Genomic DNA, 230,686 nt, shown 5'->3' on the forward strand with positions numbered 1-230,686 from the left:
TAAAAACGTCATCCCATTTGAGTACAATGAGTGGTCAACACAACCAAACAAGCTAGACATTGCTTATAACTCTTCTAAATAAGTGTAGCCATCAAGGCCGCTTTGCAACTCGTCTAAAACGCTTTGCTGTTCATCTGCTGCAATTTTTGCGCTGACTAACTGCGCATATGACTGCTGAAAACCTTCAACATCTAAATGCACATAACGCATCATGTCAGCCACAGTATCACCATGATTAATCTCTGTAATGCTAGCAATACCTTGCTCATCCATATTGACAATAGCACTGTGCGTATCACCAAATAAGTTATGCATATCGCCTAAAATCTCTTGATAGGCACCTACTAAGAAAAAACCCATTAAATAAGGTTTATCTGCTGTAAACTCTGGTACTGGCAACGTACTTTCAATACCTTGACCATCAACATAATGCTCTAATGCGCCATCTGAATCACAGGTGATATCTAGTAACACAGCCCGTTTTTGTGGAGCTTGCGTTAAACCACTTAAAGGCAACACCGGAAACACTTGGTCAATACCCCACGCGTCTGGCAATGACTGAAACAATGAGAAATTGACAAAAAACTTATCGGCTAAACGCGCATTCAGATCATCAATAATCGGTCGATGAAAACGATTTTTGTTATCCATTAATTTATTAAGCTCATAACACACACGCAAATTAATTTGCTCGGCCCATGCGCGCTGAGTTAAATCTAATAATCCCATCGCAAATTGGCTATGCGCTTCGGCTAAATCACCTTGGCTGTCGTGAAAAATTTCAATTAATGCACGGTCATCAGTAAGTACATGCAATTGTTGCCATGAAATCCACATATTTTTAAGTAATTGCGGCGCATCATCTGCTGGCGCTTCTATTTCTTCCGGTGTATACGTTTCGGTGCCAATTACATTAGAAATCAGCACCGCGTGGTGCGCCGTTAATGCTCTTCCCGACTCTGAAATAATGGTAGGAAAAGGCTGTTCATACTGCTTACAAATATCACCTATGGTGTACACAATATTATTTGCGTATTCGGCTAAACTATAGTTCATTGAGTTGTGTGATTGACTGCGCGTGCCGTCGTAATCAACCGCTAAACCGCCCCCTACATCAAGGCACTCTATGTGTGCACCCAACTTACGTAATTCACAATAAAAACGAGCAGCTTCACTTACACCTAAGCGTACATCACGAATGTTGGCCATTTGCGACCCTAAGTGAAAATGCACAAGCTGTACTAAATCAAGCTGATCAGTTTCTTTTAAACGGTTTACTACATACAGCACTTGTGAAGCAGACAACCCAAACTTCGATTTTTCACCGCCACTGGCCTGCCATTTACCCTTGCCTTGCGAGGCTAAACGCACACGAATACCAATGCGCGGTTTTACATTCAGCTCTTTAGCTTGGCTAAGCACCATGTCCAGCTCAGACAATTTCTCAAGTACGATATACACTTTATGGCCCAGCTTTTCGCCAATCAGCGCTAAGCGCACATATTCTTTATCTTTGTAGCCATTACACACAATCACCGCACTGGTTTTTTCAGCCAATGCTAATACGGTTAATAACTCTGGCTTGCTGCCTGCTTCTAAACCTAGCTGTTTTTTTTCTACTTGTGCTTGGCTGGCAACAATTTCTTCAACGACTTCGCGTTGTTGATTTACTTTAATTGGATAAACTAATAAATAGTCTTTTGGATACCCATAGCTTTCTATTGCGGTATTAAATGCGCCACATAAGCTATGCACACGATGGTGTAAAATTTGTGGAAAGCGAACGAGTGCTGGCAAACTTAAGCCTTTTTCTTCAAGCTGCTTAGCAATGTCTGTTAGTGCAATGGTTTGCTGTGGGGCATCAGCCTTTGGCGCAACATACACATCACCTTGATCATTAATACCAAAAAAACCTTGGCTCCAATGACGAACGTTGTAGCTCGTACGAGCTTGTTCAAGTGATGTTGTCTCTTTCATTTATCTTTCTCTTTTATTTATGAATGCCAAACCGGCTAGTTGCGCGCATTAAAAGAAAAATAGCGATTCATGTCCAACAAGTATTTCTACTCGTAACGAGTGAGGATTAAAATTGATAAAGAAAAACAGTAAATAGCGTATTATTAGCTGAGCGCAAGCTCCATAAATAGGCTGTTCGGGTTTTCTGTGTATTCACCAAAAGGGGCACATTGTACAAACCCTAAATTCTCGTAAAGATGGATTGATTGTCTTTGCTTTGGCCCTGTTTCTAGCTTTATGATTGGGATTTCTTCTTCGCCAGCATGGTGTAATAATATTTGCATAATACGGCGCGATAAGCCTTTTCCGCGATAACTAGGTTTGACATATAAACGGCGTATCTCACCATAGGGCTGGGTATCAAACTGCATAACAATCGCCCCACAAGCAATAATCCCCTCTTCATTTTTCAAGCCTATTGCATAGACATTGGGTTGGCCCAATTGACTAACAGACAATGACTGTGCTGTCGCTACTGGATATAAAGAATTAATAAGTCTGTCGATATCAGAAAAAACATTAATCACATCGGGATCATCAGGGGTTAAATCTATTAACTGCATAGGTTATCTCTAATTTATTTTCTTATTTGTTAGCAAACTATAACGCATTGTAACAAATGAACAATAACTATGTTTTATGTCATTACTTTTAAAAAATACCGACACAAAATTATTATTGCAAAATAAAAAACAATAGTTTGACCTACATGTACTATGACGGGCGTATAATGCAATCAATTAGAGTGTAAATTAGGAATAAATAATGTGGTTTAGCCCAAAAAAAAGAAAACAGGCGTTTGCAAAACAGCTAGTTAGTACACACGAAGCAGCTGCGATTATCGTTAACAACGACAACACTGTTATTGCAGTGAATGACGAGTTTACATCGCTAAGTAAGACACTTAACCAAACTAATGACACTAATACATTAACTTATTTAAATAAACGTTATAATCCAACAAGCAAAACCATTGCTTGTGGAAATAACTTGTTTTTAACCCAACACATTAGCCCGCTTACATTAAAAGAGCTTGATACATGCTCGCTTCATGTATTTAAACCTGAGCCTGTGAGAGTGTTAGATGAGCAAGCTTGGCAAACACTTCTGAGTTTAGGTGAAGATATCTATGCAGTCTTCGATGATAACTCAAAGCTTGTTGCGAATAATTTAGATACGTCGAACAGTGCCGACGCTGCACTACTGCCCAAAGAAAACACTAAATTGCTAAACGTTTTACAAGATGCTTTAAATAGCGAACACGGTTCACTGTGTTTATCTATAAAAGACAATATTTATTATAATGTTGCCCACACTACTTTTAACTTCAATAATACCTTGTTGTCTGCATTTGTATTATCAAAACAATCACAAGTTGAAGACTATAAGCAATTTGAACTGTTATCTAAGGTGGTCAGCAATACCAGTACTAGTGTACTTATTACCAATAAAGATGGCTTAGTAGAATATGTTAACCCTGGCTTTGAAGTACTTTCAGGTTATACACTTGCAGAAGTAAAAGGCAAAAAACCAGGCAATTTCTTGCAGGGAGAACAAACAGACAAAGAAACCGTTAAGCGGATTTCAAAAAACCTTAAAAACAAACAACCATTTTATGAAGAAATACTAAATTTTGATAAAAATGGTGTGCCATATTGGATTGTTCTGTCGGTAAACCCAACATTTGATGATAATGGCCAGCACACAGGGTTTGTGGGCGTCAGTTCAGATATTCGCGAAATTAAGCGCCAAGTACTTGAACAAATAAACCAAAAAGATGCAATAAGTAGCCACTCGGCTGTGATTGAGTTTAATGAAGATGGCCAGTTCCTATCTGCCAATGAGTATACCAAAAAGCAATTAAACATATCTGAGAGCTCAAACATAGCGAGTGTGTTTGGTAATTTAAGGGATCATTTAGATGCTTCACGTATTCAAATACTCAACCAAGGCAAGCCGACTGAAGTAATGATGTCATTGACGCATCAAAATGAAGACGTAACGCTAGATTGCATTATTTCTTCTATTACCGATTTAAACGGTAAGGTTTCTAAATACGTTGTATTTGGTAGTAATGTCTCTTCTAGAAACAAATTGGTTACTGGAACGCATCAATCAATGTCAACCGTATTAGGGAAAATTCAAACTACGGTCACCACCATCAATGCCGTGGCAGATCAAACTAATTTACTTGCTCTTAATGCGGCCATTGAAGCTGCGAGAGCTGGTGAAGCTGGACGAGGTTTTGCCGTGGTTGCTGACGAAGTACGTAACCTTGCCAAAACATCAAACGAAGCAGCGGCACAAATTGGACTTTTAATAAATGAAACTCAAACGCACGTTGACGAGCTTGCTTCATTTTTAAAATAATTAAATAGTTTGAAAAAACTTAACAAACTTGCTCAATCAACAAATTAAACTGTTTGTTAGTGAATTATTTTAATCCGGTAGAGTCTGTGTGGCCTGAAGAAATGTGGCTGTTTTTTGTTAAAATTTAAGCGATGTATAAAATAGAAAAAGGCGCTAACGAGCGCCTTTTTTATGTGCTATTAGAGCCCTTGCTCATCTGCCATTTTTTTAACTATTTGTGGTGCTGTCCACAGTGACGGTAGTAACACAAAGGAAACTGGCACCGCGGTCACCACAATAAAGGACTGTAGCGCTGAAATTCCGCCCTCGCCAATTGAGATGAGTAATGCAGCCATTACCCCCATCATAACTCCCCAAAACACACGAATTGATGTTTGCGGATGATCGGTACCGGTCATCACCATAGATACCGAGTACGTCATTGAGTCACCGGTTGTTGCCACAAAAATAGTGGTCAGCACTAAAAATAATACCGACACAACAAACCCCATGGGTAACTGCTCAGTAATGGCTAACAATGCCGCTGGTAAATTAAGCCCTGCGAAAGGTTCTGATATAACACCTGGATTATTTAACTCAAAAAATATGCCTGAGCCACCCACAATGGTAAACCAAAAGCAGGTGATCACTGGCGCAACCACAGAGATGAGTAAAATCATTTCACGGATAGTTCGGCCACGCGATATACGCGCAACAAACATCGCCATTAAAGGGCCATAACCTAAAAACCAGCCCCAAAAGAATACGGTCCACCAGTCTAACCATGGTTTATCGGCACGAAACGTAGCCATAGGAATAAAGTTATCTAAGTACAAGCCAAACGATTGGATGTAGCTATCAATAATAAACGCAGTGGGCCCCATCAGTAATATAAACAACATCAGCACTACAGCCAAAACAACATTAAAACGACTTAACAGCTGAATACCTTTAGTAACGCCACTTACCGCTGAAAGTGTGTAAATGCCAATTAAACTAAATAAAATAACTACTTGTGTGGTGTAGGTGTCAGGAATACCAAACAATTTATCTAGGCCAAAACTCACCTGTAAGCCTAAAAAACCAATTGGACCTACAGTGCCAGCAACCACAGCGAGTACACAACATGCATCAACAATTGTACCAAGCGCCCCTTTCATAACACGATCGCCAAATACGGGATAAAGCAAAGTACGAGGTTTAAGCGGTAAGCCTTTTTCGTAATGAAGATGCATATAAACAATGCCCGTTAAGCTGCCTAATATAGCCCAGGCTAAAAATCCCCAGTGCATAAAGCTTTGTGCAAGTGCGTTATAAGCGGCATCGTTAGTGCCTGTTTCACCACCAAATAGCGGTGGCGGAGAAATAAAATGTGCCATTGGCTCTGCTGCGGCCCAAAATACGCCGCCACCAGCAAGCAAAGTACACATAATAATACTTATCCACTTAAAGGTAGAAATTTCAGGGGTTTTTAAGCCACCCAGTACCACTGAGCCAGTGCGGCCGATAGCTAAGAAAATGCCAATCACAAAGGTTAATAAAAGTAGGACTTGCCAAAAGGCGCCAAATATTTTGGTTGAGAAGGCAAAGGCCGTATTTATCCAATCAGACATCAGTTTAATGTCGTAAAGGGCCAGCGCGGCAAATAAAACTAATATACCGCCACTGATTAAAAATACGGGTATATCAACCCCATCAAGAAACTTAACTCGGGAAGAATGTGTTTCACCCGACTTTAAAGTTGCTTTAGTGGTATTCATTTATCGCTCCTAATGGTTCTTTAAAGTTACCGACATAGCGACACACCATGACATCACACTAAACCCTAGTTTCAACAAACGACAAAGCAACTCAAAAGCGAGTTTTAAGTACTTGTCATGTTCACGTTTAGGTAATGTCACAACAAGTAGACTTATTGCCAATTCCTGACTAGTTTAACGCGTTAAAAACGCTAAACCAATGCCTCAGGAATGATTTGTGTAGTAGTTACACAATAATAAAAGATAAATTACATCACGGTATCAAACAAACAAAAAATATACATTTTTGCTTTAGCAAAAGCGCGGTACGTTATTAAACGTTGCTGCGCAGTGGGTACGCAAACAACGCGGCTTATCGATTAGGGCAACTAAACCTGTCGCTCTGTTAGTGATAAATACAGGGTTATTGATGCTGTTTATGCCATGTTAAATAGTTGCTGTACGTTAATGGTTTTGCAAATAAATAACCCTGCACAGCATTCACGCCCATCGACTTTAATATTGTTAGTTGCTCAGCACTTTCGACCCCTTCGGCCACAATGTTAATATTTAAGCTATGACCTAAGCCAATAATAGATTGCACAATACTTTGACCCGATGCGCTATTGAGCACTTTATCAATAAAGCTTTTATCAATTTTTAACTCATCAATAGGAAAAACGCTTAAATGTTTTAAACACGAGTAGCCCGTACCAAAGTCATCAATTGAAAACACAAATCCCTGCGATTTTAATTCTTCCATTTGCTTTACGGTCCCCATCAAGTCACCCGCCAACATTGATTCAGTGATCTCTAATTTAATTCGAGTTGGCGAGACGTCAAACGCTTCAATTGCTTTAAATAGCTCACCTTTTAAAGTGGAAGAATTAAACTGACATTGGCTAATGTTAATTGATACGCTAAAGCTGTCATCGAGTAAGTTATTATCTCGAAGTGTTTCAAGTAAAATACAAATATCTCTTAATACAATATTTTGTAACTTTTGAATTAAGCCAAATTGCTCGGCAATTGGAATAAATGCATTAGGGGGGATAAGTCCTTTGGTTGGATGATTCCATCTTATTAATGCCTCAGCACCCACAAGGGTTCCATCAATTGCTAATTGTGGCTGAAAATAAGCACAAAACTCATCGCACGCGATAGCCCTAACAATGTCAGTTTCAAGCTCAGTTTGATTTTCCAGTAAGGTTTGCAGTGCGGGGTCGTAAAAGCTACTACTATTACCGCCTTTCATTTTAGAGCGATACATAGCGGTATCTGCAAATTTTAAAATATTAGCGGTTATGGCATTGCTCGTGTTAATCAAACAAATACCAATACTACAACTGACCTGAAACGCTAAATCGCCCACTTCAAATTTTTCATAAAAGACACTTTGTACTTTTTTAGCAATCAACTCAGATTCACTATTAGCTTGCATGTGGCTATCACCGACATGCTCGATAAGAATAATAAATTCATCACCACCGACTCGTGCGAGGGTATCTGCCGGGTTCAAAATAGCTGTTAATCGTTGTGATAACTCAACCAGTATTTCATCGCCTGCATTATGACCTAGTGAGTCATTTATGCGTTTAAAATTATCTAAATCTAAAAATAAGAGTGCGCCAGAATGATCAGACTGCTTAATTCGCTCCACATACATACTGAGCCTATCATTGAGCATTCTGCGATTAGGAAGGTTAGTGAGCGGATCGAAAAATGCTAACCGTTGTACTTCTTCTTCGGCAGCTTTGCGATTAGAGATATCTCTGGCCATCCACACCACATGTCTCAGTGACGGGTTAGTAGGCTGGTAACTTTCAAGGGGAGCTGTTCGCCCTTCAAATGTAAGCTGCTTACCTTTTATATTGAGCTGATATTCAAACACTTGAACTTCATTAGTTTGCAACGTTTTGTCAATCACCGCCAGAATAGGATTTGCATCTTCAGGAGGCATAATATCTCTGACATTTTGATTAATAACGTGCTCTTGGCTTAAATATAAACTTTCATTAGCTGTGCCGTAAACATTGGTATACTCCCCCTCTTCACTCAAAATGAGGGTTAAATCAGGAAGCACTTTTGTAAAGGCTTTAAACTTTTCATTACTTTGCTGTAATTCAAAAAGCAACGCGTTTAATCTTAGTGACTCGGTGTGCTTTTCAAGAGCAATACTGGTGAAATCAACAAAAAAATCTATTAATTCTAAATCTTGTGGTGTCGGTGACTTTGCGCTGTCATGATAAATTGCAAAAGTGCCTAATATGTCTGATTTTGTTGAAATAATGGGGGTAGACCAACATGACCTTAAACCATAACTTAACGCCAATGCTCTATAATCATCCCATAATGGCGATGTTGAAATATCTGCGGCAATAATGCGTTTTTTTTCATAGGCTGCAGTACCGCATGAACCGACAGTTGGCCCTATTTTCACACCATTAATTGCTTGGCAATAACCCTGTGCAATATTAGGAGCCGCGCTATGAAATAGCTGCTCTCCTTTGAGCGTTAATATAGAGCACTTTGCAGAAGAGTCTTCAATAAGCTCCTCAATAGATAAACAAATATTTTCCAGTACCTCATCAAGTGGCGCACCGAGTGCTATTTTCGATAATATACTTTGTTGCTGAGAAAGCAGCTTTCTGACTCTCATTATTTCAATCAAATTATATTCCTCAACAATCACTAACGCTAAATGCGTCGCTCTATTTTAGGGCCTGTTTATAATAATTTATTATAGTCTTTTGACTATACATAACATTGAAATCAGCATCTATGCTATTTTCGTCTATTTCACGAGCGTTTGCCATTCAATACAAGGTGGCGATTTGAAATGTACTTATCAACAAATCATTTATTTACATACCATCTGTAAATACCCTTTATTAAATACTTTGTTACTTAAAAGTACTGTTTAAAATCATCAAGCTATTTATAATAGCTAAAACATAAATAATCGATGAGGTTAGTGTGCAAATAACACAAGGTATGGAATATTTTTTTTCAGGGTTTAAGTTAATTAGTCAAAAAGGGCTAAAACGCTTTGTACTTATACCCCTACTTATTAATATTTTATTATTTGGTAGCTCCTTATTCTTTTTATTTGGCTGGCTTAGTGATGGCTTTAATGCCGTAAACGCCATGCTCCCAGAATGGCTAAGTTGGCTCGAATGGTTAATGTGGCCAATTGCTGTGCTGGTGGTGCTGTTTAGTTACAGTATGTTATTTACCGTTATTACTAACTTTATCGCCGCACCTTTTAATGGCTTACTAAGTGAAAAGGTAGAGCTTTACTTAACTGGTCAAAAAATTAACGACGACGGATTAGCTGACTTAGTTAAAGATGTTCCGCGAATGCTGGGCCGGGAATGGACTAAGCTTTGCTACTACCTCCCACGCGCTATCGGCTTTTTTATTTTATTGTGGGTACTACCTGTAATAGGCCAAGTGCTATGGGTGCTTTTTACCTGCTGGATGTATGCGGTGCAATATAAAGATTATGCTTTTGATAATCACAAAATCAGCTTTACACAAATGAAAAATGACTTAAAAAGCAAACAAGGGTTATCTTATGGGTTTGGCTTTGCCGTGATGCTGCTAACCGCTATCCCATTTGTAAATTTAATTGTTATGCCTGTGGCGGTATGTGGTGCCACACGATTATGGGTTGAAAATTACCGACCACAATACCGTAGTTAAAATAAAAAATGGGCCACTTGGCCCATTTTTTATACTCGCTAATAGATTAACTATATAAGCTCTGTGGCACTTTAGTGACATTTAAGTGCACCGTTATTTCTTCACGATCATGGTATAAATGCTTAGCTTGAAGTTCATAGCTTATGCCGTACTTCGCCATTTCTTCTCTGATCATTTTTAAACATTCATACACACTATCAAAGCGTTTTTTCATCGGTAATTTCAGATTAAAAATAAGCTCTTTTGCATAAGCATTTACTGCCCAATCAATCATCAAGTTAGTCACTTTAGTCGGCTTTTCTACCATATCGCAAACCAACCAAGTGATGTTTCTTTTTTCTGGACGGTATTTAAAACCATCTTCTCTAAAATGCTTTACCTGACCCGTTTCCATTAAACTTTCGTTCATTGGGCCGTTATCTATCGCGCTAACAAACATACCACGGCGAACTAACTGATAAGTCCAGCCACCTGGGCATGCACCTAAATCAACGCTGCGCATCCCAGCTTGTACGCGTGACTCACGCTGTTGCTCAGGAATAAACACATTAAATGCCTCATCTAACTTAAGGGTTGAACGGCTTGGGCCATCGCTTGGCATACGTAAACGTAAGATCCCCATAAAAAAAGGAGAGTTGTTATAACTATATGAGTAACCCACATACGCAGTATTATTAGCTAAAAACAGCACATGCATTACTGGGCGATTTGCTTTTGGCTCACGCAATACAGTGTTTTGTTTCTCGAGGGCTTTTTTTAGCGGAGTTGATATTTTTTTACAAAAAGTCAGTAACTCTTTGCCCTCGTTGGTATCGGGTGTTTCGACACGCAGCTCAGAACACAAAGTAAAATCTTTTGCGGCATCTACAATAGCGCCTACTCTATCTTCTACGGGCATATTTTCAATTAGGTTACCGGCAAACCATTGGCGTGCAAACACCATATTTTTAAAATCAACTTTTTTGATTATTTCGTCGCTGTGCTGCGCTTCAAAACATTCATAAATAACATAACCGGTATTTGGTTTTGCTTTTACATACCCAGCAAATCCTTGTTCGGCAGCGTGAAACGTTATTTCAGCAGCGGCATCGTTTTCAAAACCACTACGACAGTAAATCACAACACTAGACATATTAACCCTTAAACTCTTTAAAACTTAAATCGTGCAACTTGCACTAAAATAACTATCCAACCAATAATAAAGCACAGCCCACCCAATGGGGTAATTGGGCCCAGCCACTTCAACCCTGTTAAGGCCAATAAGTATAAGCTGCCACTAAATAACAATGTACCGGCAATAAAAAAACCACCCGCCATACTGAGGTGCATACCCCACTTAATTAAAATAGCCACTGCAATTAACGCCAGCCCATGCACCATTTGATACTCAGCGGCGGTTTTAAAAATACCAATGGAGTACTCTGATAAACGACTTTTCAGACCATGAGCAGCAAATGCGCCCAGTATCACTGAAAGCATGCAAAAAAAGCTGCCTGCTAATAAAAATAGTTTAATCATGTTTATCCTCTTTTAAATTTTCAAGCGTATTCTTTATAAAGCTTGCTGCCTGTATTGCCGCAGCATTCAGGTTTTGTTGCTCAGTCACGCCACTTTTTTTACGCGGTTTTAGTGAGTGGTCACCATCCGTTAACCATACATACTTTGGCTGCTTTGGCATGGCCATTGTGGCAAGCTCTTCGCGGGTGCCAAAGGTATCCCTTTCCCCCTGTAATACTAAAAAAGGACACGGTATGTCTGCAAAATGATCTGTACGCAGTTTTTCTGGCTTGCACGGAGGATGAAACGGATAACCAAACGCAAGCACACCTAAAACAGGATGAGAGGTCGAACAGGCAAGCATCGATGCCATGCGCCCGCCCATTGATTTACCCCCTATAAATAGCGGTAAATTTGCATCAGCTTGAGTCACTATATGTTCAAAATAAGTAAGTAGTTTAGGCGCTCGCTCTGGTGGGCGACGTTTGTTAGTTTGTTTAGCAATTTGCATATATTCAAAATCAAACAAGCCAACGTCAATACCGTACTCACTGAGTTGTTTAGCCATGATTTGCATAAACTCAGAATCACTGCCAGCCCCTGCGCCATGAGCAAATATAAACTGTGCGATTGCCGGTTGCTGACTACTTCTAACCCATTCGATGCTCATCAATATTCTTGCTCCTGCTCAACTAAACTTAACATCCAGTCTTTAAACGATACAATTTTGCCTAACTCATTTTGTGACTCACGGATCACTAAGTAATAGGCATTTTTACTCTCTAAACTGTGATTGAACGGGATCACTAAACGTCCTGCATCAATATCTGGTTTTGCTAGTACGCTGTTACCAATTGCAACACCTTGGCCATGTACCGCAGCTTGTAACACCATAGAAGAATGACTAAATATAGGTCCTTGGTTAACTTGTACATTACGTACGCCGGCGGTTTTCATCCAGGTTTTCCAGTTTTTACGGGTGGTGTCATGTAGCAAGGTATGGTTTGCTAAATCACTGGGTTGGTTAAGCGCTCTGGGGCCATTTAACAGTAACGGGCTACATAACGGCACTAAATACTCAGTGTGCAGTTTATAGGCTTGCACCCCACTCCAATGACCGCGACCATAATAAATTGAGATATCAACATCGTCTGTTAACGAGTTTTCATCCTGATCTTGGGCTTTAATTCGCACATCAATTTCTGGGTGTAATTCGTTAAATAAGCTCAATCGAGGAATGAGCCATTGAATCGCAAAACTGGGGGTTAAACTTACGGTTAACGAACCTTTGGCACCACGGGCTAGTAGCTTTTCAGTTGCATCAATTAGCTGAGTAAAAATCTCTTTAATATCTAAAAAGTAACCTTGGCCTTCTTCGGTTAATAATAACGAGCGATTTTTACGTAAAAACAGCTTTAAGCCTAAATGCTCTTCAAGCGTTTTTATTTGATGACTCACCGCAGCTTGCGTGACATACAACTCTTCTGCGGCTTTAGTAAAGCTTAAATGACGTGCAGCAGCTTCAAAAGCTTTCAGCGCGTTTAATGGAGGAACTCGTCTTGACATGGCAACCAAGCTTAGAATTAGTTTTTCTTATGCGGTGAATTATATACCTATGCTAGGAAAGAGTATATTCAAGCCATAAAAAAAGCGACCTAAGTCGCTTTTAAAAGTGCTAATCAACTTTATAAATCGCTAGCACTGGTATCAAGAGGGGCAAAGCTCTTGATTAAATCATCCACCGCTTTCATTTGCGATAAGTACCCTTCTAACTTGCTCAATGCTAATGCACAGGGGCCATCACATTTTGCTTCATTTGGATTGGGGTGCGCTTCAATAAATAAGCCTGCAATACCCAATGCCATGCCGCTACGAGCAAGTTCGGCAGCTTGAGCACGACGACCATCGGCTGAGTCAGCTCGACCGCCAGGACGCTGCAATGCATGAGTTGCATCAAATATAACGGGAGCCATGGTTTTCATATCATCCATACCTAGCATATCAACCACTAGGTTATTATAGCCAAAGCTTGAACCACGTTCACATAAGGCCACATTATTATTTCCGGCTTCATTAAATTTAGTAATGATATGACGCATTTCATGCGGAGCTAAAAACTGTGGCTTTTTCACATTAATAATCGCGCCTGTTTTAGCCATTGCAACCACCAAGTCTGTTTGACGAGCCAAAAACGCCGGTAGCTGAATAACATCAACAACCTCTGCAACCGGTGCTGCTTGATGAGGTTCATGTACATCGGTGATAAGCGGAATATTAAAGGTATTTTTAATCTCTTCAAATATCTTTAAGCCTTCTTCCATGCCTGGACCACGGTAAGAATTGATGGACGAGCGATTGGCTTTATCAAATGACGCCTTGAATACATAAGGAATATTTAATTTAGTGGTCACTTCAACATAATGCTCGGCAATACGCATCGCTAAGTCGCGTGATTCAAGCACATTCATGCCACCAAATAAAACAAAAGGTTTATTATTTGCCAGTTCTATTTCATTGATATTAATAACTTGGTTATTCATTTTAATTCCTTATGGTGCAACTGCTTGCATCATTAATCCACAAATATACGCCATATATGTACCTACACCATAGCCAAGTACAGCTAATAATACGCCGACCGGTGCCAGTGACGGATGAAACGCAGCAGCCACAACAGGGGCAGACGCTGCGCCACCTACATTGGCCTGTGAGCCAACAGCCATATAAAATAACGGCGCTTTAATTAATTTAGCCACAATGAGCATTAAGCTTGCGTGAGTTAACATCCAAATTGCACCAATAACAAAATACATCGGTGAATCAAAAATCGCCATTACATTCATATGCAGGCCAATCGATGCCACTAAAATATACAAAAAGGCTGACGCCACTTTCGATGAACCAAACGCCTCAATATGGCGTACTTTGGTAAACGATAAGCAAATACCTATCGTCGTTGATATAACAATAAGCCAAAAGAACTTACTGTTTAAACTGTATTCTTTTGCCCACGCATAATTATTGGCAAAGAAGGGCCCTAAAATATCTGCACAAAAGTGCGCTAAACCGGTAATACCAAAGGCAATAGCAATAATCATCATGTAATCATTTAGCGTTGGCATACGCGCATGCTCTGCATGGTATTTTTCAACACGTTGCTTTAAGTCTTCAATCGCGGTGGTATCTGCACCGGCTTTAGCGTCAATCGCTTTATGATTAGCTGCCATTAATAATAATACTGCCATCCATAAATTAGCCACTATCACATCCACGGTGACCATGGCTGAGAAAATATCGCCACCCACTTCAAACATTTCTTTCATAGATGCTTGGTTTGCACCGCCACCAATCCAGCTACCTGCAATGGTTGTCATACCACGCCAAACAGCGTCAGGGCCATGTCCCCCTACCGCTTCTGGATAAACAGCACTCATTATTAAAATAGCTAATGGGCCGCCAATCACAATACCTGCGGTGCCGGTTAAAAACATAATTAATGCTTTAGGACCTAAATTAATAATCGCTTTTAAATCAATACTGATAGTAAGCAAAATTAAACACGCTGGCAGTAAATATCGCGAAGCGACGTAATATACGTTAGATTGAGAACCATCAACAATACCAAAGGTATTTAACAATGACGGCAAAAAATAACACAGCAATAATGCCGGTACATATTTATAAAATGCCACAAGACCTGGGCGTTGACTATTTGAGGTTTTGAAAATAAACCCTAAAATAATCGCCAATAAACCAAGTACAACGGCATCATTGGTAATTAATGCAGTTTGGGGATCAGCCATAACATTTCCTATTTTTTATTCTTAGTGGTGAGTTTTATGATTGTCTTCAAGTTCTTCAATTTGATGTAGAATGATTTCAATAGCAGGATCATCAGGACATTCATCAACAAAAAACTGTAAATCATCTCGTGCCATTTTAGGGCAGCCAAGCTGATTTAGTAAATAACCTCTGTCGCGTCGCTCATAGGGATCATCACCTAACATTTCCATTAATAAATCGACGCAAGTTAATGCATGACCAAATTTATTTTCACTAATGAAAGACCATTTTTGCTGCGCTAAAAATAATTTATACACTTCGTCTTCAAAAATAAGCTCTAAAGGCTCTTGTTCTTGAGGGTTTTCTTCATCAATATTTTCAGGAATGATGTACCAACTTTGTTGGCCACTGCTAGGGTCGACAAGATAACCCTCTTCATCACTCATTGCGACGTGAATGCCCACTTCGCCTTGAGTTATGCTTACACTGGCATCGAGTTTAGCATGCTGTAAAAAGTGGCATAACAAAATAGCTAAGGTTGTCGGTGTGCCACTGCGCATAGACAAGGTGTAGCTGATGCTATTTAACTTATACTCAGGAACTTTCAAGCTTGATGCACTAAATAGCCACTCACTATAAAAGCTATCAAGTAGTTTATCTAGGCGATCGTGTTCGTCCGGCATCTGCTGACAAATAGACTCTATTTGCTGCTCAAACGCAGTGAGTATTTCAAGACTTGGTGTTAAGTCTATTTGAGGGTCCCATTTAGCTTCCGCTTTTATACAACGATATATAGCCGGCGGCAAAAAATCATCGTAAGCATCTTCTATATAAGATTCATCGTGTTCATCAAACCCGAGGGTGGTCATTCATACTACAACATTCTAGAAAACGAGGACGTAGTTTACCTAATTTTAAAGCTAGATACCAATAATCAGAAATGAATTGAAGAGGTAAGCTTTACACCTTTGGTGTGCAAAGCTTAAATAGGCATTGTTAATTATAACAACAGCGGTGCTTTCGCTGTTGCTAAGTAACCAATAGCTAAAATAACAGCGGTGTTAAGTACTAAAAATACGACTTTTGGAACGGTTGTCGTTTGTTTAGCGCTAATAATACCCACAACAATATAAACGATAACTAGAATAATTTTTTCTAATAACCAAAGCTGCTCTAATGGGTTTATTTTAGCCATTGCCATTAAGCCGATGGCTGAGACAATTAATAAAGTGTCTATACTGTGGCTACCAATAAAAACCAATTTATTTTTGGCAAGGCTGCCACTGCCCATGCGAGAAAAAGAACGTACGTAAAATAAAATAATACTCACTAGCGCAATGGCCATGTGTGAGTGTTTTAATGCTAAATAATCCATATGTATTGTTACTTCTGTTTAGTTATGTGTTTTGTCAGGAAAGCGTAAAAGTACCGCTTCGAGGTCTTCAAGTTTATCATTAAATACATCAACAAGTTTAGGATCAAAATGCGTTCCTTTATTTGCGTTGATCTCCGCAACCGCTTCTTCAAGTGTCCACGCACCTTTATAGCAACGTTTATGGCGCAGTGCATCATACACATCAGCCAATGCCACTATTCTGGCAAAAATATCAATACGCTCCCCCTTTAATCCACTAGGGTAACCAGAACCATCCCACTTTTCGTGGTGCTGCTGTGCGATTAATGCCCCTGCGCTGACTATTTTACGCGGTGAATCTTTCAAAATAGCATAGCCTTTTCCAGCATGAGTTTTCATAACTTCCCACTCTTCGCTATTTAACTTGCCAGGCTTATTTAAAATTGCATCCGGAATACCTATTTTACCCACATCATGTAAAGGCGATGCAAAGCGAATTAAATTCGCTTGCTCTTCAGATAACCCGTAGGCTAATGCTAATTCATAGCAAATATAAGCAACCCGTTTTACATGATTACCCGTTTCGCACGAGCGCTGTTCAACGGCTTCACTTAAACGATAAACAAGCTCTTGTTGTGTGGCTTCAACTTCAGTATGTAACTGCACATTTTCAAATGCCAACTGCACATTTTGAGAAAAGATTTCAATTAGGTTTCGTTGTGTATCCGTCAACTTTGACGGCACACCTGATACAAACAACATTGAATTATGGTTAAATTTACTGCTGCAATAAGCAAACAAATAATCATCTCTGTACACAATTGCTTTGTTAGCAAGGGCCTCTTGGCACGCTTGTAATTGATCTTCTGCTAGTACGGTTTCTAGCTCTTCTCCCTCGCGCTTAGCAAAATCGCCGGTACCAGAGCAAACAATCAGTTTTTTATTCATCTCCTCTGACGGATTTTGTGCAACTAAGGTGGTGGCATACATGGCTTCATCAGCAACGTTTAGTAAAGAAGTAAGCTGCTGCATCACGCCTTCAATAAAGTTATCCATTGAATGGGTTGCAAAAATATTGCGCGAAGCGGTGATTATTTTTTCTAGCCCCTCACGCGATTGCTCAATCGAAATAATATCGCGATACGAGCGAAGACTTGCCATCATAACGGTGAATAGTTTTTGTGCGGTAAGTTCTGTTTTAGATTTATAGTCATTAATATCGTAATTTACGATTACTTGGCGCTCGGGTGCTTGGCCTGGCTGCCCGGTTCGTAGAATAATGCGAATATAATTATTTTTAACGGTATCACGAATGTATTTTGCTACTTGCAAACCCGCATCGTCTGTTTCCATAACAACATCGAGTAGGATGATGGCCGCATCAGGATGATCATCAATCAACTTTTTCGCTTCTGCGCCTGAATAAGCACTAATAAACTCCAAGCGTCTATCTTGAAACTTAAAATCACTCAACGCTAAACGCGTAACAGCATGAACCTCGGGTTCATCATCAACAATTAGAACTTTCCATGTTCCTTGCTCTTCACTTACTACTTCAGGTGGTTGTTCATTTGAAAATAAAAAATCTTCCATCACAAAGAGTTCCTTAAAACATATGCAAACAAACAACGGGGCTATTTTTAATAAGTTAAGGCCATTGTCCGAAAGTTACGCGGTCGTTATTACCAAGATCTTTCACTGTGCTTACATTTATAAACGCCATTTGGTTGAATATATGGCGAACAGCTGCACTTTGCTCAAATCCGTGTTCAATTAAAAGATAGCCATTAGAATGTAAATAGTCACGTGATTGTGTAATTATTTGTTTAATATCAGCTAATCCAGCATCATCTGCAACCAATGCAGACAAAGGCTCAAAGCGCACATCACCTTGGTGCAAGTGTTTATCGTTATATTCTATATAGGGAGGGTTGGTTACAATTAGATCAAATTTTTTATTATTTAACGCGCTAAACCAATTGCTTTGTTCAACACACACATTATTTATCGCTAATCGTTTTTGATTACGTTTGGCCAGTGCCACCGCATCATCAATACGATCAACGGCAATAATATCCCATGTAGGCATTTCACTTCCAAGCGCAAGTGCAATTGCTCCAGTGCCTGTGCCCAAATCGAGCACTTTGGCGTCATTTGGTACATTACATGCAAGCGCAAGCTCAACTAAGGTTTCTGTATCAGGGCGAGGAATGAGTGTTGTTGGATTTACTTCAAGCTGTAAACTCCAAAACTCACGATACCCTGTAATGTGCGAAACAGGCTCGCCGTTTAAACGACGCTCACATGCACGCTCAAACGCTTGTGATTGCTCATCCGTTAATTGTTTTTCTGGCCAAGTAAATAAATAACTACGTGACTTTTGTAAAATATTAAGCAGTAGTACTTGAGCATCTAACTTTGCGCTATCACTACTTGATGCTAATAAATTAGCACCGGTAGTAATAGCGTTTTCAACAGTGAGGTTCACGATTAATCGTCGCCCATCGCTGCTAATAAGTCGGCCTGATGCTCTTGCATTAGCGGCTCAACCACAGCGCCTAAATCACCAGCTACCACTTCGTTTAAACGATAAAGCGTTAAGTTAATACGGTGATCGGTAATACGCCCCTGCGGATAGTTGTATGTGCGAATACGCTCAGAACGATCGCCACTGCCCACTAAATTACGACGTTCAGACGCCTCAGCAGCATGACGTTTTTCATCTTCAGCCTGTTGCAAACGCGCTGCCAATACCGACATCGCTTTTGCACGGTTTTTATGTTGAGAACGCTCATCTTGACACTCAACCACAACACCGGTTGGTAAATGAGTAATACGAATGGCAGAGTCGGTTTTATTAACGTGCTGACCACCCGCGCCCGATGCTCTAAAGGTATCAACTTTAATATCGGCGGTATTAATTTCTATGGCTTCGGCTTCTGGCACTTCAGCCATGACAGCAACAGTACAGGCTGAGGTATGTACGCGCCCTTGTGACTCAGTTTCTGGGACGCGCTGTACACGGTGCACGCCTGATTCAAATTTTAATTGCCCATACACACCTTCACCGCTGATGTTAGCAATTACTTCTTTGTAGCCGCCATGTTCACCTTCGTTGGTCGTCACAACTTCTACTTTCCATTTTTTTGTTTCTGCGTAGCGGCTGTACATTCTAAACAAGTCGCCAGCAAAAATAGCGGCCTCGTCGCCCCCTGTTCCGGCGCGAACTTCTAAAAACACGTTGTTATTGTCTTTTGGATCTTTAGGCAACATAAGCACTTGAATGTCGTCCTCTAAAGTCGAAATTTGTGCTTTTGCTTCTTTATATTCTTCTTGTGCCATTTCGCGCATTTCAGGATCTGAATCTTTTAGCATTTCTTCAGCGCTACTCAAGTCTTCCTGTGCTTGCTGGTATGCTAAAAACGTTTTCACCACTTCTTCAAGCTCAGAGTATTCTTTTGAAAGAGTACGGAAGCGGTTTTGATCACTAATGACCGATGGGTCACTTAGTAGCGCTTGAACTTCTTCGTAACGCTCAACTAAGGTTTCTAATTTACGATAAACGGACTCTTTCATTTAACTGTTATTCCTGATCTATACCTAACATTTTTTTCAATTGGTTTAACTGAGCCACTTCACCTTTTTTCGCTGCATCTTGGATGGCACGGGTAGGCGCGTGCATTAAGCGATTGGTTAATTTATTGGCCAGCTCTAAAATTACTTTTTCTGCATCTTTACCTGTATTTAGCTGACTAAGCGCCCTATCTACAAGTTCTGCTTTTGTTGTTTGTACATCATTACGGTAGTGGCGAATTAAATCCACGGAATCAAGCGAGCGCAACCACATAAAAAACTCTTTGGTGCGCTCACTAATAATAATTTGTGCTTGCTCTGCCGCCTGCTCACGAGCAGCCATGTTTTCACTAACAATGGCTTGTAAGTCATCGACCGAGTACAAGTAGGCGTCGTCGAGTTCACCGACTTGGCTTTCAATATCGCGTGGTACAGCTATATCAATAAACAGCATCGGCTTATAGCGGCGTTGTTTCAGTGCTTGCTCAACTACACCTTTACCAATAATGGGCAAAGTGCTGGCGGTGGAGCTAATCACAATATCAGCTTGATGCAAACGTTCAGGCAATTGTGCCAACGCAATAACATCGGCTGATACTTCATCGGCTAAACTGCGCGCTCTTTCTATTGTTCTGTTGGCAACAGTAATTTTTTGCGGCTCATTTTGGTATAAATGTTTTGCTACCAGCTCTATGGTTTCACCGGCACCAATGAGTAACACCTTGGTTTTATCCAGCTTTCCATAAATATGCTTTGCTAAATTAACTGCCGCAAAGGCAACCGATACAGCACTGGCACCAATGTTGGTTTCGGTACGGACTTCTTTTGCCACCGAAAACGTTTTTTGAAACAAACGGTCAAACGTAACGCCCACCGCATCATGGGTTTTGGCACTATTATAGGCTTGTTTTATTTGCCCTAAAATTTGTGGTTCGCCTAACACCAGCGAGTCAAGCCCACAGGCTACACGCATCAAATGATTTATTGCAGCGCTGTCTTCATGACAGTAGATATTTTTACTCAGTTCATGTTCATCTAAACCATGGAAACTGGCCAACCATTGCAACAATGTTTGGGAATTTTGCTGTGCAAGGCTACAATACACCTCAGTGCGATTACAGGTAGAGACAATAACCGCTTCATTAAAGTCGGCATGGCCACTTAATTGTTGTAGCGCCTCTGAAATTTGCTCAGGCGAAAAGGCCACTTTTTCTCGTAATTCTACGGATGCGGTTTTGTGATTAATACCAAGTGCTATTATGGTCATATCTGCCAAATATTGCTGAGCCCTACTACATAGGCGGCAATTTTATCAAAAATCTCAGGAATATGGAAAGTAAGGAACAACATTTGACTCGACAATATTTGATTTTAACACTGCTATTTGTATTTTTAACCGGCTGCGCAAGTAAAAACAATTACAAAACAGAGCTTTACGAAGACTGGAAGTTACGCCTTGGCGAGCAAAAAACTTGGCAAGTAGACGGTAAACTTGCGTTTATTAGCCCAGATGAGCGCCAATCTGCCAACTTAAATTGGCAACAAACACAAAATAGTAATTATTTAGTGTTAACCACGTTTATTGGCACACGGATTTTATCGCTTAAACAAACCGCAGTCAGCGCCGAATTAATCTTTGATGACCAACCGTATTTTGATAGTAACGCCAGTGCACTTTTACAACGTTTAACAGGGTTTACTTTACCGGTTAATAACGCAGGCCCATGGTTAAAAGCTACCATTGACGATCACACCTTGGAAATTGATCAATTAGGGCGTGCTAAAAGCGTGTTATGGTTTGATGATAATGGTAAAAAGTGGCAAATAAGTTATACAAGTTACGTCCAAAAATACGGTTTTTGGTTACCGAATGCTTTAACCTTAACCCATGAAAAGATTAAAATTAAAATCAAACTCTATGACTGGCAGTTTAACTAACTATGTATACTCACTCTGAATTTTCGCTGATTGCCCCAGCTAAGCTTAATTTATTTTTACACATTAATGGCCGCCGTGATGATGGCTACCATGAATTAGAAACTCTGTTTACGTTTTTAAACTATGGTGACGAGCTCCATTTTAAGCTAAGCACGGATACTCATATTAGCATTAGCGGCGACACCAATGGCATTGCGCTAACCGACAATTTGATTTACAAAGCGGCGTTATTATTACAAACCCACTGTAAAGTGGATATGGGTGCAAAAATAAATTTAACTAAACGCTTACCCATGGGGGGAGGTGTTGGAGGCGGTTCATCCGATGCTGCATCAACGCTTTTAGCTCTTAATACGCTTTGGAATACAGCCCTATCTTTAGATGAACTGGCTGATTTAGGCCTGAAACTCGGTGCTGATGTGCCTGTGTTCATTAAAGGTAAAAGTGCCATAGCACATGGCATTGGCGAGCAATTAGAGTACCTAGAACTGCCGCCGAAGTGGTATTGTGTTGTCTTCCCAAATCAACATGTCAGCACAGCACAAATATTTACTCACCCAGATTTAAAACGTGATACACCAAAACTTTCTGGCGACTGGCAACAGCAAATTTTAACCAACGATTGTGAGCCTTTAGTGAAAAAGCTGTGCCCCGAGGTTGAAAAAACCCTGCAGTGGTTGCTAAAATACGCTCCATCAAAGATGACCGGAACAGGTTCATGTTGTTTTGTTGAATTTGCTAGCCAAGTTCAAGCACAAGATGTACTTGCTAACCTCCCCCATACTTGGCAGGGTTTTATCGCATCCAGCGTTAGTACCTCTCCTGCTCATACGGAGTTAGCCGCCATCATTGATAAATGAAGTAACGTACAAGTAATCATAAGTTAACCTACTTTGTTCACTCAATGTAAGTTAGTCCAAAAATTCAGTGCCTGAGGAACCCTACCGTGCCTGACATGAAGCTCTTCGCTGGTAACGCAACACCTGACCTAGCTCAAAAAGTTGCAAAACGTTTATATATTGAATTAGGCGATGCTGTTGTTGGCCGTTTTAGTGACGGTGAGATCAGTGTTCAAATTAATGAAAATGTTCGTGGCTCGGATGTTTTTATCTTGCAATCAACCTGTGCCCCTACTAACGATAACCTGATGGAACTTATCGTTATGGTTGATGCGTTACGCCGTGCATCTGCCGGTCGTATCACTGCTGTTATCCCTTATTTTGGTTATGCTCGTCAAGATCGTCGCGTACGTTCTGCCCGTGTACCAATTACAGCTAAAGTGGTTGCGGATTTCTTATCAAGTGTAGGTGTTGACCGCGTTCTTACGGTTGATTTACACGCTGAGCAAATCCAAGGCTTCTTTGATGTACCAGTGGATAACGTATTTGGTAGCCCTGTACTATTAGAAGATATGAAAAACCGCGACTTTGATGACGTGGTTGTTGTATCACCTGATATTGGTGGCGTGGTGCGTGCCCGTGCAATTGCAAAACTATTAAACGATACCGACTTAGCAATTATCGATAAACGTCGCCCTCAAGCTAACGTTTCTCAAGTAATGCACATTATTGGTGACGTTGAAGGCCGCGATTGTATTATTGTTGATGACATGATTGATACCGGTGGTACATTGTGTAAAGCCGCTGAAGCCCTTAAAGAGCATGGCGCTAAACGTGTATTTGCTTACGCTACTCACCCTATTCTTTCTGGTACAGCTGCAGAAAACTTACGTAACTCTGTGATTGACGAAGTGATTGTAACTGACTCAATTCCACTGTCTGACGAACTAAAAGCGCTTGATATTGTTAAAGTATTAACGCTTGCAGATATGTTAGCAGAGACTATTCGTCGCATTAGCAACGAAGAATCTATCTCGGCAATGTTTGAACACTAAAGTTAAACATTAATGAGTATAAAAGCGCCTTTTGGCGCTTTTTTTGTAAGCGATGTTTATTTTATAAACCCGCAGTGGTATGATAGCGCGCCTTTTGGCTAGGGACCTTGGTCGCAAAGGCCCTAACACTTTTAATTATTGGAGACATCATGTCTAACACAACTTATACTTATGACGCTGAACTTCGCGTAGAAACTGGTACTGGTGCGAGCCGCCGCCTACGTCGCGAAGACAAAGTGCCGGCAATCCTTTATGGAGCTGATAAAGAAGCGGTATCGCTTACTTTTGCTCATAAAGATATGATCAAAGCACAAGAAGACGAAGGCTTTTACACTCACATCCTTACATTAAATGTAGGTGGCGAGAAAGTTGAAGCAATCTTAAAAGATATCCAACGTCACCCTTTCAAGCCTAAGCTTACTCACCTTGATTTCCAACGTGTAGACGCAACTCATAAACTAGTAACTAAGGTTCCTTTACACTTCATCGGTGAAGAGAAAGTAACTAAGTTAGGTGCAACTGTTGTTCACCAGTTAACTGAAGTTGAGATTTCTTGTCTTCCTAAGTCACTTCCAGAATTCATCGAAGTAGACGTATCTGATCTTGTTGCTGGTGATTCAATCCACCTTACAGATCTTGCGTTCCCTAAAGGTGTTCAATCTGTTGAGCTTGGTAAAGGCGAAGGCCACGATCAGTCTATCGTTACTATCAAAGCTAACAAAGCAGCTCCAACTGAAGACGACGCTTCAGACGCTGCAGAATAATATTTAAGGTCTCGCACCTTGAATTCTATTCAAATGCTTGTGGGCCTGGCTAATCCAGGCCCCGAATACGCAAATACACGCCACAACGCAGGTGCTTGGTTCATTCAAGAACTCGCTGCACGCTACAACTGCACGCTAAAACACGACCCTAAATATCACGGCCTTACTGGCAAAGTGATTATTCAAGGCAAAGAATTCAAATTACTGATCCCCACCACTTACATGAACTTAAGTGGCAAAGCGGTGAGTAGTTTAGCCAATTTTTTTAAAATCCCCGTGGAAGACATACTTGTTGCCCATGATGAATTGGATTTAGACCCGGGCGTTGCTAAATTAAAAAAAGGCGGGGGACATGGCGGTCATAATGGCTTAAAAGACATTATTGCAAAAATGGCAAATCAAAAAGACTTTATGCGCTTACGCATAGGTGTAGGTCATCCAGGACATCGCGAAATGGTCACCGGTTGGGTGCTTGGTAAAGCAGCCAAGGACGATCAAGAAAAAATGGATGCCGCAGTTGATGAAGCAGTTCGTTGTATGGAAATACTTGCTAAAGACGGTGTGTTAAAAGCACAAAACAGACTACATTCGTTTAAACCCTAATTTTTGGGTATACGGTCGCACGTATTAAACGAATCTAAACAAGGTATCTTACTATGGGTTTTAAATGTGGCATCGTTGGCTTGCCTAATGTTGGTAAATCAACACTTTTCAATGCATTGACTAAAGCGGGTATTGAAGCCGCTAACTTTCCTTTTTGTACCATTGAACCTAATACAGGTGTGGTACCGGTGCCAGATCCTCGCCTAGACGAACTTGCTAAAATTGTTAACCCACAACGTATTCTTACAACCAGTATGGAATTTGTGGATATTGCAGGTTTAGTTAAAGGTGCATCGAAAGGTGAAGGCCTAGGCAATCAGTTTTTAGCAAATATCCGTGAAACAGATGCGATTGGCCATGTAGTTCGTTGTTTTGAAGATGAAAACGTTATTCACGTAGCGGGTACTATCGACCCTGCTGACGATATTGACGTGATCAACACCGAGCTAGTTCTTGCTGATATGGACAGTGCTGATAAAGCAATGTTCCGTAATGCAAAAAAAGCAAAAGGTGGCGATAAAGACGCTAAAGAGCAAAATGCGGTACTTGAAAAAGTAAAAGTGCATCTTGATGAAGGCTTAACTTTACGTTCTTTAGCGCTAACAAAAGAAGAAAAAGCAGCCATTGCACCTATTAACTTCTTAACTATTAAGCCAACTATGTATATTGCTAACGTGGCTGAAGAAGGATTTGAAAATAACCCATTGCTAGATCGTGTCCGTGAAATAGCGGCTGCTGAAGATGCGGTTGTTGTGCCTGTGTGTGCAGCTATCGAATCTGAGCTATCTGAGCTTGACGAAGAAGACAAATTAGAGTTTATGGCTGACCTTGGTCTTGAAGAGCCAGGACTTAACCTTGTTATTCGTGGTGGCTATGAGCTACTACATTTGCAAACTTACTTTACTGCGGGTGTAAAAGAAGTACGTGCATGGACTATCCCAGTGGGTGCAACAGCGCCACAAGCAGCGGGTAAAATTCATACCGACTTTGAACGTGGCTTTATCCGCGCACAAACAATTGCTTTTGATGACTTTATTGCATTTAAAGGTGAAAGCGGTGCAAAAGAAGCAGGTAAAATGCGCCAAGAAGGGAAAGAGTACATTGTTAAAGATGGCGATGTAATGAACTTCTTGTTCAACGTATAATTAAACATTGCACCACGTTAAGTGGCTCATTGTTTTTTAAAGGCTCGTTTTTACGAGCCTTTTTATTTTTCAGCCGAATAAAAGTAATAATTAGTCTACCCTTACTATAGGCTTAGAATTCTAAGGCAAAGCCAAAATTACAATACAAAGCCCACAAAGAGTGTTAAAAAAGCAACGTTTTAATTAAAAAGTAGCCGGTTAGCCTATTTTTCCTGCAAACAAACCAACTTAAGTGTTTTTTTGCAAAAAAGGTGTTGACGAATTTGGGGCATATCAGCATAATACGCCCCGCACTCAGCGATGAAGTGCTAACAAAAAAGATGGCTAAGTAGCTCAGCTGGTTAGAGCACATCACTCATAATGATGGGGTCACAGGTTCAAATCCCGTCTTAGCCACCATTTATTTTTTGTTGCTCAATGAAGAGTTTAAAATAACTACCATTTCTTTGATTAATTCAAAGTGATAATGCGGGAGTGGCGGAATTGGTAGACGCGCTGGATTTAGGTTCCAGTATCTTAGGATGTGAGAGTTCAAGTCTCTCCTTCCGCACCATATTCTTGATAAGAATTAAAACTATCAATTGTTTATTGTTGGGATATCGCCAAGCGGTAAGGCACCAGGTTTTGATCCTGGCATTCCCAGGTTCAAATCCTGGTATCCCAGCCAACAATGGCTAAGTAGCTCAGCTGGTTAGAGCACATCACTCATAATGATGGGGTCACAGGTTCAAATCCCGTCTTAGCCACCATTTCTTTTATAGAAGTGGCTCTGCAAGAGTTAAATTGCAGCTCAATGAAGAGTTTAAAATAACTACCATTTCTTTGATTAATTCAAAGTGATAATGCGGGAGTGGCGGAATTGGTAGACGCGCTGGATTTAGGTTCCAGTATCTTAGGATGTGAGAGTTCAAGTCTCTCCTTCCGCACCATATTCTTTGATAAGAATTAAAATTATCAGCAATTTCTTAGTTGGGATATCGCCAAGCGGTAAGGCACCAGGTTTTGATCCTGGCATTCCCAGGTTCAAATCCTGGTATCCCAGCCAACTTCTTCTACCAAAGAATGTTGAATTAAGAAATACTCTGTTAGGAGTATAAACATAAATTTGTATGCGGGAGTGGCGGAATTGGTAGACGCGCTGGATTTAGGTTCCAGTATCTTAGGATGTGAGAGTTCAAGTCTCTCCTTCCGCACCATATTCTTTGATAAGAATTAAAATTATCAGCAATTTCTTAGTTGGGATATCGCCAAGCGGTAAGGCACCAGGTTTTGATCCTGGCATTCCCAGGTTCAAATCCTGGTATCCCAGCCAACTTCTTCTACCAAAGAATGTTGTATAAGAATAAGAACTGCGGGAGTGGCGGAATTGGTAGACGCGCTGGATTTAGGTTCCAGTATCTTAGGATGTGAGAGTTCAAGTCTCTCCTTCCGCACCATGTTCTTAATTAGAACTAAAACTCATCCAAATTTAGAGTTGGGATATCGCCAAGCGGTAAGGCACCAGGTTTTGATCCTGGCATTCCCAGGTTCAAATCCTGGTATCCCAGCCAATTTGCACGCTTTTTTGATTGCACCCCCACACTAGCTTCAAAGCCACTAATATTTTTACTTTTATAATCCAATACCACATTTTTTACGATATAAAAAAAGACCCAAGTTTGAGCCTTTTCATCAACTAACTAAGCTCACCACTTATTGCGTATTTTAATACCCAGTTTTTTACCGGCCCTGTATTATTAGCTAACTTTAAAAATGTGCTGCGCGCCCATTTTAATGGGGCTATTTGGTTTGAGAAACCAAAGTAGCAAGCATCCATCATACTCATCATTAATAAATTAGCGTTACGACGACTACGTTCGTACTCTTTAAGCATTAGCGGGCAACCTACATCATCAGCCGTACGCAACACTTCAGCTAAGGCAGCCACATCTTGAAAACCTAAATTAACGCCCTGTCCTGCCAGAGGATTAATGGTGTGCGCCGCATCACCCACTAAAACGAGTCGCCCTTGTGAATAATTATTAGCATGCTGCCTTGCTAGAGGAAATATAGCATGGCTTTGTACTTCAAAATCACCAGCGAGCTTTGGAAACTTTTCAATAATATGAGCTTTTAATGCGCTAGGTTGTAGGGCTTTAAATGCTTTGAGGGTATTTGCATCGTCATACCAAATTAAATTTGCATAAGGTGCTTGCATAGGTAAAAACGCAACAGGCCCTGTAGGTGTAAACTGCTGCCATGTTTTAACTTGTTGTGGTGCATCGAGCTTTATTAGCACGCCCATACAATGCTGCTGATATTGCCACCCAGTTATACCAATATTGGCTTTGCTACGTAATTGTGATTGCCCACCATCGGCTGCAATGACTAAATCAGCAGTATAGCTTTGTTCGTTATAGTGCAAAGTAATGCTATCAGGGTTTTGCTCTATTGCAGTTAAAGCCGATGAAGGATTAATCATTTCAATATTATGCTGCCCAAATTGCTGCCATAAGCTTGCTTGAATTAACTTATTCTCGATTAAATGACCTAAATGCGTGGTATTGATGGCATGGCAATCAAATAATAAATGATCGTTACCACGCTCAAAGGCTTCTAATTGCTCATAGGGAGCGAGTCTATTTTCGCGCAGCAATGGCATAGCACCAAGCTGATCAAGCAGTTTTTCCGAAAAGCGGTTAATAGCTGATACTCGTATATCAACTTCATCACTGCTAAGCACTAGTAATGCATCTATTGGGTGTTTTTCAATAACACGTACGGCTTTGCCTTGTTGCGCTAATTTAATAGCCATAGCGGCACCAACCATGCCGCCGCCTACTACAATTACATTATTTTTAGCCATGTTTTTCATCATTTTACTTCTGACTTAACTCTGCTTTGATTGTATCGTAATTAGTTTGCTCTGTGTGAGCGCTTCGCTTAATTCTCTTATTAAACCCATACTATATCGATTTCAGATCACAAACATGAAATCTATACTTGGTTTTGAGCGTGTATCCAGCTAAAATACGCGTCCTTTAAGTCGAGCAAAATTTAATAATTGCGCCACTTATACCTGTTTCTAGCACATGTTTGTGCCACTATCGAATTGAACACGAGGCTATATTTCAATGAGCAAAAAGCTGCATATTAAAACCTGGGGTTGTCAGATGAACGAATACGACTCTCAGAAAATGGCTGATCTTCTAGATGCGACCAACGGCTATCAGCTAACTGAAGAAGCTGCTGATGCTGATGTTATATTACTTAACACCTGTTCAATTCGTGAAAAAGCGCAAGAAAAAGTATTCCACCAATTAGGTCGTTGGAAGTTATTAAAAGATGACAAACCAGACCTGATTATTGGTGTTGGCGGCTGTGTAGCATCGCAAGAAGGCGATTCAATTCGTCAACGCGCGCCGTTTGTCGATGTTATTTTTGGTCCACAAACTTTGCACCGTTTACCTGAAATGATCAAACAAGTGCAAGGTAACAAAGGGTCATCAGTGGTTGATATTTCATTCCCAGAGATTGAAAAATTTGACCGTCTTCCTGAGCCAAAAGCAGAAGGTCCTTCTGCGTTTGTATCAATTATGGAAGGGTGTTCTAAATACTGTACTTTCTGTGTTGTACCTTACACGCGTGGTGAAGAAGTAAGTCGCCCTGTTGATGACGTGTTATTAGAGGTTGCACAGTTAGCCGAGCAAGGCGTACGTGAAGTTAACTTACTAGGTCAAAACGTAAATGCGTACCGTGGTGATACACACGATGGTGAAATTTGCTATTTCTCAGACCTTATCCGTTTAGTAGCCGCAATTGACGGGATTGACCGTATTCGTTACACCACTTCACACCCCGTTGAGTTTACGCCTGACATTATTGATGCGTATGCCGATGTACCAGAGCTGGTTGATCACTTACACCTTCCAGTACAAAGTGGCTCAGATCGTGTTTTAAACTTAATGAAACGCGGCCATACTGCACTTGAGTACAAATCAACTATTCGTAAGCTACGTAAAATTCGCCCTAACTTAAGTATGTCGTCAGATTTCATCATAGGTTTCCCAGGTGAAAGCAAGGCCGATTTTGAAGCGACCATGAACCTTATCAACGATATTGGTTTTGATATGAGCTTTAGCTTTATTTACAGTGCACGCCCAGGTACGCCAGCGGCCGATTTGCCAGATGACGTAACCGAGCAAGAGAAAAAAGAGCGCCTGTACTTATTACAAAACCGTATTACACAAATGGCACAGCAAATTAGCCGCCAAATGTTTGATACCGAACAACGTATTTTAGTTGAAGGTCCTTCTAAGAAGAACCCAATGGAATTACGTGGCCGAACTGAAAACAACCGTGTAGTTAACTTTGTTGGCCCACACACAGTGATCGGTCAGTTTGTTGATGTACGTATTACCGAGGCACTACCAAACTCTTTACGTGGCGATTTAATTCGTACAGAATCAGAAATGAACTTACGCCGCGAAATTGCCCCTTCTGCTATTTTAACCAAAGCAGCGAGTGAGCAAAAAACCGAGACAGCTAACGAAATTGGCGTTGCTACTTTCGTACCTTAGTTGCAAAAATTCATTGCGCCAGTTAACTCTGGCGCACTGTAATAGGAAGTAATTTTGAGTAATCAGTTAAAAACATTAGAGATTTATTTAGAACCTGCCGACAACAAACGCCTTTCTTCATTATGTGGCCCGTTTGACGAAAACATCAAACAAATTGAACGCCGTCTAGGTGTTGAAATTATTCATCGTGATAACTTTTTTAAAGTAACCGGTAAACTACACAGTAGCGCTGGCGCGGTAGAGATCTTAAAAAACCTTTATATTGATACTCAGCCTGTACGTGGGGAAATTGGCGAAATTGAACCTGACAACGTCCATTTAGCCATCACTGAGTCTAAAGCGCTTGAGCAAGACACCTCAAGTAGCGCCTACGGCAAAGAAATGATGATTAAAACCCGTCGTGGCGTTATTAAACCGCGTAACGATAACCAAGGCTTGTATGTTGCTAATATTTTGCACCACGACATTACCTTTGGTATTGGCCCTGCGGGTACAGGTAAAACCTATCTTGCCGTTGCGGCGGCAGTTGATGCACTAGAGCGCCAAGAAATACGTCGTATATTGCTCACTCGCCCTGCGGTTGAAGCGGGTGAAAAACTTGGCTTTTTACCCGGTGATTTAAGCCAAAAAATAGACCCTTACTTACGCCCACTTTACGATGCCTTATTTGAAATGCTTGGCTTTGAGCGTGTTGAAAAGCTGATTGAAAAAAACATCATCGAAATTGCGCCACTGGCTTATATGCGCGGACGCACACTTAATGATGCGTTTATTATTTTAGATGAAAGCCAAAATACCACCACAGAGCAAATGAAAATGTTCTTAACCCGTATTGGCTTTAATTCTAAAGCGGTGATCACCGGTGACATAACCCAAGTTGATTTACCTCGGGGAGCGCGCTCTGGCCTTCGTCATGCTATTGAAGTGTTAGATGGCGTTGATGAAATTAGCTTTAACTTTTTCAAATCGCATGATGTAGTACGCCACCCAGTGGTAGCACGTATTGTTGAAGCCTATGAGCGCAACGATGAACGTGAGCGCCTTAAGCGATTAGAGAAACAACAAGCTAAAGAAGCGCTTGCCGCTCATGAGCAACCTGCGACTAAAGAGTAATACCGTGAAAACAGAACTTGATTTACAAATAGCGTGTGAGTTTGACAACTTACCCAGCCTTGAGCAGTTTGCAATGTGGGCCGATAAAGTACTTAGCCAATACCGCGATGAATCTGAGCTGACCATTGTCATTAGCGATGAAGCACAGTCGCAACAGCTCAATAATGACTACCGTGGTAAAAATAAGCCTACCAACGTATTATCGTTTGAATTTGAAGCGCCACCGGGTATTGATATCCCACTTGTGGGTGACTTAATTATTTGTCCAGCCATCGTTTTGGCTGAGGCGCAAGAGCAAGAAAAGTCATTTCATGACCACTTTGCCCATATGGTTATTCATGGATGCTTGCATTTACTTGGATTTGACCATATAAAGAGTGAAGATGCGTTAGAGATGGAAAGTATAGAAAAGCAATTACTTGCTGAACTAAACATAGCAGACCCATACCGGGACGATATTTAAATAAACGGAGCAATTAGACGTAATGAGCGACGATAACTCGCAATCTAGCCAGGGTTCTTCTGGCAGGACTTGGCTGGGCCGTATAACCCACATGTTGCAAGGGGAACCCCAGAATAGAGAAGAGCTGGTTGAGGTGATTGCCGATGCCCAAGAGCGGGATGTAATCGATCCTGAAACCAAAGAAATGATTGAAGGTGTGCTTGGTGTGTCTGAGCTTAAAGTGCGAGATATTATGATACCGCGCTCACAAATGGTCACTTTGGAAATTGATAGCCCGCTTGAAGAGCATATACCTATGATGGTTGACTCTACCCACTCTCGTTTTCCGGTTGTGTGTGAAGATAAAGACCATGTAGAAGGGATTTTACTCGCAAAAGACTTATTACCTCTCATTTTAAACAAAGATGAGCATTTACCATCGCTACGTGACTATTTACGTCCAGCTATGGTGGTGCCTGAAAGTAAACGGGTTGATACCCTGCTTAACGAGTTTCGTCAGCAACGCTACCATATGGCGATTGTGATTGATGAATACGGCGGCGTATCTGGTTTGGTCACCATTGAAGATATTCTTGAGATCATTGTTGGCGAAATCGAAGATGAGCACGATGAAGAAGAAGAACAACAAGATATTCGTCAACTAGCTAAACATGTTTACGTTGTGCAGGCACTAACGCCTGTAGATGACTTTAACGAGCATTTTAAATCAGGCTATAGTTCGCAAGACGCCGATACTATTGGTGGTACCGTATTACATGCCTTTGGCCATATGCCGAGTCGTGGCGAAACCATTGATATAGACGGATTTCAGTTTAAAGTAACTAATTCTGATAACCGTCGTATATTACAACTGCAAGTCACCATTCCTAAGGCTGATGATAACGACAGTGAAGAAACTGCTAACTAGCCTCACCCTACTAGCAAAAGATAAAAAAGCATGGCTCGCACTGGTTGCGGGCCTTGTTTTGACTTTTAGCTACGCGCCTTTTGGTATTTGGCCAATTGTATTTTTTAGCTTGGCCGCATTATTTTATTGTATCCCTGCAAACCTCACCGGAAAAAACCACGCTAAAACGGCGGCTAAATATGGCTTTATATTTGGTCTAGGCTGGTTTGGTGCAGGCATTAGCTGGGTGCATGTATCTATTGCCACCTTTGGTGGTATGCCACTTATCGCTTCCATTTCGTTAATGGTATTACTGTGCAGCTACCTTGCATTATTTCCTGCGTTGGCGCTGTGGGCAATCACTCGTTTTTCAAACGGCTCTATAAGTTTTGCAGCGCTACTACTCCCTTGTTTTGCGATTAGTGAGTATTTGCGAGCCAAGCTGTTAACCGGTTTTCCTTGGTTAAGCTTTGGTTATACACAAACCGACAGTCCACTGAATGCCCTTGCTCCTTTTATTGGTGAATTTGGACTCACGCTATTATGTATTGCCATTGGTTTTGCATTGTACAGCTTAACCCAAAAACAATATAAAGTGCCTGCTATTACCGCTGCTGTGGTTGTTTTAGCTTTTGCAGGTGCACATTTTACAAAGGCACCCCATTACTCCAATAAAGACCTTTCTGTGCTGCTTGTACAAGGTAATATAAAACAACACTTGCGCTTTGACCCCAGTGAGTTTTGGACCACCATGAGTAAGTATCAGGATATGACGCGCCGTCACTGGGATGCTGATTTAATTGTGTGGCCTGAAGCCGCAGTCCCTGAAATAGAAGCCCTCGCTAATTCATATTTAGCAGGCTTAGACAGTGCCGCCTCATTTAATAAAACCGCGCTAGTAACGGGTATTGTCGATTACCAACGCGATACAAGAACCATTTTTAATACGCTGATTGTGGTCGGTAACAAAGAGCAAAATGATGAACACGGCCACTACCGTTACTTAGATAGTAACCGCTATCAAAAGCATCAGTTATTGCCTATTGGAGAATTTGTTCCTTTTGAAGACATACTACGCCCCATAGCTCCGTTATTTGATTTGCCTATGTCGTCGTTCTCTCGCGGTGATAAAGTGCAAAATAACTTACGCGCGAATGGCTTTAATCTACTGCCCGCTATTTGCTATGAAATAGTCTTTGCCGATTTAGTGCGGGGTAACTACAAAAGCGACTCTGATTTACTATTTACCGTAAGCAACGATGCCTGGTTTGGTGATTCAATCGGCCCCCACCAGCATATGCAAATTGCCCGCATGCGCGCCCTTGAACTACAGCGCCCATTGGTACGTGTTACCAACAACGGCATAAGCGGTGTATATGACCCCATAAGCCAAACACGCCAAACTATGCCACAGTTTGAAGCTACTACTCTCAAAGCCAATATAAAGCTCATACAAGGGGATAGCGTGTATAGCCAATACGGCAATATGGTTGTGTGGGGAGTAATGGTGTTGTTGGGTATGATTGGATTTGGGGTTAGGTTTAAGAAGTAAATTATAGCTGATAACTATTAGTGGTCAGCTATCAGTAAGAGAAAGGTTGCTCTGGTATCTAACCAATCTTAGCAAATCTATTTTTTAATCCAGCCTATGCTTAAAATATAACGACTGCCCTTTTCTATTTTTGATACTTGGTGTTGCTCTATATCAGGCCTGAACAGCTTAACTCGGTGGTAATTTATAATTGGGTTGTCACAAATAAACTCACCGCCTTCTTCCGCATGTTTTAGCACAATGTTAAGTCTAAAGTGCTTACCAGTTCTCACTTTATCGGTATGCGGTTTTATTTCACTCCCTTGTGGGAATTTAATTAAGTAGGCATCAAACTTAAACGGAGCGAAAATACAGCAGAGTAGCATTTTGTCGTAGCCTGACTTTTGTCGCCCACGCTCCCAACTAAATAACTTATTTGGCATCTATAATTACTCTAAAAAAACTCGAATACATGCTCTAAAACCACTTAATTTTAAGCTTTGTCGAGTGAACTTTACTTGCTTGTGATCTAAATAAATTGCATTTAATGTCAACATAGCTAATTTGGTTAGGCTCTAGAAAGTTGTCTGTGCTTTTGCCTACACAGTTACCGATAAACTTGCCACTTTCGTCAAATGTAGAAGCAATAACGGTTCCCGTATAAATGCTCTCATCAGTAATATTTTTTATTTCAGCCGCTATTCTTACTTGACCATTTTCTTTGTATATTTCAGAAAGAGTAAGTTTATAGTCATTATTAAATTCATCACTGGTTTCTAATGCTTTATTAGAAACCATTGTTTTGAATCCATTGTCAACATCAGCGGCGATCGTCAGGGCGAACACACTAATGCCACCAAGCATTGCTATTACAAACCCAACTCCCCAAAAAAAGCCTTTTATGCTCTGATTAAAATTATTACTGTCCATTTAATTCCCTTTAGTTTTTACCATTGTATTTCGTTAACAAGATAGCCAAAGTAACTTTTTTCACCGACTAAATTTATTTTCTTGTTTTTAAGTGTTTGTAGCTCTTTAGTATCTAAGTACCAACGTATGGAATAGTTTTTCTTGGTTGATAAGTCTAATAAATTTAGCTTAATACATTGATTGCCGTAATCACTACGACATACTCCTATGCTTGTTAATAAATATTCTTTTGACCAAATTTCTCCCAACCTATGCACTGCCATATATTTGATAGGTACTATGCTTAAAGACCATAACGACATATAAATTAAACATGGGTACATTAGAAAAAGAAACCCTTTAACGAGTTTACTTCCTGTAAAAAATTGGCTTTTAACGTCGTTATTGTTTCTGTATTTTTTCAACAGTATATAGATAATTAACACTGTTAAAATTGGTAGTAACTTAAATTCTATAAAAGCGAAGCGCGCATTCGGTATAAATGCAGGATCATAAAATTCATCCCAATCCAAAGAGAGTCCAATTAGCATAGTAAAAACAAACACGAATAGAAGAAATAAAAAACCCCGTCGTACCTCTTTTTTATAAAACTGCATAAATCACCACTGTATTTCAGTAACAACATAGCCAAAGTAACTTTTTTCACCAACTAAGTTCACTTTTGTATTTTTAAGTTTTAAAAGCTTATGCTTATCTAAATACCACCTGATGGTGTGCTGTTTGTTTGTAGATGTATCTTCAAAGAGTAAACGAACGCAATTCGGCTCATAATCGCTATAACAAGCTTCAGACTCAACTAAGGTATATTCTTCAGACCAATAATCGCCTAAATGATAATGCGCCCATAGTTGAATCGGCGCACAAATGACAGCCCAAAGATACGCATACAGCAAAATGGGTATCATAATGATGCTTAAATACTTAAGTATAATCCCCTCTTGATCAAAGTAAGTATTAAACTCTTCTCTCGCATTTGGCGTTTTTATTAAATGAAATAGAAAGGCAAACACTAAAGAAATAGTAATAAAGCTTAAAATCCAATGACTTAAAAAGTCATAAAAACGGTTAGGAATAAACGAAGGGTCGATTGAAGAGTACCACTCATATAGGCCGACAGGCGCGATCATCATAACAATAAATGCTAGGATAATGAGAATCACACGCTTTTTAGTCATATAAATTAATATCCTTATATTTTATGACATCTTTAATTTAGCTGATATTTTAATTAAGGATTACCTTATCCCAGTATTAAAATAATTAAGTGAACAATTATTACATCAAAACGTATTATTGTTAATAATGGTTTTAAGGAATTACTCATGACCACCAAACAACTCTCATCACTTTTCGTTTTTAACTTACTGTTTGCCACAACCGAGGCAAACGCCAATGCTCGCTGGTATGTAGTGAATGATTCGGTGATGGGTGGCATTTCTAATAGTCAGGTTTTGTATGAAAACGACAATTTAGTGTTTACAGGCAATGTATCGCTTGCAAACAATGGCGGGTTTGCTTCTATTCGAACGCTATTGGATGTAAAAAACCAAAACATTACCAAAATAGTGCTGCGTGTTAAGGGCGATGGTCAAACCTACCAATTACGTTTAAGAACTAATGAGTACATGGATGGGGCGGCTTATACACGTTCGTTCAGTACCACGAAGAGTGAGTGGCTTAATATTGAGTTTTTACCTGAGGATTTTCAGCTTACTTATCGCGGCCGCTTACTTGAACAACAGCCTACAATTAGCTTTAAAGAGATAAAGCAGCTTGGCTTTATGATTGCAGGTAAACAGGCGGGGAAATTTAGGCTTGAGGTTGAAAAAATTGAGTTTAAAAACTAACTTTTCTGCGTACATTACAAGGTTAAATAACCTGAACTAATACAGTTAGACTTTGGTTAAATAGTAAAGTCGTCGCCTCGCCTTTTCATTTCGTTGATTACTAGCTCAATAATTTGTTGTTTTATTGCTGCCTGCTGAGACTTTACCTCACTAAGTTGCAGCTCCAATTTATTTATCTCTTCTTGTTGTTGCTCGGTTTTATACTTTTTAGCTCCCATATGCTCAGCATCCATAGTTAAGCGACTATCGTCTTCAGCTGGCCCATATTGGCTATTATCAATGGTTAAACTGCGTTGTACCGTACTCTGCTTAAGCTTATTTACTTGTTCTTGCAATGCAACCACTTGCTGGGTGAAATATTTATATGCCTTTTCTAAATTTTGATATTGCTCAGCAAATGTTGCGTTATCTTCGCTGTATTTTTGAACCTTAGCATCTAAAAACTCTGATAAAACATAGTCAGGTTCTTCCTCTGATTTATCATCAATGCGTTGCTGTTCTGATTCTATTAAAGGCTGGTTGTTGTAATTAGATGCTTGATATTGGATTGAGGCGGTTGAAATCTTCATTATTTTATCCCTAAAATGAATTTGTCACTATTTTAGGTATCGACTGACGATTTAAATTCTTGAGTAGGATTGGCTAATAAGAGCAAATAAAAAAGCCCGACTTGATTAAAGTAGGGCTTAAAGTGTTTTTTACTTTAAAATTACGACTCTATAGCCAGTAATTCCACCTCAAAAATAAGCAATGATGCAGGCGGGATGCTGCCTACTCGCTTTTCACCATAGGCGAGCTGATGCGGTATATAAAACTGAAATTTATCGCCCGGACTCATCAGTTGTAGGCCTTCGGTCCAACCTTTAATAACTTGGTTTAAGCCAAAGCTAATCGGCGTTTTACGCTCCACTGAGCTGTCAAATACAGTGCCGTCGATTAAAGTGCCGTGATAATGCACTTTCACCATACTCGTTGAGCTAGGTGTATTTTCGCTATCCCCTTTATGGATTATTTTATATTGCAAGCCAGACGCGGTTTCTTGAACGCCTTCTACCTTTGCATTGGCAATTAAGTAATCACTTTCAATTTGCGCATTAGCGATTGCTTGCTGCTTGGCTTTTTTACTGTTTTTAAAAATCAAAACGCAAAAAATAGCGATAGCAATCAGTAAAATAATATTGATCATAACTCCCCTTTTTCATCTTCTGAGTCGTCTTTATCGTCGCTGTTATCGCCGTTAACAATATCAGCAATATCTTTTAATCGTGCTAATGCAATGCCATTCACTGAATCTACTGGGTACTGCTCATCAAGCATGTCACCCGCGTCAATATCCATTAGTAAGTTTAGCGCTTGGTCAACTGTTTCAACGGCGAAAATATTAAATTTACCCAGTTCAACCGCATTCAGTATTTCATCATCAAGTACTAAGTTAACTTGGTTTGATTTTGGAATAATAACGCCTTGCTCGCCCGTTAAACCACGCATTTTACATAGCTTAAAGAAGCCTTCTATTTTTTCATTTACGCCACCGATTGCTTGCACATCACCATGCTGATTAATAGAGCCGGTTAGTGCAATAGATTGGCTTATTGGTAAACTGGTGATCGCCGATATTAGCGCACAAAGTTCAGCTAATGAGGCGCTATCACCATCTATGTAGCCATAGCTTTGTTCAATGGCTATATTCGCACTGAGTGTTAAGCTAAAGTGTTGCGCATATTTGTTACCTAAATAACCGGTAAGCAACATTACCCCTTTTGAGTGAATTGCTTTACCCAGCTCAGCTTCGCGTTCCACATCAATAACGCCATCAGCACCCGCATAAACAGTGGCGGTAATGCGTGCAGGTGTACCAAACGAAGTATCACCAATGTGCAGTACCGTTAAACCGTTTACTTTACCTACGGCTTGCCCGTCGGTCGCAATTAAGGTGTGGCCTTCTTTTATATCGCTGAGCATATTTTCACTAATTTGCCCTGTACGGTATTGTTTGCCTTCAATCGCTTCGTCAATATGGCGAGCATCAATCACCGTCAGCTTATCTTGCTTAGCGTAAAAACTAGCCTCAGCCACAAGCTCTAGTACATCAGCAAAACGGGCTGAGAGTTTATTATGGTGCTCAGCTTGGCGATAACTAAACTTAAGCAATCGCACCATTGCTGATTCGTTTAACGTGCACTTTAATGTTTGCTCGCAGTAATCACTGACTTTAGTAATAAACTGATACTGCAGCTTATCGCTGCTTGGTAAGTAATAATCAAAATCGGCAAGTACTCTAAATAACTCGGCAAATTCTTCGTCGTATTCACCGATGGTGTAATAGAGTTCACGTGAGCCGAGTAAAATAATTTTCACATCAAGCGGTATTAACTGCGGGCGAAGCGTAAAGCTACTGCCAACTACACTGTCTTGATAAGGTAAATCATTTTTTATTTGATGCGTTTTTAGCGACAGCTTTAGCCCATCCCACACTTGGGGTTGAGCCATTACTTTTTCAGCATCCATAATTAAATAGCCGCCATTCGCGCGGTGCAATGCACCTGGTTGAATTGATCGATAGCTGGTAATTAACGACCCTTGCGATGTTGCGTATTCAATTTTGCCAAAAATATTACCAAAAGTGGGGTTCGGCTCGTAAACAACCGGTGCCGCATCGCCTTCTTTATATTCGACCAAAATATTAGGCGCAAAAAAGTCGGTAAGCATGCCTTTACGATCAAAGTCTTCTTTGTTTTCTTCGCTTTCGCCTTCATCGTCGAGCCATTCAAGGACGGCATCAATAATTTCTACACGTATATCTTTTAAATAACGCAGTACACCAATATGGCTGGCATATTTATGTTCTAAATCTTTTAATAACGGTTTAGTGGCTTGCTCAGCAGTAGACTTTTTAAGGTTGCGGAGCTTTTCTTTCGACTCGCGTTTCCAGCGCGGTAACTCAATAAGCGCCTCAATGAGGGCATCTTCTAATTTTTCTATACGCTCAAAAAACATCTCGCGTAAGTCATCTTCAAGATCAGAAAACTCATTATCGGTAAGTTGTTTACCATCAATCAGCGGTGCAAAGCCGACTACACCTTTTTCTTCAATTAGTGCCACACTTTGTTCAAGTGCTGCTATTTCTACTGCGGTAATTGCGCCGTCGTAAGCATCGTTAAATTCACGGTCTATCGATTTTTTCTTACGCTGATAGGCTGGGTTATCAAATGCAGCAGGAAAAGTGTCGAGCACTTCATCAATAAATGAGTCAATATCATCGGCTAATTGCTTGCTTTGCCCTGCATGCATAAATAACGCAATAGGCTCACGGTGATCGTCGTAGTTATTAACATATAACCATTCATGCGGTGTAGTGCGCTCTTTAGCATGTTCTTTTAATTTATCTTTTACTAAGGTAAAACGCCCGTGTGCCGCCTCTCCCATCACGTAAACATTGTAACCGGGTAGGTCCATTCCTAAAGAAAAGTCCAATGCACTTTGCGCACGTTGTTGGCCTATAAAGGTAAGTTGCTCTGGGTATGGATTGCTCATGCAGGTGTTTACATGGCTCGATGAAATACTCGGTGCAAGATTTGATACGGGTAGTGGCAGCAATTTTTTCGTCATTCTAACTTCTTTTTTTACCAGCATATTCGCTAGGTTTTGGACGTATTGAGTGGCTATATAAGCCACTCAATATTCATATTTAAGGTTGTAAAGCCTGGCGGCTAAAATAGATGCCATCACACTGTGTACACGGAATAATTTGCGTTGCATGATAAACATCGTAACTATGGTTGCAATTCTTACATACTAATGTGCCCATGGCTATCCATTCACCTGCGTGATAAACACCATTATGCTTAAAATCTTCACTTAATGACTGCCATTCAAGCTGTGTTTTGTCTTCAATATGAGAAAGCTCAAACCACAATGACTCTTTAAGCTCCTGCCATGCAAGCGAATTATAGTAGTTGTTATTTTCTTGTAGATGAGAAATGTCACGCATTAGGTAATTACGATAAAGATAATATTTTTCTTCACCTAAATCTTTAAGTGCCTGCTCGGATTCAATAAATCGCTTTACTGCTGCTTTAACTTCATGCTCTTTTACATCTTTTAACCAATCGGTTAAATCGCTTAGCCATGCTCTGTAATCTGCCATTTTTACTCCTTCAAAATTGTGAGGGGACTGATATTTATACGGCGCTATTAGCTGTTGATAAAAACAACACCATACAGGCTTTGTTTAGGGTCTGTTGACCTTTCAAGGTTAAATTTGCAGCGGTCTGTTTGGTATTTAGGCAAGGCAGAGCCTATGTGGTGTGGTTATTCCCCATAAATAGGCGATAACGCAGCATCAATGCCAAACAGGCGCTGCCCGAAGGGTTCTGCCTAGGGGTGATTTACTCTTTGTTGCTCGGTTTTTACTTAGCCCACTAGGTTACAAACCTCGCGTCGCGATTAAATCGCCCCTAGTTTGAACAAATTGTAATCCACAAAGATCAACAGACCCTAGCTTAAACCTCAAATACTTGCGTGTAAACTTAACTAAAAAGATTAACAAACGCTAAGTTAAAACTGACTCCTAACATAGATAAGTATAGGTTAACCTGCACTGAAAACTAATTTAGCGGCAAATTTGTAAAAAGCGCCGCTTTGGCGCTGTGAATAACGCTTTATTTGGGGTATCCTATCGACAATTTTTTATTAGTATGCAAGAAGTTTGGAAACGTAAATGCAAGAGCAATATAACCCACAAGACATAGAGTCAAAAGTCCAACGCTACTGGGAAGAAAACCAAGTATTTAAAGTCACAGAAGACGAGAGCAAAGAAAAGTACTACTGCCTCTCAATGTTTCCTTACCCAAGTGGTCGACTGCATATGGGTCATGTGCGTAACTACACCATTGGTGACGTGGTTTCTCGCTTTCAGCGCTTGCAAGGCAAAAACGTAATGCAACCTATGGGTTGGGATGCGTTTGGTTTACCTGCAGAAAACGCGGCTATTAAAAATAAAACAGCCCCTGCAAAGTGGACTTACGAAAATATTGATTACATGCGTAACCAGCTTAAGCAATTAGGGTTTGGCTACGACTGGGATCGCGAAATTGCGACATGCCACCCAGAATATTATAAATGGGAACAATGGTTCTTCACTAAGCTTTACGAAAAAGGCCTAGTGTACAAAAAAATGTCAACGGTTAACTGGGATCCTGTGGATCAAACAGTATTAGCTAACGAACAAGTAATTGATGGTCGTGGTTGGCGTTCAGGTGCGGTAGTGGAACAAAAAGAAATTCCACAGTGGTTTATAAAAATTACCGACTATGCTCAAGAGCTATTAGACGACTTAGACAAACTAGAAGATTGGCCTGAGCAAGTTAAAACCATGCAGCGCAACTGGATTGGTCGCTCTGAAGGGTTAGATATCGAGTTTACGCGTACCGACAATAACGAAAAGTTTAGTGTATACACCACTCGTCCAGATACGTTTATGGGCGTGACATACCTAGCCGTTGCCGGTGGCCACCCAATCGCGCAAGAAGCAGCTAAAAACAACGACGCGATCGCGATGTTTGTTGAAGAGTGTAAAAACACTAAAGTTGCCGAAGCGGATATGGCAACCATGGAGAAAAAAGGCATTGCAACAGGCTTTTACGCCACGCATCCATTAACGGGCGAGCAAGTGCCTATTTGGGTTGCAAACTTTGTATTGATGCATTACGGCTCAGGCGCGGTAATGGCAGTACCAGCGCACGACCAACGTGACTTTGAATTTGCAACCGCATACGGCCTCGATATTAAACAAGTTATTGCCCCTGCTGAAGGTTCTGAGCTTGAAGTAAACCTAAGCAAAGAAGCATTCACCGAAAAAGGCGTACTGGTTAACTCAGGTGAATTTGATGGCCTTGATTTTGAAAACGCCTTTAACGCTGTTGCCGACAAACTAGAAGCATTAGGTGTAGGTGAGCGTAAAGTAAACTTCCGTCTTCGCGATTGGGGCGTAAGTCGCCAACGTTACTGGGGCTCTCCAATCCCAATGCTGAGCGATGAAAACGGTAACGAGCTTGCTGCTACTGAAGATATGCTCCCTGTGCGTTTACCAGAAGATGTGGTAATGAATGGTGTTACATCGCCAATTAAAGCCGATCCGAATTGGGCTAAAACAACTGTAAACGGTGTACCCGCTACTCACGAAACAGATACTTTTGACACCTTTATGGAATCATCGTGGTATTACGCTCGCTACTGTAGCCCACGTCATGACGAAGGCATGTTAGACCCTGCAGCCGCTAACTACTGGTTACCAGTAAACCAATACATCGGTGGTATTGAGCACGCTATATTGCACTTATTATATTCGCGCTTTTTCCACAAATTATTACGTGACTTTGGTTTAGTTAATTCAGATGAACCATTCGACCGCTTACTTTGTCAAGGTATGGTACTTGCTGAAACATTTTATCGTAAAGATGAAAAAGGTGGCGACATTTGGATTTCGCCAAGTGATGTAAACACCGAAACCGACGACAAAGGTCGCGTAACTAAGGCATGGCATAAAGATGATGGTGAACCGGTGTTCTCATCTGGCATGAGCAAAATGTCTAAGTCGAAAAACAACGGTATAGACCCACAAGAAGTTATTGCCCAATACGGTGCAGATACAGTGCGTTTATTTATGATGTTTACAGCACCACCAGAGCAAACACTTGAATGGTCAGATTCAGGCGTTGAAGGCGCACATCGTTTCTTAAAACGTGTCTGGAAATACGCAGTAGACGTTAAAACAGTAGGTTACCAAGCACTTGATAAATCGGCGCTTACTAACCCACAAAAAGTACTACGTCGTGAGCTACACAAAGCAATCGCAAAAGTGAGCGATGATGTAGAACGTCGTCAAACCTTTAACACCGCTATTGCCGCAATTATGGAGCTTTCAAACAAGCTATTAAAAGCGCCATTAAGTGACACACAAGATGTTGCCATTGCTAACGAGGCACTGGAAGCATTAATAATTATGCTGGCACCTATTACACCGCATTTATCGCATCAATTATGGCAAGACCTAGGTAAAGAAGGTGATATTTTAGATGCGGCATGGCCAAAAGTTGACGAATCTGCTCTTGTTGAAGATGAAAAACTAATCATCGTACAAGTAAACGGTAAGCTGCGTGCAAAACTAACAGTGGCAGCTGATGCTACGCAAGAGCAAGTAGAAGCTTTGGCATTTGCCGAGTCTAACGTGACTAAATTTACTGATGGTGCAACGATACGAAAAGTTATTTATGTACCAGGTAAATTACTTAACGTGGTAGCTAACTAATATGGCTGCTTTAAACGCCATTAAAAACGGACTAGCCTTAGTGCTAGTCTGTTTTTTGTTATCGAGCTGTGGCTTTCATCTTAAAAAAGCCTCTAGCCTACCCGATGATTTAAAACAGCTAACGCTTGTGGGGGATGATCAAAAATCTGCTTTATTTAGCTATTTGCAAAGCGAACTGGCTATGAGCGATGTCACTTTAGTGCCTGCAAGTAAACAATCAGCGCAGCTTTATTTATTTAAAGAACAACTAGAGCGTCAAACCTTATCGTTGTTCCAAAATGGACAAGTAGCTGAGTACGAACTGGCATACAGCGTAAGTTATGTAGTAAAACGCCCGAAACAAAAAGCCATCGAAAAACGCTTTGAGTTATACCGTAACTACCAAGACGATCCAGATAATGCACTAGCAAAAGCAAAAGAGCTTGAGCTGCTAATTAGCGAAATTCGCCAACAAGCGAGTCGTCGTATTGTTAGAGAGTTGTCGCAACTATAATGCGTTGTTATGCAAATCAGCTATCGAGTGAATTAAAAAAAGGCTTAAAACCTTTTTATTTGGTTTTTGGCGAAGAGCCTTTTCAAGAAGCGCAATGTGTACAGCTCATTCGCGATACGGCAAAGGCACAAGGATTTGATGAAGTAATTAAATTCACTTTAGCTCAGGGCTTTGATTGGCAAGAAATAATCGCGCAATACCAAAGTATGTCGTTGTTTAGCGCGCGCACTATTATTGAGCTTGATTTAAACCAGCAAAAACCGGGGACACCCGGCGCAAACACCTTTAAAAAAATAGTAGAGCTTGAAAACCCTGATACGATCTTAATCGTAAAAGGCGCTAAGGCCAGTCAAGATGTTCAGCGCGGCGCGTGGTTTAAAGCACTTGATAAGCATGGGTTATTTGTACCCTGTTACCCACTTAGCGGAAATCACTTAAAGCGTTGGTTTGATGAGCAGTGCCAACGTTTGTCACTAAATATTCAAAACGAGGCCAAACTCAGTTTAATTAATGCCACTGAAGGCAACTTACTTGCGTGTTACCAAGAGCTTGAAAAACTAGCATTAATACACGGTGACGCTCTGATCACGCAACAGCTGGTGATGCAAGGACTACTAAACCAAGCTAAGTTTGATATTTTTGATTTAAGTGATGCGCTTTTAAACGGCCACACCGCTCAGGCTATAAAAGTACTTAACAAACTTGCCAGTGATAACACTGAGGTTGTGAGTATCTTATGGGCCATTAATAAAGACCTTAATACATTATTGAGTGTGCAGCAGGGATTATTGCAAGGTGAGTCATTAGCAACCTTATTTAAACAAAAAGCTATTTGGAAAAATCAACAAGCGCCAGTACAAACAGCCATTAACAGGCTAAACATTCATACCCTAGAGAATATTAGCAGTGAACTGGCATTGTTTGATGCAAGTTACAAGCAAGGTGCATTGATTGCCCCTTACCAAGCATTGGCGCATATTTGCATTAAGTTCTGCCAACCGCTCGATATTCCACTTCCCTGCCATAGTAACCGTCAGTAAAGGGAAATACATGATTGCAATTTTTGGTGGTACTTTTGATCCCGTTCATTTGGGACACCTTAATATGGCGCAGCAATGCGTTGCGACCTTTAAATTACACTCACTCTATTTTATGCCCTGTGCAATACCTGCGCACAAAGCGGCACCGGGGATCAGCACCGAGCATCGTATAGCAATGCTTAAAGCCGCAATTACACCTTATGCGCCGTTCAAACTTGATTTACGAGAACTGCAACGCAGCGGCCCGTCGTATTCTTTATTAAGTTTGCAAGAGCTAAGAGCAGAAAACCCCGATACCCCTATTTTATTTTTAATTGGCATGGACTCATTCAACAATTTCGATAAATGGTATCAATGGCAAACAATAACTCGCCTTTGTCATCTGGTGGTGTATCAACGCCCTGGCCAAATTTGTGATACACAGGGTGAACTTAAATGCTATCAACATAACGCTGTTACCACTGATATTGCCTTGCTGCAAAAAACAAATGCCGGACACCTTTACTTTTTAGAGGGGGAACAGCTGGATGCCGCATCCAGCGAGATCCGTCAAGCCCTTAAAAAAAGTACTAAAAAGAGTGAACTATTACCCGACGCCGTGAGTCACTATATTAAGCAGCACCAGCTTTATCAAGAGTGATTGGTATAAACCCCTCAGCGTGTTAAAATAACCGCTATTAAATTTTAAATTGAGACAAAACCTTGGATTCGAAACAACTACTCGCTTTTGCACTAGACAAAATTGACGATATGAAAGCACGTGATGTGATTCAACTTGACGTAACTGGCAGCTCAGACGTAACCGATTACATGATTGTATGTTCAGGCACATCAAGACGTCATGTATTGTCAATTGCTGATAACTTAGCAAAAGAAGCTCGCCACGCTGGTGAAGAGCCATTAGGGTATGAAGGCCAAAGCGATGGTGAATGGGCACTCGTTGATTTAGGTGATGTGATTGTTCACGTTATGCAAGATCAAGCACGTAGCTATTACGATCTAGAAAAGCTTTGGGGCTAATTGCTCCCTATTTTAGACAACGCTTGGAAGTAACGTCGTGAAAATACAAATGATTGCTGTTGGTACAAAAATGCCAGCATGGGTAGAGACAGGTTTTGCAGAGTATCAACGCCGCTTTCCCAAAGATATGGCATTGGAACTCATTGAGATCCCTGCTGGTAAACGTGGAAAAAATGCCGATATAAAGCGTATTTTGCACATTGAAGGTGAAAAAACCTTAGCCGCCATACCTAAAGGCAATCGTATTGTCACACTAGAAGTAACCGGTAAAGCACTGGATACTCATCAACTAGCGAAAAACATGGAAAAGTGGCAACTAGATGGTCGCGATGTCAGTTTATTAATTGGCGGACCTGAAGGCTTAGCCCCAGAGTGTATTGCTGCCTCTGAGCAAAAATGGTCGTTATCAAATTTAACGCTCCCACACCCTTTAGTACGCATTATTGTTGCTGAAAGCCTCTACAGAGGCTGGAGCTTAAATAACAACCATCCTTATCATCGCGAGTAGTTTCTTGCCATGCTAAAACGAAGACCCACCATTCGCGACCACTCAGCAGAAGCTAATTTATTTGCTCGGCGTGCATTCGTGGGTTTTATTTTTATATTAGTCCTTGTAGCAATATTGCTGTCTAACTTGTATAAAATTCAGGTAGATGATCATCAAGATTATCAAACTCGTTCTAATGATAACCGTATAAAAGTTATACCTATAGCCCCCAATCGCGGTTTAATTTACGACCGCAACGGTGTTTTGCTGGCCGAAAATAAGCCCGTTTATAACCTTGAGGTGATCCCCGAAGAAGTTAATGATTTAACCGCCTCTTTGAAGTCTATCAGCAAAATCATTGAAATAACCGAGCAGCAACAAGCTGATTTTCTTGATGATATAAAACATACTCGACGTTTTAAAAGTCAAGTCCTCAAAGCCCGTTTAAATGAAAACGAAGTAGCGATGTTTTCAGTAAACCAACATAAGTTTCCAGGCTTTAGTATTGAGGCACGTCTAGCGAGATATTACCCCTTTGGCGATACTTTAACCCATGCATTAGGCTATGTCGCAAAGCTCAATAGAAAAGAGTTAAACAAGCTTGAACAACAAGATGAAGCCACAAACTACCGAGCCACGCATGATATTGGTAAGCTGGGTATCGAAAAGTACTACGAGCCGTTATTACATGGTCAAGTTGGCTCACAACGAGTTGAAGTTAATAACCGCGGCCGAATTATCCGCACTTTAAGTATGGATCCACCGCAAGCGGGTGACGACTTAGTACTTACTCTCGACATTGGTTTACAACAAATAGCCCAACATGCACTTAAAGATATGCGCGGCGCTATTGTGGTAATGGATGCAAAAGATGGCGGCGTTTTAGCGCTGTATTCAAACCCGAGTTATGATCCCAATTTATTTGTGCACGGTATTAGCAGTAAAGACTACAAAGCCTTACTCAACCCTGATCGTCCACTGATCAATCGCACGACTCAAGGTCGCTACGCACCAGCATCTACTGTTAAACCACACATGGCTATTTTGGCATTAGAAGAAAATATAGTGCAAGAAACCACCAGCATGTGGGATCCGGGCTTTTTTCAAATTCCCAACGTAGAGCATAGATGGCGTGATTGGCGACGTTGGGGCCATGGCCATGTGGATGTTTATAAAGCAATAGAAGAGTCATGCGATACCTACTTTTATGACGCAGCCTATCGAATGGGGATCACAAAAATAAGTAATTTTATGGCTCGCTTTGGCTTTGGTGAATTATCCGGTATTGATATTCATGAAGAAACAACCGCTATTTTACCCTCAAAAGAGTGGAAAGAAGCCCGTTTTAAAGAGTCTTGGTGGCCTGGAGATACTATTTCTGTAGGAATTGGCCAAGGTTATTGGACTGCCACCCCCATTCAAATAGCGAATGCCACTAATATTTTAGTTAACAGAGGGATAAATCACCCTCCGCATTTAGTGCAAGTTGCTAAAAAAGAAGATCAAATTACTCAGCTCAATAATGAAGAAAAACCGCCGGTTGTACTCAATAACGAAGATAACTGGCGCATCGCTATTGATGCCATGCATAACACCGTTAAAAAAACCACCGGAACTGCCCATCGTGCGTTTAAAGGGGCTACTTATGATCCTGCAGGTAAAACCGGTACTGCCCAAGTGGTGAGTATTGCTCAGGGCGAGCGTTACGACGCCGATGCACTCAAAGAGCGCCAACGCGACAACGCCATTTATATAGGTTTTGCCCCGTTTAATAACCCACAAATTGTTGTCTCTATTGTGGTAGAAAATACCGGTGGGGGAAGCTCAGTAGGTGCGCCCATTGCGCGCCAATTAATGGATTACTATTTTGCAGCTAACCCAATCCAACCTTCAGGGGACAAAGCACCATGACGGCTTTACATGATAAGCGCTCTATTTGGCTGCGACTGCATATTGATTTGCCACTTTTTATTGCGTTATTGCTGATGATGGCCGGTAGTATCACCATTGTATACAGCGCCTCAGGGCAAGACGCTGCCATGATGGTTCGCCATATTACGCGAATGGCTGGCGCCATTATAGGTATGTTTGTACTTGCTCAAATTCCACCAGCGACTTTAAAACGTTTAGTTATTCCCATGTATTGCCTAGGATTACTCATGCTGGTTGGGGTACTGCTATTTGGTGTAAGTTCTAAGGGAGCTCAACGCTGGTTAGATTTAGGCATTACTCGCTTTCAACCCTCAGAGCTAATGAAACTAGCGGTTCCGATGATGGTTGCTTGGTATATTGGCCGCCACCATTTGCCGCCGCGTCCGTTACATTTAGTCATTGGCTTTGCCATTGTTATGCTGCCTACCCTACTAATTAAAGAGCAACCTGATTTGGGCACCTCAATTTTGATTGCCAGTTCCGGTGTATTTGTGTTGTTTTTATCAGGCTTGAGCTGGCGTTTAATCGGCTTTTTAAGCTCGGTTGTTGCTTTGGCAGCATGGCCATTTTGGCACTACGGTATGCACGATTATCAAAAGCAAAGAGTACTGACCTTTTTAGACCCTGAGAGCGATCCGCTGGGTTCTGGCTATCATATTATTCAATCAAAAATTGCCATTGGTTCAGGCGGTATCGAAGGAAAAGGCTGGCTGCAAGGCACGCAATCGCAGCTAGAATTTTTACCTGAACGACATACTGACTTTATTTTTTCAGTACTGAGTGAAGAGTTTGGCTTATTTGGTGTGTGTGTTTTACTTAGTTTATATTTATTTATTATTGGCCGTGGACTGTATATTGCGGTTAACGCACAAGATGCGTTTGGTAAACTATTAGCCGGCTCACTCACGCTCACATTTTTTGTTTATATTTTTGTAAATATTGGCATGGTATCGGGTTTGCTGCCTGTTGTAGGTGTACCGTTACCATTAATTAGTTATGGCGGTACCTCAATGGTGACCCTGATGGCTGCATTTGGCATTATTATGTCGATTGCCACAGATAAAAGGATGCTCTTAAAATAATGCGCCTTTACAAACAGCTTATAATTATTATTCTCGTTAGCCTCTTTTTAAGTGCATGCAGCAGTTCAAATAGTCGTTACAGCATGCGCCATGATGCGGCGCCGCTTCGTGCACCGACCGAATTAGAAATGCAAGATGCCATTGTTACTCAAGTTATTAAAAGTGCGAGTACTACGCGCCCCTACGAAGTGCTTGGCAAACGTTATACCCCGATGCTCGATGAAACCGGCTATTCAGAAACGGGCATTGCTTCGTGGTATGGCCGTAAATTTCATGGGTATCACACCTCTAATGGCGAAATTTACGACATGTTCGCGATGACCGCAGCCCATAAAACGTTGCCTTTACCTAGTTTTGTGCGGGTAACAAATACGGCTAATGGCAAATCAATTATTGTTCGTGTTAATGACCGTGGCCCCTTTCATGATAATAGAATTATTGACCTTTCTTATGCCGCTGCATACAAACTTGGATACCATAAGTATGGTACAGCAGAGGTTAAGCTAGAAGCCATTACTCTAGCCGATACCCATGCACGAAAAACCTACGTTCAAGTTGCCGCGGGCAGTACCTTAGCCAACATAGAAGCGTTAGCAAGTACACTGCGAGAACAGTATAAGTTACCGACAAATATCGTTGAAAAAGACGCTATTTATAGATTGCACTTAGGGCCAATAAAAGATGCCCAACATGCGCAACAAGTACTAGAAACATTAAAACAAAATCAATTTCAAAACGCGTTCTTGCTTTACACTCAGTAAGCCCTTTAGAATGGGAATACGCATATTTTTAACTTTAACCATTAATGAGTATGATGAAATCTATTAAACATAAAATTCTTACTGGTGTTTGCGGCTTAGTCTGTTCTGCCGCCGTATTTTCAGCCACCGCCCAAATTATTCCAGCGCCTCCTCAAGTTAATGCAAAAGGTTACTTTTTGGTGGACTTCACCACAGGTAAAGTCATTGCACAAGGCGAGGCTGATACCAAACTCGCACCGGCCAGCTTAACTAAAATGATGACCAGTTATGTAATTGGTACCGAAATTAATGCTGGTAATATTGCGCCTACCGATATGGTTACTGTTAGTGAAAAAGCGTGGGCAAAAAACTTCCCTGAATCATCAAAAATGTTTATTGAAGTCGGTAAACAAGTTAGTGTCGATGATCTTAACCATGGCATTATTATTCAATCAGGAAATGATGCATGTGTTGCTATGGCAGAGCATATTGCTGGTAGCGAAAGCGCGTTTGCAGATTTAATGAATGCTCACGCCGAAAAAATAGGCATGACTAATACGCATTTTGTTAATAGCCATGGCCTTGATACTGATGCGCATTATACAACGCCACGCGACATGGCAACATTAGGGGCTGCACTTATCAGAGATGTGCCTGATGAATACGCTCTATATAAACAAAAGTCTTTTACCTTCAATGGCATAAAGCAATATAACCGCAACTCGTTGTTGTGGGATGAAAGTCTAGATGTAGATGGTATTAAAACGGGTCACACATCTGATGCCGGTTACAGCTTAGTCACCTCTGCAACAAAAAACGACATGCGTTTAATTGCCGTTGTAATGGGCACCTCAAGTGAGCGCGCGCGTAAAGTAGAAAGTAAAAAACTACTAAACTACGGTTTTCGCTTTTTTGAAACAATTACCCCGTATAAAGCCGGCGACAGCTTTGCTGAGCAACGTGTTTGGATGGGCAATAAAGAGAATGTTTCTTTAGGAATTTTAGAAGATACACCTATTACTATTCCTCGTGGTCAGCATAAAAACCTTAAAGCAAACTTTGAGCTAGACGATACCCTTGAGGCACCTTTAGCTAAAGGCACAAAAGTAGGTACTTTATTTTTACAGCTTGAAGGCGAAGATATTGCACAATATCCGCTAGTTACACTTGAAGAAATACAAGAAGGTAGCTTCTTTAGTAAAATATATGACTACTTACGCTTACAGATTATGTAATTGCGAGTAAAGTAATATGAACGCCTCCACTGTGAGGCGTTTTTTTTTGCTTGAAAAGTGCTAGAATGCGCCCCATATATACCAATCGTATTGAATGACTATCATTGGCCTGGGTCAACAATAGCATCATTTCAAGATTGCCATTAGCCTGTCAGTTTTAAGCTTCGCGTTTTAGCAAAGCCAACACTTTTTGTTTGAGGAGTTCCCGTCGTGGTTGAACCTGTTAAAGACACTAAATTTGATGAGTACTTAGAGTACCCTTGCCCATTTACATTTAAAATTATGGGTCTAGCTAATGTAAACTTAACTGATCAAATTTTAGCTAAATTACAACCTATTGCTCCAGGTGATTATGCGCCAAAAGTAAAACCAAGCAGTAAAGGTAATTACGAGTCTGTAACGCTAGTAGCTACTGTAACAAGCGGCAAACACATTGAAGAAATTTACAACGTGATCAGCAACATCGATGACGTACGCCATATGCTTTAATCCATAGTTGAGATTTGTTGTGAGCGAAAACACCCTAATCGTACGCCAACTGGGTCGTCAGCGTTACATGCCGATTTGGCAAAAAATGCAAGAGTTTACCGACACCCGTGATGAAAATACCCCAGATGAAATTTGGCTGGTAGAGCACGAAAGTGTATTTACCCAAGGCCAAGCCGGTAAAGATGAGCACTTGCTCGCCCCAGGTGACATTGAAGTGATTAAAGTGGATCGTGGCGGACAAGTAACTTACCACGGCCCAGGTCAGCAAATGATGTATGTATTATTTAACTTACGTCGTTTAAAGATTGGCGTACGAGAGCTAGTAACATGGCTTGAGGAATGTATTATTGAATCCCTTGCTGAGTACGGTATTGATGCATACGCAAAAGCCGATGCACCCGGTGTTTACGTGAACGACAGCAAAATTGCCTCTTTAGGCCTAAGAGTTCGTCGTGGCTGCTCATTTCATGGTTTAGCATTAAATGTTAACATGGACCTAAGTCCATTTTTACGCATTAACCCTTGTGGTTATGCGGGCATGAATATGGTGCAAACTAAAGAATTAAATGGCCCTCAAAACCTTGAAGCTGCAGGTCAAGGGCTGGTAAAACACATGATCAAAAAGCTTAATGCAACACAGGTTAAGCATACTGAAGGGTTTGAAAACGAATGAATAAACCAGTCAAAATGGAACCAGGTGTAAAACTACGCGACGCAGAAAAAATGGCGTTGATCCCCGTTAAAGTTTTACCAACAGAAAAAACCGAAATGCTCCGTAAGCCAGAGTGGCTTAAAATCCGCTTACCCAAGTCAACCGAGCGGATTGACGGCATAAAACAAGCAATGCGTAAGCATGGCCTTCACTCTGTATGTGAAGAAGCCTCGTGCCCCAACTTATCAGAATGTTTTAACCACGGTACGGCGACCTTTATGATTTTAGGGGCTATTTGTACACGTCGTTGCCCATTCTGTGATGTTGCACATGGCCGTCCATTAAAGCCCGATGCAGCAGAGCCTGAAAAGCTTGCACTGACCATTAAAGACATGAAGCTAAGCTACGTAGTGATCACTTCGGTAGACCGTGATGATTTACGTGACGGTGGCGCTCAGCACTTTGCCGATTGTATCCGTGAAATTCGCAAGCACAATCCAGAAATCACCATTGAGATATTAGTCCCTGATTTTCGTGGTCGTATGGACAGAGCGTTGGAAATATTAATTGAAACGCCGCCAGATGTATTTAACCACAACCTAGAAACAGCACCACGTTTGTACAAATTGGCGCGTCCAGGTGCTGATTACAAGTGGTCACTTGAATTATTACGCCGCTTTAAAGAAGCACACCCTGAGGTTAAAACTAAATCGGGGTTAATGGTTGGCCTTGGTGAAGAAATTAGCGAAATTGAAGAAGTACTGCGTGATTTACGTGAGCATAACGTTGATATGCTAACCGTAGGCCAATACCTACAACCCTCTAAGCATCACTTACCAGTAAAACGCTACGTGCCGCCTGCTGAGTTTGATGCACTAAAAGAGTATGCTGATGAAATTGGCTTTACACACGCGGCTTCTGGCCCGTTTGTACGCTCAAGCTATCACGCCGATCAACAAGCAGCGGGTAAAGAAGTAAAATAAGCCTTGCTGAACAACCGGCTGGTAAATAAGCCTGCTGATTAACAAAAAGCTGCCAACGAGCAGCTTTTTTTGTTTATGGGCGTTATTTTCAGCAAATGTAAAATAAAGTTAGGCTAAAGCGGGGTTACTTGAGATAATTACCGCTGATACCCTTAATTAGGTTCATTATGAAACTATTAGTTCGCAACTTATCTCGTGCTACCACTGAGCATGAACTTCGTACTTTATTTACAGCGCACGGTAAAGTGACCACCTGTAACTTAGTACTCGATAAAGAAACTGGCCAATCAAAAGGTTTTGCTTTTGTAGAAATGCCAAACGACATTGAAGTTAAAGGCGCTATTAAAGCCCTTAATCAAACAACCGTTGATAAAAGCAAAATCCGCGTAAAACTAGCCGATGCTTAATAACGATTGAGGGGTTGGAAGTTTATACGTATTTTCAGCGTTTAACCTCGCTTTATATTGCTCAAAGCTTAGCTTTAACACTTTGAGCAATATAACCAATTGTGCTTATATCTGAGTTAACATCGCCTTTAATACCTGCTGCTTACTTACTATATCCCTGTACAACGCAAATTGATTTTTTGCGCGATCTAAATTGTGTCTCTCATGTTTAACACTAAAGTAATTATCGCCGTCTATATAGTCGGTTAAAAAGCGTAAGCCAATCATAAAAGGCATCACTTTAGCACCTAACCAAAAGCTTTGTTTTTCCGCGGCCGTTAATACTGACTTTAATGGTTCAACGTAACCTTTAACAATCGCTGCAAAAATGTCTTCACGAACACCTACTTTTTCAAGCGCTGTTGAATCTTCTTGCTCTGCAGAGCAGAATGTTCTGACCATATCGCCAAAGTCATTAAGCCAATAACCTGGCATACAGGTGTCTAAATCAATCACCGCTTTTGCATCATTTGAATCTGAACAAAATAGCATGTTGTTTATTTTAGTATCGTTATGACACACGCGAATAGGGACTTTTCCAGCTAATGCATTGAGCTCATCAATGAGTGAGAACTGCGACAAGCAAAAATCAACCTCCTCCTGACAATGAGCTACACGTTTATGAGGATCGGCGTTAATAACTTGCTTAAAAACCTCTGCACGCATGGCTAAATTATGAAAGTTAGGGATAACTGCATGTAATTTGTTAGCGTCAAAATCCTCTAATGCTGCAGCAAATTGGCCAAATGCATTAGCCGCGGTTTGCGCTTGGCTAACAGTATTAACCACATCTTCGCTGTAACTGCCACCAATAAACTCAAGGGCTCGCCAAGTATCGTTATTATTATTTACTAAATAGTCATGCTGAGTTGTTGCTACATGCCGCACAATTGCTAAGTTGAACTCACCGACTTGCTGCTTTTTGCTTAAGTGTCGTTCTATTAATCTTGCATTATCAACAAGTAACTGTGGTTTTGGGAATACCACCGTATTGAGCTTTTGTACAACCAATGACCGCTTAGGTGTGCTCAATAACATGGTAGTATTGATATGCCCACTACCAATGGGTTTTATACTCGCATGCTTATCGTCAAGGCCAAAACTCTCAGATAAGTAAACTTCTATAGGAATTGAATTCATTTTCTACTTCACTCTTTTCGCCCAAGGCGACAATAATTTATATCAATTGCATTAAATTAGTGAACGATTACAGCGACAAGGAAATAACGCGATAGCAAGGCGAAAATTATGATACATAGTTGTTCTATATAAATAATTTTTAACGCAGGAAGCGGGTTATTTAATACGCTAGATTGATCATATTTTTAATAAAATTGGTATTAACACCTTTACGCTTGACGCAATGCGCACAAAGTAGCCGCAATGCTTGTCAGTTCTGATTTATAGGTAACACCAAACCAAGGCTCTTTTGCAGTGTATACAAATACAGGCTGTGCTTTTACATTAATCGCTTGCTGGATTTGATCAGGTAAGTAATACTCTTGCTGAGTATTAGCGTTATATTGCTGTAAAAACGTCTCAAAACCTTGTTGCAAATAATCAAAAAAGCACGGCGTGATCCCCCAAAAACTCATAGATCCTAGCGCATCTCGGCTAATTTTTTCACGCAAGCCCTGCGGATTATTTCCAACAATATGTGCAGATTCTTTTTGAATATTTAAATATTCCGTCACTGCAACAAGCTTTCCATCAGCAATGCTACATACCCCGCGATTAACCCCACCGTGCTCAGAGAGGGTATTGATAATCGGGTACCCCACCATTGCCCATTCGGGGCTATTTTTAAAATGCTCACTAAGCAATAAAAATGAAGACGCACCATAATAGTCATCTGCGGTAATAACAATTGCAGGGTTGTTAATATATGCTTTGGCACACAGTAACGCATGCCCTGTGCCCCATGGTTTTATACGTTGCTGTGATAGTGCTTTGTATGTATCAGGAACAAGCGCGTTATGTTGCTCTACTAATACCACGTCAAGGGCTTTAGGTAAGCGAGGTAAAATAGTGTGTTCTATCTCACTGCGAACGGCTTGATTGATGATCAGTACAACCTGTGTCACACCGGCGCGATACGCATCAGTAATGCTTAACTCCATAATCGTGCAATTTAGCCCAGGGATTGCTGCTATTTGTTTATTGCCACCAAAGCGACTACCTAAGCCACCCGCAAGCACAACCAAACTCAGTTTATGTTTTTTCATTTAGAGTCTGCGCATTTATGAGGGTAATTTACCAAGCCAAGCTTGCAACCAAGGCTCAGTTACCGGCCATGGCTCAAAGTCTTCACAGGCATCGATTTCTAGTCGGTTACCAACAGGTTTAGCTTGTAAATCACGTAGTAGCTCATCAAAGCTGCGCCCGGCCCCACAAAACGTATCACCGTAACTTCTATCACCCATGGCAACAATACCAAAAGGCTTGTCTGTTAGCATTGGAAAAGTACTATTTAATTGATGATAAAGATCCGCTAAATTATCAGGAATATCGCCTTGCCCAGTGGTCGAGGTAACAATTAAAATATGCGAAGCATTTTTTATATCATCTAAAGTAGGCTGCTCGAAGACACTAACCTGATGACCAGCTTGCTCTAGCGTGTCGCTAACTTGCTCACTTAATCGCTCTGCACCGCCATACACGCTGCCAACAAAAATACTAATATGTGCCATTTAATAATCCTCTTCTTGTTCTGGCCACCCCAGCTGTTTGCAAATGTTTAACATTGCATCACCCAGCGGCGCTTTAATTGTTATGGGTTCATTATTATAAGGGTGCACAAAGCTAAGCTCTGATGCAAACAACATTAGACGGCGAAGCGAAAAATGCTCCCTAAAAAACTGATTATGCTGGTTATCGCCATGATTTACATCACCAATAATAGGTAAAGACAAGTGCTTTAAATGCCGGCGTATTTGATGTTTGCGACCCGTTTTAGGAAAACACTCTACCAAAGAATAACGAACCGTTGGGTATTTTCCTATTGGGATAGGCAGCGCAGCTTGATGCAAACAATTAAATTGGGTTTGTGCTTCTTGCGCGGCTTTGTCTTGATCAGCAAACTTATCGGCTATTTTGTCGAGTTCTTCTTTTAACGGTTTATCTAAAAAAACAGATTCAGGCGCAAACCCGCGTACCAACGCTAAATAACGTTTTGTTATTGTGCCCTCAATAAATAATTGATTCATATCACGCGCCGCCTCTGAGCTTAATGCAAACAGTAATACACCCGAAGTAGGCCTATCAAGACGGTGAACAGGAAACACATGTTGCCCTATTTGATCGCGCAGCATTTGCATTGCAAATTGAGTTTCATGTTTATCTAAAAATGAGCGATGAACAAGTAGCCCAGAGGGTTTATCTATTGCTACATAATTTTCATCTTGATAAAGAATCGACAGTTCGCCGTATTCAATAGGCTCTAGGCGCTCACTCATTAGGCTCTCCTAAATATGAATCTAATTGGGTCAGTAAAGCGATAATGTCTTCGCTGCCTGATTTATCAGTGAGTGTCATTTGCGCCATCGGGGCGACTGCAAAATTGCGCGGTAACGGCTGCTTGTTGTCAATTAGCCGCTGTAACTTTTCAATAAATACAAACTGCAACCATTGTTCAAATGCCAGTGTATCGTGACAAAACGGTACGCTAGAATCTAATAAATCGGGATTCAGTGGCTCAACCTGCCACAGTTGATGCTTTTTAAGTAGCGCCGCTAATTGCTGTAAATATATGTGGGTTTGCTGGTACATAATCACCCTTTGGTCTGTGTATTATGCAATTATACCCTGTTCCCACAACAGTCGCTATGGCGTATAATTAAGGTAATTTTGTAGTAAAAACAGTTGGAAATCCATGAGTGAACATATAGCTACGTTAGGCCAGCTTTTAGATGGTGCAGGCACTCAATGGCGTGCTTTTGATATTGGCAGGCACATTACCAAGCTTGATAAACAACAATTTTTAGCCGTTGAACAAGCGCAAATTCCTTACCCTTACCCGTTAGCAGGTCATGCATGGTTAGCGATTCAGTTTTGGGATAGCAAAGCCAGTAAAGAACCCTATGTGTGGTTCTTAAAATTCCCACTTGATGAGCAAAGTAAGTTAGTAAGCGCGAGCCGTGATCACTTTGCAGATATGGTTATTCAGGCACTAGGAACAGAAATTACCGGCGAGCAAGCCGATGGCACACTCGATAACAACCCTTATGTATTTACTCCGAACGCGAATAAATTAGCGGCGTTCAATGCACAAGTTAAAGTGTTGCTAAAGCAACCAGCGTCGCAATACTACGAGCACGCCCAACTCTACTTTAGTGGCCAAATTGGCTTTGATAATTGGCAAAATGTCGCGTTACAAGGCATTGCCGATTTTGCTTATCGTCTTCATAGTGCTGATAACTTAAAGCACTTACAAGCAGCGTGGCCTAAATTACCAGTTGAAGTATTACAGCCATTAAGTGCAATGCTTGAACACATCGAAATACCGCCCTCGTTAAGTGAGTTATTGTTAAGTTATGGGCAAACCGCCCTTAGTAATAATGATGTTGTTGCGGCCTCTGCCGCGCTGCGTGCAATATCATCAGGGCAAGCAGTAGGGCTTAGCGCACAACTTGTTGACTGCGCGCTTAACTCACCTTTAGGGCAGGATTCTGATATTTTGTTGACCATTGCTGGTCGCTGCTTCAAACAGTTAGAACAGCCACAGCGTTTACATGTGTTTATGGATAACTGTGCGCATCATGAGAAAATAGCTGAATTATTTCCTAGCGTTTTTGCAGATTTAGTTGCAATTGCGACTATTCGCCCTCACTTATTAGCTTTATTACGTGAAGAAAACAGAAGCGAGACATTAGCTCGCGCAATTGGAAGGTTATTCTCTTAAATGGCTAGTTTATGGACGTTCATACTTATTGGTGCTGTAATTTATTTTTTTTGGCTAAATCGTAAAATAGCCGAAGCAGCGAACGTTCATGCCAAACGCCAAAGCGAGCAATTGCAAGTGCAACTTATGAGTGTAGCTTGTAACAAGCGTCGATTTGGCATTTTAAAAAGTGGTAAACCGGGCATGAAAAGCGAATTTATTTTTGAGTTTTCAAGTGACGGTGAAAACGCCTACCAAGGGGTATTAATCATGGAAGATGAAAAACTAAAAAGTGTGGTTGTGCCACCACATAGAATATAATTTCTTAGCACAAAAAACTAAGGCGTAACCTCAGTTACGCCCCAATTGCAAACATCCTGTAAGGTATCCTTTACCTATTCCCTGTTTATCATCCTCTGAACGAGCAAACTACCGTGTTTACTCTCCATTGCATCCTGCAATATCCACTTGCCGCCTTGGCTATCCTGCGTAAACTAACGCTCCTGCAATTTCCTATCGCATCATCCTTGGTGTCCTTTAAATAGCTCCCAGCTATTTTAGTACTCCGTGTACTTCCTGTTTAATCCCTGCATCCGTGTTAACTTGTCCTTTGTGCTTCCTGCTAGTAACTACTTAGTTGCCTGATTCCTTATCCGTGGCAGTAGCTCAATCATTGGGCTATGTCGTCTTGACAAAGTAAAGTTTAAAGCAAACGGCTTAGTATGATAGTGAGGAAAACAAAAAAAATTACGGTCATAAAATTGAAAAATAAAAATAACTATAAATAACAATAACTTGATGTTTTTAAGAAGATAAAATACGGAGTTAAACTGACAAGGCGCACGTTAATGTAAGATATATCTCACGTAAGTGCGCCTTATTTGGAACATTGGCTTACATAATGGTATCTGTCATTCGAAATAAGATTCTCAGTCACTTGATAACTAGGCTCTATATAGCACTTATTTAAAATTTAGCTTTGGTAGGATATTTCGGTAAGTTTCTCTGATACGGCTAATGTCATTTACTACATGCATGTTACCCGTCATTGTTGCCAAATGAACAGCTGATAACATTACTAATCCATTTGAATTAACTAGTATTTGTTCCAACAACTGTAACGGATAGCCTTCACCATGTCGTTTCATCGCATGAATTCCACCGTGTACGTAAGAGCTTGAAGCTTTCCAAGTAACATCTCTAAACTCAGTCAGCATTCGAGTAGCTTCAGCTGGTGCATTGCCATCAATCTGCTTAATCATTTCGACATGCGATGGTAGGCCATTATCAGCATTAGCCGTATCTATAGATAAGTCTTGCATAATCCGATCAACTTTTTTCTCAGAAGCTCCCCAGAGTAGCCATACAGATCTTGTCAAAGCATCAAATTGAAGCCGTAACAACGATATTGCTGAAGTGCAGTTACCAATCTTCATTAAGTTTTGTAGAGAGTGAGCATGTTCAATTGCAATATCACACATCACCCAACTGCCCGTCCACCTTTTAATACTCTGGTTTGGGCCAAGAGAAATTATCGGGTTTAGTTCATCAAGAAGAGCAGCTGAACCAATAAGCAACTTTTCCATAAATGTGTTACTGCCCAATTTTTTCTAGAAATACACTTCTAAGATCCTGTGCTGATTCACTATAGTGAGCTTCTCTATGGTGATTTGGGCACAAAGCAATAACGTTTCTAGGGTGATCTACACCACCTTCAGATAGAGGGGTGATATGATGGCTTTCTAGGTAAAGAGAACCAACTTTGGTTTTGAAACCTCTTACGCCGCAATACTCACAATGACCATCAGCACGAACCAACGCTTGCTCTCTAACGACCTTACTTCTAGAATAACTTGTAGTGGTTGACTCTTGCTTTTCGGGTTGAATGGGTTCTAGTTCTCGAAATGAAAACTGGTCAATAAAGGCAGGGACTAATTTCCCTCGCTGAATTAGACAGTCGCCATTATCTCCATACTTTTTTATATACCAATTAATGGGATCTAGGAATCTCCTATCAGCATTAGATTTGGCACCAGGCTTTTTAAGCTTTGGGTTTTCATCACACATGATAACCCTTATTGGAGCATTTAATCTTGCAGCATTTTGCAATGAAAAGTCCATATTAAAAGCGCGGCGTTTCTGTATCCCTTTGAGCTCTTGGGCTTCACTTCTTAAATTAAGTTGCTGAACTACACTACCATCAATAATCTCACAATTATCAAACCAAAGGTTTAATACAAAAATATTATTTTTTCGTTCTTCAAATGACCACTCATAACAATATTTAGGGTTCATTGAAGCTTTTTCTGCACCACCTTTGAAATTTGCCCAATCAGAAACATCGATACCAGCTTCTTCAATCAGCTCAATAATTTTCCTATGTGATGTTGGCCTTAACTCTTCTAGATCAATTTCTGACAAAACTCTAATTCCCTTTATCTTTATGACAAAAAAAGAAAAGATACATAAGAAAGTAACAGAGTATTGCCAACTCTGTTAAGTGGAGATTTGAACTTAAAAAAAGAGACTAATCCGTTACGGGAGCTAAGCGGCTCCTGTGCTTTCAAATATATCTTAACAACTATTATTAATCAGCGGCAAAATGTATGCCGCTAATATTTGGCTAAAAAAGTTAACCACATTGAAGCTGTGGTTGCTTGTGAGTGGTATGAGAGTTTTCTTTTGAAGCAGATTTATACTTGGTTAGCTGTATGTTTTTCTTCCATGTAGGCCAACTATCAACGACTTGTTTTGCTCTTGTAATGTTTTTCTCTGTGCTAGTCATTTTTATTTTCCTTCGCTGATTCTTTAATTTCATCAAGCTGCTCTATTAACATAACCTCTGCATCTAAATAAGACAAGGGAGTCATAGGAACTCGTAGCTCTGAGTCTCTCCGGTTCCATTCTTTTAACAGACCGTTTTCTTTGCGTTTCAACTTCCTACCACTACTTAAATTCATTGAAAATAAATCAACAAACCTTCTTGGCCCTATGCCAACAAATGGTTCAAACATCACTTTTTCTGACTCACCTGGGCTGCCTTCAGCATTGATAGAGTCATTGTGAAGTATAGTCGCAAAGCTCTTTGGATACGGTTCTATATATAAAACTCTTTTCACACCAGAAGCTACAATGTGTTTAGCACAATTATGACAAGGGTAAGTTGTGGTATATAAATTAGCATCTCTAGTCGAAATCCCATTTCTTGCTGAGGATAAAAGTGCTTCCATCTCAGCATGAACAGCTCGCCCATACTCGGTAATATCTAATAGCCCCGTATCTTTAAGCTTCTTTTTGCCTTCTTTTAATAACTCCTCGTCAGTTGTTTCTTCAGGGTTACTAAACTTTTTCATAATGTTTAATATGATTTTATTTTTTTGCTCTTCGTTTGAGTCTTTACCTAATTCATAGTCTCTATTATCTTCACCATCAACAGGCCAATATAAGCCACCTCCTGATTTGGGCACATCATTAGCACCTGTAGCTAAAATATCTGACTCTTGATTAGTTAAAACAGCTCCCACTTGTCTAGATAAATCGGCAGAGCGAAGAGATGCAGCATATGCCATAAACATCGCATATTCATCAGCAGTCGGTGGGACTACGGGTTTGGAATATAATAAGTCGAGCGTTCTGCCTATTTGGGTCGATAATGAATGTGCGTCATCTGATGTCACAAATGCATCAGCTATTTGGAATACATCTCTTGTACTTTGTCCAAATGAATCGGATTCTTTATCGTCCCTTTCAATTAACCTTTCCAGCTCTTCTTCAGGAACTCCTTTTTCATCTTTCAAGTAGCGCTTCCTGCTTTCTATACTAGAAGATATGCCTAAAAGGATAAAGCCTGGGCCGTAGACTTGCCTCAACGTTTCAACTTCATCAGGATGCTTAAGTGATCTAATAATATGAACGTGTCTTGGCAATGGTTCAGGTGTTTCACCCAAGCGCTTTTTATTAATTTCATTTATTGCTAATAGCGCAAATAAATCCCCACGTTCACTTGCTTGTCTTAGGGAGTTACCCGTATTCATGGCAGTGTCTAGACGGCTTTGCTCAGTGTAAGGGCCTGTCGCAATACCTTGAAATTCCTTTGCAACTTGAGAAAGGTGAATATAGTTAACTTCGTATCTGAATTGATTGAAATATGAAACGAAGCGGTTATGTACATCATCTAAGTTAACACCAACGGGAGCAACTAACCCGATGACTATTTCACAGTCGTTTGAAAAGTTCTCAATTTGCATCTTATATCCTTATTATTGTAATGCGGCCAATACTTGGCGAAAGCTATCTAAGCCTGCTTCCATGTTTTCAATTATCTCACCTGCTGGTTCTCCCGGTTCAGGCAGGTTTTCTAAGTCAGTTAGCGATTTATCTTTTAGCCAGAAAATATCTAAGCTAGTTTTATCGCGTGCTATTTGTTCTGCGTTTTGATTTACCAACTTTACTCTCCCTAGTTTTGTTCAAAGCTTAGCTTTATTAATTGCTTTGCTATATCCAGCTCTTCAATATTTCGGACGATAACCTCTAGATCACCAGTTCCCCAATGCCCTTTACCTCTAACATCACTGACGATACCATTTTTAAGCTCTACCGATTCAGGATTTAAGTTTAAATAAATTCTCAATGAAGGGTCTTGTAAAGGTGCCCATACTTGAACGCTCGCGAAATTTTTGATTTTCTTCAGTGCTGTGTAGAACTTTAGTTCCTTGCGTTGCACGTCGTCACCGAGTGATAAGCCAAATTCACAAATATGCTCATAAAGCTTTAAAAGGTGTTCACTAGCGGCAGCGATTCGATTCTGATGGTAATCCTTCCGTTCTTTTTTTGAAGTTTCTTGAACTGTCTTTTCCTGTAGTGCGGCAGCTGCGGGGTTAGAAAAGTAACGGTTAGATGAGTGGCTGTTTACCAACTCTAATAAAAACAAATCTTCTCCGAAATATTTGTATCTCATCAGCTCAATGTTTTTATCAATTTGTTTTATCGCGTGCTCATCATACTTGGTGAAGTCAGTAGCGATACAAATTAAACGTGCACCTTCCCATTCAAGATTGTCAGCAGCTTCACTGCTGAGCTTGTCCATTACGAGTAACTTAAATTCAGCCTTATGATCAATAAGCCAATCATAATAAAACAGTCCTTGATTAATTACATTTTCATTGGTGTGCCGTTTGTATTCTATGATAACTGGACAGCCATTTTCATCTACACCAAGTGAATCAATTCTGCCACCGTTTGAGGTAGTAAATTCTGAAGCAAGGAACTTTACATTCAGGAAGGTTTCCATTTGTGACTCAACGAGCTGCTGCAAGTCTTTTTCAAGCTTAGCTTGTGCTCGCACTAGCTCTAGTGCAGTTCCTTTTGCTTGGTCTAGTTTGAATAACTTTATATCGCTCATTTGCGTCCTGCATAAAAACTTACAGAAATTAGAGTCTTAATATAAATAAAATGGATATAAAATTCACTAATAAATTACTATTCATTTGATCTTGCTTTAAAAAACTGCCAAGTTTTTAACACACAGGTTAACGTGTAACCTCAATATTTAGATTTTGAAAAAATTGCGCCACTTGATTCCTGTTCCGAAACTCAGGTTTAATCGATTATTGCCTACGAAGTTGATTCACAACTAACTAGGAGAACATTATGACTTCAAAAGTAAATGCAAAGCCATCAACACCAATAACACCACAAGCGGCACAACGAATTCAAAGCGCTACAGCTAGAGCAAATGGCGGCAGTGTGCCTAAAGGCAGTTTTGCGGCACGAGCAACTAGTAGCGCCGCAAAAAATAGTAAATAATGGCGAGGGGCATTGCCCCTCTTTCAAAAGGAATTTTTTAGGGTTTAAATTAATGACGACTATCAATGAGTCTTATCCAAACATTGGGTATGTTTTAAATCGTCTGGCTGATATTGCCGACACCAAGTCATTGGCTACTAAAGGAAAGAGCCGTTTTCGCAAGGAAGAAGACTTAGCATCTAGAAAGTCTATAGATCCAACACTGATTGGAGAGTCAGTGCGACACTTATTTTATGAACCAATCTCCAAAGTTGTTACAGATAGTTTCGCACAGTTTTTCTCCGACAGTATTTGGATGGGGTTAAATAACTACGTCGAGATCATTAAGCGTGCGCCAATGGAAGGAGTAGCACAAGAAAAAGTTGCTTATATGCTAAATAAGCACCTAGTAGTTGAAACACTTGCCAATATCATTTGGAAAGTAGGCGTTAATCAAATGCCAACCAATACAGTGCCTAGCTTTTATTGTGATAATTACCCTATCAAAGCCCTAATCGCTTTTTATGAAAGCCAACAAACACTTCCTGAAAACGATATAAAGCGATTCTTTGAAGGCACTGACAGGACAGTTCGAAAATGGCGAAGTGGTGAAGAACTTCCTAATATAGGTAACCTAACTCTGCTGGCTCAGTGGACATCGTTATCAAATTCAGATGCAATTGATGAAGATAAGGAAACCTTGTTTTTGACAAGGTTCATAGATTCATTTCATAGAAAAACACACCATCAATTTGTAAACGATTTAAAAGATGCTGTCGTTTGGCGGTTGCAGCATAATCAAGAGCCTACATTAGATTTTGGACAAGTATTTCATCAGTTTTATATCAATGAGATAAGCTCAGCGAATCTATATAAACTATCTGCTGAAGGTAATAAGCTACACAAGTTGTTAAGACGCTCTTCAACTAAACCTCTGGGCAGCCTTGTTGATTATTCAGCACGCTTAGCTTCCTTACAAAAATCTATTGAAGAGCATAACCTGAATGATGAGTTGCAATATCATCAAGACTGGCTCAAGGGACGATTACTGTTACTAAGTGGTGAAATAGAAAAAGCACTTGAACACTATGTTAGTGCTGTAGAGTCCTCACTGTATAAATCAGGTGAAAACATTCGTAATTTATTAAAAGAAGCGCTAGCCGTTGCCGCAATCCAAAGCAAGCCTCACAAACCAACCTTAAAGAAACTAAAAAGCCGAGCATTAACGTTTTGTCCCAAAATCATAGAACCTCACCTTAGAGCGTTGCCAGTAAAGATTGGCAATGAAGATATTGAAGACTGGAAATTATGGTTTGTAATGCGCTTTCCAAAATCGGGGTGGTTTGATGAAGGAAAGTCATTACTTATGCAGCGGATGGAAGAACTTGAGCTTAAGGAAATAGCAGAAAAATGTGGATGAAACGTTTTTAACTAGCGTCGCAATATGTGGTAGCAAAAACTTCGCTAAACGTCTGAGGTTGGTGAAACTAAAACCCGCAAAGAGCGATTAATTCCCCTTACAGGGTCTCTAAATATTGTTGAGGTCATCATAAAAGGAGAAGCAATTGAAAGACACTCAACAAAACCGATTTGGCGTAAGTTATGGGCTGCACGTGATCAGTCACTGGCTCACCGAGTTAGGTCGCGTATTTATCTTTGCGACAACCGCAGCAATTATACTGTCATTTGTTAATCAAGAAGGGCTATCAACCTTCCGTATAATATTGGCACTAGTATTTGGTGGCGCAATGATGTTAGTTGGCATAGCATTGGAGCATTGGCTATTTAAACAGAAGTTTGAATCGCTAAACCTATAACGTGCACATTAAAATATTAAGCACTGCCCATGCAGTGCTTATTTTTTTGATTCTTTAAACTCTTTGCGAAAATCACCTGGCAGCATGTGCTCCTGTATCAGTATGTTTTCTCGTATAAAGCTAATTTTTTCAGTTTCAGTAAGCCTAGCTTTAAAAGAATGCTCTAGCAAAAAGAGTGGCATCAGTTCATGGCGTTTAAGCTTTTTATAAGCGGCTCTTCCTACATCAACTCTTTGAATAAAGGCTTCAAGGGCGTATTCGACAATCATTTCTTTTGAAACGCGATATTGTTTGCACCACCCACCCAAGTCATCAACTAAACTCTGCGGCATTCTAATTGAGTAGGGCTGGTTCACTCCCTCTTGGTCTAAAGTTTTCTTTTTCTGCTTAAACCATGCGGCAACCATTGGTGAGTTTGGCCTTAGCTGGTAATAGTTACGTTTAAAGAAATCAAGTTCGTGTTGCACTAAAAAGCCCCCCCAATCAGCATGTTTAATACACAATATATTGGCTATTTCTGTGTATTTGTCTGAAGTTTTTCTATTTATTTTAAATTTTCTTGAAGATTCTGACATATCGATACCAGCACTTACGTCAATTGACGTAAAAAGTTGTTATAACTATTTATTTTGAAATAGTTTTCAAACAAACGTGAAAAAACGGCACTATTTCGTAAAGCGAAGTAGGTAAGCCGTAAAAAAAGCATTTAAAACGACAAAAGAGTACCATTTAAAAAATCTTTTTAAAACATAACTAATTTTTACCCCTCTTTATTATCAATTAGTTACATAAATTTGCTGTATAAAAACAAGACTACATTCGAGTGTTTACTATACAGCTTTACAAGTAGTTCATACCTTTTTTAAAGTGCTGAAAAAGAGAGAGGTTTGATGACTATTTCATCCATTTATCAACTTGATATTTATACAAGCCCAACTTTTAATTATAGCTAAGATTGACTTTTAGCCAAAAAATCTTGGGCATTTTCAACTAAATTTTTTTGAGGCGAACATGAAGGGTAAAAAAAAATTCAACAAACACCGTTCAAAACACACCATTAACTTTTACAGTGCTAAAAATGGTTGTCATATCTGGTGTGAGTCGTTTCTCGAACGCAAATACGGGATAACGCTCGAATTTGAAGAGTCTATCCATCAATATGCTTCCCAACCAGAATCATTTAGTGTGTATGGAAGACGTTATACTCCTGACTTTTTGGTGGAATATAAATCCGGTCATGCCGAATATGTAGAAATCAAACACACCCACTATATGAATGATGAATTCTTTGAGCGCCACTTCCTCTGGAAACGAGTCATTTATATGTTAACAGGGCTTGAACTGGTGCTGAGGAGTGAGCTTGATGTTGACAGCATTGAGGTAGAAAACTACGAACTACTCATGGGCTACAAGACTCTTGACGTCAATCATTTACAGCCCGTTATCTGTAACTTACCAAAAAGAACAAAACTGTCTCGACTTGAAAAGTTAGTATCTAATTTGCCTGGTGGCTCACGAGCGCACGCTTGGTCACTCGTCGCACAACAACACTTTTATTTTGACACGTCAAAGCCTTTTAACGCAGAAACAACATTGATGAGGAAGAAGTAATGTATCAGCCACCTGTGGTCGGTGACACCTTCATCGATATTGAACAGCGTAAATTTAATCTAGCATATTATGATGAGCTGCAAGCATTACTAAACCCTGACTCGATGTTAGGTTCGGAAATTGGCTTGCACTTAACTCAAGATGACTTTCGCTCGAAAATAGACAGCGGTGAATTACGACCAGCATACGCCATAACACACGAAAATAACGAGCTGACAGCATCACAAAAAAAAGAACTGAAAAAGCGAGAGCCTTACATTACCGAGTTAGCAACATTGGTGCATGATGGCTATAAACCTACCGTTGACGAGACCATCGATAAGCTCAAACAGGTTGTTCATGACAAGTACCACATCGGCACCGAAAAACACGGCAATAGCACTATTGCACGTTGGTGGAAACAATATCGAGAAGCAGAATTTAATCTCAAAAAGTCAATTGCTCCGAGAAAAAGCCAACCCAAGCGAACCAATACGGCCACGGAAAACTTCCTCAACCGATTTTTTACTGACACCTGGGTAAAAGGCAACATTGAAAACATAGCGAGAGGCTACTCAAGTTATTCTAAAGCAGCTTTAAAAGCTCAGACGCAAAATGACGCTATTGAACAGGTTAGCGAACGAACGTTTAGCAGACGCATTGAAGGACTTAATGCATTTAATATCATTTTAAACTCTGGAAACTACAGCGAAGTTAAAAAAGCACTACGTACATTATCCAAGAAAATAAAAACCACTCATGTGCTTGAGCGAGTAGAAATGGACCGGATGTCACTTAACTTGGCTCTTATTGACGAAGAAGGTAAACCAACGGGCAACGTCAGCATCTATATTGCCATTGACTGCCACTCACGCTACCCGCTGAGTGTTACATTCGAGCTGGGCACCTCTGAGGGTACGGAAGGGGTTGTTCGATCATTTAAGCGTATTTTTGAGTCAACCAGTGACCAGCTAAACGCGTGTGGTATTCCTTTTAAAATTATTGTGGATAATGGCAGTGGCTATAAAGCTGAGCAGTTCAAACAAATAACCCAACGCTTAGGGTGTGAGTTAATCAAAGCTCCATCGAATGAACCTTGGCGAAAACCTTTTGTTGAGTCTTTCAACAATACGTTGCGGGAAGAATTCTTTAAAGGAGGCGAATTTAAATTACCTGATGGAACAATAACCATAGGTCTTCCAGGTTATAAAGACAAACGCACCCACAAAACAAGTAAGCCGTCGTCTGAAGAAACCATTAAAAAAGCCGCTTCCTTGCCTGTCGAGGAGTTTGCCTCGCTACTGCATGATTACCTCGTTCACTATGTAAACTCAAAGCACTCAAGCCTCAACAACAAAACACCACAACAAGTATGGAACGAGTCAGTTGCTCTAAAGCCTCTCATTCCTGTCAATAAAGAACTGCTCAGTGCTGCTTGCCATTATATAGAGCACAACCCTTCATTAAGCCAGCGAGGTACAGTTCAGGTCAACAAACAGGTTTTTGCGGATGACCGTATAAAGCAATGCTATCTAGATGCAAAAACTCTCGATAAAAACCAAGATATGACGGTTACTGTGAAATCTGACCCAGATGATGGCCGTTGGGTAACAGTCATCGCAGACTTCCCATGTTAGGACCACCCTAAAGTATTCGATTTTGTAGAAAACCGAAAGCTATCTGGAAGTGAATTGGAGTACCCACTGTCATTTGAAGAACTTAACACAACATCAGGGACGCCTGAACGGCGAGATATATTCAGTCGTAAAATTACAAAGTTAGTTAAGCAAAAGACAAGATCACTTGGCAGTGGCAAGCCAGTTGCTACTGCAAAAGAAAACTTATCTAAGGGACTATCTACGGCAGAGCGCATTGAGCGAAGTAACCAGAGTTATGCGTACAAACCTATCAAAAAGTCGAAGAAGTCCATAGAGGATAATACACCCTCAGATAAAGGAAATATTAAACGAAAAGTAAGCCCTAATCGCAACGAAGCTCAGCTTGGTTTATGGCAGGACTAGCCAATGTTTAGCCATCCAAGTCTGAGCAAGTGCCTTGAACTAATAGACCAAGTTCATCAGCAAAGTTTTGGTAAAAATTATGGATTACTTTTAACAGGTCTAAGTGGTGTTGGTAAAACGTGTTTAGCCAAGACATATCTAGCACGTTTTCCAACTTTATGTACTCCCGAAGTAACCTACTATCCGGTCATTTATGTAAAGTTAACGGAGACTAAAACAGCTACTGATTTTCTTATACAGGTCGTTAAAGCTCTCACTTCAGTCATAGGTAAAAATGCCAATAAAGCTCATATCGTTCAAGACAGGCTTGCCGTTTTACTTGCCGCGCATCGCGTTCAACTGATCATTATCGATGAAGTACAGGAATGTTTGACGGATATCGACGGAATCACTAGTCAGCGAATGGCTAAGCAAATAGCTGCGCTACTAGATAACAACCCAAAAGTTTCACTTATTTTAATGGGAACGCCAGTCGCCAGCCGATTGTTGAAGCTTAAATATGGCAAATCAACGCACAGATTAAAAGGTGAGGAGCAACTAAGCCGCCGTTTCCTATCTGAACAAAAGCTTTACATAATCCCTTCTCGCTGCGAGTGCTGGCTTTTGTGCTGTAATTACTTTGCCACCGAATTTCGATTTCCGCCATTTACTCTAGACGACAAACCTATACTTAATCGTTTGCATGTCGCAACCGACGGCAGAATTGGGCTGTTAACGAAGCTTTTTGCTATAGCTTCAACCAGTGAGCGTAAGAATCTGTTGGCTAAGCTTGAAGATGCTTACCTGTTGGGAGTTAATTCATCTGCTTACAATCCTTTTGACACACTTGCCCTAACTGATAATGACATCGTTGGGATTTTAGATTCGAGGGAATTTGATTAATGTTATCGGTAATGCCTAAACGAATCGCTGATGAAAGTCTAGCAAGCTACCTATTACGCTTGAGCCTTCGAAATGGGTTCACCTCACCGCTCGAATGGCTTGATAAACCAATGTGGAGTGCGGTTACAAAAAATACAATTAGCATTAAACAACGACAGCTATTAAGTGAACTCGTACCCTGTGCTATGAGCACTAGCGACTTAAGCTTAGCACCAAAGCACTCCATACTATTTCTAGATTGTCACACTGATATGCCTCGTATTTGTCCCTATTGTGTAAAGGGCAAAGGATATCTAAAAGAAAAGTGGCGAAACATTGGTAATTTATCATGTGAGCTGCACGGTTGTGTGCTCTGCGATAGCTGTCAAGAATGTGATGAACAACTCATTTGGTCACCTTTATTATTACAAGGTACTTGTACCAACGAGTTGTGTTTGTGCCCAATAAAAAGCTATCCGATATCTAGCCAAATAAACGAATTATTCATAGATGAAATCTGCGATTGCTTGCTAGCTAGCTTGTTTATTCAAAATCCTTACACAACTGTTTTACCCATTTACCATCACCCATCGGTAAGCGACTTTAACACTGCATTAGAGCAGGGCTTCAACTTCCTCAGTGGCAAAGAAGTATATGACCAATTTATAGAGCGATTAGGTGACGCCATTAGCCCTTTTTCTCAACTTCCAGAAAAATTTCAATTCTTTCCGTTAACACTACTAATACGACACCTCAATGCAGCATGGCCTATAAATAATTGCTACGTTAGCTTTCTCCAAACACCACAAGTATCCTCCAGCTCAAATCGACATATAGAATCATTTATCGTTACTTTTGATAGTGCGATTAAACTTCTTGGCATTACAAAAAAACAGATATTTCACACTTTTCCTGAACTCTCTGCTAAAAAAGTTATACCGCAAAATCAGCAAATAGATATTGCGGCAATAATTAATCGAACTACTATTTCTGTGGCCGATATGTAACTCCAAAGAGTGCCTTTTAGAATTTCAGGTGATCATCAGCATCAATGAGAAAAGCACAATTAGACAGGTCATTTATTGGGCACCCATAATAATGGAAAAAAGCACTATTAGTGACAATTTCCGACACTATAGTGTAAAAAAGCACTATTATGACTTACGTGTATTGTTGAAAAGTTGTTTGAACTGGATAAGGAAACTGCAATCTTCATGATACTGGTTTGATTTCTCTATATTTTTTCAAGATAACAAGTTGATGTGTGATTTATTTTAAATATCAGTATTTTAGGTATTTCCTTGTGAAGTCGAATGGGTTAATTAATTCAACTTGAAGGTAACCATTCTTCCGGTAGGCTGAAACCCGCCTTGGATCCTCTATTTCTATGCACGCCCCCACTATTTTTACTCTAGCTCCAGTATAGTTTGCTCATCTAGCTCATATTTGTTACTAATACAGAGGCAATGAAGTTGAACGTACAATTACGTTTGACGTTATTGCGTAGTAAACGAACCCTAACCAGTACACTGGTAGGATTACATACAGGGACTATTTTATGAGATTTTTGCAAACAATTCTTACCCGCAGCGGCAGCCAATTTTTCACTGCTCACGTACGACTAAGTAAGCTACTAGATGCCACTGACTGAGATTCTCAATCCGAAAGTCAATTACCAATAATCACAATTCTAAACACCTAGCCTTGTACAGATAGAGCAGCTTTAAAAAGTAATTCACCTTTAACTCGGTTAAATGTGAGCTGCTTAAAGTGCTCAAAGCCTTGTGATTTAAAAAATTGCGTATGTTCGTCACGAGTCACAAATACCGCTATACCAGAGGACTCAGGATTGTCATGTAATAAACCATCTAAGCCTTTAAGTAATTGGCGGCCAAACCCTTGACCATGAAAATGTGGGTCAACGGCTATAAACGCTAAAAAGTAGTAATTGCCTTGCGGCTTTAGTGCATCACGAATAGTTTTTTCTTTTTCAATTAATTGATTCGTTTGCAAATAACCGGCACTTAACATCAACTTTAATCGCCAATGCCAATAACGCTCTGCTTGAAGTTGGCTACTTGACTCAAATACACAAGCAACTGCTTTTAACTTATCGTTACGGTAAAGGCCAATTAAAGGCTGTTTTTCTTGCCAAAAGCTACTGAGCTCTTCGCGAATAAGCGCACGGAGTTTTTTTTCATAGTCCAGAGGGCTTTTTTCGTTATACCCTAGCAGAGTTTGTAAAATAGGGTCATTTTGGTAGGCCTGATATATAAGGCTTGCAGCGGTACTGATATCTTCTGGTGCAATATGTTGCACGCTAAACGTGTCTGTGGATTCTGCTGTGGCTGTCATTTTATTTCCTTTATATTTTATACCCTTTGTCATTACGCCGCGTAACTTGTTTGGGATTAATTTTGAACTACAACGATGACCAAATGCTCATATAACTATATACCTAAGTGGGACAAATAAGCGAATTTACATTTTAGTTAGTACGCTCATCCACTGCATTGAGTCAGATCATGCTTTAGCGACTTACTACTGAGTAAATAAAGCGTAAATTCAGTAAGGGTTAAACTGGCTAGATATATCATTTCCCCCTAGAGTTAATAAGTATTAAGTATTAATTCATTAAGGAGCACGATTATGGATACGACTAAGCACGACATAAATACATTGTTCGCACAATTAGGGTTACCTAATACAGAAGCAGAAATAGATGCATTTATTGCATCGCATGCCATTTCGGATACCACATTATTGCAAGATGCTCCCTTTTGGGATGAAGCCCAACAACACTTTATTGCTGAATCGCTGGCGGTTGATGGCGATTGGAGTGAGGTAATTGACGAACTCGACTCTCGCCTTCGTCAAAATAATTAAATCGCACATTTTAATGTGTCTGAGCCACTTTATTGTTACCATACCTGCTCGCAACTTCCATGTTGCGAGCTTACTTTATTAAAGAGTTATAAATCGAATGAATGCTGCTGTATTTGAAGCTATTAAAGTCCTTCTTGATGAAGGCAAAGTCCCCACTGTTGCACTAACTAAAAGCCGTTTAGTAAAACCACTTCCTATGCCGGTTATTATTGCGGCAGTGAGTCAATATAAAAATAATCCCGATTCAATTTATAATTTAATGAAAACACCCGAGCAAGCAAGTAACTCAGATCCTAAAAACACTCAGTTAGATAGAATTGAGCAAAAACTTGATCGATTACTTGCTTTGCTAGAGCAAAAATAATTTGAGACTATAAATGTTTGTTGTTGATTTAACATTTGATTGCTACCAAGACACAACCCTAGAGCAAGCCGAGCAGGCAATAAACCGCTTAGTGAATGCATTACGCTTTAATGGCCAAATCATTGGAGAGGAATTTCCAACGGTTTTAAAAGATGGCTATTTTATTACTCGTGTAATGTGCCCGACCGAAGACGCCATGCACCCACTTAATAACAGTGCGTTTGTTAAACACAGTGTTGAAAAGCTTCATGGCGCTGGTTTGCTTGCTCCCAAAGTAAAGGTCATCGGCCAAGATATTCACTCCAATGGTGCCGATGGCTGTAAAGAGCCATCAAGCTATATTTTATATACCACCTATGTGCATACATGTAGCCCACTGTATTGTGGCGATGACTTTTTACCCGTGCCGCTATTTAATATTCCTGCGATTGCTAATGGTGACTATAAAACACTAATTAAATGGCAAGAAGATTGGCAAGCGTGCGATCAAATTCAAATTAATGGTGCAACACGCTGTGAATTTCCAGCGCTTGAAGAAATAGCCAGCACCCAAAGTGATTTATACCGCCGTGGTAAAGATATAACTAAACGGATTAGTTTTTTAACTAAAAAGCCTGTTTACTATTATTTATACCGTGTAGGGGGGGTTGATAAAGCCTCTGAACTTGAGCGTAAATGCCCGAGTTGCCATGGTGAATGGAAATTACCCGAGCCTTGGTTTGGCTTGTTTGATTTTAGGTGTGAACCGTGTGGTATAGTCTCTAATATTTCGTGGGATTTTCAATAAATCCCACACTTAAGGTGCTATGTCTAAAAACATCACACCTTAAAACTACCTTATAATTATACTGTCAACGACGCTATAAATTCACTGAGGTTTTTGGCAAGTACTTGATGTGGCTTTTTACCTACATACTCTAGGCACACCTCACCTGTTTCTACTAATACGGTAACAAGCAAATCGTCTTGGTCGGTTAACCCAATAAACACACTTGGCGCTTGTTTGAGTTTACGTTTCATTAAAACATGGCCGGTGATATTTTGTTGCATTAGGTCAAAATCATCTTCATTCCATGCTTGTAATAATTCCACTTGATGTCCGTCAATATTGGCTACAACACTGCCAGCAAACATATGGCCATAAAATTGACTCAACGCCTCTGGAAACTCAAGCTCCAATGCGTTAGCGAGATCGATTAATGAACCTGTAGGCTCTCTAACTATCGCTTGCCACTGGATCATGCCATGTTCATCTGCGCTACCTATTTCACATGGGCTTGGCCATTGCTCATCGTGGACGATTAATGGGCGCTTTTGTGTATTAGTAATCGTTTGTTCGCTAAATTTTTCGTGAAGTTGAGCTAATTGCATTGCAACAGACATACTGTGAAACTCATTTAATTTATATATAATGCATCCATTGTAACTATTTAAGAGCAAACATGACAGATTACAGCAATTCTCCCGATCTTAAAGGCAGCGTACTTGGTCAATCTACTGAGTATGTCGATCAATACACGCCCAGCTTGCTTTTTCCTATTGCTCGCAAGCTTAATCGCGATTCATTAAGTATTGATGAAACTGCGCTGCCGTTTAAAGGCCAAGACATATGGACAGGTTACGAACTGTCTTGGTTAAATACTAAAGGTAAGCCTCAAGTTGCGGTGGCATTGTTTACTTTCGAATGTCAAAGTAGTCATATTATTGAATCAAAGTCGTTTAAGCTTTATTTAAACAGCTTTAATCAAAGCCGTTTTGGGAGTATTGAAATTGTTAAACAACATTTAATTGACGACTTATCCAATGCGGTAAACAGCCCTGTAAAGGTAACCTTATACAGCGCTGATGACTACAATTGTATTCCTTGCACACCGCTGCCAGGTGAGTGTATTGATGAGTTAGATATTGAGATAGATAACTACCATATTGATGCCCATTCACTTAAATCACAAAGCAATAAAATAGTCACCGAAACTTTGCATAGCCACTTGCTTAAGTCTAACTGTTTAATTACTTCACAACCGGATTGGGCGAGTATTATTATTCGCTATACCGGTGAGCAAGTTTGTCGTGAGTCATTATTACGCTATTTAATTTCATTTAGAACTCACAATGAGTTTCATGAGCAATGTGTGGAACGTATTTACAGCGACTTAACCACTCAACTCCATATTAAAGAACTTGAAGTATACGCTCGTTATACGCGCCGTGGTGGGCTTGATATAAACCCATATCGCTCAACACATTATAACGAAACCCCATTTTCGGTAAAAATAAACCGTCAATAAGTGTCGCGTTACCTTAACAAAAAAGGAGCCTGAGGCTCCTTTTTTAGTCATTAAGTTGCTTAGTTGGCACCGCCATGCCACACACATCAATATAATTATGGCTGTACGCAAACCATTCCTCGCTGCGGTTACCCCGAGCAATAATTAATTGTTTGAATGAATCAGAGTCTGTTTTCATTACTTTAAATTGGCTGCTATCGTCTGCTACATCCGCTAATACTTGTAGATCAGTAATGGGGTTAAACTCGGTATTTTCAGTTGGCGTTCGCGCTAGCTGATGAAAATGTGCCATGCCTTTAAGCACCCGACCAAACACGGTAATATTTTTGTCTAAATAACGCGGCCCTTGACCTATGGTGACAAAAAACTCACTGCTGGCACTGTTTATATTGTTATCGCGCGCCATTGCAAATATGCCATGACAATGGACTTGCCACGTTTGTGTATGCGCTTGGTTTTGTGCAACCGCAAAGCCACCTAAAAACCCCGTTACGGGTGCATAACCATCACTGCCCATCTCGGTTATTAAAAGTGGCTCAGTGGTGGTTAAATAAAATTCCGCTGGCACCGTGTTATCTTTAGTTTTGGCTAACTTTTTACCCGTACTATCGCCACCTTGAGCTACAAACCCTTCAACAAAACGGTAAATGTGAGTACCTTGATAAAAGCCTTGTCTTGCCAGTTTTTTAATATTCGCAGTGTGTTTAGGCGCAAGTTTGGGGTTAAGCTCAATATATGCGGCGCCTGTGGGCAAGGTTAACTTTAGAATATTCTCTGATTCGACCCATCGCCATTCATCATCTTTAGCCGCCGCAATAATCTCACTGCTTGTTAGTTTTTTAGCCGATGAGGCTGGTGATTGAGTACTGTACTGGGCACACCCACCTAACAAGGCCGACACTAAAAGGGTCACTACACACTTTTTCATACCTTTCCTTTTTTATTGTTATCTATTAGTCCCAATCAAACTTATACAGTATGTCTACGTTTTGGTATAAGCCACTGGTTATTTCTATGTATAGTTTAGAGAGTAACTGGTAGCGCACAGCCACTTCACTGAGTGAGTCGAACACCCCGACACTATACTTAACCTGTAAGCTTGGGGCTATATAACCCGATATCTCTACTTTTGTTTGTTCACCACTGCCTTTAGAGCTTAAACTTACATCAGATAAGCCAAAGGTTTCGCCCACCTTAGAAACCACTCCCTCACTGCGACTCACACCTTGCGAAAGTAATAACTGAGTTAACATAGCATCTGTAGAGCTGTCGCCCTCTCCTAATGGTTGCCCATTGAGTAAATAGGCTAAGGCTTGGGCTTGATCCATCGCAGGCTCAGAAAATACTTTTAACGTAGGCTGCTCAACACTGCCCGTTAAAGTCACTCCTGCAATCACACCATCAGCGGTATTATCTGGGTTACGAATCGCTTTAATATTGAGATACGGTTTGTCGATTGCGCCACTAAAACCTACTTGCCCTGTTCTAATTATCAAGTCTTGCCCGAAGGCTAAATAAGTCCCTTCTATTAAATTAAGCTCTCCGGTTGCAATAATTGGCGTACCTTGGCTCATTTTAAGCGCTAAATCACCAGCTACTTTAGACTTGAGTCCAAACGATTCGACTTTTACATCATTTTTTACTGTTACTTTTAAGTCTATATCGTAATCAAAAGGGACTTTTTTAGCCGCTTGTGTTTTTTGATCAATAACTATTTCATCATCGCTTACTTGCACTGCGCCCTCGGGCAACTCTTCAATTTCTATACGCCCATAAGGTACAACCACTTCACCAACAAGGTTAAGCGCGTTATCTGCTATGCCGATTTTTAGATCGGGTGATACTTTAAATATCACGCCCTGCTGTGCTCTAACAAAAAACTCATTGCCAACAACTGCAACATTAACCGCGGGTTGCTCACCTTGCCAATCAACATCACCGGTAAGTTTAACTTGCCCGCCTTGAGGATCACTTAAGTTACCTTTAATCGTTGCCGTGGTTTTATTAAATAAAATATGTATATTAGAGTCTTTAAGTGCAACGGGTAATTGCTCTCCCTCTAAATTAATGTCTGCTATCTTAAGCTCACCATCTAACTGAGGATCTTTGAGCGTTCCTGCTAATGTAACCTGTCCGCTGATTGCCCCTTTAAGTTGCTCAAGCGTATCTAAAAATGGCTGAATGTCTGAGAGTAAAATTTTATCTATATTAACGTTACCAGAGAGTGTTTGTGTGTTTTGAATGTCGTCAATATTTATATCGGTAGCTATTTTACCTAGCACACTGGATGCCAAGTTAGCTTCAATTTTACCAACCTGCGAATCTGAAAAAGCACGAATACTGAGTGTTTCTATTGGGAGTTTAAATCGATCCTCTTCTGAGGTTAGCACTGCATTTAATCCATTAGAATTTACATTGGCTCTGAGTGTTTTAAGTGCACCTGACTGCCAATTAGCAGCAAAATCACCTGTTAAGTCTCCGCGTGTGCGAATATTATCTGGTAATAAGTGCTTAAGCTCTGCAAGTGAGAGGTTAGCAAGCTTTGCATTAAACTGCCCTAGCGCTTTTGTTTGCGACAAGGTATCTATACACAACTTACTTTGAGCTGATTGCCAACAATGAGCGCTCACATCAAAATCCCCGTTTTGTGTATTCACCATAACGGATATTTTTTTAGTATTATTAAAACTCAGCTTTTTATCACTAAGGGTTATGTCACTTAGCTCACCATTCCAAATGGCATTTTTCATTTTGCCATTAAGCTCAAGTTCCACCGCGCCTTTTTCGGCATCAATCGACGCGCTAAGTTGATGATCTGTTTTATCACCACTGGCAGCTATGTTTATATTATTAATCTGCTGCCCAGCGACCAGTGCAGATGCAACATTAACACTGAGATCAGTTTGCCAATCAGCAGCCGTATCTAGTTGAGATTTTATAGCGAGTTTATTAATGTTTATCTCATTAAAAATAAAACGCTCTAGCATGACGGCTAAGTTAACCGAAGGGGTTAATCTGTTGCCGCGTACTTTTAAGTCCGCTTTACCGTTAGCAATAAAAGGAAGGTTAGCCTGCTCATCACTATTAAGCGTGATATCACCGTCAACTTGCCATGTATCATCTACCTGCCCATTCAAAGTTAACTTGTTAGCACCACTACTTAAATAAAAACTATCGATATCGGCTTTTAATTGATTATCTAACTTAAAGTTTGCAGCAAACTCTAAGGGAACGTTGTTCAATAAGCCGGCTAGCTTAGTATTGTTCATTCTTAGCTGCCAGGTATCGACTTGGGCGTTAAATACGCCTTTAAACGTCCCTGAAACATCACTGGTTAGGGCATCGGTTAAGTATTGCGCTTTTAAATTTGATAAAACGCCGGTAAAGTCCGCTTTAATTCCCTGTTGCCAATCAAGCTGTGCTTGAATATTCGCAGCGCTATCGTTAGCTTTTAAAGCAAGCGTTTCAAGCGTTGCCTTGTTTAGTGTGCCTTTTAGCTGAGCATTTAAATCTACACTTGGATAAGCATCTAGCTGAGTATTACCCGTTAAACTTAATTCATAGTCGTTAGCATTACCTTGGGCACTTAAATTGATGTTTTTAACCTTTAGCTCATTACTTTGTGTATTAATAAGCCATTGATTAATTTTGCCATTAACACTAAAGGGATAATTTTTCTGTTTGAGGTTGGCTGTTGCTCTCAAATTTAAAGGAAATAATCCTGTGGTATCAAGCGCAATGTTAAGCTTGGCTAGATCACCATTTATATCAAGAGTAGCTCCATGTTCATTCCCTTTTAAGCTAATGTTGCCGTTAATTGTCATTGCCCCTTCCAGTGTTGCATCAAGCTGAGTTTTTAACTGCCACTGCTGATAACCTGCCGATAGTGACTGTACCTTAATAGTGGCATCTTCTACGCTCATTTGCAGGGCAATATCATCAATTGAATAGTGTTGCTCGCCCTGATTTATTGTCACGTTGGTGATATTGAACTGCTCAACATTGATGTTAAGTGGCGAGATAAAATCGATATTGGGTAAAGCTGGTAATTCCTTAATAGCCGTTGTTGTTTGTTGATTAGCCGCTGCTTGTTGAGCTGCGGTTTGCTCTTTTAATACCACATTAATACGAGGAATGGTTAAGCGTTTAATTGTAACATCAGACCCTTCAGCCTTTGCCGACAATTGCAGAGTGATAAGTGTTACATTTACACTTGAATGATTTAAAATAAATTCATCAATAGCTAGATTTTTTAATGCAATATTAAAGGGTAAGGTTATTTTTTCTAATGCTTCGGTTGGCGTATCGTCTTTATTCTCAGCGCTTTTTGGCAAGGTTAATTTAATCGACTTAGCGCTTAAATTATCAATACAAATACCATCACATTGCCACCAAAATAAATCTATCTTTAGTTGCTGTGCATTAACGCTTAAGCCATTTTGGTCAAACTGTAAGTTAAACGCGTCATTGTATAAAAATCGGCCATTTTTTATTTCAATGGTTAATCCATCAACCAATTTATTCGCTGTATAAGCAAGCAATTGATTACCAGGGGCGGTAAACAAAACGCAAAACAGTGTAACTAACAGCGTTGCTAAAACGGCGCTAATTATCGCCGTTACTTTTTTAAATACTGACATTAAATTTCAGGCCCTATGGTAATACTTAAACGGGTACTTTTACTTTCTTTTGTGAGCCCCCACGCGTGATCAACTCTTATCGGACCAACCGGTGTTAAATAACGAAAACCAAATCCTGCACCTACTTCAAATTGTTCTGAAAAATCATTAGTTGCGGTCCCCCCATCAACAAACAGCGCAGCTCGCCAATTTTTAGCAAATTGGTAGTTGTATTCAACGGTACTCGCTAATAAATATTTACCACCAATACGCTCACCCTGCTCGTTTTGCGGAGAAATCGACTGATAAGCAAAACCCCTGACACTTTGATCGCCACCGGCATAAAATCGCAAAGAAAATGGCACGTTATTTATATCATTAACAATCATTGCGCCCACGTTTGCTTTTAAAAAGATCAGATGGCGGTCAAGGTAAGTACGTAACCAAGCATGCTGTAATTGAACTCTAACCAAATTGGTACTTGAGAGTACGCTATCGAGTCCAAACTCAGCTGAAATAGACCACTGCTCCCCCCAATAAGGTGTGGTGCCACCCTTTGATTGTTTACGCGCATAACTGATCCCAGGCATTAACATTTCAGTTGTTTTTTCTTCGTCATCCCCTATGCGGTAGGTTTCTTGCTCGCGCCTTAAAAAAGCCGTTCGTACCCATTTATGCTCAGTTAACCATTGGCGCTGTAACTGACCTGTTAGTATTTCACTGTAAGTTTGATTGGTTAATTCATCTTCCAACTTATAACCGACAGAAAAGCGCCATAAATCATCGTTCGGATCATTCACCGGCACGGTGTAAGCCATGGAAATATCTTGCTGTTTTTGAGAAACATTTAAATTGCTTTCAAGATAGTGCCCGTTATCGGTGATCCATGGTTTACTCCATTTAAAACGTACTTTCGGCCCTAAATCTGTACTAAAGCCACCACCAATTTCATAACTATTTTCTGGTTTATGTAACACATCCACTTTTATAGGAACTTGCTTGTTTTTTCTCGCTGTAATATCGGCGTAAACACGCACGCTCTTAAAATAAGGGGTACTTGATAAATCAAGATTATAATCGGCAATATAGGATGCTTTGTACGACTGACCCATTTTAAATGGCGCCAAAGAGCGGATATATTTTTCGGCTGGAGTATTTCTGGCAATTAAAATATCACCAAATTGATAACGAACTCCGCTATCAATAGTAAAAGTAATGGTTGCGCTGTGTTTTTTTAGTGATACTTCAAATTTTCTAACAGGCCATTTTGCATCGAAATATCCATACTCTAGCAACACTGACTCTATTTTTTTATGCGCGCTGCTATAAACCCCATGATTTAAAATATCACCTTGTTTTAAATTAAGATCTTCAATCGTTTTTTGAACGAACGGATCCTGTTTTGCTTCACCATTAATAGTTATATTAAGTGACTCAATACGTGTGGCTGGGCCTCGCTCTATATTTACAACAAGTTCGCGCTCGTCTTTATCAAAATCAATATTTACTACTGGACTGTAATAACCTAAGGCTTTGATACTGTTCTCAACTTGCGTTTTTGCATACCGACGAAGTGTACGGGTTGGTTTTTCACCAACAAGTTGTTTTAAATAAAGTGCAACGTTATTTTCTAAGTCGCCACTGATCCCTTTAATTTCATAATCTTCAATTATATTTTCAGAAGCAATAGAAGACAGGCTTACTAACAAGCAAAAAAAACAAAAAAACTTTAAAAGCTGATTGAACAAGTAAATATCCTTACTGTGGTATCCATAAAATAAACCGCTAGACAGAGATATACTACCATAGCCACAATGAGCCTAACATTAACTTAATCGCAATTAACACTCAAAGATGCAGTCAAAATTTAGTACGCGTTAACGGTTTATTTTGGTTACAATAGCTATAACGAGTACAAAATAAAATTAATGAGTTTTTTAATGCAATTCCCTGATGATGACAATGGCCAGCTACTTGCTGAAATTTCCGCCGCTGGTGTAGATTTAAGTAAAATGCAACAAATTGATTTTTACATTTTATTTGAACAACAGGTTGATGCCGAAAAATTTGCAACTGAGATTGTAAACGATGCATTAGTGCAAACTGCTGATGTTGAAAAATGCAAAGATACCGGCGTTTGGGAAGTAATTGCCCATGTACAAATGGTGCCTGAACATGCTCTGTTAGGCCAAGCAGAACAATACATTGAAAGCATAGCGAACAGCTTTAATGGCTATGGTGATGGTTGGGGATTAGACGCAGAAGAGGCATAATCCCTAATTTAAATGATGAATGATATCCAGCTTAGTCTATCGACTTAGCTGGTTTGCTTTTCTGAAGCTGCCTTTATAATCAAAAAGTTTATCTGCTACTTTCCAGCCATATTTTTTACTTTTTCGCGCAATCACAAAATCCGGTGGTATTAAATCAAACTGCGCTTTTATAACTTGCTCTGCACTGACAAATTCAATCGGGGATTGGCCCTGACTTATACGCTTACCAAACTGCTGATTAAAGTAATACCGAACACCTTTGTTTGATAAATCAAAAATTTCATCACAACTGGCTCCGTCTTCATCAAAATAAGTAATTTTTAACAATTGCTCTTTAAGTTTTACCACACTCAAGCCGCTACAACGTAGGACTAATGCATCTTTAAGGTTTAACGCATTGCGCAACTTATCATCAGGGTCGGCCATCACAGCATCACAATCATGGCATTTTCGAGCAGCAATATCATTTTGTGCGCCGCACTGCTCACACTCTTTAAAACGAAAACGATAATCGCATTGATCGCTTAAACCGTTATCATCTTCTAGCAAACCTTTACAACGCCTGCCGAAGTGCTCGATTACTTTGCCATCAGCATCTGTTTTTCCCCAAAATATATTGGCAAAGCCACACCCAGGACACAGTACTTGCACGGGTTCATTATCGCTATCGCCTTTTTTATCTCCCACCTCTGGGTAGAATAAATCAAAGCCATTGCCCGCATAGTCAATCACTAAACAATCATCTTTACCCTCAGCCAACCTCAAGCCTCTACCGACAATTTGCTGGTATAAACTTACCGACTCTGTGGGCCGTAAAATAGCAATAAAATCAACATGAGGGGCATCAAAACCCGTCGTCAGTACTGATATATTTACTAAATATTTTAACTGTTTAGCTTTAAACTGCTTTATTATTTTATCGCGTTCGCTATTTGGCGTATCCCCCGTGATCAGCGCACTGTGATCCTCTGGTAGATAAGTCATTATCTCTTGTGCATGCATAACCGTAGCTGCAAAAATCATCACGCCGTAACGATTTTCACTGTATTGTATAACCTGTTGTAAAATTGTTTGAGTTGCACGGGTCGATTTTTTTAACAGCGCATTCATATCCTCATTGCTATATTGCCCAAATGCATTGCTAGTTAAAGATGAAAAGTCATAATGGCTAATCGCAGCATCAACCTCTTTAGGGGGAGTTAAATAGTTATGCTTGATCATATAGCGCAAAGGTAATTCAAAAATACAGTGTTTGAATGGACTCTCTTTATTGCCTCTTACAAACCCATGGTAATGATGCTGATAAATCCAGCCTAACCCTAGTCGGTAAGGCGTCGCGGTTAAACCTAATACTTTTAATTCAGGGTTGTGAGATTTAAGTGCATTAATAACCTTACCGTATTGGCTTTTCTTTTCGCCATTCACTCTGTGGCACTCATCAATAATAAGTAGTGAGTAGTGCTCATTAAGTTTGTCTAAATTACGCGATAACGACTGCACACTCGCAAAAGTGACCTGATGGGTTAACGACTTCTCTTTTAATCCGGCTGAAAATATACTTGCCTCAAGACCAAAGCTTTTATACTTTTGAGCATTTTGCTCAACTAATTCTTTTACGTGCGCCAACACCAATATTTTTTGTTTAGCGATACGCGCAAGTTCAGCAATCACTAAACTTTTACCCGCACCTGTAGGCAGCACAATGACAGCAGGATCATTGGTTTTTCTAAAGTGTAAAACGGTGCGTTCAACCGCCTCGCTCTGGTAGGGTCTAAGGGTGTAGGTCATCAAAGGTAAGAATTCTTAATCTAATTAATGGTTATGTTTTAGGAAGACAGCTTTATTTCACATTTGTTTAAATAATTTATATTCATAAACTAATATTCAAACTGTTTATAAATTTAGAGAACTATATTATGTATAAATATAAAAAAATACCCTTAATCAAAATGATTAAGGGTATTTAATTACATACTTAACTTATCTGCAATTCTAAGAAACTCGATTAGTATAAAAATATTATATTAATAGGTAATAGCTTTAAAATTTGTAAGTAGCTTGTAGGTAGGCAAATCGACCAATATTATCGTAAATCGCTGAGCCTGCACCTGTGCCAGTCGTACTTCCTGGTAAGCCACGATTGAATAAGTTATCAACACCTAACTTAAAGCCAACACCACTGTCAAAGTTATAAGCGACTGAAGCATCAGTTATAAAATATGAACCGTAACGCATTTCATTTGACGGGTTAGGGTTTGCTTCTATTTGTGTAGGATTGTATAACTCAACACCGTTAATAAAGCGTGTGCTAAAATCTACAACCAGGTTTTCATAAGTATAATCAACAGAAATACTACCCTGCCATGTTTCATTACCTAATACACCTTCATAGTCTGTGTAATTTTCAGGCTCAGCTGAGAAAGGATAATCCTTTGCTTCAATCAAATAAGTACCAATAAAGCTAGTACCAAAACTACCACCTAGAGCATCAAAATCATAACCCACCTCAAAATCTACACCAGAATTAAGACTGCGTGCGATATTAAGTGCAAAACCTTTTAATAAGGTAATTTCACTTGTATTTGGATCACGAGTTATAAGACCACAGAATTGATTGTCAATACCAGTTGGTGAATCTACACAACGGTCTATGATAGTTTGAAACCCAATACCACTAATTGTGTCATCAATATCAATTTCCCAGTAATCGGCTGTTACACTAAAGCCTTCTAACCATTCTGGCTGGTAAACAATACCTGCCGTAATTGATCTAGATTCTTCTGGCTGTAGGTCTGGATTACCACCAACTAAAGTCTCAAGCGTTGCGCTATCATAACTTGAGTCAAAATCAGCAGGTACACCAAGCGCTGCACAGTTAGCTGCACGAATAGCTCGGCCTGCATCACTCAACTGATCAAGCTCAGATACTTTACATTTATCATCTACATTGGCAAATGACTGACTTTGTCCAGAAAAGAGTTCATCAATGTTTGGCGCACGCATCGCTTCAGATACTGTAAAACGAGCACGTAATTCAGGCGTAATAGTCCAATCTAAGCCTAATTTCCAGCTTGTAGCATCACCTATAGTTGAATAATCAGCATAACGTACAGCTGTGTCAAACACTAAAGTATCGATTAAGAATACATCTTCAATTAATGGTACTGATAGTTCAAAAAACGCTTCTGTTACATCATAACCACCATCCGTTTCACCAAGTGCATTAAAGAATGTAGCCCCTGTTTTAGCAAAAGCATCTTCAATCGTCACACTTGTTTCATCACGGTACTCAACACCACCAGCAAAACCAACCATACCCGCTGGTAGTTCATAAATTGCCGAATTACTAAATGTTGCATTGAATACAGTTTGCTTGATTTCTGATGTACCAATTGATGTTGTTGTCACATAGTCAATTGCTTCTTGGCTAATTGCGCCGTCACCCATTATATTTGCTGCAACACAACCATCTGCACGAGCAGTTTCACTACGACAAACGATATTGCCACTGTCATCAAACACAGCATCAATAGCGTTAGCATAATTAGCCAAAATAACATTTGCGCCATTAATACGTTCTATCTCTGACTTACCATGAACTAAAGAGATATCCATAGACCAATCATCAGTAATATAGCCTTGGATACCTGCTACAAACCGAGTTGTTTCACGAGTATTTTCTTCTAAACGGCGACCAACATCGTTGTACATTTTGTTTACACCGATCATTGATAGCCCTTCTTCATCCATCAATGCTGCAGTGTCAGCTGATAAAAATGCATTATCTCGCTGTATCATATTTGCGCCACTAAAGAAGCGGAAGAAAGGTTGGCCTATATTTTCACCTTCTGTTTTAGAATATTTAGCTTGAAAATATGCGTTTAATTCATCTGTTACGTCATAATTCGTTTTAAAGTTAAAATTAACGCGATCAAACTTAGGTTGTATTTCTGAATATTGGCGTAAGTTAATGAAATCACAACCAGCGCTTCCACAGAATTGGCCATCATCAATAGCACCTGTATAAACATCGTTTAATGAGCTATCACCATTAAATTTACCTAAAATACCACCTGTATTTGGATTCCAAACAGTTCCTTGATTTGAAATTAAATAATAACCAGCATTAGGGACTACTATTCTATCCGGATAAGCTTCGCTATCAATTTGACCTTCTGGGCGAGATTGACCTGTCACAACATCATATGGCATGGATGCATACGATGTTGCAGTCCAAGGGTTGTCTAAAGCATTCAATGAGTTTTGTGTATTATATTCTACAGAGAATGCAGCATTACCACGCCCTTCAGCAAAATCTTTACCGTAAGAAAAAGTATATTTTTCATTTTGATAAGAACTATTATCTGCAAAACCTTTCGTTGCAGATACATTAAAACCAGTAATATCTTTCTTTAATATGAAGTTAACTACACCCGTTACCGCATCGGCACCATATACCGCAGACGCACCACCAGTAATAATCTCAACTTTTTCAATCCAAGAGCTTGGAATGGTATTCGTATCAACAGAAGATGTTCCTGGGGCACTAGAAACATGACGTTTACCGTCAACTAGTACTAATGTACGTTCACTGCCCATACCACGTAAATCTAATAAACTGATACCAGCAGTACCGATAAAACGGCCTGAGTTTGCAAGTGAATAGGTAGTTGCTAAGGCTGGTAGTTTGTTTAGTACTTCACCGATATTCAAAGCACCAGTGCTAACTAAGTCTTCGCCCGTAATTACGGTTACCGGCGATGGTGAAATAGCGCCTTCACGTAATATACGTGAACCTGTTACTTCAATGCGTTCTACTTTTTCTGCATTTTCTTCTTCTGCAGCAAATGAACTTGCTGAGAAAGCAGCTGTAGAAGCTGCACCAAAAGCTATCGCTAAACGAACAGCTTTTGAAACTTTATTGTTCAACATTAAATTCTCCCTAAGGTGTTATTATATTTTTTATTTAACTAAACAGGCAAATATCAGCATTAAAACCTGTCTGTTATTTAACATCTTAAGCTTAATTTATGCACAAGGTCAACAACCCATTTACACATAAATTACAAGAACAAAGTTTTTAACTTTATTTTTTTACATTATCACCAAGTTCTTTCAAAAGTTAAATAAACGATTTAAATTAAAAGTATACTTTTAAAACAATTAATTATTTAATATCAAAAGCTTGGGCTAATTATAAAGTTTAAATACTAAATAACTTAAGTAATTATTTTGTATGAGGTAGTTATCACAATACTTGCTTTATTTAGAGCAAATAATAATTTTTTCATCTATCAATTTCTTAGAATTACATGGCTCCTCGTCTAAATAGAATTTTACTGATTACCTATTACTCATATTAATAAAGATGTTAATTAGTCTTAATAAAACTAACTTGGCGTCGCTTAAATAATATTATTTTAAGTTAAACCAGCCAGTAATTGAGTATCTTGCAGCACGAGCAAATGGAGTTACATAAGAAACAGAATGTGGTAATTGCACATCAAAAAGGGATAAAACATTACTTTTGGGCATAAACGTCTCTGTCAGCTTTCCATCCATTTCATAAAAATGTAACAAACCACCCCAGTCTGGGTGCCACTGTGGTGTAAAACCAAAAACAAAAGCGATTGCTCTTTGCTTTGTAGGGAGTACATCATTATGTCGTGTCAAAAAATTCCCTGGTACATAGCGTGTTAATTGCACACTTGCACTTTTTAAACCCTTTACACCTGTAACATCACTAATCAATTTTAAAACTTCTTGGCCATTAAGATAATTAAATAGATCCTTTAGTAACTCATCTTTTTCATTCTGAGTTATTTCATATCGCCCATAAAAAAAGCCAACCCCTTTACTCGCATTTTCATAAATAGTCTGCTGAAGCGCTCTCATTTTATTGGGAGACATATTTTTTAATTCATCATCTGATGATTGAATGTATTGGCCATTTAAAGAATATGCATTCAAATAAGGAATATTGTGTTTTAATTTTTCTGTAATTTTAGAAAAACCATCAAACTCTAAAACACTATCAACCATAATTCTCTTATTTTTAGAGTATTCCCTATGTAAATTAACTACATCAATATTTTTATTTAGTTGAATCATAAATATTCCAAAAATAAAAAAGCCACTAAAAAGTGGCTTTTAAATAAAGTTTAAGTTTCTAAGTTATTAGAACTTAATTGTAGCTCGTACATATACAAAGCGATCCATATTAACGTCGTACTCTGTAACAGAGAAGTTGTTAGTTGAGATTGCAAAGTCATTGTTAGTGTATTCACGAGAAGGTTCTTTCGCGAATAAGTTCTCAATACCTACACTAATTTTAGTGTTGTAAGCGTCTAGCGCATAACCTACAGATACATCATGTACAAAGTAAGAACCAATGTAATCAGCCATACCTGGGTAATTTTCTGCGCCGTAAGCTATGTCATAGTAGTTTTGCATACGGTCAACATAACGTGTTTGCCAATGCGCATCAAAGTCACCTTGAGACCAATCTAGAGCAAATGTGCCTTTATATTCAGGATAACCAGCATCACCATACTGCACGCCTACTTGATCTTCGCCATCGAACTCGTTAGTCATTACATAAGACAAATCAAGAGATGTTCTGAAGCTACCGTACTCAGTATCAAACTTGTATGCAGTATAAAAATCTATACCTTCAACATTGTAGGTACCTGAGTTTTGTAGGAAGTTACGTAAATCAACGATATTACCGTTAGCATCACGGTCAATGTAATCACAAGAAGATGCATTACTTCCTGAAGTACACTCGTTCAATATACGATTAGAACCGTAACGACCAATTGAGTTTTCAACTTCGATATCGTAGTAATCGATTGTGAATTCTAAACCATCAACATAGCTTGGGTTATAAACAATACCAAACGTTTTAGATTCTGATTCTTCTGGTTGTAAATCTGGAGAAGAAACGCGAGTTTCACGAATCTGTGTATTAGCTTGCGTGTAACCATTTGGTACGCCAGCACAACCAGGTAGGCTTGGAACAACACCTTCTACAGAGTTACACGGGTCTGTTAATGTAGGGTATGCATCTGCATTACCTGCATATAAGTCAGAGATTGAAGGAGCTCGGTAACCTTCAGCCCAAGTACCACGAAGAAGTAAATCATCCATTGGACGGTATTCAACACCAACTTTAGCTGTAGAGTTGCTACCATATGCACTGTGGTCAGAGAATCTAATTGCTGGTGCAATAGTTAAACCATCAAATACTGGAATTGAAAGCTCTACATAAGCTTCATCTAAACGGAAGCCACCTGAAGTTGCATCACGTTGGTTACCTGAAGTTTCACCACTTTGAGTTAGTGGATCAGGCGTATCGTAACCTGACTCTTCACGACGTTCAAAGCCAACGGCCATACCTACAACACCTGCAGGTAACTCAAATGCATCACCAGCAAAGTTTACTGTGTAATCTTTAAGTTCTAAACCTTCACGAGAAACACTGTCAAATGTTACAAAATCAACCATATCTTGTGTAATTGAGCCAGCACCACCAAATAGGTTAAGTGGTACACAAGAAGTAGATGCATTACAGTTGTCACCTAATGCTTGGTTTATACGAGTAAGGTTAAGTAGACCTGTTGTTAAAACGTCTTGGCTATTCTTACCATAAATGTAAGAAGCATCCCAAACCCAAGATGTATCACCAATACCGCCCTCTAAACCAACCATTGCACGGTAAGTAGTATCATTTTGTCTGTAAATACGGTTACCAGCTTCTACAAAACGACGTTGACCAGCAAATGGGATATAACCTTCTACACCTGAGCGAGAAGCATCACCATACAGTGTTTCACCAAATGGGTTGTAGATATTATTTTCGTGGATGTCTACTCGGCTAGCTGCTGCACCAAAAGATGCACCAATTGTTAATGGCATCGCTGCAAGTAGCTGTGAAGATTTACGGTTAGTCATCATGAAATCTGAAACGAAACGAACGTCATCACTTAAGTCATAAAAAGCTTGAACATAAAAACTGTTACGCTCTTGTGGCGTTGCAAGGTAGTTTTCAGGCGCGTAGTTGTAAACATCACCAGCTCGGTCACGGAATGAATCTAAACCTACAGCTGAACCTGCACCATTAGGAACTAAATCAAAACCAGCGTTTGACTTACCAGCGTTGTTTTCAGTGTAACCTTGAGCAAGTAAGCTATCTCGAAGATCAGGGCTGATTGCACTTGAAGTAAGACGTAAACGGCCTTTTTCAGTTGTAGAGCTGTTACCCATAGAAGAAATATCGCGATCACCTGCCCAAATTTCTTGTTGAGTTACATGGCTAGCATTAAACATTAAGCCACCGCGGTCTGAAGTAGTACCAACAGTGATGTCTGCAGAATACTGGCGACCATCGTTGTACTTTAAGTTTTCACCACCGTATACAGAAACCTCAACACCTTCAAAATCTTTACGAGTGATGATATTTACAACACCAGCAATAGCATCAGAACCGTAGATTGCAGAAGCGCCGTCTTTAACAACTTCAACACGTTCAATCGCTGACGATGGGATTGTGTTTAAATCAACTGTAGAACCTAAAGATGAAACCCAGCGCTTACCATTTACTAATACAAGAAGACGTTGTGCGCCTAAGTTACGTAAATCCATGTTTGTTGCGCCAGTACCACCGTTATTAAAGGCAGTATTAAGTGCAGCACCCGCAGCTGGAATTTGTTGAAGAATGTCACCGATGCTTAATTGACCACTAACATTTAAATCATCACGGCTAAGAACTAAAACCGGGCTAGCACTTTCTAAATCAGTACGCTTGATGCGTGAACCTGTAACCTGAATACGTTCAACTTTTTCTGCGCCTTCTTCTGCAGCAAATGAACTTGCTGAGAAAGCAGCAGTAGAAGCTGCACCAAAAGCGATCGCTAAGCGAACTGCTTTTGAAACTTTGTTATTTAACATTTGATTCTCCCTAGAATACTATTTGTTTTTGTATTTTTTTGATCACACCTTGTTAATTAATTTGTGATCACGCTTCAGATGATAATACTTCAAACACAAGGCGGTCAACATTAAATTAACTTTAAAAGCACTTTGCATGACTTTTCATTATCATTTTTGGCGGTATTTTATTAGTTTTTTAAATTAATTTATGGATACGATTTAGAAACAAACTTGATAATTAGAAACAACATCATGGTAAACAATTGATTTTTATGAGTTTTAATAAATGATTTTTTAAATTACGCTTTGTATTCTTTTTAGATAAAATTGTAACCAAGGCCACAATTGTTAATTTACCTTTAAATTTTTTATTCACCTTTGAAGTTTATAGGCGAATAATTAACTATAAAAGACTTTTTAAGCTCATAGTTAAGCTAAAACAACGAGGCTTGTGTAGATTCAGATGCTGTGTTTAATGCGCTTAATATCATTTGCGCAACAGGGTCGAGCTGTCTTTGAATGTACAGTGGGTAGTTCAGAGTGTTTTTACCGCTATAAAGCTCAGCGCCGGTTACTGCGTAAACATATTCAATCACTTGCCCGCGTTTTATTTCAAACTCAGGATGATTCGCTTTGTATTTTTTAACAGCTTGAACATGAGGAGGAATATTTTTGATGTAATCGTTAAGGTGCTGCCCTAACCGCTTTCTATATACTAATTTACGGTCGAACTCACCATTATAAAGTTTTTGAGTGTAGCTATTTATAATATCGTGCAGTTGCTGTATTTCGAAGTTGTCAGTAAATAACGTCTCAAATAATTGTGTTTGAAACTCTTGTGCAAACTCAGTCCAGTCACTACGTACCGTTTCCATACCTTTAAATACCAGTTTTTTTTCATTATTTTTGGTTACTTGCCCTACATATCGCTTTTTAGAGCCTGTTTTTTTACCTCGTATAGTTGGCATAAAAAACGGACTGTAATGAGTTTCAAATTCAATTTCTAAATAACTATGTAAATCATAGCGTTGTTTTAAATCAGCTTGCCACATGGTATTAATATGATGAACAAGTTGGCAGCCAATTTCGTTGCATTGCTCAGGGCTTTTATCTTCACAAAGTTTTACAAACGTAGAGTCGGTATCACCATATATCACCTCAAAGCCTTGCGCTTCTATCCATTTACGGGTTGTTTGCATTATCTCATGGCCACGTAACGTGATAGAACTCGATAAGCGCGGGTCGTAAAACCGACAACCCTTAGAGCCGAGTACGCCATATAAACTATTCATAATAATTTTAATCGCTTGTGAGAGCATAGGTTGATTAGTGTCTTTTGCCTCTTGGCGAGTTTGTGTCAGGTGTGCAATTAATTTGGGTAGATGGTGCTGCGTTCTTGAGAATAACGCCTGATTAAACCCTTCAACCGCTTGCTCTGGTGCATTTAACCCTGCGATTAAACCTAGTGGGTCAATACAAAACGTACGCATAATTGAAGGGTATAAGCTTTTAAAATCCAATACCAAAACGTTTTTATACAGCCCTGGAGTCGACTCCATCACATAGCCACCGGGGCTCTCAAATGAGAGCCCATGATCGCCTAAATTGGGTGCAACATAACCACTGCGATGCAATAACGGTAAATATAAGTTTGTAAATGCGGCAACCGAGCCCCCCATGCGTTCCAGTTCGAGCCCTGTTATTTGGGTTCTGACAATGGCAAATTCAAATAGCTTTAATTTTTCGAAAATTTGATTAACCAAAATACAATCTTGACGATTATAAGCCGCTAGAGAAAACTTATCTTCGTTAAATTGACGAACAATTTCAGTTAGTCGGTTGTCGGTTTTTATTAATTTAGATTCGTTAAGCACACGCTCTGCAACATTGGCTAATGAAAAGCTGTCAAATCGGTAAGTGGCATTTTTTAATGTATCAATGCCATCAATGACGCACCGCCCTGGGAGCGTTAATCGGGTGTAATGACCCTTATTAATATATAAAGGTTGATTATCTCGACCAAAGTTTAGAGTAAGCCCTAACGCCTCAGCGCGTTCTTGCAATAAACTAAAATCAAAATCAATAACATTCCAACCAACAATAACATCGGGGTCATTATTTATAATGTACTGCTGCAGCTTGGTGAGTAGGTTAATTTCGTCATAGCACCAGTCTATTTCAAATGTCGAGTCGCTCTGCAGCTGTTGCTCACCTATCATCAATACACAATCTAAACCATTTCCCACCAGTGCAACACTAAATAACACCCCATCGCCATTACATTCTATATCCAAAGAAACAGACGTAAGCGTTGGCGTGTAATCTTTGTTTGCTTTTAACTTTGCGTCACTAATTTCAATAAAGCCATTTTTAGTTGTGGCGTTACCCGTTACCCACACACCTCCTTTAATAAAGCGCTCCATTAAAAAGCGGTCACTGTGGCGTACATCGGCTTCGTAAATAGGCATTGCTTGCTCTAAAAGAGCGCGTGCAGTATATAAACTTTTTATATCGTTAAAGTAACAGGCAACACATTCGTTGCCACTAAAATGACACAACTCAACCTTATTAAACTGCGCTTTTATATTTGCCTGTGCGAGTAAAGTATTTGCAGTATGTTGCGCTGACAATGGGATGAAAAACACTGCCTGCTGGTTTTCAATAATAACTTTAAGTGGGCCATGTTCAGAGCTTAGCCAATAGCACAAAGTAATACCTTGCGTATTTTTAGCGCTGTATTGTTGCCTTGATAAAATAAAGCCCTGATAGATTGCTTGTGTCAATGTTCGATCCCACTTAATATATACACTGTAATTATATACATATTTTAGGTTAATCATCACATGCTATCGAGCTCACTAAAAAAAACAATTAGACAAGTACACCAGCATGTTGCAAATAACCTAACCGATTACCGCCCTCGCAGTAGTCAAAACTATTTAGTTGCTGAAATCGCCAAAACATTAGCCGGTGAATACCATAAAAAACAACGTATTTGTGTTATTGAAGCAGGCACAGGCACCGGAAAGTCATTAGCTTACTGCCTAGGCGCTCTGCCACTGGCATTAGCACAAAAAAAGAAACTGGTTATTTCTACGGCTACTGTGGCTTTGCAAGAGCAGTTAATCGCTAAAGAACTGCCGTTTTTTAAAAAGCACTCAGGACTCGATTTTAAATTTGATTTAGTCAAAGGTCGCCAACGTTATATCTGTGCGCACAAACTTCATAATGCACTAAACAGCGATAGCCAAACTCAAATGGAGTTTATGCCTACCCTTACATCGCCATTAAGCGATATGGAAACTAAGTGCTTAAAACAACTTTACGATGCCTATATCAATAAAAAATGGCAAGGTGATAGAGACAGCTGGGCCGATACCATTCCTGATAGAGTATGGGGGCTCATTGCTTGTGATAAGCATGCCTGCCAACGTCAGATGAAAGCACACCAAACATGTCCTTTTCAACTCGCCCGCCAGCAGTTAATGCAAATGGATGTATTGGTTATAAACCATTCGTTACTGTTAGCCGATTTAGACTTAGGGGGCGGAAAAATTTTACCCGAGCCCGACAACACCATTTATGTAATCGATGAAGCGCACCACCTTACACATATTACCCGCGACTTTTCATCTGCTGCAGCTACGATAAAAGGCACGATAGATTGGCTCGACAAACTTACTAAATTCAGTGGCAAAATGGCCAAAGTGTTAGTGGGTCAAAAAGGCATTGGGCAAAACTTTAAGTTATGCGATAGCGTTAACGATGCCAACAAAGATTTAAAAGTGGTGCGCGATATACTCGACAACGCCGATTTTGAATATTCAAAAGACGATACCTATCGCTTTGAACATGGTGAAATTCCTAAATCGTTACACGCAAAAGCAAAAGACATTAGCGAAGCCACGCTTGATGCATTACGGTGTTTAAATAAGATGCACGATACCCTCACCCAAGATGTAAGCGACGGTGATATTAAACCTTATGTTGCCGACCCCATTCTGGCTGAAAGTGGGCAATACATAAACCGGTTAGAACAACTTAATAAATTATGGTTTAGTTACGCTACTAAAGGCGAAGGCACACCGCATGCGCGATGGATAAAACGACTTGAATATAAAAGCCATCATGATCACTTGCTTAGCGACTGCCCTATTGAAGTCGGTTACTATTTAAAAGATAAGCTATGGAACGAATGTGCTGGAGCCGTGTTATGTTCAGCTACCTTGAGCGCACTCGGTTCATTTGATCATTTTGCCTATGAAAGCGGCCTTGCCAAAGAAAAAGGGGTGAAATTTATTAAAGTCCCCTCTCCGTTTGACTACCCAAAACAAGCCACTTTACGCATTCCGGCCTCAAGTATAGAGCCAACAGATAAAGAGTTTAGCGATCATATTGCTAAAACATTACCCGAGTATCTAAACACTAAAAAAGCCAACTTAGTGTTATTTGCCTCTTACTGGCAAATGGACCATGTAAGTAAGTTTCTTAGAACAAAAGGATTTAACTTATTAGTACAAGGTGAAATGTCACGAGAAGCTTTACTCAAATTACATACTAAAAATATTGATGAAGGCAAAGGCAGTATTTTATTTGGTACCCAAAGTCTTTCTGAAGGGCTTGATTTACCTGGGAAATATTTAGAAAACCTGATTATTACCAAAATTCCGTTTGCGGTGCCCACCTCGCCAATAGAAGAAGCACAAGCGGAGTTTGTGCAAAGTAAAGGGGGGAATCCGTTTTTATCGATAACCGTCCCAGACGCAGCAAAGAAATTGGTACAAAGCTGTGGTAGACTGCTGCGCAAAGAAAGTGATGCAGGCACAATAACTATTTTAGATAGACGCCTAGTCACCAAACGATATGGCAAAGCCATGCTTGACACCTTACCACCTTTTAAAAGACAAATAGATTACTGATGTTTGAACTTGCACTCGACCCAACAACTTGGGCTATTTTATGTGGCGTTGCACTTTTAGCTGGCTTTATTGATGCTATTGCTGGCGGCGGTGGATTACTCACTGTACCAGCACTGTTAACGGCAGGATTACCTCCTCATTTAACGCTTGGCACTAATAAATTGGCCGCCAGTTTTGGCTCGTTAACGGCCAGTATCACCTATTATAAAAAACAATTATTTAACCCACGATTTTGGTTTGCTTCTATTATGGCTACCGCCATAGGTGCTTTGTTAGGCACACTTATTGTTGATCATTTAAGTATCGAGTTTTTAAATAAGCTCTTACCCATTATTATTATTTTAGTGGCTTGCTACAGCTTGTTTGGTAATTTAAGTACCACACAAAGTGATTATCTGCCTAAATTAACCCGCACAATAAAAGTAAAACAGTGGCTACAAGGATTAAGCCTAGGTTTTTTTGATGGTTTAGCTGGGCCTGGAACGGGAACTTTTTGGACTGCCTCAAACGGTATGCTTTATAAAATGAGTTTGCTACTCAATTGTGGTTTGGCGCGTTCAATGAATTTTGTTTCTAACTTCATCTCTCTGATCACCTTTGTTGCACTTGGCCATGTTAACTTTTTACTGGGAATTACAATGGGCTTCTTTATCATGCTTGGTGCATGGTTTGGCGCACATTCAGCTATTCGTTTTGGCAGTAAATTTATTCGCCCAGTATTTAATACTATGGTTATACTTTTAGCGTTAAAACTAATTTACGAGGCATACTTTTAATATGCAATCTGCTGCTTTAGACAAACTACGTCAACAAGTTGCTACGCTTAAGCAACAAGCTGAGCAATTTGATAAAGCAAAATTATTTGCTAAAAATCGTTATATGCAGGCACAGCCAAGCTTATTTGACAGAGCCGTATTTAGCACCAAAAGCATGAACTTGGTTGATTACGTAGTAGAAATAGAAGATGAAATAGCCAGCCTACCACCGAGCGACCACCGCCATGCCTACACTTACGCACTTGAGCGCATTGCCAGCCAAGTACAAGCGGTATTTAATGTAATTAAATCGACCCCTATTTGGGTGAAAGAAAATAAAAGTCATTATAAGCCTCGTGCTAAACAGCCTGTTTATAAACAAGCGGTGCAAAAAATCATGCAATCATCCCACGAATTATATGATGAACTTAAACAAAACCATGAATTTGAGCGCCGCCTGGTATTAATGATTGAAGAGCGTAAATTGCAAATGGAAAAAGCATCACCAGCGCAGGCACAAAAGCTTAACCAGGAAATTTTAACCACTCATGCGCGACTCGGGCGTTGTAGAAAAGCAATTTCTGCCACCGAAGACAAAATTCAACAAGTAGAAAAACAACAGCTACGCTAATGCAGCTTTTTTATCACCATCTGTACTCGCAATTAGAGTTACCTGAACGCCATCGCTTTCCAATTAAAAAGTATCAGCAGCTCAAGCATGAAGTTGAATTTTTAGGCTACACCCAGTTTATATCGCCTTCGCCAGCAACAACAGCGCAATTAAAATTGTGTCATAGCTCAGAGTACATCGCTGATTTTTTAAATGGCTCGTTAACTGACCAAGCAGTTAAAAAAATGGGATTTCCGCACTCACCTGAACTAGTCGAGCGAACCCTTTATTCTGTTGGTGCCAGTATTCAAGCAGCTGAGAATGCACTGCAAACCGGCTTAGCGGCTAATTTAAGTGGCGGCTACCACCATGCTTACAGCAATTACGGCAGTGGCTTTTGTATTTTTAATGGTTTAGCCATTGCGGCAGCGCATCTTATTGCAACGGAGCAAGCCGACACCGTATTAATATTTGATTGTGACGTACACCAAGGTGATGGTACCGCGCAAATAACCCAACAGCACGAGCATATAATTAGCTGCTCAATTCACTGTGAACAAAACTTTCCTCGGCAAAAACAGCACTCAAACTATGACTTTGGCTTACCTGCAAACACCACAGATGCAGAGTATTTAACAACACTAGAGCAAGCTCTTGAGTTATGTGTTCGCCTCCACCAGCCCGATATTATTTTATATAATGCGGGCGCCGATATTTATACCAAAGACGAACTTGGCTTATTTGATGTTTCTTTAGCTGGCGTATACGCGCGTGACTTTACCGTTCTTAACTTTTGTAAGCAGCGAAACATCCCGCTTATGTGCGCTTTAGGTGGCGGTTATCAACGTAACAGCAACAATTTAGTTAGTGTCCATAAGCAACTATTTAAAGCGGCTCTCGATTTATAACAATCCTTGGTATAGACTCATTACAGACAATAAAAAAGAGTGACAGGAATATGCGATTAGATGACGACATACACAATTTTTACGAAAAACTCGTTTTAGAAGAAATAGAAAAACGTAAACTTAATGAACGTTACAACGACGATATAATGGCTGACTTTTGCTGTACCGTACTCAATCAATTACCACCCCGTTATATTAGATACGATGTAGATATGGCGTTTTATTTAACTCAAACAGATCGTTTAGATATGCAGCAACGCGTTGAACTTGCCATTAATTTTGCGATTGATCAAATAGCTAAAAAGAAAGAGCTCCATGAGTAACCCGTTAGAAGACGCTCCCACACACGTGAAACTGGCTGTTGATTTAATTATGATTTTAGAGCAACACGATGTAGAGCCAGAAGAAGTATTAAAAGCGCTCGATATCGTAAAAAGTGACTTTGAAAAGAAGCTAGTTAGTAACTAGCTTTACTCTATTGTTTGTATTTCATGAACAGTGACAACACCATCGTGTTTATTACAATCAATTTTAATTTCGCCGAATGTGCGCCTAGGTGATGTTGACCTACGGCAGGTCATGTTTTGAGCTTTAACACCAAATTGTTCAATATAAACGGCAACAATTGCATCTATTTCTTGCTTTTCGTGTGTTGTCGCAGCGGCATAAAAAGTATCATATTGTTGTGACCAATTTTCAACGCCTGCTTCTGCAGCAACACCCAACCACCCCATACCAAGCTTAGTTGATTGCTCTAAATATTGTCCTTTTAAAAACATAAACGCTAGGGTGTATTGTGCACTTTTATAACCCAATGCAGCAGGTTCTTCTAAATAGTTAAAAGCCTCTTCAAACTCCCCTTTTCTGTATGCCTTAACACCATTATATTCTTTTTTCTTCATAGTATTATCGCTGTAAAGACTTATTGGTGACGAATTACAGCCAGTTATTAAAGCCATCAATACCAGCAAAGTGGCACTCAATTGTCGATGATTCATTATTATCCTTAATTTATTATTGTTTTTGCCCAGAAACATAACCACTTTTAAAACACCCGCCCCAAAAGTTGTTAACATAAATTTAATATTATCATGGGATTGCAAAGCTTACAGCGATTATTTTTATAAGCGTAGTTTTAATCAGCCATTAAAAATAGATAAACCTAATGTTTTAATACCCTGTATTTATACACAAGGCACTTTACTACTTTAAGCAAAATACATTTAACTGACGTAAATCTATCACTGACTGTCCGTTTGCTGAACCAGTAATAATAACTGCGCGGCCGCTTTGGCATCGTCTAATGCACGGTGATGGTTGGTTAAGTCTAAATTAAAGTGTGCAGATAAATTTCCCAGCGAATACGACTTTAATCCCTTAAATGCTTTACGTGATTCAACAACGGTACATAGTTTTGGCATTTTAAAGTTGATTCCCAGCCCCTCAAGCTCTTTTTTAATAAAACCATAATCAAAATTAACATTGTGAGCGACAAAAATACTACCCGAAAGCTTATCTAATAAAGTCGAAGCAATGTCGCTAAATATAGGCGCATCACTTACCATGGCGTCGTTAATACCAGTTAGTTTGGTAATAAAACGCGGGATGGGACGCTCTGGGTTTATCAATGTGGTCCATGTATCAACTATTTCGCCCTGCTTTACTTTAACAATACCAATTTCGGTAATGCGGTTACCGCCTTTTAGGCCTCCTGTAGTTTCAATATCTACCACACTATAAATACGGTTAGGGTCTACATACCACTTCACCGCTGCAATATTAACTTTAAATCCACTATTTTTTAAATTATCGATGCTCACTAGCTGGTTTCTTTTAAGCTTGTCTCCGGGCGCTTTTACCTCTTCAAAATGAACTGCGCTGTTATCAACAATCATTAAATCGGGGTAACCATCTTTTAATTGTCGGTAGTTTTTTGCCATGTTTTTTAAATGGCTTAATAGCGCATTTATCGGGCTGTTTAAAATAAGCATCTCTAATGGCTTTAATACATCTTTGTGCCATCTAAATAAGCCATTTGGTTGCTCATAATACTTCGCTGCATGGTTACACACTAAACTCAGCAATTTCTGGGCACTATTACACGCAGCTAGCCGCGCTTCTATTTGTGAGGATTGATTTAAATAAAAGGTGTCTGTTTTTAAGGCTTGCGGGTAAATATCAAATTCATTACAAGGCGGTGTCGGGGTTTCAATAAAGAGTTCTTGCCAAAAAACCAGCGCAAATAAGCTTTGCCACAAAGTATTTTCAGTATAAAAAACCTGTTTGCCTTGACGAGTGTAGTGATCACTTACACCTAACTCAACATCGCCACGGTAAAGTTCATCAACTTCTATAATACAGCGTGTACTGGCTAACATTTCACTAAGCCGTGAGCGTGTTTGCTTGTTAAATTTGCGCATTAAAAAGTCATCCGCAAAGTACAGTAACTCATCGGTGAGCGGATTTTCTATAATTTTCTCAAGTTGCGCCTTTACCCATTCTTTATTACCTAAACGGTATTGCTCTCTTATTTGAATTTCTAGTGCGTGCGCATCATCCTCGCAGGCATTAAGTACATCAAACGCTAATACAGGGTTAGTTGTTTTTAGTTGCTTATAAAGTATGACCAATAACTTATTCTTTAGCTCTCGAGCTACAGCCCCTACTGCTAATTCATTTATTAACTGTTTTGCTAACGTCTCATTTTCATTGTCATCTTTCGCGTTTTTAACGGCTAACCGAAAACGGTTTAACACATAGTTAGATTGCGCTTCCTCAATTGAGTCAAAGCGAGACAAACTTTCATGATGTCCTTGCCTAACAGGGGTTACCCCTAAATCTCTTAGTACAAACCGGTTTTGATGATTCACATCACCGGCACTGAGCCTGCCAATATACAAAAACTCAAAATACTGGTAACACTCATCTCTATTATTGATCACGTACTGATTATACAAATGCGAAAGACGCTCTGGCTTAGATTCAAAAAATGAAATAGCGACTTCAACTAAACAACTTTTAGCAGCACTTTTTTTAAATAGTGGTGGCAGCTCTTGTTGAGCTAACAACTCAATTAAGGCCGGCTTTGTTAGATGGCTAAGCAGTTGCTTAGCGTCTGCTTGTGAGGGGTCACAGATTAACCCAGCTGTTTTTAAATTAAAAAGTGCCTGATAAGGCGAAATAATCTCTTCATAATTTAATGACTGAGTTTGCACTAAATAAGGTTTACGAGAATAAATACGTGCTAGCATGCATTGGCTTTGCTCGTCGAGGGTGTTTATTTTATTAATAAATGTAATGTGCTTTTGCTCAAGTAAATGCATACATTTATCACTCACAAAGCCTATTAGCTCTTTAAAATGTGCCAAATAATATTTTGCTGGTAACTCTTTTCTCATAAAAACCGCCAATACTGTATATAAAAACAGTATAATTATTTGAGCGCTTTTAGCAACCCAATTAGGAGTTAATAGCCTTTTAGAATTTAAATTGATTCAATCTCGGGCGCTTTAATTTCAGCGAGGTTTGTTACCTAATAAACTAAGTTAAAACCGAGCACCCTTTTTATACCCTGGCCCTTATCTTCACCTGTGTAGATAGCAGAACCCTTCAAGCAGTGCGTGTTTAACATTAACGAAGCGTTAGTACCTATTTACGGGCATTCACATGGCAAAAGATCTATTTTGCTTAAAAACCAAACACACTGCTGAAACTTCAATCTCAAAAGATAAACAGACCCTCGCGCAACTCAATTAATTTATTTATGCATACGTATTACTATTGAAATATCTTTTTTAGCGTGATTACTCTGTGCTAAGGTTGCCCGCAAATTATTAGTGGTACTTTAACTTCATTACACATAATAAAAATTAGGATTGAACAACATGACAACACAGCATGCAACTAAAGGTGAGCAAAGCGCACAGACAAAGTGCTCACTTTTATACGTTATTTTTATATCGGCTGTTGCCGCCATTGGTGGCTTTTTATTTGGTTTTGATTCAGGCGTTATAAATGGCACTGTATCGGCATTAGGTAATACATTTAACTCAAGCAGTGTAGCAACAGGGTTTAATGTTGCCTCTGTTTTACTTGGTTGTGCGCTGGGTGCTTTAGCTGCTGGCCCATTAGCTGACAAATTTGGCCGTCGCGCTATTATGATTGTCACTGCACTTATATTTGCTATCAGTGCATTTGGCTCTGGTATTGCTGATAGCTCAGCTGAGTTTATTTTTTACCGCTTATTTGGTGGATTAGGTATCGGTGCGGCATCTGTTTTAGCGCCGGCTTATATTGCCGAAGTAGCACCTGCCAGCTTACGCGGCCGTTTAGCAACACTGCAGCAGCTTGCTATTGTGCTGGGTCTGTTTGCTGCCTTTTTAAGTAACTACCTAATTGCTAATGCCGCAGGCGGTGCCGAGGGTATTTTACTGTTAGACTTAGCTGCATGGCGCTGGATGTTTTGGGCTGAACTGGTTCCTGCAGGCTTATTTTTAATTGGGGTCTTGTTTATTCCTGAGTCACCGCGTTACTTAGTCGCACAAGGCAAGCTTAAACACGCTAAAACTGTATTTAATAAAATTTCAAACGATGATGCTGATGCGCAAATCAATGACGTTAAGCAGTCTCTGAAAAGCGATAAAAAACCAAGTATTCGCGATTTATTTATCGATGGCAGTAAAAAGGTACACCCTATTGTTTGGGTGGGTGTGGCCTTGTCAGTGTTTCAACAATTTGTTGGTATTAACGTGGTATTTTATTACGGTTCAGAGCTTTGGCAAGCCGCTGGTTTTGATGAATCACAATCACTGTTTATAAACGTGCTTGCGGGTACCACTAATATTTTGTCTACTTTTATTGCTATTGCTTTAGTTGATAAAGTGGGACGTAAGCCATTGTTACTGGTAGGTAGTATAGGTATGTTTATTAGTTTAAGTGCACTTACCTACACCTTTGGCAGTGCAGGCCTTGATGAAGCGGGCAAGTTAGCACTTAGCGAAAATATGGGTACCTTTGCTTTAATAATGGCTAACCTGTTTGTGGTATTTTTTGGTTTAAGCTGGGGCCCAATTGTGTGGGTACTGCTTGGTGAAATGTTTAATAACCGCATTCGCGGCGCCGCGCTTGCAGTTGCTGCTAGTGCGCAGTGGATAGCTAACTTTGCTATTACTATGACCTTCCCTATCATGCTAGGTAGTATTGGTTTAGCAGGCGCCTATGGCTTTTATACCCTCTCGGCGTTTATTAGTGTGTTTTTTGTAGTTAAATACATTAAAGAGACACGCGGTATGAAATTAGAGTCAATGTAATTACTTAGCTGGAGTAAAATAGCGCTTAATAATGCTGTTTTACTCCAGTGTATTTAACCCTCCTTTGTAAGCCCTTTCATTTACCTGTTCCTCATCCACAAACAATATGCTTTTTTAGTATATATAATCTTTTAAAGTTCTTTTTTGGAATATAAAAAGTTAGCTATTGTTCGCCAACTTTCTCTACTTAGTCTCAATTTAAATGAAAAAACAGTTACTCTCAGGCCTTATTTTCACCTCTGCGTTAAGCACATTTAATGTATTTGCAACGAATGGCTATTTTACTCATGGCTACGGTATGACTCACAAAGGCATGGCAGGTGCTGGTGTAGCGTTATCAGAAGAGTTAATGTCGGGTGCAAATAACCCGGCTACTTTTTCAGCTAATGGTACGCAAATGTCGGTAGGCATAGAATTATTTGCTCCTGAGCGTAACTACACCGCTGCAAAGGTCGATGAATACTTTCCCAATGCACTGTATTTGGACGCAACAACCAAAAAAAGTGATAACAGCTTATTTGCAATTCCCGAATTTGCTATTGACCATCAATTAAATGAGCGCATTAATATTGGCCTATTAGTTTACGGTAACGGCGGAATGAACACAGAATATGTGGCTGCTTCTGCCCCTCAAGGCACATTTTATGGCGGCACCACTGGTGTTGACTTAAAACAGTTATTTGTCAGTCCAACCATAAGCTATCAATTAAATGAACAAATATGCCTAGGTGTTTCTGCTATTTATGTAGTGCAACAATTTGAAGCACAAGGTTTGGCAAATTTTGCCGCCTTTTCGCAAAAGCCAGAGGCGCTGTCTAATAATGGCGTTGATACCAGCACAGGCATTGGAATGCAACTTGGGATCAGCCACATTATTAACTCGTCATTTAGCTGGGGCGCCAGTTACCGTTCATCAGTGTCTATGGATGAATTTTACCGTTACAGCGGCCTGTTTGCAGAGCAAGGCGGGTTTGATTTACCAAGCTCTATTCAGCTCGGTACCGCTTGGCAGTTTTTACCATCGCACCAAGTGGTGTTTGATTGGCAAAAAATAAATTACAGTGAAGTAAAAAGTATCGCCAACCCTATTACTAATTTAATGTCAGCGCCACTAGGGGCTGAAGCCGGAGCAGGCTTTGGTTGGCACGATATGAGTATTTATAAACTGGGTTATCAATGGCAACGCACTGAGCAACAAAAAATTAGGTTTGGTGCTTCTTATACTGAGCAACCCATTCCATCATCTGACATTTTATTTAATATTTTAGCGCCCGGTGTGCAAGAATGGCATTTTACAGCAGGCATTAGTCATGCGCTTAGTGACGCGGTGCAATTTAACGCAATGGCTTTTTATTCACCCTCTAAAAATGTAACAGGTGCAAACTACTTAGCGCCTAATCAACAACTATCAATTTCAATGGAACAATCAGGATTGGGTGTATCCCTTGCTTGGAGGATTTAAACGATGACAACCGAATTCACACCACTAACTGGGGCTATTGGCGGTGGTTTAATTGGTCTAGCCTGCGCGTTATTACTGGTTTTATTTGGTAAAGTAGCGGGAATTTCAGGGCTTATAAAATCAATTTTTAATCCACTGGCAGCAGCTTCTCGTTGGAAACTGTGTTTTGTGATGGGGTTATTACTAGCAGGTGTATTTATACAATTATTTGCCCCTGAGCTGTTAGTAGGCGAATTAAGCTTATCGCCTTGGATGATTATTATTGCAGGGCTTTTGGTCGGTGCGGGGACCACGTTAGCGAATGGCTGCACCAGTGGTCACGGCGTATGTGGTATGTCTCGCTTTTCGGCCCGTTCATGGGTATCAACCTGTACGTTTATGGCAATCGCCATTATCACCGCTAATTTAGTAGGGTAAATCATGCACGCAATTATTACACTTATTTTAGGGTTTGTATTTGGTTTGGGACTAATTATTAGTGGCATGACCAACCCAGATAAAGTGCTTAACTTTCTCACTTTTAATCAGCAATGGGACGGTAGCTTAATTATTGTTATGGCTGTTGCAATGACCATTATGATGGGCGCATGGTTTTGGCTCACTAAAAAAGGCACGCCGGTGTTTAACGACAAACTAAGCCTTAGCGATTTAAAAAAGGTCGATACGCGGTTAATTACTGGCTCTATTTTATTTGGTTTAGGTTGGGGCTTAAGCGGCGTGTGCCCGGGCCCCGGGCTTGTACAACTGGTATCACTTAAAACAGAGTTTTGGTTATTTTTTGCTTCCGTACTTGGCGGTATGTGGCTGACCAAAAAAGTATAATATGAATTGCCGAGCACGCCTCGGCCACTTAGCATACTAACCCTGAACTATGCTTTGTGCTCTTCAGCTGCTGCTCAGCTGAGTATATTACCAATCACTGTATATAAATCATCGCTATTAATGGGTTTGGCTATAAAGTCATCCATACCAACAATTAAACAGCGCTGCTTATCTTCCTCATAAGCATTTGCAGTGATCGCCACTATAGGTACTCGTAAGCCGGTTTTAATTTCAGTGGTTCTAATCGCGCGAGTGCATTCATAGCCATCCATGTTCGGCATTTGGCAATCCATTAAAATCAAATCAAACGACTGACTCTTCAATACTTCAAGCGCCTTTAAGCCATCTTCAGCCATTGTTAAACTCGCTTTAGTAGGCTCAAGCATTTTTGCAATCACCTGTCGGTTAATCGCATTATCTTCTACCAACAGTATGCGTTTATCCAAAAGGTTTGGCTGCGAAGCTGTTTTTTTAGGTAACTTTGAGGGAGCGTCTGCTGATTCTGGCGCACTAATACTAAAGGTGAACGTACTACCTTTACCCTCTTCACTGTGTAAATGAATTTCACCGTCCATCATTTTTATTAGCTTTTGAGAAATAGCCAGCCCCAACCCTGTTCCGCCATACTTACGTGCAACGCCCACATCAGCTTGAGTAAACTCACTAAATAATAATGATTGCTGTGCCTTTGCAATACCAATACCACTATCTTCAACGCTAACCTGAAGTTTATTATCGTTATAATCGAACGATAATCGCACAAAGCCATGCTCTGTAAATTTATACGCATTAGAGAGTAAATTAATAATCACCTGATTTAAGCGTAATTCATCAACACTAATGTACAGTGGTAAATTTGTGGTTTGAATTATGCTAAATTCCACCTCTTTAGTACTAACAATCGGCGTAAATAAAGAGCGTATATTTTCGATAAATGGAGCTAGCTGCGTGGGTCTACTATTTAGCTCCATGGCATTTGCTTCAATTTTAGAAAAATCTAAAATATCGTTAAGAATATCAAGCAAGTTTTTGGCGCTTTTTTGCTGCGTGAGCAACAACTCTTTTTGTTCATTACTTAAAGACTGATCTCGAAGCAAAACCTCTCCCATACCTAATATGCCATTCATAGGTGTGCGAAGTTCGTGACTCATATTAGCTAAAAATTGTGACTTAGCGATATTTGCTTCATTAGCGAGTTTAACGGCTTGTGTTAGCTCAGTTGTTTGTTCTGCTACTTTATCTGCGAGTTGCTGATTAAATTGGCTAAGTTGTTTATTAAGGTCTTCATTTTTTACATTAGAGGCTTGCAAACTTTTGATTGAATGCAGAAGTGCATTGCCCAACATTTCAAATTGTTGCTGTAATTGCAGTACTTCGTACCAACTAGAATCGGTATTAAATACGTGTTTTTTAGTTTTACTAAAGCTGTTGATTAAATTAGTTAACTCTATGATGGGTTTAACCAGCAAATGGGTGAATTTATAAATAAATAATACCACCAGTGCAATGGAAAATAGCCCCAGCAACATAGTGGGTAACCAAGCAGCCACTACCACCAAGCTTAAATATTTACGATTATAGAGCGATATAATCTGCCACCCTGTGGTGTCGTCAACATACTGATTTGTATGGTACACCTCGTTATCGTTTGAGCGAAAAAGCTGATTACCACTAAAACGTTGGATACTAAGATCCTGCTGCTTAAAATCAGTCAGCACCGTAAACTGACTTAACGAGCTAAATACTACTTTTTTATCGGCATCAAGAACAAGTAAATCCCCTTTATACTCAAATAAATTGGGAATAAACCGCTCTAACTGATCTAGCTTGAGCGACCCCTCAACTACACCATAAAACTCATCATTTTTATAAATGGGAGCCGAAAGCGCAACAATAGGTTGATCGCCTAATCCTCTGCCTTGAAAAACGCCACTGCTGTAGCCTAAGGGGAACTGCTGAGCCTGAGCGAAATAAGGACGATCATTAACATAACGCTGACTCTGACTTAAACCACTGAGCAATTCACTGGGTATACTTTTCTCAACATAACCTTCGGAGCTCGCATACAGACTAGTTGCAAAACCAGGGTATAAAGCCATTAGCCGCTCAAGCTGCTGCTGTATTGGTGCTCCGGCACTCATTGCATCACTGGTTATTACCATTGCATTTTTATGAAACAACAAATAGTCACTAAGCTGGGCACTGATCGAGCGTGATTTTTCTTTAAGTTGCGTATTTACTTCGTATTCTAAGCGCGAGTAATGCTGATTAACCAAAAAGACACTGGTGATCAAAACCACCAAAACAATAATGATACTGACAACATAACTTAATATACGGGCCAAAGGCTGCCCTTGATAAGCCCGGCTTGCGTGGGGAACAAACACACTCACTAAGTCGACCAAAGCTAACGCTATCATGGCATTGATAAAGTATTTTGAGGCAGCCACAACAAGCGTGAGCCAAGGCAGGCCTATAACAAAGTGACCCAAAGCCCACACCAGTGGTAAGCCGACTAAAAACCAAAACACTGCGCCTAAAGGAAGTATTGGCTTAGAACGCTTTAAGCAAAAGGTATAAAGCCAAAACAGCTCAAGCACATAAACAATACTGGTCCAGCTATGCCCCCAGCGATAAAATAAAAAACCAGTGACAATAGTTAAACTAAGGAGGGAATAACGAAGCCCAGCAAACACTAAACTGAGTATTACAAACGTCTGACCAAATAAAAATTCAGAGCTATCAAAAAAATACAGAGGTAAAAGGTTAGCGCATCCCCCTAAAAGCCCTAATAATATAGCAAGCGCCCACTTATTCCTCTGAGACGTCATATTAACCCTTAATAGCTTATTTAACACCTGCGGCGTAAAGTATAATCACGAGTTTTAATTATTGCTCACTCATTAGCTATTGTCTATAAAGGTAAAAATTTAGCTAAATGGGTATGATCCAGAATTAGTGTACGAATAATATAAATAAGAAATATTGAAAAATGGAATTTTAATACACCCAATGTTGTTTGAAGTATAAGTTGACATAACCACATTCGATTTCATTGAACTACAACGGCACAAGTGAAGTGTAAGTTGGCATAATGTTGAAGCTTATAATGGCATAAAGTTACCAAATACAGGCTTTATGAAGCCAACCAAATAAAAATACTGCCAAGTTTAGTTGACTTATAACGTGTTGAAATTACTAACAGCCTTTTACTATGAAAAATGATTACTATAGACAAAGGCTGTTATCAAAAAATAACTAAACCCCAAAGTAATTCGTATACAAATATGCGTAACCATATCTATTTTTGTTACCGACCATATATGGAGTAATAATTTTATTAGCGATCAAAATTTGCTTAAACTCATTTATAGTCGTAGAGCTAACAGTGCTATCAGAAATATGGCGCTGTCTAATATCTTGTAGCAACTTTTCAAATAAACCTTCATCTAACTTAGCTTTTTTATACTGTGGATGAACTCGATTATTCGATAAATCTTGGCAGAAGTATTTGACCAATTCATTTCCCTGTTCACCCCAAAGATCTATCAGGTAATTCACAACTGCCTGCTTTCTTACATGCTTACTTGTGCAATAAGCTAACCCTAAGATTGCACCTTTTCGATAACCACGATCAAAATCCTGCTGCTCCTGCTCCTCAATTGCGTACTTGATCAAATCTAAAAAAGGTCTGAGATTCACTGTACTATCAGCACTTTGAATATTTCTATACAAGTCATCATAAGCACTGCTATTTTTACCATTTTTTTTCTGCTTTGATTCACCAAAGAATGCGTTAATTACAGGCTGAATTAAATAAGTATCTAAAGGCAATTGATTTCGAGCACCTTTTTTATTTAGGCGCTTCGTTACTTCATTAACTAAAACTGGTTTTAATTTTTCGCGTAGATATGTAGTAAATTCCTCGGGGGAATAAGTAAAAACAATCTTTAAAAAGTAAGAGTATATTTCATTCTTAGACCACTCTAAGCCAATTATTTTTGGCTTAAAGGAACTTTTATTTGTAAGGTTGCCAAGCCTCTCATATAAATCCCTCCTCAAAAAAAGTTTTGGAAATATGCTTTCCCAAGGAAACTTATTACATAATTTAACTAATGGCGAAACAATGTCATCCCAAAGATATGGTTTTACAATATTGTCTAGGCGGTCAAATGTTAAAATTAACCTTTTATCCTTTCCTCTAAGCTGACTATTGAAAAGTTCTAATTCTTTTTCAATCAATTGAAAAGATTCATTTAAAGTAACAATTTCTACAATTCTATCAATTACATTTATGTCGGAAAGGTTAACTATCAGTTCTTTGTTTTTAGTCGAAAAGTCTGCTCTGGTACAAATTGCATTCCAAATATAGAAGATCCAAAATTTCTTAATAAAGAGTTCGTTTTTGACCAGTTCTTCCGTTAAGCCTAAGATTTCAAAACTATCATTCTCATAATTAGTAATATTTAATACATTATAATTAAGATGCTTTTTCTGAGATTTTTCGATTAAAAGTTCAAAAATACTCTCAACTTGTAAAGCTTTATATAATGCTGTCTTGCCTGTTCCTTTGTCACCTAACAAAATAGTTTTTTCAGGTATAAAAAAATCTTCCATACAAGGTCTTATATAAAAGCTATTTCGCAAATAATCCTCAGTGTAGTCAATGTTTTCTGCGTACAAATCAGGAAGGTGTTTCTTTACCTCAAAAAGTACATTATCACTTATACTTGTATTGATTTGGCTTCTGCTTGATGATTCTTTTACTTCCTCTTCATTAACATTTACAAATAATTCTTTTTTATCTTCTGACTGAGCAGCTTCAGCTAATTCATCCGCACTAGATGGAATTAATGAATGAATATATTCAAATAGCATTTGGTATCTAGGTGAACCATTCTCTCCATTAATAAAATCATTTAAATCATCAATATCTTCATAAGGGGTACCTATAAGTTCCAGAATAAGCTGTCGGTCAAGATAAAATGTAGATATATTATCACTCTTATTAACTGCAATATAAGTGTTGAAATTGTTGAATCTCTTAGAAGGGCCACTACTAAGTATTGACAAAACATAGCACTGATTTACATCAATATTAGAAAGTAGGCTTGTTACATATTCCGCACCAGGAGTGTTTTGAATATCATCACCTAAAAACGTAATTATTGAACTCGAAATATTTACAAGAGCCCCAAAAATATTATTGAATCCTGTTCTTGAATCAACCAAAATAACATCAGGGTTATAAGCATCATTTATATCTGAGACTAATTCCTTTAATCTTTCAATTAGAATATTACTTTGAAGATCTAATCGTGCAATGCCTTCAATATAACTTAATAAATCGTCACTATCCCCAAGTAAATTTCCAGCTGGCATCAAGTGAATATTTCCTATTCCTGAGTAACTCTTTTCTACTTCATAGACATAATCATCAAGAGTAACTTCTGAATCGAATAAACAGTCATTAAGATACTCAACAACCCCTGATTTTTTAGAACCTGATTGAGAGGTATTAAAGAAATTAATCAACCCTGGCGCTTCAAAATCACAATCGATTACAAAAACTTTTTTACCCATCCGCGAAAGATATGTTGCAGTTAATGCAAGTGAGGTTGTTCTTCCAACCCCTCCTTTGTAGCTATAAAACGTAATAACATTACTCTTATTAATTTGATTTGAGCTTTTATCTAAAAGAGCAGACAAAGACCGCCTCAGACCGTAATCAACTTTACTTCCTGAAAATTCATATGAATAATCGACTTCACTATCTTCAGTAGAAAAAAACTCAAATGTAATGGAGTCATTTAGTAAGCTTTCTTTGATTAGCTGTTGATCTTCAATATATTCTTCATATTGAGATAACTCAGCCTCAAAATCAACTATTGACTCAATAGAGTCGCTTGCAACTAATACTTTAACAGTTTGATTAATAGATAACTTTACTTTATATTTTTCTATTATTTTCTTGTCTTGAAGGTGGATTAAAAAAGCTTCTATCGTTTTTATGAATTTGAATGACTTTAACATTATTAACCTATAGCCTTTCCACTGTTTTAAGCACTTCACGTGCACAGTCTAAAAATGTGAATAAGTGTTTATTTTCTAACATCGAATATGACAATGGCTTTGAATCATTGTACAAATATCTTACAGGGGCATCCCAAGAATTATATAACTTAACAACTTCAGGTGGGACAGAGTTTCTATCATCAACCAATTTTATACCTGCATGTCTGACAATTAGGTGTTCAGAATAACGATCGAATCTATGTTTTTTGATGTCATTGGCAAAGTCTATGCCTGGGACATTAAGCTCATTAATTGGAGTTTTAAGATCATGATTTACTAATTTATATATCCCATATTTAATTGAGCATTCGAAAATATAGCCCGTTAAATAATATAAATTTAACCTAAAGTGTTTATTATTAACTTTATCTGGGGCTTTTACTAAATCCAAACCCAAGATAGTTGTTTTTAGAGCTTCGCATGTCGCATAGTGCTTTCTAGCTGCGTTAAGGTATTCTGAATAAACCATGAAATATATCTATTTATTATTTTTACAATATTACAACATATAATTCCTGCACTTAACCAATATGGTGTAACCCCCCCAACATCTTACATGAAAAATTTGAGTTTAATACGTAATTATGTCAGAAATTGTACGAGTAATAGAAAATCAAAGTGAATTTTTGACCATGTTTGGACGAATAAAAACCTTAATAAAATCCAAGTTTTATATCAAATAACGAATAAAAAGACCCCAGCGTTTGCTGGGGTCTTTTTATTTAGCCTCTGCCTTTTCGGCAGTTATAAAGTCACAAGTTGTGGTTGTTTACTTCCTGGCCTAATTTCAGCTGCCTATTCGGCAGAAGATACACGTGTAGGAACTACTCGACTATTTTCTAAATTTTCAGCTGCCTACTCGGCAGTTCACTATTAAAAGTAGTTTAAATTTCTATAAATACCAAACTGTTAAACGAATTTAAATTATTTACCCTTATTTTAATCAACCAGATAACCCATTGAAAATTAAGAAGAGTGTTGTATAACTATTAAAAAAGGGTATTCAAAGAGGGAACCGTGCCTTGAAATGTTTGATTTGTAGCAAAGCCATAATTGTTAAACTGATTATTTATGGGTTCAGTTTTTTCAATTTTTTGTATATGCAGAATATAACTTTGGCCGTTACCTTTGCTTGATACAGGTATTGAATGAAAGTGGCCTATGTCCTTTGCCTCAAATTTATATTTAGGGTTGTAGACCTCGCCTCTAGCTTCAGCTCGCTTTTTAGCGCGTTTTAATCGTCTTTGCTTTTCGCCAACAAATGCTTTGGCTACCGATTGGTTGCGAACAAACATTACATCACTTTGGTTTGTTGGTACTTCGAGTATTTTTGATAAATCAAATAATTTATCATGAGCCATCATCTCAAAATAGCTTTGCTGAGATAGGTTGGTTAATTGCTTTTTATCTGTTGATACGAACGCTATTTGATTACCTATGGTTTGCTCGTTCCATTTAGGAAAACACACACCTATATTACTAATTTCGCGTGAACTCATAAACCCATGCAAAATACCAATACAACGCCCAGCAAGAAGGCTTACATCACAATTCTTGGGTAAATAAGTAATGGTAAAATAATAGCGCTTCAACCTTTACTCCTTTGAAACAAGCCACCTTTAATCAGCACTGCCGCAATAAAGTGAACTGCGTCTGATTGTTCACTTTGCCCTAAACCATGCTTTTCCATGTGCTTAATATGCATGGCAATGCGCGGGAGTAATGAATAAAAGTCTGAATGGCTCTTAGGTGTTCTGTGTGCAACTAATATTTGCTTATCTGCGCCATACTCGTGAGTGCGTAAAGGTTTGTAACCTCCCTCGTACCAATCATCAATAGTTTGAATCGCAGCCCCTACTTTTTGCGAGTTTAAACTTGCTGCTTTTTTATCGCCCACTTGAGTGTATGCAAGTTGTTTAGATGACATGCCTTGTTCAACATTATCTACAAACTTTTGACTAGGGTGAACTTCTTGGCTAAATGCATTTTTAATTTTTGCTGTTATATCTAAATAACAATAATTTTGAGGGTTGCTGAGCCCTTCTTGAATAGCTTCTGACAACGTTAATAATGCCGTTTGATTATTTTGCCAATTGCCTTGCCATTTTAGTTTTTGTACACCTTCAACAATAATTGGAGCTGCGTGCTCAGTAAGGATTTCAATATCAACATTTGGTGATTGGCGGTTACGCCAAAGCCAGTTGCCCATCAGTATATTTTTAGCATAGCGAGTTGCAACGTCATTAAAACCATTGTGTTTTTTGTAGGTTTCAAAAAAACGTTTTAACCAATAGATAACTTTAGGGTCATCACAAACATGTGGCTCATTGCTATTGGCCTCAACCCTGAGTGAAAAACGACAAAATAGCTCATTTACTGTTGGAGGCACGTAGCACACATCAATTGTTTGAGGGTTTCCAAAAGCAAGATCTTGTGGCGCTAAATTTTTAGCTTCACCTTGCTTTTGATACGCATCGCCAAATCCTGATTTTTGCCCAACTAATTTATTTTGTTCTATTTGTAGCGGTTCAAAATCAGACTCTGGTGTTTTATAAAAAAACACTGCTTTGCTGGGTGAAAGCGAACGCGAGTAACTTAAGTGCCGAGGTAATTGCATTATTCATACTCAAACTTAGACTTTTTCATAAGCATAGACTCTTTTTGAACATCCATAACCCAAAATGCGTCATGAAAGAACCGCTTAGCCCCTGCATACTTAACTGACGTATTGCTAACACACTCTAACAACCCAATTACGGGCTCAGCGTAACAATGATATTCATGTAATGCTGCATCTCGCTTTACGGGTTCTTCAAGCGCAGCAAAGCCAATTGCAGCGGGTCTTAGATTAAAGTTACCGTTAAGGACATCAATCAATTGTTCAAAACTTTTGACTACTTTTTTTGAAGGGTACAACCAACTGCCATTTAACGATTTTGCCTTTATATTTTTAAACAGCTCACTCGGTGTAGTATGTACATGACACCAGTTTATATTTTGATATAACGAAGGTGGATGCATGGTCCCGCCTGCATACGTAGATGGTAGTGCGGGCTTTATAAGCTGACTATTTAACTTATTAAGTATCTCTTCATTTGGTACGAAAAACCTAAATACTAAATCGAGTGTTATGTCACATTTAGGTTTATCGATAATTCCTGATCTTATTACATGACTACGGCCAGCAACTTGTTTTAACTTACTTGGCTCAGGTAATGGTTTACCTTTATGTAGTTGATAGTTTTCAATGTAAATAGCACTGCCAATACACTTAATTGAAGGGTCTATAAAGTTTTTTAGCTTACGCTCAAAGTTATGAGCAAGCCCATTTAAAGCAGTAAGTGAGGGCATGCCTTGAATATATGGGTTAGCCATTGCCTCGGCATCAAACACTCGCATATCTTGGCAATGTACATACACTATTTGCTCATCATTTAATGTTTCCTTTTCAGTTGCACAATGAGTAAACACATAGTTTAACTGCGATTTAAACAGCCCCATTAAATTAGGGTGATACGCAAAGCGTTTGAGCTTACTTAAATTACCAAGGCTCTCATTTAGTACGTTACTAAATTGGCTAATGCAGTTAGTAATACTCTGATCTAAGTAATGCTTTGCCCACTCAGGGTAAGCTTGCTCATGAGCGTTATTTTTAGCTTCCAGAATGTTATCCAGCCACAACTGCAAGCTAACACGTACTTGCCTAATCGCCGCGACTCGCGCTAATCGCTTTTGCCTTAACGTATTAAACTGTTTAATACCAACCAATACCAAAAGCGCCTGTTGAAATTGACTACTTAATAGCGCACGAATTTTAAATGCTTTCTCAATATCATTATTGGCTACTTTAGAGCGGTTAATAGCCTTTGAATATGTTTTAGGGAAGTAGCGCAACACTCTAATATTACCACCTACTGAGCTTGCTAAATCGCCAACATTGGCTGGTCTTGAGTGCTCAACAAAACCAAAATTTAACTTACGATCTGTTCTTAATTGCTGAATTTTAGCTAGCATTGCGTGACTTACTACAGGCGTAACCGCAAGGTAGCTTTGCTGAAATGGCATTTGTAGTTGTGGTGAAAAAGAGCTTACTTCTAATGGGAGTTCTGCCACTGGCAACTGCTGTTTTATTTTACCCGCGATGTCTAAAACCGTCTTTTTAGTAAACCCGTATGCTCTTATTAAATTAATCCAAACAGGCTCTTCAGTTATTAGTAACTTTGCTAAACAAGTCACTTCGCCCTGCCAACTAAATGAGGTTAAAAATAACTTTGCATGATTAATTTCAGCACTGTTGTGCGACCAGCCAAAACTTAAAGGTAATGACCGGCTACAAATACCCGCAATATCTTCACTTATAACGTCACTAATTAAACGTTGATGGCTTACGCGTATATCAGGATATTTTAAATTATGAGTATGAAACCATTTTACTTCGTTAATGCACTTACTCAGTAACACTTCATCGCGTAATACACTTTGAGCGGTTCTTGTACTTGTTAAATCATCAATTTCACTTCGCTTATAAACTAGGTTAATGAGCACAGTCAGCGCTTGTTCCTCAAAACCATCTACCGCAACATGAGGCATGTATGGAGCAAACAACTTTCTAATGGCTGTGGTTTTTTCTTTCAATAATTCAATTGCAAATGCATCTTGTAAGTTCATAAGTTACCACGGCGCTATAAATTGTTTTTTTGTTTGAGTCTTTTCAGCTGCAAATGCTTGCTGTAGTTCAATTACTTGGCGTAAATAAAAAACATGGCTATCAGCTCTGAGCTGTTCGTGCTTTTTTTGTGAGTAAGCACAGTTTAAAAAGCCTTCTTGGTGAAGCCTGTAAACTTGCTCTGTGGTGGTGTTTAATAATACTGCGGTGTCAAAAGTACAAAGCAGTAAGTCAGCAATATTTGGATGTTTAGCTTTAGGATTACTATCAACTAATTCGACAAAGTAATTAATAATCTCATCAAGAACTTTGTTTTTACGGTTACTTGTTGCAGCTATTTGACCATCACGGATCACACTGCCATACACAGAGTTAAACTTAGTTTTATTAAAAGGGTTAAGTTGTTTGAGCCGCGCATTTTTTGTGAGTAAATCTAATTCAGCGGTAAAGCCATCAGGCCAAGTACTAAAGTAATCAACAAAAGCGCAGTTAAAGTCAGCATCGCTTACATCAAGTTGCTTAACCTTCGCAAACCAGGATATTAACCCGACTATTTTATGGCTGTTATTACTTGCAAGCGCAAATGCAATTTTAAAGTCTGCATAGTTTAACTGTTCACTACTGGTTGGTTTATAACCACAAACACACTCTAAAAACGCCTCAGAAGCTCTATAATCAATTAAGTTATGACATTTACCACAATGTATGGCTAATTGTGTTTTATGCTTATGGCACGCTTTATAGGGCTTTAAATGCCAGTGAAAAGGAATATATGAAGATTCAGACAAGCATTCAATGCAAACAGGTATGTTATCAGTATGAAGTAGCTCAAGGGGAATTGTTAGATCATTACGGCTTACTGCTGCAAGGTTGCCAAATTTAAAATTACTGCGCCGCCATGCAAGCGCAAGAATATCACCAGCGTTAACATCAGCTAATTGGGCTACTAACTTAAGCGCTCTTATTCTAAAGCTGCTCGCTTGCCTAGCATGATAAACATCAACTTTACTCAGCTCTAACGGCAACGCACCTTCAAGCTCATGATCTTGCTCCGCAAGCCATTGCCATAAAATATCAGCAAGCTCACTATAGTCATAGTATGAGTTATCCCTTGCAAGCCTTAGCATATAGCTTTCAAGCGCCTCTTCAGGATAAGGTTTTGTTTGAACTAAAAAATGCATCGCCAACCTAAACTAAGAAAATCTTAGTTTAGGTTTAGGCTAAATAAATTAGATAGTCAAAAATAATTATCGTTAAATCATTCGTACTTCACAAAAGTACAATATCTGATACTGTAGAGAGCGTTACGGCATTTCTAATGGATGTATTAATAGCCAGTAACATAATAAAAAACTCAAATTTAAAAATACAAAGCTAACTTATAAGGAGATTCTTATGGCTTGTAATTGCTGTGGCAAAGCTTTAAATAGCGGCATGGTTCAAAAGAAAGATTCATCAACCGGTCAAAAGTTTAAATCATGCCCTCATTGTTCAGACGCTAATAGTTCTGAACATATATTCCATCCATATCCGGCTTCTTTTGGAATTACTCCTGCTCGCAAAACGGCCCGCAACCCTGATGGGTATCAAAGCTATTGCATTGATTGTCGACGATTAAAAAAGGGCGTTGCTTCGAAAGCTTTTCACAATGGCCGCTTGTGCAGCACACTTTAACTAAAGAGATTTAATGCAAGTATTTAAAGATGATGCGGTAAATTGGTTATCAACACTTTCAACCGAAAGTGTTGATCTTTTAATTACTGACCCACCCTACGAATCATTAGAAAAACATCGGAAAATAGGAACAACCACTCGCCTAAAAGTAAGTAAATCGTCAAGTAATCAATGGTTCGACATATTTCCAAATAATCGCTTTGAAGATCTACTAATAGAAATATACAGAGTGCTGAAAAAAGGTTCGCATTTTTATCTATTCTGCGATCAGGAAACCATGTTTTATATTAAGCCAATAGCTGAAAACGTAGGTTTCAAGTTTTGGAAGCCAATAATTTGGGATAAAGTGACTATTGGAATGGGCTATCATTACAGAGCTAGACACGAATATATTCTTTTTTTCGAGAAAGGTAAGCGCAAGTTAAATGATCTAAGCGTTCCAGATATCCTCACATGTAAAAGAGTATACAGGGGCTACCCTACTGAAAAGCCAGTTAAGTTAATTGAAACACTCATCTCGCAAAGCAGTAATGAAAATGAACTCGTCGTCGACCCTTTTTTTGGCTCAGGAGCTACTTTAGTAGCAGCCAATAACTTAAATCGACAAGCTGTCGGATGTGATATTTCAGAATCTGCTCATCAACATTTCTTTGATAGAAAAAGTATATGATAAGTAATACTTCAAAATGCTTATCCACATAACACGATTAAACACGGTGCTGTCATTTGATTATTAATAAAAACTGGGATTTACAAAATGCTTTTGATGCAATTAATGCTGTTTATTATCCAGGAGGACTCCAGAGTGGGCCACAAAGAAATAGAAAGATTGAAAGCTGGGGGCAGCTTGTTGGAAAAGAACAGGCTATTGCTCAATTAGACTCACTGCTTCAAGAGCATGGTACATTAAGTAAGCTTTCCAAAGCCATTCGAATGAGTCCTAGGTCAATAAACCAACTTCGAATATTTTTTGAATCACTACCAGATCAATTTGAGCTAACAACACAATCAGAAAACTACCAATTTGTTGAAGGAAAAAAGTGCCTACTTGAAGAAGATTTAACGCATGAGTTTAAAGAAGTTAAAGGGTTAAGCCCTACAAATTCCATTCAGAACCAAGTAGATGAATATATAATTGCTTTTTTAAATAGTTCCGGTGGCAGCATATTTTGGGGCATATGTGACGATGGTGTTGTTAAATGCCTTAAATTAAACACTAATCAAAAGGATGAAATAAATAAAGTAATCAATGCAAAAATCAATGTCATTCAACCATCCATTGATCCCACTAAGATTAGAATTATTTTTCATTTGGTTTTAGGAGTTGAATCTGGATTTGTATTAGAAGTAAAAGTTCCAAAATCTAATAATCCTAAGCTCTTTTTTAACTCTTCAGGTAAAACTTGGGTTAGAGTGAATGGTTGTAAACAAAAGCTTCAAGGTCTAGCGTTGCAAGATTACATAATTGAACGCATGCAACCAAGCCTTTGATTTTATTTTTTTGATAAAACTATACCTAAGATGCTCTTTTGATCTTCTAGACTTAACTTCCCAAGTTCACATATCAATTTAGCCAAGACATCTTCTTCACAATAAAAATAAGCTACCGGTACATCAAGCTCTTTAGCAATGCGTTTCATGGTTAAAAAATCAGGGGCATGTTTGCCTTTTTCGTACTGGTTCATGCGAGCACTAGCCGTGTTTGGCTCCATTCCTAGTGCCATACCTAGCTGTTGCTGAGTAAGGCCAGCTGCTTTTCTTGCAGATTTTAGGCGTGAAGGTGTTGGAGTTTCCATGTGAACCTTAGCTATAAATTATATCCTGCTAAGATTCTCTTAGTATCTAACCTATAAGTGTACTAAGGATATTTTAGTTTTTAAATATACACTTAATTAGTAATGTCTTAAACTATAAATATTTATGAGTTAAGAGGGATTTTATGCTTGTTTTTGCTAGCGATACTTCTGGTAAGATTGTTTCAATAAATAATGTCAAAAATGGTAAAGCATGCAATTGCTTTTGTATCGCATGTAATGCCTTTTAATTGCATGCAATGGCGGAAAAATAAAAGCACACTCATTTGCTTATACTACAAAAGAAGAGTCTAAAACATGCCATTATTTTACACCATATTAAGTGATTGATTACACTCGTTAAGCTCTATTACTCATAACTATGCAACTCTAATGAGACGACTGAAAATGCCAGTCTGGGCTGCTAACTTCCTATTTTAAACTAGTAGTCATGAAATACTAATGGACGTTTAACTAAGCCATATTTATACAACAACTCCCTGTAAAGTAGGAAATCGATAGGAATTAGTGGGTATAGTTGTGCCATATTAATTACCAAATGTTAAATCTACAACATTCCAACCATTCATAATAGCAATCGCTCGCTTAGCCTCAGGAAATCTAGATTCATCAATAGCAATGCCAATTAGGTGTTTTGGCCTCGTCATTGCTACATACAGCTGTTTCATAAATTTAGGCTTCCTAACCCCTGTTGGCGTTGTATTATTAACACCGATAATATAATCCAACACCTGATGTACATCATACTCGTAGAATTGTGTTTCTAGCAGTAAAGTCGCTGAGTGCGTTTCCCCCTTAACGGAGTGAATCGTATCAACCTCAATATAGATATCACGATCATTTATTTTTTCAACATACATATTAGCCGACACAACTTCATCATCAGTTATAGCTCTTGGTGCCACATACGAAATAAAGTCGGTAAGCACTGTATACTTATCCAACAAACCAAGAGCTGTTAATAAGTCCTTAATATTATCTCCCCATGCATTACTATCGTTAAGAACAGAATTTTGAATCTTAATTATAATTTGATTAATTTCATTACGCTTTGGACTGTCCTTTAACATACTTTTTAGCTGAGATATAGGTACATGTTCGTAACCTGCAATAGGTAATAACCTACGAATTCCTTCCAAAACTATTCTATAACCATCTGCATTGCATGCAGCAATATTCTGAGCCCTTCTAAAGTATTCGATCATTCTTTCTGGTTTGAAGTTTTTACTGGAGTTACGTTTTTCAAAATTTGAAAAGTAGTGTTTAACCGTAAGACCTTCCGGCTTAGTCTTACCAACCCCACCAACGGCCTTAATTGGATGTCTCTCATCTAACGGAAGGTTATTAGCGCACAATTGTGCAAAGGCTGAAAGTACTTTAGATCTGCTCTGCTCATCAACGATGTAGATCGTATGTGGCTGAGCGTTATAGACTAAGTGAGTAGAACTCAATGCTACCTTATTTGTACTCAACCGACTAGCTAGGGCTGCGACGCTTGGGTTAAATCTATGGCTGGTATTTATAACCTGCAGCTGCAAATCATTATAGCTATTGCTATTTTCTTCTTCGCCACCAGAAAATATCGCCTGATCAGCATCACCTAATCGTTGAAGCGCGCCGCCTCTATAACAAAATAACTTATTAATTATTTCATCTTGCACTAGGGATGTATCTTGCATCTCATCTACAAGTGCCAAAGGAAACCTTGATTGAATAGCTTTTATTACATTTGGATTAATATCCAAGTACGCCTTTGCATACTCAAACATCTCTCTATAAAAGAATAAACCCTCGCTCAACATCGCTTCCTTTATTGCATACAGGTTTTTAAAACTATCCGATGTAGAGGGCTTTGTGAAGCCAGGAATGATTTTTTTAAACTCACCATCAACATATCTAATTTGCAAGTTAGATATACTAGCTTTGGGCTTTCCTTCCAAATACCTTCTTGCCTTCCAAGAAAGTTTACTATCAATATAATCAAAGCAAGCGTCATCATCAATACGCTTAATTACTATGCTCTTTGACCTACAGAAAGGTAATGCTAGGAATCGATTAACAAACTCTTGAATCGTTCCTATGAAGTGAGGATAAGATAAGAGTTTACATCCATATTCATTACGCTCCAATCGACTAATAATTTCATTTTTAGCTACATTGGTATGGCTAAGTACACATATGCCACTTGTACTCTGCTTCCAACTCTTTGCTAGCAGTATTAATTTCACAGCAATAAGAGTTGTTTTACCGCTACCTGGGCAAGCTTGAACATCGACAAATTCTTTTATGGCTTGTCGACGTTTATGATCAAAAATAAGCCCCGTCTCAACTTGAAAATCCTCGATATCGTTATCGGTTATAGAAGGTATCATTCTGCACCTTCCGCTTCGATTAACTGAGCAGGCTGCTCCTCTTCTGCCTCTATAATAATCAGTTCAGTTACATATTCAATGGCGCTAACAATATACGCAGGCAGTTTATTTTTAAGCCCTGTTGGGTCCTTTTGATAGGTCTTGCTTAATATTTCAGCTAATTTGTATGTGACCTCAGTTTTTCCAGACGATTTTTTTTCAACCATGCCGTATATTTGAATAGCTTTTTCTTCAGGATCATCACTAAGATTTTCAAAGCCAACTTCACTATCATTCACAGAGCAATACATTTCTTTAGCTAAACCTGATTTGGCTAGGCAATATTCAAAAGTCCATTCCTCAGAGATAAATGTTTTTACATTTTCTCCATCCTGCTCACACTTATTTGCTTTTCGTGTTGCTAGATCATCTGGCTTATCATCATAGTGGCTAATCCATCGATTCAAATTCCCTTTCTTCCCTTCGGCTAGGTTAGGTTCTTTTTTCAATTTAAAGCCGTAGTCATTCTCTTGCTTCTTTTCTGCCTTATCTGGCCAAATATCAAGATCAGTTACACAAGCTACTTTAATAGGGAATGGTTGCTCATCAGCCACTTTCTTACGATAGATCTTTGCATACCGTTTATAAGCTAGGTTGCCAACATTCACGATAGACACGCCATAATCTTCAAGAGGACGCCCTAATAATTTGGCAATAGTTGGCAGCAATATATTTTCACCATCACCTTCAACCAACAGAACGCTCTTAGCGAAAAACATATTTGCTTTGCTAACATCAAGAAATTTTTCCAAAAACGGGTAATCATCATTACTCAGCAGGGTCGCCCCTCGCCTTAATGGAAATGACTGCCCCTTATTCATCAGTATTATATTTTCAAGTGACACTTTTGAAGCGAGGTTAGGGCTATGCGTTGATAAGATGCACTGTAAGCCTTCTTGCTCTTCTGCTAGGTATTGGATGAACTTCATTTGTAACTGCGGGTGAAGGTGTGCTTCAGGCTCTTCGATTAACAAAAGTGGAAAGCCTTCACCTGACTGTGTTAAAAGCATTAGTTCGGCGGCCATAAACAATAAATTGCTGTACCCTAACCCATGAGACATACCTGTATCATTCAGTCCAAGAGTAAGCCGCTCCACAATTGCTTTAAATGCTGAATTCTTCTCCGCTACACTCATATCTTCGACATTCTTACTGCCAAGCATGTCAATCACAGGAGCAAATAGCGTGTCTTTGAACGTTATTTTTTCTAGGAGTTTTTCGACACTATTTTTGGAAGTCGAAATCGAGGCATCAGCTTTGATCATTTGGTTAGCCTTTACAACCAAAGTGATTAATCGTTCTATATCCTGCTCGTTACCACCAATGCTGCTCTTACTGCCTAGTAGTTGTGACAATCGAGACATTCTTCCTGCAGAAAGTTCATTTTCAGCATCCCTTAATGGCTTAAGGTAAGTAGTAGAAAGATATAATCGCGTATCACGATCTAAAATTGGCCCTTCATCATCAGCGCCTGCACGGATATCAGTTCGTATACCTTGTGAATTATTCGTCTGGGTTTCATTTATGGAAGCAGTTAATGTTATATGCAACACAGTTTGAACATTACCATCTTCATCTTGTTCAAACGTCAGATATTCAGCAAATGCCCCACCATCATGAGCATTCAGTTCACAAAATTTCAATCTTATTTTTAGCTTTGTCGATCCCGACCTGAAATCTGAATACTTAATCCTCACCCATTCAGCTGAGTTAGTATCTAAGACCAATCTTACAGCATCTATTAAGCTCGTTTTGCCAGCATCGTTTTCACCAACTAGTAGGTTCAATCCTTTGTTTAAAGTAACATGAGTTGATACAAAGCCTCTAAAATTCTCGGCCGTTATACTCGATAAATACATACACTATCCTTGTTCAATTGCTAGACTCAGTAATAAATGAGATCAATTAAATTAATTAACACATCCTAGTTGAATGACTTCTTTCTCTAAATGGCGTGCTCAATAACAATGCTTTAGCTAGCCTAACTTGTTCTTAAGGTCTTATATTCAAATATATGTACTAGCTTGATTTAATATACTGTGTCACATTTATAATTGAAACATATTGTAAAAAATAACTTTTAAGTGAAGAGCTATCCTGTCAAGTCAAAAAGGTAGTGTTCAATATAAACAAGGCTAAACCCTTACTGGAAAAAGTAATGCCAAAGGTGATGAGTGCACCTATTAAAAAATCCCAATCAGTCAGCTATGTTAATGCTCCACCTGCATGAAAAGTCATCACTTAGTGACAATTTCAACTCAGTTTTTGGCTGTATTAAAGTGTAGTTTTTACATATTTTCCAGTCTATTGCTAACACATTAAGCATATCTAGTATAACAGTGTGCGCCACTAAGAAATTCAGCACTTTAAATGCTTAGATATTGTTGAATTGAAACTAGACTCATTGAAGTTTAAACTTTGTATTATCTATTTCCTTAGCAACTGACTAATAGGCATCCGGTCAGTAAACTTGGTCGCTATAAACGGATCTTCATCTAGGGCGCTTTCAGGTTTGTATAGTGAATAGCGCTCAACTTCAGTTGCTGTAATTTCTGAAACGGGCAAGGTAAATAGGTTTGGTACATCAGGAAAGAGAACATCAAATGCTTTGACTAGATGCTTGGTTGTGAGGGTTTTCGCGTTATCCATTAGTGCATAAAGTACGGCATCATCTAAAAAGTATTTAAGCGTTCTAAAACAGCCTTTTGATAGTGAGAACAAAGCAAATACTATTGCTTGTTCACTTAGGTTTGGCTTTTCGATAAATGGCATACGGTTGGCTAGGCCAATTATTAACTGCACAAAGTGCTTTGGGTTTTCTGACAACTTAAAATAAGGCAGCTGCCGCCTTACTAATAAACGCGATGACCACTGTGGTTCGTCTGCTATTTTTTCTGCCCACGGCATACCTACCAATACAATTGATACACCCGCTTCGTCGTTAATGTATTTTAATCGGTTGGCAATCTCGCGGCGCTTTTTACCTTGGTTATGCTCAATTAGCTCTTGAAACTCATCAATAATTATAAGCTCTGTGCCACACGTTTTTAGGCATTTTATTAATGATGTGGTTAAGCGAGTACCGTTTATTCGTAGCTTACGCTCTGTGCTGCCTACTTGCCCTAAGTCTTTAAGAAGCTCGGCTAAAGTAGATTCTAGTGTCGGATTGCTAGGTATGCGGCTGACTAATACAGGGTGATTCATCACTCCATTAATAAATTGCGGTAAGTGACGTTCTTTATACTGTTTTATTATTGCTGTTTTACCTGTGCCTGTATCGCCATTTAACAGCATGCAAGGCTTTTCCCCCGCTAACCCTTTACCAAGTCTTAATCTGTCGAAGTCGTTAAATACCGTGCTTATTATTGGGTATTCAATAAATACATCGCGAAATTCATTAAGCTTTTCTTTTTGTTTGTCGGTCAGCATAATTAAAATCCATCTAAGTCTGAAATAAAGTCATCCCAGCTATCTGTTGGTTGCTCTTTAGGTGTAACCTTTTTGTGTTCTACTGGCTCGCTCTGAGCTATTGATTTCTGCGAGTCGCTACTAACATTTTGATGCTTAGCTAATGCTTTACCGCCTTTTACTTTTGAGTGTTTTGCCGCATTTTTTAACTCTTCAAACTCGTTTTGAATTTTATTATGAATAAACATACGCGCTTTTGCTAAGCCTACATTATCGATAGAGCCCGAAATAAAATCGCGATGAATACGTATATTTATTTTATGCTGATTCAAACTCAAACCTTGGGTATAGTCTTGATCTTTACATGGCACTTTTATGTAGTGCTCTAGCTTATCGAGGTACACATATATATAAGAGATATCATCGGGGTTTAATTTAATTAAAACTTCTTGAGATACTTTATGGCTAAATTGCTTCCTGTAGTTGGCTAATTCAGTACTGTCATAGCTTGAATTTTCTAACTGTATACCACCTTTTCGAAGTACCCGATGATATGAAATACTGAGCACAACATCTAATTGTTGAAGATCGTCATTACTCAGCATTGTTGGTGGTAACGTATTAAAGCCTTGATCCCATAATTGGCTAGGTATGTATTTAAAGCGGCTGTCGGCATCTTGATGGTAAACGTCTACTACCCATTTATGAAATAGCTGAATAAAGGTTGTAAAGCGCATAATTGCATCTTTTTTAGGGTTATATTCATGTTTTTGCAAAATGTTAGAAAAGGTTTTACCTGGGATCGGGTCAAGTAACTCAGTGTTAATTGTGCCGAACATACGTTCTACAAAGGGTTTTAACCAGGGCTTTGCGACAGGATTATATTGAGTATTAATGCCTATTTCTTCGCAAGCAAGTTCAAGGCTGTTACTCCAAAATTCAGCGCCATTATCAACAACAAGTGTTTCAATTTTACCTGCACACTTCCACTCATTAATCGTATCGGGATATAGTTTTACCACTTCACTTTTAGGTTTCATTGCATTTAGCATTGCTCGCCTTACTGCATCATAGCTAGGCTCGCTGAAGCTGAAGTAATAGCCAACAATACAATGGCTATACACATCGACTAACATGGTGAGTGTTGGCCGACCAAGCGGGATATGTAGCTCATCATCTAATAAAATAAGATCAAGCGGTGTATGGTCAATTTCAACTTTTTCGAGTACTCGAGTAGGCCGTGTATGCCCTTCTACTTTATTAAAAGCAATATCAGCAAGGCGCTTACCATAACGAGCGATCATTACTTCGTATTGTGGTAAGTTATCTATTCTGTTTTTAAACGCTTTGTATGTTAAAGGCTTTAAAACACTGCCCACAACACTGTCGTTCTCAATAATAACTAAATCTGCATAATACTTATAAGCAGAAGCCACTGATGGCTTTTCTTTTACTAAGTAACGCTCAAGTGCTTTTTCGAAAAACTTATCGGTGGCTGTATCGCGCTCCCTGTTACCCTTTTTTTGATGGCTTGGTATTAGCGCCATGATATTTTTATCTGCATTGGTATAAGCGCTATACCATCGTGCTGCTGTTCTCCAGCTAGGCTTTTTTTCTCCCTCAACTTCGGGCATTACTTTCAATAAAGGCTCAAGGTTTTTTTGTGTCCAACCACCTTGAATATTAGCCTCAAGCCATTGAATATATTTAAGCTTAGCAAATGTTGTATTTTTAATTTTTTCAGGAAGGGCTTGTAAATCTTTGGCGTAATTTTGAGGTAGTTTGGTCTCTACTTTTGGTAATGGCTGGTTAAACTCATCATCAAACAAACCGTCATTAAACATTGTTAGACCAAATTGCTGTTTCTATTGATATTTCATTTGTAGTTAAGTCGGCAAATAACTGCCCTAGTGATAATAAGCGTAGCACCGTAGCAAGTAGCTCACCGGCAGTTACTTTTAAAAAGCTAACTAACTGACCCACTTTAATAGAGCCGCATTGCTTAACAAGTGCTAACACCGATGCTTGCAGCTCTGTTAAAGACTGAAACCCAGAGTAGCGATGCAAAAGCTTTAAGTTGTTGAGTGTTGGATATACACGGATTTGTTTATCAGTAACCAATATTAAGTCGCGTCCATCTTGCTTAGCGATGGCTTGCTTTTCAATAAAACGTGCACGAAAGTCTTCGTCGGCAATTTTGCTTTGCGGTTTTACTTCTATAAATTTTTGCGTGCCGTCTGTGTGGGTAAGTAAAAAGTCAGGTGTGTAACGGCAAGTACGGTTATCAAACTCATATTCGTAACCTAGTGGTTGTGCCTCAAATGCGGCTATTAATGGTGAAAATTCAAAATGGAAACAGGCATCAAACTCTAAAGAGGATTCGACTAAACAGGTAGATTTATTTTTTTGACTAGCAAATTTATGGAGGTTTTTTACACGGGAGTGTTTTAGTTTTCTTCTGTACATGTGAGTCAACCATCTAACCATTTGGTTAAATACTAGACTATGCCACCTTATACTTCCAATTTATGCCATCTTTTAGTACAAATATGTCAACTTATACTTCAAACAACACCCAAATGAGGAATTTGGGTGGCAGTCTTACCAGCCACATCTCGGCACACACGTCACAAACTGTGGCTGCTCCCTTCCGGGCCTGACCAGGTTCGCCTGCTAGTGTTGCGAGAGGACCAATAAGACTACCATTGAGGGCCTTGGTTGGCGCGATTGAGATTATCGCTACTTTTACTCTGTTATTCAAGGGATAATCAAAAAAGAAAGTGCGATTGCATACTTCATATACAATCGCAGGGTATTTAGTTATTAAAGCGGTTATTAATTACTCTCTAACTGCGCTTTTATATTACGTAGCGCTGCTTTTACCTTTTTCATGTTCTCTGGGCCCATGCGTAAAAGTTGTTTTTGTGCAGCGGGTAATTGCTCCCACTCAGAAAACGCATACTGATAAGTAACCGAGTCACGCAATAAAGGTAAGCTGCCTTTTGGCTCTGGAGTATCAAGTAGCAAGTCAATGGCATCTTCAAGTGTTTGTGTAAACTCATCATCGCCATAGCCAATTTCAGTGTATGCACTGTTGATTAGCGGTTTATATTCTTCATATAAACGAACAGCTTGTGCGGCACTCATACTTGTTAGTACTTTTACATATGGGGTGTAGCGTTCATAGCTATTAGGATCAATGGTTAAAATATCGCCTTCGTTTACGCTAAAACCTTCTTCTAACTTTACAACTGGGGTATGTTTCTTAGCCACCTTACCTTTTGCTAAGTTATCGATAAACACCACACCACGACGAATAACATCATCGTTCAACACTAGGCTCATTGCCGCATCGCCTAAGTATTCATCTAATTTTGCAACCACGACAGGATCACTGTCATTTAATGTTGGTAAAGGCACAACCTCAGACTCTGGCTCAACGTCTGGGCGCTGTGTTGGCACTGCCAACTCTTCAGGTTTTTCTGGCTTAACCGATGGCGCCCCCACCACTGGGTCGTTTTCAGGTTTTAGCTCCATAACGGGTTGCTCTTTTATGGGTTCTTCAACCTGCATAACTGTTTCTGGGGCTTCGCTTGGTTTTAATAATACAAACGCGGCGGCAATAATAATGATTAATAAAATAACCCCTGCGAAGATAAGGTTGTTATTCGGTGGACGTTTTTGAACATCTGATTCTGATGGTTTATCTGACATACGAACTCCATAAATATAAAAATGCGATACCGTTTAGAGTACTCTAAACAGATTTAATTCCTAACTTACACTAATATTCATTAATAAGTAGGGTCTGTTGACCTTTCCGGATTAAAATTTGTTCAGCCCCCTTGGGTAGAGGATGTTTAATTTTTAAGCTACGTTATCGCCTATTTATGGGAAGTAACCACAATACATAGGCTCAGCCTTGCCTAAAAAACAAACACACTACTAAAAATTCAACCTCGAAAGATAAATAGACTCTAACATATCCTTTGATTCTTCTAGCTTAAAGACTTACAGTGAATAAATAAAGTAAAGACAGCGAACAGTTTAAATACCTAACATGAAAATTAAGCAAGTCGATCCTAGTAAACCTAAAATTGCCTTATTACTAACAGGTGGTGGTGCCCGAGCGGCTTATCAAGTGGGTGTTTTGAAAGCGTTAGCGCAAAGTATGCCCAGAACCGCCCCGCTCCCCTTTAGAGTGATAAATGGCACCTCTGCCGGTGCAATTAATTCTGCGGCCTTAGCATGTTACGCCTCATGTATGCATTTAGCGGTAAGAAAACTAGAAACAGTTTGGAAAAACTTTTCAACTTCGATGGTATATAAAAGCGACTTTTTAAGTGTGTTTGGTCATATTACCCGTAATATTTTAACCAGTTTCCAGTCAGAGCATATAAACCATCCACCAGCAAGCTTGTTAAATAACCGACCACTTAGAAAACTGTTAAACGATATACTAGATTTACATCGTATTGAGCGTAATTTACACCGTGACTATTTAGAGGCGCTGTCTATTACTGCATCCAGTTATACTACTGGCGATTCTGTTGCTTTTTTTCAGTCAAATACGCAGCATTCTTGGCAACGAGCCAAGCGCGAAGGACGCGCTACTCGTATCAATGTTGAACACCTAATGGCCTCAAGTGCCATTCCTATGGTGTTTCCAAGTGTGAATATTTATAACCATTACTTTGGCGATGGCTCAATACATCAGCTTTCACCTTTAAGCCCCTCTATTCACTTAGGGGCAAATAAAATATTTATTATTGGGGTTGATCAACCCAAAGAGCCACATCCTCCAGGGTACTCTGCACATTTCCCGGGGCTTTCGGCCGTGGCAGGGCATTTACTCGACAGTGTATTTACCGACACCATGCAATCTGATTTAGAGCGCTTGGACAGAATAAACCGCACACTCGGTTTACTGCCCAATAAGCATAAGCATCAAGAATTGAAACAAATAGATAGCTTTATTATTAATCCATCGCAAAACTTCAATGCCATTGCCGCGCAGTATTACGATGATATGCCTTGGGCGATAAAAGTTTTATTACGTATGATCGGGGTAAAAAAGCGCTCTCAGTCGAGTTTGACCAGCTATTTGTTATTTGAAAAACGCTACACCCAGCATTTAATTCAAATCGGATACGACGATGGTATGAAACAACTCCCTGAAATCAGAAAGTTCTTAGAGCTAGAGTAAGTTTTTTTGCTTGATGGGCTACTCTATACCATCAAGTAAATAATGCTCAACACGTTCTACACGCCGTGGTTTACCTTGCAGCACTAGAATATCATTAGCATACAATATTGTGTGTTCTTGTGGTGTGTCTATTTCTTCGCCCTCGCGGCGAAGCGCCTTAATTAGCACTTTTCTTTTTGCTAAATTGAGTTCGCTAATTGCTTTATTAACCGCAAATGCTTTATCTGGTAAGGCTATTGCATGTAAATACTCTAAACGCTCTGGCAAGTTGGTATCGCTGTCAATATTTTCGCCTGCAAAAAAGCTGTGCAATAATTTATAACGGTTTCGTCGCTCACTACTAACACGGCGAATAATACGGCTCATTGGCACACCAGACATTGACAACACATGCGACACCAACATTAAGCTAGCTTCAAGCGCCTCAGGCACAACCTCAGTAACCCCTAGCACTTTTAAGCGCTCTAACTGACTATCATCACGGGTTCTTATGAGTATTTTAACCTTAGGTGCAACCTGTTTAATGGCATTAATGACTATTTGAGTTTGTTGAAATTCGGTAAAAGTAATAATGACTAGTCGCGCTCGCTCTACCCCCGCACACTTTAAAATATCTTTTTGCTCAACATGACCAAATATTAAAGGCTCGCCCGCCGCTTTTCCTTCCTGTACTAAAATGGGGTCGCTCTCTATTGCCACATAATCAATTGCCTCTGGGGATAAAAAGCGGGCAATAGTTTGTCCTACTCGAGAAAAACCGCATATCACCACATGGTTATGATAAAGCGTGCTACTTTGAAGCTCTTCTTCAAAGGCAAACTTTGCGCGCTCTAACATGCCTAGTCGTTTTAAAATAAAAGGGGTTTTATCAATTAAATAGGGCGTAAGCGCCATAGAAATTACGCCCATGGCAATTAAAAATGATACTTGCTCAACGCTCAGCAAGTTATGCTGTGCAGCGAGTGCAATTAACACAAAGCCAAACTCACCCATTTGCCACAACATTATAGCGCACGCTAACGCATCTTGTTTTCGCTCTCCCATTAATAAAGAAGATAACATCACTACGGCAATTTTTAAGATTAAGATGCCCATCAAGGCAACAATAATAATACCCGCATGATCAACAACAAAACCAATGTCTAACTGCATCCCCACGGTTACAAAAAATAACCCCATGAGAATATCGCGAAACGGGCGAATATCGGCCTCTAATTGATGACGATAGTGGCTCTCCCCTAGCATCATGCCTGCTAAAAAAGCCCCTAATGCCATCGATAAACCAAAAGAGTATGTGAGTAACCCTGCAAACAAAGACACCAATAACGTGGTTAATACAAACAGCTCATCGCTTCGTGCTAGTGCCACTTCTTTAAACACCTTGGGCAAAACCCACTTGCCAATAGCCCATAGCAATACACACACAAACGCGCCTTTAGTCAGCGCAAACAGTAATGCCCAACCAATACTATTGGGATCACTGCTGGCAAATAAAGGCAAAATAATGAGTAACGGCACAACCGCAATGTCTTGAAATAGTAAAACACCGATTGCCAATTGCCCTCGGCGTTTATTTAAATCACCACTCTCTTTTAATAATTTAGCAACCACTGCCGTAGAGGAGAGCATAATAATAATGCCGATGGTAAAACTAGTTAATAAACTAAAATTTAATAAATAAAGGATTAAAATAAGCAAGATACTGCTGACTATGACTTGCAATGAGCCTAAGCCAAATACGATATTTCGCATTGCCATTAAGCGCGATACAGAAAACTCCAGCCCTAAACTAAATAACAAAAACACAATACCCAGCTCAGCAATAAAGTCCATTTCATGGCTTTGTGCCATCCAACCAACGCCATGGCCACCAGCTAGTAAACCTACCGCTAAATAAGCTAATACAGGGGGAAGCCCTATTCGCTTAAATAGCCATACAAATAGAACCGCAGCAACTAAAAGTCCAAAAACCTGAGCATTAATATTTTGCAATGCAATCCTTATAAGCAATCAATGGAATGTAACTTAACTATAGCAACCGTATAAGTTTCAGCCAGAATGTAAATATGGCATATAACCTGCTTAGTTATAAAAAGTAATACTATAGGGGGAAGAAATAGTGGAAAACGTTCATATTTTGACACAACGTATCTCTGGTCGCGGCGAATTTTTGCCGTTCTCAGCAGAGCAATATAATAGCAATACACCGACAGCACTGCATGAGCTAGCAGCTAAACTGCAAACGAGCTTAGTTTTAGAAGATATTTTAGGAACGTTTGCAAATTTTGCAAAACAACTGCTTAATTTTTCTGGTGTGCATTTTAAAGCAACAAGTATTGATGTAAAAACACCCAATAGTGATGTTGAAAATCCAGCGTACTCGTTTGATTTAAAAGTTGAAAATGAGTACTTAGGCACATTAACTTATTATACAAAGTATCCGCTTAGTGCGGCTATTGAGAAAAAGCTACAACACTTTCATAGTGTACTAATTTATCCATTGCGTAATGCGCTTATGTATAACCGTGTATTAAGGTTAGCCACAAAAGATTCATTAACCGGATTAAACAACCGTAGTCAATTTAATGACATGTTGCTACAAAAGCTTGAAAATCATCGACGTAACGGTCATTCGTTTAGTTTAATGCTGCTTGATTTAGATAATTTTAAGCAAGTAAATGACAACTATGGTCATAAAATTGGCGATGACGTTTTAATCGAGTTTGCTGCGGTTTTATCTAGTAGTATTAGGGGGACTGATTCGGTATTTCGCTTTGGTGGCGATGAGTTTTCAATATTAATCGAAGACCCGGCTTTTACCACCAATAAAGTGGTGGCTGAACGTATTATGCGTTTAGTCAGAAACTCACCGATTATGTCTAAATACAACGTCACAGCCAGTATTGGTTTTACGCTGACTAATAGCGACGATTGCCAGAACGAGATATTTTCTCGCGCAGATAAAGGCTTATATAAAGCAAAAGCATCTGGGCGAAACTGCGCAAAAGCCTATTAAGTAATAAAAACATTATTTTTAAAAAGCTTAGCCTCCCCCGCTGGGCTTTTTTACGCTACTTTTTTAATATAAAGTACTTATAAATTAGCAGCATGGCACAAAAACCAAAAAAGAAGCCACTGAGTAAATTAAGTAATGCGGCAATTGTCGCAAGCGGTGTAAAAAGCACTAACAGTAAGGGCATACTCACCCCTAGAATGAAAAATACGCCCCCCTTACCTAACCAATAGGCAAGTAAAATGGCGGCACATACCATACCGCCCAACACAGCGTAGCCTAATGTAATTATATTAAGGGTTAAAAATACATTCGCTAAAACCGCAATCAATAGCGTAATTAATATGCCAGTAGGTGCCTTATTTATAAGCGACAGCCCAACATGAGGTTGTTGACTCATGATTTATACTCCCAAATAAAACCAGTATCATCTTTGTGATTATCACTAATAAAATAGCCAACCACTTGAACTAGCTCATCATTGTAAAAAATTAATGGAATATCAGCACGTAGCCAAGGCGCTACTTTTGCATCTTTAAACCAATGTTTAAGGCTATTACTGCCTGGTTTTTTGAGTGGTTTAATACGCGCACTATTACAGTTAAAACGAACACTGACTTGTTCATCAGGTTTAGGGGCGCGTATACCTATTCCCTGCAGGCATTGTAGTATTTGTCCGTCATTCAGCACTAGTTCGCGACTTGTTACGCGTTCAATATTAACGGCTAAAGGCGTCGGCTGCACAAAATAAAGATAACCTTGATGGCGGCGTATTTGTCCATCGCTTAGCTCAATTTTTATTTGCGCATCAGCTTGTGCATGAATAGCCTGACTCATTATTTGCATTAACTGTTTTTGCGAAGGCATGGTATGGGTAAATAAAGCCAGCCATGCACGCAGAAGATTCGCAATGCGAATAGCGCTGTAATGAGCCATGTTTTGTATATTAAGCGCCTGATGTTGGTTAATACACTGTGCGAGATCTTGCTGGGTATATTCATCAAGCAGTGCTTGTTGCTGTTGTAATAATTCTATACTACGGGCTGTACACTGCTCAAACCCAGTAAAACGCTCTGCCAACTTGGGCACGATTTGTTGACGCAAAAAATTACGATCAAAGCATTCATTGGAGTTTGATTCATCAGTAATATGGCTAATATTAAATTGCTGCGCAAACGCTTCTATGTCGCTGCGTTTTACCCCAAGTAATGGCCTATAGCACTCACGGCCACTTTCAAGCACGCGAGTTTGCTGCATAGCGCCGAGCCCTTTTAAGCCTGAGCCGCGCTTTAAACGAAGTAAAAATGTCTCTACTTGGTCATTTAAATGCTGGCCTAACAAAATAACACTATCACTTGGGCTGTGTTCATCAAGCGCTTGATAACGCGCTTCGCGAGCCTGCGCTTCAATACTGGTGCGCGATTTCGGCTCAATAATGACGTTTACCGCCTTAAAATCAATTGAAAGCTGCTCACAGCGTGCTTGGCAAAATTGCTGCCAGTGATGGGCGTTATCACTTAAGCCATGATTGACATAAATTGCACTTAAATTTAAATGTGGGCACTGCTCTTTTAACGCATGCATTACCTGCAACAGCACCACCGAGTCTACCCCTCCAGATAAGGCTACTGTAAATGTGAATTGCCCATTTTCTAAGTAGTGATTAAGGGCTTTTTTTACCTGCAGATAAATAGGTGTTTTGTGCATTAATATACCCAATGAGTAAATTGCTAATAACCCGAACAATAAAGGCTCTACGTTACGGTATTTTAAAACAAAAAAAGCCGCATAGGCGGCTTTTTTCTATATTTAGCTACATTTAGCTACATTTAGCTATTTTTAACAATAACCAAACGACATTAAACGCTTGTAACGTTGGTCAAGCATCTCTTCAAGCGATAACGCTTGTAGGTCTGCTAAATCGCGCTTAAGGCGTACTTTTAAGTTACGTGCCATCGCATCATAATTACGGTGCGCGCCGCCTAGAGGCTCTTCAACTAAATTATTAATTAAATCTAGCTCTTTAACACGCTCTGCTGTTACACCCATTGCCTCTGCAGCCAATGGTGCTTTATCAGCACTTTTCCATAAAATAGAGGCACAACCCTCTGGTGAAATAACCGAGTAAGTGCTGTATTGCAACATGTTTACTCTGTCGCCCACACCAATGGCTAATGCACCACCTGAACCACCTTCACCAATAACAGTACAAATTGTTGGTACTTTAAGTGCGGCCATTACTTTTAGGTTACGTGCAATTGCTTCAGACTGACCACGCTCTTCAGCGCCAACACCAGGGTATGCACCTGGGGTGTCGATAAAGGTCATGATTGGCATTTTAAAACGCTCTGCCATTTCCATTAAGCGCAATGCTTTACGGTAACCTTCAGGTTTTGGCATGCCAAAATTACGTTTGATTTTTTCAGCAGTACCACGGCCTTTTTGCTGACCGATCACCATTACTGGCTCACCATCTAAGCGGGCTACGCCGCCTAAAATGGCAGGGTCGTTAGCAAACGTGCGATCACCCGCAAATTCGTCAAATTCCGTAAAAATACGCTCGATGTAATCTCGAGTATAAGGACGCAACGGATGACGTGCTAACTGTGATACTTGCCAAGCGCCTAGTTCAGAGAAAATTTTCTCCTTCATTTGTGCGCTCTTTTCTTTAAGTTTGCTGACTTCCTCTTCTAATCCAAGGTCTAATTCGCCAGCGCGGCTTACATTTTGTAATTCTTCAATTTTTGCTTCTAATTCTGCAATTGGAAGCTCAAAATCAAGATAATTGAGGCTCATGCTCTAAACTACCTAATTAGTTAAATTCTAGTTCTACATTTTGCGCTGCCATCAGCGATAACTTATGAATTAAGTCGTCACTTGGCGTAACACACCATTCGATCCCTAGGGTTAATTGCACCAACGCATCGGGGCGTTGATAATATACCTTGATCGGACACGTTCCCATTTTGTATGGTTCGAGTACTTTTTGTAATTTATCGAAGAAACCAGCCTCGATCTGCACCATATTCAGCGTCATCTTAATCGCTTTTATACGCTTTTCACGCGCCTGAGCAATGGTGTTTATTTCTCTGGCGGTCATTGTAATACCACCAGAGAAGTTATCAAAGCTGACCTGTCCGGATATCACCAAAATATTGTTGATTTGCAACATATCTTGGTACATTTCAAACTGTTCTGGAAACAAGCGTACATCAATTCGGGCGCTTTTGTCATCTAAAGTTATCAGCCCCCAACGATTTCCTTTTTTATTAATTAAGGTTCTCGCTGCAATCACTAAACCTGCTCCGGTTGAGAGCACATCACGATTAGTTGGTTGTAAGTCGATGAGTCGACCACTAGTATAATGCCCAAGCTCTCGTCGATACTGGTTTATAGGATGTCCGGTTAAATAAAGGCCTAGGGTGTCTTTTTCGCCATCAAGCCACTGATTATCCGTAAGCGGTGTCGCTTTTATAAACGCTTGCTCTACTTCATCAGGCTCTGTAGCAAGTAAACCAAATAAATCACTTTGCCCTAATAATTCAGCTTTGTTGTGCTGATCGGCTGCGCGCATCGCATCTTTTAAGCTGGCTAATAGTGTTGCTCGCCCAGGTTGAGTTTTTTCAGGCCCTAGTTGGTCTAATGCGCCTGCATAAATTAATTTCTCGGTAACGCGTTTATTTAAGCGTTTTAAATCAACACGCGCACAAAAATCAAATAGGTCTTTAAATGGGCCGCCTTTTGCTCGCGCCTCTAATATGGCATCAACCGGCGCTTCACCCACACCTTTAATTGCCCCTATGCCATAGACAATTTCACCTTGAAGGTTAACAGTAAACTTGTATTCACCCGCGTTTACATCGGGCGGTAACAAGGTGAGTTTCATGTTTTCACATTCATCCACCAGCGTTACTATTTTGTCGGTGTTATCCATATCAGCCGACATTACCGCCGCCATAAACTCGGCCGGATAATGCGTTTTCATCCACAGCGTTTGATACGATACTAATGCATAAGCTGCTGAGTGAGATTTGTTAAAACCGTAACCCGCAAACTTTTCAACCAAGTCAAATATTTTTATTGCCAGTTCGCCGTCAATACCGTTGTTACGTGCGCCTTCTTCAAAGGTTGAGCGCTGTTTTGCCATTTCTTCAGGCTTTTTCTTACCCATAGCACGACGTAACATGTCGGCGCCGCCCAGTGTATAACCGGCCAGTACCTGCGCTATTTGCATAACTTGTTCTTGATACAAAATAATGCCGTATGTCGGCTCAAGAATCGGCTTTAAACTTTCGTGTTGGTATTGCGCATCGGGATATGAGATTTCTTCTCTGCCGAGTTTTCGGTCGATGAAGTTATCTACCATGCCTGATTGCAGTGGACCTGGGCGGAATAAGGCCACTAGGGCTATCATATCTTCAAAGCAATCGGGCTTTAATCGGCGAACTAGGTCTTTCATGCCGCGTGATTCTAGCTGGAATACCGCGGTGGTTTCAGCGCGCAGCAGTAACTCTATACTTTTTTTATCATCCAATGGAATGGTGTTGATATCGACCGGCTGTTTGCCTTCACGCTTTAAGCGCTCATTGGTCATATCCAGCGCCCACTGTAATATGGTGAGCGTCCGTAAGCCTAAAAAGTCAAACTTAACTAAACCCGCGGTTTCTACATCGTTTTTATCAAACTGAGTAACTGGAAACTTGCCTTCGTCATCGCAATAGAGCGCCGCAAAATCGGTAATGGTGGTCGGCGATATTACAACCCCCCCTGCGTGTTTACCGGCATTACGGGTACAACCCTCAAGAATACGACACATGTCGATTAAGTCTTTAACTTCTTCATCGCCGTCGTAGGCTTCTTGCAAACGGGGTTCTACGTCAAATGCTTTAGCCAGTGTCATCCCAGGGTCGCCCGGAATAAGCTTAGAAATACGATCGACAAACCCATACGGATGACCAAGTACCCGGCCTACATCGCGTATTACCGCTTTTGCTGCCATAGTACCAAAGGTAATAATTTGCGATACCGCGTCACGGCCATACAAGGCCGATACATGATCAATTACTTCATCACGCCTATCCATGCAAAAGTCGACGTCAAAGTCGGGCATAGAAACACGTTCAGGGTTTAAGAATCGCTCGAAGAGTAAATCGAACTCTAGTGGATCAAGGTCGGTAATTTTAAGGGCATAAGCCACTAATGAACCCGCACCTGAACCACGCCCTGGGCCTACTGGAATATTGTTATCTTTACTCCACTGAATAAACTCCATTACGATCAAGAAGTAACCAGGGAATCCCATTTGGTTAATTACATCAAGTTCTATTTTTAAACGTTCATCGTATTCGCCACGTTTTTCTTGACGTTCTTGCTCGTCAGGAAATAAAAACTGTAATCGTTCTTCAAGGCCGTCTTGTGACACTTTAACCAAAAACTCATCAATTTTTAGTGAGCCCGTCGGGTAATCTGGTAGGAAATACTCACCTAATTGCACGGTTACATTACAGCGCTTTGCAATTTCTACGGTATTTTGTAGCGCTTCTGGAATATCACTAAATAGCTCTGCCATTTGTTCTGGCGTTTTTAGGTATTGCTCTTGTGAAAAACGCTTTGGTCGGCGTTTATCATCTAGAGTGTAACCATCAAAAATAGCCACACGAATTTCATGGGCTTCAAAGTTTTCAGGTTTTAAAAATACCACTTCATTGGTGGCCACTACTGGCAATTGCTCATTTGTTGCAAGCTCCACCGCCATGTGCAAATAATTTTCTTCTTGAGCACGGTTGGTACGAATAAGCTCTATATAATAATGATCGCTAAAATGCTGTTTATAAAAACTGACCACCGACTCAACAATAGCGGGGTTACCTTTTATTAAGGCTTTTCCTAAATCGCCATCTTTGGCGCCCGAGAGTATGATAAGCCCCTCTTTTAAATCAACTAACCACTCACGGTCAATGACAGGGCGATGAAAAACATGGCCACGTTGATAGGCTTTAGAGATCAATAAAGTAATATTTTTATAGCCAATGTTATCTTTGGCTAATAATGTTAATCGGCTTGGTTCGTCGGGGAATTCTGGGCTACGTACCCAAAAATCCGCACCAACAATCGGCTTAATACCCGCATTATGCGCTGCGCCATAAAAACGCACCAGACCACAAAAGTTCATTTGATCGGTAATTGCCAACGCTGGCATTTCAAGCTCTTGTGCTTTAGCGACGATTGGTTTGGTTTTTGCCAAACCATCAACCATTGAAAAGTCTGAGTGAACTCTTAGATGAACAAATTCAGGAGCCGCCATAATTACTCCTTACCCGAAAGCGCAAGCACACGCTGCACAGGTTTAAAGCTCTTGCGATACTCATCTATCGCACCGTATTGTTCAAGCGCTGCAAAATGTGCCTTAGTTGGATACCCCTTATGCCCTGCAAACCCATATTGTGGGTAGCGTGCATCAAGTTCAATCATTTCATCATCCCGGGCAACTTTTGCTAAAATAGACGCGGCTGATATTTCAGCAACTAGGCTATCGCCTTTTACCACCGCTTGTGCGGGCATGGCTAATTTAGGAAGGCGGTTTCCATCTACAAACACAAATTCAGGCACTGTGCTAAGCGCTTCCACCGCGCGGCTCATAGCAAGCATAGTGGCTTGTAATATATTTAACTCATCTATTTCACTGGGGCTACAACGGCCAATGGCGTAACACAGTGCTTTTTCTTTTATTTCGATGGCTAATAATTGGCGCTTTTTATCGGTTAATTTTTTAGAGTCGGCAAGGCCAGCAATCGGTTTAGCGGGATTTAAAATAACAGCGGCTGTAACCACATCACCCACCAGCGGTCCACGACCAACTTCATCCACACCGGCTATTAAGGTTACATTGGGTCGTTCAATTTGCATCTATTAACTCCGCCACTGCATTTGCAGCTTGTTTACTTGCATCTAATCTAATTTTTTCATGTATGGCTAAAAAGCGTGCTTTTAATTCTTTATTATCGCTATTGAGCATAGGGGTAAGTGCTGCTGTTAAGTTAGCGACATTACACTCACTTTGTAAAAACTCTGGTACTAACTCTTCATCTGCCAATAAATTGGGTAGCGAAAAATATTTAATATTAAAGGTAAATAAGGTTTTAAAAATCCAGTAACTCATGGGTTTAATTTTATAACCAACCACCATTGGCTTTTTATATAACATGCCCTCAAGCGTTGCTGTACCTGATGCAAGCAATATAGCATCGGCGGCTTGCATGGCTAAATTTGATTGCCCATCCAGTAAGTTAACATTAAGTGAGGGCGCTGTGGCATTTAAAATAGCAATAAACTGCGCTTTGCGCTTTTCGTTCACCAGTGGCACCACGACTTTTAATGCAGGGTTCTGCGCTTGTAACTGCGTCGCTGTTTTTATGTAAGTTTCGCTTAACAAGCCCACTTCTGAGCCCCGGCTCCCGGGCAATAACGCTAACACCTTATCATCAGCACTTAAGCCTAGTTGGCTGCGGGCTTGGCTATCGTCGTGCTTAAGTGCAATGTCGTCAGCTAATGTATGGCCTACAAAAGTACACGGTACTTGGTGTTTGTCGTAAAATTCTTTTTCAAAAGGCAATAAAGCCAATACTAAGTTAGTTGCTGCACTTATAGTGTGAATACGTTTTTCACGCCACGCCCACACTGAAGGGCTTACGTATTGCACGGTTTTGATGCCTGCATCTTTTAACGGTTTTTCTACACGTAAATTAAAGTCCGGCGCATCAATACCAATAAATACATCAGGAGGGTTATTAACAAAGTGCTGCACGAGTTGTTTGCGGATTTTTAGCAAGCGCGGTAAACGGCCTAGGACTTCAACCAAGCCCATAACCGACAACTCATCCATATCAAACAGCGTTTTGCAGCCTTGAGCTTGCATTTTAGGGCCTGCAATACCTTCAAAAGTGGCATCAGGAAAGTGTATTTTAAGCGCTTTTATGAGCCCTTCACCTAAAATATCGCCCGACAGTTCACCTGCCACAATACCAATTCGTAGTTGTTTTTTATCTTTTTTCATTTGCTATTTTTTCACAAGTAAACCCGGCATTCATACCGATTAGTTTACCGTGTTTTAAGGCTAGGTTAAACGCTTAAAACACACCACTTTTTTCTAACTTACTCTTAATTGATGATTGCGTATTTTATAGACTGATGTAATGTCATAGTATATTAAAGTTTTCTAATATACATATTGACAAAAATTGTACAAACGCTAATAATGATGCAAACTTTCAGAAATTACTGAAAGTTTATTAAAACATTAACAATTGCTTTGTGCTGTCACTGCATCACAACCAAAGGAGCCAAAAATGATAGATGAAACCTTTGTGGATCTATCGCGATTACAGTTTGCTGTCACCGCTCTATTTCATTTTTTATTTGTGCCGTTAACAATCGGTATGACCTGGATTTTAGTTATCATGGAATCGGTTTATGTTATGACCGGTCGCGAAATTTATCGTGATATGACTAAGTTTTGGGGCAAGTTATTTGGTATTAACTTTGCTATTGGCGTGGCGACGGGCCTCACCATGGAATTTGAGTTTGGTACTAACTGGTCGTATTACTCGCATTATGTGGGTGATGTATTTGGTGCGCCACTGGCCATTGAAGGCTTAATGGCCTTCTTTTTAGAATCAACCTTTGTGGGAATGTTCTTTTTAGGTTGGGATAGGCTCTCTAAACGCCAGCATTTAGGGGTCACATTTTTAATGGCGCTGGGCACAAATATGTCTGCGCTGTGGATTTTAGTCGCTAATGCGTGGATGCAAAATCCAGTAGGGGCTGAGTTTAACTATCAAACCATGCGCATGGAAATGACTAGTTTTGCAGAGCTGGTATTTAACCCTGTAGCGCAAGTTAAATTTATTCATACTGTGTCTGCAGGTTATGTTGCTGCATCTATGTTTGTGCTTGGGATTAGTAGCTGGTACATATTAAAAGGACGTGATTTGGCATTTGCTAAACGGTCGTTCTCGGTGGCGTCTGGCTTTGGTTTAGCCTCTATTTTATGTGTTATTTTACTCGGTGATGAATCTGGCTACGAAGTCGGTGAAGTACAAAAAGTAAAACTCGCGACCATAGAAGCTGAATGGCATACAGAAGAAGCTCCAGCTGCCTTTACTGCAATAGGTTTCCCTGACTCAGAAGAGCAAGTCACTCATGCTGCAGTAAAAATTCCCTACGCATTAGGGATTATTGCAACACGCTCACTTGATGAGCAAGTGATTGGTATTTCTGATCTTGAGAAAAAACACGAAAAGCGTATTCGCAATGGCATGATTGCTTATGAATACCTAGAAAAACTTCGCGCAGGTGACGATACCCCTGCAAATATCGAAAAGTTTGATAACGTGAAAGATGATTTAGGCTATGGCTTATTACTAAAACGTTACACTCCTAATGTGGTAGATGCCAGCGAGGCACAAATACAACAAGCCGTTAAAGACTCCTTCCCTAAAGTGGGCCCAATGTTTTGGTCATTTAGGATTATGGTTGGCTGTGGCGTAATTATGCTTGGCGTATTCATCCTTTCTTTTTATTACAACGCCCATCGTATTATTGAACAAAAACGTTGGTTGTTGTGGGCGGCGGTATTGAGCATTCCTCTGCCTTGGATTGCTATTGAATTTGGTTGGATTGTGGCTGAATATGGCCGCCAGCCATGGGCTATTTCTGAAGTATTACCGACCTTTTTAGCAACGTCATCGCTGACGGTAAATGATATTTTAATTAGCTTAACTGGTTTTATTGTTTTCTATACTGGATTGGCGATTGTTGAAGCATGGTTAATGATTAAATTTATTAAGCAAGGCCCAAGCTCTTTGCATACCGGTAAGTACCATTTTGAATTACCTGATCACAGCACAGCTGCTAAAGGAGAACTATCATGATTTTTGATTATGAAACATTAAAAATGCTCTGGTGGTTAATTATTGGTGTGCTGTTAATTGGTTTTGCCATCACCGATGGTATGGACATGGGCGTTGCTATGTTACTGCGCTTTGTGGGCAAAACAGACAGTGAACGGCGTACCGTTATTAATACCATTGGTGCCCACTGGGATGGTAACCAAGTATGGTTTATTACTGCAGGCGGTGCCTTGTTTGCAGCGTGGCCTATGGTTTATGCGGCAGCGTTTTCTGGTTTTTACTTTGCCATGATGCTGGTGTTATTTGCATTATTTTTTAGGCCTCTTGGCTTTGATTATCGCTCTAAAGTTGACTCTAAACGCTGGCGTAATAACTGGGACTGGGGCTTGTTTGCCGGTAGTGCCATACCTGCGCTGGTATTTGGTGTCGCGTTTGGTAACTTGTTTTTGGGTGTACCGTTTAATATCGATAATTTATTAAGAGTCAGTTACCAAGGTTCGTTTTTTGCTTTACTTAATCCATTTGCGCTCATTGCCGGTTTAGTTAGTATTACCATGTTAATTGCACACGCGGGAATGTGGCTACAACTGCGCACTGCAGATCAGGTTGCTGAGCGCTCAGGACAATACGGTCGCTACTCATTACTTGCCTTTATAGTGTTATTTGCGGCGGCTGGTGTGTGGGTTGCCAACCTAACGGGCTATCAAATTGTTTCTATGGGTGATACTCAAGGCCATGCAGATCCACTGGCAAAAGTAGTCACAACCGCCCAAGGCGCATGGCTTAATAACTACAGCGAACGCCCATGGACAATGACCTTCCCTATTTTGGCATTTGCAATGGCACTGTGTGCACTGCTGTTTTCTAAAGTAAATAAACCCGCTTTAGGCTTACTGGCAACCAGTGTGATGTTAATTGGAGTGATTATGACCGCGGGCGTTTCGTTATTCCCATTTATCATGCCCTCAAGTAACAACCCTGATATTAGCTTAACCATTTGGGATGCGGTATCAAGCCACAGAACACTCAATGTTATGTTTATTGCTGTGGTTATATTTGTGCCACTCATTTTAGCCTACACCACGTGGTGTTATGTAAAAATGTGGCGCAGAGTGACGGTTGATGAAATTGAAAACAACCCTCACGGCAGCTATTAAGGAGACTAAATTATGTGGTATTTCGCGTGGATTTTAGGTGTATTACTTGCCTGTACCTTAGGCGTAATAAATGTAATGTGGTATGAGTTTCATCAAAATAAAAACAGCATTGCTGATGATGAACAAGCCACCCATGATTTATTAAACGAGCATAATACAACTCATAATGACGACTAACCCCCGACCTAATCGCGCGCAGCAACAGTCTCTGCGCGCTTTTTTAAAGCAGCAAAGTAAGCCGGCAGCAATGTGGTTAAAGCTAAGCATTGCCCTAGGTACAGTTAATGCGATTTTAATGATTGCAGGCGCTTATTTACTTGCACAAACCATTCATGATGTGATGTTTGAAGGGCGTAATTTAGCCCAAGTAACCCACTTTTTATGGCCTTTAGCGGGTATTATTTTACTGCGCGCCATTTTTTTAGCGTTAAGTGAGCGCTTAAGCGCATTTGCAGCGCTTAAAATCAAATCGGCTATTCGCCAAACTTTACTCGATAAACTCACGCTACTTGGGCCAAGTTATATAGAGCAACACGGCCAAGGCGCTACGCTCAACACGCTGCACAATGGTGTAGAAGCACTGCATGACTACTATGCAAAGTACTTACCAGGGGTTGCCTATAGTGCGCTTATTCCTCTGGCAATATTGGTGGTTATATTTCCGACCGATTATAAAGCGGGACTGATATTTTTATTAACCGCACCACTTATTCCGTTTTTTATGATTCTAGTTGGTCATAAGGCAGAAGCGCTTAACCAAAAGCGCTGGCAACAACTGGCGGTATTAGGCAACTACTTTTTTGACCGCATACAAGGGCTTACCCAACTAAAATTATTTAATGCTACGCGCAAAGAGCTAAAGCAAATAGCCCAAATTTCAGATGATTTTAGGCATGCAACGCTAAGCGTGTTAAAAATTGCTTTTTTATCTTCTTTTGCACTGGAGTTTTTAGCCACAATTAGTGTGGCACTGGTAGCGGTTATTATTGGTTTTAGATTATTTTTTGGCACGCTCGATTTTGCAACCGGCTTTGTAGTATTGCTGCTAGCGCCTGAATTTTACTTACCGCTTCGCCAATTAGGCAGCCATTATCATGCGCGCTTACAAGGAATTAGTGCTGCTGCAGATATGCTAATCATTTTAAATGCACCACTGCCATCAAAAAATAATAACCACACAGCTCATATAAACATGGAGGGTAACAGCACTATCAGCGTCCATGATCTCAATTTTAGTTACCCTAATAGCAATGAGGGAATTAATAATATTAATTTAACCCTGCCAAGCACAGGACTAGTAGCCATTGTGGGAGCGAGCGGCTCAGGTAAGAGCACCCTACTTGATTGCATGCTTGGTTTTCACCCAGAAGTAATACAACACATATCCATTGACCAACAACCATTGACGACAGCCGATATAAGCCAATTACAACAAAACATTGCCTGGATCCCACAAAAGCCAACCTTATTTTACGACACCATTGGCGCTAATATAAAGCTAGGTAACCCAGGCGTTTCAAATGCAGCACTTGAGCAGGCGGCGCAGCAAGCTGGTGCGCTGGAATTTATTAACGACTTACCTGATGGGTTTAACACATTAATAGGTGAACAAGGCGAAGGGCTCTCTGGAGGACAAAAGCAGCGTATTGCTTTAGCTCGTGCATTTTTAAAAAACGCTCCTATTTTAATGCTTGATGAGCCAACCGCTCATTTAGACAGTCAAACTGAACAGCTCATTCAAAACGCTATTGCTGAATATGCAAAAGAACACTTAGTGATCACCATAGCGCACCGCTTAAATACAGTAAGAAATGCCAAACAACTTATCGTTATGGAAAACGGTGCCATCGCTCAGCAAGGCGACTTTATAACGCTCAGCCAGCAAGCTGGCGAATTTGCAAAGCTGCTGCAAACAGCGCAACATGGAGCGACTAATGACTAACTTTATTCGTTTACTTAAATTGTGCCGCCCTCATTATAAAGCGATGCTTTTAGGGACGTTTCTAGCGTCACTCACGGTGCTAGCTAATGTAGGCTTACTCGCTATTTCCGGCTGGTTTTTAGCTTCAATGGCTGCCGCAGGAATTGCAGGCGTCCATATGAACTACTTTACCCCGGCTGGCACCATTCGTTTTTTGGCGATTGTGCGCACCGCTTCACGTTACGCTGAACGCTTAGTTACTCACAACGCCACATTTTTATTGTTAAGTGAAATACGAGTAAATATGTTCGCCACACTCAGTAAACTTAATAACCTTGATTTAGCTATGAGCCGCAGTGCCGATTTAGTTAACCGCTTACAAAATGATGTAGACGCACTAGATAAGTTTTATTTAAATGTGTTGCTACCGATGTTGGTAGCCTTACTCACTGTGCCTATTATTATACTGTTTATGTCTGCTTACAGCCCAAGTGTAGCCTTAATTTGCTTTACGGGTATCGTTGTTATTGGGGTGGTTATACCCGCTATATTGAGCAGACAATTAGATAAAAACAGCCACCAAGAAACATTACTCAGCGCCCAATTAAGAGCTGAGCTATCTGATACCTTATCGGGTCTTAGAGAACTAAATATTTACCAAGCTCGAAACCAACAACTCACTAAGTGTGATCAGTTAAGTAAGCAGTATAACCAGCAATTATTTATTCGTCATAAGGCTCTTGGCAATGCTGATGGTTTGAGCTTACTTATAGTGCAACTGGCTATGCTCGCCAGCATTGTCACTATTGTGCCGCTGGTGTTTAGCGCCGAGATGGTAAATGTTGAATTGGCGATGTTGAGTTTGTTTGTACTGGCCAGTTTTGAAAGCGTATTGTTACTACCCAACGCGTTTATTGAACTACCTAATGTATTAAAAGCAGCTGAGCGACTATTTACCCTTGAAGATAAAGTACTAAAGAAAAACGAGGTTCCGTCACAAGTAATTGATTCAAAAAATAAAAAATGGACACTTTCGCTAGATAAAATTAGCTACCACTATGGCCAAAAGCAGGCATTAAATAATGTGAGTTTTGAGCTACCTGCAAAGCATAAAGTGGCGATTGTTGGTAGAAGCGGCAGTGGTAAAACAACCTTAGTGAATTTACTAAGCGGTTTATGGCCTCTGCAACAAGGTGCAATTAGCTTACAAAACGAAAACGAAACAATAAACCTGCATAATTTAAATAATGAAAGCCGTGCAAAAACATTAAATATTTTAGCCCAGCAGCATCATATTTTTGATGGTACATTAAGCGATAATCTTGCCTATGCGGCACCTGATGCAACACCGCAACAAATGACAGCGGCGTTAAAACAAGCCGAGCTGGGTAACTGGTTTAGCGCGCTAAAAGAAGGCTTAAATACTCGTTTAGGCACAGGGGGACGCAGTGTCTCTCAAGGCCAGTCAAGACGCATTGCCTTGGCACAAGCGCTGCTGCAACAACCCGCCATTGTAGTGCTCGATGAACCCACTGAAGGGCTCGATAATATTTCTAAACAAGCCGTTATGAACAGTATTTTACAGCTAAAAGAGCATGCTAGTGTATTAACAATTACTCATGATCCAGCGTTGTTATCGCAAATGGATAGTGTCATCTGGTTAGACAGTGGACAAATCATCGCTCAAGGTTCACATCAACAATTGCTCAATGAACACCCTGACTATGCGGCGTTAACGACCCGCTTTTAGTCCTTAGCAGTATTACTTTTATCAATAACGGTGACCGTTACATCAATAACGGTGACCGTTACATCAATAACGCCGACTTTAAGGTCGGCTATTTTTTTAAACATCGCCTTAGATAAATCAATAATTCGCCCCCGAATATAAGGCCCCCTGTCATTAATTCTGACCACTACAGACTTATTATTAGCAATATTGGTAACTTTCACTTTTGTACCAAATGGGAGTCTTAGGTGCGCAGCAGTTGCCGCCTGTTGGCTAAAACGTTCGCCATTAGCCGTGGTTCTGCCATGATATTTGTCTGCATAGAATGATGCTTTACCTCGCTCTGACATATCACTTTGTTGATTAATTATTTGCCTTGGCGCAGTACTACAAGCAGTTAACATAACCAATAGCATTGAAAGCAATACTAACTTTATCCGTTTCATTATTAATACTTTATAGGAAAATGTGTAGGGAGTGTAATAAGGTAAGCCTGAGTAGAGACTGAATTTAATAAACATAGCAACATGCACTTCATGGCTGAGTTATTAATCAAATATCAGCTAATAAAAAACCACCTTGATTACTCAAAGGTGGTTTTTTTATAAATTAAAATGCTCTTTATTAACGCACGATACCGCGCTCTGAGCTTTTAACAAAATCAATCATCAGCTGCACAGCAGGGTATTTTTCAGCGTCTTCTGAAAGCGATTCTATCGCTTCATCAACGCCTAGGCTCTTGCGATAAAACGCTTTGTACGCGCGGCGTACTGCCATTATCTCATCGCTTTCAAAACCACGGCGTTTCATACCTTCGGTATTGATTGCTGCAGGGCCTGCTGGCATCCCAATGGTGGTAACAAAAGGAGGTACGTCTTTATTTACACCAGAATACATACCAACAAATGCATGAGCACCAATTTTACAAAATTGATGCACACCTGAGTTACCCGCTAAAATAACCCAATCACCAACATGAACGTGACCCGCTACACTGGCATTATTTGCAAAAATAACGTTATCGCCAATCACCGCATCGTGTGCAACGTGTGTGTAAGCCATAAATAAGTTATTGCTACCTATTTTGGTAACACCTTCATCTTGGATTGTACCGCGATGAATAGTCGCACATTCACGAATAACATTATTGTCGCCAATAATTAAGCTTGTTGGTTCGTTGTTATATTTTTTGTCTTGGCAGGCTTCGCCCACAGAAGCAAACTGAAAAATATGGTTACCAGAGCCAATAGTAGCAGGCCCTTTAACAACAACGTGAGACTCAATAATACAGTCATCACCAATAACAACATCATTACCGATGTAACTGTATGGTCCAACTGACACATTGTTACCAAGTTTTGCACCCGGTTCGATTATTGCCGTAGCATGGATCACAATTAAAACTCTCTTCTAGCACACATGATTTCGGCGCTACACACTGTTTTGCCGTCAACTTTAGCTTCAGCCGCAAATTTCCATATGTTACGACGCTCTTTTAAAAACTTAACATGAAGATGCATGGTATCACCTGGCACAACCGGCTGCTTAAAACGAGCATTGTCTACGGCTGCAAATAGGTAAAGTTCGTTTTCACTACGATTTTCAACCGTTTTAAACCCTAATAGACCCGTTGCTTGTGCCATTGACTCTAATATTAGCACACCAGGAAAAATCGGCTGGTTTGGGAAATGGCCGGTGAAAATGGGTTCATTAATCGATACGTTTTTAATTGCATGTAACGATTCACCAGGGGTGAAATCTATAACGCGATCAATCAGTAGCATCGGGTAACGGTGCGGTAATAAACTTAAAATTTCTTGAATATCAAGGCTATTTAATTCGTTTGCCAAAATAGCATCCTTATTAGTGTTCAACGTTCATGACTTATTCAATGCTTCAAGCGCTTTTAGACGTGACTTCATGTCTGAAAGGTTACGCAAATGAGCAATTGACTTTCGCCATTCTTTGTTAGTCGTATGAGGCATACCGGATGAGTAAATACCCGGTTCGGTGATTGATTTAGTCACCATACTCATACCAGTAATTATAACACCATCACATACAGACATGTGACCGTTAATTGCGGTCATGCCGCCAATCTGGCAATTTTTACCTATGCTGACACTGCCTGCAAGTACAGTACAACCGGCAATAGCCGTGCCTGACTGAACTTCAACGTTGTGTGCTATTTGACACTGATTATCAATAATAACGTTACTGTGAATAATAGTATCATCGAGTGCACCACGATCTATGGTGGTGCTTGCACCAATTTCGACTTTATCGCCAATGATCACTGAGCCTAGTTGTGGAATTTTAAGCCACTGACCACGTTCATTCGCATAACCAAAACCGTCGCTGCCAATAACAGTATTCGCTTGAAATAAACAGTCTGCGCCAATCTCAACATCATGATAAACGCTCACACTTGACCATAGTTTGGTGCCTGAGCCTATTTTAACACGTTCACCAATAAAACTGTTCGGACCAATTTGTACGTTATCGCCAATCACAGCGTCAGCTTCAATTACAACATTCGCGCCTATGGCTGCGCTTTTACTGACTTGCGCACTGGCATGTATAACCGCACTTGGGTGTATACCACTAATGGCACTACGTGGCGTGGTATCCATTAACTGAGCGAGTTTGGCGTAATTCACATACGGATTGGCGACGATGATTTTGTTGCCTGAAAAATAAGGCGCATCCTCAGGACTCAGTATCACAGCACTGGCATGTGTTGTTTCAAGCTGAGAGCGATATTTCTTGTTCGCTAAAAATGCAATATGCCCAGTCTGGGCATTTGCAAGTGTTGCTATCTTTTTAATTTCTAAAGCGCCATCACCTTGTAGCTCGGCGCCTAGAAGTTCCGCAATTTGCGAAAGCGTATAATTTTGCATAGATTAATTATTTCTTACTTACAGCTTGTACAACTTTTTCAGAAAGATCAGTTACTTCTTTAGGGTTAAAGTAAATTGTTGTGTCTTTTACTTTAACTTCGTCGAAGTCGCCTTTTTTAGCAATCTCTTGGATTGTTTCAATGATTAGAGTCTGAACTTTAGCCAACTCTTGATTTTGGCGTGATTTAATTTCTTGCTCTAGAGGACGACCTTTTTCAGCAAGATTTTTTTGCATACCTTGAATTTTATCACGTAATGCGTCTTTTTGGTCTTGACTCATTGTAGTGCTTTCACGCTTAAACTTTTCAGCTTCAAAGCGAATGTCACCTTGTAACTTTTCAAGCTCTTGACGACGCTCTGCAAACTCAGTTTGCAGAGACTGTTCAATTTTAGCCATTTGTGGAAGCTGCTTGTAGATTTCTTGCATATCTACAATACCCACTTTATGAGCAAAAGCGTTAACTGATGTACCCATCATAAGTGTAGCTAAAACGGCAACTGCTGTTGATTTGAATAATTTTTTCACAATAAACTCCTTTAGAAAGTGTTACTAATATTAAAACTGATGGTCTTGGTATCGTCATCTTCTTCTTTTTGCAACGGATACGCAAAGCTGATCAGCATCGGACCCATAGGTGAGATCCACTGTAATGATAAACCGGTTGCAACCCTAAAGCGCATTGGGTCTGAGTAGTCATCTAATTTTGCACGCTCATCAATCCCTAAGTTTTGATAGCGATCAACACTGAATTCGGTATCCCATACGTTGGCAGCGTCAACAAAGAAACTCGTTCGCACTGAACTAGTATTTTCTTCATCTAAGAATGGAGTAGGTACAATAAGCTCCATACCTGCCACTGCTTTAGCATTACCACCAATACGACCTTGTGGTATTAGCACGTCAAACTCTGACGCCCCACCAATGTTGCCTGTGGTTGTGCCATCACCTGATGGCGTACCTGGTATTGATTGCGGTATACGCGAAACAGCACGCGGTAAAATGGTATTTCTATCAAAGCCACGTAATTCCATTTCAGTGATACGGAAGTATTCTTGGAACGGTAAAGTTTGATCATAGCCATTGGTAGAGCCATAACCATTACCATAACCTAATGCAGCACGCGTTGAGAAAACCCAACGATGATCGTTAGAAATCGGCCAGTAAAAACGCGAGTCATAATTTAATTTAAAGTACTGTAAATCAGAGTTTGGCGTTGTGGCTGTTAAGTTTAATGTTTGTCGTGAACCTGCCGTTGGGAATAAACCACGGTTAACTGTAACTCGTGACCAACCAACACTTAGCTCGTACTTTGTAAATTCAAAGCCCGCATCTGGATTTTCTGGATCTAAGAAGGTTTCACGTAGTACACGTGTTTGCTCATATTCAGCAATATCTGACAATTGTTCTTCTATCCAACGTGCGCCAAAATTAATACGGTTAATGGCATCAATTGGGAAACCAATGTTTGTCCCTAACCCATAACTTTTTGACTTATAGTCAATCAAGCTAAACTGACTGGCATCGTAGTTACTGTAAAAAATACTGCTGCCCTGCGATACGCCATCCGGCGTAAAGTAAGGGTCGGTATACGATACACTGACACGCTCAGAGCCGCGTGAAGTATTAATATTAAAGCCAATTTGGTTACCTGTGCCTAAAAAGTTAGACTCGGTTACACCAATATTAAACTGCAGACCTAAGTATGAGCCATAGGCAAGACCCGCATTAAAGCTGCCCGCTGATTGCTCTTTAACAGTAAAGTCAACGTCCACTTGGTCATCAACACCTGGAACTGGCACTACATTAAAATCAACGGTTTCCATATAAGGTAAACGTTGAATTTGTAGTTTAGAACGCTCTAGGTTTTGGTTAGATAACCATGCACCTTCAAGCTGTGTCATTTCACGGCGCAGTACTTCATCAGCCGTGTTTTGGTTACCACCTACAATAATTCGACGAACATACACACGCTTGCCTGGGTCAACCGACAGAGTCAATTGTACTTCTTGGTTCTCGTCATCAATTTCTGGAATCGTACGTACTTCAGCATTGGCGTAACCAAAACGCGCCAAGTAGCTTTTGATAAATTCTTCTGATGAGGTAACCACTGATCCGTTATAAAGCTCGCCTGTGCGCAGTGGAATAACACTTTTTATTAATTCTTCACGACCAAGTAAATCACCGATGAAATCAAAGCCTTTCACTTTGTATTTAACGCCTTCGGTAATATTTGCCGTTACATAAACAGACTCACGTTCAGGGCTAACTGATACTTGAGTTGAGTCAATATTAAAGCGTAAATAGCCACGGTCTAAATAAAAGCTGCGAATTTTTTCTAAATCGCCTTCAATGGTTTGTTTTTGATAGCGGTCGCTACCCATAAACTGCCACCATGGTAAGTCTTGCTGCGACTCAACTAGTTGCAATAACTCTTCGTTTGAGAAAAGCTCATTACCCACTAAGTTAATTTGACGAATGGAGGCTGCATCGCCCTCGTCAAACTCAAGTCTTAATTTAACCCGATTACGTGGTAATTTAGTGACACTGATATCCACTTTTGCATTGTATTTACCAATACTGTGAAAAAATTCAATCAGGCCTTTTTCGATATTATCGATTACCGTTTTATCAAGCGGCTCGCCTTGGCGAATATCTTGTTGATCGAGTGACTGATTTAACTGCTCATCTTTTATGTCTTTATTGCCTTCAAATTCAATAAAGCTAATGGTTGGACGCTCAGTTACTTTAAAAATAACGTTATTACCATCACGTAACGCTTTTATATTGTCAAAGTGACCAGAGCGATAAAGTGACTTAATTGTTTTTGAAATTGTATATTCATCAACATTGTCGCCCACGTTAATAGGAATATGCGTTAATGCAGCACCAAGTGCGACACGTTGCAATCCCTCAACTTTTAAATCTTCAACAATAAAGGAGTTTTGGCCTAGGGCTGCAAAGCTTGCACCCAATAAACTTGAAACTACCAAATGTTTTTTTATAGCCATTTTATTATCTTTATCCTTTACAACTGTATTACCGCTTAGCATCGAAAATTAAATATTTAAGAGCTTTACAATCGTGTTCTAATTTGTCGTTACCACGCTTACATAACTACAAGCGCGATACATCATTGAACAAAGCGAAACATGTTAGAAAAATGAGTAGCAAGGCTCCCACTTTAAAACCAAACTCTTGTGTCTTTTCAGAGACTGGCTTTTTACGAAAAAGTTCAATTATGTAATACATTAAGTGCCCACCATCAAGCACTGGCAGAGGAAGTAAATTAAATACTCCCAAGTTAACGCTTATCAAAGCTAAAAAGCTTAAAAATGCGACTAATCCATAACTAACACTGGTGCCGGCGCCTACGGCTATGCCGACGGGTCCACTTAGGTTTTTAACCGACACTTGGCCTGTTATTAAGTTACCTATCATGTCAAAACTCAGCGTAATTAAACGCCATGTTTCTTTTGTGCCCAGCACAATACTATCTAGTGGCCCATAATGTCTAGTCTCTACAAAATCATCAGGCCACTGCTCTACAACGGGAGCAACACCCAAAAAGCCTTGCTCTATGCCATTACTGACGACCCGGCTCTTTGGAGTAACTGTTATTGTTTTTATACTATCTTGTCTTTTTACACTAAATTGTAAGGATTTGTTAGCCGATTGAGTAATAAGATTAACTAATTGCTGCCAACTGCTCATTGTTTCACCATTCACAGCTAAAATAACGTCGTTAACCTGTAAATTAGCCTGTTCAGCAGCTGAGTTTTTAGTAATAGCAGCAATAACCAAGGTTGCCTGAGGACGAAACGGTACAATACCTAACGAACTGAGCGGCGGTACATCTTGTTGATCAAGCTTCCAACCATCTAGGTTAAGCGTTTGCACTGTTTGCTGATAATTTTCGTTGCGTAAGGTTACGGCAACGCTTTTATCACCTAAATGAGACATCAAAGAAAAGGTCGCATCTTGCCAATTACTTATGTCGTCATCACCAATTTTAATAATTTGCTGGGTTGGCATAATACCGGCTTGTTCAGCTCGACTGCCTTCAACAACACTACCCACAACTGGTTTTATGGTTTGCACACCTACCATGTACATCACCGCTAAAGCAAAAATAGCGAACAAAAAGTTCGCCATCGGCCCTGCTGCCACAATGGCTATGCGGGCTTGAACTGATTTAGCATTAAACGATAAATGACGTTGATTGGCAGGCACTTCATCAACACGCTCGTCGAGCATTTTCACGTATCCGCCCAGCGGGATTGCCGCAATAACGTACTCAGTATTATATTTATCGTGCCATTTTAGTAAGGGTTTACCAAAACCAATTGAAAAGCGCAGTACCTTTACACCCGCTTTACGCGCAACCCAAAAATGACCATATTCATGAACGGTCACTAGAATGCCTAGTGCGAGTATAAACGAACCTAAATTCCAAAAAAAATCGAACATATCAATGCACCACTTTTGTTATAAACTGCGCAGCGCTGATGCGAGCTAAACGGTCACACTCTAAAATTTCATCGAGTGTTTTCGCATCAGTAAATTGTGCGGCGTCTAGCGTTTGCGCATTCACTTTATAAATATCCGTAAACCCAATCTGCCCCTGTAAAAACGCATTAACTGCAATCTCATTAGCCGCATTAACGGTGGTGGTGGCTCCTTGGCCTGCATCACAGGCTGCAATTGCAAGCTTTAAATTGGGGTAACGTGAGAAATCAGGTTTGGTAAACGAAAAATCACAAATATCAGAAAAATTTAACGGCTTGACACCCGCATCAATGCGCTCTGGATACGCAAGTGCATGCGCTATCGGGGTGCGCATATCAGGGTTACCCATTTGCGCTAAAATAGAGCCATCTTGGTATTGCACCATCGAATGAATAATACTTTGAGGATGAATCACCACATCAATATCGTTTGCATCACAGTTAAATAACCATTTTGCCTCAATAAACTCTAAGCCTTTGTTCATCATCGTAGCTGAGTCTACTGATATTTTTTGCCCCATAGACCAATTAGGATGAGCAACAGCTTCACTGACGCTAACGGTGTTAAGGGTATTGATATCGCGATTTAAAAACGGGCCACCTGAGCCAGTTAATAAAATTTTGCTAACCCCATGTTGCCCAAGCTTTGCTTGCCCTTGGGTATTTTGTAAAGCACTAGGTAAACACTGAAAAATAGCATTATGCTCGCTGTCGATGGGTAATAAAGTTGCTTTATGCTTTTTAACTTTATCGATGAATAACTGACCCGACATCACCAGTGACTCTTTGTTGGCAAGCAGCACTTTTTTACCCGCTTCAACAGCGCTCAAGGTAGGTAGTAATCCGGCTGCACCGACAATCGCTGACATAACCGTATCAACATCAACATGAGCACAGAGCTCACTCATGGCTTTCTCGCCATGCATTACTTGCGTTTTACTCTCATGCTTTAAAAGCGCAGAAAGCTGCTTAGCCGCCGATTCAGATGCCATTACAGCATAACGAGGCTGGTGAGCTATACACAGTTCAGCCATTTTTTTTGCATTTTGTCCTGCGGTCAATGCAAAAACTTTAAATTGCTGTTGGTTTCTTGCAACAACATCTAACGTGCTAAGACCTATCGACCCCGTCGCACCCAAAATAACCAGTTGTTGCACAGCACTCATAAGCTAAGCGTCCAAGCAAAGCAAATAACAAACATCGGTGCTGCCGCAGTTAAACTATCAATACGGTCTAAAATACCACCGTGTCCTGGTAAGCAACTGCCGCTATCTTTAAGTCCCGCTTCGCGCTTAAACATACTCTCAAGTAAATCACCTACCGCAGAAAACAAGGCAATAAACGCTGTCATAACTGCATAAATAGGCCATACAGAGGTATCAACGTTAGTGTAATAACAAAAAGCCAGTACAAATAACACCGCAGCAACCACGCCACCTGCGAGGCCTTCTATGGTTTTATTTGGACTAACTTTAGGCATTAACTTATGTTTACCAAAACTTTTACCTGTAAAGTAAGCGCCTATATCGGCACTCCATACAATGCCTAATACAACTAAAATGAGCATAGAGCCATAGTGAGTAGATTCCGTATATTGCGCACTACGCAGTGTGTTAAGTGCAAGCCATAGCGGTACTAAGGTCAACAAACCAGCAATGCCGCGCATCACAAGCCCTTCGTTCCACCCTTTCGCCATAGCAGGGTAACGCCACACTAAGTAACTGGCTACCAACCACCAAGAAAACGACAAGGTAAATAAGTAATTAGCATCGCCTACAAGTTGACCATCTTGCCATAGAGTCTCTATAGGCCAATGCAAATTGAGTAACCCTAGTAATACTGCCACTAATAACACGAAGGCGCCACGTTTTAGCTTATCGCATAGTCCCATAAAGGCAGACCATTCCCACGCGCCCATTAATACAATAGCACCCGCAAAATAACTAAATAACGTTAGTGGGGTGTAAAAAACCAAAGCCAGTGCTAATGGCGCTAGCACTAGTGAGGTTAAAATACGTTGTTTTAACAAAATGATGACCCTTAATCTATTTTAGGTTTGAGCGAGTAATTGTTTTATTTGTTCGCCCGTGCAACCAAAACGTCGCTCTCTGGCAACGTAACATGCAATGGCCTCTGCAAAAGCAGCTTCATTAAAATCAGGCCAAAGTGTATTTGTGAAATAAAGTTCAGCGTAGGCTGCCTGCCAAAGTAAAAAGTTACTAATTCTGACATCGCCACCGGTACGGATCAATAAATCAGGCTGAGCTTGATCTGCCATACTCATATGCTGTGCAATATGTTCTTCTGTAATATCTGCTGGGTCAATTTCTCCATTCGCTACTTGTAAAGCAACTTGCTTAGCAGCGTGAGTCATATCCCAGCGACCACCGTAATTTGCCGCAACATTTAAGTGCAGCCCGGTATTGTTCGCTGTTAGTTCTTGAGCTGTATGTACTTTAGCGCGCAAGCTTTCAGAGAATCGAGATAAATCTCCAATGATGGTTAGTTTTACGTTATTTTTATGCAGCTTTTTAACTTCTTTACTCAGTACAAATAAAAAAAGCTCCATAAGTGTATTTACTTCGTCTTCAGGGCGGCGCCAGTTTTCACTACTAAAAGCAAATAAGGTTAACGATTGTATTCCTAATTTAGTACAAAACTGCACGGATTGACGAACTGCATCCACGCCTTTTTTATGCCCATATACACGAGGTCTATTTCTAGCTTGTGCCCAACGCCCGTTCCCATCCATGATGATGGCAACATGTTTAGGTAAACATTGCTGTGAAATTGTATCAGCGTCTAGAACCATAAATTTTGTGTATTCCATAAAAAAACGCCGCCTAGTATACCCCAGACGGCGTTTCAAAACTAATAATTTTAACCTGTACCCGTGATAATAAATCTACATAAAGCAAATAATTATACAGCTAACAACCTTGTATTTACTGATAATCGAGCCAATAGCAAAGAGTAAACACAATCTGTTACCCTTTAAAATCACACAATTAAAGTTAAGTGCGAAGGCATATAAACAACGACTTAGTTACTTTAGTAAAGCTGTTAATCCGAGCCTAGATTAGCAATTAGATTTCCATCAACTCAGCTTCTTTCGCTGTTAGTTGCGTATCCATTTCTTTGATAAACTTATCAGTGATTTTTTGGATAGCATCTTCAGCTTGACGCGCTTCATCTTCAGAGATGTCTTTATCTTTTAATAAGTTTTTAATATCGCCATTTGCATCACGACGAATGTTACGAATAGCAACACGACCGCCTTCTACTTCACCACGTACGATTTTAATTAAATCTTTACGACGTTCTTCAGTCAATGGAGGAAGTGGTACACGGATCACTGTGCCTGCAGACATTGGATTTAAACCAAGGTCAGATGCCATAATCGCTTTTTCAACAGCTTGCGCTAATGACTTATCAAATACACCAATAGCCAATGTACGTGAGTCTTCAATTGTTACATTTGCAACTTGGTTTAACGGTGTTGGTGCGCCGTAGTACGACACCATGATGCCGTCTAAAATTGCAGGATGAGCACGGCCAGTACGAATTTTAGATAATTGACTACCAAGTGCTGCTACACTTTTTTGCATGCGCGCTTGCGCATCTTTTTGAATATCGTTAATCACGGTTTAATCCTAATCTAGTTACTAACTTCATCTGAGGCTTGTGAAGAAATAAGGGTTCCTTCTTCTTCACCCATTATTACGCGTTTTAATGCGCCTGATTTATTCATATTAAATACGCTCAATGGCATATTATGGTCGCGAGCTAATGTAAATGCCGCTAAATCCATTACTTTTAGTTCTTTATCAATAATTTCATTGTAGCTTAAGTGACGGTAAAGTGTCGCATCTGGGTTTTTAACCGGATCATCGCTAAATACACCATCTACTTTGGTTGCTTTAATTACTGTGTCAGCTTCAATTTCAATGCCACGTAAACACGCTGCAGAGTCAGTTGTAAAGAACGGGTTACCCGTACCGGCTGCAAAAATAACAACACGACCTGTTTTTAATAAGCTAATGGCTTCTGCCCAGTTATACGCATCACATACGCCATTTAAAGGAATGGCTGACATTAAACGACAATTTACAAATGCACGGTGCAACGCATCACGCATAGCAAGACCATTCATGACGGTTGCAAGCATACCCATGTGGTCGCCAACAACGCGGTTCATACCCGCTTCGGCTAGTGAGCCTCCACGTAAAAAGTTACCGCCACCAATAACTAAACCCACTTCTACGTCGAGTTCTACGAGCTCTTTAATTTCTTGTGCCATACGATCTAAAACTTTAGGGTCGATGCCGAAGCCTTCGTCTCCCATTAAAGCTTCACCACTTAATTTGAGAAGAACACGTCTAAAAATAGGTTTGCGATTGATAGTCATAGTTTTGGGGCCAACTTTTATTGAATTATGGATAAAAAATAACCGCGCTTATGTTAAACATAAAAGCGCGGTTATTTTAAAGAATTTCTAAGCGTGACGCAAAAGCAAATAGTACTTTAATTGCATCTATTTTCCTTTGGCATCACAAATAGCTAATCTTACTTAGCTTTAGCAGCTGCAATTTGAGCAGCAACTTCAGCAGCAAAATCTTCTTCTTTCTTCTCGATACCTGCACCAACTTCCATACGTACAAAGCCAGTAACTGTTGCGTTTTTCTCTTTAAGAATTTCGCCAACAGACTTTTTAGGTTCCATGATGAAAGCTTGACCAGTAAGAGAAACCTCACCAGTGAATTTTTTCATACGACCAACAACCATCTTCTCAGCGATTTCAGCAGGCTTGCCTTCATTCATCGCGATGTCGATTTGTACTTGCTTTTCTTTTTCAACAACATCAGCAGGTACGTCATCTGGTGTTAAGTAGTCTGGGTTTGAAGCAGCAACGTGCATTGCAACGTGCTTAAGTGTTTCTTCATCAGCAACACCTGCAACAACAACACCAATACGCTCGCCGTGACGGTACTCAACTAGTTGCTCACCAGTGATGTACTGAAGACGACGTACATTGATGTTTTCACCAATTTTAGTTACTAGCTCAACACGATCTTCTTCAAACTTAGCTTGTAAGTCTTCGATAGATGAAGTGTCAGCGATAGCAGCATCTGCAACTTTATTAGCAAATGCTAAGAAGCTTGCATCTTTAGCTACGAAGTCAGTTTGACAGTTAACTTCTACAAGTACTGCAACACCCGCGTTTTGCTTGATGATGATAGTACCTTCAGCAGCGATGTTACCTGCTTTTTTAGCAGCCTTTGCAGCACCGCTCTTACGCATGTTTTCAATCGCTAACTCGATGTCACCATCAGTCTCAGTTAACGCTTTTTTACAATCCATCATGCCAGCGCCAGTACGCTCGCGTAATTCTTTAACTAGGGCAGTAGTTACAGCCATTAGTAAATCCTCAAATCTGAAATCAGGTTTAGATAAGCGGGTTACCCGCTCCACAAGAATAGCAAGTCTTCACCTTTAAAAGATGAAGACTTGATGACAGCTAATTACTCAGCTTCTACGAAGTCATCTTTTTCAGCTTGAGCAACGATGTTACTCTCACGGCCTTCAGTGATCGCAGCTGCAACAGCACTAGTGTAAAGGTTGATTGCACGGATAGCATCATCGTTACCAGGTACGATGTAATCAACACCGTCTGGGTTAGAGTTAGTATCAACGATTGCAACAACTGGGATACCTAGGTTGTTAGCTTCACGGATAGCAATGTGCTCGTGGTCAGCATCGATTACAAAGATAGCGTCTGGAAGGCCACCCATGTTTTTAATACCACCAAGGCTTTTTTCAAGCTTGTCCATTTCACGAGTAAGCATTAACGCTTCTTTCTTAGTTAACTTCTCGAAAGTACCGTCTTGGCTTTGAGCTTCAAGGTCTTTAAGACGCTTGATTGATTGACGAACTGTTTTCCAGTTAGTCAACATGCCGCCTAACCAACGGTGGTTAACGAAGAATTGATCGCTTTGTAAAGCAGCTTCTTTTACTGCTTCGCTTGCTGCGCGCTTTGTACCAACGAAAAGAACTTTACCTTTGTTTGCAGCAGCACCAGATAAAAACTTAAGTGCAGTGTTGAACATTGGTACAGTTTGCTCAAGGTTGATGATATGTACACGGTTACGTGCGCCGAAGATGAAAGGTTTCATCTTAGGGTTCCAGTAACGTGCTTGGTGACCAAAGTGAACACCAGCTTGAAGCATATCGCGCATTGAAACGTTTGCCATTTTGTAAATCCTCTAAGTTGTTTAGGGTTAGGCCTCCACATATCCCATAGCACCAACACCGCAGTTAAATGAAACTGAAATGCACCCAAGTGTATGTGACGATACGTGTGTGTGTTAAAATAAAATTGTGTTTGCCTTAAATACAAAAAATCATTTAAGAATTTATTTGTAAAAAGACGGCGCGCTTTATACCATATTAAAATTAAATACTCAACGTCTCGTGCAAAAATTGTGCGACGATAATCATCTAAAAACGCAACTTTGGAGCCTCAATGAGCGCTGTGATTAAGACCCCTGAAGAAATCGAGAAAATGCGTGTAGCCGGCCGTTTGGCTGCTGATGTGCTAGAAATGATCGAACCACATGTGGTACCAGGTATCACCACCGATGAGCTAAATACAATTTGTCATGATTATATTGTTAATGTGCAAGATGCCGTTCCTGCTCCTCTTAATTATCATGGTTTTCCAAAATCAATTTGTACCTCGGTAAATCATGTAATTTGTCACGGAATTCCGAACGACAAAGCATTAAAAGACGGTGACAGTGTCAATATTGACATTACTGTTATTAAAGATGGTTACCATGGTGATACTTCAAAAATGTTCCATGTTGGCACACCTAACATTCAAGGCAAACGCCTTGCAGAAGTGACTCAAGAAAGTCTTTACCTTGCCATTAAAATGGTAAAACCGGGTGTTCGCCTTGGTGATATTGGTGCAGCTATTCAAAAATATGCAGAGAGCTTTAATTACTCTATCGTACGTGAATACTGCGGGCACGGTATTGGCAGTGAATTTCATGAAGAACCACAGGTAATGCACTACGGAAAACCAGGTACAGGCGAAACATTAAAAGCCGGTATGTGTTTAACAATCGAGCCCATGGTCAATGCAGGCAAACGCCAATGTAAATTACTAAAAGACGACTGGACTGTGGTAACAAAAGACCGTAGTTTATCAGCTCAGTGGGAACATACCTTACTGGTAACTGAAAATGGTGTTGAAATTTTAACACTACGATCAGATGATACTATCGATAGAATCATCGAGCACTAATAGTAGTGTGTGCTTAATCATAGTAATAACAGGCTTTAGCCTGCGTACAGATTAAGTGGTTTGCTGCAAAGGGAAATAACATGATTTATTCCCTTTGCAGCAAACACAGTATAAAAATAACTTAATCCAAGACTTATAATGCAGTCCATATATAGGAGCCAGCCTAAGTGGCATTACCTAACAAAGTAAAAAAGTTGCTCAATGATGCTCAGCAACTTAGCGAATACCGCGATTGCTCCGCCTATTTTTATAAATGGTTGCATAATGAATTCTCAAAACAACCCGTTGGTAATCTAATAAACGCCCGTGCAGAATTTATAGACCGGTTACTGATTAAACTCTTTCATGTTTTCGATTTAGCCCACGAGCCAGATCTCGCTTTAATTGCTGTAGGAGGTTATGGTCGCGGTGAACTTCATCCCTACTCCGACATTGACTTTTTACTGCTTGTTACCCAGCAACCCAATGACGATATTTGCGAAAAAATTGGCCAGTTTGTCACTATGCTATGGGATCTTAATTTAGAAATAGGTCACAGTGTACGCACCATTGAACAAGCCATAGAGCAAAAACGTGAAGATGTTACCTTTGCCACCAGCCTACTAGAAAGCCGATTAATTTTCGGCAACCATATTGAATTCGAAAAGCTCAAAAGTCACCTCATCGAAAGGCCTGTATGGGGCTCTGGAGAGTTCTTTGTTGCAAAAGTACAAGAGCAAAATTTACGCCATAAAAAATGTCATGGTACGGCTTATAATCTAGAGCCTAATATAAAAGAAAATCCAGGCGGGCTGCGCGATTTACAAACCATTATTTGGGTTGCAAAAAAACACTTTAGAGCCGAAACCCTGCAAGAGCTGATAAATCACGGCTACCTAACTCACGAAGAATACCAAGAACTGTTAGAGTGCCTTGAAAATTTATGGAATATTCGCTTTGCTTTGCATTTAGCCGCGGGTCGCTCAGAAAACCGTTTATTGTTTGATCACCAGCCGCAAGCGGCTGAAATTTTGGGTTTTGGTAGTGATGGAAAAGCCTCTGTTGAGCGCATGATGAAACGCTTGTTCAGAATAATGAGCCGGGTGCGTGAACTTAATCAAATGCTACTTTCGTACTTTGAGCAAAGTATTTCGCCAGACAGCAGCCAAGCCACCGTTGAAGAGCTTGACCGCAATTTTGAACGCGTGGGCCATCAAATTCGGGTAAAAAGTCCGTCAGTATTTTTTAGGCGTGACCAACTTTTTGTATTATTTGAGCACATTGCTGATCACCCAGAAATTACCCATATATACCCAAGTACCATTCGAACTATCCGCCAAGTACGTCGTCGCTTATTAGGTGACTTACAAGATTATGCCGCGTGCCGCGAAGCTTTTTTACGCATTATAAAGCACCCTAACGGCATGGGCCGTGCGTTTACGCTGATGCATAAGCACGGCATGATTGCGGCTTACCTTCCGCAGTGGCGCAATATTTTTGGCCAAATGCAGTTTGATTTGTTTCATGCCTATACCGTAGATGAACATACCCATAAATTAATTAATAATATTTACCAATACTTCGATAAAACCAGCATTAGTGACTTTCCAATTTGCAGTGAAATAGTTACGCGCATGGATAAACCCGAATTACTGTATTTGGCTGGTATTTTTCATGATATTGCTAAGGGGCGTGGTGGCGATCACTCAGAGCTGGGCGCTGTTGATGCCATAGCGTTTTCAAAGCTGCATGGCTTTGCCTCTTCAGATGGTAAGCTCATAGCGTGGTTGGTAAGCAACCACTTACTTATGTCGGTAACTGCGCAACGTAAAGATATTAACGACCCCGATGTAATAAAAGATTTTGCATCGCGAGTAAAAACCGAACGCCAACTCGATTACCTCTATTGTTTAACCGTGGCTGATATTCGAGCCACCAATGACAACCTATGGAATGACTGGAAAAACACGCTGCTGCGCGAGCTTTATTTGCACACACAGCGCGCCTTGCGCCTCGGGCTTGAAAACCCAATGGATCAACGCGACCAAATTCGTGATAAAAAGCACCAAGCTAAGCAACGCCTGCTTAATTTGCATTATCACGAGGAGCAAATTGACTTAATTTGGAGCCGTTTTAAAGCAAATTACTTTACCGCTTTTAGTGAGCAACAAATTTCTTGGCATACTGAGCACTTACTCAAGTGCACTGATTTAAGCCAGCCCAGTGTTATCGTTTCTAATAAAGCGATGCATGGCGGTACCCAAGTGTTTGCTTATAGCCCCTATTCAGGTGCTCTCTTTGCTCGACTGGTAAGTGTTATTGGCTCTAAAAAAGCGCAAATTCAGCACGCCCAAGTACTGACCACCAAAGATGGCTACGTACTGTTCAACTTTGTTATTTTAGAAGTTAACGGCGATCCGATTGCCAGTAGCCGCGCACAATCGATTAAACGCGGATTAGAGCAAGCGCTTCATGATCCACGTAAAAAAATACGCTTTAAAAAGAGCCGATCACAGCGTTTTAAAGACTTTAATATTAAACCTAAAATTGTACTGCGCCCGCACCCTCGTAAGGATCGTAGCTTAATAGAAATTCAAGCGGTTGATATACCTGGACTATTAACTAAAATAGCCGAGGTTTTTCAAGCTTACTTACTCCACATACATGCCGCACGTATTACCACGGTAGGCGAACGTGCAGAAGATTTCTTTGTGGTATCAAATAACGAATATCAAGCGCTGACTGATGAAGAGCAAGCAAAAATTCATCAGGCATTACGTAAAAAACTCAACGCCGAAATTGAATAAGAGGACACTATGTCAGATTTAAAAACCATGATTGAAAATGCGTGGGATAACCGCGACAGCATTAGCCCTGCTACAGTATCAAGCGATGTTAAACAAGCGATTATAGATGCGCTTGAGCTATTAGATAGCGGCGCTGCTCGCGTTGCAGAGAAAATTTCAGGCGAATGGGTTGTTCACCAGTGGCTTAAAAAAGCAGTACTACTTTCATTTAGAATTCGTGAAAATCAGCCAATGAACGACGGCGTAAACCAATTTTACGATAAAGTACCGCTTAAATTTAGCGACTACACGCCGGAGCAATTTCAGCAAGGCGGCATGCGTGTCGTACCCAACGCCGTTGCTCGTAAAGGCAGCTTTGTAGGTAAAAATGTCGTATTAATGCCATCGTACGTAAACATAGGTGCATTTGTTGACGATGGCACCATGGTTGATACATGGGCGACAGTGGGCTCATGTGCTCAAATTGGCAAGAACGTACACTTATCTGGCGGCGTAGGCATAGGCGGCGTTTTAGAGCCGTTACAAGCGAATCCTACCATCATTGAAGACAACTGTTTTATTGGCGCACGTTCAGAAATTGTTGAAGGCGTAATTGTTGAAGAAGGCGCCGTTATTTCAATGGGGGTTTACATTAGCCAAAGTACCCGTATTTACGACCGTGAAACCGGTGAAATTCACTATGGCCGTGTGCCTGCCGGCGCTGTTGTGGTTCCAGGTGCACTGCCTTCAAAAGATGGCAGCCATAGCTTGTATGCGGCTATTATTGTGAAAAAAGTAGATAAACAAACTCGCGAAAAAGTGGGCATTAATGCCCTACTGCGCTCGATTGATGAGTAATACGGTGCTTGGGTTGAGTGAAACGAAACCCAACGATACTTTTAAAGTTAAGTACGTTAGCTAAACTTTAATTGAATCTTTAAAAGCCTTAAACCCTTCTGGGTTTAAGGCTTTTTTGTTTTTTAGCTATAGCAGATAGCCACATCGTTGAGTATGCTCATCGCAATTGCGTTGCTTTGTTAGATGCCTACAACTATAGTGAATTAACGCATAGTTCGATTGTCGAGGTTAAGTTGTTGCGGCTTTTTGTAATAAGTTGGTTGATATTATTATGTTCAAAACACGTCTTTGCTAATGACTTCAATACCTTTGAAAAAAAATTAGACGAAGCCGAAGATTATCTTACTGTTAATCCAGCTCAATCTATTACTATTTTAGAAAACCTCACAGGGTTACAACTCATGCCACCAGAATTATTTATCCGCTGGCACCTTATCTATGCCCGTACAGCAGTACCTACAAGTCACTATGACGAGCTTTATACATCGATTGACGCAATATTTCAGCATCATCAAACTGATTATTTCAAACAAAAACTGACCACCATTATGAGTGCCTTGGGAATATGGCTTCGCCATGCAGAATATTTAGACGATGCCCAGTACTCATTTAAATGTGCTTACAAATATGCGCAAAACGATCGTCAACGCTTAACGCTCACCAACAGTATGGCATTGGTTGCTCGCTCGCAAGATGACTTTGCAAAAGCGCGTGCCTTGTACCTTGATAGCCATAAAATCACCACACAATTACAGCTTCCCAATGTAACTGCACTGATAGAGAGTAACTTAGGTTATTTAGCCCTAGATGAGGGCAATATACCCGAAGCTGAGCGCTATTTTAGAAGTGCATTAAGTAATAACCAAAACATTGATAAACGCGCGGGGCAAATCTCAACCGGGCTTAATTTATTAATGGTTTTTTTGATTCAAGAGCAGCAAATTAATTTTGAGCGACTCTATAGCCCAACGGCCACATTAACCCATGCCTTTCCCAACGAAGCGAAACAAGCATTACTTTTTTGGCTTGAAATAGGCTACAAAAATTTGACTGGGGGTTTTATAAGCCAAAAAGACAAACAACAGTTACAAACTGCGTATGAGCAATTAGAAAGCGATAAAATGAAACAACTGGTCGCGCGCTATTTAGCCAACAAGCTAGATGTAGCTGTAACCTTACCCGCCCCTATTGTCGCTAAGGACTTTACCAGCCCTTGGTTTGAGCTGGTAAAGCAATGTGATTGGAAACGCTAAGACTCGATTTAGTCCTTAGCCTATATAAAGCTATACCCCTCTAAAATAAATACTTTAATACTCTCACATCAACTTTCTCTTACTTTCTTTTTTAAAACCAAGCTGCTGTAAATATTAACTTTAATTTAAAAAAATGACATTTTTAAGCTGCAAAATTAGCCAACCCTAGTGAATTTATAATAAGGTAGTCAGGCATACTTGAAAGTTAGCAATTAATATTAAGGATTAATATGACAAAAACTGCTTTACGCTCAACCATTTTGCTACCTGTATTTTTGCCCGCAGTATTTATTATTCTACTTTTGGTGATTGGTACAAGTAGTAACCCTGAACTCGCTGGTCAGGCATTTAGTGTTGCCCTTGCGTGGATAACAGAAACCTTTGGCTGGTTTTATATGTTGTCTGTCGCTATTTTCTTGGTATTTATTGTCTCGGTCGCGGCTTCTAGTTGGGGGAATATAAAATTAGGCCCTGATCATGCAGAGCCACAATACAGCTTTGGTGAATGGTTTGCCATGCTCTTTTCTGCCGGTTATGGCGTGGCACTGCTTTATTTTGGTGTTGCTGAACCTGTGCTGCATTACGCATCCCCGCCATCGGGGGCGGCTGAAACCGTTGATGCCGCCAAGCAGGCAATGCAAATTGCCTTTTTCCATTGGGGATTTCATATTTGGGCTATCTATGGAATTGTTGGTTTAGTGCTTGCTTATTTTGCATTTCGCCATGGCTTACCACTGTCTATTCGCTCTGCCTTGTATCCACTTATTGGCGATAAAATTTATGGCCCAATCGGCCATACTGTGGATGTATTTGCCATATTAGGTACTTTATTTGGTATTGCCACTACACTAGGGCTTTCGGTGACTCAAATAAATGCTGGCCTACATTACTTATGGCCAAACATCCCTATTAATACCACAGTGCAAATTACGGCCATTGCCGTAATTACTGCAGCAGCAACACTCTCAGTGGTGGCCGGTATGGATAAAGGGGTCAAGCGATTATCAATTGTGAATATGACCTTAGCGGTTTCACTAATGGCTTTTGTGTTTTTCATTGGCCCGACTATCCATATTTTAGAATCATTTTTACAAAATACCGGCAGCTACCTAAGCGGTATTGTTGAGCGTACTTTTAATTTACAAGCTTATAGTCGCAGTGATTGGATTGGTAACTGGACTTTATTTATATTTGGCTGGACGATTGCGTGGGCACCGTTTGTGGGTATGTTCATCGCAAAAATTAGCCGTGGTAGAACCATCCGACAATTTGTTGTTGGGGTAATGTTAGTTCCCACTATTTTTACCTTTTTATGGTTTTCAGTCTTTGGTGATACGGCACTTAACTTAATTATGAATGAGGGGTTTGATACGCTTATTGGCGATGTACAAGCAAATCATGCCGTCGCATTATTTCAATTATTTGAAGTGTTACCACTGTCATTTTTCATTTCACTGCTCACTGTCATTTTGATCATAACTTTTTTTGTTACATCATCTGATTCAGGCTCTTTAGTCATTGATTCACTCGCCTCTGGAGGAAGCATTAATACGCCGGCTTGGCAACGCGTGTTTTGGGCGGTACTTGAAGGTGCTGTGGCGGCTGTTTTATTAGTGGCAGGCGGACTAAGTGCGCTGCAAACCATGACCATAGCCAGTGCCTTACCCTTTGCTATTATTATGCTAATTGCCACGGCGGGGCTTTGGCGAGCTCTAAAAATTGAAGCCCATCGAGACACCAGCTTGCAAGCACATACACTTAATAGCCGCAACATTAACTTGTCTCACTGGAAGCGTCGTTTAGCGGCTATGGTCAATTACCCTAATAAAGAAAAAGTACATACTTTTATTGGTAGCGTGGTAGTTGAGGCAATGAAAGCCGTACAAGCAGAATTGAAATCTAGACAATGGCATGCAGTGGTAGAATTTGATACGGATTTAGGCCGCGCTCATTTAACGGTACTGCGCCATGAACATGTGGATTTTGTTTATGATATTCGCCTTACCGAGCATCCTATGCCAAGCTTTGCTTACTCAGAGCTAAAGCCTGATAACAATAATGCTGAAAAGTATTATAAGGCCGACGTGTTTTTACGTCGTGGTGGTCTGTCATACGATGTTTATGGCTACACTGAAGATGATATTGTGAAAGATATTCTCGACCAATTTGAAAACTACTTACACTTTCTAGGTAATAGCCCAGGCGAACTTCCTTGGGATATGGCCGAACATGATGACATGTTAAATACCGATAAAGCTTAACGGATACAGCCAGTATTGGTAAAAACGGTAATTAAAAATAAAAAAGGCACTGTAAAGTGCCTTTTTATTTACTCAAATATAATTACAGCGCGTTAAATACATCGTCTGTTTTAGCGGCACAAATAAAATCGTTTTTATGCAAACCTTTAATTGAATGGCTCCACCAAGTAACAGTTACTTTACCCCATTCGGTTAATAGACCAGGGTGATGGCCTTCGTCTTCAGCCATATCGCCAACTTTATTAGTAAATGCAATGGCCTGCTTAAAGTTTTTAAACTTATAAACGCGCTCTAATTGCATAATACCGTCGCGTACTTCCGGCACCCAATCAGGGATTTTTTTAATTAATTCAGCCAATTCTGCATCTGATACTTTTGGAGCATCTGCATGACAGGCTTCACATTTTTGTTCACTTAATGAAGACATTTTAAATCCTTAATTCTAGTGTTACTTTTATTAAAAAACTAACTAGCTAATTTTTCTTTTGGGGGAAATTTCGGCTCGTGTAAACCAAGCGCCTTAGCTTGCTCAACTAAAGTCATTATATCCATTTGCGATATTTCAAACAGATCATGAATCGAATTAATGGTGTAGTACAGCGGCTGCATAATATCAATACGGTATGGCGTGCGCAGCACATCTAGCACATTCATTGGATTAATTTCTGGTGTATCAGAGTACACGTATTGGGTTTCTCCTGGGCTTGATAAAATACCGCCCCCGTAAATACGTAATCCTTTTTCGGTTTGCATCAAACCAAATTCGACCGTAAACCAATACATGCGCGCTAAATAAACGCGGTCTTTTTTCTCTGCCGCGTAACCTAGTTGCCCGTATTTATGCGTAAATTCAGCAAAGTCAAGATTTGTTAGCATGGCACAGTGGCCGAATATTTCATGAAAAATATCGGGCTCTTGTAAATAATCAAATTCTTCACGGCTACGAATAAACGTAGCAACAGGAAACTGCTTGTTGGCCAGTAGTCTAAAAAACTCATCAAAGTCGATAAGTGCAGGTACAGGTGCTACTTGCCAACCTGTTGTTGCCAATAGCACTTCGTTTAGCTCACTTAGCTGTGGAATACGATCATGCGGTAGATTAATTTTTTTTAACCCTTCCATGTACTCGTCACAGGCTTTGCCTTCAATGCACGCAAGTTGGCGTGCTACAAGCTCAGACCAAATTTTATTTTCTTCATCGCTCCAATGTATAACGCCATTTTTATCTGGTGTTTTAGAGGTGTAATTACTTGCTTTAGCCATAAATACCTTCTTTGGGTTTAAACCCTAAATCGGTGTCAAAATAATAGCCACATGCTCGGCTATTCGATGTAGCCATACTATGCAAAAGTGAACAAAAGTTTAATAGCTTGACTCAGATCAATACTTTCGCAGAACGCGCAGATCGTAAATTTATAATTACACCAAAGCAAAGATAAAAACACACCCTATATTTAACAGGCCTTACAGATCGAAATCTCTGTAAATAATAAATTACACCTTACGATATTTTAGTAAATGCTTGGTTGAGATCGTTAATAATATCATTAACATCTTCAAGCCCAACAGATAAGCGAATTAAACCATCACTAATTCCGGCTGCTAATCTTTCTTCGGGTGTGTAAGGCGAATGGGTCATCGATGCAGGGTGTTGAATAAGTGTTTCGGCATCGCCTAAGCTAACCGCTAAAGTACATAGCTTCATGCTATCAATAAACTGCTCACCGTCGGTTAAGCTCCCTTTAATTTCAAAGGCAATAACACCGCCAGCCGCTTTCATTTGCTTACCAATAAACCGATGACCTGGGTGCGACTTCAGTCCAGGATAGTACACTTTACTCACTTGAGGGTGAGCCTCTAAATATTCAGCAATTGTTTGCGCACTTTGGCAATGGCGTTCAATGCGAATAGCTAAAGTTTTTAAGCCGCGATTTATTAACCACGCATCGTGTGGACTAATCGTCGCGCCTATATCTTTTAACACCGTCATTTTAATCTGTGTAATATGCTCAAGTGAACCACACACAATACCCGCAACAACATCGCCGTGACCATTTAAATACTTGGTCGCGCTATGCATTATAATATCGATACCGTACTTTTTTGGTGACTGCAGCAGCGGGGTTAAAAACGTATTGTCGACCACACTCAGTAAATTATGCTGTTTAGCAACATCGCCAATAAGTGCTAAATCAATCACTGCCATGGTTGGATTGATTGGTGTTTCTACAAATATCATTTTTGAGTTAGGCTTAATGGCAGCGCGCAGTTCACTCTCATTGGTCATATCAACAAAGGTGACTTCAATTCCCCATCGCGGCAACATATGCGAAAAAAAAGCAAAGGTGCAGCCATACAGAGCGCTTGATGCAATTAAATGATCGCCTTGCGATAGGAAGCTTAGTACCGAAGCGGATACCGCACCCATACCTGTTGCCGTGGCGGCAGCGGCCTCACAGCCTTCTAATTGCGCCACTTTTTGTTCAAGTTCAGTGGTGGTTGGGTTACCTAAACGCGTGTAAATATAACCGGGCTCTTCACCTGCAAAGCGGGCAGCACCTTGAGCGGCATTTTCAAAATGAAACGTAGACGTTTGATACAAAGGTGAGGTTAATGCGCCATGGGGGTCGTTTGCTTTTTGTGGGCCATGGATACATTGGGTGTTTTGATGATGCTTGCTCATTGTGTGTTCTCGTTTTTATTATGTGTGTCAATAGCATAAATAAAACGCACCGCACTTAAAATCACAAGCATGCCGGATGCTCAGATGGCTATTTGTGCAAACTTTACCCAAAAAGCTGTACACAAATATTGCCAACTATTTACTCTCGGCTCTCTTAGTGCGACTCATAATTTTACTCGCAATCCCTTGAACAGTTCCTTTTAACAAGCTGCGTTTATTTTCAAGACGCGGTAAGGGTCGGCTTAATTCCATGGCTTTATAGCCTATACGAGCTGTAAATATACCCGCACTGACGCCTTGCGCGGCTCGCCCTGAAAGTTTGCCTAATAGCTCAGCACTAAGTGCCGTGGCCGCTAAATCAGATACAAGCTCTGCACTGCCTACAAACATGACTTGTTTTAACAGCATTCGATAGAGTTTAATTCGACTGGCGTAACCAAAACCAATGCCATAAATTTTACCTATTTGTTCAATTAATTTTGTACCGCGCCATAGCACAGCTATCATATCCACCAGCGCAAGAGGGCTTAATGCGACTAATAAGGCTGACTCTGTTGCAAAGCGGTTTATAAGCTTTTTAGCTTGGGTGTCTTGCGTTACCAGTAGGCTATTAGCGTAAAGTGTCATTATTTCTTTATCACTATGGTGCGTAGCAACTTGGTTTTTAAAGTTTTCAAAATTGTCTAACTGCTGGTGCTTGTTCAATTTTTCAAGCCAAGGGAGTGCACCACCCACTTGCTCACTGTTTAATAGCCTATCGGCTTCATGGCGATGCAGCTGATTACGCTTTAAACTGCGCAACATCCGATACTCTCGCCATAACAATCTTGTTATTAATAGCAGAGCGCTTACCACGGCGGTTAAATAAACACTGCCCAAAATAAGCGATTGCTGATAAGCAAGCACAATAGAAAACCCAAACTCTAGCAGTACTAAAATAATAAAGCTGAGCGCAAACAAGCCTTTGAGCGTTTGCCATTTTGACTTTTTATACACCGGCTCTAAATCAACTTCAGGCTCAAGCGCATCATCCTCAAGCTCAGAGGTGTAATCACTTTGTCCGTGTTCAATAATTTTAGCAGGTGTTAACGCAGGCTCGTGTTGCTCAATACTTTGTGCACTAATACGACGCCCTGCTTGAAACTGTTGCGTTGACTCACTCATGTTAATTTATCTCCTAGCAAGTACTGCATCACATGATCTAATCGAATATGTTTAAGTTGCTTGTCGGGGCTTGGCATCGGCGAAAATGACAAAAATTCAAACCCTTGCGCTGGCCACTCACTTTTATTAAGCATTCTACTTGGCGGCTCTGGTGGTAAATAAGTCAGCCACTCATGCTCATTTAAAGGTTTACCGTAAACGCAATCAAGGGTTTGACCTTTATCAACCACTTGGCGAGGTTGGGTTGCGGTAATTGATGACATAGCCATAGTTTCAATTTGTACACCATCAAACTTTAAATGATTACTTTGCTCTTTAACCAGCGAGTCTAGTAACAAGGCTAACGCTTTATGATGCTTAGCACTGATGTGATCTGACTTATTAGCCGCAAACAATATTTTATCAATATTCGGTTTGAATAAACGTTTAAAAAAGCCAGACTCCCCATAATTAAAATGTGCCAACAATTGATTAATAACACGGCTTTGCTCATGCAACGTTTCATGGCCTTCATTTAATGCACTGAGTACATCAACCAACACAATTTGGCGGTCAAAGTGACGAAAATGCTCATTATAAAATGGCTTAACGACTTCTTTCACGTAAGCATTAAAACGTTTAATTAAATGCGCTAAATTAGAACCCGCCACCACATCGTCTTTCATTTTTTCAGGGTTTATTGGAAAAAATAACAATAACGGCGCACCTTGCAAGTCGCCTGGCATTAACATTCGTCCGGGTTGTAGCATCGCAAGTTTGGTGTCTTTTTTTAGCCCTACCAGCATGCGTTGATAAAGTTGTGCAATGTTAGCAAGCTCACTTTCATCCACAGGGGCATGTAAATCAAGTTGCTCTACGGCGTGTAAAAAATCGCCTGAGGTAGCGCTGCGAGGAGACTGATTTAATAATGGGTATTGCTGTTCACACCACGCAGTATAGCTTTGTTCAAGCATAGGTAAATCGAGCAGCCATTCGCCTGGATAGTCAATAATATCTAGGTATAACGTTGATTGCGGTGAAAAATGACCTCGCAGACCCGCATTACTTTGGTATTTAATCGCCAAGCGCAGGGTATTTATTCGCTCTGTAGACGCCGGCCAAGCAGGGTCGCCTTCCATTGGCAGTAAAGCATTTATTGCACGGTTATAGTCAAAGGTGGGCACGTTTAATGCCTCTTGAGGCACAATTTTAGTGGCAATATGACGATGCTCGCGCATCACATCAAAAAAAGGTAAGTTGTTGTCATTCGCCTGAGAGGTTAAGTGCTTAACTAACGCACTGATAAACGCGGTTTTACCACTGCCGCTCAACCCCGTTACGGCAAGCTTAACATGTTGGTCTAAACTACGGTGCAGGGCTTTTTGTGCTTTGCCTTTAAAGGTTTTAAAGGTCTTTTTTGCAAATGATTGGCTCATAAAGTGTTTTGCACCCTATCTGCCGTAATTGTTCACGTTACAAACAAGGTGCCTATCAATCCTTTAAAGTTTATTAATTTCACGACTGACCGTAAATTCGCTTGAGGTAACGTAACGTTCCATCTCTTGTAAGCGAACATCAACACGCGTTAAACGCTCTTTTAAGTCTTGTAATGCACGACGAGGTGGCTCGCCCTTTTGCCATACTTTAAACTTAACTTCTAGTGGGTCATCACTGTAAGTTGAATGCGTTTTATGTGTTGCAGCAGGTTTTTTATCTAAAATAAACCATGCTGCAATGTACGCTACCACAAATAATGGGCCACCGGTTAGTAGTACCGCACTAACAAATATAATGCGAACTAACCATAACTCCATATTAAAGTAGTCACTTAAACCGGCACATACGCCAGCTATTTTGCCGCGTTGTGGGTCTCTGAATAATTCGCGTTTAGTGTTCATACTTTTTGTCTCCACTGAGGTGACTCTTGATCAAGCAACGCTTCTAATGTTTCTACTCTATCAGCCATTTTTTCAGCTTTTTGTGCAAGCTCCAATAATTGGCGGTGCTCATGCTCACTTAACCCTTGGCTTACTTGCTTTTTGCTACGGTAGTGTAAAATTAACCACAGTGGCGCAACAAAAATCATAAATAAGATAAAGGGGGCAACTAGTATCTCTGGATCAAACATAATCCTCTCCTGACAATCCGTATTCTATGTTGATGTCAGGGGCACGTGGCCCCTGATATTATCGTTTTATTTATTTGCGAGTTTCTTTTTAAGTTCAGCTAACTCGTCATCAATCTTTTCATTCTTTTGTAAGTCTGCAATTTCATCAGCTAACGTTTGTTTACCTAAATCATAAGACTCTATTTGAGATTCTAGCCCATCAATTTTGGTTTCGTAACGTTCAAAGCGATTAAGTGCATCCTCTACTTTAGAACTATCAAGCGCTTTTTTAACTTCAAGGCGCGACTCAGCCGAGCGTTGACGTAAAATAATCGCTTTTTGACGTGCCTTAGCATCTGCTAGCTTTTCTTGTAGCGTAGTTACCTCTTGTTGTAGCTTCTCAATATGAGACTCTACATGGTCAAGTTCACTTTCTACCGCAGCAACTGCGTCGGCTGATTTTTGCTTTTCAAGTAATGCTGAGCGTGCTAAATCGTCACGATCTTTGCTCAGTGCCAATTCGGCTTTGTCTTGCCAATCGTTTACTTGGGCTTTTAGTGTATCTACGCGACGTACTAATTCTTTTTTCTCAGCGAGTGTTTTTGCTGATGTAGAGCGAACCTCTACCAGTGTATCTTCCATCTCTTGGATAATAAGACGAACCATTTTTTCAGGGTCTTCTGCTTTATCTAAAATGGCATTGATATTAGAATTAACAATGTCTGCAAAACGTGAAAAAATTCCCATAACATATACCTCTATTATTTAATCTAAATGTGTCTGCTTTTATTAGTATCAATATGCTTGCCAACTTTTTTAATTTTAAAATAGCAATAAATTTCAAACAGTTAAATCCAAATTACAAATTGCTTTTGTTATCAATCATAATGAAATACACTAACTGTTAGTAAAAATGACTAAGAGTTAGGAAATATGAGTCAATATCGCCAACAGGATAATTTGCTCGGCCAATCAGACAGCTTTTTATCGGTTCTTGATCAGGTATCGCAGCTAGCAAACCTAGATAAACCCGTACTTATTATTGGTGAACGTGGTACCGGTAAAGAGCTTATTGCAGCACGTTTACACTTTTTATCCAAGCGCTGGGATCAAAGTTACGTCAAACTCAACTGTGCGGCATTAAACGAAAATCTACTCGAAAGTGAATTATTTGGCCATGAAAGTGGTGCATTTACCGGCGCAAGTAAACGCCATGAAGGCCGATTTGAGCGGGCTAATAGCGGCACCTTATTTCTAGATGAGTTGGCAAATACTTCTGCCCTAGTGCAAGAAAAGCTATTAAGGGTAATCGAGTATGGTGAGTTTGAGCGTGTTGGCGGCAAACAAACGGTTAAAGTAGATACGCGCTTAGTCTGTGCGACCAATGAAGACTTACCGCATTTAGCGCAGCAAGGTGAATTTAGAAGCGATTTACTCGATAGGCTCGCATTTGATGTGATCACTCTACCGCCACTGCGCGAACGCCAAGACGATATTATGTTACTGGCTGAGCAATTTGCAATGAATATGGCACGCGACTTAGAGTGGGAGTTATTTAGTGGCTTTACTCGCAATGCACAAGAAAGTTTACTCAGTTATGAGTGGCCGGGTAATGTCCGTGAGCTTAAAAATGTAGTGGAGCGAAGTCTGTATCGCCACGGCAATGAACACATCCCTGTGCATAAAATTATTTTAGACCCATTCGAAAGCCGCTTTAGACCTAAAGCACGTATTAAACATACACAAGCCCCTGTTGCTGTGCAAAATGAAGTTGTTAACACCCAGCCCATAGAAGCGCCTGTAACACCGAGTTTGAGTAACGCAGAACCTGAGTTTCCTTGTGACTTAAAAACACTCTCTAATGAATTTGAGATCACATTAATAAAAAAAGCATTAGAACATAGCCAATTTAATCAAAAGAAGACTGCAGAAGTACTTGGTTTAACGTATCATCAATTACGTGGTTATTTGAAAAAATACAATTTGCTGGAATAGTAGAGGTTGTGCGGGTGCATAAATTATTACTTGCTTTATTATCATTGAGTTTAGTAGGTTGCATTGATAGTAAAGAAGAAATCTTAGAAGAAAAAAACCAAGGCCTCGTTTATTGCGCTGAGGCAAATCCTGTGTCGTTCAATCCACAAGTCACAACCACAGGATCAACCATCGATATTATTGCTAACCAGTTGTACGACCGGTTAATTAGTATTGACCCTGTGACCGCTGAATTTAAAAGCGAACTAGCCACCGACTGGAAAATTAGCAAAGACGGTAAGTCTGTCACTTTTACTCTGCGCAAAGGGGTTAAATTTCATACCACCGCGTATTTTACTCCAACACGCGAATTTAACGCTGATGATGTCATTTTCACTTTCAGTCGTTTATTTGATGTATACAACCCCTATCACTTTGTCGGTGATGCGAATTACCCCTACTTTCAAAGTGTGGGTATTGACCAACTTATTCGTAAAATTGTCAGGGTGTCTGATCACCAAGTTCGGTTTGAATTATTTAACGCAGAAAGCAGTTTTTTAGCGAATATGGCGACCGATTTCGCCGTGGTGCTCTCTAAAGAATATGCCATGGCGCTCAAAGCCAACAACCAAGAAAACCTATTTGATCAATATCCAGTTGGCACCGGTCCTTATATTTACAAAGAATACCGACGAGACCATTTAGTACGCTTTTATAAAAACGCTGACTATTGGAAACACGAGGTGGCACTTGAGCAGTTGGTGTACGACATTACCCCTAATGGCACAACGCGTATTGCTAAAATTCTTACCAAAGAGTGTGACGTAACTGCGCATCCTAGCAGTGCACAGTTAAGTATTTTAGCTCAGCGAGATGATATTAACGTTGAAAGGGAAACCAACTTAAACATAGGTTATTGGGCATTTAATACCGAACGCCCTCCGTTTGATAACTTAAAAGTACGCCAAGCCTTAGTGCATGCCATTGATATAGAAAAAATAATGCAGGCAGTTTACTACGGTAATGGACTTCGTGCGCGGTCAATATTACCACCCACGTCGTGGGCGTTTGAACCACAAAAGAACATGCCAATTTTCGACCCACAACTGGCAAAAAAACTATTAACTGAAGCCGGTTATGAAAAAGGGTTTGATATGAGCATTTGGGCTATGCCTGTCAGCCGTATTTATAACCCCAATGCACGAAAAATGGCAGAGCTGATGCAAAGCGATTTACGCAAAATTGGCGTTAACGTTAATATTGTCGAGTATGAGTGGAACACCTTTATTCAACGCATAGGCGAGCACCGTCACGACAGTGTATTATTAGGTTGGGCAGCAGATACGCCTGATCCTGATAACTTTTTTAGCCCGTTACTTAGCTGCACCGCGACCTTCAGTGGCAAAAACCCAGCGAACTGGTGTAATCCTGAATTTGATTTACTGTTAACTAAAGCTCTCGATACGACCGATTTAAATTTACGTAAACAATATTACGACGCTGCACAAAGTATGATCATCGAACAATTACCCTTATACCCAATAGCCCACGGCATGCGTTTTCAGGCAAGTAGTGCTGATGTTGAGGGGATCACACTCGGGCCATTTGGCGCTATTTCATTGGCTAACGCGAGGAAGAAGTAATGTTATTCGATTATATTTTACGCCGCCTCGGATTGTTATTTTTCATGGTGTTATTACTGAGTATTTTTACTTTTTCGCTGAGCTACTTATTCCCTGGCGATCCACTGAGTAACTTAAGTGGCATACCAGACACTAATTTTACTCAAAATGCACAGCTAGAAGAAAAGTACCTGTTTAACAGTAACTACTTCATGCAGTTCATTGCCTTTGTTGGGCGAATAGTACAAGGCGATTGGGGCGTGTCGTTTGCCTCAGGAGATAGTGTTTTTGCTCACGTGGTTGATTTAATTCCAGCGACCTTAGAGCTGAGTATTTATGCGTTAGTCATCTCGGTTGTAGTAGGCGTGCCTGTCGGGATTTTAGCATCGGCTTATCATAAACAATGGCCTGATAAATTAATTAGCTCAACAGCTATGGTTGGTTATTCTATGCCTATTTTTTGGCTCGCGTTATTACTAATTATGGTTTTTTCGCTCAAACTTGGTTGGTTTCCTATGTCGGGGCGAGTGAGCTTATTGTATGAAATACCTGCCAGTACGGGGTTTATCTTACTGGATATTTTACTTGCTGATTTTCCCTACAATGGCATGGCAATGCTTGATGCACTGCATCACCTAACGTTACCTACCATTGTACTGGCTATGTATCCGACTACTGTATTGGTGCGCTTTACTCGCGAATCAATGTTAAAAGTAATGGATCAAAACTTTATCAAAACAGCTCGCGCCAAAGGCCTTAACCGTGGACAGCTTATTATTCATCACGCCCTGAGAAATGCATTACTGCCAGTCATAAAGCAAATAGGTTTGCAATTTAGCACCTTGATCACCCTTGCTATGATCACCGAGGTTATTTTTTCATGGCCGGGGATTGGCCGTTGGTTAATCGACAGTATTTATCAACGTGACTACCCTGCCATACAAGGGGGGTTAATGGCCGTTTCTTTTTTTATTATTATTGCCACAATTATAGCTGAACTAACATACACCCTACTCGATCCTCTGTCTCGGAACCAAGCGCATGGCAAAGTTTAATTTATTTTCAGAAGATTCAAATAAATCGCCATTAGCGAGACTATGGCGAAAATTTAAAAATAACCATCCTGCTTTGGTGGGTTTATGGGTGTTTATTGCCTTTAGTATATTAGCTGCAACAGCGCCGTTTCTTGCGCCCTATGGAGTAAATCAACAGCACAGTAATGCACTACTGCTGCCACCTTCATGGAATGAAATGGGCGATGTGCGGTTTATTTTAGGCACCGATGACTTAGGCCGAGATGTGCTTTCACGCTTGATGAATGGTGCGACTTATACTTTTGGTTTGTCGGTCGTGGCTGCCCTAATTACCACCATAATTGGTGTGTTAGTCGGTACATTTGCTGGTATAAGCAAAGGCATACGCTCTAGCTTTTTGAACCATTTACTTGATGTAACCTTATCTATCCCCTCATTATTATTGGCCATTATTATTATTGCCATACTCGGCCCAGGATTAATGAATACCGTTTGGGCAATTATTTTAGCGCTGTTACCACAGTTTATTCATTCCATTAGAAACCTAATCGTTGATGAGCTGGGTAAAGATTATGTCACAGCGTACCGGCTCGATGGGGCCTCTAAGTGGCATATTTTATCGCGCGGTATTTTTCCTAATGTGTATGAGTATATTGTGGTTATTTTTACTATGGCCCTCTCCACAGCTATTTTAGATATTGCTGCGCTAGGGTTTTTAAAACTTGGCGCACAGCCGCCGACCACTGAATGGGGTGCTATTTTGGCCGAAAACTTAGGGCTTATTTATTTAGCGCCATGGACGGTGGCTCTTCCGGGTGTACTGCTATTTTTAGCCGTTCTTTCAACAAACTTGGTGGGCGATGGACTTCGCAAAGTTTTACAAGCGCGTAAGGCCGATTAAATGCATTTACTAGATATTCGAAACTTAACCATAGAGCTGCAAACGTCTGAAACCGCTATTCGTGCTGTTGACCGAGTAAGTTTTAGTTTAAAAGAAGGTGAAGTACACGCCTTAGTGGGAGAATCCGGCTCAGGAAAAAGCTTAATTGCAAAAGCCATTGTAGGCGTACTTAACGAACGCTGGGTTATAACCGCCGATAGAATGCATTGGCGCGGTGTTGATTTAATGCGCCTCACACCAGAGCAGCGCCGTAAAACCGTCAGCCAAGACATTGCAATGATTTACCAAGATCCAAGTCGCTGCCTTGACCCTACTGCAAAAATATTTAACCAAATCGCTGAAACACTGCCTGAAGTGGCCGCCAAAGGGTTTTTCTTAAAACGCAACCGAGAGCGTAAAGATCGTGTAAAAGCACTGATACACAAAGTGGGCATTAAAAATCATGAAGCCGTGCTTGATAGCTACCCTCATGAACTCTCTGAAGGCGTTTGTCAAAAAGTCATGATAGCCATGGCCATTGCGCGTACACCTAAATTGCTCATTGCTGATGAGCCAACAACCGCACTAGAAAGTACCACTCGTGCGCAGGTATTTCGATTATTAAAAAGTTTGAATCAGCTAAAGAATATGTCTATTTTGATGATTTCCCATGAGCTAGAAGAAATAGTAAATTGGTCACATGGTATTCATGTTTTGTATTGCGGACAAATGGTTGAAGCCGGTCCAACGCACCGTATTTTTAGCCAACCGCGTCATCCTTATACGCAGGCTTTATTAAAAAGCTTACCTGATTATGAGCACGGCTTAGCCCATAAAGAACCTTTTTATGCATTAAAAGGCACTATACCTACACTACAACATTTACCGATTGGTTGTCGTTTAGGACCGCGTTGCCCGCAAGCACAAAAAGAGTGTGTGGTTGCCCCTAAACTCTCTAAACACCACGGCCATAGTTACGCGTGTCACTTTCCATTGATCAAGGAAGTAAAATAATGCAACCCTTGTTAAAAGTTCAAGCCTTGTCAAAAGCCTTTAACATGCGTGCAGGTTTATTTAGCCGTAAAAAATTTGATGTACTAAAAAACATCTCATTTAGTATTGGTAAAGGTGAAACGATTGCCATTATTGGTGAAACCGGCTCAGGAAAAAGCACCCTCGCTAAATTGTTAGTTGGCGCATACAGTGCAGACAGCGGACAAATATTATTAGAAAATAACACCATTGAAAACAACGGCCAGCGCGATGCTCAGTGCCGTTATATCCGAATGATTTTTCAAGACTCCGCCACCTCGTTAAACCCAGCACTAACCATTGCAGAAATGCTCGACGATTGCCTAAAATTTAATACCGATTTTGATAAAGATCAGCGCAGTGAAAAAATTGGCAGTACTTTACTTAAGGTCGGTTTGCTGGTTGATCACCAACAATACTATCCGCATATGTTTAGTATTGGGCAATTACAGCGTATAGCGCTCGCTCGCGCACTTATTTTAGATCCCAAGGTCGTTGTACTCGATGAGGCACTTTCGTCGCTTGACCCCTCTGTGAGGGCGCAAATAGTTAACTTATTACTTAAATTACAGCTCGAAACCGGTTTAACCTATATTTTGATCACCCATCACTTAAGTTTAGTGCGTCATATTAGCGACCAATTAGTCGTTCTCAATAAAGGTGAAATTGTTGAATACGGTCCCACTGAAGCTATTTTTCAAAGCCCACAGTCAAAGGTTACTCAACGCTTATTAAGCTGTTAATACAAAAACAAAAAAGGCGCCAATTGGCGCCTTTTATAGTTTAGCTATTATTTATTCCGCAGGTTGCGCTGCTTTTGGTACATTAAGTTCCGCTTGTTGCTTAAGCGACTCAATGAATACCGTATAGTTTTTCTGTGCTTGGGCCATCGTGATATTTTGCTTCATTTGTGGCTCAATGCTGTCACTCACTGGTGCATCCGTGACTGAGTTAAGCGCAACAATAGCAGCATCACCATTGTTTAAGTTAACTACATCATAAACTGCGCCATCTCGTGGGTGCGCCATTTTAAATACTTGGGTAACAATAGCAGGCGAAACAGCAAAGCTTTCACGAGTAAGTTGCGACTCTTGACGAACGCTTAGTGACTGCTCAGCAGCAACATCGTTTAAGCTCTTACCGTCTTTGATTTGTGCAAATAAGGTACGTGCTTTTTCTTTAGCAAGATCCGACGCTTTTTCGTTTACTAAGCGTGTTTTAATTTGCTCGCTTACTTCGCTCAATGCTTTAGTTGCAGCCGGTTGATGCTCGTTAACACGAACCACAATCACGTGCTCATTACCTAGTTCGATTACTTCTGAGTTTACTTTATCTTCTAGTAATTCAACTGATGATAATGCGGTTATAACCGCAGGATTATTAAGCGGCTCAGGAAGCGCACTCAGTGCTAATAGCGGTGTAGATTGTACTTCAACACCCGCCACTTCAGCAGCATCGTCTAAGCGGTCAGAAATCTCAAATGCTAACGCACCCATTTCTGTTTGCTTCTCGTAAAACGCATCCACTTTTTCAGCTTGTTCAAGTTCAGCACGTAAATCGGCTTTCACGGCATCGTAAGGTTTAACTTGCTGCGATTGAATGTCTGTAAGTTTAATGATGTGATAACCAAATTCAGAGGCTACTACATCAGAGTAATCACCTTTGTTTTGCAGTGCAAAAGCAGCATCTTCAAATGCAGGCTCCATGACATCACGTTCAATCCACTCTAGGTCACCACCCATTTCGGCGCTAACAATATCATCTGACGACGATTCAGCTAATTGTGCAAAATCAGCACCCGCATTAAGCTGTGCTAATAAAGACTCAGCTTTCGCTTTTGCCGCATCGTCATCTTCACTGTTATCAATTAAGATATGTGATACACGACGTTTTTCAGGCTCAACATATTGCGCTTTACTCTGCTCATAATATGCTTTTACGTCGTCTTCACTTACCGATGCAACATCGATATCATCTGCATCTAACTCAATGTAATTAACTGAAATAAGCTCTGGCGATAAAAATTGCCCTGCATTTAATTCGTAATAATCAGCCACTTCTTGATCAGTAACGTCAACATCAGCCTGCATTGCTTGTTTATCAATGACTAAATAATCAATGCTGCGAGTTTGTTGTTGCAGTGCAATGGCTGATTTAAGCTCGTTTTGCAATGCAAAGTCAGTTCCTGCAACCGCTGACACTAACTGGCTACGTGTCATATCATCACGAAGGTACTCTCGAAATGAATCAGGTTGGAAGTTCATTTGACGAATCACTTGTAAGTAACGGTCGTTATTAAACTGATCGCCAATTTTAAAATAAGGAAGCTCTAAAATTGTTTGACGAATACTTTCATCACTCACACGCAGACCCAGCTCAGTCGCTAACTGGCTTTGTAATTCTTGTTGTACTAAACGGTCAATCACGCCTTGACGTATTTGAGCCATATAAGTTGGATCGGCTGCTATTTGGGTAAAATATTCACCAAATTGTTGTTCTAAGCGGCTACGTTCATTTTGAAACGCACGGCTAAATTCTGTTTGGCTAATTTTAATTCCATTTACTTCAGCAACGGGTTGTTCTGTGGTTTGACCTAAGTAACTACCGATCCCAGCTAAGGCAAAAGATAAAATCACCGCGCCTAAAATGACTTTGGCTACCGGCCCTTGCGAACCTTCTCTGATTTTCTCAAGCATTTGTTTATCTCTTTTCTGACCAAGGTCTTTTCTACCTTGTCATATGTAAAAAAAGCGTATCTTACCAGATACGCTTTTTCACTTGAAGTAACTGGCGGTGAAGTAACTTAATTCATCGATTAGAATAATTAAGCGTATTGTTCACTCGCCATAACTAATTTGTTTACACAGTGATTAGTTTACTGCGTCTTTAAGCGCTTTACCGGCTTTAAAAGCTGGGATGTTAGCAGCAGCAATTTGAATCGTTTCACCAGTTTGTGGGTTACGACCTGCACGAGCAGCACGCTCACGTACAGAGAAAGTACCAAAACCAACAAGTGCAACTGAGTCGCCATCTTTTAGCGCGCCAGATACAGATTCGATGAATGAATCTAGTGCACGACCTGCAGCCGCTTTAGAAATGTCAGCATCAGCTGCGATTTGATCGATTAATTGAGATTTATTCACAATATCATCCTCTTTCATTGTTGTTATCAAGAGCGATTGTTTTTTTAAACTAACATCACTGTTTTGAAATTTTTGAGCATTTATTTAAAGCTCATATGATTATATTTTTCTTAAGCCTAGGCCCTGCAAGGGCTAGGCTTGAAAACCAGTGCTTAACTTATCATACCGTTTAGATTTGAAAAGCCCCTAAAAGCACTTTTTTTGGCTTTTTTACTGCTTTTTCGGTGTTTCGACTGAAAAACTATCAACTGGATGCACTAAAGCAAGCTTTAATACCTCATCAATCCATGTAACTGGGTGAATATCAAGACCCGCCAATACATTGTCAGGTATCTCTTTTAAGTCACGTTCGTTAATTTTTGGAATGATGACCGTTTTAATCCCACCACGGTGAGCCGCTAATAATTTCTCTTTTAAACCACCAATAGGCAATACTTCACCACGTAAGGTAATTTCACCTGTCATGGCTACATCAGAGCGCACCGCATTACCGGTTAAGCTTGAAACCAAACACGTTACCATTGCAATACCGGCACTTGGGCCATCTTTAGGTGTTGCACCCTCAGGTACGTGTACGTGAATATCGCGCTTTTCATAAAAGTCGCTATTAATACGCAGCTCATCAGCACGATTACGCACAACGGTCATTGCCGCTTGAATCGACTCTTGCATTACATCGCCTAACGAGCCTGTATAGGTCAGCTTACCTTTACCTGGTACTGCAGCACATTCAATCGTGAGTAAGTCACCGCCTACTTCTGTCCATGCAAGGCCTGTAACTTGGCCAATACGGTCGCCATCTTCTGCTTTACCGTAATCAAAGCGCTGCACACCTAAGTATTCTTCAAGGTTATCTGCATCAATTGTCACTGTTTTAGTGTCTTTTTCGATTAAGATATTTTTAACCGCTTTACGACATAGCTTAGATACTTCACGCTCTAAATTACGCACGCCCGCTTCACGGGTGTAATAACGGATAATACCAATGATGGCACTGTCGGCAATTTCAACTTCTTTAGCTTTTAAACCATTACGCTTAATTTGCTTAGGAATTAAGTGCTCTTTAGCAATATTTAGCTTTTCGTCTTCGGTGTAACCCGATAATCGAATCACTTCCATGCGGTCTAATAAAGGACCTGGAATATTAAAGCTATTTGAGGTTGCAACAAACATCACATCAGATAAGTCGTAATCAACTTCTAAGTAATGGTCCGCAAAATGACTGTTTTGCTCAGGATCCAATACTTCTAACAATGCTGATGCAGGGTCACCGCGCATATCCGCTGACATTTTGTCAATTTCATCTAACAAGAATAATGGGTTTTTAACGCCTACTTTAGTCATGTTTTGAATTAACTTACCAGGCATAGAACCAATGTAAGTACGACGATGCCCACGAATCTCAGCCTCATCGCGTACGCCACCCAGTGCCATACGAACGTATTTACGACCCGTTGAACGCGCAATAGACTGTCCAAGTGATGTTTTACCTACACCTGGCGGTCCAACTAAACATAAGATTGGCCCTTTAAGTTTATTTGTGCGCTGTTGTACTGCGAGGTACTCAATAATGCGTTCTTTGACTTTATCAAGGCCGTGGTGATCGCTATCTAATATTTTTTGCGCGCCGGCTAAGTCTTTTTTCACCTTAGAGCGTTTTTTCCACGGTACGTTAATTAACGTATCTATGTATGAGCGAACAACACTGGCTTCTGCCGACATTGGCGACATCATCTTAAGCTTATTTAATTCAGCTGTGGCTTTTTCTTTCGCTTCTGATGGCATGCCAGACTCTTCAATGCGCTTTTTCAACGCTTCAAATTCATCCGGTACGTCATCAATTTCACCCAACTCTTTTTGAATCGCTTTCATTTGCTCATTGAGGTAATACTCACGCTGCGATTTTTCCATTTGCTTTTTAACGCGGGTGCGAATTTTCTTCTCAACTTGCAATAAGTCTATTTCACCTTCCATCAGCGCCATTAAGTACTCTAAACGTTCTGTAACGCTAGATATTTCAAGTACTTTTTGTTTTTCAGGCACTTTCAATGGCATATGTGCTGCCATAGTGTCAGCAAGACGCGCAGGCTCATCAATACCGGATACCGAGGTCATGACTTCAGGTGGAATTTTTTTATTTAATTTTACATAGCCTTCAAACTGGCTCAATGCACTACGAATAAAGATATCTTGTTCTTGTTCGTTCACTGAATCCGATTCAATAAACTGTGCATTGGCAACGAAGAAGTCTTCGTTATCAACAAACTCTTCGATATTCGCACGTTGTGTGCCTTCAACTAATACTTTTACTGTACCATCGGGTAGCTTTAATAATTGAAGTACAGTCGCAATTGTCCCAACACGATAAATATCGTCTTTCTCAGGCTCATCTACAGTTGCATCTTTTTGTGCAACTAAGAAAATTTGTTTGTCTTTATCCATTGCCGCTTCAAGGCATTTTATTGATTTTTCACGGCCTACAAAAAGCGGGATCACCATGTGTGGATACACCACCACATCGCGCAGTGCTAGCACAGGGATTTCGACTCGATCGTTTCTCTCAAGCGTCATTGTATTTTCTCTTTGCACTTCATTTATTTAAAGATTACTCAAGTATATGGGGATAACCTAATTAAAGTTCAACAATTTTTGTTAACTCGATTAAATTAATTATAAAAAAAGGAGCCATTGGCTCCCTTTTTTTATGATTCGCTCAGAATTTAATCTGCCGCAGCATGTTCTTGATTACTGCTGTCATAAATTAAGATAGGATCAGACTCGCCTTTAATAACGGTTTCATCAACAACCACTTTGCTAACGTTATCAATTGAAGGCAGCTCATACATAGTATCAAGCAATACACCTTCTACGATTGAACGTAAGCCACGCGCACCGGTTTTACGTTCCATTGCTTTATGAGCAATAGCACGCAGTGCATCATCACGAAACTCAAGCTCAACATCTTCCATACCAAACAATACTGAAAACTGTTTAGTAATGGCGTTTTTAGGCTCACTTAGAATTTGTACCAGCGCGGCTTCATCAAGTTCAGTCAATGTTGCAACCACAGGTAAACGACCAATAAACTCTGGAATTAAACCATATTTTACTAAATCTTCTGGCTCAACATCTTTAAATGTTTCACTCAGAGAACGGCTCGCCGCCGACTCTTTAACGTCAACACCAAAACCAATACCGGTGTTTTTATGGCTACGCTGCTCAATAACTTTATCAAGACCAGCAAATGCACCACCACAAATAAACAGTATTTTAGAGGTGTCTACTTGCAGGAACTCTTGCTGTGGATGTTTACGTCCACCTTGTGGAGGAACAGAAGCCACTGTACCTTCAATCAGTTTAAGTAAGGCTTGTTGTACACCTTCACCTGATACATCACGTGTGATTGATGGGTTATCTGATTTACGAGAAATTTTGTCAATTTCATCAATGTAAACAATACCACGTTGTGCTTTTTCTACGTCGTAGTCACATTTTTGTAAAAGCTTTTGAATAATGTTTTCAACATCTTCACCTACATAACCGGCTTCGGTTAGTGTGGTGGCATCGGCCATAGTAAACGGCACATCAAGTAAACGAGCTAACGTTTCAGCCAATAATGTTTTACCACTCCCGGTTGGGCCAATTAATAAAATATTACTTTTACCTAGTTCAACGTCTTGTTTAGTTGATTGATTGCGTAAACGCTTGTAGTGATTGTAAACCGCTACAGACAATACTTTCTTCGCATGGTCTTGACCAATAACGTAGTCGTCTAAGTGGTTACGAATTTCTTTTGGCACAGGTAATTTGTCAGCGGCATCATGCTTAGGCGCGATGTCTTTAATTTCTTCCCTGATAATATCATTACACAGCTCTACACATTCATCACAAACGTATACTGAAGGTCCTGCAATTAACTTTCGAACTTCATGCTGGCTTTTGCCACAAAAAGAGCAGTATAACAATTTATTACTTTTGTCGCCGTCTGTAGGAGTGTCAGACATTCAGCTACCTCATTTTATTACGTTGGCCACCAAAGTCTTGGTGGCTATTTTAATACGCTTTAACTATACCAAAATTTAGTGTTTTTCGCATAGTAACTCTCATTAGCAAGCATCACTGCTTGCAGGCATACTTACTTGCTACCGCGATTAGTAAATACTGAGTCAACAATACCGTAATCTACAGCTTGGCTTGCACTCATAAAATTGTCACGGTCTGTATCGCGTGAAACAACGTCAAGCGGTTGGCCAGTATGCTCAGCCATTAAGCGATTTAACTTGTCTTTAATAGACAGGATTTCTTTTGCGTGTATTTCAAAGTCAGACGCTTGACCTTGGAATCCACCTAACGGTTGGTGAATCATCACGCGTGAATTTGGTAAACAAAAACGTTTACCCTTCGCGCCACCAGACAGTAAAAATGCGCCCATGCTAGCCGCTTGGCCTACACAGATTGTGCTTACGTCTGGTTTAATGAAGTTCATTGTATCGTAAATAGCCATTCCCGCAGTGACAGAGCCACCCGGTGAATTGATATATAAGAAAATATCTTTTTCTGGGTTCTCTGATTCTAAAAATAGCATTTGCGCTAAGATCAGGTTTGCCATGTTGTCTTCAACTTGGCCCGTTAAAAAGATAATACGCTCTTTTAATAGTCTCGAATAAATATCAAACGAGCGCTCGCCTTTAGCTGTTTGCTCAACAACCATAGGGACTAATGCGTTTAGGGGATCTGTCATACCAGTGTTCATACTTATTTAATTCCTTATGCGCTTATACTTATTCTAAGAAAAGCATAATGATCATTTTTAGCTAATTAAGAACCACAAACTAAAATGGCCCGGGCACACTGCATAAACAGAGTAACACGAGCCATTTAATCGTTAGCGAGCGCTTAAGTCAATGACTTATTATGCACCTTGCTGTGGATTCATGATGTCATCAAATGCTTTTTCAACATCAGTCACAGTTGCTTTAGCTAAAATAGCTTCAACAGCTTGCTCTTCCATTGCTACATTACGCATTTGCTGCATTAGTTGATCATTTGCTTTGTAGTATTCTACTACTTCAGTTGGATCTTCGTATGCAGAAGCTACAGTAGCAATCAATGCTTCAACTTTAGCGTCATCAACTTTGATGTCATTCGCTTTAATCACTTCACCTAATAATAGGCCAGTTTTAACACGTGTTACAGCTTGTTCGTGGAACAATTCAGCTGGAAGCTCTGGCATGTTTTGACCATTGCCACCAAAACGTTGAGCAGCTTGCTGACGTAATGCGTCAACTTCTTGGTCGATTAATGCTTTAGGCACTTCAACTTCGTTTTGCTCTAAAAGACCTTTGATTGCTTGGTCTTTAACGTTAGCTTTAACCGCTTGGTCTAGCTCACGCGTCATGTTCTTTTTAACTTCTTCTTTAAGCGCGTCTACGCCGCCTTCGGTAACACCGAATTTAGTTGCAAACTCATCGCTTAATTCAGGTAATTCTTGCGCTTCCACTTTTTTCACTGTGATAGTGAATTGAGCCGCCTTACCTTTTAAGTTTTCAGCATGGTAATCTTCAGGGAAAGTTACATCAGCAACCACTTCTTCGCCTGCTTTTTTACCAACGATGTTATCTTCAAAACCTGGGATCATACGACCTTGGCCAAGTTCTAATGGGAAGTCTTCGGCTTTGCCGCCTTCAAATTCTTCGCCGTCGATAGTACCAACGAAATCAACCGTTACACGGTCGTTTGCGCCAGCCGCTGCATCAACATCAGCCCAAGAAGCGTGTTGCTTACGAAGTGTTTCTAGCATGTTAGCTAAATCTTCGTCAGTAACTTCTACCGCAGGTTTTTCAACAGCAATTTTCTCTAAACCTTGAACTTCAACTTCAGGGTAAACTTCAAATGTTGCTGAGAATTCTAAATCTTTACCTGCTTCAAGTGCTTTAGGAGCAAATGTAGGTGCGCCTGCAGGGTTAATTTTTTCAGCAACAATTGCTTCAATGTAATTACGTTGCATTACTTCGCCAGCAACTTCTTGACGAACAGCTGGTCCGAAACGCTTGTTGATTACTGATACTGGAACTTTACCAGCACGGAAACCGTCGATACGCTGCGTTTTTGACAGTTGTTGTAAGCGTTTTTTTACTTCGGTCTCAACGTTCTCTGCAGGAACGGTGATGGTCAGACGGCGCTCAAGGCCTTGAGTCGTCTCAACAGAAACTTGCATGATTTACCTCAATATTCAATTTTGGCGACTGTTCGCCTTCCTTACAAACAAAGTAATCTATAGGCGTCTTGATAAAATTCAAGCTTTGGGGCTTAAAAAAATCCGTCGCTACCAGGAGATACCATTGCTGCTCTGCCCTTAGGGCACTATATTATTAAACAAATAGACGCGGCATTATAACCTAATATTTATGATAGTCGAGTGTAGGGGGCAATTATTTGGGGTAGATCAGGGTAGATAACGACTAAGCGAATAAAAAACAGGCTAATTAAGTGAAAATACGATAATAAAGAAAAAATTAAGGGTGTTGTGTAATAAAAGTAGAATTTAGATGTGTTTTACTTAGGGGAAAATGGTCGGCGATGCAGGATTTGAACCTGCGACCCCTTGGACCCAAACCAAGTGCGCTACCAAACTGCGCTAATCGCCGATATAACTTTTCTTGAATACTTAAATATTGGATTTAAGACCACTTATAAGAAAGTGGTCGGCGATGCAGGATTTGAACCTGCGACCCCTTGGACCCAAACCAAGTGCGCTACCAAACTGCGCTAATCGCCGATATTCTTTTTGTAAATTGGGGTGACTGATGGGGCTCGAACCCACGACAACCGGAATCACAATCCGGGGCTCTACCAACTGAGCTACAATCACCACGGCATTACAGTGTTTTCAAAATGGCGCACCCAGAAGGATTCGAACCTTCGACCGACGCCTTAGAAGGGCGTTGCTCTATCCAGCTGAGCTATGGGCGCATCGAAAACTTCATAGTTCACTAGTAAGTTAAATTGTTATGAATAAACATAAAAATGGTCGGCGATGCAGGATTTGAACCTGCGACCCCTTGGACCCAAACCAAGTGCGCTACCAAACTGCGCTAATCGCCGATACTTACTATTGTCTGCGAGTGACCTCGTTGACAACGGGGTGCATAATAGTGATTTGACTGGGTTAGGTCAAACGTTTTTTTAAGAAAACAAATCAATTGCTCATTTTTAGTTCATAATGGTCAAATATTACGATACAGGGATAAAATTTAAACTCTTTTTTATAATTCGAGCGCTTATACTTTAAAAGCAACTTGGCGCTTAACCGCTTTTCTGCGAAAATAGCTGCCATATTAAAAAATGAGTAAGATAAAGGTGTTTTCTTTATCGGCATTTTAACCCCTATATATGCATTCGTTTTTTAAATGTATCGGTATCAAGTTAATTAACCTAATTAAAGGTCACCCATGACGGCAAACATCATTGATGGTAAAGCAGTAGCAAAACAAGTACGTAGCGCAGTGGCTGAACGAGTTTCAGAACGTGTTGCACAAAACCTTAGAGCCCCAGGATTAGCTGTAGTACTTGTTGGACAAGATCCAGCAAGCCAAGTTTACGTTGGTTCAAAACGTAAAGCCTGTGAAGAGGTTGGTTTTATTTCTAAGTCATTCGACTTACCAGCAGACACCACAGAGCAAGCGCTATTAGCATTAATTGATGAGTTGAATGTTGATGGTGAAATTGATGGTATTTTAGTGCAGCTCCCTTTACCAGAAGGCTTAGATGCAGAAAAAATTCTTGAGCGTATTACTCCACACAAAGACGTTGATGGTTTTCATCCTTATAATATTGGCCGATTAGCACAGCGTATGCCCGCTCTTCGTCCATGTACACCTAAGGGTATTATTACTTTACTAGATTCAACCGGCGTACGTTACAAAGGCATGCATGCTGTGGTTGTTGGTGCCTCTAATATTGTGGGTCGACCTATGTCACTTGAGCTGTTACTCGCCGGATGTACCACCACTGTTTGTCATAAGTTTACCCAAGATTTAGAAACGCATGTACGCCGTGCAGATTTACTGGTTGTAGCAGTGGGTAAACCTGAATTTATTCCGGGTGATTGGATAAAAGACGGCGCCATTGTTATTGATGTAGGTATTAACCGTTTAGACAACGGTAAATTAGTGGGTGATGTAGAGTACGCCGTTGCAGAACAAAAAGCGGACTTTATTACCCCTGTACCAGGCGGTGTGGGTCCGATGACGGTTGCTAGCTTAATTGAAAATACGCTAGAAGCGTGTGAAAAGTATCACAGCTAATAAACAAAAAATAAAGTAATGAAGAGCCCGCTTAATTGCGGGCTTTTTGTATCATCATTCTTCGTTTTATTAATGCCAAGCCTTGTGGCAATACCGAAAACACGATCATTAATAACATAATCGCGTACTGCCAACTTTCATATTGTTCGTTAATCAATAACCCTGCACATAAAATGCCGGCAATTGGGTTAGCTATAGTGCCAAAAGTAAATTCAACCACTGTCATTCGCCCTAATAACCAAACATACAAAATATAGGCTAAAGCAGTGTTAGGCACCACCAGCCAAAATAGCGCCAGCCATTGGGTTGTATTTATTGATGCAGTTAAAAATTGATACTGCTGGGGAGCAAAATAAAAAGCCTGTATTGCAGCAGCAATCGCTAGCAAACTGCCACCAATGATTAATTGCCACGTTAATACTGTCCACCAGTGTACTTTAGCGGTCACTTTTTTTACCAGCGTACTGCCTATAACAATAGTCAATAGCGCCCCTATCAGTGCCACTACTCCCAATAAATTAAGTGCAATATGTTGTGGGTCAAATAAGCGCCATGCTAAAACCACTAAAGCAAGGGCACAAAATCCTTGCACTAGCGCTGGCTGTTGTCGTTTAACAAGCCAGGCATACAATAATGCCACTACCGGTACAGACACCATACCGACACCTGCAATCGCAGCAGGTAAATTAATCGCCATTACAAAAATAAAACTAAAAAACAACGCAATATTGATTGCGCCTATTAGAAAAATGCCTGGCCACTGTTTAGCCGTTGGCCAAGAAGGTTTAAATAACAACAATAATAAACCAGCAGGGAGTGCACGTATGGCTCCTAGCAAAATTGGCGGCCACTCTGGGGTTGCGTATTTAGTTACCGCATAAGTCGTTCCCCATAAAAAAGCTGGGATCATGGCAAGTAAAATATTCATTAATTTTCCATTTTTAAATTGATGAATGCGAGTTTAAAACCTCAACTATAATTGAGGTCAACAATATCAATTTTATTAAAAGCATAATCAATCTAATGCAATTGATATAACCAAAAAAGGGTTACCCTATGGCAACCCTTTTTTTGTGTTCAGCGCGTTATGGCTAAATCCGCAAAGCTCAACAAACCCTAAGCTTTACGCCACGTTGTTTTTCCCGCTGAATCTTCAAGTACTACACCTAACGCATTTAGAGCATCGCGAGCTTCATCTGCTGCAGCCCAATTTTTACTGGCACGTGCGTCATTACGTTTTACAATCAGTGCCTCAATTTCAGCCACTTCATCGTCGTTTTGACCGCCTTGTAAAAATGCCTCTGGTGCTTGTTGAGCAATACCAAGTATTTCACCTAAGCTACGTAGAATAAAGGCTAAATGTCCTGCTTTTTCGCTATCACTGTCTTTTACACGATTTAGCTCTTTAGCAACTTCAAACACAACCGGTAATGCTTCTGGCGAATTAAAGTCATCATTCATGGCTTTTCTAAACTTAGCCACATACTCATTACCCTCAAGCTCACATTCAACTGGCTCAACGCCACGTAATGCGGTGTAAATACGCTCAAGAGACGAACGTGCTTGGTCTAAGTTTTCTTGAGAGTAATTGAGCTGACTGCGGTAATGACCTGATATTAAAAAGTAACGAACCGACTCTGCGTCATATTGTTTTAATACCTCACGAACGGTAAAAAAGTTATCTAACGATTTAGACATCTTCTCTTTGTTCACTTGTACCATACCGGTGTGGATCCAAGTATTTACATACTGGCCATTATTTGCACAACATGATTGCGCGATTTCGTTTTCGTGGTGCGGGAACTGTAGGTCTGAACCACCACCATGAATATCAAAATGCTCACCTAAATGCTTAGAGCTCATTGCTGAACATTCTATGTGCCAACCAGGGCGACCCTCACCCCAAGGTGATGACCACGACGGCTCCCCTGCTTTGGCTTTTTTCCATAAAACAAAATCAAGAGGATCGTCTTTATCTTGAGCTACTTCAACACGCGAACCTGATTGCAACATGGTTAAATCTTGTTGCGAAAGAGCTCCGTATTGCTCAAAGGTAGAAACATCAAATAAAACGTCGCCATCGGCTGCAACATAAGCGTGGCCTTTGGCAATCAAACGCTCAACCATAGCAATAATTTCATCCATGTGGCCGGTTACGGTTGGCTCTAGATCAGGACGTAGCATATTTAAACTGTCAAAGTCTTCATGCATGGCTTTAGTCATACGCACGGTTAAGTCATTAATCGCCTCACCGTTTTCATTTGCGCGCTTGATAATTTTATCATCAACATCGGTAATATTACGTACATACTTTAAATCGTAACCTAAGTGGCGAAGGTAGCGAACAATTACATCAAAACCCACAAATGTGCGTGCATGGCCAATGTGACAGTAATCATAAATGGTGATACCACACACATACATGTCGATTTTTCCATCGACCATAGGTTTAAACTCTTCTTTTTGGCGTGTCAGTGTGTTGTATATTTGTACCATTTAGTTGCTTTCCTTCACGATTAACAGAAAAGCTATGTTACCACTTGCTAAGCATGGGCTCTAGCGGTTTATCAAAGCTCTTTGTTAATCTGGGTCAACTACGATAAAATAGCGTCAATATTCAAACCAGCTATAGGAAATCTCATGGTTGTTCTACACACAAATTTTGGTGATATCACCATTAAAATGCACGAAAGCGAAGCTCCAAATACAGTAAAAAACTTTTTAGAGTATGCAAACTCAGGTTTTTATAACGGCACTATTTTTCATCGTGTAATTGATGGTTTTATGGTTCAAGGCGGTGGTTTTGCACCGGGTATGGAACAAAAAGAAGTAAACGACCCAATTGAAAATGAAGCGAACAACGGCCTATCTAACAAAGTAGGTACATTAGCAATGGCACGCACGCCTGATCCACACTCAGCTACAGCGCAATTTTTCATTAACGTAAATAACAACGACTTTTTAAACCACAGCAGTGAAACATCACAGGGCTGGGGTTACTGTGTGTTTGCTGAAGTAGTAGAAGGCATGGACGTAGTAAATAAAATCAAAGGTGTTGCTACAGGTAGCAATGGCTTCCACCAAGATGTACCACTTGAAGATGTGGTAATTGAAAGTGTAACTGTCAGCTAAGACCGCATTATTCTTCAAAGAATACATAAAGCGGGTATTCACCCGCTTTTATCTAAATGGAATCACCATGACTCGCCAAACCTACTTTATCGCCGATTTACATTTGAGTGAAAATCGCCCTGATATTACAGCGGCATTTTTTAAATTTTTACACGCCCATATTACTCCTCAAAAAGTAGACGCCCTATATATTTTAGGTGATTTTTTTGAAGTGTGGGTTGGTGACGATTATGTTAGCGAACTCTCAGCGGCAGTGGCAGAACAGCTAAAAGCGGTTAATAATTTAGGTATTCCTATTTATTTTGTACACGGTAATCGCGACTTTATCATGCGAGAACAGTACGCCGATATGGCAGGAATGACCTTACTGAATGAGCAAACAGTGATCGACCTCTACGGCACTCCTACTGTCATTTTGCACGGTGATGAAATGTGTACCCAGGATGTTGAGTACCAAAAGTTTCGTCGAAAGAGCCGTGGTTGGTGGTGGCCTAAACTTATGCTTGCTATGCCATTGTGGTATCGTAAAAAAATAGCGCGTGATGCACGTGAAAAAAGTAAACTTAGCCAAGCAGACAAACCTATAGAAATACTGGATGTGGTGCAAAGCGCAGTACTCGAAACCTTCGCCAAACATAACGTGGCTAATATGATCCACGGCCATACTCACCGCCCTGATGTACATACCTATGAAGTTAATAACCAAACGCTTACTCGCACAGTATTGGGCGATTGGTATACTCAAGGTTCGTATTTAGTGATTACCCCTGATTCTCAAGAGTTAGTTTCGACCCCCTTGTAGGGTTTTTAGCCTTTATTGACTAATCGTAATGAGACTTTGCTTTTAAGTCAGGTAAAGTAATAATAAATTGCGTTTTAAAATAGGTATCGCTTTGTGGTTCTGAATGAAGTTTGATGTCCCCTTTTAAAATCTGGGTTACCCATTGATAAACCATATATAAACCTAAACCCGTGTTACCTTTACCTCTAGCTGAAGTATAAAAGGGTTCAAATATATCTGCCTTTATCTCACCATCAACACCTTTGCCATTATCTGACACGCTCAGCCTCACCCTATTATTAGTCGCTTGTTCGACTTTTATTTCTATTACCCCCTCCTGCTTTTCATCAAAAGCATGGTTTAGCGCATTAACCACTAAGTTTTCGACCACCTGAGAAATAATACCTGGCAAGCTAATTACCTGTTTATTAAGTAAAAAAATAGTTTTCACTTTTATTGGCGAGTTTTTTAACCTGGAGTTTAATGACAATAATAGCTCTTCAATAATTTTTTCAATATCACATGCTATAAATTCATCATTATGGCGATCAATCGCCATTTTTTTAAAACTTTTTACTAATACGGCGGTTTTATTTAAATTAATTTTAGCCAGCGCTAGGTTCTCTCCAATACTTGTTGTAGTACTTTCTAACGTTGATTTAGTCAGCCCCTGTTTCATCGCTTCATTTAATTTATTCAATGCCATATCTGCATTTGAAACAGAAATAACGGCTCCACCGATAGGCGTATTCATTTCATGAGCAACACCTGCCACGAGCAACCCTAATGAGGATAGTTTTTGCGCTTCAATTAACCCTTCTTGCAGTTGCTGCTGCTGCTTAATTGTGGCATCAAGCTCACGGTTAACGATATCTAGTTCTATCTTTTCAATATGTAATTTATGTGTCAGGGCTAATAGCTGATTTTGAAACTTATACTCACGATAAATAAAACCAAAGCTAATTAAACATAGTAATCCACTGCAAATTAACGCTAACCGTAAGGCCGCATTTCGTACAGTTATTAACAATTCATTGGGGCTACTTATAAGAATAATTAATTCTTTGTCAGCATTGCTAATTCTACCTTTGTTCTCGCGCAACGAAAAAATAGAAAAACGGCGGTAGGTATAAAGACTATGGTTAAAAAAGTGCGAACCATATTCTACATTGCCATCAATAATTTGCTGCCAAAGCTCTGGTTTTTTTAAAGCGAGTGTTTGCTCATTTTTACCATACATAAACCCCCACTCTAATTCAGCATCAGTATTTAATAACCAAAAGCCATCGTGGTTTAAAATGCTAATTAAAGTGCTCTCTTGGTTGTAACTTTTAATCTGATCAAACAAATAATCTAAGTTAAAGTTTACCACTAGCAAACCATCTAATAGGTAATTTTCTTTATCCGTACGATAGGTTACACGGATTGTTGGTTGATGAGGAATTACAATTTGGTTGCGTTCGATATTTAAATCTATTTCTGTGGCAAAAATGTCAGGCGCACTGACCTGCATCCCTTTTTGAAAGTAGTAACGAGTTTGCTTATTTTGCAACTCATCAGGCGATACAATTTCGCCAATACCATTGGCTGCGTTAATGCGGTATTGCTCTTGGCCTTGTGTATCTAGCCAGCGAATTTGCGCGATATTAGTAGAGATAGCAGCAAAATTTAAAAAATAGTTATTTATTTCATCTCTTCTTTGCTTTGATTGTAAAGGCTTGTTTGGTGTGTCGCTTTTTAAAATCGGCCCTTGGGCCAGGATACGCGTAAGCTTTTTAATACTACTGAGCTCTTTAGAAAAATCTCCACTGATAAGGACTAACTTTTCATCTTGCTTAGCTTTTATGGTGTTTATTTTTTCTTGATATGTTTGTTCGTATATAAGCCAGCCAATAAATAAAGTAATAAATAAACTAAACAAAGACTTTATCAGCACACTTTTTTTTGAGCCGACCGGCAAGCTGTTAAGGCTATTCATTCTTACTCACTTCAAACTGTTTTAGCCACACAATTAAATCTTTTAAAAATAATGGTTTAGAAAAGTAGTATCCTTGAGCAGTTTCGCACCCCTGCTGATGTAACCACTGAGCCTCAAATTCATTCTCAACACCTTCAGCAATTACCGAAAAGTTAAACTGATTCGCTAAAGATAATATCATCTTAATCATGTACTGATTGTTGTCATTAAATTCAAGATCACTAACAAAGTAGCGATCTATTTTTATCGACGTAGACGGTATTTCATTGATGTGAGCTAACGACGAGTAACCAGTGCCAAAGTCATCAATGCTGACTTTCATACCTAAGGCGATAAACCGTTCAAGTGCTTCTTTAATTAAGTTATAGTTACTTATGGCTTGCGTTTCTGTCACCTCTAGCTCAAGCATAGAAGGCAGAATGTTGTACTCTTCAATTTTAGTTTTTATTTGCTCAAAGTAACTAGGTTCAACTAAATCATAAGAGGATGCATTAAATGCAACGGGTAAGTTGCAGCCTTGCTCTTTAAGTTGATTAATAGTCTCTAGTATTTTTTCGAAAATCACATGGTCTAGTTCATTAATTAATCCGGCTGTTTCAGCTAACTCTATAAATTCATCAGGGCGTACAAAGCTGCCATCAGCTCTTTGCCACCTAGCGAGCGCTTCAAAACCTGCTGGTTTCAAGGTTGATAAGCTGATTTTGGGTTGTAACGCCACCTGTAAACTTTTATTACCTATAGCCGTTCTGAGCTCAGCCATCAGTTCATAACGACGAGTAATTTGATCTGTTTTTTCCTCGGTATGCTGAATATACTTAGTTTGGTTTAGCTGCGAAGAGTTCAGGCTCGACTCTGCAAGGCTGATTACTTTTTCAGGTGTTAAGTTTAAAGCTACATTTAATTTTAATTCTAAAATACGGACATCAATGTATTGCTTAACTTGTTCAATTTCGAATTTTTGTTTATTTTGAAAGTAACTAACTGCATTTGAGATATCAAAGTCAACGCTCACTAACATGCCAAACGCTTTGTTACTAATCAATGCTATGCGGGGGTCATACCTAGTAAAGCTATCAACAATACTCTGGTAAACTAACTTCATTAATTTATTACAAAATTCATGACCAAAGGTGAATGCTTTTTCGTCAAACTGATAAATATCAAAAATGACCAATCGCGTTTTTAGCCGCTCCTGCGCATTCATGTTCTTTATTTCACGGGTTAGCCAGTTACGGTTTTGCAAGTTAAGTGACACATCGGTATAAGCAAGCTCGGTTAAGCGATTTAATAACGAAATATTAGCAAATCCTGTGCTCACATTTTCACTAAATACTTTAAGTAAATATTCGTTTTGCTCACTAATTGGGTTGTCTGATTTGACGATAGTTATGTAATCAGCGCCCTGCTGATCTGGCGTTTCGAAAAAAAACACACTGTGGTGCTTTGAAAAAATATGACGACGCTCTCTAATCGCTTGTTTAAAGTCTTGCAGCATTTCTGCAGGCAGATTAGGTCCCACAGGTTGCCCTTTAATGCCACTAAAGCAACCATGGGTTGAGAGTATTAAACATTCAGAGCTAGGGTCTGAATTACTCGAACAAAAAATACCACCACCTTCGGTTATTTTTAAAATGTTGCTAATTTCTTTAAGCACAGCATAAGAGAAAGAGGCCATATCGTGCTTACCGTTAATACTTCTAGATGCATCAAGCACCAACTGTAAACCTTGCTTGGCTGACCTAATTTGTGAGATATACTCCCAAGTGCGCATGTTGCTATTAACAATTGATTGCAGCTTCTCGGCAGATAGGTCTGATTTATTCCAGTATTCATCGATATCGAGCATTTTCATGATATCGCTCTCTGGTGCAAAACCAGGTTGCCCTGTTAAGAGCACAATACGCATTTCTGCGTTACCGATGACCTCTCGAATAGTATTCACTAAACGCAGACCTGAGTCATCCTCCTCCATCACCACATCTATAAAAATAAGTGCAATATCAGGGTGCATGCTCAACGCCAAAGCCGCCTCTGGTACCGAATTTGCTGTTAACAACTCGTATTTATAACCATCTTTGGCTTTTAGCTCTTTTAAGCTGTTAACTAACGCGTTTTGATAATCAAGATCATCCTCAACGGTTAATATTTTCCAAGTTTTCAGATCTGTATCTGCTTGTTCTTCTTCAGCTGCAAATACAAATAATCCCTCTTTATCTTGCATACATTCTCACCCAATAATAAATAAGGTATGGCCCTTTTATTAAAATGAATTACAAAGCAATATAGACCGTTGATAACTCAAAATTCGACTTGCTTAAATATTAGGAGAGAGTTTTGGAAGTGTCTAATTTAAAAATAATTTTGATACTAAAGTATGTGCTACAACAACATAACCCATTTGTAGCACTCAAGTATACTAAGCACTTTTACTTAACGGTGTTCCACTGTGAAACTTAAAGTCTTCGTCATCAGATAAAATTAACTGTGCTTCTATTTCAGCAAATTCTTTTACCCGCTCGGTAATATCAAAATCAGCAATGTCTTGAGCAAGGGTTAAATAATCTTGGTAATGACGTGCCTCAGAGCGCAGCAATGAAATATAAAAATCACCTAATCGTTTATCTACATGGGGTGCAAGCTTGGCAAAGCGTTCACACGAGCGAGCTTCTATGTAAGCACCTACAATAAGCTTATCAACTAAGGCATTAGGCTCAAACGTTTTAACATTGCGTAGCATGCCTTTGGCATAACGACATGGCGTTATACTTTTATATTCAACACCGTATTCATCCATAATTTCGAGCACTTGATAGAAATGATGCAGCTCTTCTTTTATCAGCATTACCATTTTATCAATTAAATCTTGGCCATAAGGCGAGTTAGATTTAGGGATAATGGATTTAGTGAGTTTATTTTTAGCCGCTAAATCACGCCAATTTCCCTCACGTTTATAAATAAGCGTTTCAAACGGTTTAAGCCATTCAAGCAGTGCATCACTGCTCTCTTTATCTACCGCATACTTACGAATTAAAAACATGGCACTTTGCGCCGCTTTTAATTCACATATTAAGTGATCAATTAATATGATGGGTAAGTTTTCTTTTTTGATTGCTTGTTCAACCCACTCATCGGGAGTACTGCATAATAAAAAATTGTTAATTGGCTCTAAAAGCTGGCTATGTGGCACGCTGACTACTCATTGCTAAAAATTGCGATTATGGCATTTTAACATGAAATATTACTCTGAATAAAATAAACACTCGTCCTTATTGCAAGCATGTGGATAACTTGACTTTGTATACTTACTCAACCATAACTAAATGGACTGTATAAAAACAAACCAATTATAACCAAACAGTAATATATCCTTTTATGGAGAGCACGCAATGATACTAAATCACCTATGGGGTTTATACGCCCATCCACTCGAAGAATGGCAAACAATTGATAACCGTCACGAAAGCTTAACCTATAGCTTATCGCACATTTTGCTTATCGCTTTATTTCCCTCTGCAATGGGGTACTACTCATCGGTTTACTTAGGCTGGAGTATAGGTACAGGTAATCCAGTATTTTTAACCCATGAAAGCGCACTGATGATTGGCGCAGCCATGTATGTCGCTTTAATTGGCGGTGTATTTGCACTGGCCTATTTAGCCCATTGGATGGCGGTTACTTTTGGTGCTAAACCGACTTTTACCCAAACAATTGAGCTGGCAGCTTATACCGCTACACCGGTGTTTATGTCGGCATTGGCCGCTTTTTGGCCTGAGCTGTGGTTTGTGGTGTGTGTTGGATTAGTTGCACTCGCCTACTCAGTTTATTTACTGTACACCGGCGTGCCAATTTTGATGCACATTCCGCAAGAGCGCGGCTTTATTTATGCAAGCTCTGTTGTTACCTGTGGATTAATTTTACTGGTTATTATATTAGCACTTACCGCTATGCTATGGACCAACGGTATTATCAGCCCCATGTTTACTTAAATATTCCTTTTCTATAGACGCAAAAAAGGAGCTGTTAAGCTCCTTTTTTTATTAGCCTTAAAATACTATCAGGCTAACATTACATTATTAATCAGATTCGTTTTCATCTTGATTATGTATTTCTAAACCAGATGACATTGCGTTTTCACGGATGCTTTTAGCTGAATCGTTGCGCAGCTTATCTATACGGTTTAAGTAATCTTGATCAATGTCGCCAGTAATGTATTGTCCGTCAAACACTGATGTTTCAAACTTAGTGATCTCTGGGTTTTCTTGGCTAACGGCAGCAATTAAATCGCTTAACGATTGAAAGATTAAACCATCAGAGCTAATGCTTTGGTTAATATCTTCTACTTCACGGCCGTGTGCAATAAGTTCTGCCGCAGATGGCATATCTATACCGTATACATTTGGAAAGCGTATTTCAGGTGCTGCTGATGCAAAGTAAACATTTTTAGCGCCTGACTCGCGTGCCATCTCTACAATTTGTGCCGAGGTGGTACCACGTACAATTGAGTCATCAACAAGTAGGACATTTTTACCTTTAAACTCACGGTCTATCGCATTAAGTTTTTGGCGAACTGATTTTTTACGAAGCTCTTGGCCAGGCATAATAAACGTACGACCAATATAACGATTTTTAACAAAGCCTTGGCGATACGGTAAGTCAAGCACGCGTGCCATTTCTAATGCAATATCACACGAGGTTTCAGGAATAGGAATAACCACATCAATGTCTTTGTCCGCCCATTCACGCGCTACTTTTTCACCTAACTTAGTCCCCATATTTACACGCGCTGCATACACTGACATGCGGTCAATGGTTGAATCCGGTCGTGCAAAATAAACAAATTCAAAAATACACGGTGAGTAAGACACTTTATCTGCACAGCTTAAAGAGTGAAACTCTCCATTTTCAGTGACATAAATAGCTTCGCCTGGGGCAACGTCACGAACAAATTCAAAACCGTCAGGCTTTAATGCTACGCTTTCTGAGGCAAACATGTATTCAGTGCCGTTTGCTGATTCACGTTTACCAAACACCAATGGACGAATACCGTTTGGATCGCGAAACGCCACAATACCATGACCAATAATCATGGCGATAGTGGCATAACCGCCACTTACTTTATTGTTAACTTCAGTAACCGCGGTGAAAATATCTTCAGGGTCTAATTTTAGTTTGTCTGATTTACTTAGCTCATGCGCCATGATGTTAAGTAAAATTTCAGAATCAGAGGTCGTATTAACATGGCGACGTGCCTCTGAAAATAACTGCTCTTTTAACGACTCGGCATTGGTTAAGTTACCATTATGCGCAAGCGCTATACCAAATGGAGAGTTTACATAAAACGGCTGAGCCTCTGACGAACTTGAAGAACCCGCTGTTGGGTAACGCACATGGCCAATGCCAATATTGCCTTGCAAACGTTTCATATGACGAGTGTGAAATACATCTTTCACTAGGCCATTTGCTTTGCGCAAGCTAAATGTATTGTTCTCAATAGTTATGATACCCGCAGCATCTTGGCCACGGTGTTGCAAAACGGTTAAGCCATCATAAATCGCCTGATTAACTGGCGATGTTCCGACTATTCCAACGATACCACACATGTAATTTATCCTCGCCGATTAACGGTTTACTGAATTTAAAAAGCTCGAGTTGTTTTCTAGGTACGAAAAGAACCATTCAACTACAAAGCCAAATTCTGGAATCAAAATAGAGTTGCCCCACCAATGCGTACTTGGCGCACCAGTAAAAGCATCAAGAAAGAAGAGTAACGCGCTCACGACCAACACGCCTCGAAGAGCACCAAACACCACACCAAAAACACGGTCTGTGCCGGATAATCCGGTTCGCTGTACAAGCTCACCTAAAATATAGTTTAGTAAACCGCCTAACAATAGCGTCGCAAAGAATAATATGGCAATGGCCGCCGCATTTCTTAAAAGGGGTTCAGAAATGGATGTTAGGAAGGAAGCTAAATATTGATAAAATAAGCTGGAGATGATGAAAGCCCCTGCCCATACCGCTAATGACATAGCTTCTTTAACAAAGCCGCGTATTAAACCGATGATGGTAGAGAGTGCAATAATGCCAAGAATGGCGTAATCAACCCAGATCATAAGAACCAATTAGTCGCTAATTTTGGGCGCATTCTATACCTAAACCTCCTTGTGATGCAAGTTTAAGCGTGAGATTACAGGTGAGTAAACACGCACCATTTTTAGATTAAAAATAGCGCAGTCTCACCGTTATAAAAACAACAAACATTTTGTTTATAGCGCATCTATTTTGCTATTTTTGTGTGGGCATTGATAAGTAAAGGTAGCGAGCTAAAAATGCGATAAAGGTCTATTTAAACGTATAAAATAAGACAAGGTAAGTGTGTAATATCTCGCGATAAACACACTTCCTTTTATTGAATTTATTTGGTCACTTCAAATTGGGTGACTTTACCGTTGAGTTTGGTTAACTCTTTAAGTGCAGGAAGTTGAGATTGCAGTTCTTGTTTATTCAGTGATGGTCCGACAAAAACTTTCGTTAACGTCCCATTTGGCGTTTTAACTGGTTTAGTAAAAGTTTTAAACCCTTTAGCCTTGAGCTTAGCTTGCAGCGCTTTTACATTGGCTGCATGTGAAAAACTACCTAACTGAATAACATACGCCATGCTAGTTAAGTTTTCGTTAGCTGGGCGCGTAGGTTCTTGAATTGCAGCCGTACTGCTTTGGTTTGTATCAGGTATTACCGCTTCAACCATTGCAGGCTGGTCGGTAATGTCTGTTTGAGCAGCACTGTTTTGCTGTTCAAATGCGGCATCATCAGGCTGAATATCTTCAACTTCATCCTCTTTTAAAGGCTGTGCATTTGCCACTTTTTGATCGATTGATTCTTGCAAATCAATGGTCTTGAACTCAGAGCGTTCTGGAATCGCTTTAAAGCCTTCTTTGTAGTGCACTTTTTCACCATCGAGTATATTGGGAATAAACACAATTGCTGCGATCACCACAATACTTGTTCCGACTAAGCGATTAATAAAACCTGAGTTCACCGACATCCTCTCTATTTTTTAAAGTAATGAATAGCGCCAGCCACGGTAAAAAATGAACCAAATACAATTAATAGTGTGTTACTTGACTGGTTTGGCAAGATAGCATCCAATGCTGCCTCTACGCTATTATAACCCTGTTTAAAATTACTATTAGGAATGCTTAGAAGTGCCTGATTTAAATTAGCAGCGCTATCGCCGCGTGGGCCCTCTAAGCTCGCAAACGACCATTCATCTACTACATCACTAACTTCTTTAAGCACACCGGCCTTATCTTTATCAGCAAGCATAGCGGCTAATGCATGAATTTTAAAGCCTTTATCTTTATAGCTTGCTAATTTAGTCGCTAAATAGCGAGCTGATTCAGGGTTATGTGCTACATCGGTATACACTAATGGCTCTGCACTTAGTTGTTGAAAACGTCCCTCAACGACTAAGCTCGCTAAACACTGAGTAATCACCTCATCGCTCGGTAATAAGTTTAATACCGATAGAGCGGTTAATGCCGTGGCTACATTTTGACATGGGATTGCTGGTTTAGGTAACTCAAGATTATGCTCTTTAAATTGCCAACTAAAACTCTGCGCGTGCTCTTTAAAAATAAAGTCGCTGCCAGATAACACCATATTAGCGTTAATTTCTTTACCATAATCGGTCATTGTATGTGGAATATTTAAGTCCCCAATAATTGCAGGAGTACTCTCTCGAAAAATACCCGCTTTGTCATAAGCAACTAATTCACGCGTGTCACCTAAGTATTCTTTATGATCTAAGTCGATGGTGGTGATGATGCTGGCATAGGGGGTAACAATATTGGTCGCGTCAAAACGCCCGCCTAAACCTACCTCTAACAGCACGTAATCAACCTCTAAACGCTTGAATATTGCTAACGCGCCTAAGGTGCCATATTCAAAATATGTCAGTGGGGTGTCACCACGACCTTGTTCTAATAAATTAAACGCATCGACATGGTATTGATCGTCAAGCTCTGCGCCATCAACGCGTACGCGCTCATTGTAACGAATTAAATGCGGAGAAGCATACGTACCAACACGATAACCTTGGGCTAATAACAGTGACTCTAAACAACGTGCTGTTGTGCCTTTGCCATTGGTGCCTGCAATAAGAATGATTTTACTTGAGGAGGTTAAAAGCCCAATGTTGTTAGCAACACGAGCAACGCGTTCTAAACCCATTTCTATATTAGCAGGGTGAACACTCTCTAAATAACAAAGCCAATCATCAAGGCTTGATGATTGGCTAGGAATTGTTTTTGTCATAGCATGTAATCAGTAAAGCTGAAATTTACGCTACTCTATGCTCTTGTTCCGTAGAAGGCAAGTTCATAAATTTTGCTAAGATACGTGCTAGCGTATCGCGCATTTCTCGACGGTCTATAATCATGTCGATTGCGCCATGTTCTAACAAGAATTCACTGCGTTGGAAACCCTCTGGTAGCGTTTCGCGAACAGTTTGTTCAATAACACGCGGACCGGCAAAACCAATCAAAGCTTTAGGCTCTGCAACATTAATATCACCAAGCATTGCCAATGATGCTGATACACCACCCATTGTTGGATCTGTCATTACAGAAATAAACGGTAGGCCTTTTTCAGTCATTTTAGCCAGTGCCGCACTGGTTTTAGCCATTTGCATAAGTGACATAAGGGCTTCTTGCATACGAGCACCGCCCGATGCAGAAAAACAAATCAGCGGCATATTATGCTCTAAACATTGGTCAACCGCGTCAACAAAACGAGCACCCACTACCGATGCCATTGAGCCACCCATAAATGAGAATTCAAATGCAACAGCAGCAACCGGAATGCCTTTTAGGTTCCCTTTCATTGCGACAAGCGCGTCTTTTTCACCGCTTGACTTTTGAGCTGCATTGATACGATCTGAGTATTTTTTTGAGTCTCTAAATTTAAGCACATCTTTAGGTTCGTGTTGGGCACCTAACTCGTGACGATCGCCTTCATCTAAAAACTGTTCAAGACGTTTACGACCACTAACACGCATATGATGATCGCATTTAGGGCATACGTTCAGTGATTTTTCTAATTCTGCTTTATATAAAATTGAATCACATGACGTACATTTAGCCCATACACCTTCTGGAATTTCTTTACGACCTGAAGATTTAGTCGTTTTTGGTAAGATTTTTTCTAGCCAACTCATTTGCAACTCTCTTAATGCTGTTCTGTGTCGCGAGTCTACATGTTAACCATGCAAACAAATTTTTCCAATTAAAACATGAATTACGCTGTCACGGTATAAAAAACTGGTCTTAGTAGTTAGCAATACGAATAACAGCGTATAAATTTAGCCTCAAAATATACACATCTCGTTACTTATCAAATATCACTGTCGGCTAAAAACAATGGTCCTAGCGGCGTTCTAGGGATATTAAAATGATCTGGATAATCAACATCCACTAAATATAAACCTGCTGCTTTTGCTGTAGCGCTCGCTTTAGCTCGCTCTTTAACATCTAGCAGCTCTTTTAACCAAATTGGTTCATGTTTATGTAAGCCAATATCCATTAAACAACCCGTAATATTACGTACCATATGGTGTAAAAACGCATTGGCTTTAATATCAATAATGACATAAGCACCTTGGCGCTGTACCGATAAATGATGAATCGTTCGCGTTGCCGTATTAGCTTGGCAGTGCAGCGCTCTAAACGAGGTAAAGTCATGCTCACCTAGTAAATATTGACACGCCTGCTGCATTTTCACTTCATCTAGTGGGTGATGAAAATGTGTAACACCTTCATTTAATACCGCACCACGAAACGCATAATTGTAAATAACATAACGATAACGACGAGCAGTTGCACTAAAGCGGGCATGAAAGTCTTCCGCCACAGGTTGTGCAAAACGAATAGCAATATCTTTGGGTAATAAGGTGTTCATACCTAATGTAAAGGCCACCATTTCACGCTCAGCATGTGTATCAAAATGCACTACTTGTCCAGTGCCATGTACACCGGCATCGGTACGCCCTGCACATACAATTTCAACTGGATGATTACAAATGCGCGACAACGCTTTTTCTACTTCTTGTTGTACACTATTTACGTGTGATTGACGCTGCCAACCACTGTAACGTGCGCCATTGTATTCTACTCCAAGTGCTACTCGCATAATTACTGCTTTACCTACTGTGCTAATCGACGCTGCATTTTATGCTATATGGCGTCCCAATAAAAGCAGCGAACTAAGGTTCCTAACTATGCAATACAAAAAACCCGCTATTAGCATCACTAATAACGGGTTTTCATATCAACCATACCTTACAGGAGCTTGGTTATTAATTTTTAAGTTTAGCCTTTAAGCTTTGCGCTTCTTCTTGCACATCATCCGGGCCATTATTAATGATCTCATCCAGGATTTTAACTGCTGAGTCTGCATCATCAATCTCAATATAGGCATGTGCAAGATCAAGCTTAGCTGAGTACCCCCCGCTTTGGGTATCAACATCCATAGGGTTATCACCAGCCAGAAGTGAATCATACTCACCTAAACCAACATCCATATCGACGTCTGTGTAAGGTTCGTGATCTAAATCAGCTTCATCGCTTTGCTCTAACAATGCATCAATATCAACAAAGTCATCCTGCGCTAATGGCTCAGTAACCTCAGGTTGCTCAATAGGCTCTTGCAACGAGGATGCGCTTTCGTCAGCTAAGTCTTCACTTAGTAAGCTATTAAAATCAACATCAAACTCACTGCTGTCACTCAAATCAACATTTTCAGGTTCTGCCAGTTCATTGAGCAAGGCATCAAAATCAGTTTGTGTTAAATCAGCCATGAACTCATCGTCAAGCTCATCATCTGAAATCATGTCTGATTCTGGCGATACTGGGCTTTGCGTTAAATCAGCTTCACGGTCAGCGTTCGTTTGCTCGTCAGTAAACTCTGATGATTCAGCTAAAGCATCAAGTTGTTCATCATCAAACTCATCGTCTGTCCTAACGCTTTGCTCATCTGTAATTTGTTCAGTCAGCTTTTCAGGCTCTGAAAACTCATTGTCTAGTAATAATTCATCATCAAAATCGTCTTCTAAGCTATCGAGATCATTACCTGCGGATAGTGCATTAGCGAGATCTTGCTCTGCTTGACTTGGTGACATACCCGTTGCATCACCGTCTAAATTATCACCTTGTAGCTCTTCTGGTGTTAGTGATTGATGCTCTTCATCAGATAAAGGCAACTCATCATCAAGCTCTAGCTCAGGATATTCTTCAAGCTCTTCACTCGGTGTAACTATTTCTGGCTCGTATAGCTCATCGTCATCTGTCGATAAATCATTGTTTTGGATATCACCAGCAAGCGGATCATCACCTAAATCAATTTCATCTTCATCAAGCTCATCGTTTAAATCGTCGAGTGACCAATCAGGAACGTGTTCATCTGCATCGCTTGTTTGCTCAAGTTCACTTAAAAGATCATCAACGCTTTTAAAGTTTTCACCGTCGTACTCGTCAAGCGCATCTTCTGGGTCGAGTAAGGTTGAAGACGTATCGGTAAAGTCATCTTCTGATTCAACGTCAAACTCAGGATCTTGTTCAAGCTCTGGTTCTACTTCAAGCTCAGGGTCAGTTTCAAGTTCTGGTTCTGCTTCAAGCTCAGGCTCTGGTTCTGCTTCAAGCTCAGGCTCTGCTTCAAGCTCAGGCTCTGCTTCAAGTTCAGGCTCTGCTTCAAGTTCTGGCTCTACTTCGAGTTCAGGCTCTACTTCAAGTTCAGGCTCTTCTTCAAGCTCAGGCTCAACTTCAAGCTCTGGTTCTACTTCAAGTTCAGGCTCTGCTTCAAGCTCAGGTTCTACTTCAAGTTCAGGCTCAACTTCAAGTTCTGGCTCTGCTTCAAGTTCTGTCTCAGCTTCAATTTCTGGCTCAGCTTCTACTTCAAGTTCAGATTCTGCTTTAAGTTCATCATCTACACCATCAACTGACCAATCTGGTGTTTCTACATAGTCGTCGGTAGGTTGTTCTAACTCACTTAACAGATCATCAATACTTTCAAGGTTTTCATCGTTAAATTCATCTAAGGCATCCTCTTGATCGAGTAATGTAGAAGATGTATCGGTGAAATCACCTTCAGATCCAACGTCAAACTCAGGCTCTGCTTCAAGCTCTGGTTCTACTTCAAGTTCAGGCTCTGCTTCAAGTTCAGGTTCTACTTCAAGTTCAGGTTCTTCTTCAAGCTCCGGCTCAGCTGCAACTTCTGGCTCAGCTTCAAGTTCTGGTTCTACTTCAAGCTCAGGCTCTACTTCAAGCTCAGGCTCTACTTCAAGCTCTGGTTCTACTTCAAGTTCAGGCTCTGCTTCAAGCTCTGGTTCTACTTCAAGTTCAGGCTCTGCTTCAAGCTCAGGCTCTGCTTCAAGTTCAGGCTCTGCTTCAAGCTCCGGCTCAGCTTCAACGCCTGGCTCTGGCTCTACTTCTGGCTCAGCAAAAGATGAAGCGATAGATTCTACATCTTCACTATTTAACTCTTCTTGCGCGTCAGCTAAATCTTCAATTGAGTCCGCCAATGCATGATCTATTTCAGAATCATGAACATCACTTTCAGGTTGCTCCGCATCCAGTACATCGTCAATATCTACTTCGTCTTCATCAACTAGGCTGTCGATATCTGGCTCTTCACTTTGAGACTCAGTAGCCGATTGTTCTGCATCAAGTAAATCGTCAATATTAACTTCGTCATCTTCATCGACTAAGCTGTCAATATCCGCGTCTTCACTCTCTGCAGCAGCGGGTTGCTCTGCATCAAGCAAGTCATCAATGTCAATCTCGTCATCTTCTTCAACTAAGCTGTCAATATCCGCGTCTTCACTCTCTGCAGCAGCGGGTTGCTCTGAATCGAGTAAATCGTCAATATCAAATTCGTCATCTTCATCAACTAAGCTGTCAATATCGGTTTCTTCACTCTGTGCAGTAGCGGGTTGCTCTGCATCGAGTAAATCGTCAATATCAAATTCGTCATCTTCATCAACTAAGCTGTCAATATCGGTTTCTTCACTCTGTGCAGTAGCGGGTTGCTCTGCATCGAGTAAATCGTCAATATCAAATTCGTCATCGTCTGCTGATGTGTCAGTTGCCTGCTCATTATTTTCATCGAGTAAATCATCAATGTCGAAGTCTTCGCCCTCTTCGGCGAGCTCTTCACTGAGTGCAGCCATATCATCATTCGATTCACCTTGGGGTTCATCTGGTAATGAATCGTCATCTTCTTCATCAAACAGGCTATCTAAATCATCCGCACTTAAAATATCATCCGATTCGTCAAGATTAATTGTATCGCCCATGTCATCTTCATCAGGGCTATCAAAATCTTGTTGCATGAAAACATCAAGTTCATCGCCCTCAGTATTTTCATCTTCAAAAACAACATCATCATTAAGTAAGCTTTCTAACTCATCTTGATCTAATAAACTGTCATCATCGAGATCATCATTAAACTCCACATCATCATCAAGTAATACGTCATCCATGTTCTCATCTAACTGCACACTTAAATCATCAAGTGGATCGGGAGCAGGCGCTTCGTCAAGCGTGGGTTCTGGCATTTCATCTAGAGGGTCAGTATAAGCAGGCGCTTGTGGTATAAATTCATCATCGTTACTCTCAGGCTCTTGGTTATTACCACGCTTACGCAGCCACATAACTACAGCAAAAATAATCAACAACGCTGGAATGGTCATTAATAAAATGAGTACCAAAGGGTTCGAGAGTAATGCAGCAAAGCTAAATTCATTCTCTTGCTCTGTATCTTTTAATTTTTGCTGTGCAATGATCTCGTTTTGCTTAACGATTAATTCTTTTAACTGTTGTTGAATTTCACTATCTTGGCCTAGTTGTAAACGAACGTTTTCTAACTCGTTTGAAATACCTGTCAGCTGTTTTTTAAGGTTGTTGTTTTCAACTAAAATCTCTTCTACGTTACTAACCGAACTTTTAAACTGCTGCTGAAGCTCAACTAATTTATTACCTTGATCTGTTTTAATCGCTTTTAATTCTTGTTGTAATTCTTTTTTGGCTTCATCAACGTCTGCTTTGCGGGCTTGGGTTACTTGTGTTTGTGCTGAATTGATCTCTGCTTGAGTGAGTGTGCCATTTTTCTTTTTTTCCCACAGTTCATCGTCTTGCTCAGAACGTTGCTTAGCTAATTGCGGGTTTACTCGTCTAATTTCTGCCAAAGTAGGTATTTTTAAATACGAACCACTTTGCATGTGATTTAAGTTTTGTTCTAAAAATGAGTTGGGGTTTTTGTTATACAAGGCCTGCATAACTTGATAAATGCTGACTGAGTTATCTGGGCGAACTTTAACGGCAATACGCCAAAGTGTATCGGTTGGTTTTATTGGCCCAATAGAGCGACCCTGCGCGCCGTAATCTGCGCCTTTAGGCCCTCTTAATTGGGTACTGTCTTGAGAGTAAACAGTCGTTACCATCAGTGCAGACGCTAATATAATAAGTGAAACGAAACCGCGCATGCTGATCCTTTAATGTTTAAATGTTAACGCAGCGCTTTAAAATTGGCGCTTAAACATTGATTATTCTTGCCGTTGTTAGCCACGTGGCCAACGCACATTTTTATTACAATCTATTTTTATTGCAAGCTCTATTCCAGTTACAAACTATAAACCAGTTAAGCCATAATATCCATCGCAACGCATTGAAAATAAATACCTTAAACATCATGATAAAAATGTTTTTATGTTGTTTATCAAGATGTTTACACTCTCTCAGTTAATAAGTGGCAAAAAAATGGCGGTTAAAGCATAAAAAAACGGCAAACCACTGTGGCTTGCCGTTTATTGAAATTATCACTATTTTCAGACTAATTACATATAATTAGCAATCAGTTCTTCTGCTATTTGTACACTATTGGTTGCAGCCCCTTTACGGGTATTATCACTTACTACCCACATATTTAATCCATGTGGGTGTGAAATATCAGCACGTAAACGGCCGATATAAACAGTATCATTACCACTGGCATCCGACACAGCCGTTGGGTAATCGCCAGCATCATCAATTAGCTCAACACCTGGCGCATCACTCAATAGTTGCTTTACATGCTCAAAATCATAAGGCATACGCGTTTCAATATTAATTGACTCAGAATGACCAAAAAATACAGGGACGCGAACACAAGTCGGGTTTACCGCAATGGTTGTATCGCCTAAAATTTTATGCGTTTCGTTTACCATTTTCATTTCTTCGCGCGTATAGCCGTTATCTTCAAAGCTATCGATTTGCGGTATTACATTAAACGCAATTTGCTTAGGAAATATTTCGTTTTCCATTGGGCGTGCATTCATTAAATTTGCAGTTTGTTTAGCCAGTTCATCAACTGCCTCTTTACCCGCTCCCGACACCGCTTGGTAAGTTGAAACGTTAATACGATCAATGCCGTATACATCATAAATAGGCTTAAGCGCAAGCATCATTTGAATGGTTGAACAATTAGGGTTGGCAATAATATTACGATTTCTAAAATCGGCTAAGCTCGATGCATTTACTTCTGGCACAATGAGCGGCACTTCAAAGTCATTTCTAAAGTGCGATGTGTTATCAATAACGATACAGCCAGCGTCTGCGGCAATAGGGGCATATTTTTCAGATACACTGCCACCAGCAGAAAATAAACCGATATGCGCTTGGCTAAAGTCAAAGCCTTCAACATCACGTACTTCTATGGTCTCACCACGAAACTTTATATCTTCGCCAGCACTGCGGCTGCTTGCTAATAAAAACAGCTGATCGACCGGAAATTTACGATCTTCCAAAGTTTCAATGATTTGACGACCTACAAGGCCTGTAGCGCCGAGTACGGCAACGTTATATTTTTGCGACATATTTCATCCTCTGTAAGCACGATTAAAACAACCGTGCTAATTAAATTAGTTTGCTGTAGTAAAACCAAGCTGTGCAAGTGCAGCAAGCTCGGTGCTATCACCTTCAACCACCACGGTGCTAAACTCACGTCGGGTTGGATAATTTTTTCGTAAACTGTCAAAGCCTTCATCGGCCAAGTGACGCAGTAAAATGCCATCATCACGGCGTACGTCATAAACTAAGTGCACTAAACGGGCTATATCTGTTTCGCTAAAACTACTTCCTAGGGCGACTTTTTTAATTGCAGGAGGCGGTAAAAAATCATCAAGTGATTTTATTGCGTTAACCCCTTTTAGCTCACACAAGCTTTGATACAACATTTGTGTACCCCGAGCTTTGCCCTCAAGAGTATGTCCGGCAATGTGCACACTGGCATAGCGAACATGCTCAAGTAACTCGGTTAAAATGTTAGGTTCGTTTTCCCACACATCCAACACTAAATCGAGCTCAGCGCCGGCTTCCATCACCTCAAGTAATGCTTGATTATCAATCACATCACCTCGGCTGGCGTTAATTAAAGTAAGTCCAGGTTTAAGCGTAGTTAAGCGCTTTTTATCAAGCATGTGCAGTGTTTTATGCGTACCTGTTTTTACTAACGGCACATGAAACGTGACTATATCTGACTGCGCTAATAGCTCATCAAGCTCAACGTGCTCGGTTAATAGCCCTTGCTCATGCTTTATTGGGTCGCACAATAGTAAATTAACGTTAAGTGCTTTTAGCTTGTGCGCGAGGCAACTACCAATATTACCCACACCCACAATACCAATTGTTTTCCCGCTTAATGGGCTGGCGTTTTCTTGACTTAATGCAAATAAACTACTGATCACATATTCAGCAACCGCAATCGCATTGCAGCCAGGCGCACTGGTAAAATCAATATTTTTTGCGTTGAGCAAATCGGTATCAATATGATCCACACCAATAGTGGCTGTACCTACAAAGCTTAGCTTATTAGCCTGTGCTAATAATTCACTATTGACCTGCGTGACTGAACGAGTGAGTAATACATCAACATCAATGAGTTGTTCTGGAGTTAATTGCCTGCCATCAAATCGTTCAACCTCACCCATATCTTTAAAGAATTGCTCAACTAAAGGCATATTTTGATCGGCAAGAATTTTCATTGTGAATCCGTTTGGCAAAATGAGACCCTATTGTAACGAACAACCGCCTATTTGCACAAACGAAAAAGCCGAGCATTTTGCTCGGCTTTAAAATAGTTAAAGGTTAACTTAGCCTTTGTATTTGCTCATTACTAATGTGGCATTGGTGCCGCCAAAACCAAAACTGTTAGACATAACCGTATTTAGTTCAACGTCTTTGGCTTCAGTTACAATGTTCAAGCCCGCTGCTTGCTCATCAAGCTCATCAATATTGATAGATGGCGCAACAAAACCATGCTCAAGCATTAGCAATGAAAAGATGGCTTCGTGTACACCTGCCGCACCCAGTGCATGGCCTGTCATTGCTTTAGTTGCGCTGATCATTGGCGAGTTACCACCAAATACTTCTTGAATAGCGCCCAGCTCTTTCACATCGCCTACGGGTGTTGACGTACCATGGGTATTCAAGTAATCAATGCTATCAACGTTTTGCATTGCTTGGCGCATACAACGTACTGCGCCCTCACCCGATGGTGCAACCATGTCGTAACCATCTGAGGTTGCGCCGTAACCGGTAATTTCAGCATAAATGTGCGCGCCACGTGCAAGTGCGTGTTCTAGCTCTTCAACAACCACAATACCGCCACCGGCTGAAATCACAAAACCATCACGGTTAGCATCGTATGTACGTGATGCTTTTTCAGGTGTGTCGTTATATTTAGTCGAAAGCGCGCCCATAGCGTCAAATTCCATCGCTAGCGTCCAGTGAAGTTCTTCACCCCCACCTGCAAAAATAACGTCTTGCTTGCCTAGTTGAATCTGCTCAACGGCATGGCCAATACAATGCGCAGAGGTTGCACACGCAGAGCTAATTGAATAGTTAACGCCTTTAATTTTAAATGGCGTTGCTAAACATGCAGAGGTGGTACTTGCCATAGTACGTGGCACCATGTAAGGGCCAACGCGCTTAACGCCTTTTTCGCGAAGGATATCGGCCGCTTCTACTTGCCATTTTGATGAACCGCCGCCAGAACCCACTAATAAACCAGTGCGCTCGTTTGATACTTGTTCGTCGCTAAGGCCCGCATCTTCAATCGCTTGTGCCATTGAGATATAAGAATAAGCCGCTGCATCACCCATAAAGCGCATTGCTTTGCGGTCAACATGCTCTTTAACATCAATATCAATTTTACCTGATACATTGCTGCGCAATTTGTAATCAGCAAATTCTTGGTTAAAAGCAATACCGCTTTTACCCGCTCTTAGTGACTCTAATACTTCTTCTTTATTATTGCCGATGCTTGATACAACACCGATGCCTGTTATTACGGCTCTTCTCATGGGTAATTCCCTTAGCTTAATACTTAATTGTGTTCTATTTTACGCGAATTTAATCACCTAAGTGGTCAGCTTTCTAGCGTACACTTGTACTCTGAACCTACAGCTTATAAATAACGCCAGACTATTTCAAAGAAAACACGTAAAATAATTAAAAAATTATCTATAAAATTGAATTGGTCATGATAAAAAACGCCCACATACACTTTAATGATTTAGGGACACCGGTTGCTAATGACTTTGATGATGTTTATTTTTCTAATGACGACGGCCTCGCTGAGTCTCATTATGTGTTTTATCAACAAAACAGTATAGAGTCACGGTTACAAAATCATGACCGTGAGCACTTTGTTATAGCCGAAACCGGTTTTGGTACAGGGCTTAATTTTTTAAATGCATGGCAGCAGTTTTATGACCACCTGCAATGCCCACAAGTTCAAAGTCAACAGTCTAATAACGTGCAACGACTGCATTTTATTTCTTTTGAAAAATATCCACTTAGCGTAAATGATTTAAAACAAGCCTTGCAAGCTTGGCCTAGTTTAAGTCATTTAAGCGCCCAACTCGTCTCCCACTACCCGATTAATTTAACCGGTTGTCATCGCCTTGAATTTGCCAATGGCCTTGTGGTGCTCGACCTCTACTTTGGTGATGTGCTGGAATGTATTAATAGCATGAGCTACCCACAAAGTGGACTGGTTGACGCATGGTTTTTAGATGGTTTTGCACCGAGTAAAAACCCCGACATGTGGCAGCAAAGTGTATTTAATGCCATGGTCGATATTTCTAGAAGCAATGCCACATTAGCCACGTTTACCGCTGCGGGCTTTGTGCGCAGAGGACTAAACGAGGCAGGCTTTAGCATGCAAAAAGCCAAAGGCTTTGGCCGAAAACGAGAGATGCTAGTTGGCACACTCGCTCAGGCTAATTCAAAACAATCGGCCCCCGCCTATTTTGAGCATCACTTCTCTCCCCTTACCAATGTGGCTGTTATTGGCGGTGGTATAGCCAGCAGTTGTATTCTTTATGGCCTCGCGAAACGCGGTATACCAAGCCACTTATTTTGCCAAGATAAACAACCGGCCATGGGGGCATCTCACAATGTACAAGGGGCGATATATCCGCATTTACAAGCAAAAAATTCGCCACACAGTGAACTATTTGCCCATAGTTTTTTATACGCAAAGCGGCTTTACAATCAATTACTCAACAATGGCTTTTTGTTTGATCACCAGTGGTGTGGTGTGCTGCAACATGCAGTAAAACAGCCATTGGCAGAGCGTCATCAAAATCTCGCTGATAAACAACTGTGGCCAGAACAGCTTATGCGAAATGTGACTGCTGATGAGGGTGATGCTATTGCTGGGGTTAAAACTGGTTACTCAGGGGTGTTTTTTGAACAAGGCGGCTGGGTCAATCCCCCCCAGTTAGTCAGTGCTATGTTAGATGCCACACAGCAATTAAATGAGTTTGAGAGCCTATTTAATTGCCACATTGAGCAACTTAACAAACAACCCGATGGCTGGTACTTAACCACGCAAAAACAAACATTTGGCCCCTTTAGCGATGTGATTATTTGCGCCGGTGAACACAGCGATGCATTTGCGCAAACTAAAACGCTCCCTATTGTTGGCGTACGCGGACAGGTGTCACATGTTCAAGCAAGCACACAATCACGTAAGCTAAAAACCGTGTTGTGTCACAAGGGGTATTTCACCCCCGCTTATTTAGATCACCATTGTATGGGCGCCACCTTTGAAAAAAACAGTAAAAGCCGTGAAGTGACCGAGCAAGATAATCAAACCAACCGCGAGCAACTGCTGAGCTTTTATAACAACACTGAATTTGCCACCAGCTTAGGCGATATTAGCTCTGCTAAAGCCGCTGTTCGCTGTAGTTTTATTGATCACTTACCTATGGCCGGTGAATGGGTGGAGCAAACTGACTATACACATGCATTTGCTAATTTACGTTTGGGTAAGCGCTATCAATACCAAGCATTAAAAAAACCACAACAGGGCCTGCATATTTTTACCGGCTTTGGCGCGCGAGCATTATGCAGTGCACCGCTATCTGCCGAGCACCTAATTAGTAGTTTAAACAATGAACCTCGCCCATTAAGCGAACGCGTAAGCCAAGCTATTCACCCAGGCCGCTTTATTGTTCGTGACCTTATTCGCAATAAAATTTAAAGGTAATAATACCTACAAAGCCCTTTACTGTAATTACCAAGAACGCAGTGTACTTATTGGCTTATACCACCGTAGCTTTGTAACCGAAGTAAGTATAATGATCGAGTAAAAAGTTCTAAAAAACGCCTAAAAAAATAGCTAATTTTAATACTCAGTTAAGTAATAACTTTTCACTAATATGTTTTTTTTAAATAAGCTCGTTTAAATCCCATTTACTCTTTAAAAATAATTTCCTACCCCAAGGTCTGTTTGTACGAACAATCTTTACACTATATTGAGAAGGAATTAATTATGAGTAAGACTTTAATTATTGGCGCAAGTGGTCAAATTGGTAAAATGGCTACCAAACTACTTTTAGAAAATGAGCAAAATGTTGTTGCACTTGTAAGAGACAAAAGCAAACTGTGTGATTTAGATAGCCCATTTTTAAGTATTGTTGAACAGGATTTAGAAGGTGACTTTTCAAGTGCCATTAATGGCTGCGACCAAGTTATCTTTGCAGCAGGTTCAGGTGGAAGTACAGGCACAGATAAAACCGTACTTATTGATTTGTGGGCAGCGACAAAAGCAGCAACTTATTCTAAAGAGCACGGTGTAAAACACTTTATTATGGTCAGCTCTATTGGCGCAGACGATCCTGATGCGATAGATAGTGACTTAAAGCCTTATCTTGTAGCAAAACATATGGCCGATGAGCATTTAATTCACAGTGGACTCAATTATACAATTGTCCGCCCAGGAACATTAACTGACGAAAGTGCCTCTTTGGAAGTAACAACAGAGCGCCCTAGCGATCAGTCAAAGGCTAAAATTAGCCGCGAAAATGTAGCCAACGCATTGCTTCACGTTGCTACAAACTCATTTAATAGCAATCGTATTTTTGAGTTATTTGATGGCGATAAACCAATAAAAGCCGCTATTAAGTAAGCATTACACTCACCCCTTGCCATGCAAGCTGCATGGCAAGCAGAGTTAAAATCACTTTAAAAACAACCCTAAAACGCGCCACAGAGAGCCGCTTAAGTAAACGAATCCCTAACCAGGTGCCAATGGCTCCGCTTAAAATCATCGCCAGTGTTAACGGCAACCATTGCCAAAAACTAAAACCAAGCCCCGCATAAACGACGGCTTTTAAGCTATGCTGCAAGGTCATAATACTTGAAAAAGTCGCGGTAAATTTAAGCTTATCGTAATGATTAATGTGTAAATAACTCGCCACCAGAGGCCCACTTGCTCCCACAAAAGTAGAAATAAATGCCGTAATTACACCCGCTATTAAACGCCCTAATCGTGAGTCTTTATTAAATTCAGGGGTTGTTCCCCACAGTAAATAAATCACAAATAAAGCCACAAACAGCTTCATGCTATCAAGGTTAATATCGCTTACTACTTGGATTGATAGCCCAGCACCAATTAACCCACCCAGAGTAAAATACAACAACATCGACTTATCAAGATGGGCAATACTTAACAACAACCGATTGGCATTAGAGCCCAACTGCACTAAACCATGAACCGGCACCACCACCGCCATAGGCATAACCGACGCCATTACCACCAACAGCATTAACCCGCCGCCCGCACCAAAAGCCGCCGATACAAACGAAGTAACCCCCGCCAGTAAAACCAGTAAAAGCGAAATTAAAGGGGAAATGTGTTCAGCTGTAAAAATATCCATATCAAAGCTCGCAGTTAATCATTGGCTCATGATACAAAAAATAGGTAAGTAAGCGACTAGTCTATTAGTTGTAGGGTCAGCGGTCAGCGGTCAGCGGTCAGCGGTCAGCGGTCAGCGCAAGATAAATCAAACTACAATAAATTCAATCATTTTAGCCATAAAAAAACCCGCGACTTGATTGCTCAAGTTGCGGGTTTTTTAGGGTTTTTAAACAAACGAATTTAAAAACCGTTATTGGTGGAGCTGGGGGGATTTGAACCCCCGTCCGAAAAGCCTCGACCGTCGGTACTACATGTTTAGTATTGTCATTTAATTAACCTTTAAATCCCGGACAAACACGGTAAATAAAGGCGAGGCCGCTTAGTTTTAACGCTTCAACCCCGGCCAGGGTTTCCGTCGCGATCAGGTGTTAGGGTGACACTCCAAAATCCAGTCCACAAGAATACATGGAAGGAGCGCTAGCCAGCCTAAGCTGCTAGAGAGTAGTTATCGTCGTTTGCGATTACTTTAAATTGCGGCTTTTTTACGAGGCAAACCGCACCTCGACATGCACCTTGGGCTTCTTGAATTCCGTCGAATCCTAATCAGCCCCTGAATAAGGTTACTCATTCAGAGCGTGCAAGCAGTATAACTGAGTAACCCATCAATACTCAACACCTTAGGCGTTTTATTTTATTGGTTGGTTAATCCTGCATCAAACACACTTTTAAATGTAAAATATTGGATAATTAAGAAACAATTACTTAACAAGTATGATGCTTTATGCTCAAATGTAGGGCTAGACCTTGGTCTAATACAATATAAAAAATAATAACAGGCATATTACCTAGAGGATTTATAAATGTCGGTTTTTTCTTTTGATGAGCAAACGGGGCATATCTCTTTGCTCTCCCACCCTAATGTCTCAGGTTTAGCCTCAACAGCAACACAGCTTATTGAATTAATTAGTCAGTCAGAATATTGCGAGTGTGACATTATTGCTGGCAATATTGGTAAGTTGTTTGCTCAAAATAACGACGAAGAGACCCCCTCTTTGGTGGTTGCTCAAGCCATTGATGCAAAGCTAACCATTAACATTGATGAAAAAAATATGCTTGTTGAAGCTACCCTTATTACTGCTAAGGGCGGTAAATTACTTAACATGGAACAAGCAATTGACGTGTTAGCTCAGGCAGGGATTGTAAAGGGTATTAGCTCTCATGCATTAGAACAGTTATTGGCACAACAATTAGAACAACCCTCAGGAAGCACGCATTGCGCTGAAGTCGCTTTTGGTCGCGCGCCTAAAGTGGGTAACGATGCCAAATTTGTGCGTCTTTGCTGCACAGCGCAAGACCGCGTACTTAGCCCGCAAGCTAAGGGCGGTGGTAAAGTCGATATGAGAAACCTAGGTGATATTATTACTGTAAAACCTGGGTGTGAACTAATGCGGCGTATTCCAGCAACATCGGGAGTTGATGGCTTTACTGTGTTTGGAGATGTGCTAACTGCAATCCCTGGCAAAGAGCATAAATTACAACCTTTTGACGGTACTAAAATTGCGCCCGATAACCCCAACTTACTAATTGCCGACTGTACTGGTGTACCGGTTGCCCTTCCCCGTGGTATGCGTGTTGATGATGTTTTATGTTTTCATAATATTGACCCAAGTACCGGCCATGTTGAATTTGATGGCAGTATTATAGTCAGTGGTGATATAAAAGATGGCATGCGCGTGACTGCTACCGGCGATATTACTGTTTTAGGTTTTGTTGAATCAGCGCAGTTAAAAAGTAATAGCGCCATCACAATAGTAAAGGGGGCAATTGGCAGAAAACGAGAAGCCGATGAGCCATTCACCTGTTCTATTTTTGCTAAACGAACCGTTGCACTTGGTTACTCTCAATACTGTGACATAAAAACGGAGCAAAACTTATTAATAGAGCGTCAATCATTACATTGTGACTTGAGTGCTGGAAATTTAATTAGGGTTGGCAGCGCAAAAGATCCTAAAGGGAAAATTATTGGTGGCCATATTCTAGACGCAATGCGCATTGAAACAGGTGAATTGGGCGCACCAGCAGGAACTAAAACCCGTGTTTGCATCGCACAGCGATGGTATGTGCTAAAACAAAAACAAGCGCAAATCACTGACTTTGAAAAAGTTTTAATCAGTAAGTCAATTGAACTACAGCAAGCGCGCCAGCGAATTAATAAACAAGTTGCAAGCGCACAGCGTCAGCAGTTTTTGAATAAAATAACAACGAATGAAGAACACATAGCAAACCGAAGCGCCAGTATCAGTCAGCAAAAGCAGTTGCTAAGAAAGAAAATGGCGCAGCTTTTAGCGCTCAGTCGTTTAAAAGTTAATGAGCTTATGCACCCCGGGGTGGAGCTTAAAATTGCACGAGAATCAATTAGCTTTTCGCGTAATTATCCACCACATTTAATCACTCACAGTGAAGGTAAAATAACGCAATCGTTTTAATAACGCATATTAAGACTGGCTCAGCCCACACAGTGAACACTCATTAATATGAGCTGAGTTTATGCTAATCTTGGTTGCTTACTTCGTCTTCGTTTTGTTGTGTTTCATCTATAGCAAGTGGCCAACCACCTAGTTGCTGCCAACGATTGACAATTAAACAATATAATTCAGCGGTGCGTTCTGTATCGTATAACGCAGAGTGTGCTTGTTTGTTATCAAACTCTATTCCTGCCGCGCGGCACGCTTTAGCCAATACTGTTTGCCCTAATGCCAAGCCTGCAAGTGATGTGGTATCAAAACTAACAAACGGATGAAATGGTGTGCGCTTAATGTTATTACGCTCAATAGCCGCATTTAAAAAGCCATGATCAAAAGCAGCATTATGAGCAACCACCACAGAGCGCTGGCACCCTGCGGCTTTTTGCGCTTTGCGCACTACTTTACAAATTTCTTTAATCGCCTCTTCTTCAGGGACTGCCCCTCGCAGTGCTGAAAAAGGCTCAATACCATTAAACTCAATGGCGGCTTGTTCAATGTTTGCGCCCTCAAACGGTTGCACATGAAAATGAACAGTATGATCTATGCTAAGCAATCCCTCGTCATCCATTTTTAAAACGGATGCTGCAATTTCAAGTAGTGCGTCGGTTTCTTTGTTAAAACCGGCGGTTTCAACATCAATAACCACTGGAAAAAAGCCACGAAAGCGTTGTGCGAAAAGTGTTTGCTCAGTATTTGCCATAGTATTCTTGGTTTATAGGGATTAGCTGTCTATTATGTCAAAATTGGGCCCCTGTCGGCTAGGGGATTTATTGATTAATTGCAGTTAAACTATAGGCATGTTACTTGCTTAGTAATTAGGGTCTGTTGACCGTTGCGGATTAAAATTTGTTCAAGCTAGGGGCGGTTTAATCGCGGCGCGAGGTTTGTAACCTAGTGGGCTAAGTAAAAACCGAGCAACAAAGAGTAAATCGCCCCTAGGCAGAACCCTTCGGGCAGCGCCTGTTTGGCATTGATGCTTTGTTATCGCCTATTTATGGGGAATAACCACACCACATAGGCGCTGCCTTGCCTAAATACCAAACAGGCTGCTGCAAATTTAACCTTGAAAGGTCAACAGACCCTAGCGTTTGCGCTGAATTATTTGCTGTTGCGTAATATTTTACGGTTTTTGTCACTTTTTTGGCAGAGCTAGATAACTGGAGAATTCTCGATGAAGTGTAAGTTGTTATTTATTAGCCTAGGCATTAGTAGTGTGCTGTATAGTTTGAATACAACTGCGGCAATGCGCCAGTACACGGCTAACCAAGATAATTCAAACTGGAACTTGGTTAAAACAACTCGCTTGCAATGCCAATTAAATCATGAAGTTCCCTACTATGGTGAAGCTGTTTTTAAAGCATCAGCAAGTAAAAACAAAGATCTCACTTTTAATTTAGACATGGTGGTACGCCCAGAAAATTACGCGATTGCCGGTTTAAAAGCGGTACCACCTAGCTGGCGAGCAGGTCGCCCTGCCCGTGATATTGCTGATATGAAATTACTTAAAAAGTTTGATGGTGAACTAGGTAATAAAACAGCGTGGGAAATGCTAACTGAGCTTGAAAAAGGCAACCAACCTACCTTTTACTATCAAGATTGGCAAAATAGTGCCGACAAAATTGCCGTGGGAATGTCTAATATCAACTTTAAACAAGCTTATTGGGCGTTTTTACAATGCCGAGACGAATTGCTGCCATACAATTTTGAAGATATTTCGTTCACTATAATGAACTACGAATCGAATAGCAGTAAATTAACCAAATCATCGCAGCAGCGCCTTGATAAAATTGCTGAGTATTTAAAAAACGACCCGAGTATAGAATCAATTAGTATTGCATCGTACACCGATAGTTATGGCGGTCGTTGGAATAACCTCGATTTATCAAGAAAGCGTGCTAAGGAGATTAAAGATTACATGGTTGGCTTAGGCGTTGATGAAGCTAAAGTGGTTACTGAAGGCTTTGGTGAAAAACGCTTTGTAGATACTAATGACAATATTTTAGGCCGTGATAAAAACCGCCGCTTAGTGATTCAAATCGCTAAAATGTAAATTGTCGTATTCCTTTTCGACCGACGGTGTAATGGATAACGCTTTCGGTCAATACATACCATTTTTGTGATGCCTATTTTATACATAGCAAACAATCTCCCTTTTAATTATTAACATTTAGCTTTTTATTTTTTCATTTATATTAATAAGTTAAATTTCCTTTTTTTGATGATTTTGGCTTTTTTAATACAGTTGTAAATAGAAGATTACATTTTATTTTGTCTCTTTTATGACAAAACTATTTAAGTTTTACACAACTAGTTATATCTTGCGTGTCTCTCACGTTTGATCAGGATCATTAAGTGCTTAAAAATAAAACAATAGGTAGCATGTTAATTGTTGCAGGAACCACCATAGGTGCAGGTATGCTTGCCCTGCCTATCGCCTCTGCAGGGCTTGGATTTAATACCGCGATGGTATTAATTATCGGTTGTTGGTTACTTATGACCTACACCGCTTTACTTATGTTGGAACTACATCAATACGCCCCTCGCGACGCCACCTTAAATACCTTGGCTAAGCTTTGGC

General features: G+C 40.1%; 199 protein-coding genes, 15 tRNA genes and 2 other RNA genes (2 of these 216 cut by a window edge). 93 read left to right on the top strand and 123 right to left on the bottom strand.

The window, feature by feature from the left end; translation table 11 throughout:
* The 3 genes from speB to PISS_RS09870 form a co-directional block, all read right to left on the bottom strand.
* Positions 1–60 carry the beginning of an agmatinase gene (speB, locus tag PISS_RS09860; protein WP_010388380.1) on the bottom strand. The gene continues 864 nt to the left of window position 1, outside the view, so the window shows 60 of its 924 coding nt (coding positions 1–60); the start codon lies at positions 58–60; the stop codon falls past the left edge of the window.
* Between the two features lie 3 nt (positions 61–63).
* Positions 64–1,977 carry a biosynthetic arginine decarboxylase gene (speA, locus tag PISS_RS09865; RefSeq protein WP_054202482.1) on the bottom strand — a complete coding sequence of 638 codons (1,914 nt, stop codon included), beginning with the start codon at positions 1,975–1,977 and terminating at the stop codon, positions 64–66.
* Between the two features lie 143 nt (positions 1,978–2,120).
* Complete coding sequence (locus tag PISS_RS09870) at positions 2,121–2,579, bottom strand: GNAT family N-acetyltransferase (protein WP_013465312.1); 459 nt, start codon at positions 2,577–2,579, stop codon at positions 2,121–2,123.
* Between the two features lie 202 nt (positions 2,580–2,781).
* Between PISS_RS09870 and PISS_RS09875 the strand changes: the two genes are divergently transcribed.
* Positions 2,782–4,386: a methyl-accepting chemotaxis protein gene (locus PISS_RS09875; protein ID WP_058154936.1), complete on the top strand. Its 1,605-nt coding sequence runs from the start codon at positions 2,782–2,784 to the stop codon at positions 4,384–4,386.
* 179 nt (positions 4,387–4,565) lie between these two features.
* Here the strand turns inward: PISS_RS09875 and PISS_RS09880 are convergent, their stop codons facing one another.
* Entirely contained in the window at positions 4,566–6,125 is a 1,560-nt protein-coding gene (locus tag PISS_RS09880) for a BCCT family transporter (protein WP_058154938.1), read from the bottom strand.
* A gap of 403 nt (positions 6,126–6,528) precedes the next feature.
* Positions 6,529–8,775, bottom strand: coding sequence for a putative bifunctional diguanylate cyclase/phosphodiesterase (locus tag PISS_RS09885; RefSeq protein ID WP_058154939.1), 2,247 nt, complete (start codon positions 8,773–8,775; stop codon positions 6,529–6,531).
* 323 nt (positions 8,776–9,098) lie between these two features.
* Here PISS_RS09885 and cysZ point away from each other — a divergent pair, with 323 nt between their 5' ends.
* Positions 9,099–9,809, top strand: a complete 711-nt coding sequence (gene cysZ / locus PISS_RS09890; protein WP_414704488.1) for a sulfate transporter CysZ — start codon at positions 9,099–9,101, stop codon at positions 9,807–9,809.
* A gap of 46 nt (positions 9,810–9,855) precedes the next feature.
* On the opposite strand, the gene rlmM is transcribed toward cysZ, so the two are convergent.
* From rlmM to hemA, 12 genes are all read right to left on the bottom strand, one after another.
* Positions 9,856–10,941, bottom strand: coding sequence for a 23S rRNA (cytidine(2498)-2'-O)-methyltransferase RlmM (rlmM, locus tag PISS_RS09895; RefSeq protein ID WP_028834960.1), 1,086 nt, complete (start codon positions 10,939–10,941; stop codon positions 9,856–9,858).
* Positions 10,942–10,958: 17 nt separating this feature from the next.
* A complete protein-coding gene (locus PISS_RS09900) occupies positions 10,959–11,327 on the bottom strand; it encodes a DUF423 domain-containing protein (RefSeq protein WP_016900429.1) in 369 nt (122 codons plus the stop codon).
* On the bottom strand, positions 11,320–11,976 hold the full coding sequence (locus PISS_RS09905; RefSeq protein WP_058154941.1) for an alpha/beta family hydrolase: 657 nt from the start codon (positions 11,974–11,976) through the stop codon (positions 11,320–11,322). Before PISS_RS09905 ends, PISS_RS09900 begins: the two co-directional genes overlap by 8 nt.
* The gene (locus PISS_RS09910) at positions 11,976–12,872 is read right to left on the bottom strand and encodes a transcriptional regulator GcvA (RefSeq protein WP_013465321.1); all 897 of its coding nucleotides are present in this window, start codon (positions 12,870–12,872) and stop codon (positions 11,976–11,978) included. Before PISS_RS09910 ends, PISS_RS09905 begins: the two co-directional genes overlap by 1 nt.
* A gap of 119 nt (positions 12,873–12,991) precedes the next feature.
* Complete coding sequence (gene kdsA / locus PISS_RS18960) at positions 12,992–13,846, bottom strand: 3-deoxy-8-phosphooctulonate synthase (protein ID WP_013465322.1); 855 nt, start codon at positions 13,844–13,846, stop codon at positions 12,992–12,994.
* Between the two features lie 9 nt (positions 13,847–13,855).
* Positions 13,856–15,109: a DUF819 family protein gene (locus PISS_RS18965; RefSeq protein ID WP_036982079.1), complete on the bottom strand. Its 1,254-nt coding sequence runs from the start codon at positions 15,107–15,109 to the stop codon at positions 13,856–13,858.
* A gap of 21 nt (positions 15,110–15,130) precedes the next feature.
* Complete coding sequence (locus tag PISS_RS09920; RefSeq protein WP_013465324.1) at positions 15,131–15,958, bottom strand: tetratricopeptide repeat protein; 828 nt, start codon at positions 15,956–15,958, stop codon at positions 15,131–15,133.
* A 131-nt stretch (positions 15,959–16,089) separates the two neighbouring features.
* Positions 16,090–16,464 (bottom strand): SirB2 family protein, encoded by a 375-nt coding sequence (locus PISS_RS09925; RefSeq protein ID WP_024602655.1) that lies wholly within the window; start codon positions 16,462–16,464, stop codon positions 16,090–16,092.
* 18 nt (positions 16,465–16,482) lie between these two features.
* On the bottom strand, positions 16,483–18,036 hold the full coding sequence (locus PISS_RS09930; protein WP_058154944.1) for a DUF3369 domain-containing protein: 1,554 nt from the start codon (positions 18,034–18,036) through the stop codon (positions 16,483–16,485).
* Positions 18,037–18,091: 55 nt separating this feature from the next.
* Positions 18,092–18,931 carry a peptide chain release factor N(5)-glutamine methyltransferase gene (gene prmC, locus PISS_RS09935; RefSeq protein WP_058154946.1) on the bottom strand — a complete coding sequence of 280 codons (840 nt, stop codon included), beginning with the start codon at positions 18,929–18,931 and terminating at the stop codon, positions 18,092–18,094.
* Between the two features lie 2 nt (positions 18,932–18,933).
* Positions 18,934–20,019, bottom strand: a complete 1,086-nt coding sequence (gene prfA, locus PISS_RS09940) for a peptide chain release factor 1 (protein WP_008115176.1) — start codon at positions 20,017–20,019, stop codon at positions 18,934–18,936.
* Between the two features lie 7 nt (positions 20,020–20,026).
* A complete protein-coding gene (gene hemA / locus PISS_RS09945; RefSeq protein ID WP_024602657.1) occupies positions 20,027–21,283 on the bottom strand; it encodes a glutamyl-tRNA reductase in 1,257 nt (418 codons plus the stop codon).
* A gap of 83 nt (positions 21,284–21,366) precedes the next feature.
* Between hemA and lolB the strand changes: the two genes are divergently transcribed.
* The 16 genes from lolB to PISS_RS10025 all read left to right on the top strand — a co-directional run bounded on the left by lolB (position 21,367) and on the right by PISS_RS10025 (position 27,910).
* Positions 21,367–21,954: a lipoprotein insertase outer membrane protein LolB gene (gene lolB, locus PISS_RS09950; protein WP_058155507.1), complete on the top strand. Its 588-nt coding sequence runs from the start codon at positions 21,367–21,369 to the stop codon at positions 21,952–21,954.
* Between the two features lie 2 nt (positions 21,955–21,956).
* A complete protein-coding gene (gene ispE, locus PISS_RS09955; RefSeq protein WP_058154947.1) occupies positions 21,957–22,814 on the top strand; it encodes a 4-(cytidine 5'-diphospho)-2-C-methyl-D-erythritol kinase in 858 nt (285 codons plus the stop codon).
* Positions 22,815–22,900: 86 nt separating this feature from the next.
* Complete coding sequence (locus PISS_RS09960) at positions 22,901–23,848, top strand: ribose-phosphate pyrophosphokinase (protein ID WP_008115168.1); 948 nt, start codon at positions 22,901–22,903, stop codon at positions 23,846–23,848.
* Between the two features lie 149 nt (positions 23,849–23,997).
* On the top strand, positions 23,998–24,612 hold the full coding sequence (locus tag PISS_RS09965) for a 50S ribosomal protein L25/general stress protein Ctc (protein ID WP_013465331.1): 615 nt from the start codon (positions 23,998–24,000) through the stop codon (positions 24,610–24,612).
* Between the two features lie 18 nt (positions 24,613–24,630).
* Positions 24,631–25,215 carry an aminoacyl-tRNA hydrolase gene (pth, locus tag PISS_RS09970; protein ID WP_008467968.1) on the top strand — a complete coding sequence of 195 codons (585 nt, stop codon included), beginning with the start codon at positions 24,631–24,633 and terminating at the stop codon, positions 25,213–25,215.
* A 53-nt stretch (positions 25,216–25,268) separates the two neighbouring features.
* Positions 25,269–26,360 carry a redox-regulated ATPase YchF gene (gene ychF / locus PISS_RS09975; RefSeq protein ID WP_058154949.1) on the top strand — a complete coding sequence of 364 codons (1,092 nt, stop codon included), beginning with the start codon at positions 25,269–25,271 and terminating at the stop codon, positions 26,358–26,360.
* A gap of 322 nt (positions 26,361–26,682) precedes the next feature.
* Positions 26,683–26,759 (top strand) — tRNA-Met (locus tag PISS_RS09980).
* Positions 26,760–26,828: 69 nt separating this feature from the next.
* Positions 26,829–26,913, top strand: a tRNA-Leu gene (locus PISS_RS09985).
* 39 nt (positions 26,914–26,952) lie between these two features.
* Positions 26,953–27,027, top strand: a tRNA-Gln gene (locus tag PISS_RS09990).
* 5 nt (positions 27,028–27,032) lie between these two features.
* Positions 27,033–27,109: transfer RNA gene (locus tag PISS_RS09995), tRNA-Met, on the top strand.
* 95 nt (positions 27,110–27,204) lie between these two features.
* Positions 27,205–27,289: transfer RNA gene (locus tag PISS_RS10000), tRNA-Leu, on the top strand.
* A gap of 41 nt (positions 27,290–27,330) precedes the next feature.
* Positions 27,331–27,405: transfer RNA gene (locus PISS_RS10005), tRNA-Gln, on the top strand.
* A 66-nt stretch (positions 27,406–27,471) separates the two neighbouring features.
* Positions 27,472–27,556, top strand: a tRNA-Leu gene (locus tag PISS_RS10010).
* Positions 27,557–27,597: 41 nt separating this feature from the next.
* Positions 27,598–27,672: transfer RNA gene (locus PISS_RS10015), tRNA-Gln, on the top strand.
* Between the two features lie 39 nt (positions 27,673–27,711).
* Positions 27,712–27,796, top strand: a tRNA-Leu gene (locus tag PISS_RS10020).
* A gap of 39 nt (positions 27,797–27,835) precedes the next feature.
* Positions 27,836–27,910 (top strand) — tRNA-Gln (locus tag PISS_RS10025).
* Between the two features lie 125 nt (positions 27,911–28,035).
* On the opposite strand, the gene PISS_RS10030 is transcribed toward PISS_RS10025, so the two are convergent.
* On the bottom strand, positions 28,036–29,217 hold the full coding sequence (locus PISS_RS10030) for an FAD-dependent monooxygenase (protein WP_029609894.1): 1,182 nt from the start codon (positions 29,215–29,217) through the stop codon (positions 28,036–28,038).
* A 256-nt stretch (positions 29,218–29,473) separates the two neighbouring features.
* On the opposite strand from PISS_RS10030, the gene miaB reads away from it, so the two are divergent.
* From miaB to lnt, 5 genes are read left to right on the top strand one after another with little or no spacing between them, the layout of a single operon-like run.
* Positions 29,474–30,919 carry a tRNA (N6-isopentenyl adenosine(37)-C2)-methylthiotransferase MiaB gene (gene miaB, locus PISS_RS10035; RefSeq protein WP_008467975.1) on the top strand — a complete coding sequence of 482 codons (1,446 nt, stop codon included), beginning with the start codon at positions 29,474–29,476 and terminating at the stop codon, positions 30,917–30,919.
* Between the two features lie 54 nt (positions 30,920–30,973).
* A complete protein-coding gene (locus PISS_RS10040; RefSeq protein ID WP_008115160.1) occupies positions 30,974–32,032 on the top strand; it encodes a PhoH family protein in 1,059 nt (352 codons plus the stop codon).
* 4 nt (positions 32,033–32,036) lie between these two features.
* Positions 32,037–32,495, top strand: coding sequence for an rRNA maturation RNase YbeY (ybeY, locus tag PISS_RS10045; protein WP_008115159.1), 459 nt, complete (start codon positions 32,037–32,039; stop codon positions 32,493–32,495).
* A 22-nt stretch (positions 32,496–32,517) separates the two neighbouring features.
* Positions 32,518–33,402 carry a CNNM family magnesium/cobalt transport protein CorC gene (gene corC / locus PISS_RS10050; protein WP_013465334.1) on the top strand — a complete coding sequence of 295 codons (885 nt, stop codon included), beginning with the start codon at positions 32,518–32,520 and terminating at the stop codon, positions 33,400–33,402.
* Positions 33,383–34,933, top strand: coding sequence for an apolipoprotein N-acyltransferase (lnt, locus tag PISS_RS10055; protein ID WP_198147816.1), 1,551 nt, complete (start codon positions 33,383–33,385; stop codon positions 34,931–34,933). Before corC ends, lnt begins: the two co-directional genes overlap by 20 nt.
* 77 nt (positions 34,934–35,010) lie before the next feature.
* Here lnt and PISS_RS10060 read toward each other — a convergent pair whose 3' ends face one another.
* The 4 genes from PISS_RS10060 to PISS_RS10075 form a co-directional block, all read right to left on the bottom strand.
* Entirely contained in the window at positions 35,011–35,355 is a 345-nt protein-coding gene (locus PISS_RS10060; RefSeq protein ID WP_013465336.1) for a 2OG-Fe(II) oxygenase family protein, read from the bottom strand.
* A gap of 34 nt (positions 35,356–35,389) precedes the next feature.
* Positions 35,390–35,842 (bottom strand): FxLYD domain-containing protein, encoded by a 453-nt coding sequence (locus PISS_RS10065; RefSeq protein WP_013465337.1) that lies wholly within the window; start codon positions 35,840–35,842, stop codon positions 35,390–35,392.
* 17 nt (positions 35,843–35,859) lie between these two features.
* A complete protein-coding gene (locus PISS_RS10070; protein WP_232311319.1) occupies positions 35,860–36,354 on the bottom strand; it encodes a hypothetical protein in 495 nt (164 codons plus the stop codon).
* Positions 36,355–36,441: 87 nt separating this feature from the next.
* Positions 36,442–37,017 carry a hypothetical protein gene (locus tag PISS_RS10075; RefSeq protein WP_013465338.1) on the bottom strand — a complete coding sequence of 192 codons (576 nt, stop codon included), beginning with the start codon at positions 37,015–37,017 and terminating at the stop codon, positions 36,442–36,444.
* 147 nt (positions 37,018–37,164) lie between these two features.
* Here PISS_RS10075 and PISS_RS10080 point away from each other — a divergent pair, with 147 nt between their 5' ends.
* Positions 37,165–37,689, top strand: a complete 525-nt coding sequence (locus PISS_RS10080; protein ID WP_013465339.1) for a CIA30 family protein — start codon at positions 37,165–37,167, stop codon at positions 37,687–37,689.
* 56 nt (positions 37,690–37,745) lie between these two features.
* Here PISS_RS10080 and PISS_RS10085 read toward each other — a convergent pair whose 3' ends face one another.
* The 4 genes from PISS_RS10085 to PISS_RS10100 form a co-directional block, all read right to left on the bottom strand.
* Positions 37,746–38,258 (bottom strand): hypothetical protein, encoded by a 513-nt coding sequence (locus PISS_RS10085; RefSeq protein WP_058154952.1) that lies wholly within the window; start codon positions 38,256–38,258, stop codon positions 37,746–37,748.
* Between the two features lie 140 nt (positions 38,259–38,398).
* Entirely contained in the window at positions 38,399–38,875 is a 477-nt protein-coding gene (gene bamJ / locus PISS_RS10090) for a BamJ family beta-barrel-assembly machinery protein (protein WP_058154954.1), read from the bottom strand.
* Positions 38,872–41,298 carry a Lon protease family protein gene (locus PISS_RS10095; RefSeq protein ID WP_232311320.1) on the bottom strand — a complete coding sequence of 809 codons (2,427 nt, stop codon included), beginning with the start codon at positions 41,296–41,298 and terminating at the stop codon, positions 38,872–38,874. Before PISS_RS10095 ends, bamJ begins: the two co-directional genes overlap by 4 nt.
* Before the next feature lie 79 nt (positions 41,299–41,377).
* Complete coding sequence (locus tag PISS_RS10100) at positions 41,378–41,836, bottom strand: zinc ribbon-containing protein (RefSeq protein WP_016898941.1); 459 nt, start codon at positions 41,834–41,836, stop codon at positions 41,378–41,380.
* 573 nt (positions 41,837–42,409) lie between these two features.
* On the opposite strand from PISS_RS10100, the gene leuS reads away from it, so the two are divergent.
* The 14 genes from leuS (at position 42,410) to PISS_RS10170 (ending at position 55,558) form a co-directional block, all read left to right on the top strand.
* Positions 42,410–44,998: a leucine--tRNA ligase gene (gene leuS, locus PISS_RS10105; RefSeq protein WP_058154958.1), complete on the top strand. Its 2,589-nt coding sequence runs from the start codon at positions 42,410–42,412 to the stop codon at positions 44,996–44,998.
* 1 nt (position 44,999) lies between these two features.
* Positions 45,000–45,491, top strand: coding sequence for an LPS-assembly lipoprotein LptE (locus PISS_RS10110; RefSeq protein WP_016898943.1), 492 nt, complete (start codon positions 45,000–45,002; stop codon positions 45,489–45,491).
* Positions 45,491–46,531 carry a DNA polymerase III subunit delta gene (holA, locus tag PISS_RS10115; protein WP_058154959.1) on the top strand — a complete coding sequence of 347 codons (1,041 nt, stop codon included), beginning with the start codon at positions 45,491–45,493 and terminating at the stop codon, positions 46,529–46,531. Before PISS_RS10110 ends, holA begins: the two co-directional genes overlap by 1 nt.
* Before the next feature lie 10 nt (positions 46,532–46,541).
* Positions 46,542–47,171, top strand: coding sequence for a nicotinate-nucleotide adenylyltransferase (nadD, locus tag PISS_RS10120; protein WP_013465347.1), 630 nt, complete (start codon positions 46,542–46,544; stop codon positions 47,169–47,171).
* A gap of 62 nt (positions 47,172–47,233) precedes the next feature.
* A complete protein-coding gene (gene rsfS, locus PISS_RS10125) occupies positions 47,234–47,551 on the top strand; it encodes a ribosome silencing factor (RefSeq protein ID WP_013465348.1) in 318 nt (105 codons plus the stop codon).
* 37 nt (positions 47,552–47,588) lie between these two features.
* Positions 47,589–48,059, top strand: a complete 471-nt coding sequence (gene rlmH / locus PISS_RS10130; protein WP_002958522.1) for a 23S rRNA (pseudouridine(1915)-N(3))-methyltransferase RlmH — start codon at positions 47,589–47,591, stop codon at positions 48,057–48,059.
* A 9-nt stretch (positions 48,060–48,068) separates the two neighbouring features.
* Complete coding sequence (mrdA, locus tag PISS_RS10135; protein ID WP_013465350.1) at positions 48,069–49,949, top strand: penicillin-binding protein 2; 1,881 nt, start codon at positions 48,069–48,071, stop codon at positions 49,947–49,949.
* Positions 49,946–51,052, top strand: a complete 1,107-nt coding sequence (rodA, locus tag PISS_RS10140; protein WP_016898947.1) for a rod shape-determining protein RodA — start codon at positions 49,946–49,948, stop codon at positions 51,050–51,052. The genes mrdA and rodA overlap by 4 nt, the downstream gene beginning before the upstream one ends.
* A complete protein-coding gene (locus PISS_RS10145) occupies positions 51,052–51,813 on the top strand; it encodes a septal ring lytic transglycosylase RlpA family protein (RefSeq protein ID WP_028834084.1) in 762 nt (253 codons plus the stop codon). The genes rodA and PISS_RS10145 overlap by 1 nt, the downstream gene beginning before the upstream one ends.
* 53 nt (positions 51,814–51,866) lie before the next feature.
* Positions 51,867–53,027 carry a serine hydrolase gene (locus PISS_RS10150; RefSeq protein ID WP_029609897.1) on the top strand — a complete coding sequence of 387 codons (1,161 nt, stop codon included), beginning with the start codon at positions 51,867–51,869 and terminating at the stop codon, positions 53,025–53,027.
* 210 nt (positions 53,028–53,237) lie between these two features.
* A complete protein-coding gene (gene ybeD, locus PISS_RS10155) occupies positions 53,238–53,516 on the top strand; it encodes a DUF493 family protein YbeD (RefSeq protein ID WP_016898950.1) in 279 nt (92 codons plus the stop codon).
* Positions 53,517–53,535: 19 nt separating this feature from the next.
* Positions 53,536–54,189 carry a lipoyl(octanoyl) transferase LipB gene (gene lipB, locus PISS_RS10160; protein WP_013465356.1) on the top strand — a complete coding sequence of 218 codons (654 nt, stop codon included), beginning with the start codon at positions 53,536–53,538 and terminating at the stop codon, positions 54,187–54,189.
* Complete coding sequence (gene lipA / locus PISS_RS10165; RefSeq protein WP_013465357.1) at positions 54,186–55,151, top strand: lipoyl synthase; 966 nt, start codon at positions 54,186–54,188, stop codon at positions 55,149–55,151. The genes lipB and lipA overlap by 4 nt, the downstream gene beginning before the upstream one ends.
* Positions 55,152–55,318: 167 nt before the next feature.
* Positions 55,319–55,558, top strand: a complete 240-nt coding sequence (locus PISS_RS10170; RefSeq protein ID WP_008109433.1) for an RNA recognition motif domain-containing protein — start codon at positions 55,319–55,321, stop codon at positions 55,556–55,558.
* A gap of 105 nt (positions 55,559–55,663) precedes the next feature.
* On the opposite strand, the gene PISS_RS10175 is transcribed toward PISS_RS10170, so the two are convergent.
* The 5 genes from PISS_RS10175 to PISS_RS10195 all read right to left on the bottom strand — a co-directional run bounded on the left by PISS_RS10175 (position 55,664) and on the right by PISS_RS10195 (position 59,365).
* Positions 55,664–56,737 (bottom strand): phosphotransferase enzyme family protein, encoded by a 1,074-nt coding sequence (locus PISS_RS10175; protein ID WP_028834082.1) that lies wholly within the window; start codon positions 56,735–56,737, stop codon positions 55,664–55,666.
* A 209-nt stretch (positions 56,738–56,946) separates the two neighbouring features.
* Positions 56,947–57,822 carry a glycosyltransferase family protein gene (locus PISS_RS10180; protein ID WP_058154960.1) on the bottom strand — a complete coding sequence of 292 codons (876 nt, stop codon included), beginning with the start codon at positions 57,820–57,822 and terminating at the stop codon, positions 56,947–56,949.
* A gap of 15 nt (positions 57,823–57,837) precedes the next feature.
* Entirely contained in the window at positions 57,838–58,287 is a 450-nt protein-coding gene (locus PISS_RS10185) for a flavodoxin (RefSeq protein ID WP_013465361.1), read from the bottom strand.
* On the bottom strand, positions 58,288–59,052 hold the full coding sequence (truC, locus tag PISS_RS10190) for a tRNA pseudouridine(65) synthase TruC (protein WP_058154961.1): 765 nt from the start codon (positions 59,050–59,052) through the stop codon (positions 58,288–58,290).
* Positions 59,045–59,365 (bottom strand): YqcC family protein, encoded by a 321-nt coding sequence (locus tag PISS_RS10195; protein ID WP_013465363.1) that lies wholly within the window; start codon positions 59,363–59,365, stop codon positions 59,045–59,047. Before PISS_RS10195 ends, truC begins: the two co-directional genes overlap by 8 nt.
* A 103-nt stretch (positions 59,366–59,468) precedes the next feature.
* On the opposite strand from PISS_RS10195, the gene PISS_RS10200 reads away from it, so the two are divergent.
* Together PISS_RS10200 and PISS_RS10205 are read left to right on the top strand one after the other, a co-directional pair.
* Positions 59,469–60,497, top strand: a complete 1,029-nt coding sequence (locus PISS_RS10200; protein WP_024601587.1) for a DUF3549 family protein — start codon at positions 59,469–59,471, stop codon at positions 60,495–60,497.
* Entirely contained in the window at positions 60,498–60,797 is a 300-nt protein-coding gene (locus tag PISS_RS10205) for a DUF3301 domain-containing protein (protein ID WP_013465365.1), read from the top strand. It abuts the gene before it with no gap.
* Between the two features lie 641 nt (positions 60,798–61,438).
* Here PISS_RS10205 and PISS_RS10210 read toward each other — a convergent pair.
* The 6 genes from PISS_RS10210 to PISS_RS10230 form a co-directional block, all read right to left on the bottom strand.
* Complete coding sequence (locus PISS_RS10210; RefSeq protein ID WP_058154962.1) at positions 61,439–62,062, bottom strand: DUF6988 family protein; 624 nt, start codon at positions 62,060–62,062, stop codon at positions 61,439–61,441.
* Positions 62,063–62,069: 7 nt separating this feature from the next.
* Positions 62,070–62,897 carry an HNH endonuclease gene (locus tag PISS_RS10215; RefSeq protein ID WP_058154964.1) on the bottom strand — a complete coding sequence of 276 codons (828 nt, stop codon included), beginning with the start codon at positions 62,895–62,897 and terminating at the stop codon, positions 62,070–62,072.
* Between the two features lie 211 nt (positions 62,898–63,108).
* A complete protein-coding gene (locus tag PISS_RS18830) occupies positions 63,109–63,261 on the bottom strand; it encodes a hypothetical protein (RefSeq protein ID WP_157066901.1) in 153 nt (50 codons plus the stop codon).
* Positions 63,254–64,723 carry an anti-phage dCTP deaminase gene (locus PISS_RS10220; protein WP_058154965.1) on the bottom strand — a complete coding sequence of 490 codons (1,470 nt, stop codon included), beginning with the start codon at positions 64,721–64,723 and terminating at the stop codon, positions 63,254–63,256. The genes PISS_RS18830 and PISS_RS10220 overlap by 8 nt, the downstream gene beginning before the upstream one ends.
* A gap of 12 nt (positions 64,724–64,735) precedes the next feature.
* Complete coding sequence (locus PISS_RS10225; RefSeq protein WP_058154967.1) at positions 64,736–64,921, bottom strand: hypothetical protein; 186 nt, start codon at positions 64,919–64,921, stop codon at positions 64,736–64,738.
* A gap of 11 nt (positions 64,922–64,932) precedes the next feature.
* Positions 64,933–65,877 (bottom strand): DUF5655 domain-containing protein, encoded by a 945-nt coding sequence (locus PISS_RS10230; protein ID WP_058154968.1) that lies wholly within the window; start codon positions 65,875–65,877, stop codon positions 64,933–64,935.
* A gap of 248 nt (positions 65,878–66,125) precedes the next feature.
* On the opposite strand from PISS_RS10230, the gene PISS_RS10235 reads away from it, so the two are divergent.
* The 3 genes from PISS_RS10235 to PISS_RS10245 all read left to right on the top strand — a co-directional run bounded on the left by PISS_RS10235 (position 66,126) and on the right by PISS_RS10245 (position 68,077).
* The gene (locus PISS_RS10235) at positions 66,126–66,281 is read left to right on the top strand and encodes a hypothetical protein (RefSeq protein WP_077066488.1); all 156 of its coding nucleotides are present in this window, start codon (positions 66,126–66,128) and stop codon (positions 66,279–66,281) included.
* Positions 66,282–66,333: 52 nt separating this feature from the next.
* A complete protein-coding gene (locus PISS_RS10240; protein ID WP_058154970.1) occupies positions 66,334–67,680 on the top strand; it encodes a hypothetical protein in 1,347 nt (448 codons plus the stop codon).
* 145 nt (positions 67,681–67,825) lie between these two features.
* Positions 67,826–68,077 (top strand): hypothetical protein, encoded by a 252-nt coding sequence (locus tag PISS_RS10245; RefSeq protein WP_048690588.1) that lies wholly within the window; start codon positions 67,826–67,828, stop codon positions 68,075–68,077.
* A gap of 38 nt (positions 68,078–68,115) precedes the next feature.
* Here the strand turns inward: PISS_RS10245 and PISS_RS10250 are convergent, their stop codons facing one another.
* Positions 68,116–68,652: a hypothetical protein gene (locus PISS_RS10250; protein ID WP_058154972.1), complete on the bottom strand. Its 537-nt coding sequence runs from the start codon at positions 68,650–68,652 to the stop codon at positions 68,116–68,118.
* A gap of 436 nt (positions 68,653–69,088) precedes the next feature.
* Here PISS_RS10250 and PISS_RS10255 point away from each other — a divergent pair, with 436 nt between their 5' ends.
* From PISS_RS10255 to PISS_RS10275, 5 genes are read left to right on the top strand one after another with little or no spacing between them, the layout of a single operon-like run.
* On the top strand, positions 69,089–69,688 hold the full coding sequence (locus PISS_RS10255) for a hypothetical protein (protein WP_058154974.1): 600 nt from the start codon (positions 69,089–69,091) through the stop codon (positions 69,686–69,688).
* On the top strand, positions 69,688–71,304 hold the full coding sequence (locus tag PISS_RS10260; RefSeq protein ID WP_058154976.1) for a DDE-type integrase/transposase/recombinase: 1,617 nt from the start codon (positions 69,688–69,690) through the stop codon (positions 71,302–71,304). The genes PISS_RS10255 and PISS_RS10260 overlap by 1 nt, the downstream gene beginning before the upstream one ends.
* 54 nt (positions 71,305–71,358) lie before the next feature.
* The gene (locus tag PISS_RS10265) at positions 71,359–71,688 is read left to right on the top strand and encodes a hypothetical protein (protein WP_058154978.1); all 330 of its coding nucleotides are present in this window, start codon (positions 71,359–71,361) and stop codon (positions 71,686–71,688) included.
* A 3-nt stretch (positions 71,689–71,691) separates the two neighbouring features.
* Complete coding sequence (locus PISS_RS10270) at positions 71,692–72,570, top strand: ATP-binding protein (RefSeq protein ID WP_058154980.1); 879 nt, start codon at positions 71,692–71,694, stop codon at positions 72,568–72,570.
* Complete coding sequence (locus PISS_RS10275) at positions 72,570–73,556, top strand: TniQ family protein (protein WP_058154982.1); 987 nt, start codon at positions 72,570–72,572, stop codon at positions 73,554–73,556. The genes PISS_RS10270 and PISS_RS10275 overlap by 1 nt, the downstream gene beginning before the upstream one ends.
* A 691-nt stretch (positions 73,557–74,247) precedes the next feature.
* Here the strand turns inward: PISS_RS10275 and PISS_RS10280 are convergent.
* Positions 74,248–74,904 (bottom strand): GNAT family N-acetyltransferase, encoded by a 657-nt coding sequence (locus tag PISS_RS10280; protein WP_013465366.1) that lies wholly within the window; start codon positions 74,902–74,904, stop codon positions 74,248–74,250.
* 294 nt (positions 74,905–75,198) lie between these two features.
* On the opposite strand from PISS_RS10280, the gene PISS_RS10285 reads away from it, so the two are divergent.
* The 3 genes from PISS_RS10285 to PISS_RS10295 all read left to right on the top strand — a co-directional run bounded on the left by PISS_RS10285 (position 75,199) and on the right by PISS_RS10295 (position 76,586).
* A complete protein-coding gene (locus tag PISS_RS10285) occupies positions 75,199–75,435 on the top strand; it encodes a DUF2789 domain-containing protein (RefSeq protein WP_013465367.1) in 237 nt (78 codons plus the stop codon).
* Positions 75,436–75,532: 97 nt separating this feature from the next.
* Complete coding sequence (locus PISS_RS10290; protein ID WP_024601586.1) at positions 75,533–75,799, top strand: hypothetical protein; 267 nt, start codon at positions 75,533–75,535, stop codon at positions 75,797–75,799.
* Positions 75,800–75,812: 13 nt separating this feature from the next.
* The gene (locus tag PISS_RS10295; protein ID WP_013465369.1) at positions 75,813–76,586 is read left to right on the top strand and encodes a Zn-ribbon-containing protein; all 774 of its coding nucleotides are present in this window, start codon (positions 75,813–75,815) and stop codon (positions 76,584–76,586) included.
* A 56-nt stretch (positions 76,587–76,642) separates the two neighbouring features.
* Here the strand turns inward: PISS_RS10295 and syd are convergent, their stop codons facing one another.
* Positions 76,643–77,182, bottom strand: a complete 540-nt coding sequence (gene syd / locus PISS_RS10300) for a SecY-interacting protein (RefSeq protein ID WP_058154983.1) — start codon at positions 77,180–77,182, stop codon at positions 76,643–76,645.
* 59 nt (positions 77,183–77,241) lie between these two features.
* On the opposite strand from syd, the gene queF reads away from it, so the two are divergent.
* Positions 77,242–78,087, top strand: coding sequence for an NADPH-dependent 7-cyano-7-deazaguanine reductase QueF (queF, locus tag PISS_RS10305; RefSeq protein ID WP_028834075.1), 846 nt, complete (start codon positions 77,242–77,244; stop codon positions 78,085–78,087).
* 43 nt (positions 78,088–78,130) lie between these two features.
* Here queF and PISS_RS10310 read toward each other — a convergent pair whose 3' ends face one another.
* The 3 genes from PISS_RS10310 to PISS_RS10320 are packed head-to-tail and all read right to left on the bottom strand — an operon-like array spanning position 78,131 to position 84,454.
* Entirely contained in the window at positions 78,131–79,015 is an 885-nt protein-coding gene (locus tag PISS_RS10310; RefSeq protein WP_058154985.1) for a peptidylprolyl isomerase, read from the bottom strand.
* Between the two features lie 25 nt (positions 79,016–79,040).
* Positions 79,041–82,727 carry an autotransporter assembly complex protein TamB gene (gene tamB / locus PISS_RS10315; protein WP_058154987.1) on the bottom strand — a complete coding sequence of 1,229 codons (3,687 nt, stop codon included), beginning with the start codon at positions 82,725–82,727 and terminating at the stop codon, positions 79,041–79,043.
* Positions 82,727–84,454: an autotransporter assembly complex protein TamA gene (locus PISS_RS10320; RefSeq protein ID WP_058154989.1), complete on the bottom strand. Its 1,728-nt coding sequence runs from the start codon at positions 84,452–84,454 to the stop codon at positions 82,727–82,729. The genes tamB and PISS_RS10320 overlap by 1 nt, the downstream gene beginning before the upstream one ends.
* A 192-nt stretch (positions 84,455–84,646) precedes the next feature.
* Here PISS_RS10320 and PISS_RS10325 point away from each other — a divergent pair, with 192 nt between their 5' ends.
* On the top strand, positions 84,647–84,979 hold the full coding sequence (locus PISS_RS10325; protein WP_008109396.1) for a ribonuclease E inhibitor RraB: 333 nt from the start codon (positions 84,647–84,649) through the stop codon (positions 84,977–84,979).
* 36 nt (positions 84,980–85,015) lie between these two features.
* Here the strand turns inward: PISS_RS10325 and radD are convergent, their stop codons facing one another.
* The 5 genes from radD to PISS_RS10350 form a co-directional block, all read right to left on the bottom strand.
* Complete coding sequence (radD, locus tag PISS_RS10330; RefSeq protein ID WP_013465375.1) at positions 85,016–86,767, bottom strand: DNA repair helicase RadD; 1,752 nt, start codon at positions 86,765–86,767, stop codon at positions 85,016–85,018.
* A 252-nt stretch (positions 86,768–87,019) separates the two neighbouring features.
* Positions 87,020–89,911: a TonB-dependent receptor domain-containing protein gene (locus PISS_RS10335; RefSeq protein WP_058154990.1), complete on the bottom strand. Its 2,892-nt coding sequence runs from the start codon at positions 89,909–89,911 to the stop codon at positions 87,020–87,022.
* Positions 89,912–90,394: 483 nt separating this feature from the next.
* Positions 90,395–91,090 (bottom strand): 2OG-Fe(II) oxygenase, encoded by a 696-nt coding sequence (locus PISS_RS10340; RefSeq protein WP_013465377.1) that lies wholly within the window; start codon positions 91,088–91,090, stop codon positions 90,395–90,397.
* 66 nt (positions 91,091–91,156) lie between these two features.
* Complete coding sequence (locus tag PISS_RS10345) at positions 91,157–93,928, bottom strand: TonB-dependent receptor plug domain-containing protein (protein ID WP_058154991.1); 2,772 nt, start codon at positions 93,926–93,928, stop codon at positions 91,157–91,159.
* A 416-nt stretch (positions 93,929–94,344) separates the two neighbouring features.
* Positions 94,345–96,693: a DNA polymerase II gene (locus tag PISS_RS10350; RefSeq protein ID WP_058155509.1), complete on the bottom strand. Its 2,349-nt coding sequence runs from the start codon at positions 96,691–96,693 to the stop codon at positions 94,345–94,347.
* A gap of 60 nt (positions 96,694–96,753) precedes the next feature.
* Between PISS_RS10350 and dinG the strand changes: the two genes are divergently transcribed.
* The 6 genes from dinG to PISS_RS10380 are packed head-to-tail and all read left to right on the top strand — an operon-like array spanning position 96,754 to position 101,570.
* Positions 96,754–98,829 carry an ATP-dependent DNA helicase DinG gene (gene dinG / locus PISS_RS10355; RefSeq protein ID WP_058154993.1) on the top strand — a complete coding sequence of 692 codons (2,076 nt, stop codon included), beginning with the start codon at positions 96,754–96,756 and terminating at the stop codon, positions 98,827–98,829.
* Entirely contained in the window at positions 98,829–99,605 is a 777-nt protein-coding gene (locus PISS_RS10360; RefSeq protein ID WP_058154995.1) for a TSUP family transporter, read from the top strand. Before dinG ends, PISS_RS10360 begins: the two co-directional genes overlap by 1 nt.
* A gap of 1 nt (position 99,606) precedes the next feature.
* Entirely contained in the window at positions 99,607–100,215 is a 609-nt protein-coding gene (locus PISS_RS10365) for a primosomal replication protein (protein WP_008467469.1), read from the top strand.
* Positions 100,215–101,102 carry a histone deacetylase family protein gene (locus tag PISS_RS10370; RefSeq protein WP_058154997.1) on the top strand — a complete coding sequence of 296 codons (888 nt, stop codon included), beginning with the start codon at positions 100,215–100,217 and terminating at the stop codon, positions 101,100–101,102. The genes PISS_RS10365 and PISS_RS10370 overlap by 1 nt, the downstream gene beginning before the upstream one ends.
* A gap of 50 nt (positions 101,103–101,152) precedes the next feature.
* A complete protein-coding gene (locus tag PISS_RS10375; protein WP_058154998.1) occupies positions 101,153–101,425 on the top strand; it encodes a late competence development ComFB family protein in 273 nt (90 codons plus the stop codon).
* Complete coding sequence (locus PISS_RS10380) at positions 101,418–101,570, top strand: YbaM family protein (RefSeq protein ID WP_081745130.1); 153 nt, start codon at positions 101,418–101,420, stop codon at positions 101,568–101,570. Before PISS_RS10375 ends, PISS_RS10380 begins: the two co-directional genes overlap by 8 nt.
* A 2-nt stretch (positions 101,571–101,572) precedes the next feature.
* Here PISS_RS10380 and PISS_RS10385 read toward each other — a convergent pair whose 3' ends face one another.
* Entirely contained in the window at positions 101,573–102,100 is a 528-nt protein-coding gene (locus PISS_RS10385) for an SEL1-like repeat protein (protein WP_058155511.1), read from the bottom strand.
* Between the two features lie 243 nt (positions 102,101–102,343).
* On the bottom strand, positions 102,344–104,500 hold the full coding sequence (locus PISS_RS10390) for an exonuclease domain-containing protein (RefSeq protein ID WP_058155000.1): 2,157 nt from the start codon (positions 104,498–104,500) through the stop codon (positions 102,344–102,346).
* Positions 104,501–104,986: 486 nt separating this feature from the next.
* Here PISS_RS10390 and PISS_RS10395 point away from each other — a divergent pair, with 486 nt between their 5' ends.
* The 4 genes from PISS_RS10395 to PISS_RS10410 all read left to right on the top strand — a co-directional run bounded on the left by PISS_RS10395 (position 104,987) and on the right by PISS_RS10410 (position 108,695).
* Positions 104,987–106,411, top strand: a complete 1,425-nt coding sequence (locus tag PISS_RS10395) for a sugar porter family MFS transporter (RefSeq protein ID WP_058155001.1) — start codon at positions 104,987–104,989, stop codon at positions 106,409–106,411.
* Between the two features lie 202 nt (positions 106,412–106,613).
* Positions 106,614–107,873, top strand: coding sequence for an OmpP1/FadL family transporter (locus tag PISS_RS10400; RefSeq protein WP_058155003.1), 1,260 nt, complete (start codon positions 106,614–106,616; stop codon positions 107,871–107,873).
* A gap of 3 nt (positions 107,874–107,876) precedes the next feature.
* Positions 107,877–108,290, top strand: coding sequence for a YeeE/YedE family protein (locus tag PISS_RS10405; RefSeq protein ID WP_058155005.1), 414 nt, complete (start codon positions 107,877–107,879; stop codon positions 108,288–108,290).
* A gap of 3 nt (positions 108,291–108,293) precedes the next feature.
* Positions 108,294–108,695 (top strand): DUF6691 family protein, encoded by a 402-nt coding sequence (locus tag PISS_RS10410; protein WP_013465390.1) that lies wholly within the window; start codon positions 108,294–108,296, stop codon positions 108,693–108,695.
* A gap of 74 nt (positions 108,696–108,769) precedes the next feature.
* Here PISS_RS10410 and PISS_RS10415 read toward each other — a convergent pair whose 3' ends face one another.
* The 7 genes from PISS_RS10415 to PISS_RS10445 all read right to left on the bottom strand — a co-directional run bounded on the left by PISS_RS10415 (position 108,770) and on the right by PISS_RS10445 (position 120,617).
* A complete protein-coding gene (locus PISS_RS10415; protein WP_058155006.1) occupies positions 108,770–111,526 on the bottom strand; it encodes a hybrid sensor histidine kinase/response regulator in 2,757 nt (918 codons plus the stop codon).
* Between the two features lie 427 nt (positions 111,527–111,953).
* Positions 111,954–114,728 carry a tyrosine-protein kinase family protein gene (locus PISS_RS10420; protein WP_008129246.1) on the bottom strand — a complete coding sequence of 925 codons (2,775 nt, stop codon included), beginning with the start codon at positions 114,726–114,728 and terminating at the stop codon, positions 111,954–111,956.
* Positions 114,729–114,735: 7 nt separating this feature from the next.
* A complete protein-coding gene (locus tag PISS_RS10425; protein ID WP_033025388.1) occupies positions 114,736–115,239 on the bottom strand; it encodes a hypothetical protein in 504 nt (167 codons plus the stop codon).
* A gap of 520 nt (positions 115,240–115,759) precedes the next feature.
* On the bottom strand, positions 115,760–116,362 hold the full coding sequence (gene cas6f / locus PISS_RS10430) for a type I-F CRISPR-associated endoribonuclease Cas6/Csy4 (RefSeq protein WP_008129244.1): 603 nt from the start codon (positions 116,360–116,362) through the stop codon (positions 115,760–115,762).
* Entirely contained in the window at positions 116,359–117,387 is a 1,029-nt protein-coding gene (csy3, locus tag PISS_RS10435) for a type I-F CRISPR-associated protein Csy3 (protein WP_008129242.1), read from the bottom strand. The genes cas6f and csy3 overlap by 4 nt, the downstream gene beginning before the upstream one ends.
* Positions 117,387–119,438, bottom strand: coding sequence for a type I-F CRISPR-associated protein Csy2 (locus PISS_RS10440; RefSeq protein ID WP_008129239.1), 2,052 nt, complete (start codon positions 119,436–119,438; stop codon positions 117,387–117,389). The genes csy3 and PISS_RS10440 overlap by 1 nt, the downstream gene beginning before the upstream one ends.
* A gap of 3 nt (positions 119,439–119,441) precedes the next feature.
* Complete coding sequence (locus PISS_RS10445) at positions 119,442–120,617, bottom strand: TniQ family protein (RefSeq protein WP_058155008.1); 1,176 nt, start codon at positions 120,615–120,617, stop codon at positions 119,442–119,444.
* 214 nt (positions 120,618–120,831) lie between these two features.
* Between PISS_RS10445 and PISS_RS10450 the strand changes: the two genes are divergently transcribed.
* The 3 genes from PISS_RS10450 to PISS_RS10460 are packed head-to-tail and all read left to right on the top strand — an operon-like array spanning position 120,832 to position 122,601.
* Positions 120,832–121,110, top strand: coding sequence for a hypothetical protein (locus tag PISS_RS10450; protein ID WP_024590745.1), 279 nt, complete (start codon positions 120,832–120,834; stop codon positions 121,108–121,110).
* Positions 121,111–121,123: 13 nt separating this feature from the next.
* Entirely contained in the window at positions 121,124–121,780 is a 657-nt protein-coding gene (locus PISS_RS10455) for a DNA-methyltransferase (RefSeq protein WP_058155009.1), read from the top strand.
* Between the two features lie 56 nt (positions 121,781–121,836).
* Positions 121,837–122,601: an ATP-binding protein gene (locus tag PISS_RS10460; protein WP_058155010.1), complete on the top strand. Its 765-nt coding sequence runs from the start codon at positions 121,837–121,839 to the stop codon at positions 122,599–122,601.
* A gap of 2 nt (positions 122,602–122,603) precedes the next feature.
* Here PISS_RS10460 and PISS_RS10465 read toward each other — a convergent pair whose 3' ends face one another.
* The 8 genes from PISS_RS10465 to PISS_RS10500 form a co-directional block, all read right to left on the bottom strand.
* Complete coding sequence (locus tag PISS_RS10465) at positions 122,604–122,906, bottom strand: helix-turn-helix domain-containing protein (protein ID WP_058155012.1); 303 nt, start codon at positions 122,904–122,906, stop codon at positions 122,604–122,606.
* 545 nt (positions 122,907–123,451) lie between these two features.
* Positions 123,452–125,296, bottom strand: coding sequence for a UvrD-helicase domain-containing protein (locus PISS_RS10470; RefSeq protein WP_058155013.1), 1,845 nt, complete (start codon positions 125,294–125,296; stop codon positions 123,452–123,454).
* The gene (locus tag PISS_RS10475) at positions 125,293–127,194 is read right to left on the bottom strand and encodes an ATP-dependent nuclease (RefSeq protein WP_058155015.1); all 1,902 of its coding nucleotides are present in this window, start codon (positions 127,192–127,194) and stop codon (positions 125,293–125,295) included. Before PISS_RS10475 ends, PISS_RS10470 begins: the two co-directional genes overlap by 4 nt.
* Positions 127,195–127,762: 568 nt before the next feature.
* Entirely contained in the window at positions 127,763–128,764 is a 1,002-nt protein-coding gene (locus PISS_RS10480; RefSeq protein ID WP_058155017.1) for a TniB family NTP-binding protein, read from the bottom strand.
* 2 nt (positions 128,765–128,766) lie between these two features.
* Entirely contained in the window at positions 128,767–130,587 is a 1,821-nt protein-coding gene (locus PISS_RS10485) for a Mu transposase C-terminal domain-containing protein (RefSeq protein WP_058155018.1), read from the bottom strand.
* Positions 130,580–131,209, bottom strand: coding sequence for a TnsA endonuclease N-terminal domain-containing protein (locus tag PISS_RS10490; RefSeq protein WP_058155020.1), 630 nt, complete (start codon positions 131,207–131,209; stop codon positions 130,580–130,582). The genes PISS_RS10485 and PISS_RS10490 overlap by 8 nt, the downstream gene beginning before the upstream one ends.
* 133 nt (positions 131,210–131,342) lie before the next feature.
* An RNA gene (ffs, locus tag PISS_RS10495) (signal recognition particle sRNA small type) lies at positions 131,343–131,439 on the bottom strand.
* 139 nt (positions 131,440–131,578) lie between these two features.
* Entirely contained in the window at positions 131,579–132,457 is an 879-nt protein-coding gene (locus PISS_RS10500; protein WP_016899296.1) for a DUF3014 domain-containing protein, read from the bottom strand.
* Positions 132,458–132,803: 346 nt separating this feature from the next.
* On the opposite strand from PISS_RS10500, the gene PISS_RS10505 reads away from it, so the two are divergent.
* Positions 132,804–133,949: a patatin-like phospholipase family protein gene (locus tag PISS_RS10505; protein WP_016899295.1), complete on the top strand. Its 1,146-nt coding sequence runs from the start codon at positions 132,804–132,806 to the stop codon at positions 133,947–133,949.
* An 18-nt stretch (positions 133,950–133,967) separates the two neighbouring features.
* On the opposite strand, the gene PISS_RS10510 is transcribed toward PISS_RS10505, so the two are convergent.
* Entirely contained in the window at positions 133,968–135,941 is a 1,974-nt protein-coding gene (locus tag PISS_RS10510; RefSeq protein ID WP_058155021.1) for a monovalent cation:proton antiporter family protein, read from the bottom strand.
* Positions 135,942–136,068: 127 nt separating this feature from the next.
* On the opposite strand from PISS_RS10510, the gene PISS_RS10515 reads away from it, so the two are divergent.
* Positions 136,069–136,965 carry a GGDEF domain-containing protein gene (locus PISS_RS10515; protein WP_008467488.1) on the top strand — a complete coding sequence of 299 codons (897 nt, stop codon included), beginning with the start codon at positions 136,069–136,071 and terminating at the stop codon, positions 136,963–136,965.
* A 55-nt stretch (positions 136,966–137,020) separates the two neighbouring features.
* Here PISS_RS10515 and PISS_RS10520 read toward each other — a convergent pair whose 3' ends face one another.
* The 6 genes from PISS_RS10520 to lpxB form a co-directional block, all read right to left on the bottom strand.
* A complete protein-coding gene (locus tag PISS_RS10520; protein ID WP_058155023.1) occupies positions 137,021–137,362 on the bottom strand; it encodes a hypothetical protein in 342 nt (113 codons plus the stop codon).
* Positions 137,359–138,669 carry a tRNA lysidine(34) synthetase TilS gene (tilS, locus tag PISS_RS10525; protein ID WP_058155024.1) on the bottom strand — a complete coding sequence of 437 codons (1,311 nt, stop codon included), beginning with the start codon at positions 138,667–138,669 and terminating at the stop codon, positions 137,359–137,361. Before tilS ends, PISS_RS10520 begins: the two co-directional genes overlap by 4 nt.
* A gap of 132 nt (positions 138,670–138,801) precedes the next feature.
* Positions 138,802–139,758 carry an acetyl-CoA carboxylase carboxyl transferase subunit alpha gene (accA, locus tag PISS_RS10530; protein ID WP_008467493.1) on the bottom strand — a complete coding sequence of 319 codons (957 nt, stop codon included), beginning with the start codon at positions 139,756–139,758 and terminating at the stop codon, positions 138,802–138,804.
* Between the two features lie 16 nt (positions 139,759–139,774).
* Positions 139,775–143,266, bottom strand: coding sequence for a DNA polymerase III subunit alpha (gene dnaE, locus PISS_RS10535; RefSeq protein WP_058155026.1), 3,492 nt, complete (start codon positions 143,264–143,266; stop codon positions 139,775–139,777).
* A gap of 2 nt (positions 143,267–143,268) precedes the next feature.
* Positions 143,269–143,868 carry a ribonuclease HII gene (gene rnhB / locus PISS_RS10540; RefSeq protein ID WP_024601809.1) on the bottom strand — a complete coding sequence of 200 codons (600 nt, stop codon included), beginning with the start codon at positions 143,866–143,868 and terminating at the stop codon, positions 143,269–143,271.
* On the bottom strand, positions 143,858–145,015 hold the full coding sequence (gene lpxB, locus PISS_RS10545; RefSeq protein WP_013465415.1) for a lipid-A-disaccharide synthase: 1,158 nt from the start codon (positions 145,013–145,015) through the stop codon (positions 143,858–143,860). Before lpxB ends, rnhB begins: the two co-directional genes overlap by 11 nt.
* A 292-nt stretch (positions 145,016–145,307) precedes the next feature.
* On the opposite strand from lpxB, the gene PISS_RS10550 reads away from it, so the two are divergent.
* From PISS_RS10550 to cydC, 5 genes are read left to right on the top strand one after another with little or no spacing between them, the layout of a single operon-like run.
* Positions 145,308–146,891, top strand: coding sequence for a cytochrome ubiquinol oxidase subunit I (locus PISS_RS10550; RefSeq protein ID WP_013465416.1), 1,584 nt, complete (start codon positions 145,308–145,310; stop codon positions 146,889–146,891).
* Complete coding sequence (gene cydB / locus PISS_RS10555; protein WP_058155027.1) at positions 146,888–148,027, top strand: cytochrome d ubiquinol oxidase subunit II; 1,140 nt, start codon at positions 146,888–146,890, stop codon at positions 148,025–148,027. Before PISS_RS10550 ends, cydB begins: the two co-directional genes overlap by 4 nt.
* A 12-nt stretch (positions 148,028–148,039) precedes the next feature.
* The gene (gene cydX, locus PISS_RS10560) at positions 148,040–148,204 is read left to right on the top strand and encodes a cytochrome bd-I oxidase subunit CydX (protein ID WP_013465418.1); all 165 of its coding nucleotides are present in this window, start codon (positions 148,040–148,042) and stop codon (positions 148,202–148,204) included.
* A complete protein-coding gene (cydD, locus tag PISS_RS10565; protein ID WP_058155029.1) occupies positions 148,194–149,969 on the top strand; it encodes a thiol reductant ABC exporter subunit CydD in 1,776 nt (591 codons plus the stop codon). Before cydX ends, cydD begins: the two co-directional genes overlap by 11 nt.
* The gene (gene cydC, locus PISS_RS10570) at positions 149,962–151,698 is read left to right on the top strand and encodes a thiol reductant ABC exporter subunit CydC (RefSeq protein ID WP_058155031.1); all 1,737 of its coding nucleotides are present in this window, start codon (positions 149,962–149,964) and stop codon (positions 151,696–151,698) included. Before cydD ends, cydC begins: the two co-directional genes overlap by 8 nt.
* Here the strand turns inward: cydC and PISS_RS10575 are convergent.
* The 14 genes from PISS_RS10575 to rpsB form a co-directional block, all read right to left on the bottom strand.
* Positions 151,695–152,123 (bottom strand): septal ring lytic transglycosylase RlpA family protein, encoded by a 429-nt coding sequence (locus tag PISS_RS10575; protein WP_058155033.1) that lies wholly within the window; start codon positions 152,121–152,123, stop codon positions 151,695–151,697. The two genes, cydC and PISS_RS10575, sit on opposite strands and share 4 nt — an antisense overlap.
* A gap of 178 nt (positions 152,124–152,301) precedes the next feature.
* On the bottom strand, positions 152,302–153,072 hold the full coding sequence (lpxA, locus tag PISS_RS10580; RefSeq protein ID WP_013465422.1) for an acyl-ACP--UDP-N-acetylglucosamine O-acyltransferase: 771 nt from the start codon (positions 153,070–153,072) through the stop codon (positions 152,302–152,304).
* Positions 153,073–153,074: 2 nt separating this feature from the next.
* Positions 153,075–153,527 (bottom strand): 3-hydroxyacyl-ACP dehydratase FabZ, encoded by a 453-nt coding sequence (gene fabZ / locus PISS_RS10585; protein ID WP_008110974.1) that lies wholly within the window; start codon positions 153,525–153,527, stop codon positions 153,075–153,077.
* A gap of 27 nt (positions 153,528–153,554) precedes the next feature.
* Positions 153,555–154,577: a UDP-3-O-(3-hydroxymyristoyl)glucosamine N-acyltransferase gene (gene lpxD / locus PISS_RS10590; protein WP_058155034.1), complete on the bottom strand. Its 1,023-nt coding sequence runs from the start codon at positions 154,575–154,577 to the stop codon at positions 153,555–153,557.
* Positions 154,578–154,584: 7 nt separating this feature from the next.
* A complete protein-coding gene (locus PISS_RS10595) occupies positions 154,585–155,103 on the bottom strand; it encodes an OmpH/Skp family outer membrane protein (RefSeq protein ID WP_041695743.1) in 519 nt (172 codons plus the stop codon).
* A gap of 11 nt (positions 155,104–155,114) precedes the next feature.
* Positions 155,115–157,586, bottom strand: coding sequence for an outer membrane protein assembly factor BamA (bamA, locus tag PISS_RS10600; protein ID WP_058155514.1), 2,472 nt, complete (start codon positions 157,584–157,586; stop codon positions 155,115–155,117).
* 106 nt (positions 157,587–157,692) lie between these two features.
* Complete coding sequence (rseP, locus tag PISS_RS10605) at positions 157,693–159,045, bottom strand: sigma E protease regulator RseP (RefSeq protein WP_058155036.1); 1,353 nt, start codon at positions 159,043–159,045, stop codon at positions 157,693–157,695.
* Position 159,046: 1 nt separating this feature from the next.
* Positions 159,047–160,249 carry a 1-deoxy-D-xylulose-5-phosphate reductoisomerase gene (gene ispC, locus PISS_RS10610; RefSeq protein WP_058155038.1) on the bottom strand — a complete coding sequence of 401 codons (1,203 nt, stop codon included), beginning with the start codon at positions 160,247–160,249 and terminating at the stop codon, positions 159,047–159,049.
* Entirely contained in the window at positions 160,246–161,112 is an 867-nt protein-coding gene (locus PISS_RS10615) for a phosphatidate cytidylyltransferase (RefSeq protein ID WP_008110985.1), read from the bottom strand. The genes ispC and PISS_RS10615 overlap by 4 nt, the downstream gene beginning before the upstream one ends.
* Positions 161,113–161,133: 21 nt before the next feature.
* Positions 161,134–161,913 (bottom strand): isoprenyl transferase, encoded by a 780-nt coding sequence (locus tag PISS_RS10620; RefSeq protein ID WP_008110986.1) that lies wholly within the window; start codon positions 161,911–161,913, stop codon positions 161,134–161,136.
* Between the two features lie 256 nt (positions 161,914–162,169).
* Complete coding sequence (frr, locus tag PISS_RS10625) at positions 162,170–162,691, bottom strand: ribosome recycling factor (RefSeq protein ID WP_013465428.1); 522 nt, start codon at positions 162,689–162,691, stop codon at positions 162,170–162,172.
* Between the two features lie 50 nt (positions 162,692–162,741).
* Positions 162,742–163,491 carry a UMP kinase gene (gene pyrH / locus PISS_RS10630; RefSeq protein WP_016899281.1) on the bottom strand — a complete coding sequence of 250 codons (750 nt, stop codon included), beginning with the start codon at positions 163,489–163,491 and terminating at the stop codon, positions 162,742–162,744.
* Between the two features lie 158 nt (positions 163,492–163,649).
* Complete coding sequence (gene tsf, locus PISS_RS10635; RefSeq protein WP_013465429.1) at positions 163,650–164,501, bottom strand: translation elongation factor Ts; 852 nt, start codon at positions 164,499–164,501, stop codon at positions 163,650–163,652.
* A gap of 104 nt (positions 164,502–164,605) precedes the next feature.
* On the bottom strand, positions 164,606–165,334 hold the full coding sequence (rpsB, locus tag PISS_RS10640) for a 30S ribosomal protein S2 (RefSeq protein ID WP_013465430.1): 729 nt from the start codon (positions 165,332–165,334) through the stop codon (positions 164,606–164,608).
* A gap of 272 nt (positions 165,335–165,606) precedes the next feature.
* Between rpsB and map the strand changes: the two genes are divergently transcribed.
* The 5 genes from map (at position 165,607) to PISS_RS10665 (ending at position 173,529) form a co-directional block, all read left to right on the top strand.
* Complete coding sequence (map, locus tag PISS_RS10645; RefSeq protein WP_008467527.1) at positions 165,607–166,392, top strand: type I methionyl aminopeptidase; 786 nt, start codon at positions 165,607–165,609, stop codon at positions 166,390–166,392.
* Positions 166,393–166,559: 167 nt separating this feature from the next.
* Positions 166,560–169,178 (top strand): [protein-PII] uridylyltransferase, encoded by a 2,619-nt coding sequence (glnD, locus tag PISS_RS10650; RefSeq protein WP_016899280.1) that lies wholly within the window; start codon positions 166,560–166,562, stop codon positions 169,176–169,178.
* Positions 169,179–169,187: 9 nt separating this feature from the next.
* A complete protein-coding gene (gene dapD / locus PISS_RS10655) occupies positions 169,188–170,015 on the top strand; it encodes a 2,3,4,5-tetrahydropyridine-2,6-dicarboxylate N-succinyltransferase (RefSeq protein ID WP_013465432.1) in 828 nt (275 codons plus the stop codon).
* Positions 170,016–170,251: 236 nt separating this feature from the next.
* Positions 170,252–171,268, top strand: coding sequence for a tetratricopeptide repeat protein (locus tag PISS_RS10660; protein WP_058155040.1), 1,017 nt, complete (start codon positions 170,252–170,254; stop codon positions 171,266–171,268).
* Positions 171,269–171,498: 230 nt separating this feature from the next.
* Positions 171,499–173,529, top strand: a complete 2,031-nt coding sequence (locus PISS_RS10665; RefSeq protein WP_058155041.1) for a BCCT family transporter — start codon at positions 171,499–171,501, stop codon at positions 173,527–173,529.
* Positions 173,530–173,611: 82 nt separating this feature from the next.
* Here PISS_RS10665 and PISS_RS10670 read toward each other — a convergent pair whose 3' ends face one another.
* The 8 genes from PISS_RS10670 to pspA form a co-directional block, all read right to left on the bottom strand.
* A complete protein-coding gene (locus PISS_RS10670; RefSeq protein WP_013465435.1) occupies positions 173,612–173,956 on the bottom strand; it encodes a 4a-hydroxytetrahydrobiopterin dehydratase in 345 nt (114 codons plus the stop codon).
* 38 nt (positions 173,957–173,994) lie between these two features.
* The gene (gene phhA / locus PISS_RS10675) at positions 173,995–174,792 is read right to left on the bottom strand and encodes a phenylalanine 4-monooxygenase (protein WP_058155044.1); all 798 of its coding nucleotides are present in this window, start codon (positions 174,790–174,792) and stop codon (positions 173,995–173,997) included.
* 238 nt (positions 174,793–175,030) lie between these two features.
* The gene (gene megL / locus PISS_RS10680; protein ID WP_058155045.1) at positions 175,031–176,212 is read right to left on the bottom strand and encodes a methionine gamma-lyase; all 1,182 of its coding nucleotides are present in this window, start codon (positions 176,210–176,212) and stop codon (positions 175,031–175,033) included.
* A 135-nt stretch (positions 176,213–176,347) separates the two neighbouring features.
* Positions 176,348–177,376: a TIGR01620 family protein gene (locus tag PISS_RS10685; RefSeq protein ID WP_058155047.1), complete on the bottom strand. Its 1,029-nt coding sequence runs from the start codon at positions 177,374–177,376 to the stop codon at positions 176,348–176,350.
* On the bottom strand, positions 177,373–178,791 hold the full coding sequence (locus PISS_RS10690) for a YcjX family GTP-binding protein (RefSeq protein WP_058155048.1): 1,419 nt from the start codon (positions 178,789–178,791) through the stop codon (positions 177,373–177,375). Before PISS_RS10690 ends, PISS_RS10685 begins: the two co-directional genes overlap by 4 nt.
* A 63-nt stretch (positions 178,792–178,854) precedes the next feature.
* Entirely contained in the window at positions 178,855–179,253 is a 399-nt protein-coding gene (gene pspC, locus PISS_RS10695; RefSeq protein ID WP_013465440.1) for an envelope stress response membrane protein PspC, read from the bottom strand.
* Positions 179,250–179,483 carry an envelope stress response membrane protein PspB gene (pspB, locus tag PISS_RS10700; protein WP_008111014.1) on the bottom strand — a complete coding sequence of 78 codons (234 nt, stop codon included), beginning with the start codon at positions 179,481–179,483 and terminating at the stop codon, positions 179,250–179,252. The genes pspC and pspB overlap by 4 nt, the downstream gene beginning before the upstream one ends.
* Positions 179,484–179,549: 66 nt before the next feature.
* A complete protein-coding gene (gene pspA / locus PISS_RS10705; protein WP_016899278.1) occupies positions 179,550–180,209 on the bottom strand; it encodes a phage shock protein PspA in 660 nt (219 codons plus the stop codon).
* Between the two features lie 186 nt (positions 180,210–180,395).
* Here pspA and pspF point away from each other — a divergent pair, with 186 nt between their 5' ends.
* Genes pspF through PISS_RS10735 form a run of 6 tightly spaced genes read left to right on the top strand, consistent with a single transcriptional unit; the run spans position 180,396 to position 186,747 of the window.
* The gene (gene pspF / locus PISS_RS10710) at positions 180,396–181,457 is read left to right on the top strand and encodes a phage shock protein operon transcriptional activator (RefSeq protein ID WP_013465442.1); all 1,062 of its coding nucleotides are present in this window, start codon (positions 180,396–180,398) and stop codon (positions 181,455–181,457) included.
* Between the two features lie 14 nt (positions 181,458–181,471).
* Positions 181,472–183,079 carry an ABC transporter substrate-binding protein gene (locus tag PISS_RS10715; protein WP_013465443.1) on the top strand — a complete coding sequence of 536 codons (1,608 nt, stop codon included), beginning with the start codon at positions 181,472–181,474 and terminating at the stop codon, positions 183,077–183,079.
* Positions 183,079–184,113: an ABC transporter permease subunit gene (locus PISS_RS10720; protein ID WP_058155050.1), complete on the top strand. Its 1,035-nt coding sequence runs from the start codon at positions 183,079–183,081 to the stop codon at positions 184,111–184,113. The genes PISS_RS10715 and PISS_RS10720 overlap by 1 nt, the downstream gene beginning before the upstream one ends.
* Positions 184,100–184,993: an ABC transporter permease subunit gene (locus tag PISS_RS10725; protein WP_013465445.1), complete on the top strand. Its 894-nt coding sequence runs from the start codon at positions 184,100–184,102 to the stop codon at positions 184,991–184,993. The genes PISS_RS10720 and PISS_RS10725 overlap by 14 nt, the downstream gene beginning before the upstream one ends.
* The gene (locus PISS_RS10730; protein WP_008111028.1) at positions 184,994–185,986 is read left to right on the top strand and encodes a peptide ABC transporter ATP-binding protein; all 993 of its coding nucleotides are present in this window, start codon (positions 184,994–184,996) and stop codon (positions 185,984–185,986) included. It abuts the gene before it with no gap.
* Complete coding sequence (locus tag PISS_RS10735; RefSeq protein WP_013465446.1) at positions 185,986–186,747, top strand: ATP-binding cassette domain-containing protein; 762 nt, start codon at positions 185,986–185,988, stop codon at positions 186,745–186,747. Before PISS_RS10730 ends, PISS_RS10735 begins: the two co-directional genes overlap by 1 nt.
* A 51-nt stretch (positions 186,748–186,798) precedes the next feature.
* Here the strand turns inward: PISS_RS10735 and ppiD are convergent, their stop codons facing one another.
* From ppiD to PISS_RS10790, 11 genes are all read right to left on the bottom strand, one after another.
* Positions 186,799–188,700, bottom strand: coding sequence for a peptidylprolyl isomerase (gene ppiD / locus PISS_RS10740; RefSeq protein ID WP_028834040.1), 1,902 nt, complete (start codon positions 188,698–188,700; stop codon positions 186,799–186,801).
* Positions 188,701–188,874: 174 nt separating this feature from the next.
* Positions 188,875–189,231: an HU family DNA-binding protein gene (locus PISS_RS10745; protein ID WP_255314649.1), complete on the bottom strand. Its 357-nt coding sequence runs from the start codon at positions 189,229–189,231 to the stop codon at positions 188,875–188,877.
* 126 nt (positions 189,232–189,357) lie between these two features.
* Entirely contained in the window at positions 189,358–191,718 is a 2,361-nt protein-coding gene (lon, locus tag PISS_RS10750; protein WP_013465448.1) for an endopeptidase La, read from the bottom strand.
* A 149-nt stretch (positions 191,719–191,867) separates the two neighbouring features.
* A complete protein-coding gene (clpX, locus tag PISS_RS10755; protein ID WP_013465449.1) occupies positions 191,868–193,151 on the bottom strand; it encodes an ATP-dependent protease ATP-binding subunit ClpX in 1,284 nt (427 codons plus the stop codon).
* A 131-nt stretch (positions 193,152–193,282) separates the two neighbouring features.
* On the bottom strand, positions 193,283–193,900 hold the full coding sequence (gene clpP, locus PISS_RS10760; protein ID WP_013465450.1) for an ATP-dependent Clp endopeptidase proteolytic subunit ClpP: 618 nt from the start codon (positions 193,898–193,900) through the stop codon (positions 193,283–193,285).
* A 159-nt stretch (positions 193,901–194,059) separates the two neighbouring features.
* Positions 194,060–195,364: a trigger factor gene (gene tig, locus PISS_RS10765; protein ID WP_058155052.1), complete on the bottom strand. Its 1,305-nt coding sequence runs from the start codon at positions 195,362–195,364 to the stop codon at positions 194,060–194,062.
* Between the two features lie 353 nt (positions 195,365–195,717).
* Positions 195,718–195,794, bottom strand: a tRNA-Pro gene (locus tag PISS_RS10770).
* 54 nt (positions 195,795–195,848) lie between these two features.
* A tRNA-Pro gene (locus tag PISS_RS10775) sits at positions 195,849–195,925 on the bottom strand.
* A 17-nt stretch (positions 195,926–195,942) separates the two neighbouring features.
* Positions 195,943–196,018, bottom strand: a tRNA-His gene (locus PISS_RS10780).
* Positions 196,019–196,042: 24 nt separating this feature from the next.
* Positions 196,043–196,119, bottom strand: a tRNA-Arg gene (locus PISS_RS10785).
* 55 nt (positions 196,120–196,174) lie between these two features.
* Positions 196,175–196,251 (bottom strand) — tRNA-Pro (locus PISS_RS10790).
* Between the two features lie 347 nt (positions 196,252–196,598).
* On the opposite strand from PISS_RS10790, the gene folD reads away from it, so the two are divergent.
* Positions 196,599–197,453, top strand: a complete 855-nt coding sequence (folD, locus tag PISS_RS10800; RefSeq protein WP_013465452.1) for a bifunctional methylenetetrahydrofolate dehydrogenase/methenyltetrahydrofolate cyclohydrolase FolD — start codon at positions 196,599–196,601, stop codon at positions 197,451–197,453.
* A 31-nt stretch (positions 197,454–197,484) separates the two neighbouring features.
* Here folD and PISS_RS10805 read toward each other — a convergent pair whose 3' ends face one another.
* Both PISS_RS10805 and cysS read right to left on the bottom strand, forming a co-directional pair.
* On the bottom strand, positions 197,485–198,381 hold the full coding sequence (locus PISS_RS10805; protein ID WP_033103999.1) for a DMT family transporter: 897 nt from the start codon (positions 198,379–198,381) through the stop codon (positions 197,485–197,487).
* A gap of 188 nt (positions 198,382–198,569) precedes the next feature.
* Positions 198,570–199,949 carry a cysteine--tRNA ligase gene (gene cysS / locus PISS_RS10810; protein WP_058155054.1) on the bottom strand — a complete coding sequence of 460 codons (1,380 nt, stop codon included), beginning with the start codon at positions 199,947–199,949 and terminating at the stop codon, positions 198,570–198,572.
* 144 nt (positions 199,950–200,093) lie between these two features.
* Between cysS and PISS_RS10815 the strand changes: the two genes are divergently transcribed.
* The gene (locus tag PISS_RS10815) at positions 200,094–200,585 is read left to right on the top strand and encodes a peptidylprolyl isomerase (RefSeq protein ID WP_013465455.1); all 492 of its coding nucleotides are present in this window, start codon (positions 200,094–200,096) and stop codon (positions 200,583–200,585) included.
* Between the two features lie 67 nt (positions 200,586–200,652).
* Positions 200,653–201,387, top strand: coding sequence for a UDP-2,3-diacylglucosamine diphosphatase (locus tag PISS_RS10820; protein WP_024601791.1), 735 nt, complete (start codon positions 200,653–200,655; stop codon positions 201,385–201,387).
* Between the two features lie 19 nt (positions 201,388–201,406).
* On the opposite strand, the gene PISS_RS10825 is transcribed toward PISS_RS10820, so the two are convergent.
* From PISS_RS10825 to miaE, 3 genes are all read right to left on the bottom strand, one after another.
* Positions 201,407–203,344 carry a sensor histidine kinase gene (locus tag PISS_RS10825; protein ID WP_058155055.1) on the bottom strand — a complete coding sequence of 646 codons (1,938 nt, stop codon included), beginning with the start codon at positions 203,342–203,344 and terminating at the stop codon, positions 201,407–201,409.
* Positions 203,337–205,565 (bottom strand): EAL domain-containing response regulator, encoded by a 2,229-nt coding sequence (locus PISS_RS10830; RefSeq protein WP_058155057.1) that lies wholly within the window; start codon positions 205,563–205,565, stop codon positions 203,337–203,339. The genes PISS_RS10825 and PISS_RS10830 overlap by 8 nt, the downstream gene beginning before the upstream one ends.
* Before the next feature lie 195 nt (positions 205,566–205,760).
* Complete coding sequence (gene miaE / locus PISS_RS10835) at positions 205,761–206,531, bottom strand: tRNA isopentenyl-2-thiomethyl-A-37 hydroxylase MiaE (RefSeq protein ID WP_016899267.1); 771 nt, start codon at positions 206,529–206,531, stop codon at positions 205,761–205,763.
* Between the two features lie 199 nt (positions 206,532–206,730).
* Here miaE and PISS_RS10840 point away from each other — a divergent pair, with 199 nt between their 5' ends.
* Positions 206,731–207,330: a Yip1 family protein gene (locus tag PISS_RS10840; protein WP_008111059.1), complete on the top strand. Its 600-nt coding sequence runs from the start codon at positions 206,731–206,733 to the stop codon at positions 207,328–207,330.
* 87 nt (positions 207,331–207,417) lie between these two features.
* Here the strand turns inward: PISS_RS10840 and purF are convergent, their stop codons facing one another.
* The 10 genes from purF to fabB form a co-directional block, all read right to left on the bottom strand.
* Entirely contained in the window at positions 207,418–208,944 is a 1,527-nt protein-coding gene (gene purF / locus PISS_RS10845; RefSeq protein WP_013465461.1) for an amidophosphoribosyltransferase, read from the bottom strand.
* A gap of 18 nt (positions 208,945–208,962) precedes the next feature.
* On the bottom strand, positions 208,963–209,457 hold the full coding sequence (locus PISS_RS10850; protein ID WP_024601787.1) for a CvpA family protein: 495 nt from the start codon (positions 209,455–209,457) through the stop codon (positions 208,963–208,965).
* A 302-nt stretch (positions 209,458–209,759) separates the two neighbouring features.
* A complete protein-coding gene (locus PISS_RS10855; protein ID WP_013465463.1) occupies positions 209,760–210,383 on the bottom strand; it encodes an SPOR domain-containing protein in 624 nt (207 codons plus the stop codon).
* An 11-nt stretch (positions 210,384–210,394) separates the two neighbouring features.
* The gene (gene folC / locus PISS_RS10860) at positions 210,395–211,660 is read right to left on the bottom strand and encodes a bifunctional tetrahydrofolate synthase/dihydrofolate synthase (RefSeq protein WP_058155058.1); all 1,266 of its coding nucleotides are present in this window, start codon (positions 211,658–211,660) and stop codon (positions 210,395–210,397) included.
* Positions 211,661–211,685: 25 nt separating this feature from the next.
* Complete coding sequence (gene accD / locus PISS_RS10865; RefSeq protein WP_013465465.1) at positions 211,686–212,561, bottom strand: acetyl-CoA carboxylase, carboxyltransferase subunit beta; 876 nt, start codon at positions 212,559–212,561, stop codon at positions 211,686–211,688.
* Positions 212,562–212,737: 176 nt separating this feature from the next.
* Positions 212,738–213,532, bottom strand: coding sequence for a tRNA pseudouridine(38-40) synthase TruA (truA, locus tag PISS_RS10870; protein ID WP_016899264.1), 795 nt, complete (start codon positions 213,530–213,532; stop codon positions 212,738–212,740).
* A gap of 166 nt (positions 213,533–213,698) precedes the next feature.
* Entirely contained in the window at positions 213,699–217,880 is a 4,182-nt protein-coding gene (locus PISS_RS10875) for a FimV/HubP family polar landmark protein (protein WP_096040838.1), read from the bottom strand.
* A 351-nt stretch (positions 217,881–218,231) separates the two neighbouring features.
* The gene (locus tag PISS_RS10885; protein WP_058155061.1) at positions 218,232–219,248 is read right to left on the bottom strand and encodes an aspartate-semialdehyde dehydrogenase; all 1,017 of its coding nucleotides are present in this window, start codon (positions 219,246–219,248) and stop codon (positions 218,232–218,234) included.
* 45 nt (positions 219,249–219,293) lie between these two features.
* Positions 219,294–220,415, bottom strand: coding sequence for a 4-phosphoerythronate dehydrogenase (locus PISS_RS10890; protein ID WP_058155063.1), 1,122 nt, complete (start codon positions 220,413–220,415; stop codon positions 219,294–219,296).
* Between the two features lie 108 nt (positions 220,416–220,523).
* Positions 220,524–221,735, bottom strand: a complete 1,212-nt coding sequence (fabB, locus tag PISS_RS10895) for a beta-ketoacyl-ACP synthase I (protein WP_013465470.1) — start codon at positions 221,733–221,735, stop codon at positions 220,524–220,526.
* Between the two features lie 179 nt (positions 221,736–221,914).
* Here fabB and mnmC point away from each other — a divergent pair, with 179 nt between their 5' ends.
* Both mnmC and PISS_RS10905 read left to right on the top strand, forming a co-directional pair.
* The gene (gene mnmC, locus PISS_RS10900; RefSeq protein ID WP_058155064.1) at positions 221,915–223,924 is read left to right on the top strand and encodes a bifunctional tRNA (5-methylaminomethyl-2-thiouridine)(34)-methyltransferase MnmC2/FAD-dependent 5-carboxymethylaminomethyl-2-thiouridine(34) oxidoreductase MnmC1; all 2,010 of its coding nucleotides are present in this window, start codon (positions 221,915–221,917) and stop codon (positions 223,922–223,924) included.
* Positions 223,925–224,215: 291 nt separating this feature from the next.
* Complete coding sequence (locus PISS_RS10905) at positions 224,216–224,851, top strand: SDR family oxidoreductase (RefSeq protein ID WP_024601782.1); 636 nt, start codon at positions 224,216–224,218, stop codon at positions 224,849–224,851.
* Here the strand turns inward: PISS_RS10905 and PISS_RS10910 are convergent.
* Positions 224,844–225,602: a sulfite exporter TauE/SafE family protein gene (locus PISS_RS10910; protein ID WP_058155066.1), complete on the bottom strand. Its 759-nt coding sequence runs from the start codon at positions 225,600–225,602 to the stop codon at positions 224,844–224,846. The two genes, PISS_RS10905 and PISS_RS10910, sit on opposite strands and share 8 nt — an antisense overlap.
* Before the next feature lie 235 nt (positions 225,603–225,837).
* Positions 225,838–226,194, bottom strand: a transfer-messenger RNA (tmRNA) gene (gene ssrA, locus PISS_RS10915).
* A gap of 249 nt (positions 226,195–226,443) precedes the next feature.
* Between ssrA and PISS_RS10920 the strand changes: the two genes are divergently transcribed.
* Entirely contained in the window at positions 226,444–228,069 is a 1,626-nt protein-coding gene (locus tag PISS_RS10920; protein WP_058155067.1) for a DUF342 domain-containing protein, read from the top strand.
* Positions 228,070–228,133: 64 nt separating this feature from the next.
* On the opposite strand, the gene rnt is transcribed toward PISS_RS10920, so the two are convergent.
* Positions 228,134–228,808, bottom strand: a complete 675-nt coding sequence (gene rnt / locus PISS_RS10925; protein WP_013465481.1) for a ribonuclease T — start codon at positions 228,806–228,808, stop codon at positions 228,134–228,136.
* Between the two features lie 471 nt (positions 228,809–229,279).
* On the opposite strand from rnt, the gene PISS_RS10930 reads away from it, so the two are divergent.
* Entirely contained in the window at positions 229,280–230,158 is an 879-nt protein-coding gene (locus PISS_RS10930; RefSeq protein ID WP_036953707.1) for a flagellar protein MotY, read from the top strand.
* A 302-nt stretch (positions 230,159–230,460) separates the two neighbouring features.
* A protein-coding gene (locus PISS_RS10935; RefSeq protein ID WP_083494660.1) for an aromatic amino acid transport family protein crosses the window boundary here: on the top strand, positions 230,461–230,686 show its 5' portion. 977 nt of this gene lie beyond the right edge of the window; only the first 226 of its 1,203 coding nucleotides appear in the window; its start codon is at positions 230,461–230,463; its stop codon lies beyond the right edge, outside the window.

It is taken from the genome of Pseudoalteromonas issachenkonii, from assembly GCF_002310795.1.
GTDB lineage: Bacteria > Pseudomonadota > Gammaproteobacteria > Enterobacterales > Alteromonadaceae > Pseudoalteromonas > Pseudoalteromonas tetraodonis.

What these genes read in the sequence shown, in the direction of transcription:
- speA (WP_054202482.1), bottom strand. Translation starts at nt 1,977, where the DNA reads ATGAAAGAGACAACATCACTTGAACAAGCTCGTACGAGCTACAACGTT.
- PISS_RS09870 (WP_013465312.1), bottom strand. Translation starts at nt 2,579, where the DNA reads ATGCAGTTAATAGATTTAACCCCTGATGATCCCGATGTGATTAATGTT.
- PISS_RS09875 (WP_058154936.1), top strand. Translation starts at nt 2,782, where the DNA reads ATGTGGTTTAGCCCAAAAAAAAGAAAACAGGCGTTTGCAAAACAGCTA.
- PISS_RS09880 (WP_058154938.1), bottom strand. Translation starts at nt 6,125, where the DNA reads ATGAATACCACTAAAGCAACTTTAAAGTCGGGTGAAACACATTCTTCC.
- cysZ (WP_414704488.1), top strand. Translation starts at nt 9,099, where the DNA reads ATGGAATATTTTTTTTCAGGGTTTAAGTTAATTAGTCAAAAAGGGCTA.
- rlmM (WP_028834960.1), bottom strand. Translation starts at nt 10,941, where the DNA reads ATGTCTAGTGTTGTGATTTACTGTCGTAGTGGTTTTGAAAACGATGCC.
- PISS_RS09900 (WP_016900429.1), bottom strand. Translation starts at nt 11,327, where the DNA reads ATGATTAAACTATTTTTATTAGCAGGCAGCTTTTTTTGCATGCTTTCA.
- PISS_RS09905 (WP_058154941.1), bottom strand. Translation starts at nt 11,976, where the DNA reads ATGAGCATCGAATGGGTTAGAAGTAGTCAGCAACCGGCAATCGCACAG.
- PISS_RS09910 (WP_013465321.1), bottom strand. Translation starts at nt 12,872, where the DNA reads ATGTCAAGACGAGTTCCTCCATTAAACGCGCTGAAAGCTTTTGAAGCT.
- kdsA (WP_013465322.1), bottom strand. Translation starts at nt 13,846, where the DNA reads ATGAATAACCAAGTTATTAATATCAATGAAATAGAACTGGCAAATAAT.
- PISS_RS18965 (WP_036982079.1), bottom strand. Translation starts at nt 15,109, where the DNA reads ATGGCTGATCCCCAAACTGCATTAATTACCAATGATGCCGTTGTACTT.
- PISS_RS09920 (WP_013465324.1), bottom strand. Translation starts at nt 15,958, where the DNA reads ATGACCACCCTCGGGTTTGATGAACACGATGAATCTTATATAGAAGAT.
- PISS_RS09925 (WP_024602655.1), bottom strand. Translation starts at nt 16,464, where the DNA reads ATGGATTATTTAGCATTAAAACACTCACACATGGCCATTGCGCTAGTG.
- PISS_RS09930 (WP_058154944.1), bottom strand. Translation starts at nt 18,036, where the DNA reads ATGGAAGATTTTTTATTTTCAAATGAACAACCACCTGAAGTAGTAAGT.
- prfA (WP_008115176.1), bottom strand. Translation starts at nt 20,019, where the DNA reads ATGAAAGAGTCCGTTTATCGTAAATTAGAAACCTTAGTTGAGCGTTAC.
- hemA (WP_024602657.1), bottom strand. Translation starts at nt 21,283, where the DNA reads ATGACCATAATAGCACTTGGTATTAATCACAAAACCGCATCCGTAGAA.
- ispE (WP_058154947.1), top strand. Translation starts at nt 21,957, where the DNA reads ATGTATACTCACTCTGAATTTTCGCTGATTGCCCCAGCTAAGCTTAAT.
- PISS_RS09965 (WP_013465331.1), top strand. Translation starts at nt 23,998, where the DNA reads ATGTCTAACACAACTTATACTTATGACGCTGAACTTCGCGTAGAAACT.
- ychF (WP_058154949.1), top strand. Translation starts at nt 25,269, where the DNA reads ATGGGTTTTAAATGTGGCATCGTTGGCTTGCCTAATGTTGGTAAATCA.
- PISS_RS10030 (WP_029609894.1), bottom strand. Translation starts at nt 29,217, where the DNA reads ATGATGAAAAACATGGCTAAAAATAATGTAATTGTAGTAGGCGGCGGC.
- miaB (WP_008467975.1), top strand. Translation starts at nt 29,474, where the DNA reads ATGAGCAAAAAGCTGCATATTAAAACCTGGGGTTGTCAGATGAACGAA.
- corC (WP_013465334.1), top strand. Translation starts at nt 32,518, where the DNA reads ATGAGCGACGATAACTCGCAATCTAGCCAGGGTTCTTCTGGCAGGACT.
- PISS_RS10060 (WP_013465336.1), bottom strand. Translation starts at nt 35,355, where the DNA reads ATGCCAAATAAGTTATTTAGTTGGGAGCGTGGGCGACAAAAGTCAGGC.
- PISS_RS10065 (WP_013465337.1), bottom strand. Translation starts at nt 35,842, where the DNA reads ATGGACAGTAATAATTTTAATCAGAGCATAAAAGGCTTTTTTTGGGGA.
- PISS_RS10075 (WP_013465338.1), bottom strand. Translation starts at nt 37,017, where the DNA reads ATGACTAAAAAGCGTGTGATTCTCATTATCCTAGCATTTATTGTTATG.
- PISS_RS10080 (WP_013465339.1), top strand. Translation starts at nt 37,165, where the DNA reads ATGACCACCAAACAACTCTCATCACTTTTCGTTTTTAACTTACTGTTT.
- PISS_RS10085 (WP_058154952.1), bottom strand. Translation starts at nt 38,258, where the DNA reads ATGAAGATTTCAACCGCCTCAATCCAATATCAAGCATCTAATTACAAC.
- bamJ (WP_058154954.1), bottom strand. Translation starts at nt 38,875, where the DNA reads ATGATCAATATTATTTTACTGATTGCTATCGCTATTTTTTGCGTTTTG.
- PISS_RS10095 (WP_232311320.1), bottom strand. Translation starts at nt 41,298, where the DNA reads ATGACGAAAAAATTGCTGCCACTACCCGTATCAAATCTTGCACCGAGT.
- PISS_RS10100 (WP_016898941.1), bottom strand. Translation starts at nt 41,836, where the DNA reads ATGGCAGATTACAGAGCATGGCTAAGCGATTTAACCGATTGGTTAAAA.
- leuS (WP_058154958.1), top strand. Translation starts at nt 42,410, where the DNA reads ATGCAAGAGCAATATAACCCACAAGACATAGAGTCAAAAGTCCAACGC.
- PISS_RS10110 (WP_016898943.1), top strand. Translation starts at nt 45,000, where the DNA reads ATGGCTGCTTTAAACGCCATTAAAAACGGACTAGCCTTAGTGCTAGTC.
- holA (WP_058154959.1), top strand. Translation starts at nt 45,491, where the DNA reads ATGCGTTGTTATGCAAATCAGCTATCGAGTGAATTAAAAAAAGGCTTA.
- nadD (WP_013465347.1), top strand. Translation starts at nt 46,542, where the DNA reads ATGATTGCAATTTTTGGTGGTACTTTTGATCCCGTTCATTTGGGACAC.
- mrdA (WP_013465350.1), top strand. Translation starts at nt 48,069, where the DNA reads ATGCTAAAACGAAGACCCACCATTCGCGACCACTCAGCAGAAGCTAAT.
- rodA (WP_016898947.1), top strand. Translation starts at nt 49,946, where the DNA reads ATGACGGCTTTACATGATAAGCGCTCTATTTGGCTGCGACTGCATATT.
- PISS_RS10145 (WP_028834084.1), top strand. Translation starts at nt 51,052, where the DNA reads ATGCGCCTTTACAAACAGCTTATAATTATTATTCTCGTTAGCCTCTTT.
- PISS_RS10150 (WP_029609897.1), top strand. Translation starts at nt 51,867, where the DNA reads ATGAAATCTATTAAACATAAAATTCTTACTGGTGTTTGCGGCTTAGTC.
- lipA (WP_013465357.1), top strand. Translation starts at nt 54,186, where the DNA reads ATGAATAAACCAGTCAAAATGGAACCAGGTGTAAAACTACGCGACGCA.
- PISS_RS10170 (WP_008109433.1), top strand. Translation starts at nt 55,319, where the DNA reads ATGAAACTATTAGTTCGCAACTTATCTCGTGCTACCACTGAGCATGAA.
- PISS_RS10175 (WP_028834082.1), bottom strand. Translation starts at nt 56,737, where the DNA reads ATGAATTCAATTCCTATAGAAGTTTACTTATCTGAGAGTTTTGGCCTT.
- PISS_RS10180 (WP_058154960.1), bottom strand. Translation starts at nt 57,822, where the DNA reads ATGAAAAAACATAAACTGAGTTTGGTTGTGCTTGCGGGTGGCTTAGGT.
- PISS_RS10185 (WP_013465361.1), bottom strand. Translation starts at nt 58,287, where the DNA reads ATGGCACATATTAGTATTTTTGTTGGCAGCGTGTATGGCGGTGCAGAG.
- truC (WP_058154961.1), bottom strand. Translation starts at nt 59,052, where the DNA reads ATGAGTGAGCGCCTAGAGCCTATTGAATACGGCGAACTGTCGATTCTT.
- PISS_RS10195 (WP_013465363.1), bottom strand. Translation starts at nt 59,365, where the DNA reads ATGTACCAGCAAACCCACATATATTTACAGCAATTAGCGGCGCTACTT.
- PISS_RS10200 (WP_024601587.1), top strand. Translation starts at nt 59,469, where the DNA reads ATGAGTGAACATATAGCTACGTTAGGCCAGCTTTTAGATGGTGCAGGC.
- PISS_RS10205 (WP_013465365.1), top strand. Translation starts at nt 60,498, where the DNA reads ATGGCTAGTTTATGGACGTTCATACTTATTGGTGCTGTAATTTATTTT.
- PISS_RS10210 (WP_058154962.1), bottom strand. Translation starts at nt 62,062, where the DNA reads ATGGAAAAGTTGCTTATTGGTTCAGCTGCTCTTCTTGATGAACTAAAC.
- PISS_RS18830 (WP_157066901.1), bottom strand. Translation starts at nt 63,261, where the DNA reads ATGACTAGCACAGAGAAAAACATTACAAGAGCAAAACAAGTCGTTGAT.
- PISS_RS10220 (WP_058154965.1), bottom strand. Translation starts at nt 64,723, where the DNA reads ATGCAAATTGAGAACTTTTCAAACGACTGTGAAATAGTCATCGGGTTA.
- PISS_RS10230 (WP_058154968.1), bottom strand. Translation starts at nt 65,877, where the DNA reads ATGAGCGATATAAAGTTATTCAAACTAGACCAAGCAAAAGGAACTGCA.
- PISS_RS10235 (WP_077066488.1), top strand. Translation starts at nt 66,126, where the DNA reads ATGACTTCAAAAGTAAATGCAAAGCCATCAACACCAATAACACCACAA.
- PISS_RS10240 (WP_058154970.1), top strand. Translation starts at nt 66,334, where the DNA reads ATGACGACTATCAATGAGTCTTATCCAAACATTGGGTATGTTTTAAAT.
- PISS_RS10250 (WP_058154972.1), bottom strand. Translation starts at nt 68,652, where the DNA reads ATGTCAGAATCTTCAAGAAAATTTAAAATAAATAGAAAAACTTCAGAC.
- PISS_RS10255 (WP_058154974.1), top strand. Translation starts at nt 69,089, where the DNA reads ATGAAGGGTAAAAAAAAATTCAACAAACACCGTTCAAAACACACCATT.
- PISS_RS10260 (WP_058154976.1), top strand. Translation starts at nt 69,688, where the DNA reads ATGTATCAGCCACCTGTGGTCGGTGACACCTTCATCGATATTGAACAG.
- PISS_RS10270 (WP_058154980.1), top strand. Translation starts at nt 71,692, where the DNA reads ATGTTTAGCCATCCAAGTCTGAGCAAGTGCCTTGAACTAATAGACCAA.
- PISS_RS10275 (WP_058154982.1), top strand. Translation starts at nt 72,570, where the DNA reads ATGTTATCGGTAATGCCTAAACGAATCGCTGATGAAAGTCTAGCAAGC.
- PISS_RS10280 (WP_013465366.1), bottom strand. Translation starts at nt 74,904, where the DNA reads ATGACAGCCACAGCAGAATCCACAGACACGTTTAGCGTGCAACATATT.
- PISS_RS10285 (WP_013465367.1), top strand. Translation starts at nt 75,199, where the DNA reads ATGGATACGACTAAGCACGACATAAATACATTGTTCGCACAATTAGGG.
- PISS_RS10290 (WP_024601586.1), top strand. Translation starts at nt 75,533, where the DNA reads ATGAATGCTGCTGTATTTGAAGCTATTAAAGTCCTTCTTGATGAAGGC.
- PISS_RS10295 (WP_013465369.1), top strand. Translation starts at nt 75,813, where the DNA reads ATGTTTGTTGTTGATTTAACATTTGATTGCTACCAAGACACAACCCTA.
- syd (WP_058154983.1), bottom strand. Translation starts at nt 77,182, where the DNA reads ATGTCTGTTGCAATGCAATTAGCTCAACTTCACGAAAAATTTAGCGAA.
- queF (WP_028834075.1), top strand. Translation starts at nt 77,242, where the DNA reads ATGACAGATTACAGCAATTCTCCCGATCTTAAAGGCAGCGTACTTGGT.
- PISS_RS10310 (WP_058154985.1), bottom strand. Translation starts at nt 79,015, where the DNA reads ATGAAAAAGTGTGTAGTGACCCTTTTAGTGTCGGCCTTGTTAGGTGGG.
- tamB (WP_058154987.1), bottom strand. Translation starts at nt 82,727, where the DNA reads ATGTCAGTATTTAAAAAAGTAACGGCGATAATTAGCGCCGTTTTAGCA.
- PISS_RS10325 (WP_008109396.1), top strand. Translation starts at nt 84,647, where the DNA reads ATGCAATTCCCTGATGATGACAATGGCCAGCTACTTGCTGAAATTTCC.
- radD (WP_013465375.1), bottom strand. Translation starts at nt 86,767, where the DNA reads ATGACCTACACCCTTAGACCCTACCAGAGCGAGGCGGTTGAACGCACC.
- PISS_RS10335 (WP_058154990.1), bottom strand. Translation starts at nt 89,911, where the DNA reads ATGTTGAACAATAAAGTTTCAAAAGCTGTTCGTTTAGCGATAGCTTTT.
- PISS_RS10340 (WP_013465377.1), bottom strand. Translation starts at nt 91,090, where the DNA reads ATGATTCAACTAAATAAAAATATTGATGTAGTTAATTTACATAGGGAA.
- PISS_RS10345 (WP_058154991.1), bottom strand. Translation starts at nt 93,928, where the DNA reads ATGTTAAATAACAAAGTTTCAAAAGCAGTTCGCTTAGCGATCGCTTTT.
- dinG (WP_058154993.1), top strand. Translation starts at nt 96,754, where the DNA reads ATGCTATCGAGCTCACTAAAAAAAACAATTAGACAAGTACACCAGCAT.
- PISS_RS10360 (WP_058154995.1), top strand. Translation starts at nt 98,829, where the DNA reads ATGTTTGAACTTGCACTCGACCCAACAACTTGGGCTATTTTATGTGGC.
- PISS_RS10365 (WP_008467469.1), top strand. Translation starts at nt 99,607, where the DNA reads ATGCAATCTGCTGCTTTAGACAAACTACGTCAACAAGTTGCTACGCTT.
- PISS_RS10370 (WP_058154997.1), top strand. Translation starts at nt 100,215, where the DNA reads ATGCAGCTTTTTTATCACCATCTGTACTCGCAATTAGAGTTACCTGAA.
- PISS_RS10375 (WP_058154998.1), top strand. Translation starts at nt 101,153, where the DNA reads ATGCGATTAGATGACGACATACACAATTTTTACGAAAAACTCGTTTTA.
- PISS_RS10380 (WP_081745130.1), top strand. Translation starts at nt 101,418, where the DNA reads ATGAGTAACCCGTTAGAAGACGCTCCCACACACGTGAAACTGGCTGTT.
- PISS_RS10385 (WP_058155511.1), bottom strand. Translation starts at nt 102,100, where the DNA reads ATGAATCATCGACAATTGAGTGCCACTTTGCTGGTATTGATGGCTTTA.
- PISS_RS10390 (WP_058155000.1), bottom strand. Translation starts at nt 104,500, where the DNA reads ATGAGAAAAGAGTTACCAGCAAAATATTATTTGGCACATTTTAAAGAG.
- PISS_RS10395 (WP_058155001.1), top strand. Translation starts at nt 104,987, where the DNA reads ATGACAACACAGCATGCAACTAAAGGTGAGCAAAGCGCACAGACAAAG.
- PISS_RS10400 (WP_058155003.1), top strand. Translation starts at nt 106,614, where the DNA reads ATGAAAAAACAGTTACTCTCAGGCCTTATTTTCACCTCTGCGTTAAGC.
- PISS_RS10405 (WP_058155005.1), top strand. Translation starts at nt 107,877, where the DNA reads ATGACAACCGAATTCACACCACTAACTGGGGCTATTGGCGGTGGTTTA.
- PISS_RS10410 (WP_013465390.1), top strand. Translation starts at nt 108,294, where the DNA reads ATGCACGCAATTATTACACTTATTTTAGGGTTTGTATTTGGTTTGGGA.
- PISS_RS10415 (WP_058155006.1), bottom strand. Translation starts at nt 111,526, where the DNA reads ATGACGTCTCAGAGGAATAAGTGGGCGCTTGCTATATTATTAGGGCTT.
- PISS_RS10420 (WP_008129246.1), bottom strand. Translation starts at nt 114,728, where the DNA reads ATGTTAAAGTCATTCAAATTCATAAAAACGATAGAAGCTTTTTTAATC.
- PISS_RS10425 (WP_033025388.1), bottom strand. Translation starts at nt 115,239, where the DNA reads ATGGTTTATTCAGAATACCTTAACGCAGCTAGAAAGCACTATGCGACA.
- csy3 (WP_008129242.1), bottom strand. Translation starts at nt 117,387, where the DNA reads ATGCAATTACCTCGGCACTTAAGTTACTCGCGTTCGCTTTCACCCAGC.
- PISS_RS10440 (WP_008129239.1), bottom strand. Translation starts at nt 119,438, where the DNA reads ATGAACTTACAAGATGCATTTGCAATTGAATTATTGAAAGAAAAAACC.
- PISS_RS10445 (WP_058155008.1), bottom strand. Translation starts at nt 120,617, where the DNA reads ATGCATTTTTTAGTTCAAACAAAACCTTATCCTGAAGAGGCGCTTGAA.
- PISS_RS10450 (WP_024590745.1), top strand. Translation starts at nt 120,832, where the DNA reads ATGGCTTGTAATTGCTGTGGCAAAGCTTTAAATAGCGGCATGGTTCAA.
- PISS_RS10455 (WP_058155009.1), top strand. Translation starts at nt 121,124, where the DNA reads ATGCAAGTATTTAAAGATGATGCGGTAAATTGGTTATCAACACTTTCA.
- PISS_RS10465 (WP_058155012.1), bottom strand. Translation starts at nt 122,906, where the DNA reads ATGGAAACTCCAACACCTTCACGCCTAAAATCTGCAAGAAAAGCAGCT.
- PISS_RS10470 (WP_058155013.1), bottom strand. Translation starts at nt 125,296, where the DNA reads ATGATACCTTCTATAACCGATAACGATATCGAGGATTTTCAAGTTGAG.
- PISS_RS10475 (WP_058155015.1), bottom strand. Translation starts at nt 127,194, where the DNA reads ATGTATTTATCGAGTATAACGGCCGAGAATTTTAGAGGCTTTGTATCA.
- PISS_RS10480 (WP_058155017.1), bottom strand. Translation starts at nt 128,764, where the DNA reads ATGCTGACCGACAAACAAAAAGAAAAGCTTAATGAATTTCGCGATGTA.
- PISS_RS10485 (WP_058155018.1), bottom strand. Translation starts at nt 130,587, where the DNA reads ATGTTTAATGACGGTTTGTTTGATGATGAGTTTAACCAGCCATTACCA.
- PISS_RS10490 (WP_058155020.1), bottom strand. Translation starts at nt 131,209, where the DNA reads ATGTACAGAAGAAAACTAAAACACTCCCGTGTAAAAAACCTCCATAAA.
- PISS_RS10500 (WP_016899296.1), bottom strand. Translation starts at nt 132,457, where the DNA reads ATGTCAGATAAACCATCAGAATCAGATGTTCAAAAACGTCCACCGAAT.
- PISS_RS10505 (WP_016899295.1), top strand. Translation starts at nt 132,804, where the DNA reads ATGAAAATTAAGCAAGTCGATCCTAGTAAACCTAAAATTGCCTTATTA.
- PISS_RS10520 (WP_058155023.1), bottom strand. Translation starts at nt 137,362, where the DNA reads ATGAGTCAACAACCTCATGTTGGGCTGTCGCTTATAAATAAGGCACCT.
- tilS (WP_058155024.1), bottom strand. Translation starts at nt 138,669, where the DNA reads ATGCACAAAACACCTATTTATCTGCAGGTAAAAAAAGCCCTTAATCAC.
- accA (WP_008467493.1), bottom strand. Translation starts at nt 139,758, where the DNA reads ATGAGCCTCAATTATCTTGATTTTGAGCTTCCAATTGCAGAATTAGAA.
- dnaE (WP_058155026.1), bottom strand. Translation starts at nt 143,266, where the DNA reads ATGGCGGCTCCTGAATTTGTTCATCTAAGAGTTCACTCAGACTTTTCA.
- rnhB (WP_024601809.1), bottom strand. Translation starts at nt 143,868, where the DNA reads ATGCAAATTGAACGACCCAATGTAACCTTAATAGCCGGTGTGGATGAA.
- lpxB (WP_013465415.1), bottom strand. Translation starts at nt 145,015, where the DNA reads ATGAAAAAAGATAAAAAACAACTACGAATTGGTATTGTGGCAGGTGAA.
- PISS_RS10550 (WP_013465416.1), top strand. Translation starts at nt 145,308, where the DNA reads ATGATAGATGAAACCTTTGTGGATCTATCGCGATTACAGTTTGCTGTC.
- cydB (WP_058155027.1), top strand. Translation starts at nt 146,888, where the DNA reads ATGATTTTTGATTATGAAACATTAAAAATGCTCTGGTGGTTAATTATT.
- cydX (WP_013465418.1), top strand. Translation starts at nt 148,040, where the DNA reads ATGTGGTATTTCGCGTGGATTTTAGGTGTATTACTTGCCTGTACCTTA.
- cydD (WP_058155029.1), top strand. Translation starts at nt 148,194, where the DNA reads ATGACGACTAACCCCCGACCTAATCGCGCGCAGCAACAGTCTCTGCGC.
- cydC (WP_058155031.1), top strand. Translation starts at nt 149,962, where the DNA reads ATGACTAACTTTATTCGTTTACTTAAATTGTGCCGCCCTCATTATAAA.
- PISS_RS10575 (WP_058155033.1), bottom strand. Translation starts at nt 152,123, where the DNA reads ATGAAACGGATAAAGTTAGTATTGCTTTCAATGCTATTGGTTATGTTA.
- lpxD (WP_058155034.1), bottom strand. Translation starts at nt 154,577, where the DNA reads ATGCAAAATTATACGCTTTCGCAAATTGCGGAACTTCTAGGCGCCGAG.
- bamA (WP_058155514.1), bottom strand. Translation starts at nt 157,586, where the DNA reads ATGGCTATAAAAAAACATTTGGTAGTTTCAAGTTTATTGGGTGCAAGC.
- rseP (WP_058155036.1), bottom strand. Translation starts at nt 159,045, where the DNA reads ATGTTCGATTTTTTTTGGAATTTAGGTTCGTTTATACTCGCACTAGGC.
- ispC (WP_058155038.1), bottom strand. Translation starts at nt 160,249, where the DNA reads ATGAGTGCTGTGCAACAACTGGTTATTTTGGGTGCGACGGGGTCGATA.
- PISS_RS10620 (WP_008110986.1), bottom strand. Translation starts at nt 161,913, where the DNA reads ATGGAATACACAAAATTTATGGTTCTAGACGCTGATACAATTTCACAG.
- frr (WP_013465428.1), bottom strand. Translation starts at nt 162,691, where the DNA reads ATGCAAAAAAGTGTAGCAGCACTTGGTAGTCAATTATCTAAAATTCGT.
- pyrH (WP_016899281.1), bottom strand. Translation starts at nt 163,491, where the DNA reads ATGACTATCAATCGCAAACCTATTTTTAGACGTGTTCTTCTCAAATTA.
- tsf (WP_013465429.1), bottom strand. Translation starts at nt 164,501, where the DNA reads ATGGCTGTAACTACTGCCCTAGTTAAAGAATTACGCGAGCGTACTGGC.
- rpsB (WP_013465430.1), bottom strand. Translation starts at nt 165,334, where the DNA reads ATGGCAAACGTTTCAATGCGCGATATGCTTCAAGCTGGTGTTCACTTT.
- map (WP_008467527.1), top strand. Translation starts at nt 165,607, where the DNA reads ATGAGCGCTGTGATTAAGACCCCTGAAGAAATCGAGAAAATGCGTGTA.
- dapD (WP_013465432.1), top strand. Translation starts at nt 169,188, where the DNA reads ATGTCAGATTTAAAAACCATGATTGAAAATGCGTGGGATAACCGCGAC.
- PISS_RS10665 (WP_058155041.1), top strand. Translation starts at nt 171,499, where the DNA reads ATGACAAAAACTGCTTTACGCTCAACCATTTTGCTACCTGTATTTTTG.
- PISS_RS10670 (WP_013465435.1), bottom strand. Translation starts at nt 173,956, where the DNA reads ATGTCTTCATTAAGTGAACAAAAATGTGAAGCCTGTCATGCAGATGCT.
- phhA (WP_058155044.1), bottom strand. Translation starts at nt 174,792, where the DNA reads ATGGCTAAAGCAAGTAATTACACCTCTAAAACACCAGATAAAAATGGC.
- megL (WP_058155045.1), bottom strand. Translation starts at nt 176,212, where the DNA reads ATGAGCAAGCATCATCAAAACACCCAATGTATCCATGGCCCACAAAAA.
- PISS_RS10685 (WP_058155047.1), bottom strand. Translation starts at nt 177,376, where the DNA reads ATGAGTGAGTCAACGCAACAGTTTCAAGCAGGGCGTCGTATTAGTGCA.
- PISS_RS10690 (WP_058155048.1), bottom strand. Translation starts at nt 178,791, where the DNA reads ATGAGCCAATCATTTGCAAAAAAGACCTTTAAAACCTTTAAAGGCAAA.
- pspC (WP_013465440.1), bottom strand. Translation starts at nt 179,253, where the DNA reads ATGAACACTAAACGCGAATTATTCAGAGACCCACAACGCGGCAAAATA.
- pspB (WP_008111014.1), bottom strand. Translation starts at nt 179,483, where the DNA reads ATGTTTGATCCAGAGATACTAGTTGCCCCCTTTATCTTATTTATGATT.
- pspA (WP_016899278.1), bottom strand. Translation starts at nt 180,209, where the DNA reads ATGGGAATTTTTTCACGTTTTGCAGACATTGTTAATTCTAATATCAAT.
- pspF (WP_013465442.1), top strand. Translation starts at nt 180,396, where the DNA reads ATGAGTCAATATCGCCAACAGGATAATTTGCTCGGCCAATCAGACAGC.
- PISS_RS10720 (WP_058155050.1), top strand. Translation starts at nt 183,079, where the DNA reads ATGTTATTCGATTATATTTTACGCCGCCTCGGATTGTTATTTTTCATG.
- PISS_RS10725 (WP_013465445.1), top strand. Translation starts at nt 184,100, where the DNA reads ATGGCAAAGTTTAATTTATTTTCAGAAGATTCAAATAAATCGCCATTA.
- PISS_RS10730 (WP_008111028.1), top strand. Translation starts at nt 184,994, where the DNA reads ATGCATTTACTAGATATTCGAAACTTAACCATAGAGCTGCAAACGTCT.
- PISS_RS10735 (WP_013465446.1), top strand. Translation starts at nt 185,986, where the DNA reads ATGCAACCCTTGTTAAAAGTTCAAGCCTTGTCAAAAGCCTTTAACATG.
- ppiD (WP_028834040.1), bottom strand. Translation starts at nt 188,700, where the DNA reads ATGCTTGAGAAAATCAGAGAAGGTTCGCAAGGGCCGGTAGCCAAAGTC.
- lon (WP_013465448.1), bottom strand. Translation starts at nt 191,718, where the DNA reads ATGACGCTTGAGAGAAACGATCGAGTCGAAATCCCTGTGCTAGCACTG.
- clpX (WP_013465449.1), bottom strand. Translation starts at nt 193,151, where the DNA reads ATGTCTGACACTCCTACAGACGGCGACAAAAGTAATAAATTGTTATAC.
- clpP (WP_013465450.1), bottom strand. Translation starts at nt 193,900, where the DNA reads ATGAACACTGGTATGACAGATCCCCTAAACGCATTAGTCCCTATGGTT.
- tig (WP_058155052.1), bottom strand. Translation starts at nt 195,364, where the DNA reads ATGCAAGTTTCTGTTGAGACGACTCAAGGCCTTGAGCGCCGTCTGACC.
- folD (WP_013465452.1), top strand. Translation starts at nt 196,599, where the DNA reads ATGACGGCAAACATCATTGATGGTAAAGCAGTAGCAAAACAAGTACGT.
- PISS_RS10805 (WP_033103999.1), bottom strand. Translation starts at nt 198,381, where the DNA reads ATGAATATTTTACTTGCCATGATCCCAGCTTTTTTATGGGGAACGACT.
- cysS (WP_058155054.1), bottom strand. Translation starts at nt 199,949, where the DNA reads ATGGTACAAATATACAACACACTGACACGCCAAAAAGAAGAGTTTAAA.
- PISS_RS10815 (WP_013465455.1), top strand. Translation starts at nt 200,094, where the DNA reads ATGGTTGTTCTACACACAAATTTTGGTGATATCACCATTAAAATGCAC.
- PISS_RS10820 (WP_024601791.1), top strand. Translation starts at nt 200,653, where the DNA reads ATGACTCGCCAAACCTACTTTATCGCCGATTTACATTTGAGTGAAAAT.
- PISS_RS10825 (WP_058155055.1), bottom strand. Translation starts at nt 203,344, where the DNA reads ATGAATAGCCTTAACAGCTTGCCGGTCGGCTCAAAAAAAAGTGTGCTG.
- PISS_RS10830 (WP_058155057.1), bottom strand. Translation starts at nt 205,565, where the DNA reads ATGCAAGATAAAGAGGGATTATTTGTATTTGCAGCTGAAGAAGAACAA.
- PISS_RS10840 (WP_008111059.1), top strand. Translation starts at nt 206,731, where the DNA reads ATGATACTAAATCACCTATGGGGTTTATACGCCCATCCACTCGAAGAA.
- purF (WP_013465461.1), bottom strand. Translation starts at nt 208,944, where the DNA reads ATGTGTGGTATCGTTGGAATAGTCGGAACATCGCCAGTTAATCAGGCG.
- PISS_RS10850 (WP_024601787.1), bottom strand. Translation starts at nt 209,457, where the DNA reads ATGATCTGGGTTGATTACGCCATTCTTGGCATTATTGCACTCTCTACC.
- folC (WP_058155058.1), bottom strand. Translation starts at nt 211,660, where the DNA reads ATGACAAAAACAATTCCTAGCCAATCATCAAGCCTTGATGATTGGCTT.
- accD (WP_013465465.1), bottom strand. Translation starts at nt 212,561, where the DNA reads ATGAGTTGGCTAGAAAAAATCTTACCAAAAACGACTAAATCTTCAGGT.
- truA (WP_016899264.1), bottom strand. Translation starts at nt 213,532, where the DNA reads ATGCGAGTAGCACTTGGAGTAGAATACAATGGCGCACGTTACAGTGGT.
- PISS_RS10875 (WP_096040838.1), bottom strand. Translation starts at nt 217,880, where the DNA reads ATGCGCGGTTTCGTTTCACTTATTATATTAGCGTCTGCACTGATGGTA.
- PISS_RS10885 (WP_058155061.1), bottom strand. Translation starts at nt 219,248, where the DNA reads ATGTCGCAAAAATATAACGTTGCCGTACTCGGCGCTACAGGCCTTGTA.
- PISS_RS10890 (WP_058155063.1), bottom strand. Translation starts at nt 220,415, where the DNA reads ATGAAAATTCTTGCCGATCAAAATATGCCTTTAGTTGAGCAATTCTTT.
- fabB (WP_013465470.1), bottom strand. Translation starts at nt 221,735, where the DNA reads ATGAGAAGAGCCGTAATAACAGGCATCGGTGTTGTATCAAGCATCGGC.
- mnmC (WP_058155064.1), top strand. Translation starts at nt 221,915, where the DNA reads ATGATAAAAAACGCCCACATACACTTTAATGATTTAGGGACACCGGTT.
- PISS_RS10905 (WP_024601782.1), top strand. Translation starts at nt 224,216, where the DNA reads ATGAGTAAGACTTTAATTATTGGCGCAAGTGGTCAAATTGGTAAAATG.
- PISS_RS10910 (WP_058155066.1), bottom strand. Translation starts at nt 225,602, where the DNA reads ATGGATATTTTTACAGCTGAACACATTTCCCCTTTAATTTCGCTTTTA.
- PISS_RS10920 (WP_058155067.1), top strand. Translation starts at nt 226,444, where the DNA reads ATGTCGGTTTTTTCTTTTGATGAGCAAACGGGGCATATCTCTTTGCTC.
- rnt (WP_013465481.1), bottom strand. Translation starts at nt 228,808, where the DNA reads ATGGCAAATACTGAGCAAACACTTTTCGCACAACGCTTTCGTGGCTTT.
- PISS_RS10930 (WP_036953707.1), top strand. Translation starts at nt 229,280, where the DNA reads ATGAAGTGTAAGTTGTTATTTATTAGCCTAGGCATTAGTAGTGTGCTG.